The sequence below is a fragment of the Desulfovibrio sp. genome (assembly GCF_019422935.1).
Classification (GTDB): Bacteria; Desulfobacterota; Desulfovibrionia; order Desulfovibrionales; family Desulfovibrionaceae; genus Desulfovibrio.
The window spans coordinates 284926-512501 of sequence record NZ_JAHZCJ010000002.1; the positions used below are offsets into that span (position 1 = coordinate 284926).

The following is a 227576-nucleotide window of genomic DNA, read 5'->3' on the forward strand; positions in this document are numbered from 1 at the left end:
CATCCCGTAGAGCTAGCCTGCCAGAACTGCGCGGCGATTTCTGCCGCTGCATGTAATTGCTCAACTTTACGCCGCCCGTGGGGCGGCCCGAGCAGCAGGGGATCTATGCTTGTTTTTGCCGCCATGCTTTTGTTGGGGATATTGCTGGGCTTTGTGGGCGCTGGTGGCGCTGGGGTTATGATCACCATGCTCAGCGTGGGCTTTGACATCCCCATGCAGGTCGCCCTTGGCACCTCGCTCGCGGCCATGGCGTTTACGTCCCTCTCCGGCTCCGTCAGCCACTTTCGCGAGGGCAACGTAAACCGCAGGCTGGGCTTGCTGCTGGGCGCGTTTGGCGCCGCCGGTGCCTTCTGCGGCGCGCACATTTCGTCCGGGCTTGCCTCCGCCACGCTCAAGCCGCTGACAGGCGTGGTGCTTATGCTCTCCGCCTTCCTCATTTATCTGCGGGTCTTTCACCCGGCCAATCCGCTGTTCAGCTTTCGTTTCACCAGCACCCGCGGCGTGAAGTTCTGGCTGCTGACAGGCATGGTGGGCGTGTTCAACGGTCTGATTTCCGGGGCCTGCGGCGTGGGGGCAACGCCCTTTATCCAGATGACCCTGCTGATTATCTTCAATGTGCCGCTCTATCAGACCGTAGGCACAACCATGCTGGTCATTCTGCCCATCGCGGCATTTGGCAGCCTGGGTTTTCTCGCCGCCGGGCATCTGGATCTTGTGCTGTTCCTGCAGGTTCTGGCTGGTCAGGTCATCGGCGCGTATGTGGGCGCAAAATTTACCCGCATGGCTCCGCAATTGCTGCTCAAAGGCTGCATGGTGGCGCTGCCGGGGCTGGGCGGTCTGATTCTGTTGCTTGCCCGCTAAAAAGCCCCCGCCGAATCCGACGGAGGCTCAATGTCTGTGGCGGTCAGCGCCTCCCCATGCGCAGGGGCAGATGCCGGTCATTGACCGATTACTTCACTAAATAAGACAGCATCTTGGCAACAATGGGCGAGAGCAGCACAATGGCATAGATGCGCACCAGATGATAGACCATCACCATGGGGGCTTCTGCCCCTGTGCCGCCGGAAAGCGCCACCACAGCGTTGAACCCGCCGGGGCTGGTCGCGAGATACGCCCCTCCCACAGAAAGCCCGCCCCAGCGCACGGCAATCCAGGTGCACAAAAGCCCCGCCATCAAAATGATACCCGTTGAAAGCAGCATCATGGGCCAGGTGTCGCGCACGGCGTCAAGCATGCCGGGATTATACATGTTGCCCACAAGCACGCCCACGCACCCGTAGACAATAAAGCGCACCCAGTGCGCCATGTCGGGCGAGGTAATGGAGCCGCAGCTTTTAAAAATTACCACGGCGATCATGGCCCCGGTCATGGCCCCGCCGGGCAGATGAAAACGGTCAAAAACAAAACTTCCTGCAAGCCCCACGGCAAACAGCATTATTGTTGTACCCATATCGTGTCCTTCGCGCCGCGCAATGCGCGGCTGCCTGCTGATCTGTAGCCGCACCTGCGCGGCGTCAGACCTGCTTACGCCCTTTTTTGCCCCCCCTCAATGAGGCTTGTACGGCATACCCCGCCCGATTTTGAACAGAATCCAGCACCGGATTATCATATGCTGGCAGGGATGCAGCACTGGTTTGACGTGCCGCGCCCTCGCCGCTAGTCTGCTGCATGGCCTCGGATTATCCACTGCATGCCATTGGGTCTTCACAGATTTGCACCTGCTGGCGGCACCCACGCGACACCTAGCCCCCACACAGGAAGCATCATGAATTTTGCGTCCAGCCCCTATGCGGAAACGGAATCCCAGCGTTTTGACCCCATGACCACACAGGGTATGGTTACATCGCCGCACTACCTTGCCACCCAGGCAGGCGTGGATATTCTGCGCAAGGGCGGCACCGCTCTGGATGCCGCCGTGGCCGTGGCCGCAGTGCTGGCTGTTGTGTATCCGCAGATGTGCAGCATCGGGGGCGACAACTTCTGGCTGGCGCATGAGGCCGCAACCGGCGCACTGCACGGCATCAACGCCTGTGGGCGCTCTGGCGAAAATGTCACGCGGGATTTTTTTGCGCAAAAGGGCCTTGCGACCATTCCCCTGCGCGGGCCGCTGGCTGCCTGCACTGTGCCCGGCGTAATTTCTGGTTGGGATTCCGCCCACACGCTCAGCCGCTCATGGGGCAGCCCTCTTGCCTTGGGCGACCTGCTGCAAGAGGCAATCAGCCTCGCGGCAGAAGGTTTTGCCGTAACGCCCTCCCTGGCCCACTGGCTGCGTGAGGACTGCAAGCCTGACCCCACGGGCTATCGGCAACTGCAACGGTTTGACGGCTTTGCCCGCACGTTTTTGCCCGCAGGCACGCCACCGCAAACAGGGGCTGTGCTGCGTCTGCCCGACCTTGCCGTCACCCTTGACCTCATTGCCCGCGAAGGCGCGCGCGTATTTTATGAAGGCGAACTGGCCGAGCGCCTGACCCGCTGGCTTGCAAGCAACGGCGGCCTGCTCACAGCGCGGGATTTCGCCGAGCATCAGGCAGAAACCGTCACGCCCCTGCGCGTGCGCTACCGTGGCCTTGAATGCTGCAACCTGCCGCCAAACACCCAGGGGCTGGCTTCGCTCTCCATACTCAACATCCTTGAGCATCTGGACATCCAGAGCATGGGGGAAGGCAGCGCCGCACACCTGCATGCCATAGTCGAGGCCACCAAGCTGGCCTTTGCCGATCGCGATGCTTATGTGGCTGACCCGGATTTTGCCGACATTCCTGTAGATTATCTGCTGTCTCCGGAGCATGGGCGCAAGCTTGCCAACCGCATTAACCCCGCCCGCGCGCTCAGCTCCGTCGCCCCGCTGGAACCCAAGGGCGACACCTGCTGGTTCGGCGTGGTTGACGCTCAGGGCAACGCCGTTTCTGCCATCCAGAGCATTTTTCACGACTTTGGCGCTGGCCTTGTGGCTGGCGATACGGGCATCTTGCTGCAAAACCGGGGCAGCTTTTTTTCGCTTGATCCCGCCCATATTAACAGGCTTGAACCGCGCAAGCGCACCATGCATACGCTCAACCCGCCCATGCTGCGCAAGGACGGCAAGCCTTGGCTCGTTTACGGCACCATGGGCGGCGAGGGGCAACCTCAAACGCAGGCGGCCATAGTCACCCGAATGGTAGATTTTGGGCTGAGTCCGCACGATGCTGTGGCCGCACCGCGCTGGCTTTATGGCCGAAGCTGGGGCCTGCCGGTAAACAACCTCCGGCTTGAAGGCCGATTCAGCCCGCAATTGGCACAAGCTCTGACCCAACAGGGGCATTCGGTTGAGCGCATTGCAGACTTCAGCGACCTGATGGGCCATGCCGGAGCCATTCTTTGTAATCAGGAGACCGGCGTACTCTTTGGAGCAACCGACCCGCGCAGCGATGGGCAGGCTGCTGGTTATTGACCCAGGCAACGCCGTTAATCTTTTTCTGTGGCTTTTACAGCTGAATCGTGCTTATATACCGCAGGTTTTTCAGGCCTGCCGTGCTGCACAGTCTGGCCTGAATCCATGCGAAAATGGCGCGGGAAGAAAACTAGCGGCAGGGCTTAAAACAGGGGTTTCCCAGTTTCTGCCAACGGCGCGATCCCAAGGACTACCAGTCCGTAGAATAACATACTATGCTGAAATTATTTTATATTTTTTTAATTTTCGGGCATAATGCGAGCAATGGGGTCAAAATCCTTCCACAAAATCGACAGAAAAGTATTTTTTGCTTTTGAAACAATTTTTACAAAATAAACAGCCAGTTACATATTCAGGCAATATACTTTTCTCGACACAAAACTTGTGTTCACTGCCATAAACCTCGCAGGGCGGAAGTACAGCCAGACGGGCAATTCAAAAAAATGTTTTTTAATTCGACATATTACTGTAACATCTCACCGGGAAATCTAACAGATCGCTCCACAATGGTATCATATTTGACTTGCGATACCACATGTGCGACAAGGTTCATGCTCTGGTTATCGTTTTATTTGTTCACTCTTTTGTGGTGTTTACGCGCAAAAAGCTACCAAAACGTATTTTTTGTGCCGCTAAATTTTACAAACTATGTTCATTTCCAATAACTTAGCAAAACGGAATAATTTTTGCTTTGTTCAGCCTTACCGTATTTTTGGTACACCCCTGTAACTGCACATAAAACTCGGGAGGCCTTCATGAATTTGCTGAAAGTAGCGTCAGTTTGCGCCCTGTCTCTCTTTGTGGGGCAAGCGGCCATGGCCGCAGAAGCTCCGATCAAAATCGGGTTCCCCATCCCGCTTACCGGTGAAATCCCCAAGGTGGGCGAAGGTTCCAAGTATGCGGCTGAAATGCTGAAGGAAGAGATCAACGCCAAGGGCGGGCTGAAAGTGGGCGACAAGATGTACCCGCTTGAATTCATTTATGAAGACAATGAATCCAAACCCGAGTCTGCCGTCAACGTGACCCTGAAGCTCATTGAGCGCGACAAGGTCATGGCCATCGTGGGTCCCCAGTCTTCGCGTCAGGCCGTGCCTGCGGGCGCCGTTGCCAATGATGAACAGGTGCCCATGATCACCCCCTGGTCCACCAACCCCGACGCCACCAAGGACCGCCCCTGGGTCTTCCGCGGGGCCTTCCTTGACCCCTTCCAGGCTCCTGTGGCCGTGGACTTCACCACCAAGAAGTTCAACGCCAAAAAAGCCGCTGTTCTTTTTGAAGTTTCCAACGACTACTCCAAGGGGCTTGCCGACAACTTCAAGGAAGCCTTTGAAAAGACCCACGGCAAAGGTTCTGTGGTGGCCATGGAATCGCACGGCCCCAAGGATCAGGATTTCTCTGCCCAGCTGACCAAGATCATCGCCGCCAAGCCCGATTTCATCTTTGTGCCTGAAAACTACAGCTTTGCGGCCCTTATTGTGCCTCAGGCCCGCGATCTCGGTTACAAGGGCCCCTTCATGGGTTCCGATGCCTGGGGTTCAGCCGAACTCTTCAACCTCTGCGGCAAGGACTGTGTGGATCAGTTCTTCTCCACCCACTACACCGCCGAGGGCGCGACCGGCAAAACCAAGGAATTCATCGACAAGTACAAGGCCAAGTACGGCTATGTGCCTGACGATGTTGCCGCTCTGACCTGGGACTCCATCAATATCGTGCTTCAGGCCATCCAGAAGGCCGGCAAGATTGATCCCGACCTCAAGAAAGAACGCAAAATCATTCGTGACAACATGGCTGGCATGGCCAACTTTGACGGCATCACCGGCAGCATGAAGTTTGACGAAAACCGCGACCCCATCAAGTGCGCTGTTATCGTGCGCGTGACGGAAACCGGCGCGTTCGCCTTTGTGGAATCTGTCTGCCCCAAATAGCAGACATTAGCAGGTAATTGGCTCTGCCGCGCGGCCCAACCCACAGGGGGCCGCGCGGCGGCAAAACACTCCATCGCAAATGAGAAATTGCGCCTCCAACGGATCACTATTTTTTGCATCCGCAACGTCCCATTGCGAATCAGGAATGGTTTTTTGCGTTTTTTGGGCATACAAGCATGGAGCAGCAACGTTTGCCTTGCGCCGCTGGCGTAAGCCACCTGCAAATCCCCTTGGGACAACAGTTCTTTCGCCTGAAGGGGCGGTTCAGGGGCCGCATACGCGCACTGCCGCTCAAGATTCTGGTTTGGTATTATTTGGAAAAACTGCGCCACAGGATTCGCACACTGTAACCGTCAGCATTTTTGGGTAGCCTATGGACTTTCTGCTGCAACAGACCCTCAACGCCTTGCAATGGGGCAGCTTTTACGCCCTCATCGCCCTGGGCTACACCTTGGTTTACGGGGTGCTGCGCCTCATCAACTTCGCCCACGGCGATATTTTTATGGTTGGGGCCTACATTTCCTTTTTTGTGGCCACGTATCTGGTTTCTTCCGATGGGCTTGGCCTTTCAAAGCCACTGACGCTGTGGCTGACCATTGTTCTGACAATGGGCCTCACAGCCCTTGTGGGCGTCACACTTGAGCGCATTGCCTACCGGCCCCTGCGCCGCAAGGGCGCCCACAGACTTTATGTGGTCATTACCGCACTGATGTGCGGCCTTATTCTTGAAAACGGCAACCTTGCATTGCTTGGGGCAACCAAGCGCAAGCTGCCCGAGCTTATCGACAAAACAGTATATTCCATCGGGCCGCTGGTCATCACCAACCTCAAAGTATGGGTTATTGTGGCTGCGGTGCTGGTGTTTCTGTTCTTGCAGACCATCGTCACGCGCACCAAGGTGGGCATGGCCATGCGTGCGGTTTCCTGGGATCGCTTTGCCCTGCCGCTCATGGGCATACCGCTCGACAGCGTCATTGTGGTCACCTTTGTGCTTGGCTCGGGCATTGCCGGGCTTGGCGGCATGCTGTTTGCCATGTGCTACCCCAACCTTGAGCCATACATGGGCGCCATGATCGGCTGGAAGGCCTTTATCGCGGCGGTTGTGGGCGGCATTGGCGACATACGCGGCGCATTTGTGGGCGGCTTTATGCTGGCATTTGTAGAAATCATGGTGGTGGCCTTTTTGCCGTCCACCTACATGGATCTGTTTTCCTTCACCATCCTGCTGCTCATCCTGTGGGTGCGGCCCACGGGCATTTTCGGCATGCCGCAAACGACCAAAATCTAGCCGGAGCGTCTGAATGCTGCCTCTTATTGTACAAACGGTTCTTGCGATTCTGGGCGTGCTCTGCTTTGGCTATGCCGTCAAACGGGCTGTCAGGCAGAAGAAAATAGACTGTCTTCTGTTTCTGCTTGGCGGGCTGGTACTTGTTTTTGCCGAATACTTTTCGTGGATTGACGGCTACTGGCTCTCGGTTATCAAGTTCATGGGCCTCAACGTTATTTTTGCCACCAGTCTGAACCTTGTGAACGGCTACATGGGCGAGTTTTCCTGTGGTCACGCGGGCTTTATGTGCGTGGGGGCCTATGTGGGCGGGCTTATCTCCATCATTCTGTTCACCAAGAACAAAATGCTGGGCGCTCCTCTGCTGCCGCCCGAGCTTGCGCCCCTGCTCTTTCCCCTGGTGCTTGCCGCAGCGGGCGGCGTGGCGGCCCTTTTTGGCCTGCTGGTTGCCCTGCCTTCGTTCAAAACCCGTGACGACTATCTGGCAATCATCACCATTGCCGCCAACTACATCATCATTTCGCTCATCATCAATATCGACTTTGTGGGCGGCCCGCGCGGCCTTACAGGCATGCGCGGCGTAGTGCGCGCCATGGAAAACGTGGCCGACATCCCCTGGATGATGATCTGGATGCTGCTTGGCGTGATGATCACCACCATGATGCTCTACCGTCTGGTAAACAGCACTCTGGGGAAGGGCATACCTGCCGTATGCCAGAACGAAGTTGCCGCTGAGATCATGAGCGTCAACACCAAGAAGGTGAAACTTGTGGCCTTTATGGTATCTGCGGGCATTGCCGGTGTGGCGGGCGCGCTTTACGCGCACATGTTCAGCTCCATCTACGCCAACAGCTTTGGCATCATGAAGTCCACCGAAGCCATGGTCATGGTGTATCTGGGCGGCATGGGTTCACTTTCCGGCTCGGTGCTGGCCGCCGTGATGTTTACTCTGCTGATCGAGCTTTTGCGCTTTGCCCTGCCTGCCATGAGCGATTTGGCCCACATGCTGCCCTTTGTGCCCAATTCGTTCAACATCAGCCAGGAATGGAAGTGGGTCATCATCCCGCTGATCCTTATTCTGCTTATGCAGTTCAGGCCCGAGGGCCTCTTGGGCAACAGGGAACTGACCGATGTGTTCCCCAAACTGAAACGGCTGGTAAGCTTCGGCAAGCGCGACTAAAGCAATTGCTGGCCCCAGGGCGGCGCGTCCTGAAAGCGCCATTGATACAGATACAACCAGAACGAGTGGGGGCTGACCTTGGCACTGCTTGAAATGAAAGAAGTCACGCAACGCTTCGGCGGGCTGATTGCGTTAACGGATTTTTCCATCGCCGTGGAAGACCACTCCCTTGTGGGCCTCATCGGCCCCAACGGCGCGGGCAAGACAACGGTGTTCAATCTGGCCTCCGGCTTTTATCACGCCAGCGAAGGGCAGATTGTCTTTAACGGCCATACATACGATACCCGCCTTGAGCCGCATCAGGTTACGGCCATGGGCATGGCACGCACCTTTCAAAACATCCGCCTGTGGAACGACATGACGGTGCTCGACAACATCTGCGTGTCGCAATACCACAGGCTGGGATACGGGCTGCTTGACGCCTGGCTCTGCAACGAGCGCTACAGCCGCGAAGAAAAACGCGTGCGGCAAAAGGCCTCGAAGATTCTTGAAATCATGGAACTGGCCGATGTGGCCAATGAATTTCCCAAAAACCTGCCCTACGGCCTGCAACGCCGGGTGGAACTGGCCCGCGCCCTTTCCACCGACCCCAAGCTGCTGCTGCTTGACGAACCCGCCGCTGGCCTGAACTCCTCGGACGTTGACGGCCTCATCAAGCACATCCGCTGGATCTTTGACGAATTCAAAATCGCCATCTGGATGATCGAGCATCAGATGAAGGTTGTCATGTCGCTGTGCCAGCACATTACCGTTGTGGAATTCGGCAAGACCATTGCCAAGGGCACGCCGCAGGAAATTCAGTCCAACCCCGATGTCATCAAGGCCTACTTGGGCGACGAGAACGTGTGATGCTACTGGAAGTTGAAAATCTCTACGCCGGCTATGGCAAGATTGAAGCCCTTCACGGCATTTCATTTCACGTGAACAAGGGCGAAATAGTCACCCTCATCGGGGCCAACGGCGCTGGCAAGTCCACCACGCTCAAGGCCGTCATGCGTCTCACGCCGCCGGAATCGCCCACTGTCATCAGCGGCGACATCCGCTTTAACGGCGAATCCATATTGAAAACAGAGCCGCACCATGTGGTGGCCCGCCTCAAGATGGATCTTGTGCCCGAAGGCCGCCATATTTTCGGCAACCTCACGGTGAACGAAAATCTCAAGCTGGCTACCTGGACGCGCAAGGACAACAACATCCAGCGGGATGTGGACAAAGTTTTTGAGCTTTTTCCGCGCCTTAAAGAACGCATGCACCAGCGCAGCGACACGCTCTCTGGCGGCGAACAGCAAATGCTGGCGGTAGGCCGCGCGCTTATGACCAACTGCTCGGTGCTCCTGCTGGACGAACCCTCCATGGGGCTTTCGCCCCTGCTCATGTACGACATGTTCCGTACCTTCAAGCAACTCAACAGCGAAGGCCTGACCGTTGTGGTTGTGGAGCAGAACGCCCGCCTGGCGCTCCAGGTGGCGGATCGCGGCTACGTGCTCGACACTGGCAGCATCGTGGCGGAAGGTTCCGCCGCCCATCTGGCCGACACGCCGGAAATCAAGGCGGCCTATCTGGGCGCATAAGCCCGTCTCGCGCAACTATCACCAATGACAAAGCCCCCGTTGAAAAACGGGGGCTTTGTGTTTTGCCGTGGGCAGTACGGAAGCTATCTGGCGGCGGCAACCATTGCAGCGCCTATGCGGCGGGCATTTTCCAGATCTTGCGGAAAATGCGCGTCGCGGTAAGCGGCTTTTGCCGGCTCGGAGAACCGTTCGCACTTGTACTTACTGTAGTCGTCAAACTGATAGGTATTGTGGACATGCTGCACTTGCGGCTCGCCAAAGAGGCGGCCCACAAAGGTTTCCATGCCCTTGAGGTTCTGGAGGTAGCCGTACTGCTCCATTTCTTCGCTGCTCACGTTCATGGGGTAGATAAAGGCCGTGGGCATGCGCTTGGGAGCAAGCGAACTGTAATCTTTGTCATACACGAAAAAGGGAAATAGCAGGCGCTCCAGAAAGCTGCGCATCATACCAGTGACATTGCCAAAATAGATGGGGCTGCCAAAGATGAGCCCGTCCGCCTGCGAGAGCTTTTCCAGCACCGGGGCCAGATCGTCCTTGACTGCGCAGTGCCCGTAGCTCTTGCCGCCCACCCGCTTGCACGAAAAACAGCTCACGCAACCCTTATAGTTGAGATCGTAGAGGTGGATCATCTCAGTTTCGACTGTTTCGCTACAGGGTGCTGCTGCCGCGCCGTCCAGAGCCGCCTGAAGCAGCTTGGCGGTATTGAACTTTTTTCTCGGGCCACCGTTTATGGCGTAAATTTTCATTATATCCTCCTGTGGGATTAGGTTGACGGCAAGGGACTTCTTGACCACCATGTATACCTGGTTTAATATTATTATCGCAAGTACGCATTTTTTTCTTCCCTACTTTTTGCGAGCATACCATGACAAAATCTTCTTCACGCGCCGCCAGCTGCCTATACGATGACAAGGCAGAATGCCCCATCCTGCACGTTTTCAAGTGCATCGGCGGCAAGTGGAAACTGCCCGTTCTTTGGCATTTGGCCGAAAAAGAGACCCTTCGTTACAATGAACTGAAACGCACTGTGCGGGGCGTCACCAACATGATGTTGACCAAATGCCTGCGCGAGCTGGAAGATTTTGGCCTTGTGCATCGAATGCAATACAACGAAATTCCGCCCAGAGTTGAATACTCCCTTACAGAGCGCGGCAAAACACTACTCCCGGCGTTGGAGGCGCTGTACGCCTGGGGCCGGGAGTATCTGGATTTTGCAAAAGATGCGGAAAAACTAGAAGCAGAAGATTGCGGCTGTCAGCCCCGCGCCTGCCCAGATAGTTTGGCGGACGGTTCGGCGGATACTTCCAAGGGCGGCTCGGCAGCCTGAGCGCATCCGGCCCCGTTTCGGAAGTTTTCCACAACAATGCCCATGATTATAAGCGTGCCGCCCAGCAGGGTCGCCAAGGTCATCTGTTCACCCAGCAGCGCCGCGCCAAACAGCACCGCCGCCAGAGGATTGAGCGCGATGAACACGCCAGCGCGGGCCACGCCAATTTTCTGGATGCCGTCATAATACCAGATATATGCCACGGCGGAGCCAACTATGCCCAGATAGAGCAGACTGAGCATTTCGCCGCTGCTGAACCGCGCCACGGCGGCAAAATCCAACGCGCCCGTACAGGCGGTATAGGCCGCCAACATGAGGGTTCCGGCATAGATGGAATACGTAACCGTGTGCAACGGGCCAAGCTGCCGCACCACTGATTTGCAAAACACGCTGTAGGCGCTCCAGCTCAGCACGCAGCCGCCTATAAGCGCCTCGCCCAGCCAGCCGCTGCCGCCAGCCCCTGCCCGCTGGGGATCTCCGCCGCCGACCACTAGAGCCACGCCGCCGAAACACAGGGCAATGCCAAGCATTTTCAGCGCACTCACGCGTTCACGGTAAAAAAGGTAGGCGATAAGGGCCATGACCGCCGGGTTCAGCGCCACAATCAGCGCCGCGCGCGAAGCGCTGATGTGCTGCAAACCGCTGAAAAAGAAAAAGCTATACGAAAATATCCCGCAAAATCCCAGCAGGGTCACTACCAACGCCTGCCCCACCGTCACGCGGCGAAAGCCCTTGCCGGAAACCACAAGGAACAGACTCAACGCCGCCGAGGCCAGCAAAAACCGCAGGCTGGCTGAAAACATGGGCGCAACGCCAGCCAGGCTTCTGCCCGCAATGAAGGTTCCACCCCAGGCCACAGCCACAAGGGCCAGCCGCACGTATACGGCGGCGTCCCCCACGCGTTCTTTTGCATTACTCATTTCAATCCCTGACTTTGCTGGAATTCTGCGGCAAAAGGCCTTTTGCAAGCCACGCCATTGCACCCGTGAGCCAACACGCATACACTTACGAGCATGTTCATTCATAGAGAAATGAGCGATAACTCATGGTAAATCACAATGACGCTGACCCAGCTTGAAATTTTCTCCACCGTGGCCGCGCGCCGTGGCTTCACTGCCGCAGCCCTGCAACTGGGCATTTCGCAATCGGGAGTATCCCACGCCATTGAAGCGCTTGAGCAGGAATTTGGCGTAGCCCTGCTGCGGCGCGGCAAAAATCTGGAGCTTACAGATGTGGGCGCTCGCCTGCTGCGTCAGGCGCAGGCCATGCTTGGGCTGGCGGAATCCATGCGACAGGAGGCCTCGGACGCACGCGGCATGAAGCGCGGCACGTTGCGCATCGGTTCCTTTGGCCCCACGGCCTCGTTGCGCCTGCTGCCCCCGGTGCTTGAAAAATACAGCGCGGTATACCCCGGCATTGAAATCCACGTGGATGAAGGCCCGGACGGCGAGGTGGCCCAATGGCTCACAGACCACCGTGTGGACATTGGTTTTGTGACCCTGCCGGATGAGCGGTTTGACACATTTCCCCTCATGGAAGACCAGCTGGTGGCCCTGCTGCCTCTGACGCACCCGCTGACGAAGAAAAACGCCGTCACCCTGGAGGAACTCTGCGCCAGCCCCTTTGCCATGACCAGAGCCGGGTCTGAAGACATTATCGGTGGCCTGTTCCGTGCGTTGCGACTGCAACCCAATATACGCTGGCGCTCGTTGCAGCTTGTGAGCACCATTGCCGCCGTGGCTCGGGGCGAGGCCGTGAGCATTGTGGCGGAATCCGCCCTGCCGCCAGAAAGAGCACCGTGCTACGTCAAAAAGCCCCTCCGTCCTGCGGCCCGGCGGCAGGTAGCTCTGGCAGTGCCGGACGCGCGCCGCATGTCGCCCGCAGCCCGGGAGTTTATCCGCATGGCGCAGGAGGTTTTTCCGCATCCTGCGCGGTCAGCCGCAAGACCGACAACACGATAAAATTGCCTGTTCCCCGGCAAAAGGTATAGACTGCATCAGACGCACTGCTTCGCACAACAGAGGGGGTTCACCATGCATGTTCTCATTCTGGGCGGCACAGGCTTTGTGGGGCGATACATGGCAACGGCGCTCATGCGCCAGGGCCTCACCGTAAGTGTGGTCTCACGCAGGGCGGGCAAGGACGGCAACGGGCCGCGGCGCGTGGTCTGGAACGGCTGGGATGGAGCTGCCCTGGCTGGGTTGCTGGACGGCACCGACGCCATCATCAATCTCCAGGGCGAAAATATAGGCGGAGGCCGCTGGACGCCGGAGCGCAAGCAGGCCATTGTGAACAGCCGGGTAGAAACCGGGCAAGCCTTGTGCGTTGCCCTGCGTCTCCGCAAGGAACAGTCCCAGCAAGCGCCCGCAACGCTCCTGCAGGCTTCGGCCAGCGGCTATTATGGCCTGTGGCAAAGCAACGCACCAGCCTGCGATGAAGCTGCGCCCTCCGGTACGGGATTTCTGGCCGAAACCTGCCGCCAGTGGGAACAGAGCACCGTGCCCGTTGAAGCGATGGGCATCCGCCGTTGCGTGCTGCGCTTTGCCCCGGTGCTGGGCAAAAAGGCGGATGGAACCCCCGGCGGATTTCTGGAGCGCATGCTGCCCTCTTTCCGCATGTTTGTGGGCGGGCCGCTGGGTTCAGGCAAACAGCCATTTTGCTGGACACACCTTGAAGACGTGGCCGGGGCCGCCTCCTTGCTGTTGCAAAGGCCTGACCTTGCGGGCACGTTCAACATCTGCGCGCCGCGCACCCCCAGCATGAGCGAATTTACCCGCGCCCTTGGCAAGGCCTGCGGCAGGCCCTCATGGCTGCCCGTGCCCGCACCGATACTGCGCCTGATGCTGGGCCAGATGGCAGATGAACTGCTGCTCGCAGGGCAGAATCCTGTTCCTGCGCGCTTGCAGGCTGCTGGCTATACCTTTCGCCAGCCGGATCTTGAATCAGCCCTGCGGAGTGTGCTTCTCTAGCGCGACTAACGCATTATTCGTACACAGTCCTCGGGCTTTTCCACTGGCAATCTGCGACTAGAAAGCCACCTGTTTTTGCGCGTTCCAGAGCGTTCTGTAGCCGAAATAGAGCGAGCAGAAACAGCACAGACACACGCAGGCGCAAATGGCCACCATGATGGTTATCTGATACAGGATGGCAGTGGTGGGCGCGGTGCCGGAAAGAATCTGGCCTGTCATCATGCCGGGCAGCACCACTATGCCCATACCCAGCATGGAGTTGAGCGTGGGCACGAGCGCTGTTTCCAGCGCCTGGCACACAAAGGGAAAGAGCACTTTCTCCGGCGTGGCCCCTATGTTCAGCAGCGCCTCCACGCGCGCCCGCTGCCCCTCAAGGCCGTTCCAGAACGACTTGAGGCCCAGTGAAACGCCCGTAAGCGCGTTGCCCATGAGCATGCCGCTGATGGGGATGAGGTATTGCGGATCAAACACGCTCTGCCCCACAATACAGGTCACGAAAAATATGATGATGCCAAGCCCGCAACTGGCAATGGAAACAGATACGATTACCCGAAAGCGCTTGTTAAGCCTTTTGTTGCGCGAAAGCACCAGATAGATGGTAAAAAATACCAGTATGAGCAGATACCCCATGGTGAGCAGCGGGTGCGGATGCTCGAAAAGAAAGGTCAGCGCGTAGCCTGCGGCAATAAGCTGCAGGGTCATGCGCGCACTTGCCAGCACCAGCAGTTTGGTCTGGTTGATGCGGCATTTTTTCATAACCGCCAGCACCACCAGCAAGAGCACATAGACGAGCAAAAACGAGCCTAACTGAATCTGGGCAACGCCGTTCATGATTATTCCGCCTCTGCCCGCAGGCTGATGATGTTTTCCGCATGCCGCCCGGTCAGGGCTGGATCATGGCTCACGGCTACCACGGTCATGCCGCGCTCGCGGCAAAAAGCTAGCACCTGGGCCATAAAGCGCTCTGCCGTTTCCTGATCCAGAGCCGAGGTGGGTTCATCCAGCATCAGCACCTTGGGCAAAAATGAAAGGCATATGGCCAGAAACACGCGCTGGCGTTCACCGCCGGAAAGATGCACGCAGGGTGCATCCAGAGGAAAATTGGCGCAACACAGACGCAGAAATTTCAGTTTGTCTTCCGCCGCAAGGGTAGCGGATTCTCTGGCTTCGCAAAAGGCGTCAAAGTTTTCGCCCACGGAGCCGTCAAAAAGAAAAACGGATTGACCTGCCAGCAAAACCTCGCGCCGCAGGGCAATGCTGTCAATGTCGGCCATGTCCTGCCCATGGTACAGCACAGAGCCTGCCGTAGGGGGCAGAGTTTTGTTGAACAGCCGCAGCAGCGTACTTTTGCCGCAGCCGCTGGGGCCGCTGATAAAGGTGGCCTTGCCTTCTTCTATGTCCAGATCCTTGTAGGCTATCTGGCCGTAGGCAAGACCGCGTGTCTGTATACAGGGCATGGTTTCTCCTGATGGCTGACGTGGTGCAGGACTATCCCGGCGTAGGCCATCCTACAGAGGAGCGCGGCAAGGTCAACAACCTGTAAGCGTTTTGTGCCGCGCAGCAGAATTTTTTTACATCTGCGCCAGAATCTCCATCCCTTGCGCGGGGCGGCTTCTGGGCTGTTTTTTTCAGTCAGGCCGCCGTCTGCCGCAATCTGGGGCTGATGGGGCATTGTGCATTGGCGTGTATGAGGCTATGGTACGCTACCAAGTAATTTTTTATGTACAGGAACAGCATGTCCCCATCGTTCGAAGATTTTCATTTGTCCCCGGAATTGTTGCAGGCCGTCAAGGATATGGGTTTTGAAGAACCCTCTCCTATTCAGGTGCTTGCCGTACCCTTTCTGCTGACTGGCCGCGACGCGGTAGGTCAGGCCCAGACCGGCACCGGCAAAACAGCCGCCTTTGGCATGCCCATTCTGGAAAAGCTCACACCCACAAGGGCGGTGCAGTCGCTGGTGCTTTGCCCCACGCGCGAGCTTGCCATCCAGGTTGCCGAAGAACTCAGCAAACTGGCCGCCCGCATGCGCGGCGTTGCTATTTTGCCCATATACGGCGGTCAGGCCATTGAACGCCAGCTCCGCGCTCTTGAACGCGGCGTGCAGGTGGTGGTAGGCACCCCTGGCCGCGTTATGGATCACCTCCAGCGCGGCACCCTCCGCCTGGGCGGCGCAACCACCATTGTGCTTGATGAAGCCGACGAAATGCTCGATATGGGCTTTCGCGAAGATATAGAAGCCATTCTGGAGCGGGTGCCCGCTGAATGCCAGCGCGTACTTTTTTCGGCCACCATGCCCCCGGCTATTTTGCAGTTGAGCAAGCGCTTTCTGCGTGAGCCGGAAATGCTGGCCATTGCCCAGAAAACCCTGACCGTGCCCGCCATTGAGCAGGTCTATTACGAAGTGCGCCCCCATCAGAAGATGGACGCGCTGTGCCGTGTGCTGGATGCCCAGGGATTCCGCAAGGCTCTGGTGTTCTGTTCCACCAAGCGCAGCGTGGACGAAGTGACGGCCCACCTGCAACAGCGCGGCTATCAGAGCGACGGCCTGCACGGCGACCTTGCCCAGTCGCAGCGCGACAGGGTCATGCAGCGTTTTCGCGGTGAGGGGCTGGACATTCTGATCGCCACGGACGTTGCCGCGCGCGGCATTGACGTGGACGATGTGGATGCCGTGGTCAACTACGACATTCCCCATGACGCAGAGCGCTACGTGCACCGCATTGGTCGCACCGGGCGTGCTGGCCGCGTGGGCAAGGCCTTTACCTTTGTGACCCTGCGCGAGCAGCACAAGCTGCGCGACATTATCCGGCACACCAAGGCCCGCATCCAGCAGGAACGCCTGCCCTCGTTGCGCGACGTTGCCAACATCCGCACATCGCGGCTGCTGGACGAAGTGCGCGCCACACTGACCGCCGGTGCGCTGGAAAGCTGCATGCAGATGGTGGAAGACTTTTTGTCCGAACAGTTTGCAGACGATGTGATCACCAGCCGCGATGTGGCCGCAGCCCTGCTCAAGCTGCTGATGCAGCGCGATTTTGGCGATGCCACCAACGTGCCGGAAGAAGACCCCCTGGCCGAAGCGCCCCGCCGCTTTGGTCGTGACAGTCGCGATGGCCGTGACGGGTTCCGTCAGGGCGACCGCGATGGCGCGCGCCCGCGCCGCAACGATGCCCCCATGACCCGCCTGCACATCAGCGTGGGCCATGCTCACAAGGTTTCGCCCGGCGAAATGGTGGGCGCCATCACTGGCGAATGCGGCATTGCTGGCCGCAGCATCGGCGCAATCAGCATCCAGAAGCATTTCAGCCTTGTTGAAGTGCAGAGCGAATTTGCCGATGACGTGTTGGCAGTCCTGAACCGGGGCGTGTTTATTGCCGGTACGCGCGTAACCGCCAAGCTCGACACAGGCGGCGGCTCGTTCCAGCGCAAGAGCTTTGGCCCCGGCGCCCGTGCACCGCGTGGCCCCCGCCCCGGATACCCTGCCCGCAATCAGCGCGATGGCGGTGGCAACGGTGGTGGCGGCGGTAAGCGGTTTACGCACCCCGATAAATGGGGCAGAAAACCGCGCGGCGCAGAAGACGACAGGGATTGATCTTTGTTGCTAGCAAAACGGCCCGTTGGCTCATAGAGCCGGGCCGTTTTTATTTCGTCTACGTGCCACTCCGCCAGATAGTCTGATGCGTGAGAACTGTCCCCGCATCCGCCAGTAAAATCACGCAAGCAGCGTGTGTGTTTTATACTACTGAAATATCTGGAAAATTGATCAGGAATCTGTCGGGAAAACTGACCGCCGGAGGGGCGTTCGCCCGTCTTTGGTGTAGAGTCTTGTATATCCCTTTGTATGTCCCAACGAAGAAAGGGCTTATGGCGGTTAGCCATAAGCCCTTAAAATATATGGTGGGTCGTGCGGGGATCGAACCTGCGACTCTCTGCTTAAAAGGCAGATACTCTACCTACTGAGTTAACGACCCGTAGAGACGCGGAATATAGCGACAGCCTTAGCAACTGTCAAGCGCGTCGTGCGACAAAATGCCGATCAAACCCATATTTGCTCAAAAAAACGCTATGCGCCCTTCTTTTCCAGCTTGGCCCAGGTGTCGCGCAGCGTGGTTGTGCGGTTGAACACGGGCTTGGCATCGGTGCTGTCCTTGTCCTTGCAGTAGTAGCCAAGGCGTTCAAACTGCATCTTGTCGCCAGCCTTGAAAGTAGCCAGGGCAGGTTCCAGCAGGGCCTCCACCTTTGTGAGCGATTCGGGATTGAGGTTATCCAGAAACGTCTTGCCCTCGGGCGCGGCATTGGGGTTTTCCACCGCAAAAAGCTGATCGTACAGGCGCACTTCTGCGGGGATGGCGTGAGCCGCCGACACCCAATGGATGGTTCCCTTCACCTTGCGGCCATCGGGGCTTTGCCCGCCCTTGCTTTCAGGGTCGTACACGCAACGCAGTTCAACCACGTTGCCCGCATCGTCCAGCACGGCCTCGCGGCAGGTGATGAAATAGGCGTAGCGCAGGCGCACTTCCGCACCCGGAGCCAGCCGGTGGAACTTCTTGGGCGGCTCAAGGCGGAAGTCGTCCCGCTCAATATACAGCTCGCGCGAGAACGGCACCTTGCGGCTGCCATAGGAGGCATCTTCCGGGTGGTAGGGCATGTCAAACTCTTCCACCTGGCCTACGGGATAGTTCTCAATAACCACCTTCACCGGGTCGAGCACGGCCATAACGCGCGGGGTATGCTCGTTGAGATATTCGCGCACGCAGAACTCGAGCATGGAATATTCCACGGTGGAGTCGGCGCGGGCCAGGCCGATGCGGGAGCAAAATTCGCGCAGGGCCTCGGGCGGAATGCCCCGGCGGCGCATACCGCTCAGGGTGGGCATGCGGGGATCGTCCCAGCCTGTAACGTGGCCTTCCTTCACCAGCTGGATGAGCTTGCGCTTGGAGAGCACCGTATAGGTGACATTAAGCCGCGCAAATTCGATCTGCTGCGGACGGTACGCGCCAAGGGTTTCGAGCACCCAGTCGTACAGTTCGCGGTTATTGATGAATTCCAGCGTGCAGAGCGAGTGGGTGATGCCCTCGATGGAATCGGACAGGCAGTGGGTGTAGTCGTACATGGGGTAGATGCACCACTTGTTGCCCGTGCGATGGTGTTCCGCATGGCGGATGCGGTACAGCGTGGGATCGCGCATGACCACGTTGGGCGAGGTCATGTCAATCTTGGCGCGCAGCACCTTTTGACCATCGCCAAATTCGCCCGCGCGCATTCGGCGGAACAGATCAAGATTTTCGTCCACGCCCCGGTTGCGCCAGGGGCTTTCGCGTCCGGGTTCGGTCAGCGTGCCGCGATATTCGCGGATTTCTTCCGCCGAGAGGTCGTCCACATAGGCCTTGCCCATCTTGATGAGCTGCTCGGCATAGTCATAGAGCTTCTCGAAGTAGTCGGAAGCGTAGAATTCGCGGTCGTCCCACACGCCGCCAAGCCAGCGCACATCCTCACGGATGGAATCAACGTATTCCGTTTCTTCCTTGGTGGGGTTAGTGTCGTCAAAGCGCAGGTTGCACAGCCCGCCAAACTCCCTGGCAACGCCAAAGTTAAGGCAGATGGACTTGGCATGCCCCAGATGCAGATACCCGTTCGGCTCTGGAGGAAAACGCGTGTGCACGCGATTGCCGAATCGGCCCGAAGCGTTGTCTTCGGTTATACGGGTGCGGATGAAATCCAGGCCGACTTTTGCAGTATCGCCAGCGGCGGCGCCTTCGGCAACTGTGGCGGGTGTCGTATCATTTTCGGGGGCCATAATGCGCTCCAATAGTTCCATTTAATGAGAAGTCCATAAAATTACGCCAAGCTGCGCCCCCGGTCAATGCGTGGCTGCATCAGCCGCACGGCCTGCGCGTGATGCCCTTTTATTCATAGATGGCAGAACATTCTTGACAGGTGCCGCCGTCTAGGCTAGCTTGCTTTTCTGCATTCTGGTTCGCTTAATTGCTGGCCTGATGCATGCGGAGAGGTGTCCGAGCCGGCCGAAGGAGCTCGCCTGCTAAGCGAGTATACGGGCTTAAACCTGTATCGAGAGTTCAAATCTCTCCCTCTCCGCCACATACGCAAGTAAAACGGCGAGTTACTGAAAAAGTAACTCGCCGTTTTTGCGTCTGAATGGGGTGAAACTCGGGGCAGCGCGGGGTGGCGTACATACCGCCATACATACTTTTGGAAAATTGCGACGTTTTTTAAAGCGCTGGGGCGGGGTCCGGGTCAACACATTGTCATTACTAAGTTAACTTTCCAATTGTACACCTCTGGTCCCAAGCGTATATGGAAAAAGTATTCGTACAGTTATCCTGAAATTCGATCTGTTTTTTCTTGCCGTGTTGTTTGTGGAATCTGCAACAGGAACGGTATTTTCAAGGAGAACACTATGAATCGCCGTTTTTTCCTTCAGCTTTCCGCTTTCGCCGCTGCCAGTTCATTAATCCACTGGAATTTTGCAGAAGCTGCCCCACCCCAGACACCAGGAACATACGATGCAGTTGTTGTGGGCGCGGGCTTGGGAGGGCTTGTTTGCGCCGCCTATCTATCCAGGCACGGGTTCAGAACCGCACTGATCGAGCAGTATGACATCCCCGGCGGTTATGCCACATCGTTTACGCGCGATACGGACAAGGGGACATTCCAGTGCGAGGTTTCACTGCATTCCTCGGTGCTTGCCTCTGGGGCAATGCGGACCCTGCTTGAGGAGCTTGGAGTGTGGAGCAACCTTACGTTGGTGCCGCATCCACACGCCTGGAACTCCCACTTTCCCGATTTTTCCATTGCTGTTCCCGCCAAATGCGGGCTGGACGGCTTTGAACGCCAGCTAGCGGGTTTGTTTCCGGCAGAGACCGCCGGGCTTGCCGATCTCTTCAAGTTATGGCGCGGCATAATGACTGAAACTGCTACCCTGGAAAAAGGCTTGCCCAACAGCGAGCAGTCACAGTTCCCTCGCCTTTTCCCCTCTTTATGGGCTATCCACGACAAAACCGTGGGTCAGGTTGTGAATGCATATATCCGCGACCCCAAGCTCAAAGCTGTACTGGAACAAAGCTGTGGATATTACGGCCTGCCGCCGTCGCAGCTTTCAGCGTTTTATTATTTTCAGCCAACTGGCGAATATATTGAGCAGGGAGGTTCATACATCAAGGGGACTTCGCAGGCTTTGTCCGATGCTCTGGCTAAAGCCATCACCGATGCGGGCGGCAAAACATTTTTTGGAACAAAGGTTGCGGAAATACTTGTTGAAAACGGCAGGGCTGTTGGTGTTAAGACCGATGACGGGCAGACGTTCAAGGCAAAAGCGGTGGTCTGTAATGCGAGCGCTCCGCAGGTTTTTGAAAAACTTCTCCCCAAGGGCATCCTGCCCAGGCAGGAACACGACCGATTGGCAGCCTACACATGTAGCCCAAGCAGCGTCATTGTGTGGCTTGGGCTCAACAAGAATATTACCGGGCAGTTCCCCAATCCCGAATCCAGCTATTATACGGGCTATGACCTTGACGCCGCCTATGTGCAAAGCATGAACTGCAACTTTGACCAATCGGGCTTCTCCCTGATGGCATACGACAATCTTATTCCCGGTTTTTCACCCCAGGGATGTTCAAGTCTCTGCATTGTCAGTCTGTGCGGTTATGGCGCATGGCAGGGGTTGGAAGCGGAGTACCTGAATGGTGGCAGTGCGGCCTATGAAAAAAAGAAAAAAGAAGTGACCGATCTGCTTATTGCGCAGGTGGAAAAGCTGGCAATTCCGGGGCTGTCCAAAATGATCATAATGCGCGACAGTTCCACCCCTCTGACAAATGTACGTTTTACGCTGAACACCGCTGGCGCTATTTACGGCTATAACCAAAGTGTGGACAATTCCTTTATGACGCGCCAACCCAACACCACATCTGTACCCGGCCTGTTCCTGGCCAGCGCATGGGGGAACCCTGGTGGAGGCTTTGGAGGCGCGCTGGGCGGCGGAAAATCCGCTTTTAGGGATGTGGCAAAGGCCCTGACCTCAGCCACATAACAGGCATACGCTCGCAATGACCCGTCCAAACTGACAGCTGGGGCCGCTTTGACATGCCTGCAACAACCGCAACAAGCAGCACGGTAAAAGGCTGACCCAAGCGGCCCCAGCTGTCTTGATGGGCAGCAGGACCTCTTCAGGCAGGTACGAATATACGTTGAGGAGTCTTGTCAAAAAATGGTGCTGCGCCAAAAGCTGACTTTTTTCTCTCAAAATATACGCTCGTCAGTATTCCGCAAACTACAACAACCTTTACTTGCCCGGCAGGGCTTCAGAGCAGTATCAATTCTGTTTATTCGGTGTTCTGCGGGATGCCATTACGGAGGCATTCGTTAGTACCGCGCATTCGCTAGCAGAAATGGCGCGCTGCCTCAAAGCAACCCGCCCTTTCTACTGGCACAGCCAAGCCTACCCTTCTGCCTCAGCCCCGTCACCGTGGATAGCTACATCCCCAACCACCCCTTCAATGACCCCGGCCAAGCGGCCAAGGTTGGGGGCAACGCTCCGCAGGTGAATATCAGTCGTGGGGGGGCCGCTGGTGACCCAGAAGTTGCTGGATGTCGGTCAACCCGGCCTATTGCGATTTCATCAGGCAATGGCGAAGAAATGCCGAATGGCGTGGAACCCGAGGGGGTCCCCAGCCTTCTCACAAAGCCGCTTCAGCATTAGCTTCATCGAGGGCTGCCGCATGGAGTATGGGGCCTGAGTAACCGGGTTAATGAACAACAAACCCCATATTGCCCGTAATTGACCTCTGTTCAGCCACTAAGACATGCAGCCAGACGAAAAGGAACATCTAGCGCCATTGCATAGCTGCCTATTTTTCGGAGGAATAGGGAGGCGTACATTGCGTTGGAAGATCTGCACGAGATTTTTCTTAAACCTACGGCGGGCCTTACCGACAGATATTTGAGCTACCACGCAGCAACAGTTCTGGGGGCGCAACCGGCAAACGTACTCGGGCGGGAGCATGAAAACTCCATGGCATCCATTTCAACCGTTGAACATGTTTTAGTGCTGCTTCAAACATCGTTTCGCCCCCATCCAAATCAAGTCAGGGGGCATCCGGTCGAAATAACGGCAACTCCATACAGCTCCGTTGACATCCCAGTGCTTGGCATATAGTGACTTTCGCCAAGATACTAGGAGGCAACCTTGAACATTCGCGCAATCAAAGAATGGATTCCATTCTTTTTCCTGGTATCCCTCACAGCAGGAATAAGCACACTTTGCCAAATCTGGAGCATCCACCCATCCGCCCCGATCATAGGAATTAACCTTCTGGCAAGTCTTGCCGTCCTTTCTTTTGCAAATAAAAAAGCTTGCGTCATTATTTTTTTATTGCAGTGCATATTGAGCATCATACTAACTTCTGCATCTTCCGCCCTAAAAGAACCACTTACCTTAACGGCCATTTTGAATGGGATGGACTATGCCCTTGATTTTGGAACGTCTATTTATATCTATATTCAAGTGTATATGGCATTGTTTTTTGCAATATGCCTAATACTTCAATTGCTTCTTGTTTATAGGATTAACTGGAACGTTAAAAGAACGAAAGTTGGTGTCATTTCCTTAATTGCACTGTTTTCAGTTTTTGCCATCAGCCTTACTTCTCTGCCATTGTCTGCATTTTGGCCAAATGAAAAGACGCAGCCTGGCGAAATTGTAAACTGGAATCCACCGGAAAGACGATCTTTACACAAGCGTGGCTATCTAACCACATATCTTATAGAACTTTTCACAGGATACACCTTAAGGGTCAAGCACCTTCAGCCAATTATGGATACCCCAAACGGAACTGAAGACATCCCTGCTTTAAAAGCAACGGGGAAGATTATCTTTATCCAGGTTGAAAGTCTTGACTACGATCTGCTTAACGCTACCGTAGGGGACGAATATGTGATGCCTTTTTTGCACGACCTGCAGAAAGCAGCGATAGTCATTCCCATTGACGGGGCAAAAAAGCTTGGATCTGCAAATTCCGACTTTGAAATATTCACAGGAAATATTGCATCATCGAACTATATACACTATACATTCACAAAAACATTTCCCAACTCTCTTTTGTCTGAAATATCAAAGAAGATTTCACCCTCTTTTGCTTTTCATGGAATGCCCTACTTTTATATGAACCAGGGGCCAGCATATACAGCCCAGGGCGTTGAGCACGTCTTATGCCTTGAAGAGATGCAGCGCGAGGGGATTACGCCGCGCCATATGTGGGGAGACGGAGTCATCGCCGATCAGGATATGTTTCCGCTTGCTTTGAGCAAAATTCCTCAAAGTGGAAACTTCTTTCAATTTATAATCACAATGAACATGCACACTTTTGAAAATCCACGTGATGTGTGCCCACAGATGCATTTTACTGCTGGCGATGATCACGCTTTTTATTCGTGCAGCAGATCGACAGATGATGCCATACGAGATTATATCACACAGATCCCTGCTGGCACTTTAGTGGCTATATGGGGGGATCATCGTTCGTATTCCAGAGATGGCGATGGGAAAATTCCATTCATTGCCTTCATCAAAGGCGAGGAGCACCCCTTTGATGGCTCTCACCTTCAGGGCCTGACTCGCAGCAAAATGCATTTCTACCTTGAAAAAATTATTCAACCACTCCTATAATCAACTGCAAGACGTATCAAATACAGGCTTTAATCTTATGAAAAAATTTATTGAATTAGTACGTCGGCGGCTTGTCTCCGCTACAAAATATTCCATTGATGGATTTGTCGACACTTTTCGCCATGAGGAAGCCTTTCGGCTAGAACTTCTTGTTTTTGTTGTTTTGATAGTTGTTCTTTTTTTTGTTCCATGGCCATTATGGAAAAAAATATTACTGCCAACAGGCTTTACACTCGTGCTTTTGGCTGAATTACTAAATTCAGCCATCGAAAACGTTTGCGACATAATTCATCCGCAGGAATCAAAGCTGGTAAAAGCCGCAAAAGACAAAGGCTCCATGGCGGTATTGATTGCCTTGATCGCAAATTTTTTCCTTCTTCTTGCTTTGATAATTGCTTAGCTGCCATATTATTGATGAACATTATTGCAAGCCAAACGGCTAGACAATTAACATATCGATAACCTTTGGCAACAGACCGATCCTCACTCTCTGCCACATACGCTTGTAAAACGGCGAGTTACTGAAAATGTAACTCGCCGTTTTTTCGTTCTGGATGGGCTTGAAATCGGGGATGGGGGGGGACACTGATTTACCACAGAGGCGTTGCGCTGCACTTAAGCCTGTCTTTAAGATGTTTCCACACTCTCACGTGGCCTGACAGGTGTCTCAATTCCCTTTAAAAAAGCAAAGTATTTGCCGTCTTCCTTGACCATGTGCTTCAGCACGAGGTCGTGTATTATGCATTGCAGCATTTGCACTGGAGACACCGGAGTTTCCGCATCCTGTTTGAGCAGACCCGCGCACTTTTGCAGCAATTCTTTGTGCCGGGCCACATGTTCGTCAACATCCGGGTATCCACTGCTGCGCAGCACCTTTTCTTCGTCATTAAAATGCTTTTCTACAATATGATACACGTCGTTAAACCGGGAATTGAAATCAAGAGCACCTCCCTCAGCGAGCACATGCTCAAGCAAGTTGTTCACAATGGAAATCAGCTCCATGTGCTGCCCGTCAAGCTCCGAATTGCCGGAAGCATACTCGCTGTTCCATAGCACCTTCAGTCCCCAGCTGTTCCCGTTGTGCATCTGGGCATACATCACTTCATCATCTGAACGGAATTTAACGCAGTTACGCCCTTCATGCTTTGCCAGATAGAGCTGTTCATCCGCGCGTTGCACAATCAGCTCGGGAGTAATGGATTGCTTGCAAAGGCACGACACTACCCCAACACTAACTGTCACCACACCGGCTACCTGGGATGCCGCATGGGGAATCCCGCACTGCATCACTGCCTTGCGTATGCGTTCGGCCAGGCTCACTGCGCCAAGAATATCGGTATCGGGCAACAGGCAGACAAATTCCTCTCCACCATACCGCGCTGCAAGATCCGTGGGGCGGTTAAGGCATTGCGCCACGGCTTGTGCAACAGCCTGAAGGCATTCATCACCCTTCACATGGCCATACGTGTCATTGTAATTTTTGAAAAAATCTATGTCCAACATGATGAGCGAAAGCGTTGCCCCAGAGCGGATGTGGCGATTGCGCTCATAGGCGAGCATGGCGTCAAAATGCCGCCTGTTGGAAATTTTTGTCAGGCCATCCTCGTTGGTCATGAGCTCAAGCTTGTGGTTGGATTCCGCGAGGGCTATTTCCGCGAGCTTGCGCTCCGTGATGTCTTCGTGCGCTACCACAACCATGCGCGGGCCGTCTCCGCAGAAAGGATTGACCCTGCCCAAAAACCAGCGCTTTTGCTCTGGCGAATGGCAGCCATATTCCATGGAGAACGTCTCAAGCTTGCCGTCAAGAACATCCCGAATGCCCTGGGCGAATGAATTGGCTTCCAGGGCGTTATCAACACACACGCCTTCGCAGACACGCAGATAATTTACCCCTTCGGAAACAAAATCCTGCGACATGCCATTTGCAACAGCAAAATCGCGCCAGGCCTGATTGACCAGCACAATCTCGCCTTCGGCGTTGATGAGGGCGATATTGGCGGAGAGACCGTTGAGCGTGGACTCCAAAAACTGCTTGGAAGAACGCAACTGGTCGGACAACCTCTGGCTCACCAACATAATGAGTCCTATTGTCCAAAAAGTGCTTGTGGTCATAAGAAGAAAATACGTTGCCGCCAAGGGGAAAGGGCTTGCAAATACGGCAAGCCACGGCCCGCCCCACCACGGAAGGACGGAAAAAGTAAAAAGCCACAACGTATTAAAAATAAATACGTATTTTAAAAATCTGGCAGGCAGCGCATGCTTACAGTTGCCACCAGCAACTGTAATGGCTGAAAATAACGAGAGGATGGAGCATGAAAAAGAAAGAAGCGTTCGCCGTAAAAATATACTACCTTCAATAAACGACAAATAACTCAGGGCAATCAACGACACAACAACTACAATGAGCACAGGTCGTAACAGTTTTTTATTTTCCACAAATTCCGCAAGGCCAATGTATATACACAAAAAGCAAAGCAAAAACGAAGCGGTATAAACAAATATTGCAATACTGGCTACTAAATCGACATCTCTGAACGAGTTCATGAAAAATCCAAAAACCATCAGCACGCTGCCTGCTATCCACCACTGAATCCCTTGCCCGCCCTTATTGATCCGATACTGGAGTATAAAGGCGACAAGCTGGGTGCCGCAGCACAAACCATAGCAAACAACTAAAGTTTTTATATCAATAAAATCAGCCATCTTACTGACACTCGCGATTGAGGGCTCATCGGCTTCGGTTCGCTTACATCAACACAGGGCTGACTGATTGTAAACAGCATAGTGCGACACGCAGATGTAACGCACACAACATTGAGCCTCTCTAACCAAATGCGGCTGTTGCCCGTGCAGCGATATTTTACCCAGCAAACATATCCGCGTGCGTTATTGTGTAAGGGTTTGCCGTGGAGCAACCCTTAACGACTGCCAGCCCGTTGTGCGCCTCAGCGCACTTTCGCATAGTGACTTTCAGGCTGCTTCGTGTTTCTGTGAAGTGAGTACCGTTACAATCAAGAGCTGGCCACCCCCGTACCGCTTGTTTTTCAGACAGTATGGGCGGGTTTTGACGATACGCAAAGAACTGTTATGGCAAAATATGATAAAAGCTGTCGCGTTCTATCTGCCGCAGTATCATGTTATTCCAGAAAATGACATCTACGGCAAAAATTTTACAGAATGGTGCAACGTCCAGAGAGCCATTCCTTTGTACGATGGGCATGCCCAGCCACATATTCCCCACAGTATTCTGGGTTACTATGATCTTACTGACGAAAAAATTCTGACAAAGCAGCATCATATTGCCTTGGATAACAACGTTACAGCATTCTGCTATTATTACTACAACATGGCTGGCCGCACACTTTTGGATGCGCCTTTGCACATCATCAACAAAAGTCGCCTGATACGAAACGAATTTTGCCTCTGCTGGGCACACGAATGCTGGTACGACAATACCCAGCCCAAGAGAATAAAACCGTTCATCGCGCAAGAATATTCGCCGGAAAACGCCAGAAAGATTATTCGCGATCTCGCGCAGTATTTTGACAATCCCCGCCATATCAGAATTGACGGCAAGCCCTTGCTGCTGGTCTTTGCCCCGGAGCGCAATCCCCGGATGCCCGAGTACAGCCAGATATGGCGCGAAGAAGCGTGGACCATGGGGCACACAGAACTTTGCCTGGCTGGCGTGGAATGTCACGTGGGGCAGCATCCCGCCAATCTGGGGTTTGACCTGATGGTGGAATTTGCCCCAAACCTGAACCCCGTGAATATGCTCTCCATTGCAGGAGAAGAACCCCGTCGCTTTGATTATGTCGCCACGGTGCAAGACATGCTGCTGAAAGAAACCCCCGATTATACGCGGCTGCGTTGCGCCTTTCCCGGTTGGGACAACACACCCCGTCGCGGCAGACACGGACTATCTTTTGAGCGCACTTCCGTGGATGTATTCATCGCCGCCCTGCGCACCCTGGCGCAGCATACCCGCGCACATCTGCCAGAAAACTTGCAATATGTTTTTATCAACGCCTGGAACGAATGGGGCGAGGGCTGCCACCTGGAGCCAGATCAAAAAGACGGCTTTGCGTATCTGCACGCGGTGCGCAGCGTCATGAACGAATTTAACGCCTAGCTGGCATTCCCATTGGAGAGGCATTTTACGATAGCAAAGGGGATTGGACAGTCCAAAAGATGGCTTGCCGCGATGCAGCCAGCCCTTTTCATTGCAACGCTAGCCTCCCTTTCGCCCGAGGGATCATCCCTGCGCAATGAATACGCCAAATAGTGTATAGATCGCCTTGCTTTCTGATAAAGCGCCCACCTGCGAGCCGACACGGAACCATCTTTTTATGCGAATCCGCCTGAGGATGGCTCCCATCGATGTTGCGACTGGTCAGTGGGATGCTTTTTCACCCAAGCCGATTCAGGATACATCTGCCAGTGCGCGCTACACACGCGCAGCTTCAGACCAGCAACAAGTGGCTGTCCTTAAAGCCCGGGCATATGCGGAACTGGCTCAAGATATTGCAAAAAAATATGCTGAATAGCCTGAAAACAACGCAGAACGCGCAGTCGCAGTGTACTGGCAATGCCAGCTAACTGGCCGCCTCTGGTCTGTATTGTTTTTTGATGTTCTGCTGACACTGCAACACAATGGTGTTTATTTCGTCTTTGTGCCCTTCTATGACATCAAACATTTGATCAGAAATCTTTGCAGAGATGCTTTTTCTGATTATCTCAAAGGCCGTATCAATAGGCAGACTCTTGCGATATGGGCGGTCTTCCATCAAGGCCGCAATCACATCTGAAAACGCCAGTATTTTTGAGCCTACGTCCAGATCTTCTTCGTGCAGGCAATAAGGATACCCGGTGCCATCCTTCTTCTCGTGATGATTCTTGGCCCAGAGCACAATTTCATAAAACCACTCGGAGATGCTGAGGCTGCTCAGTATCTGCCCCGTATAATAGGTATGCAACTTGACCTGATCGAATTCATCATCAGTGAGTGGCCCTCCCTTTTCAATAAGGCCGGGGTCGATCCCAATTTTACCTATATCATGCAGATAGCCGCTGATCTTCAGCTTCAGACAGCGCTCCCTGGAAAAGTCAAATATTTTACCCAGTTCACAAGCGAGATTGGCTACCGTGTAGGAATGTGAGGCAGTAAAATGGCTTCGGAAGTCAATAATGCGTGAAATGGTCAAGGCAAAATCGAGAACATTCTCAAGTGTAAGGTCAAAATTCATCGACGAATCGACCAGCCTGAAAAGCTGATCAAGCTCGAGATTGTTGATTTCAATCCAGAAGATATCCGGAGCTGATGCCTGCGCAAAGGCAGCGAAGACATCAGGATGAAACGTGGTGGAAACGTTGGCCCTGATGTTTTCTATAACTGAAGCTTTTTGCTTGAGCACAAAGACGTCAGGGTTGATCAGCACGTCAACCCGGTCCGCAAGGTGAAGGATGTGGCTGTCCAGCAGAACCTCGCCTTCTTCCATATTCAGCGATGCATCATAGTGGATATGGTGGTGCCTGATAATCCTGGCAACGTCCTTGAACGGGCCGAATGACGACAGCATTCTGTATCCCATTTCACAGTGCGGCCTGGGATTATGCACATCAGCCTGAATGAGCGCATCGCGCTCCTGAACAGACAAGGCTCCAACATCATGAACCGCAGCTGCAATGATCAGCCTGAAGAGCTGATCACAGTCAAGATTCATTTTTTTGCCAATATGGTAGGCAATGATGGCTGTGCGCCTATGGTGTGACTTTAAAAGGTAATTGCAGTTATCGATGGATTTGATGATAGGGACAGCCAATTCTTTCAGAGAGATAGCTTCCATGTCAGGCACCCTTGCGCTAGAGTAAAGCAAAGATAGCTTTTTTTACTAAACCATGCAGGCTATAGCAAGAGTTTTGACATTAAATGCAAAAACAATTCAATCATTACAATGTATCAACAAATAATATTTATAGAATATTCATACTGCACAAACAGGAAACGCTCTTGGCAACACAAAAAACATACACTTCATAATATCAATGACACGGCATTTACAGATACTGACAATCAATAGCCATGTGCCAGACCGCAACAGCATGCCTTTTACATCTCCGGGTTTCTGAAGCCTCAAATCTGAAAAATCTGAAGTGTCAGCAGTATGGCATTGATAGTGCCGAACGCATGGCATACATACCAGATACCCCCCAAGAACCCACGGGCCGCTGCCTAGCGCCGCAGCTAGCGCCTACATGCAGTTTTGGCCTTTCCATTCCTCATATCCCGCACCAGGAGACGCCATGTTCCGCTATGTGCACACAAACATCATTGCAAAGGATGCCGCCAGACTCATTGCCTTTTACAAGCAGACGCTGCATTGCACGAGCATAGGGCAAACGCGTGATCTGCGAGGGCCGTGGCTTGACCGGCTCACCGGTTTGCCCAAGGCCCACATTACTGGCGAGCATCTGCTGCTGCCTGGCTACGACGACAGCCATCCAACGCTTGAAATTTTTTCTTACGACACACTGCGCGACGCTCTGCCACCGGAGGTCAATCGCCCCGGCTTTGCGCACCTTGCTTTTGAAGTGGACGACGTGGAAACAACCCTCGCGGAGATCATTGCCGCTGGCGGTGGGCAAATTGGCGAGATTGTCACAGCAGCCTACCCCAACGACATGGAAGCGGTTTTTGTGTACGCGCGCGACCCTGAAGGCAACATTATTGAACTGCAAAGCTGGCGCAAGATGCAGACAAATTCATAATCAGCTTTTCCACTGCTCGCCCAGACAGACAAAAGCCCCTGCTGCCCGGTTATTTCGGGCAGCAGGGGCTTTTGCAAAAACACGATAGCAGGTGCTAACTGGAGCGCAAGGCCGCTATAAGCTGTTCAAGCTTTTGGGTCTGAGCCACAAGGGCTTCGACCGCCTCGGTTGACTGAGCCATGGCATCATCCGTTTCAGTTGCGATAACGCTGATGGAACTGACGGCACGGTTTATCTCTTCAGATGTGGCGGACTGCTGCTCGGCGGCAGTGGCAATGGAACGCACCTGATCCCCCGCAGATTCAACCATTTTCACAATTTCAGCCAAAGCCTCGCCAGAGCGCTGGGCCAGCCCTGTGGCCTGGGTTACGCGCTCCACGGCGGCATCCATCTGTGCGGCAGCGGTGTTGGTGCCGCTTTGTATGCCGCCAATGGCCGTGCGCACCTCGGTGGTGGCGTGAGCGGTTTTTTCCGCCAGCTTGCGCACTTCGTCCGCCACCACGGCAAAACCGCGCCCGGCTTCGCCTGCGCGCGCGGCCTCAATGGCTGCATTGAGCGCCAGAAGGTTGGTCTGATCGGCGATATCTGAAATAACGCCCATGATGGCTCCGATGCCTTGCGCCTGCTCGCCCAGGCTGCGCATGCTGTCGGTCATCTGCCCTGCTTCATTGCGGATGCTCTGCACAGCGGCGCTGACTTCCTCCACCAGCCGGGCGCCATCCTGCGCCTTCAGCTTGGCCTTTTCGGCATTTTCCGATGTGGCAGAGGCGCTTCTGGCTACCTCAATAATTGTGGCGTTCATCTCCTCCACGGCATTGGCGGTGTCGCTCACGCGGCCACTCTGCTCGCGCGCGCCCTCGCTCGAATGCGCGATCTGCTGCGAAAGCTGTTGCGAGGCCGTGGCGATGGTTTCCGCCACTTGCGAAACCTCAACGGCAGTCTGGGCAATGGCCGCGTTCTGCGCTTCAATGCGCGTTTTCTGACCGTAAATTTCCGTCAGATCCGTCCAGAATGTAATGGAACCCAGCATGCGGCCATCCAGATCATAAAATGGCGTTGTCTGCACGGAAACACGCAACTGCTTTCCAGACTGCGCCGTATAGTCAAACTCACGGTTCAGCGCCTTGCGTTCCTTGATGGCCCGGTCAGACAGAGTCTCATGGTTGGCATCCCCCCTTGAGAAAAGTCCCGAGCGCTGCCCCAGATATGTATCCTTGGGATCAGACTTGCCCAGCAAACTGCACACCTGCTCATTCAGCCAGGTCACCTTGAAATCGCTGTCCACGATGTAGCATGGCGTGGGAATGCCGTTGAGCACGCCCTGTGCAAAACCAAGGCGTTTTTTCAGCTCGTCCACCATTGTGCAGAGGTGCCCGGCAAAGCGTTTCATCTCTGCACGGTATTTGCCTGCGAGCACGGCCTTGAAATCACCCTGCGCCACGGCTTCTGTAAAATCTGTAAGCTGTTGGAGGGGAGCGAACACAAGCTTGCGGTTCACAATGCGTATCACCAACGTCAGCAGAAGAACCGCGCCCACGCCCACCATGTACAGCACTGACCGTTGCTCCGCCGCTGGCGCCGTAAGCTCGGAATCATAGGCGCTCATGCACACAAGCCATCCTGTAGCCGAAACTTTGGCCACAGACATGAATTTGTCCTCGCCTTTCCATTCATAGCTGAAGGTTCCGCTGCCCTTTGCGAGAGCGTCCTGAATGAATTTTTCCTTGGAATAATCCTGAAGCAGGAGCTTTTTGTCCATGCTGTGGGAAATGAAACGACCGCTCTGGTCGATGGTAAAGCCGTACCCGCGCCGCCCCAACCGGATGGGGTCAATGGTTTTTTCCGTAAAGTCCGTCCAGCGGGGGCACACAGCCACAGCGCCGAGCAACGCGCCGTCCTTGCCGCGCACAGCTTTGGCCGCCACGTAGATCAGCACATCGCCCGAGGTGGCTTTCATGACGCTTTCGCTCAGGGCTACATCCTTGCCGCTGAATATCTGGCGGGCATAATCCCGATCAGCCCTGTTGCCCCCGGTCAAGTCGCCCATATCGGAATTGACCCCGGCAACGATACGCCCCTTGAGGTCAAAAAGCAGAAAAGACCAGTATCCTGGCAAGGATTTGACATAGTTTGTCAATAATTCCTGCGCTTCCTGGGGCTGACCGGCAAAGGCCTTCAGCACAGGTTCCTGTCGAGAAAGGATGGTGGCCACATCCACAGACTGCTGGATGTATATTTCAGCAGAACGCGCCACAGTTTTGCTGGCTTCGTTCAGGGCCTCGGTCTGCACTCCGGCAACCATGTGGTAGGACGAGGTGGACACGTAGATGACAAGCACGGTAATCACGGCAACAACCGCTGCCGTTACGGACAATGTGCAGATAGTATTGATGCTGATCTGGCGCATGGTAAACTCCGAAATACAGAGGTGGCCGGGGTTCGCTACAGGAGGGGGCAGGGCTGTACGCTGACAGACATTTTCACATTAATTTCTATCAGTATTGCTTCTTAACGACAATACCTGTTAAAACATTAGAACAACTACATACTCCCCGATATCCGCAAAACAGCCCCTTGAAGCTGCACACAAACACATTGACACCGAAAGATATTTACTAATAGATACCTGCTACAGAAACGCATCTCGGGCTTTCAGCCCTTTTCCCTGACAGCGTGGGCCAGGACTTTTACGCAATGCAACACACTGAATTAAATTCTGCGGCACAGACGGTTCAAAAATCCACTCAATTACGTCGCAATCGCCTTATTTTCACAGGCCTGCTCATTATAGCCATCATGTCATGGTTCTGCGCCATGACACCGTGGGTCAGCGATGATTATGCCTTTTCGAGCATTTATCCTGGCTGCACTGGCCTGTGGGACATGCAGGTGCTCGAATACCACGAATGGAGTGGAAAATTTATCGGGCATTTCATGTCCCGCGTGCTGTTGCGCGGGCCAGTATGGCTGCACCCCCTGCTCACTCCGGCCATGTTTCTTCTGCTTGTTGTCAGCGGCTCGCTGCTGGCTGTGGGCGCACAGTGGCGTGAACGCCTGAGCGCCTGGCACCTCGCTGTCATGGCCGGGTTGGTATGGATTGCTCTGCCCGCATTTGGGACTGTTTTTTTCTGGCGCACCGGCACGGGTGATTACGGCTACAGCCTCGTGTGGGGCGTTCTTTTTTTGGTGCCGTACCGCATCTGGGCTGACAAAGCGGACTTCCGCATGCCGGGTGGCCTGCTTTATGCGCTTGTGGGTGTTCTTGCAGGCTGGAGCAACGAAAATGTCGGCATGCTGGTTCTGCTGGCAGCTCTGGGCGTGACGTTGTTTCGCTGGCGCACATCCCGCAGCATGCCTGCGTGGGCATTATCGGGCATTGCGGGGGCAGCCTTTGGCTGGGGCATGATGATGGCCGCGCCGGGCAATGCCGTGCGCCTGGCCGCTGTCGGCGGCGCGGAAAAAATCCCGCTGCTGTCCGTGCCTGCCCTTTTGCGCTTTATGGAATTCTGGGGCACGCAACAAATCGAGATGCTGCCATATTTTCTTGCAGCTCTGGCCCTTGCATGGCTATTGCGCCGCCGGGGGCTTTTAAAGCCTGCCGCGTGGATACCCGCAGTGATTTTCTTTCTCATGGCCCAGGCCAGCCTTGCAGCCTTTATTGCCAGCCCCTCAACGCCCTACAGGGCCATGAGCGCGACTTTCTTTTTCGCCGCGCTCTGCCCCTTTTCCCTGCTTGCAGCCCTGAACCCCTCAAGCATCAAGGCCAAGGCTCTTTTTGTCATATTCTGCGCCCTGCTGCTCTCAAGCGTGCTGATAGAAGCCCGCGTTTTCCTTATGGCGCAGCCGGTCATTGCCACGCATAACAATAGTACCTTGCGCAGCCTGGACTACCCGGAAACAGACAAGTATTTCTTCCCCGGCTACGATATCCGCGAAATAAGCCTTTTCTCAACAGATTGGCGTGGTTTCGTGCCGTGGAACGAGGCGCACACGTTACGCGTCTTTGAAGCGCCGGATGCCCGAGCGCTCGTGGCATGCAACATTGCGTTTTTCGACAACCTGCCTCAAGGCAAAATTCACGTGTCGGCGAGGGTGCGCACCTCCACCACAGCAAGCCTGTTGCAACAGGCGGCAAGGGCCTTGTTTGAAAGCCCTGACGAGGGAATTGTTTCAGCCAGAACGGCAGCTTTGCGGTATTTCCCTGCCGCCGCCACGGTTACGGACGATGGCAAGGCCGCGGTGTTTATTCCCGGCATCAAATCTGTGGACGACATCGCCTATATCGCTGTAGAACAGCCTGGCGCGCCCCTTGTATGGCGCAGAGCAAGTGCGCCTCATTCGCAAAACTGATCGCACGCAACGACTCCCGCATGGAGGAATAAGCCTTGTCCCGCACCGCCCCATTGTTGGCACTGGTTGTACCCTGCTATAATGAAGAGGAAACCCTGCCCCGCACCCTTGATGCCCTGGCCGGTCTGTTGGCCGACCTCAAAAAACAGGGCCGTGTGCATGCTGAAAGTTTTGCCCTCTACGTGAACGATGGCAGCCGTGACCGTACATGGGAACTGCTTGAAGAACGCCACGCGATCGACCCCTTTTGCCGGGGTGCAAGCTTTGCCGCCAATGCAGGCCACCAGAACGCCGTATGGGCGGGCATGGTCACGGCGCGCGACATGGGCGTGGACTGCATCATCAGCCTCGATGCCGACTTGCAGGACGACATTGCCGCCATCCCCGAAATGATCGACCGCTACATGGAAGGCAACGATATCGTCTACGGCGTGCGCAATGACCGCAGCACGGATACGCCTTTCAAACGGCGCACTGCACACATGTTTTACAGATTCATGCGCTGGCTCAAGGTGCCGTTGATCCCCGACCATGCCGACTACCGCCTTGTGGCTCGCCCCGTGCTTGAAGCGCTGGACGAAATCCACGAGCATTCACTCTTTCTGCGCGGCATTTTTCCGGCTCTCGGCTTTAAAAGCGCTCAGGTCTTCTACGTGCGCCAGTGCCGCATGGCCGGAGAAAGTAAGTATCCTTTCTGGAAGATGGTGTCTTTTGCCTGGAAGGGCATTACGGCATGCAGCGTGGCGCCTCTGCGCATTGCGGGCCTAATGAGCATGCTCTGCATGCTGGCGGCGCTGGCCTTCAGCGGCGTTTCCCTGCTCAAATACGCCATGGGCGAGACTATTCAGGGCTGGACATCACTGATTATTGTGGTCTTGCTGCTGGGTTCTGTGCAGCTTTTCTGCCTGGCGCTGGTTGGTGAATACCTTGCAAAAATCTTTACCGAAGTGCGCCACAGACCCCGCTACATCATCGCCAAAAAGCTGTAGGCGAAGCGGTAAGGGAATACGTGGCCCCCTGCCAAGAGCTTTGAGAAAGCTACCTAGCCTTCACCGCGAAACTGCCTGTACGTCAGGTTGAATTTCTTCATGCGCAGGCCCATGCTGCGACGCGTCAGGCCGAGGTTTTCCGCGGCTTTGCTGGTGTTGCCGCGACAGCGGCGCAGGGTCTCCACCAGCATATCGTATTCAATGGAGGCCAGCCGGGCCTCCAGACCACTCGGCTGCGCTGTTTGCGGGGTTTCTGTCTGTTGCAGGGCCAGCGGCAGATCATAGACGTGCAGCAAACTGCCCTCGGCCAGAATCACCGCCCGGTGGATGACGTTTTCTAGCTCGCGCACGTTGCCCGGCCAGGTGTGCCGCATGAGCAGATTCAGGGCTGCGGGTGAAATGCCCGTCAGATTTTTTTCCGTTTCACTGGCATAGTGGGCCGCAAAGTGTTCTGCCAGCGCCACAACGTCATCGCCACGCTCGCGCAGTGGCGGAATCATGATGGGGAACACGTTGAGCCTGTAGAACAGGTCTTCCCTGAACGTGCCCGCCGCCACCATTTCGGCAAGGTCCCTGTTGGTGGCCGCAACTATACGGATATTTACGGCAATACTGCGGTTGCCGCCCACGCGCTCAAAGCAGCGCTCCTGCAACAGGCGCAACAGCTTGGCCTGCACGCCCAGGGGCAGCTCGCCCACCTCGTCCAGAAAGATAGTGCCGCCATCGGCCTCTTCAAAACGCCCCTTGCGAAAAACCGCGCCGGTGAACGACCCTTTTTCGTGACCAAACAGTTCGCTTTCCACAATGCTTTCTGGCAGGGCCGCGCAGTTGCACTTGACGAAGGGCCCGCCCGGCGCAAGCCCGCCGTAGTGCAGCGCATTGGCGACCATTTCCTTGCCCACGCCGCTTTCGCCGAGCAACAGCACCGTGGTGCGCGTTGCGGAAACCTTGCGGATAAGCTCGTACACATCCTGCATGGGGCGCGAAATGCCAATCATATTTGATGGATGAAACCGTTCTTTCAGATCGCTGAGCAGCAGGCGGGTGCGTTTTTCCCACTCGACCTTGTCGATATTTTCAACAAGATACAGCTCCACCGCATGGGCCAGCATCTGGGCCATGACGCTGAGCACATTCACATGCTGCTGAAGGGCTGATTCCGTGCGGTAGAGGCGGCTGGCGCTGATGGCGCCCAGCACCTTGCGCCCATGCCGGATGGGTACGCAGATGAAGGACATGTCCTTGTCGCGCTCAAGGGCAAGGCTGCCCGTGCGGTTCAAAAAAGCAGGTTCGCTGCCTATTTTGCGCACGATGATAGGCTCGGCGCTTTCCACCACCTTGCCGGTTATGCCCTCGCCCACGTGGTACACGCCCCTGTCCTGTTCCGAGGGGGTCATGCCCATGCTGCGATAAACGAACACGTGGCCGGATTCACGGTGCAGCAGGCTTATCATGCCCCGCGCCATGCCCATCTCGCGGCGCATGTAGTCCAGCAGGCTGTCCAACGCGGCCACGATATCGCTTTGTTCAGAAAGCAATCTGCCCATGTGGAGCAAGAGCGCAATAATCCTGCCACGGCAGGGTTCGGTCTCGCATTCGTGCAACAGGTCTACGGCTGGGGAATTCATGGTGAACCAGACCATTGTTCAAAGTCTGCACCGGCTGCGCCGGCAGGGACAGCCCGGCTACGCGCCGGGCAAAAATCCCTGATTCCAATCTACCCCACGCGCCGGATCACGCATAGTATTTCCCGGTGATTTCATGAATGGTGATTTCAACCACCGCCGTCACCTTGAGCATGTTTTCAGGATAGGCCGTGCCCACATGCTGGGGAGTGTGCTTGGCAACAACGGCATCGAGGGCGGCGATCTTTACATCGCGGTCTTCGACCACGGTGGCATTGCCCGTAATAATCACGCTCTGGTAGGCGGTGTTGGTGTCGCAGGGAGTGTCGGCCTGAATAAACGAATGCTGGCCTTCAACTTCAAAACAGACCCTGGAATCGGCACGCAGATTTTTCAGCTTCTGCCCTGCCGCCAGACCATGAAAGTAAATGCGCCCGTTCATGCGCACAAAGTGCACAGGAGTAACGTAAGGGAAACCATTTTCTCCCAGCGTGGCAAGGTGCCCGACCTGAACAGCATCAAGCAGGGAATCCATCTGTTCAGTGGTCAGCGGGTGTTCTTTCATACGTAGCTGCATGGTTCCTCCATGGTAAACGGATACAGAGAGCTCGGTGCGAACGCAAATTCCTGCATGCCCGCAGTCTTTATCGACAAAATATCTGACTGTAAAAACCGGGCATTCCGGAAAGCACTTTTTTGCGGATATGCTCCCAGAAAAATCCTTTTACGTCAGGTCATAGTTATTTCAAAGTAAAATTACCATGCAATCTTCTTATATCCCTTAGCGTATTTTTATCTTTCTGACACGCTTGCGGCATAACACAGGCATAATGCCTTGCGGCATACCCGGTGTGAGGGCGCGCCGGATAGAAACCGGACCACCCGGCCCTATCCGGCGCACTCTGCGCAGGTAGACTCACGCAGCACGCCCCTGAGTAGGGCATCCCGCCTGGGCACAGGATACCGCGCTGGGGCGCTCAGCAACTTTTCAAGATAATTCACATATGCGCCAGGCAGGCCGTTGGCCCGTGCGCCAGCAAGAATATGGGCCAGATACTCGCTGCTTGGTGCTACGGCCTGCCCCAGCACATCTTTTTTGTACAACACTGCCGTATGCTCACGGCCTGTCGCATCCACCACCAGCACAGGATAATGAAAGTACGCCCCGCCGCCGTCCAGCCGCACGCTGCACCACAAATCAAGGCTTGCGGCATCGCTGAACGACAGCTCGTACAGCACGCCCCACACTGCCTGCTCCTTGTCTGGCCCCGGCGTCTGCACCACGGTTTCCTGCCCTCCGTCCCACACACGGTTGCGCCCATAAAAAGCCAGCCTGTATCCCGGCAGACAGGCCGCGCACACCACGCGGGCGGCAGAGCAGCGCTCAGCCATTTGCTGCGGGTTCATGTTGGAGCCGTAGGCAAAATAGTACTGCCTGTCCTTACGCCCGTACTGCTCAAAGCCCGTGGTGATATCCATGACGCATGCCTTTTGTAAACAAGCGGAGGCTCGTTCCCTCCATTTACAGCACAGGCGGCCTGCTGCGGATTTTTGTTCCCGACAAGGAAGGCACATTTTCACGGGTGCTGAAAAGCCCGCCTGACGCCGCCAGCAACGACTTGCCAGATATTCTGGCGCGCAGCCCTCTACCAGACGTTAAGAATCCATTCCTTGTTCTTCTTGTATTCCATGTCGGTAAACAGGGTATTTGCCATGTTTTCGGCCAGCCACATGGCCCCAGCGTACCCCATGACCGGGTACCTATACAGACCCGCGCGGTCGTAGGTGGGAAAGCCCACGCGCAGCATGGGAATATTGTTGTCCATGGCTGCCCAACGGCCCTTGGAGTGGCCGAGGATCAGATCCAGCTCAAGTTCCTTGCGCTTCAGGCGGCCATCCAGATCCCACAAGTCGGCGTTGGTGACCACTTCCATCTTCCAGTTGACCTTTTCCACCATTTCCTTGAGGCGCGGATCGTCGGCGTAACGCGGATTGTCGTCGCCCAGCAGCAGGAGCTGAGGCTTCATTTCAAGGTCAATGCAGAACTGCGCCAGACCGATGACCAGATCGGGATTGCCGTAGATAGCCACCTTCTTATCCGCCAGAAACATGTGGGCCACATCGGTAATGGCGTCCAGGGCAATGCCGCGCTCGTGCACCAGCTCCTTGGTGAGGGGCTTGCCCGTGAGCTGCGAAACCTGCTTGAGGAAAATATCCGTATTGCGGATGCCGATAGGCGAAGGGCCGATGACCGTGGGGATATCAAATTCCTTGTGCAGATATTCCGCTGCCTTGCCGCCTTCGTACCTGTTGAGGGCAATGGTGCCCAGGGAATTGGCGGTGTCCTTGAGGTCGGCGATGGTGGTGCTGCCGTGCGACTTGCCCGAGCCATCCGGCAACAGCGGCGAATCAAAGCTCTCAATTTCAAACAGCACGTTGGCGTCCACGTCCATGAGTTTGAGCAGGTGCTTGAGTTCCTTGACGTCGCCGGGGTTTACCCATCCGGTGACAAGATTGAGCTTGCCGTTGGGTTCGCCCTTTTCCGCAAAGTGGGTGATGATGTCGCGCACGGCCACATCATAGCCGCTGATCATGCTGCCCACAAAGCTGGGCGTGTGGATGGCGATAAGGTGCACCTCGCGGCCCGCGTACTTTTCCTTGAGCAGGCCGTTGTTGAGCTTGGTCACAACGCCATCGATGTCGTCGCCGATGACCTCTGTGGAGCAGGTGGAAATGATGGGTACCACCTTCACTTCGGGGTAGCGCATCAGCAGCACGTCCACGGCTTCTTCCACGCGGTTGGTTGCGCCGAATACCGCGCCGTCTTCGTGCACCGAGGACGAAGCGATTTCAAAATTATCCTTGAAGTGCTGCGAAAACAGCAGGCGCACAAACATAACGCAGCCCTGGCCGCCATGAACAATGGCGATGCAGTCCTTGATGCCAATGCTCGCGTACTGCGCGCCGCAGGGCTGACAGGTGAATATGGGATTGATGACCCCTGCCCTTTCCTTTTCCATAATTTCGCAAGACATGGCAGTTCCTTATGTGAGGCCGGGCTGGCCCGGCGCTTGGCTGTTGTGAAAAGCAGTCTTCGGCTCCTGACAGGAACATGCCTTTCAGGCCAGGCCGCATGTATTCAAGGGATCACCCAATTTTGCCTGTGTCCGGCGGCAGAAAAGGCCCCCGGACACAGGCACGACAAACCTAATACTTGGGATCTGTCAGCTCCAGGTTCAACGAACCGTGGATGGTCAAAAAATCCAGCCGGGTTTTGGCTGCGGCCATAAGCTCGCGTATGTCGTCCTTGCCCATGCTGACGAGCCAGGGGTTTTCGCTCGTTAGGGCACGGGCCATCATGACGGCGTCCACCCAGTAGCAACGGTTTTCCGGCGATTCGATATCCGGTTCTTCGCCGCAGAGTATCTGCATGGTCTGGGTCATGATGCCCTCGTTCTGCCGTTCCCTGTCCCATGCGCGGGAGTGGAACTGCCAGAGGCACTTTTTCATGATGTAGTCGATGACGACTTCTACATTTTCGCTAGGGGTTCCGGCACTCATGCTGTTCCTCCGCAGTGGTGGGTCTGGTGTGGCTGGTCGCAGGGGGCTTACACTGCCTGTAAAAGCGGTTCGGGATAGGGCGGATATTCCTTGCCGCGCAGGTGGGTCACGCAGTCGTAGCCGCCGGAATATTCCCGCTCGCCAGCTTCGTCCTCAATATCGCGTCCGCAGACCATTTCCTGCGTCATGAAGCCGCGATCCAGCGGATACTCGTCCTTGGTAATGTCGATTTTCGCCAGCTGGTGGATGGGCGAGTACACGGCATTATAAATATCGCGGGCAAAACGCACCCAGCCCTCAAAGCCCTTCCAGGGGCCGTTGTGATAGGCGTGGGCGTTGAGGTAAGGCACCAGCACCTTTTTTGCCACTTCGCCGGGCCGCTTGCCGGTAAAGATGATGTCGGCCTTCCAGTCTTCCATGGCCTCCAGGCCTTCAAGCTCGTTGGGGTCGTCAATGGCAAGGGTGCCCACCTTGGCGCGGGCAATGCCCTTTTCAAAGTCGCCCTGATGGCCGAACTTTGAATAGATGGAAACAACGTCCAGGCCCATTTCCTTTTCAATAATGTGCGCCCAGTGCCACAGCTTGGAGCCGCCGGGCCACAGGCAGACCTTCACGCCCTTGAGACGTTTGGCGTACCAGTCAAGCTCGGGCCGCCAGCGGGCGGTTTCTTCGTCAATGATGGCTTGGGCTTCCTTTTCCAGCCCAAAAAACAGGCCGATCTTGAGCAGGGATTCGCTCACCATCTCGTGGCCGAAACCGTCAATGTCGAGGCGCGGCGTGCCGTAGCGCACACGCAGCTCGTTGCAGATGTATTCCGCCGAGCGGGCGCATTCCAGCACATTGAGCTGGGCCTTGTGCATGGCGCGCAGATCGTCGTACTTGCCGTTGCCGGTAAAGACCGAAAGAACCTGAATGCCCATGCGGCGAAAGTAGTCGCACATGATTTCCACATCGCCCTGAATGTTGTAGTCACCCACGTAGTTGATGACGTAGCGGCTCTTGATTTCAGGCTCGACCGTGCCCACCTTCTGGTTGATCCAGGCTATGTTGATCTTGTGGTGCCCGCCGGACTGGCTGGGACCGGCAAAACCGGGCGAATTGCACACAAAAATGTCAACATCGGGCATTTCTTCCATGATCTCCTGAGCCAGGGCGTTAATATCATCGCCGATGAGGGCCGAGGCGCAGGTCTGGTAAATGGTCATGCGCTTGATGTGCGGAAAAGCCTTGAAGGCCTCCTTGATGCTGTTGCGCAACTGGTCTTCCGCGCCAAAGACCACGTGCTTTTCCTTCATGTCCGAGGCGAAGGTGTACTTGAGCTGGAAGTTGCCGTCGTCGCTGATGTAGCGCTTGGTCTGCCATGTATCATAGGTACAGCCCACGGGGCCGTGGCTCAGGTGGATCACGTCCTTCATGGGCGTGCCGATCACATGCTTGGCCCCGCAAAAGGCGCAGCCACGCTCGGAAATACTGCCTGGGATCGTGTTCAGGTATCCAAGTGGCAGGCAGGTGGAGAGGTCATCGCTTTCGCCCTTGACCACTGCGTGCTTTTCCCGCTCGGGGATGCATTCGCTGCATTTGAAAAGATGGTATGGCATATCAGTATCCTATACGCGGCCTAGAGCCGTTTACGAATGAAATGAAGTAACTGCTCTGCACGGATTTTTCTGAAAATCCTTGCCGCGAAATGCGCGCAGGCTTTGCCTGCCGTAAGCGAGCATTTCATGTGTTACATGCTCTAGAGTATGGCCGCCGTGCCCATTTCGCCGGTACGCACCCGCAGGGCCTGTTCAACCGGGCATACAATGATCTTGCCATCGCCGATGCCGCCCGTCTGGTTGATCTTGATGATGGTATTCACGACCCTGTCCAGCATGTTGGCGGGAACCACAATGGAGAGCAGCCGTTTGGGGACGTACATCATGCCTTTGTAGCTCCCCATGCCGCGCACAATGGGGCTTATCTCCACGGAAACTTCTTCGGCGATGCCCTTCTGCTTGCCCCGCCCGAATACGGGAATGACGCTCATGCCCGGAAAACCCATGCGGTCCAGGGCTTTTTTTGTGGCCGTCACCTTGTTGGGACGGATGATGGCGATAATCTCCTTCATGGCGAGCTCCTGAACTGTATTGCCTCAATACTGTGTGAAAGCGCCCTTGGCGGGGCACAAAAGCAACTGCGGTTGCGCTAGATGCCTTCCTGCCCGGTGCGGATGGTCAGCACCCGCTCCACCGGTGACACAAAGACCTTGCCGTCGCCAAAATTACCCGTGTTGGCATAGCTCTGCACAAGTTGGAGCACCTGATCCACGTGCTCGTCCTCCACCACCATCATGAGCAGATTCTTGGGCAGCTCGTCGTAGTGGACGCTGCCGCTGTCCAGCCCTTTCTGTTTGCCGCGCCCAAAGGCCTGAATTTTTGTCAGGGCCACAAAACCCGATGCGGCAAGCCCTTCCACCACGTTTTCGGTGCTCTCTGGACGAACGATGGCTCGTACCATTTTCATTGGCGGCTCCTTTAAAGTTGTTGCAACTGTCACTCTAGATTCACTGGGATTCAGGCCGTTAGCCGCGCTGGCACTCACACATTGCCAAAAGCGTCTTTTTATCCGTTTCAGGCTTTAGGCCGTGGTGGGCATTCCAACCTGCCAAAAGCGTCTTTTGTTCACTGGCAAGGAAAATGTCCGTTTCTGCCTTAGGCCGCATTGAGCATTCGATGCATTTTTGCTTTCCTGCAAGGATGGCGAGGCTTTTATGCAGGGAGTGTCCTCTCGCTTTAGCCGTTGCGACAACGGAAGCTACGGATAAAGACAGCAACGCTACGGTACTCGACCGGAATAAAAGGCGAGCCAGACGCAGCAGGGAACGAAAAGGTGCGAATGCCCACGCGGCCTAGTCGGAAATGCCGTATTTTACGACCATCGCCTCCAACTGATCCATCGACAGCGGCTGGGGAATGACGAAATTCTGGTTATTGATGATCTTTTCTGCCAGCTCGCTGTATTCCTTGGCCTGATTCTGGCTGTCGTCGTATTCGGTCACGGTTTTTTTGTTGAATTCGGCCTTTTGCACGATGTTGTCGCGGGGTACAAAGTGAATCATCTGCGTGCCGATGGAGGCGGTGAATTCTTCAAGAAATTCCCTTTCGCGATCCACGTTGCGGCTATTGCAGATGATGCCGCCAAGGCGCACGCCGCTCTGCTTGGCGTACTTGAGCAGGCCCTTGCAGATGTTGTTTGCGGCGTAGATGGCCATCATTTCGCCAGAAGCCACGATATAGACCTCCTGCGCCTTGCCGTCGCGGATGGGCATGGCAAAACCGCCGCACACCACGTCGCCGAGCACGTCAAAGAACACGAAATCAAGATCGTCAGTGTACGCGCCCTGATTTTCCATCAGGTCGATGGCCGTGATAACGCCTCGGCCAGCACAGCCCACGCCCGGTTCGGGCCCGCCAGATTCCACGCAGAGGATCTCGTGAAAACCCTTCTTGACCACCTTGTCCAGGGTCACCTTTTCCGCACCCACAGCGCGCAGGGTGTCCATGAGTGATTCCTGCGGCTTGCCGCCCAGAATCAGGCGGGTGGAGTCGGCCTTGGGGTCGCAGCCATGGATGAAAATTTTCTTCCCGTGAAAATGGGCCATGGCCGCAGCCGTGTTCTGGGTTGTGGTGGACTTGCCGATGCCGCCCTTTCCGTAAATGGCTATCTTGCGAGGCATAACGCATTCTCCCGCCGTCTTCCGGCTGTTTTGACCAGGGACAAGGCGTCTCTGGCACCGTGTATGCCCCTCTTGTGCATCGGCTGTGCTATTGTGGAAGATTTTAAATTTAACATTTTAAAACAAATAGTTATGAAAACTATGCTTAATCACGCTTTGCAACATGCGTACGCAAGCGTACAAAGCACCGCTTTTTTGGACAGATTGGTACATTTAACAAATATATATGTAATTTCATTATGTTACTAAATCACACTTTCAAATATTTACGTGACCATGAACAATATATAAAATTTGTAATACACTAATTTATTTAACTTTATATACAATCAGCAATCACTCCCGCTTTGTTATCGAGTCATAACTCTGTACGCAGGTGGAACGTACCTGCCCAACAGTGAGGGCAGACATAGCGCGCACACGGGCACACACAATAATAGTGTTATTATTTAAACATATTACGAATAACTATTTTCAAGCGCATGGATATTGCACACGCCCCCACGAAAGGCCGGACTGCTTCGAGGCCCTGCCACAACAGACGGAGAGCGTATGCAAGGTTTACTCGATGGCTCGCGGATTGCGGTTTTTCATGATGATCTGGGCGCATTGGCTGCGCCCACGGCGGCCAGCGCAGTGGCGGTTTACGTGCGGAACGAACACGACTGGAGCGAAGACAAGAGGCACAGCTTCAGCCTGACCCAAGGCGCTGGTCTGAGCGAACTGCGCGAGCAGATGCAAACGCTTGCCGCCAACCTGGGGGACTGCCGCATTGTGGTGGGGGCTGAAGACCACGGCGCGCCATACGGCGTTCTGGACAAGATGGGATTTTACATCTGTATGATGGACAGATTTGAGGCAGAAGCTCTGGAAGGCGTGCGCAAGGGCGTGTTGGCGGCGGTGCAGCAGGCGACCCGCCCACAGTGCGGCATGCTGCCCACCAGCAGACCGCGAGAAATAGCACCGAGGCGCTTTTTTCTGGATATGTGCGAGGCCAAGCTCACCGATCCTCTGTTCACAGCCAGAGAATCCATTTTGGTATTTGTTGAAACCACGCCCTTTGAGCAGTTGCAGATCAAATGCGATCACGAACCGCGCTGGCTGCCCAGCTTTGCGCTGGTGACGGGGCTTGAAATGGAAAAGGAAGAGCTGGAATCAGGCCTCATGTTGGTGACGGTGCGCCAGCCAGCAGACCGCAATGCCGATGCCTTGCTGGGGCAAAAGTGGTTTGACGGCACGGGCTGTTCTTGCGGTTAAAGTCCGGCTGGAAGCAGCAATGCGCACGCATGCCCCAAGGATGGGGCGGGTGTACCTTATACGCCGTACTCCCGCAGCTTCCGCCACAGGGATGAGCGGCTGATGCCCAACATGTCCGCGGCCAGCGTGCGGTTGTCGCCAGCCAGCTCAAGGGCGTGCAAAATGTGCTGTTTTTCCATCTCTGCCAGCGGAACAAGCGGTGTCGATGCGTCCGGTGCTGGCGCGGCTGGCACCGATGCACATGGTGGTGTTGCCTGGGGGCAAACCGGGGTAACGGCGGCGGCATCCTCCTGTCGGACGGCGGCGGTAGAAGAACCGGGATTGCGGACGGACAGGCGGGCTGCAACCTCGGAAACTTCCGGGGGCAAATGCGCCAGCCCTATGCTGCCGCCCGGCGGGCAAAACACCGCCGCCCGCTCGAGAATATTGGCAAGTTCGCGCACGTTGCCGGGGAAGGGATACTGCCGCAGGGCATCAAGTGCGTCATCTTCAATATCCAGCGGCACGGCCCCGCCCTGTTCCGCCAGCCGCGCAAGAAAATATCGGGCCAGCAGGGGGATGTCCTCTGCCCTGCTGCGCAGGGGAGGCAATTCCTGCGTGACCACGGCCACGCGGTAGTACAGGTCGCGCCGGAAGCGCCCGGCCTCCACCTCTTCCTTGAGGTTGCGGTTGGTGGCGGCGATAATGCGTACGTCCACGGGTATGTCCACGGTGCCACCCACGCGGCGAAGGTTCTGCTCCTGCAAAACACGCAGCAGCTTGACCTGCATGCCCGGCGGCATTTCACCCATCTCATCCAGAAACAGCGTACCGCCGCTTGCGGCCTCAAACAGACCTTCCTTGCGCCGCACCGCGCCGGAAAATGCCCCCTGTTCATGCCCGAAAAGCTCGCTTTCGAGCAGTTCCGGCGAGAGCGCGCCGCAGTTGATCGCCAAAAAACGCCGCCTCGCCCGCTGGCTCTGGGCATGCATGGTGCGGGCAGCCAGCTCCTTGCCCGTACCTGTTTCACCTTGCAGCAGCACGGCCACATCTGTGGGGGCCAGACGCATGAGCGCCTGCCGCAGACCGCACATAGCTGGCGATATGCCCACCATTTCCGGCACGGAGCCGCTTGCCTCAAGCTGGGCGCGCATCTGGGCGACCTGCTGACGCAGGCGGCGCTTTTCCAGCGCCCGCGCCACCAGCATGCGCGCTTCTTCCAGCGAGTACGGCTTGGCCAGATAATGAAAAGCCCCCAGCCGCATGGCCTCCACGGCGCTTTCAATCATGGGGTAGCCCGTGACCATGATGACTTCCACATCCGGCTTGCTGGAGCGTACCGCCTTGAGCACTTCCATGCCGTTCATGCCCGCCATGGCGATATCGGTGATGACCACGTCAAAATCCTGCTCGGCCAGCAGTTTCAGGCCTTCTTCGCCGCTGCCTGCCTGAGCCGATTCATGCCCGCCGCGCTCCAGAGCGCGCGCAAGGTTGGCGCGGGCCATGCGCTCATCGTCAATGATCAGCAACCGGCCACCGCCGCCAGCACGCTGCGCGGCGTCAAGCCCGTGGCCGTGCCGGACTTCGCCGGGGTTTGCCTGTGCGGGGGGGTGTTCCGAAAGCCGGAATCGTTCCGTAGTCATGCCTCTGCTCCTGAACCGTCTGCGTCATGCCGCGCCGCAAGGGGCAGCCGCACCGTAAAACACGCCCCTTGCCCCGGTTGGCTCTGCACTTCGAGCGTTCCATTGTGCTTGCCCACAATGCCAAAGGCTACGGACAAACCAAGGCCCGTCCCCTCGCCCACGGGCTTGAGGCTGAAAAAAGGATCAAACACCCGGCCAAGGTTCTCGGGTTCAATGCCCTTGCCAGAGTCGCGCACGCGCAGCTCCGCCATACTCGCCGATTCGTCCACAGAGGCGGTGATATGCACTTCACCCTTGCCGTTCATGGCCTGAGCCGCATTGAGCAGGAGGTTGATCAGCACCTCCTGCATGCGTTGGGCGTCCACGGGCAGTTGCAGCCCTTCAGGCACGTCCACCGTTATCTGCACCGCAGCGCCCATATCGTGCCGCACCAGGCCAACGGCCCTGCGCACAAGGCCGGACAGATCATGCAGGGCAACGGTAAAGGGCCGGTCACGCGCAAAATCCAGCAGGCCGCGCACAATATCGCGGGCGCGAACAACCTCGGCCTGAATTTCATCCAGCTGCGCCGTCACGTCTTCCGCTGTGGGCATGGGGCGCAACCCCTGACGGGCATCGTTGACATCCTCGCCGAGCAGCTGACAGCCAACGGAAATATTGTTGAGGGGATTGTTCAACTGGTGGGCCACGCCGGAGGTCAGCACGCCGAGAGAAGCCAGCTTTTTTTCCTGCAACAGCAGGGCGTGACGCTTTTCCAGCTCCGCCGCCATGCCGTCAAGCGTCTGGAGCACATGGCGCGCTTCTTCCTCAAGCTGCGGCGGGGGCGGCGGCAGGGGCATGCCCGCGCCAACGCTGCGCGCGGCCCTTTCAATGGCCCCAAGGGCGCGCATGATGTGCCTGCCGATAAGCCATGCAAAAGCCACCCCGCAGGCCAGCAGGGCCGCAATGGCCCCCAGCAGCTGGGCGCGCAGATCCCCCACGGCGGTAAAAATTCCCTGACGCATGCGGCGCACCGCCGAATCAGCCAGTTCGCTCAGGCGCTGCCCCTGATCGGTGAGCGCAGCGCCGTCTGTGAGCTGATCTTCCAGCAGGGCCTCATAGGTGCCGATGCCTTCCAGCAGCAGGTCGAGGTTATGGTGCGCGCCGTCGCCCACCCGGCGGCCCATTGCGGCGTTATAATCCTGCCCCACTGATGTGGCCCGCTCCCGCGCCAGTTCCACAAAACTGCGCAGGGCAAGCAGATCGCCCTTTCTGCCGGGGAAAAGTTGCAGGTTCTTTTCATACCTGCGCATCTCGAGCACGTCGCTGCGCAGGTCGTCCACCATATCGATCAGGCGGGCCGCCCTGTCAATGCGCCCCAGATCATAGCAGGCAATACCGCCCAAAAGCAGCAGCATGGCCAGAAACAGGCCCGTGCCCACGGCAATCTTGCCGCGAATGGTATGCCAGATGGAAAAATGCGGAAGCATGCCTCACCCCCGCAGGCGCAAGAATTTACACCTGCGCCCGACGCCGTTTCAATTTGCAACAGCGTATAGAAATAAAACAAAGCTGACAAGCCCTGGCCTGCAACAACTTGCGGCCCTTGCCCCCTTGAACATGTCAGAATGAAACAGTTCGTGAGCAGCATGCCGCGCAGCACAATCTACATAAATTCATATAATTTCAGCATGTTACATATTGAACTTTTTGGCACAATAGTTGTAATCGCCAGCACAGGAGGCCGACATGAACACCCTGCAAAAAACGATGGAAAACTGGTTTACCGCTGTGGCATATGCCGATGCCGGGCAACCCGGCTGGACAGACGATTTGTGGACTCTGAACGGCAAGTGCGAAAGCCCGGCGCTGAAGCAGACCCTGCTTTACGGAGCTGGCAGCATTATCATTTACGTGCTGGCTTTTAGCAATGCCGATGCCTTTGCCGCCCTCTGCGCCAAGGGTGGCCTGTGGACAGCCCTGCCCATCGCCTCGGTGCTGCTGCTCTCATACGTGCACGGACACTTTGCCGGAGCCCTCTGGGAATTGTGCGGCATTACCGGTGTGCAAAAGAAGAGCGCGCAAACAACCGCAAAGGCTGCAACCCGTCAGAGCGCCGCGCCTGCCCCCCGGCTAGACACCACTGCCGTGGTTCACGGCTAACCGACCGTTTTTCTCAAGTCCGGGCCGCGCCGCCCGGCTCAATTTTTTGTTCAGCGGCGGCATGTCTGGCCTTGCGCCAGTGCACAACAGTACGCCCAGGCAGCCTGCCAGCCGGAGGTAACATGGATCTGCTCAGTCTTGACCCGTCCCAGTTCATCACTCTCACGCCTGTTTCCGTGGTCTTTCTGCTGGCCGTGGGATTTGTGGGCGGGCTTGTAAGCGGCTTTATCGGTTCCGGCGGGGCCTTTATTCTCACGCCGGGCATGATGGGCCTGGGTGTGCCCGGCGCCGTGGCTGTTGCCAGCAACATGTGCCACAAGTTCCCCAAGGCCATGGTGGGCGCCATCAAGCGCTACCGCTTCGGTCAGGTGGATGTAAAACTGGGCATGGTTATCGCCGCCACAGCGGGCATCGGCGTACAGATTGGCATCCGCATTCAGCGTTTTATTCTGGAAAACTGGGGCCAGGCCGGCTCTGATCTTTACGTCAGCGTTTCCTTTGTGGTGGTGCTGGTTGTGGTGGGCAGCTATATTCTCAAGGATGCCCTGCACTCCAGCCATTCTGGCAAGGAAGATGACGAAAGCACGCCGCCCCTTGCCCAAAAGTTGCAGGCCATCAACCTGCCGCCCATGATATCCTTTCCCAAATCCGGCTTGCGTATTTCGCTGTGGTTTACCCTGCCCGTGGGCATCGCCACCGGCATGCTGGCCGCCACCATTGCCGTGGGCGGATTCGTGGGCGTGCCGGGGCTTATCTATGTGATCGGCGTACCCGGGCTCATTGCATCGGGCACAGAACTGGTCACGGCTTTTGTCATGGGCCTGTGCGGCTCGGTCAACTGGGCCATGCACGGCATGATAGACATCCGCCTCGTCTTTATCATCCTGGCTGGCTCCCTGCTTGGCGTGCAGCTTGGCGCCATCGGCACCACCTACGTCAAGCCCATCATGATCAAGTACGTTATGGCCGCCATCATGCTTATTGTTGCCGCAAGCCGCATTGTTGCCCTGCCGGGCTACCTCAGCGCGCTGGGGCTTATCCAGATGGGGCCGGGAATTCTCTATCTGCTCAAGGTCGTGAGCTTCATAACCATGTGCGCCGGATTGCTCGTTGGCGCGGGCATGATCCTTGGCGGCATGTGGCGCGGGCAAAAACGCAACCGCAAAGAAGCGGCGCTGGGCAGCGTGGCCTGAAGCGTCTCCCGCAAACAAATTCCAATAACATCTTCTCCTCAAACCCTATAGCAAAAGGGGGGTGCATTGCGTCTGCACCCCCCTTTTATTTTTTTAGTCAAAGGCTGTAAGCGGACAGTTGGCCCCATTGCCTATTTCCTGATTTTCTGTATGCTTTCATAATCACCATAATATTTTGTCAGCTTTTCTGCCATCCCTTCGCAGGAGGAGCCATGCGCATATTCACGCGCAGCCTCAAGACGCAGTTTATTGAGGCATTCACGCTGCTTATCCTGCTGTCATCATGCTTTCTTGCGGCCATAACCGGGCGCGAAGCCAGCAGCGAGGCCCGCTACGAACGCGGCCTGTTGCTGACAAACCGCGTGCAATCCCTTGCCAAGGCCCTTGATCAGTCCATGTGGTTCTGGATCAAGGAGGTGGACACCCTGCGTCATACGGTGGGGCTGATCGGCGGCGATATGAAAAAAGCATCCATCGCCGTGAACCGCTTGCAGGACACTATGCCCGCCTTTGCCTGGATCGGACTCATGAATCCCCAAGGCAAGGTTCTGGTAGCCACCGATGGCGTGCTGGAAGGAACCGATCTTTCCATCTGCGCCATCTTCCGCCAGGGCAAAAACGGCCTCTTTGTGGGCGATGTGCGCAAGGCATCCCTGCTTGCCCAACTGCTGCCCCACCCGGAAAACGGCCCGCTGAAATTTGTGGACATCAGCATGCCCATTGGCGAGGGCGAGCTGAAAGACTGGGTTCTGGTAGCCCATCTGAGCTGGGCATGGGCCAGAGAGGTGGAGGAATTCATCCTTTCGGGCGAAGGGTCGGATACCAACACCAAAATCATGGTTCTCGGTGCAGACGGCAGCGTCATCCTGGGCGGCGACAACAATGAAAAACCGCTGGCCTTGCCCCTGCTGCAAGACCTTGAACACTCCACTTCAGCCTGGGCCGTTGAAACATGGCCCGATGGCATTGCCTATCTCACGGCTGCCGTGAGCTGCACGGGATTCAAAGACTACGATGGATTGCAGTGGAGCGTGGTGGCGCGGCAATCGCTCGATGCCGCCTACGAACCAGTGCGTCGCCTTGTGGCGCGCATTCTTGTGGCTGGCCTCTTGCTTGCGGTGCTTTTTGCGCTGGTTGCCGGATACATCGCCCAGCGCACCATTGCCCCCCTCAAGGCGCTTACCGCTGCCGCAGACCGGCTCAGCCGGGGCGAGAGCGTCACCATTCCGCGCAATCGGGGCATACGCGAAATTGAGGTACTTTCAGCCTCCTTGTCCACCCTGGTCGAAAACCTCACCCGCACAGAAAAAGACCGAAACCGCATCCAGCATACCGCAGAGCGTGATGCCCTCACAGGCCTGCTGAACAGACACGGACTGGCTGCACGCATTGAAGAGGCCATGCCCAGCCTGATGCAAAACCAGGGGCTGGTCGAACTGCTGTACATGGATCTGGACGGCTTTAAACCAATCAACGATGCGCATGGGCACCACGTGGGCGATGCCGTGCTGACCATTCTGGGGCAGCGCCTTACGCGCTGCCTGCGCAAGGATGATGTGCTGGTGCGACTTGGGGGCGATGAATTTCTGGCCCTGCTCGGCCATACCAGGGGCACGCCAGACATACTGCGCACCATCAACCGCATCCGTGAGGATGTGGGAGCGCCCATTTCCGTTGACGGCCTGATGCTGCGCATCGGCATCAGCATAGGGCACGCCACATGGCACTGCGCAAACGAATCTGTTGAAGATGCGCTCAAACGGGCCGACAGCGAACTTTACATGGCCAAACGGATGTCAAAAGCTTCGCAGGAAGTGCTGTAGCTCTTTGCTGTCAGCAGGTTCCAGCCTGCGGCAGAGCCTCCCGCTGAAATCCCGGCACCCCGCTTTTCCCTCAGTCCATATCCTTGCACAGACGCCACAGCGTACTGCGGCTGATGCCCAGCTGGGCCGCTGCCCGAACCTTTGAATTGTCGCACTCATGCAGCGCCTCGCGCACACGCTCGGGGGTGAGGGATTTGCGCTGCATGGCGACAGCTTTTGAGGCCTGCGGGAAACCGGGATGGCGCAGTTCTTCAAGCAGGCGTTCTCCAACAGCGGCATCATAGCCATGCGGTGAAACAACCGTCAGCCTTTCAGCCACTGTGCGCAGCTGGCGCACATTGCCCGGCCATGGCAGGGCCTGCAAGGCCCGAACAAAGGCTTCGGGCAGTTGCAGGCGCGGCCGTTGCTCCGCTTCATACTGCGTGCAAAACTCCTGCAAAAAAGCCTCTGCAAGCAGGGGAATATCTTCCTTCCGCTCCCGTAGCGGGGGAATGTGCAACGGCAGCACATGCAGCCGGTAGTACAGATCTTCCCGTAGCCTTCCTTCGGCAACATCCAGCCACAGATCGCTGTTGGCGGCGGCAATGATACGCACATCAGCCGGAACAACCACGTTGCTGCCAAGGCGCATGATTTCTTTTTCTTGCAGCACGCGCAGCAGGCGTGTCTGAAACGAAAGCGAAATGGTTCCCACCTCGTCCAGAAACAGGGTGCCACCCTGCGCCAGCTCAAAAATACCGATCTTTCCGCCTCTGCGCCCGCCGGTAAACGTACCTTCGGCATAGCCAAAAAGTTCGCTTTCCAGCAGGGATTCTGGCATGGCCGCGCAGTTCAGCGACACAAAGGGGCCGAGCCTGCGGGGGGATGCATTGTGTATACCCTGCGCCAGAATTTCCTTGCCCGTGCCGCTTTCGCCGGTAATGCACACGCCTGCTTCCGAGGAGGCATACAGCCGGGCCTGCTCCAGAAGCGACTCCACGACGCTGCTGGTGTGCAAAAAATCCTCAAGTGTATAGCGCGCCCTGAATCCCCGATTGTAGGCCTGTCGGACTCTCTCCTCCGCCTGAAGGATGCGCGAGGCAGGCTGCATGCTGAAGACCGCACCGGCAGGTTTTTTACCCACGCGGATGGGGATGGTGTTGACGATAAACTGCTCGCGATGCTTGCTGGCCGCCGTCACATTGTGCAGGGGTTCGTGCCGTTCATGGGCGCTGGCAAGGGGCAAAGCGGGGAATACGCTGCTGACGGGCGTGCCAATGACGTTGAGTTCATTGACCTGGAGCATGCTGCAGGCCTGGGGATTGATTTCCTCAATGGCGCCGCGCTCGTCCACGGCCAGAATGCCTTCAGAAATCCCGTCAAGAATGCTGCGGTAGCGTTCTTTTTCCTTAAGAGTCTTGCGCCTTGTCTGCACAACGTTAACGATGCTGTCAAAAAAGCTGGCGGGTATTTCGGGCTGCTCATGCAGATCAACAAAGGGCAGACCGCATTTTTGGGCCGCCCTGCGGGTAATATCGCCGCCAATAATAACTTCAAGCCCCCGTTGCTGGGCTTGCACCACGCCTTTTTCAAGACTGGGCTTGTCGCTGTACAGGATGATCTCCGGCTGAAACCCCAGCAATTCCTCGCACAGAGCCAGGTTGCACTCTCCGGTGCGTATCTGGGTAATGCCAATGCGCCGCCCCATGGTTGAAGCTTTTTTGAGCGCCCGCAGCTGATTGGCCGTGGTATCCGGCAAGGCCACCACGGGCACGGAAAGCTGACGCAGAATATAGGCCGTCCCCCTGCGGGACAGGATAACTTCAACCCCCTGCTCCTCAATGATCTGCCGCACTGGTTCAACGGCATCCTCAAGATCGAAGACCGCCTCCACAAGCCGACAGGGCTTGTCCTCCAGCACCTTGCGAACAGTGTTCACATTGCGTTGCGATGAAAAAACCAGACCGATCACTGGGGGAGTGTTCATGCGTGCTCCTTGCTGCTCCGAAGCATAGGCTGCAAGCTGAGCGGACGCAAGTTTCAGTACGTTTAAAAAAACACATGAAACGTTTCTGAAACGTTTTTACTACTCCGCAGGGGCTGGAGAAGCGACATAGCGCACACCGACGAAAAAATATTCATATCAATCTATTTTTATTGATAAAATATAAAAGCTCCAACTCATTGTTTGCACAGTCTGTATGAGCTTGCGCTTTTTGGCACAAAACTTGTTAAAGGTGGACACTTGTAAATTCCCGCTTTGTTTACTGCATCTGGAGGAAACAATGTCAGACAAGAAACTGTTCATGAACCGACGCACCTTCATCAAGGCCTCGGTGGTCACGGCAGGCGCCCTGACCTTCACCTTCGGCCTGGGTGGGCTTGGTTCCTCCCTTTGGGCCGCCAACAACAAACCTATGCTGGATTTTGACATCATTGTCGTTGGCTCCGGCGGTGCTGGCCTGCGCGCGGCGGTTTCCGCCATGGAGGCCAACCCCAAGGCCCGGGTTTGCGTGGTCGCCAAAACCATGCCCACCCGCTGCGCTACAGCCATGGCCGAGGGCGGCATCAACGGCGTCATTGATTTCAGCAAGGGCGATTCTTACGACCTGCACGCCTTTGATACTGTCAAAGGCGGCGACTACCTTGTGGATCAGGACGCGGTGCTGGATTTCTGCGAAGAGGCAGGCCGCACCATCCACGCTCTTGATTACCTTGGCATGCCTTTTTCGCGCGACGATGCCGGCGCGCCCAAGGCGCGCTATGCTGGCGGCGCGTCCAAGGTCCGGTGTATCTACTCTGCCGACAAAACCGGCCACATTGTCATCCAGACCCTGTTTGCCGAGGCCCTTACGCGCGGAGTCAAGTTCCTCATGGATTACCAGCTGCTTGACATTGGCAAGGGCAATGGCGCGTTGGAGGGCGTTGTGCTGCGCAACATCCGCACTGGCGAGATCATGCCCGTGCGGGCCAAGGCTGTTATTATGGCAAGCGGCGGCTATAGCCGGGTATACTGGAACCGTTCGTCAACGCCCTACGTGGCGACAGGCGACGGGCCTGCGGCAGCCCTGCGCGCGGGGGTTCCTATAAAAGACCCCGAAATGACGCAGTTTCACCCCACAGGCGTTGTGCACGGCGGCGTGCTCATTACAGAAGCAGCCCGCGGCGAAGGCGGTTATCTGGTCAACCGCCTGGGCGAACGTTTTATGTCCCGCTACGCCAAGGATCGCATGGAGCTGGCCCCCCGCGACATCGTATCCCGCTCCATCGAATCGGAAATTCTCGCTGGCCGGGCCTTTGGCGAGGGCATGGAGGCCTATGTCTACCTTGATCTGCGCCACCTGGGCGAAGCCAAGATCGACAAGGATCTGCCGCTGATCCGCCACATCGGCAAGCTTTTTGAGGGCATCGATCTCGCCAAGGAACCCATGATCATCAGGCCCACGGCCCACTACTGCATGGGCGGCATTGACGTGCTGAACTATCGCCAGATGAACACGCTCCTGCCGGGGCTTTACGCCGCCGGAGAGGCGTCCAATGTGTCCATTCACGGGGCCAACCGCCTTGGCGGCAATTCACTGGCCGAGGCTTCCGCCACCGGCAACTGGGCAGGGCAGGGGGCCGCCGCCTACGCCAAGGGGGCATCGCCCGCAGCCGAGGGCAAAAATCTGCTCGAACTCTGCAGCAAGTGGACGGACCATTACGCCAAGGTTACGGCCCGCACTGCCAAGACAGACATTTTTGCCATCCGCGAACGCCTTGGCGAGGTCATGTGGGACAACATGGGCATCTTCCGCACCGAAGACAATATGCGCCAGGCCGCCAACGAGCTGGATTCCCTGTCAAGGGCCTATGAAGACGCCAGCGTACCTTGCACCAATCCTGGCTACAACACGCTTTACACACAGTATGTGGAGCTGGGCAATCTGCTCACCTGCGCCAAGGCGGCCACCTTTGCCGCAAGGGCCAGACAGGAATCACGCGGGGCGCACTGCCGTACAGATTTTCCCAGGCGCGATGACGAGCGCTTTCTCAAGCACTCGCTCGTTACCCTGGCGGACGGCGGCATGAAGCTGGACTGGCGCGATGTGAGCATTATCAAATTCAAGCCTCAGGAGCGTAAGTACTGATGAGCGACGCAGTATTCATAGTTATTGAGCGTTTTGATGGAAAAAAACGGTACTCGCAGGAGTACACGCTGGCCCGCGCGGACGTTCACAATAAAACAGTGCTCAGCACCCTGATTTTTATCAAGGAGCATCTGGACCCGACGCTGAACTTTACCGCGGCCTGCCGCATGGCCATTTGCGGCGCTTGCGGCGTCAGACTTAACGGGCAACCCATCATCGCCTGCGACACCAGCATGGAAGATCAGTTGGCCCTGTATGCCACCAACAGGGTTACCATTGCGCCACTTGCCAATTTCAAGGTTATTTCAGACCTGGTGGTGGATTGGGAACCCGCGCTTGAAAATCTGCGCAAGGTTCACCCTTCGCTTATGGCCCGCAAAGAGTTTTCCAAGGAAAAAGGCTGCCGACAAAGCGCTGGCGACATGGAAAAAATTGCAGACATGTGGGACTGCATTCTTTGCGGATGCTGCGCATCGTCCTGCAACAAACTTTCCGTCAACCGGGCAGACTATCTGGAGCCCTTTGTCTTCAACATCGCCGCTCGCATGTCGGTGGATTCGCGCAGCAAAGACCCCATGATTCACGCCAAGCCAGCTTTTGACAACGGCCTGTGGAAATGCGTGCACTGTCAGGAATGCGCCAACGTATGCCCCAAACATATCAAGCCGGTGGAAGGCATAAGCATAATGCGCAATATCACCGTGAACCGGGGGCTCAATCAGGGCAAAGGGCCGGAGCATGCCGAAGCCTTCTTGACCGACATGCGCGACACGGGCCGCCTTAACGAAATGAAAATGGCCCTGCGCACAGAAGGCGTAACCGCCATGACCAGAGTTGGCCTTGCCGTCAACCTGCTGCGTCGCGGCAAGGTTCACCCCACAGAACTTTTGGGCAATGACCCCATCAAGGGGCAGGCCGATTTTGTCCGCATTCTTGATCTGGCAAAAGCTGATGCCAAGGGTAAGGAGTAAAACATGCTGAAGCGTTATGCTTTTTTTCCAGGCTGTGTGCTGAATGCCGCCGCCAGCGAAGCACGTACAGCCCTGGAGGCCAGTGCAAAACTGCTGGACGTGGAACTGGTGGAGATACCGGGCTGGAGCTGTTGCGGCGCATCGCATGTGCAGGACATAGCTCCTAATGAGGCTCTGGCCGCCAATGCCCGCAATCTGGCGTTGGGCGAACAGATCGGCGCTCCGGTTATCACCGCGTGCAGCACCTGCTCCCTCATGCTGCGCACCGCCAAGTCCGAGCTTGATCATGGCAAAAAAGATCAGGCAAACCGCTGGCTTTCGCCCGCCAATCTTGAATACAAAGGCACTGCGGAAGTAACCACCCTTCTGTGGGAACTCGCCAAAGACCTGCCCGCCCTCAAGGCAAAGGTCAAAAAGCCCCTCGCAGGGCTGAACGTGGCCTGCTTTTATGGCTGCCACAGCATACGGCCCGAACCCATCATGAACTTTGAAAGCTCTCGCGTGCCGCACAGCCTGGAAGATATCGTCGTTGCTCTGGGCGCTACGCCGGTGCCCTATGCCCGCCGACTCGACTGCTGCGGTTTCCATGCGGTGTACCCGGCAGAACATGATGCCATGGTGATGATCTCGTCACTGGTTACAGACGCCGCCAAAGCCAGGGCCCACTGCGTTGTATCGCCCTGCCCCCTGTGCCAGATGCAACTGGACATGTATCAGGGCAATGCTGCTGACGTGACAGGCAGCAATGCCTCGGTGCCCGCGCTGCACCTGCCGCAATTGCTGGCTATTGCACTGGGAGCCGCGCCTGATTCTCTGGGCCTGGACAGGCTCATTGTGGCCCCCGATGGGCTGAAAAAAGTTCTTTCGCTGTAGCAGACAGCGCCATCAATCATAATCGTACCAAGGGGAAGCATGATGAAAATGATACTCAGGTCTGTATGTCTGACTGTATGCGGCACGGTTTTACTGGCCCTTGCGAGCCTTGCCAGCGCTGCTGAAATCAGCGTTGTCAGCTCCGGCGGCTTTGCAGCCGCCTACAAGGCGCTTTGCCCGGAGTTTGAAAAAGCCACGGGGGATACCCTCAAATCCGCGTGGGGACCGTCCATGGGCGATACCCACAACGCCATACCCCAACGCCTGGAACGCGGAGAGGCCATTGACGTGGTCATCATGGTGGGCAATTCGCTCGACAAGCTGGTCAAGGAAGGCAAGGTCGATCCGTCAAGTACGGTACTGCTGGCACGCTCCAAAGTTGCTCTGGCTGTAAAGGCAGGAGCGCCCTCCCCTGATATCTCGACCGTAGAAGCCCTGAAGCAGACCATGCTCAAGGCCAAAAGCATTGCCTATTCCGACAGCGCCAGCGGCACCTATATCGCCAAGGTTCTGATTCCCAAGCTGGGCCTTGCGGACGCCCTCAAGGACAAGGCCCACATGATCCCTGCGGAGCCTGTGGGCAAGGTGGTAGCCCGTGGCGAAGCCGAGATCGGTTTTCAGCAGCTCAGCGAACTCAAGCCCATTGAAGGTATCCATATTGTGGGTCTGATCCCCGAAGCCGTGCAGGAAGTAACGCTGTTCTCCGCCGGCATGGTCAAGGGGGCCAAAAACCCTGAAGGTGCCAAGGCCCTGCTGAAGTACCTCGCTTCACCCCAATCTTCCAAGATTATTGACGACACAGGCCTGGAAGCGGCCAACCGCTAAACATTTGTCCATAACGCAAAAGGCCCCTGTCCGTCATGCGAGCAGGGGCTTTTTGCATATAAAGGGCATCGGGGTTGAACCTGAGCCTGCAAATCATCCGACAAACTTTTGCGCGCCGTTCACGCCCAGACCTGTTCTTGCAAATGCCGCAGGCACTTGCCCGCTGTGGCAAAATTCTTGCGCAGATCGGCATAGTCCGGCACCGTGCGCGCGCCGCCACGGTCATAGAGCACAAGGCCGCCAGCAAAGGTATCCACATCGTCAGGGTCGTGACTGATAATCACGGCGGGGATTGTCAGGTCATCCATCAGTTCAAGCAGTTCTTCGCGCAGGCGCTCACGCAGCAGGGGATCAAGCGCGGAAAAAGGCTCATCAAGCAGCAGGAGCAAGGGGTCTGCATTGAGCGCCCGCGCCAGAGCCGCGCGCTGCCGCTGCCCGCCGGATATCTGCGATGGCAGGTGGGCCGCCAGATGCCCGATGCCCAAGCGTTCCAGCATGGCCTGCGCCTTGTCGCGCTCCTCGCCGCACACCTTCCAGGGCCAGCAGCCCGTGCGCGGATAGGCCACGTTCTGCAACAGGCTCAGGTGCGGAAACAGGGCGTAATCCTGAAACATATAGCCGATGCGCCGCTTCTGCACAGAAACAAACACGCCTTGCGCAGCATCGTACAAGGTGCAGTCGCCAATGCGGATGTGGCCTGCGTCGGGCCTTGTCAGCCCCGCCAGACACTGCATGGTCAGCGACTTGCCGGAACCGGATGGGCCAAAAAGCACCGCGCACTTGTGCTCGTCGCCGATCTCGTAGCCCACGTCCAGATTGAAGGGCGTGACTCCATTTTTGAAACTTTTTACCAACCGCAACGAGATCATCAGCGCCGCCCCTTGAGTTTCACAAGCAGTTCCGCCGCCATCAGCAGAGTCACGCACACGGCGGAGGTAATGAACACAAGCCAGGAGGCCTGGAGGTCATTGCCCGCCTGAAAGGCATCGTAGATGGCGAGGGCCAGAGTCTGGGTTTTGCCGGGTATATTGCCCGCAATCATCAGGGTTGCGCCAAATTCGCCCATGCCGCGCGCAAAGGCCAGCATGATGCCCGCAAAAATCCCCTTCCAGGCCAAGGGCAGCGACACGCTGATAAATACCCGCCATTCCGAGGCTCCAAGCGTGCGGGCCGCGTCTTCCAGATGTTTGTCCACCTGCTCCAGGGCCGCGCGGGCTGACTTGTAGATGAGCGGAAACACCACAACAGTGGCTGCGACCACAGCCCCCTGCCAGGAAAAAATCAGATTGATGCCCAGTTCCGCCAGCCCATGTCCAAAAACGCCGCGCCGTCCCACCAGCAAGATAAGATAGTAGCCCAGCACTGTGGGGGGCAGCACCAGCGGCAGCGAACACAGGGCGTCCAGCAGCGCGGGCATGGGGCCTTTTTTGCGGGCCAGCCGCCAGGCCGCCAGCGTTGCCACAACAAAGGAAACAGCCGTAGCCGCCCCTGCCACGCGCAACGAAAGCTCCAGCGGACTCCAGATAAACGCCAGGTCAAAATCCATTTCCAACTCTGCCCCCTGCCACTGAACGGATCCGTTGATGCGTAAAAAACACTGAAGACGGTTGCCGCTTCTGCCAAAACGGCAACCGCCAATAAGCACAATCCATCATTGCAGGCCCGCGCGCAAGGGCACGGGCACGCCTTCATGCTCTAGGGCTTGGAGAAACCGTACTTGGCAAGCACGGCCTGCCCTTCGGGCGAAAGCACAAAGTTCAGAAACTCCTGGCCCATTTTGGCATCCTTGCCAGTGGTGGCAACGGCGATGGGATAGCTCACGGGGTCGTGACCTTCCACAATCATGACCACTTCAACCTTGTCCGCCAGCTGCTTGGCATCGGTGCGGTAAACAAAACCGGCATCAACCTCGCCACGGGCCACATAATCCAGCACCTGACGCACGCTGTTGCCCAGGATAAGCTGGGGCTGCACGGCTTCCCACAATTTGGCGGTGTTCAGCGCGTCCTTGGTGTAACGCCCGGCGGGCACGGAATCGGGATTGCCGATGGCAACGCGCTTGAAGGCCTTGATGTCTTCAAGTTTGGCGGGCTTTTTGGAGCCAGCGGGCACGATAAGCACTAGGTCGTTGAGCGCAAAATTCTTGCGCGTAGCGGGGTCAACAACCTTGGCGGCCACGGCCTTGTCCATGGTGCCCTGGTCGGCAGAAGCAAAAACGTCTACTGGCGCACCTTCCTGGATCTGCTTGAGCAGCGGATTGGAGGCAGCATAATTGGTGTGCACCTGCAAGCCGGTGTGCTTCTTTTCAAACACGCCCTTGATTTCGTTAAAGGCATTGGTAAGGCTGGCAGCGGCAGAAACGGTCATTTCCGCAGCCTGAACGGGAAGGCTGAGCAGGGCCACGCACCCCAGCGCCAAAGCTATGCGGCAAAAGGCCCCACGAACGTATGCAGTCTTTTTCATGAAATTCCTCCGTGCGCCAGAAGCGCGGTTTGTACGCCAACAGTACAGAACCCTTGAAGGCGAGCAATACAGTCACGTTTTTTGATGAAAGCGTGAACACTGTACAACAAAAGGGTTTTACTTGTATAAGGCAGGAAAACTGACGGGAATCAGCATGGAAAAAAACAAAAACCGTGAGGAAATGGCTGCGCTTTTGCGCTCCCTCTCTTCCGCAGACAGGGCATGGCTGCGCCAACGCCTTATGCGGCGGGACTCTGCCGCTCTGCTGCAGGATACAGGACGCATCAGCCCGCGCGAGCTTCTGGCCGTGGAAACATGGCTGTGGGAACGGGCCAGCGCTGCCCGTGGCCCGCGCGAAAAACGCCCCCGCCTGCGCATGTGGCTGATTTTCATGCTGCTGCGCTATGCGGCCCTGCGGCTTGTGGAAATTTTTGAGATCATGCCCGCACATCTTGATTTTCAGGACGGCGTTATCCATGTGCCGGGCAGCAACGATGCCCCCGGGCGCGAGGTTCCCCTGCCGCTTACCATCAGCCGCCGCCTCAGGCGCGTGCTGGAAGACCCGGCGCTGTTTCCTGAAACCCGCGAGCTCATGCGCTGCGATGCCAGTTATGTGCGCCGCTGCCTGCAACAGTGCGGTGCGGCATGCGGCCTGCCCAAGGGCCTTTTGAGCGCCCGCGCCCTGCGCCATACCCGCGCCCTTGAGCTGGGCAGACAAGGCCTGCCCCTGCCCGTTGTGGATATTTTTCTTGGCCGGCGATCCGCGCCCGGCCAGAGCGGCATTGTCCGCTGCGACCCGCAGGAGGCCAAACGCCTGCTGCGCGAACAACTGCAAAGGGAGCGACCCATGAAAACCAGTGCGCGCAACGTCTTTCAGGGGCGCATAACCTCATTGCGCCAAAGCGGGCTGCTGGTCGAAGTGGTGCTGCGCACCGCAGGCGGCCTGCGCGTGGCCTCGCTCATTACGGACGAAAGCGCCAAGACCCTGGCCCTCAATGAGGGCAAGCTGGTCAATGCCAGCATCAAGGCACCCTGGGTGCTGGTGCAGGGGGGTGAACTCTCGCCCAAAAGTTCCCCTCCGGCGGAGAACTGCTTTACCGGCGTGGTGGAAAGGGTGCGGGAAGATGAAATGGTGGCCGAAATTCTGGTGGCGCTTGGCGAAGGCAGTCAGGTCTGCGCCCTGCGCAACCGTGGGCCGGAAAACCCCATCAATCTTGTGGCCGGGCAGACTGTAACGGTATTTTTCAAGGCTTTTTCCGTCATTCTCACCGTAGATTAGCCAGAAACTCACAAATAAAGCCGCGCCAACAGTCGTTATGACCATCGGCGCGGCTTTATCATTTTTTTATTGCAGCGACAGTTTACTGGCAGGCATTACTTCCACAGGGCGCGGTTTTCTTCCATAAAGCGCTCAAAGGCCTCAATGGCGCGCGCCATATCCAGACGCCCCACGCCCCGGTAGGTTGTCAGACGCAGGTGATCCTTGCCCATGCCCTTTGCCAGCAGCCCCAGAGGCGCAAGCTGTTGCTCGAACCAGTCTGAAGACCTGCCGGAAGCGCTTATATCCAGCATCACAATGTTGCTTTGCACAGGCGTGAGCACAAACTCGCCATAGGCCGCCAGCGCCGCGCCGAGGTGGCGGGCGTTTTCGTGGTCTTCCGCAAGGCGGTCAATGCCCGTGCGCAAGGCAATCAGCCCGGCAGCGGCCATAATGCCCGCCTGCCGCATGCCGCCGCCAAGCAGCTTGCGCGTCTGACGCGCCTTGGCGATAAACTCGCGCGTTCCGCACAGCACAGAACCGAACGGCGCGCCAAGCCCCTTGGAAAGGCAGAACATCACGCTGTCCGCGCAGGCGGCCAGATGTGCGGCGTCCACTCCGAGGGCCACGGCTGCGTTAAACAGCCTTGCGCCGTCCATATGCACGGGAATCTCTGCCTTGCGAGCCGCAGCGGCCAGAGCCTGCTGCCGCGCAAGCGACACGCATATGCCGCCGCCGAAGTTGTGGCTGTTTTCCACACAGGCCAGCTTGATGCCCGACGTCGCGCAGGCGGATGCAAAGGACGCGACTTCGGGCATGCCCTCCGCATCCCGCGAATAAAACACCGGCTGAATGCCCAGGAACTTTTCCATGAAGGGCGACTTTTCGGTGCGGAACACATGCAGGTCCGGCTCCAGAGCCGCAGCGTCGCCACGGTCGCACCACGTAGCCAGCGCGACGAGATTGGCCATGGTTCCCGACGGGCAAAAAAGCGCGGCTTCCTTGCCCAGCAGTTCGGCAGCATGATCTTCCAGCCGATTGACTGTGGGGTCGCCGCCGCGCCCTTCCGCGTCAACACGGCCGTCATCGCCCACTTCGGCCTCGCGCATGGCGGCGCGCATGGCCTCGGTGGGAACGGTCAGGGTATCACTGCGCAGATCGACTACAGGCATGAATGTCACCTTTTAGACTTCGGCGGTTTCTTCCACCGGTTCGTAGGCAATGCCCGCCCAGCGCATGACAAGCTTCACCGCGACGGTGTTGCTGACCACGTTGACGGCTGTACGGCCCATGTCCAGAAAAGCGTCCACACCCGCGATGATGGCCAGAGCCTCCACAGGAATACCGATGGTTGTCAGCACCATGGCAATGGCCACAAGACCGCCGGAGGGCACGTTGGCGCTGCCCTTGCTGGCAAGCGTTGTCACCACGATGATGGAAAGCAGGGTGCTGGGGTCCAGCGGGATGTTATAGGCATCGGCCAGAAAACCCACGGCCAGCGCAAAATACATGATGGAGCCGTCGCGGTTGAAGGCATAGCCCAGAGGCAGCACCACAGAGGCTACGGCCTTGGGAACGCCCATTTCCACCAGTTTTTCCATGTGCAGGGGCAGTGTCGCCTCTGACGAGCGCGTGGCAAAGGCCAGAATCACAGGCTCGCTCACGGCCTTGGCGGTCTTGAGGGGGTGCTCGCCGATGCAGAGCATCAAAATGGCAAACAGCACCAGCAGCACGCCAAGCCCCAGATACATGACTAGGACCAGCTTGAGCAGGGCCAAAATGGTGTGCATGCCCTGCGTGGAAAACAGCCAGGCAATGATGGCGAAGATGGCAATGGGCGACAGGGCGATGATCCAGCCCGTGAGCTTGAAAACAGCGCCCATCAGAGCGTCCAGCACGTCAACGAGAGGCTTTGCCCTGCTGCCGGTGGAGGCCAGAGCAAGACCCAGCAGCACAGCAAACACCAGCACGGGCAGGAGGTTGGTGCCCGACATGGCCGCGAACACGTTGGAGGGGATCATGTCGAGAAAAAACTTTGTCCAGTTGACCGTGGTATTGATGTTCTTGGGCAGTTCTGCGGTGTGTGACAGATTGACGCCCACGCCGGGGTGGAACATGCCGTTGAGGGCAAGGCCAATGATGATCGCCACCACCGTGGCAATAAAAAAATAGAGCAGGCTGATAACGGAAACCTTGCCCAACTGCTTGGCGCTGTTGCCCATCTGGTAGATGCCAAGGGTGATGGCCGTGAACACCAGCGGCACCACGATCATCTTGATGGCCTGCACAAAGGCCGTACCCACCGGGGCCAGAGCCTGGGAAAAGTGCGGCGCAATAAAGCCGAACACAATGCCCAGAACAAGGCCGAGCACCATCTGAATTGGCAGCGGAATGGGCCGCTTTTTGCTGGTTTTTGTCATTTCCATCGCCTCTCTTCCCCCTCTGATCCTTGCACGTAAAACGTCTTGTGATGCCGACGGCCATGTTTAGCCGAGAACTGCAAGCAGTGAGCGCAGTTTCGTTTCCATGGCCTTTTGCAGATGATCCCAGACAAGCTGGTGAGCCAGTGTTTGATTGCGATCCAGAATGGCATTGCCAATGGCGATATGTTCCTTGATCACCACGCGTGTCCGTTCTGCATCGTAATTTTTGACGCGCTGCATGGCCAAGGAGTTTTGTACGCGCACGTCTGCATAAAGTTTTGCCAGCCGCGTGTTGCCAGCGGCCTGAAATATGGCTTTGTGGAAATCCCAGCCGATGCGCTGCGCTTCAAAGGTATCAAGCTCCGGCCCATCGGGCAGGGCCTGAAGTTCGGCAAGGCAGGCGCGCAGCTCAGGGCTGCCGCCTTTTTCCGCAGCCAGCTTGGCGGCCATGCCTTCGAGCGCCAGACGTACCTCGTGGATTTCTTTCAGGTCTTCCACAGACAGGCGCTGCACAAAGGTGCCACGCAGAGGAACGCTCATGAGGACGCCCTCCCTGCACAGTTCCTTGATGGCCTCGCGCACTGGCGTGCGGCCAAGTTGCAGGCTTTCAGCCAGGCTGCGTTCCGACAGTTCTTCGCCGGGGCTGAGCTGCCCCTGCGCGATCATGGAACGGATAGCCTCATACGCTGTGGAAGATGCCTTGGTGTTTATCTGCTTCATAACTGGTATACCAGCACAAAGCCAAATAAATGTCCATACTCAGCAGGGCGGCTTCAGCATGGTAACCTTATAATATTACAGCAGGGTGGAATTTTTTTGACCGGGGAAAAAAGAAGGGGGTTGTCGCCATCCGTAAACCCATTAAGCAACGGCTCCGCGCGACACAGGAAGTTACGCCTAACGACAGCAGCGCTACGGTACTCGACCTGAGCAAAATTCATCCCTGACGCAGCCAACACGAAAGAAATCTAAGAAACAGCGATAGTGTCCGGCGAGGATTTTTGAGCGCTGGCAAGGAAGTGTGGCTTTTTGTGAGGGGAGTGTACTCCAAAGGTACTCGACCCGATCAAAAATCCACACTGACGCCGCCAGCGCTCAAAAAGACCGCCGGACACATCTCGGGGGAGTCGCAGAATTTCCCTTGCCACAACCCCCTCGCCCTCAGCGCCCGCCGCAAATCCCCAAGCAGACCGCGCTTGTCTGTGGCCCAGGCGGGAGCCAGCAGTTCACCGGGGGCAGGGTCGCTCTGGAGGCGGTGGATGACGATGCGGGAGGGGATGCGCGGCAGGGCGGCGCAGAGGAGGTCGACATATTCATCGCGCCAGAGGGGGTGATACTGGCCTGCGGCGTGCTGGCGGGCCAGCTCCGTCCCCTTGGGCACGTAAACGTTGTGCAGTTTGAGGCCACTTATCGGCTGGGAAGTCGCCCATTCCAGACTTTGCAAAAAATGGCCTTCGTCTTCACCGGGTAACCCGGCCATGAGGTGAGCGCATACGGCAATACCACGCGCGGCGGCCATGCGCACGGCATTTTCAGCGCTGGCTGCGGTATGGCCCCGGTTAATGCGGGCAAGGGTGACATCCTGGGATGTTTGCAGGCCCAATTCCAGCCAGAGGTCGCAATCAAGGGCTGCGAGCAGGTCGAGCTTTTCGTCATCAAGGCAGTCGGGGCGTGTTCCCACGGCAATTCCAAAACAGCCGGGTAGTTGGCGAACCGTTTGGAGCAGTTGTTGCAGGCGTTCTGATGGCCCATACGTGTTAGAGAAGGATTGCAGGTATGCAATAAAGCGCGTATTGGGGTCGTCCCGCAGATATATGGAACGCCACAAATTCCACTGTTGCAGTAGGGAATAGCCCTGTTTTGCGCGGCCCGAGCCGGACCCATCGACATTGCAAAACGTGCAGCCGGAAAACGAAAGCGTACCGTCGCGGTTGGGGCAGGAGGCCCCGGCGTCAAGTGGAATTTTTTGCACCCGGCTACCACAGCGTCGATTATAATAAGCGGCCAGAGTATGCCAGCGCTGCATGTTTGCGTCCCTTGAAGGCTAATTTCCGCGCCTTCCGGCGGGACAAATATTTTAACCCTGTGTCCACCATCTTGACTTCATGCCAGTTTTAGCAGAACAGTTTTCAGCCTGACGTTACCAATTCCAACAGCGCCCTCACTCCAGGCCTCTTCGCCTCGCCGGGTGCGGGAGTTGTTTCAACATGACGGTAAGGTAGCACACCAGCACAGCGAGGCAAGTTAGAGTAATGTCCAAAATTCTGGATTTCGCACTAGGATTGTTTTCCAATGACCTGGCCATTGACCTTGGCACAGCCAACACCTGCGTTTATGTCAAGGGGCAGGGAATTGTGTTGCGCGAGCCCTCGGTGGTCGCGGTCAAGAAAGACCCGCGCGGCAACAATGTAGTTCTTGCCGTTGGGCACGATGCCAAGCGCATGCTGGGCAGAACCCCTGGCAACATCTGGGCTATCCGCCCCATGAAAGACGGCGTTATCGCCGACTTTGAAGTTACCGAGGCCATGCTGCGCCACTTTATCGCCAAGGTTCACAATTCGCGGCGTCTTGTGCGTCCGCGCATCATGATTTGCGTACCTACGGGCATCACCCAGGTGGAAAAGCGCGCCGTGAAAGAATCGGCCCAGTCCGCTGGCGCACGTGAAGTGTACCTCATCGAGGAACCCATGGCAGCGGCCATCGGCGCGGATCTGCCCATTCAGGAACCCACCTCCAACATGGTGGTGGATATCGGCGGCGGCACCACGGAAGTGGCAGTCATCTCCCTTTCGGGCATTGTGTACTCGCGCTCTGTGCGCGTGGGCGGCGACAAGATGGACGAAGCCATCATGACCCACGTCAAGCGCAAGTATAACATGCTCATTGGTGAATCTTCCGCTGAAGAAATCAAGATCAAGATCGCATCCGCCTACCCGCTCGATCCGGAACAACAGATCGAAGTCAAGGGTCGCGACCTTGTGACGGGTATTCCGCAGAATATCATCATCACCTCTGAAGAAGTGCGCAAAGCCATTTCGGAACAGGTGGACAGCATTGTACAGGCTGTGCGCATCGCCCTGGAACAGACCCCGCCGGAACTGGCGGCGGATATTGTGGACAGGGGCATTGTGCTCACGGGCGGCGGCGCGCTGCTCAAGGGCCTTGACCAGCTGCTGCGCGAAGAAACCTCGTTGCCCATTACGGTTGTGGACGATCCATTGTCCACCGTTGTGGTGGGTACCGGCAAAGCGCTGGACAACCTACACATTCTCAAAGAAGTGTGCATCGACTAGAACCGACCTTGTCCTCGCGCCCCTGTGCGGCTGACGCAATGCCGGAACACAAGCTTCCGGTTCTGCGTCTCCGGCACAGGGGCGCGGTTTATTCCGCACCGGCTTTCAGGAGCTTCCGCCTGTGACACTGCGGCGTCTTCTCCTCCTCGCGGGCATTTTGCTCATCCTGTTTCTGGGCATGTATTCCTGGAATCAGCGCACGCGCGTTCTGGATGACCTGGCCGCGAGACTGGGGCTTGAAATCACCGGCGCGGTGCTCACGCCTGTTCGTTCCGCGCAGGACGCCGCGGAAAACATGTGGGACCGTTATTTTGACCTTGTGGGCGTACGTGAAGAAAACGAAGCCCTCAAGCAAAAGGTGGACGAGCTTGAAGCGCGCCTGCTCGCCAATGGTGAAGACCTGGCCGAGCTCAAGCGCCTGCGCGCCCTGGTGCAACTGCCGGTAGACCAGACATGGCGCCCCCTTGGCGCCCGCGTTCTTTCCGGCCGCATGGGCCCCAACGCCGTTCTTGACAGCATCACCATCAGCCGGGGTTACAGCACGGGCGGACGCCCGGGCACGCCTCTGGTCACGCACCTCGGGCTGGTTGGCCGCGTTCTCAAGGCCAGCGCCCACAGTTCCATTGTGTTGCTGCTTACTGATCCCAGCAGCCGCATAGCCGTTTTTTCGCAAGAAAGCCGTGCTCCCGGCATCCTCATGGGCATGGGCACGGGCCAGAAGCTTGAAGTCAACTTTGTGCAGCGCGATGCCAAGGTCAAACCCGGCGAAATAATCATCACCTCCGGTCTGGACGGCAAGTACCCCAAGGGCATCCCTGTGGCGCGCGTACTGCGCGTGGCCCCTTCGGACTACACCCAGTTCATGGCCATCAAGGCAGAACCGCTGGTTGACCTGCAACATCTTGAAGAAGTGCTGCTGCTCGAATCCACCGGCGCGCCCCGCCCGCTGGAACCCAGCGAAGCTCCCAAAGAATTTGTGGGCCCGCCCGCGCCCAAAAGCGCCACGCCATGAGAACGCTCCGCAGCATTGCATGGTGGGCCTTTTTCATGGCCTGCGCCATTGTTTTGCAGGCGGCGGTACCGGGGCTTGATGTGCTCACGGTGGGCCTGATCATCCTGTTGCAGGAACGGGATTATAAAAATATGCTCTGGCTGCTGCCCGTGTTCATCCTGTTGCAGGAAGGCATGGGCACGCGCCCCTTCGGGGCCGTCATTGTCTGGTATGCCGCTGTCATTTTGCTGTTCAAGATGGGCCGCTGGCTGTTTGAAGTGGAAAATTTCATTTTTGTCTTTTTGCTGTCAGCCTGCCTGGGCGCCGCATACTACGCCATTGCGTGGCTCATGGCCCCTTTGCAGAACCTGCCTTTCGATGTGCAGGGAACCCTGGACACAAGCCTGATTCAGGCCATCTTTGTGCCCTTCGCCTGGCGGCTGTTGGTGGCCACCCGCCACTGGAACCCCAATGATCAGGAAAACTGACAATACCTCGCTGCTGGCGCACAAAGACAAAGCGCAGCATAAGGGCATCCGCTCCTGGCTCAAGATTCAGGTCGAGAGCGAGGGCTATCAGCCGCCGCGCGCTGGCGCAATCCTGCTTCAGGTTCTGGTGGGTCTGATGTTTTTTGTGCTCGTGGTGCGCTTCTGGTATTTACAGGTGCACAGAGGTGAAGAATTTGCGCGTCAGGCGCAGGACAACCGCCTGCGTATCGAGCGCATTTTTGCGCCGCGCGGCCGCATCATGGACGACAAGGGCAAGGTGCTTGCCGACAACCGCACTGCCTACGGCCTTTCCATCGTGCGCGAAGACTGCCACGACATCCCCGCCACCCTGGCCCAGATAAGCGAATGGTCGGGCATCCCCCTCCAGCAGATCTGGGACAAGTTCCGTCAGGATCGCTTCAAGGTCAAACCCTTTGAGCCTCTGCTGCTTATCACCGACATCGACTTTGACCTTGTGGCCCGCATTGAATCCGAGATCCACGAATGGCCGGGGCTTGAAATCGTGGTGCGCACCAAGCGCAGCTACCCGGAGAAGGAACTTTTCGCCCATATTCTTGGCTACGTTGCAGAAGCCAACGAGCAGGAAATGGCCGCAGACAGCGCCCTTGCCATGGGCGATCTGGTGGGCAAACAGGGGCTGGAACTGGAGCTGGAAAAGCAGTTGCGGGGCCGCAAGGGCTTGTACGATGTCGAGGTTGACGCCCACGCCCGGGTGCTTGGCAAAACCCTGCGCGATGAACCGCGCGGCGGGCACGAAATACATCTTTCGCTCGATGCGGGCCTGCAAAAGGCCGCGTGGGACGCCCTTGGCGGCGAGGCTGGCTGCATCGTGGTCATGGAGCCGGACAGCGGCAAGCTGCGCGCGCTGGTAACATCCCCGGCCTACGACAACAATCTTTTTGCTGCGGGCATTTCGCAACGCGACTGGGACGCCCTGCGCACCAACAACCGCTTTCCCTTGCAGAACCGCGTTATCCAGAGCGTGTACCCTCCAGGTTCCGTATGGAAGCTGGTTATGGCCACCATGCTGCTTGAAAAGGGCGTCAACCCGCGTGAAAGCGTGTTCTGCCCCGGCCAGGTCAAGCTGGGCAACCAGATATTTCGCTGCTGGAAGCGCGGCGGGCACGGCTCGGAAGACCTCGTGCACGCGCTCATCGACTCCTGCGACGTCTACTTCTACCTCATGGGCGACCGCCTGGGCATTGACAAGCTGGAAGAATTCGCCAAGGCTTGCGGATTCGGGCGGCCTACAGGCATTGACCTGCCGCACGAAAAATCGGGCCTTGTGCCTTCACGTGACTGGAAACGGCGGCGCTTTGGTCGCCCGTGGACACGCGGTGAAACCTACAACGTGTCCATCGGCCAGGGCTACACACTGGTGACTCCGGTGCAGGTAGCCGTATTTGTTTCGGCCCTGCTCAACGGCGGCGATCTGCTCAAGCCCCAGCTTGTGGATGATGCCACCCGCGAAGTGCGCGGGCGCGTGCCCGCCAAACCTGAAACGCTCAAGTTTGTGGTGGAGGCCATGCGCCGCACTGCCAACGGCGGCACAGCCAAGGTTGTGGGCCGCAAGGATGCCGACATAGGCGGCAAAACAGGTACGGCGCAGGTGGTCAAGCTCAAGATGGCCGCAGGCGATCGCCGCCTGAAAACATCAGAGATGGAATACGCCCAGCGCGACCACGCCTGGATTGCCACATGGGGCGTCAAGGACGGCAAAACCTATGTGGTCATCGTCATGGTAGAGCACGGCGGCGGTGGTTCAAGCGTGGCTGGCCCTGTGGCCCGCAAGGTTTACGACTACCTTTTCGGGCCTGACCCCAACGCGCCCATGGTTGTATTGCCCGCCCCAACCACAGCCGTAGAGCCCACGGACTAGGCAACATGCGCAAAGAGCCGGCACCGCGCACAGGCGCAAACAATGTTTGCCCCGGTGGCAACACCGCAGCCAGCAATCGCTGCGAGGCCCACCGTAGCCAAAGAGTGTTGCAGAGCACGGCGGCACATGGGCAAGCCTTTTCACACCACCCTGCAACCACGCATTCCTGACAAGCGGACAAGCGGCATGGATAATCGCCTTTTCAGCTATATCAACTGGGGCCTTCTGGCCTGTATGCTGCTGCTCTATCTTGTGGGCGTGGGCAACCTGTATTCCGCCAGCGGTACGCGCGTGGAATCTGGCCTGGCATTCAATTCCTTTTATCAGCGCCAGCTGATCTGGGGCCTGTGCGGCGTGGTGTGCATGCTGCTGGCAATGGTTTTTGACTACCGCCAGTTGCGCAACCTTGCCTGGCCTTTCTTTCTCATAACCGTCTTTCTTCTGCTGCTGGTGCCCATTGCGGGTAAAACAGTCTACGGTGCCAAGCGCTGGATTTCGCTGGGTTTCATGAGCTTGCAGCCTTCAGAAATGGCCAAGCTTTCCGTGCTGGTTCTGGTGGCGCGCCTGCTGGCGCGCGACAGCCGCCCCTTGGGCTGGAAAAATTTTTGCAGCGTGCTTTGCGTGGGCCTTATTCCTTGCGGGCTTATCATCGTTCAGCCAGATCTGGGCACTACCCTGCTCATATTGCTGATCATGGGCGGCATGATCCTGTTCCACGGGCTTAAGGGCTACGTGCTCAAAACATGCCTGCTGGTAGCGCCAGCCGCTGTGGCCTTCATGTGGTTTGTGGGCATGCACGATTACCAGCGCCAGCGCATCCTGACGTTTCTGGACCCCGGCAACGACCCGCGCGGCACCGGGTATCACATCATCCAGTCGCGCATTGCCATTGGCTCGGGCGAATTGTGGGGCAAGGGTTTTCGCGAGGGCACGCAGAGCCAGTTGCGCTTTCTGCCAGAACGCCACTCCGACTTTGCCGTGGCTGTTTTTGGCGAGGAATGGGGCTTTGTGGGCTGCGTGGCTCTGGTTACGCTGTTCTGCCTGTTTTTGCTTTCCATCTTCTCAACCGCGGTGCAGGCCAAGGATCGCTTTGGCAGTACCCTCGTGGTTGGGGTGTTTTTTTACTTTTTCTGGCAGATTTTTATCAACATGGGCATGGTCATAGGCCTCATGCCGGTGGTGGGCATTCCCTTGCCCTTCATCAGCTACGGCGGCAGCGCCACGGTGGTCAACTTCACACTGCTTGGCATTGTGCTCAACGTGTCCATGCGACGTTTCATGTTTAAAAGCTAACTGTTAAGCGAAAGGGGATAAACGTGGCAAAGGACGAAATAGCGTACCTCGGCTCCGATACCGTCTATGAAGGCAAGCTCAACTTCAAGGGCACTGTGCGCATTGAAGGCCGCTATACTGGTGAAATTGTCAGTGACGGTACGCTCAACGTGGGCAAGGATGCTCAGGTACAGGGCACCCTTGATGTGGGCGAACTGCTGCTTTCCGGCCACTTCACCGGCGATGTGACGGCCAAACGCCGCATCGTGGTTTACAGCTCCGGGGTGCTTGAAGGCCAGGTTGTCACGCCCAATCTGCTTACAGAAGAGGGCGGCATCATTGAAGGCCAGATCAGCATGAAGACCCCGGTCAAGCCCAAGGCTTAAGGGCGGAAACAAACGCGCACACGGATACGACCACCCGCGTTTTCACAATATTCGCCCTTCCCTGTGCAGATTTATCCATGAAACTCTGCGGTGGTTCTGTTGCGGTGCCGGAATACGTGCGTGCAGCATAACTCCCGCCAATGCAATGATCCGGGCCAGCAGCCCGCTGAAATCGCTTTACATTGGTGCATCCTTGCCTGTTTGCGACGCATTCGCCGGGCCATGCCAGACCGCATTTGCCTGATGCAGAAAAATAGCGCATAGTTGGAACTGGAAAACGTGTTACAAACCAGATCAACAATTCATGCGCGGCAGGCTTTCATGCCTGTCGAAACGCTTTCCTCAGGAGGCACCTATGGCACACGATTATTTCCGTGCGCTCAGGGATGTGGCGCTGGTTATCAACTCCAGCCTTGAGCCCCGCGAAGTTCTGCACAAAATTACCGAGCAAACCGCCGTTACAATGGGCTGCAAAGCAAGCACCATCCGTCTGCTGGACAGCACCGGACGCTTCTTGCTGCCCAGCGCCGCCCACGGCCTTTCCTCCACCTACATGCGCAAAGGCCCGGTGGAAGTAAAGCGTAGCGGCCTTGACGGCGAAGTGCTTTCCGGCAAGACCATCCACCTCAAAGACGCCACCGCCGACGGGCGCTTCCAGTACCCGGAATCGGCCAAGGCCGAAGGCCTTGTTTCCGTGCTGTCCTCTCCCCTTATGGCCGATGGCAAAGCCATTGGCCTCATCCGCGTGTACTCCGACGTGGAGCGCGAATTCAGCGCCGACGAGGAAACCTTCATGGAAGCCGTGGCTGCCATTTCGGCGCTGGCCATTGAAAATTCCCGTCTGCACGAAGCCCTGCGCAACAATTACGAGCTGATGGCCAAACACGCCTACTCTCTCTACGAAGACTAGGCCGCGCACAGGCGATTTTGTCCCGGCTGCAATGGCAGGATTTCGACTGTCCGTGCAGCAAAGGCACTACCGAAAAGTGGCAGGGTTTTCTTCCAGGGGCCAGAACCGCCGGGCGCAGTGCGTACGCTTTGCAAACTTGAGCCGTTGAATTCCAGCGGCAGCGCACGACAACGATTTTTCCCTCTACGCTATGAGGATCTTGCATATGAGCAGAATCAAAGTAGGCATCAACGGCTTTGGCCGTATTGGGCGGCAGGTTTTCCGCGCCCTGCACCAGAGCTACCGCGACAAGGTGGAAGTGGTTGCCATCAACGACCTGTTTGACGCGGAATCCAATTTCCACCTGCTGGAATACGATTCCGTCTATGGACGCGCCAACCTCGACGCCAAGGTCAACGGGCAGGACGCCACCGTGGGCGACTGGAACATCCACTGCTTTGCAGAACGCGATCCCAAGCAGCTTACCTGGGGCGCGCATGACGTTGACATCGTGGTGGAAAGCACGGGCATTTTCCGTTCTGCCACACAGGCGGCCGTGCACATTGAAAACGGAGCCAAAAAGGTCATCATCACGGCCCCCGCCAAGGACGAAGACATCACCATCGTCATGGGCGTGAACCACGAGCAGTACGACCCGGCCAAGCACCACGTTGTGTCCAATGCCTCGTGCACCACCAACTGCCTCGCCCCGGTGGCTCTTGTGTTGCAACGCAAATTCGGCATCCAGATGGGCAATATGACCACCATCCATGCCTACACCAACGACCAGCGCATTCTCGACATGGCCCACAAGGACCCGCGTCGCGCCCGCGCTGCCGCCTGCAACATCATCCCCACCTCCACCGGCGCGGCTCAGGCTGTGGCCAAGGTTATTCCCGAACTCAAGGGCAAGTTCACGGGCTATTCGCTTCGTGTTCCCACGCCCACGGTTTCGGTTGTGGACTTTTCGGGCATTCTGGAAAAATCCACCGATACCGAAAGCCTGCTCGGCGAACTCAAGGAAGCTTCGGAAACCTACCTCAAGGGCATTCTGGCTTACAACGAAAAGCCGCTGGTCTCCATGGACTTTAAGGGCGACCCGCATTCCTCCATTCTTGAAGCCCCCTACACCACCGTGCAGGAAGGCCGCCTGGTCAAGATTGTGGCCTGGTACGACAACGAATGGGGCTATTCCAACCGCGTGTGCGACCTCGCCTGCCTCATGGGGGCCAAGGGCTTCTAGCACAGCACCGTATAACGGCACAAACGGCCCCCGGTCAGCCGCTCCGCAAGGAGCGGGCCGGGGGCCGTTTTCGTACAAAAGGAGCGCACCGTGGGCAGCACAGCACAAAATGAACCCTCTGTTCTTGATCTTCCTGTGGGCATAAACGCCGCAGGAGAACGCGAAGAGTTTGACAGCATGGGGCAGGTCATGGTGCCTGCCAACCGCTACTGGGGCGCTCAAACCCAACGCTCGCTCGAACACTTTTCCATTGGCGACGACAAGATGCCGCTGGAAATCTGCCGCGCCCTCTGCCTGATCAAAAAAGCCAGCGCCCGTGTCAACACCCGCATGGGGCGGCTGCCCGGCTGGAAGGCTCAGGCCATTGACCACGCCGCGCAGGAAGGCATGGACGGCCTTCTGGACGAACATTTTCCGCTCTACGTGTGGCAGACTGGCTCCGGCACCCAGACCAACATGAATGTGAACGAGGTGCTGTCCAACCGCGCCATCCAGTTGCTTGGCGGCGCCATGGGAAGTCAGAAGCCCGTTGGCCCCAATGATGATGTGAACATGAGCCAGTCGTCCAACGATGCCTTTCCCACAGCCATGCATCTGGCCGCCGTACAGAGCTGCGATGCGCGTCTGCTGCCGGAGGTGGAAGCCCTGGCAGAAGCTGTGGAACGCAAGGCGGTGCAGTGGATGGACGTGGTCAAAATTGGCCGCACCCACTTGCAGGATGCCGTGCCCCTCAGCGTGGGGCAGGAATGGTCTGGCTATGCCGCCCAACTGCGGGCCTGCGTTGCGGACATCCAGACCGCCCGCGAGGGCCTCTATCCTCTGGCGCTGGGCGGCACCGCCGTGGGCACCGGGCTGAACGCGCCAAAGGGCTTCAGCATGGCTGTGGCAGAAGAACTGGCGAGCATCACAGGCAAGCCCTTTGTCACCGCGCCCAACAAGTTCATGGCTCTTGCCTCGCAGGATGCCATAGTGCGCTTCAGTGCCGCCCTGCGCGGCCTCGCCGTGGCCCTTGTCAAAATAGCCAACGACATGCGCTGGCTGGCGGCTGGCCCCCGCTGCGGCCTGGGCGAACTGCAACTGCCGGAAAACGAACCCGGCTCGTCCATCATGCCCGGCAAGATCAACCCCACTCAGTGTGAATCCCTGATCATGATCGCCATTCAGGTCATGGGCAACGACAGCGCCGTGGCCCTAGCGGGCAGCCAAGGCAATTTTGAACTCAATGTCATGCGCCCTGTAGCCATAAAAAACGTGCTGCAATCCATAAATATTCTGGGCGATGGTTGCCGCAAGTTCCGGGAGCATTCCGTTGAAGGCACCACTCTCAACAGGGCAAAAATAGATTCGTTCGTCAATAATTCCCTGATGCTGGTCACGGCGCTTTCGCCCGTCATCGGCTACCAGCAGGCGGCAAAAATTGCAGAAAAGGCCTCGGCGGAGGGCCTCACGCTCCGTCAGGCCGCTCTGGCGCTGGGAAGCGTGACAGAAGAACAGTTCGACAGCATTGTGCGGCCCGAAACCATGATTGGTAGTGGGCTGGCTGGGGCGTAGGCTCTGCGGCCTGCACGCGCCCTGAAAATCAAACATCCGGCAGGGAAACCCCTGCCGGATGTTGTTTTTATTCTGCAAAAGCGTCCCGCACGGGCGGGCCGCATGCTATGCGAAGTTGTAGCCCTGCTCCAGCGCCTTGGCGTTGGCGGAGATCAGTTTGGCATAGTGCGCGCTGACCACGCGATTCAGCGCTTCCTGCACCACATTGAGGGGCAGCGCGCCCGTGGCCTTGAGCCATGCGCCCAGAGCCACCATGTTGGCCATCTTTACATTGCCCAGTTCGTGGGCCATGTCATTCACGGGAATGTAGACCGTGCGTTTTGCGGCATCGAGCAGGTTCTCCGCCACCAGCGAGGCATTGACAATCTGTACGCCATCCGCACCCAGCCGGGGCTGGAACTTGGAAAGCGAAGGCTCGTTGAGAATGATGGTGGACATCGGCTCGCGCACCAGGGGCGAACCAATGGCGTGTTCATCAAGCACCACCGTGCAGTTGGCCGTGCCGCCGCGCATTTCAGCCCCGTAAACGGGGATAAAACTCACTTCAAGCCCGTGTTCCATGCCGGCCTGCGCCAGCAGGTTGCCGATGAGCATGACGCCCTGACCGCCAAAACCGGCAATAATCACATCCTGATATGCGTTAGACATGATCCGCCTCCACGCTGGCCGTCACATCCTTGTACACCCCAAGGGGGAATACGGGCATCATGGCCTCGGCAATCCGCTTGTTGGCGGCAATGGGATCCAGATGCCAGTTGGTGGGGCAGCCGGAAAGAAGCTCGATAAAGCCAAAGCCAAGGCCCTGCAACTGCACTTCAAAGGCTTTGCGCATGGCCTTTTTGGAGACGCGTACATTTTTGACCGAATCCAGCGAGCAGCGGGCGGAATAGGCCACGCCGTCCAGCTGGGCCATGATTTCGGCCATGCGGATGGGGCCGCCCTCGTTGCTGATGGAACGCCCCTGCCGAGAGGTGGTGGTCTTTTGTCCCACCAGGGTGGTGGGGGCCATCTGCCCGCCGGTCATGCCGTACACCGTGTTATTGATGAAGATGCCGGTGATCTTTTCGCCACGGTTGGCGGCGTGCATGGATTCGGCCATGCCGATGGCTGCCATGTCGCCGTCGCCCTGATAGGTGAACACAACGGCGTCTGGACGCGCGCGGCGCACACCGGTGGCCACGGCGCAGGCCCGGCCATGCGGGGCCTCAAGGCCGTCCACGTTAAAGTAATCGTAGGTAAAGGTGGCGCAGCCCACCGAGGCCACCAGAATGGTGCGCTCGGCCACGCCCAGTTCGTGCAGCACCTCGCTCACCAGCCTGTGGGCAATGCCGTGATGGCAGCCGGGGCAATAGTGGGTGGGGCGCTCGTTGAGCACGGGATTGGTATCAAAAACCAGGCTTTCGCCCTCGGCGGGACGCAATGCGTCCAGTTCCTGAGCTTGCATGATTAGTTCTCCTTGAGGGCCTGAAGCATGGGTTCGCGCAGGGCATCGGCACCGATGAACAGCCCCGGCATGACGCCGTGCCACAGCACGGATGCGGGCGCAACGCCCGGCTGGCCAAAGAGGGCCAGGCGGACATCTTCCACCATCTGCCCCGTGTTCTGCTCCATAACCAGAAAGCGCCGACCGGGCGCAAGGGCGCGCAGGGCTTCATCCGGGAAGGGGAACAGGGTAATGGGCCGGAACAGGCCGATTTTATGGCCCTGAGCGCGCAACTGGCGGATGGCGCTGCGGGCAATGCGGGCAATGGAGCCAAAGGCCACCACGATCAGTTCCGCATCATCAGTATCAACGCATTCAAAGGCGCAGTCGGCCTTCATGGATTCGTACTTGCGCATGAGCATGCGGTTGCGCTCGGCCAATGCCCCTTCGGCCAGATAGACCGACTTGAGCAGGCGCGGCTGCGCGCCGGGGCCACGGCGGCCATAACCTTCCATGCGCCAGGGCGCTGCAAGGGCGGCAAGGTCCTCGGCGGGCACTGCGTCCTTGGGCGGCACGCGACGCACGGGTTCCTTGATCTGGCCCACAATAGCGTCGCCCAGCACCATGACCGGGTTGGCGTATTTGAATGCTAGGGCAAAGGCCCTGAACATGAAGTCATAGCATTCCTGAGCGGTGGAGGGGGCCAGCACCAGATTACGGTGGTCGCCGTGCCCGCCGCCCTTGACAGCCTGAAAATAATCGCCCTGCGAGGGGCCGATATCGCCAAGGCCGGGGCCGCCACGCTGCATGTTGACGATCACGCCGGGGATCTGGCTGCCCGCCATGTAGGAAATACCTTCCTGCATGAGCGAAATACCGCAGCTGGAGGATGACGTCAGCGCGGGAATACCGCTGGCAGCAGCACCCAGCACCATGTTGATGGCACCGACTTCGCTTTCGGCCTGCACAAACTGGCCGCCGACTTCGGGCAAAAGGCTGGAGAGGGATTCCGGCACTTCATTCTGCGGGGTGATGGGGTAGCCAAAATAGCAGCGGCAGCCCGCATCTATAGCGCCAAAGGCCACGGCCTCGTTGCCCTTGATGAGCACACGTTCGGTTGCAGCGCTCATGCCTTGCCCCCCTTGGTTTTCGCGCTTTTGAACACGCGGATGGCCACATCGGGGCACATGACCGCGCACGAGGCACAGCCCGTGCATTGGCCTTCCATTTCCATCACTTCATAACCGTGACGGTTAAAACGGCCCGAGGGCCGGAGGATGTGCACCGGGCAGACTTCCACACACAGGCGGCAGCCCTTGCAGCGCTCTTCCATAAATACAACTCTTGACATTTCAGCTCCTTGGGATTCCACACCCGCTTCATGAAACAATCAGCGAATAAGCATGGCATCGCCATATGAGAAGAACCGATACCCCCTGCTCACAGCCTCGGCATAAGCGGCAAGCACGCGCTCGCGCCCGGCCAGGGCAGAAACCAGCATGATCAGGGAGGACTCAGGCAGATGAAAGTTTGTCAGCAGACCATCGACCACACGGAAGGGCCTGCCGGGGTACAAAAAGATATCCGTCCAACCGGTAAAGGGCTGCACCCTGCCGCACAATTCAGCCACGCCCTCCATGGAGCGCAGGCTGGTGGTGCCAACGGCAATCACAGGCCGCCCTTCACGCTTGGCCTCGGCAATGGCAAGCGCCGTTGCCTCGGGCATTTCCACATATTCCCTGTGCATGCGGTGGCCGCGAATGTCGGCGCTGCGCACAGGGCTGAAGGTGCCGTAACCCACATACAGGGTTACGTCCGCCCACTGAAAGCCACGGGCCTTCAGGGTTTCTCGCATCTCGGGGGTAAAGTGCAGCCCCGCCGTGGGCGCAGCCACAGAACCCGTCTTATCCTCGCGGGAATAGATGGTCTGGTAGCGGCTCAGATCTTCTTCCGCATCTGTCCGCTTGATGTAGGGCGGCAGGGGGATGTGCCCTGTGGCGGCAAAGGCCTTGGAAAGGTCCCCGTCCCAGGCCAGACGCACACGCCGATGCCCGAATTCGCCCGATTCCAGCACGGTCACGCTGATGCCCGCGCCAAATTCAAGCTTTTCACCATCACGGATGCTGCCGCCGGAGCGTATGAGCCCCTCAACCTCGGCACTTGAGCCGCCAAGCTTGTCGGGCCGCGCCCTTTCAAGCACCAGCGGCAGGGGCGTGAGCAGCAGAAACTCCACCTTGCCGCCGGTGGAGCGTGTTCCCAGCAGGCGTGCCTGCAGTACGCGGGAATTGTTGGCGACCAGCAACGCGCCCTCGGGCAGGCAGTCCGGCAGATCGCTGAACTGGTGGTGCTCAAGCTCAAGCGCGCCCTGGCGCGGCATGACCAGCAGACGCGAGTTTCCACGCTCTTCAGGCGGGAACTGGGCTATCTGCGCTTCAGGCAATGCAAAATTATAACTTTCGAGAAAAAAATCCGCTTCCGCAGTGGGCATGATACGTGGGCCTCGTTAATGAACCTCTCGCGCCGCGGGCTTGTCAGCATGGGGCTGAGGGGCTAGTGTACTTGGGTTGCTTCCGGAGCATTTCACGCCGGGAGGAGGAGATTATAGCCATGCGACGCCCGCTTGTCATCCTTGCAGTCACCCTGCTTGCCGCTCTGATGGCGGGCTGCTCGACGATGGAAATCAGCAATCCCTTTACCAATGACCCCCTTACGGGCGGTGTTGATACTGGCACAAGCCAACTTTTGGGAGTTCCTACTCCTGCCGGAATGCAGCGGTTCCCCACTCACGGATACCAAACAGCCGGGGCTGGCGGCGCACAAGGGCTTGAAATATTTCGCGGAGATGCCGACATGGGCTTTGCAGCCCAGATAATGTTCACTGGTTTGCAGGGTCAGGGCTGGCATTTACGCATGGCCCAACGCAAGGGCATCCGCAGCGTCTACGTGTACGAACGCGGCTCAACCGTGGCTACGCTGACAATTGAACGGGAAACCATGGGCACGGTGCTTGCCATCTGGGTTGCCGACCGCATGCCCGATGGCGCAACCCTGCCCATGCAGGAAAATACAGGCGCCAGCGGCTACGGCGGAGGCAACAGCGGCAGCGGCTCCTCGTCTGGTTACAGCGAAAGCTCTGGCGGTGGCGGCGGCATGAATTCCTCCCCCAAGCCCGGCTTTACCGAAAGCTGGGGCGGCAACAAGGGCGGTCTCCAGGAGCGAAACCTATGAGCGAAAGCAAAAGTGGTCTGAACACTCCCTTTGACCAGAGCACCCGGTACGAACGCAAGCGTCTGCACCTTGGCGTGTGCGGTTCTGTGGCCTGCTACAAGGCCGCTGATCTGCTGCGCGCATGGACAGGTATGGGCATGCATGTTTCCGCCACGCTCACTCCGGGCGCGCGCCGCTTTGTGGCTCCCCTGCTCTTTGAATCGCTGGGCGCTGCCCCGGTGTACGAAGACATGTTTTCGCCGGGTCAGGATGTTTTTTCTCATCTTGAACCGGGGCAACACGCACAGGCGCTGGTGGTGGCTCCGGCATCGGCTGACGCCCTGTTCCGTCTGGCTCACGGTGCGGCGGGCGACATGCTTGCCGCGCAGGCTCTGGCCTTTGACGGGCCAATGGTGATCGCCCCGGCCATGAACCCGCGCATGTGGGCCAACCCTGCCACGCAGGCCAATATTGACATTTTGCGGCAGCGCGGGGCGCACATTGTAATCCCGGCCTGCGGCGGCACGGCCTGCGGCGAACAGGGCGAGGGACGTCTTGCCCCCTTGCACGATATTTTTCTGGCGGCCCTGCGCGCGCTTTCGCCTCAGGACATGGCGGGCAAGCGCGTTATGGTCACTCTTGGCCCTACCCGCGAGGCATGGGACGGCGTGCGCTTCTGGTCCAACCCTTCCAGCGGCCTTATGGGCGCGGCGCTGGCAGTGGCTGCATGGCTGCGCGGCGCAGAGGTTACTGCCGTCTGCGGCCCCGGCGTACGCGCGCGTTTGCCGCGTGAAATCGTCCGGCACGATGTTGTGAGCGCACGCGACATGTTTCAGGCCGCCGCCGATATCTGGCCCGGCATGGACATGGGCATGTTCACTGCGGCTGTGGCGGATTTTTCGCCCCAACCCTTTGGCCCCCGCAAATTCAAAAAGGCGGACGCTCCGGACGGCCTCACTGTGGCCTTTACGCCCAACCCTGATATTTTGCGCACGCTTTCCGAGGGCCGCAAGCCAGGCCAAAAGGTGCTGGGCTTTGCCGCGGAAACCGCCGCCGACATGCAGGCCCTGCTGCCGCTGGCCCATACCAAGCTGCAAGGCAAAAAGGCCGATGTGCTGGCCGCCAACCGCATCAACGCCACAGACAGCGGCTTTGGCGCTGTCACCAATTCCATGGCTGTTGTAGACGCAACCGGGCATGAAGAAATCTGGCCCAACCAAAGCAAGGCTGATGTGGCCTGGGAACTGTGTTCATGGCTTTTGCGCTCGTAAACCCTGTCAGCGCGCTCTGGCAGCGCCGGGGGCTTACCACCCTGCTCATGCCCGAAGGCTACGATGCCTTTGCCGCCCCGCAACAGGAGGCGTCTCGTGATGCGTCCGCCAACGCTCGCAGCCAGACGCACGCTGGCCAGCCCGCGCGTGAGCGCCAGCCCTGGCAGCAACGTGGTCAGCAGCAAAGCCCGCGACCGGCAAACCCAGCGCCAAACCGTGAAACGCAAGCTCTGCGGCGGCCCCACATGCCCGCAGGGTCTGATACCGCCCAAGCTGCCGGCAGAACAGCCGCTCAGACCGAAGCCGCTCATGCCACAGAGCCGGGCAAAGCCGCCGCGTGGCTGCCCCTGCCTCCCCACGTGTGGCCCGCCCCCTGGCAGGCACGGTTGGAACAGACCCGCCCCGGCCCAATATTGTGGACATACTGGAATCTTGGCCCAGACCTCTGCGACCCGCAGACTCCGGGCCGTCTGGAACGCCGCCAGTTTTTACAGCGCCTGCTGAAAGATCTGGGGCATCCTGCGGGCACGCATACCTTCTGGCCCTCGTGCCTGCCGCCTGATCCCGCAGCATTGCCGCCTGATCCCGCAGCATTGCCGCCAGCCGGGCCGCCCATGTCGGACAATGGCTTTGCGGCCAATGCGGACGTGTTCTGGTCGGGCGCTGCCCAACTTCGCGCCAGAGGCGTGGTGGTCATGGGTTCGGCGGCAGCCAACGCCGTTGCGCTCCCCGGCGGACTGCGGCCGCCGCAGCAGATCCGCCACAGGGGCAAGCTGGTATGGGTTCTCTGGGATGTGGACAACCTGCTCCAGTTTGACCAGCGCTATGCATCCATGCTGGCCCTGCTGCGCGAAGCCCTGCGTCACATTTTGCGGTAAGCCCCGCGAACCGGGCGCGCGACATAAGAGCGCGCCGGAGCCTGCCCTTCATTGTCGCTCATGGGCGACCGAGAGGAGATTTTCTTTCCATGTTTATCGCGCTTGGACTCACCTTTCTTGGCATGGCCCTTGGCTTTCTGCTGCGCGGCCAGCCCTGGATCACCTCGCTGACACGTTGCGTCACACCCGCCATCATGCTGCTGCTTTTTGCTCTGGGCATATCCGTGGGCAGCAACGAATTGCTCATGCAGTCCCTGCCCCGGCTTGGCGGTGCTGCCCTGGCCCTCACGGTCGCGGGCATTCTGGGTTCCTTTGCCTGCGTGGCGCTGATCCGCCGATTCTTCACCAAAACGCCCACTCCCACAGGGATTTCCCCCCAACAAAAGGCGTCCGATGCTGAGGCACCCAACCATGAAGGGTAGCCTTATCATCCTGTTTTTCTTTTGCTCCGGTGCGTTGCTGGCTCGCGTGGGGCTGATACCCGCCTATCTGGTGGAGCACGACTTCACAGTCTATGCCCTGTGGCTGCTCATGCTGCTGGTGGGCATTTCCATCGGTTCAGACCGCAGACTGGGCGAGATTTTGCGCACGCTGCGTCCGCGCGTTTTGTTGCTGCCGCTGGCAACCACTGTGGGAACTTTTGCTGGCACGGCCCTCATGAGCCTGTTTCTGGCCTACAGCGTGAGCGAGTGCATGGCTGTGGGCGCGGGCTTTGCCTATTATTCGCTCTCGTCCATCTTCATTTCGCAATACAAGGGGCCGGAGCTGGGCACTATTGCGCTTATCAGCAATATTGCCCGTGAACTCATCACGTTGCTGCTCACGCCCTTGCTGGCGAAGTATTTTGGCCCGCTCATGCCTATCAGTTGCGGCGGGGCGTCTACCATGGATACGACGTTGCCTGTTATTACACGGTATTGCGGCAAGGACTGGATTTTTGTTTCCATCGTGCATGCCATGATACTTGATTTCAGCGTGCCGTTCTGGGTGATTTTCTTTTGCACCTTGTAACCAGAAAAATCCGCTCGGCGGCAAAGCCGCACTTGCTCCTCCGCCCGTGCTCGCCCTGCTGCGCGCGAGCGGGCAGCTCGGTCTACTCGCCGCCTGAACGTACCATGCCCGCCATTATTGCTGGGGGTGCGTGAGCCCGTCAGGCTGATTTACGCAAACCCGACTTTTACGGCCTGAATGCGTCAGCGCCGGGCAGGCGGCCAAACTGCGCCTGGAGGCAAAACTTCCGTGCCCGAAGGGCAACAAATACGCTCTAGCCACCGAAAACAACTGCGACCTATCATTTAAAATTGAAGTGGAACCCCGCCGCAAGGCGAAACAACTTACCAGATTCCTGCCTTGCCAGATCGTTCAAAAGCGCTCACTATAAATGCAAGCCTGAAAACAGACCGCGGAGGAACTGCTCATGGCCCGCATGCGATCTACAAAACAAAAGCTTAAAGAATGCCTTGTCAGCCCGCAGTGGCGCGAACACCTGGACGAAATCGCCCAGGGAGGCCTTGAAAATGTAGGCCCGCTCTTTTCCTTTCTTCTGCTCGGCCCCCAGACCATGCACCGCGCCGCAGTGGCGCTGGGGCAGGTAACGGCGCGCCTGATGCAGGAACAGCCGGAATCGGCCAAGAATATCATCCGCCGCCTCATGTGGCACCTCAACGAAGAATCCGGCAACATCGGCTGGGGCATCCCCGAGGCCTTTGCAGAAATCCTCGCTGCCAGCGAATCCCTGGCCAAGGATTTTCACCGCATTCTTATCAGCTACATCATTGATCTTGGCCGCGATGACAACTATTGCGACAACGACACCCTGCGCCGCTCCTGCTACTGGGCCATCGGACGTCTTGCCCAGGCACGCCCGCAATTGTGCCTGACCGCTCGCCCCTGGCTGCTGAAAGGATTGGAAGACGTTGACCCTGTGTGCCAGGGTATGGCCGCATGGGCGCTCAGCCAACTGCCGCCCGACCTCATGGACGCCCCGGCCTTACGCCGTCTGGCCGAAGCGGGCAACACAGCCCCCTGCGAACTTTTTGACGGCGAAGATGTTTACGAAAAAACCGCCAGCCAGATTGCAGCCGAGGCTCTTGAGGGCAAGCTGAAGTAACGTTCTCCTTGCGAGCAGCCTGCAAGACATAGCTGGCACTTGCCATAAACAGAAAGCTCCCCCGGAACCGCAAGATTCCGGGGGAGCTTTGTTATGCCAGCCGTCAGCGGCGGCTTTCAGTTATTCTTCGGTTATTCTTCGGCCAGAGCGCGCACGGGCTCGCCGTAAGCGTCGTTAACCGTACCCTTGATGTTCATAAGCTCAATCCAGCGGCGGATGGTGCCCACAAGCACAAAGACCATCAGCACCATGACCAGGCAGGCCAGGAAGGCAAGCAGATACTTGCCACCGGGGATGTAAGTCGTGGTGACCTGCAAATAGCCAGCCCAGAAGGTCACGGCGGTCAGGAAGATGCCGGGGATGGCCGTAACAAGGCTGAGCTTGCCACGGTTCATGCGCAGCAGCATGGAGGTGCACACGATCAGGGCGCAGCCAGCAAGCAACTGGTTGCTCAGACCGAACAGGGGCCAGATGTTGCTGATATTGCCGGTGTACATCAGGTAGCCCCACATGGACGTGAAGATGAAGCTGGTGATGTAGACGCCGGGGGTCCAGTTCTTGTCGCCAAAGGGCGCGTACACCTTGCCAAGCATTTCCTGCAGGAAGAAGCGGCCAACGCGTGTACCGGCGTCAATGGCGGTCAGGATGAAGACGGCTTCAAACATGACGGCAAAGTTGTACCAGTAGGCCATCAGGTGATCCATGTAAGGGATCTTGTGGAAAATGTGGGCCATGCCCACGGCCAGAGAAACTGCGCCGCCGGGGCGGGCATGCAGGTTCAGGCCGATCTTTTCTTCAAAGAAGCCCAGGTCGACAGTATTCAACGCGGGGTGCGCGGCGATCAGCGAGCTGAACTTGTCAGGGGTTGCGTTGATGGCAAAGTAGTCGCCGGGCATCAGGGTGCAGGCGGCGATCAAGGCCATGATGGCGACAAAGCCTTCGGTCAGCATGGCGCCGTAACCCACAAAGAGGATGTCGCGCTCGTTGCCGATCATTTTGGGCGTTGTGCCAGTGCCGATGATGGCGTGGAAGCCGGACATGGCGCCGCAAGCGATGGTGATAAAGATAAAGGGCAATGCAGGCCCGCCGATCACGGGGCCACCGCCGTTAATAAAGGGGGTAACGGTGGGCATGAGCAGGATGGGCTGCACAAAGATGATGCCCACGGCCAGCATAAGGATGGTGCCGATCTTGAGATAGGTGGAAAGATAGTCGCGCGGCACCAGCAGGAACCACACGGGCAGAACGGAAGCGAGGAAGCCGTAAGCGGCGATGGCCAGAGCCACGGTGTTGCGATCCCAGTCAAAGGCCCAGCCCAGAACATCCTTCTGCATGAGGTCATGACCGCTCAGGATACCCACAACCAGCAACACCAGACCCACAAGGCTGGCAAGCAGAACGCTGTTCTGCTTGAAGCGCATGATCAGGCCCATGAGCATGGCGATAGGCATGGTGATGACCACGATAAACAGCGACCAGGGCGCGTTGTGCATGGCGCTGATGCAGGCCAACGAAAGACCGGCCAGGGTCAGAATAAGAATACACAGCACGGCGATACCCGCCACGGTACCCGTAACGGGGCCGACCTCGCGCTGGGCGATGGCCGAAAGGCTCTGGCCCTTGTGCCGCACGGAGGCGAACAGCACCACCATGTCGTGCACTGCGCCGCCAAGCACGCAGCCAATCAGAATCCACAGCGCGCCGGGCAAGTAGCCGAACTGCGCGGCAAGCACAGGGCCAACCAGCGGCCCGGCAGCAGCGATGGCGGCAAAATGGTGGCCGTAGAGAACAAATTCGTTGGTTTTGACGTAGTCGTGACCATCAGCAAACCGAACCGCTGGCGTAATACGGCCCGCGTCCAGTTTCAGAACCTTGTTTGCCAAAAAAATGCCATACACCCGGTAGGCAATGGCAAATATGCACAATGCCGCAAACACTAGTGTGATGGCATTAATGTGCTCCAAGCTTTCCATCGTGTCTCTCCCTGTTTTGTTCTTCTGGTCGCAGCCTGCAAATCATTCCAAAGTCACTCAGCCGCTACCCCAGAAAAACGCTACTGAATCCCGCGGAACATTGCACAGTCTGCCTCCTCCTTGCCAATGCGTCGGGCATCACAACCACGACAAACCAGAACCCCCAGTTAACTGGTCAACATTGCTAATCATAAACTTTCCTGCTTTTCGACCTACCCCCAATACCAACTTCTGTCCATACAAATTGTCCGCTCAATGTACTTTAGGCGCATTCCGGCCAAAGTAAATCAGCATATATTCTGCATGGTTTTAAGGAACAAACACCATAAGCGCGCCACTTGTACAGTGCATTACTACTGCTTCAGAAGGTAGATTGCTTATAATCGCATATCCCAAGCAGTGATGTGAAAATTTTCACCCTTTTCGTGAATCCATGCAAGAACTTTATTCCAAGCATCGCCAGCACGTTTCAAAAAACTGCGTACAATAGTTTCTGCCGTTTGCCACCCGACAGCTCGACTGCTGCGCGTTTTGCTTGCATTCCTCCCTGCGTGGGCCTAAACTTGAAAAACCGGCTGGGGGAGCCTCAAAGGCTGAGAAAGGGTGATAGCGCCCTGACCCCTAGAATCGCGCAAAACAACGCGGTTCTGCACCTGACGCGGATAGTGCCGACGAAGGGAAGCTGGCCAACCTGCATGTATTTGCAGGATTGTGCTCGCCCGCAGCCGTAATGGTTCTTGCGGGCATTTCTGTTTTATGCCGTCCGGTATCAACAGCCCCGCAGACCATTACAACCTCAACCTCGGAAGCAGCCCCGCGGCTGTTTTCCTATGGAGGCGCGTATGGATGTCACAGTCAACGGGGCAACCGAAGCCATTGCCGAACCATGCAGCGTTGCCGAACTACTGGCAGCACGCGGGCATGATGCGGCACGGGTTGTCGTTGAACGCAACGGAGAAATCCTGCCCCGCGAGCGTTTTGCCCAAACCCTGCTCTGCGGGGGCGACAGTCTGGAGATCGTGCACTTTGTGGGCGGCGGATAACAGACCAAACCTGTTCCCGGCCCAGACCACCATCCTTATTACCAGCACATTCCAGACGGAGAGCACAATGAACGATCCTTTCATCATCGGCGGCGTCACACTTACAAGCCGTCTTTTCATTGGTACCGGCAAATACGGAGCCGATAGCCTCATTCCTTCAGTGGCCGAAGCCAGCGGCGCGCAAGTCATCACCGTGGCCATGCGGCGGGTGGACAAGCAGGCCGAAAATCCCGCCTCCAGTCAGGGCATTATGGGGCATATCCCCGCCCACATGCGCCTGTTGCCCAACACTTCGGGCGCGCGAACCTCAGAGGAAGCCGTGCGTTTGGCCCGGCTGGCCCGTGCTGCGGGTTGCGGCGACTGGATAAAAATCGAGGTCATTTCCGACACCCGCCATCTGCTGCCTGACGGATACGAAACTGCCAAGGCTACGGAAATACTTGTCAAAGAAGGCTTTACCGTGCTGCCCTACATCAATCCAGACCTGTACGTGGCGCGGGCCTGCGTCAATGCTGGCGCGGCCGCCGTCATGCCCTTGGGTGCGCCCATAGGCACCAACCGGGGCCTGCGCACCAAGGAAATGGTGGGCATCCTGATTGAAGAAATCGACCTACCCATTGTGGTGGACGCGGGTATTGGTCGCCCCTCGCAGGCCTGCGAGGCCATGGAAATGGGCGCGGCCGCCTGTTTGGTCAACACCGCCATTGCCTCGTCCAGCGACCCTGTCAGCATGGCCCGCGCATTCGGCGCGGCGGTTCAGGCCGGGCGCGATGCATGGCTGGCAGGCCCCGGCGCGGTTAAGGCACAGGGCCAGGGCGCGGAAGCGTCTTCACCGCTGACGGGCTTTCTCCGCTAGGGTCTGTTCCTAACTGATTCTTGTGGCCGATCCCTGCGTCATCCAGCATTTTTTTACTCCAGTCATGGACAGAGAGAGTCCACTCCTGTTGTAAAAAACACTGTTTTCCTTGTCCTCGGCGCAAAATCTTTTAGTTAGAAACAGCCCCTAGAGCAGATTAACATTGAACATGTTCTAGCTATTGCAATACAGAGCCATGTTGACCGCCAGCCTAGCCGCTGGCAGCCGACCGCTTATAAGGATCATACATGGAAACTTTTCAGGAATATTTGCAGGCGTGGCCCTCAGCCCGCCGGGCAGAGGGAGCCGCTCGCGCCACAGAAGCGGATGTTCTGGCCGTGCTGCAAAAAGAAATCTTGCAGCCAGCCGATTTCCTTACCCTGCTTTCGCCTGCGGCCGCCCCGCACCTTGAGACCATGGCCCGCCGAGCGCGCGACCTGACACTGCGTTTTTTTGGCAAGGCCGTGAACATCTTCACGCCGCTCTACATCTCCGATGTCTGCACCAACCAATGCCGCTACTGCGGATTCAATGCCAAAAACAAGCAGTCACGCCGCCATCTGAGCATTGATGAGGCCGCTGCAGAGGCAGACGTTATCGCCGACAAGGGCTTTCAGCACATTTTGCTGCTGACGGGCGATGCGCGGCATTTGTCCTCGCCGCAGTACATTGCGGACGCGGCCCGGCGCATCAAACCCCGCTTTGCCTCTGTGGGCGTGGAAGTCTATTCGCTCACCACCGAGGAATATGAACTGCTGGTGAACGCAGGCGTGGACAGCATGACCATGTTTCAGGAGACGTATAATCCGGAACTTTACGCATGGCTGCACCCCGTTGGCCCCAAGCATGATTACGGCTTCAGGCTCAATGCGCCGCAGCGCGCGGCAGAGGGCGGCATCCGCTCCATCGGCGTGGGCGCCTTGCTGGGGCTGGAATCTTTTGAGCAGGATGCCTTTGCCACAGGCCTGCACGCATGGTGGCTGCAAAGGCGCTATCCCGGCGTGGATGTGAGCGTTTCCATCCCGCGCATCTGCCCGCACGAAGGCAACTTTGACGTGCAGCACGGCGTGGACGACCCCCATCTTGTACAATATGTTACGGCCATGCGCTGCTTCTTGCCGCGTGCGGGCATCACCTGCTCCAGCCGCGAAAGCGCCTTTATGCGCGATCACCTGGTGCCCATCGGCGTGACCAGAGTTTCCGCCGGTGTTTCCACCGCCGTGGGCGGGCGCGCAACCGAGGATTTGCACAATCCCGGCCAGTTTGAGATCACCGACCACCGCAGCCTTGAAGAAATGGCGGCCTCCCTTGCTGGCTTAGGCTATCAGGCTGTGCTCAAAGATTGGGAAGACCCGGTAGCCGTATAAAGTACGACTCGCAATCATCGCGCGGCGGTCTGGTGCACACCGGGCCGCCGTGTAAAACAGGCTGAAACTCCACGCCCAACAACCAACTTACGGATCCACACCATGCACAATGCACTTCACACCGGCCTTGCCCGCTACCTCAGCCCAGACCAACTGGAGGCCCTGCGTGCCGCCCGCGTGGGCATTGCCGGGGCGGGAGGGCTTGGCTCCAACGCAGCCCTGATGCTGGCCCGCAGCGGCGTGGGCAATCTGGTGCTGGTGGATGATGACGTGGTGGACGCCTCCAATCTCAACCGCCAGCAATACTGGCCCCGGCATGTGGGCCGCCCCAAGGTCGAAGCCCTTGCAGAATTGCTGCTGGAACTGAATCCCGAAATTGGCGTGGAGGCACGGCGAATGCGCCTTGACCAGAGCAACATGGCTGAGGTGCTGCCCGCCTGCCCCATCTGGGTGGAGGCCTTTGACGGGCCGGACGACAAAACACTGCTGGTGGAGACGGCTCTGCTCGGCGGCTACCGCATAGCCAGCGCATCGGGCATGGGCGGCTGGGGCGGCAAAGCCATGGGCAAACGCTATCTCGGCAATCTGGTGCTCGTGGGCGACTTCAGCACGGATATCCTGCTAGCCCCGCCCCTTGCCCCCCGTGTGACCGAAGCCGCCGCCCTGCTGGCTGACGCCGTGCTTGAGATGGTGCTGGGCGTGAACGAGCAAGCATAAGAACTACCAGATATTTTTGAACACAAAAAAGACCCGTTCCAGACAGATATTGCGCGCTTATCGCTCTATCCGGCTGCAACGGGTCTTGTACTGCCTTGAGGCAAAAACTGCGCTACACTTTCAGTTGCGCTGTCAGGTCTTCCAGTTTGTCGGTCAATTCCTGAAGTTTGTCGGTTTCCATGCTGGCCTGGCCCATGGATTGGGACGTGTCGGCTACCATGTGGTTCACCTGATCAATGGTGTGGTTGATCTGCTCGCTGGCGGCCGACTGCTCTTCGCTGGCTGCGGCGATGGCCTTGACCTGCCCCACGGTGTTTTCCACCGTACCCACGATGTCGTCCAACGCCTCGCCAGACTGCTTGGCGTAGTCTGTGGCCTGCTCCACCTGCTGCACGGCATTGTCCATGGATGACATGCTTTTGGCGGCGCTTTGCTGAATGGCCTCAATGGCGCGGCCCACATCCGTCGTGGAAGCCATGGTTTTTTCTGCCAGTTTGCGCACTTCATCGGCCACCACGGCAAAACCGCGCCCGGCTTCGCCAGCACGGGCCGCTTCAATGGCCGCGTTGAGGGCCAGCAGGTTGGTCTGGTCGGCAATATCCGAAATAACGTTCATAATTTCGGTAATGGCTCTGGCATGTGATTCCAGCGTGGCCATATCCGTGCGCAGTTCGAGCGTGACCCGGTGCACGTTTTCAATGCCGTGCAGGGCGTTCTGCACAACTTCCGCCCCTGTGGTGGCCTTGGACATGGTGTGGCCTGAAGCTTCGGCGGCCTTATCCGCATTGCCGGCAACTTCCTGCACTCTGGCGTTCATATGGCCCATGGAGGAGGCGGCCTCTTTAAGCTGGCCCGCGGCAATGGCGGCATTTTTGTCCGACTGCCGGATGCTGCCGGTAAGGGCCACCACGATCTCGGCCAGTTCGTCCATGGTTTCTTCCAGCGCCTGAGCCACTCCGGCCATTTGCTGGTTTTTCTCCGTGATCTGCCGCTGCGCCTCATTGAGCGCGGTCATGTCCACATACACGCACATGCCGCCAATGCAGGCGCCCTCGGCATTGTAGATGGGGAAGACGTTGGCGAGCACGTTGACCTTGCCGCCCTTGTGCCCGCCGATGGTCACTTCAAGATTCTTGAAGCACTCGCCCGTGGCCATGCTCTTGCCCACGGCGGTCTTGCGCGTGGGATCGTTATAAAACAGATGGGCCAGGGTTTTGCCAAGGCAGGATTCAATGCTGTCGTCGATTTCCAGCATGTTCAGACATGCCTTGTTGGTGCTGAGCGCGCGCTCGTTGGTGTCCACCAAGAGGTACGGCATGGGCAGGCCACGCAGGATGCCGTCTTTATGTTCCCTGTCATTTTTGAAAGCCTGTCGCAGATCATCAAGACTTGTAAAAAACGGAGCAAGTGAGGGGTCGGTATTGTTCAGGCTTCGGCCTGGGTTGGCCGCCACGGCGCAGACAGCTTCACCAGCCTGACGCAAAGCCCCGCTTGCAAGCGCACGACCGGCAGCAAACGCGCCAAAGGCCGCCACAAGAGCGCTCACTATGACAGCCAAAACGGGCAAACCCGCAAGCTGCGTTACACCAAAACCAAGACCAGCTGCCAGCAGCGCTGATGCGCAACTGTACAAAAGGAATTTACCGTTCACTGAGCCACCTCGCTTTAAAACGCAAAACTTTTTATACGTGGCAAAAACTTGCCGTCTGCATGCCATCGTTTACAAAAAGGTACAGCAGCCCCCTAATGCCGCTGTCCCGGACAATTCTCTTTCTATTCTGCATTTCGGCATTTTTTTTAAAAAAATTAGTTTTCAGAAAAAAAAGGGCATTTTTACCATTTGATGGTATCCATACTTCATCAATCAAGGTAGGACAACTCACCATAGTATATGTTGCCCGCATCGCACAAACATCTTGACAATTTTTTTTCACCAAGATAATGAAACTCATTCAAAGCGGCTGGCGTTCGCGCCGCTGCTACATCCTGATGCGGAACGCAGTTCCTGCGGGGTGGCCTGAATGGGCCCCCTTTTTTTTGTCCTTGTGACAGGGCAAACCCGCCAGGCAAGCGCATTTGCAGCGCAAAGGAATGCTCTAAGAAACGAATGACCGACGACGTACTCAAAGAAACCATCACCAGTTTGGCCGAGCCCCTCGCAACATCGCTGGGCCTGGTTATCTGGGGAGTGGAAATCGTCCGCGCCGGGCGCACAGTGGTTCGGCTCTTTGTAGACGTGCCGTTTTCTGAGGAATCCGGCACCCAGCCCGCCCCCGCCGACACCGACGACATTGATGCGCCAGCCCTGGTCGCGCTTTCTGCCACCCTTGAGCAGTGCGAGCATATCTCGCGCCACATCGGCCTCGCCCTTGAGGTGGAAGATACCATCCCCGAGGCGTACGTGCTGGAGGTTTCCACCCCCGGCCTGACGCGACTTTTCTTCAGTCTTGACCAGATGAGCCATTATATTGGCGATGTGGTGGAAGCCCGCCTGCTCAGGGCCGTTGCCATCAACGAGGACGCGCCCGAAGGGCCCAACCCCTCGCACGGCGGCCCCCGCCGCCTATGGCGCGGCACCCTGCTTTCCGTTGAAGAAAATGCGTTCACCCTGGCGCCAGCCACCATCTCGCCCGAGGGCGAGGTGACACCCGAAAACCTGCCGCCGGTCAGCATCCCCTGGGATGCCGTGCGCAGGGCAAGCCGCATGTATATTTTCAGGCAGCCGCAAAAGCCTGGCAAGGGCCGCGCCAAAGCGCCCGCCGCCAAGGCCGCGACCAAGCCCAGCAAGGAAAAGAAAACAAAATCGAATGGTTCTAAAGAGAACCAGTAAAACCTGACGCCACTGCACACTCGTTTGGCATGGCCAGAATCACTGGCCGCCGTGAACAATGCAGGAACCAGAGATATTTTCGCCGCAGCGCCAGCAGCCGGAGGCACCCATGAATCTTGAACTTAAAAAGGCCATTGACCAGATCAGCAAGGACAAAGGCCTTGACCGCAACATGCTCATCGACACGCTTGAAGACGCGGTGCGCACTTCGGTGCTGCGCCGCTTCAGCGAAGATATGGACGTGGAAGTGACCTACAATGACGAAACAGGCGACATTGAGGTCTACCAGTTCAAAATCGTCATGGAAGACGACGACTTTGCCAATCCTGACACGCAGATCGAATACTCCGAAGCGATCAAGCATGATCCCTCGGTGCAGGTGGATGATGAAATGGGCTTCCGCGTCAAGGTCGAAGACCTTGGGCGCATTGCCGCCCAGTCTGCCAAGCAGGTTATCATCCAGCGCATGCGCGATGCGGAGCAGGAAATCATCTACACCGAATACAAGGATCGCGTGGGCGAAATTGTATCCGGCATCGTGCAGCGCCGCGACAAGGGCGGCTGGGTTGTGAACCTTGGCCGCACCGAGGCCATACTGCCCCGTGAGGAACAGATCCCCCGCGAACATTACAAGCGCGGCGACCGCGTGCAGGCCCTCATCATTGAGGTGCGCCAGGAAGGGCGCGGCCCGCAGGTTGTTGTTTCGCGTTCGCACCGCGACTACATGGCCGCTCTGTTCCGCCGCGAAGTTCCCGAAGTTGACGATGGCGTGGTGCAGATCATGGGCGTTGCCCGCGATCCCGGCTCCCGCGCCAAGGTTGCCGTGCTTTCGCGCGAGCGAGATGTGGACCCCGTGGGCGCATGCGTTGGCGTGCGCGGTTCGCGCATCCAGAACATAGTGCAGGAACTGCACGGCGAACGCATCGACATTGTTGTCTGGAGCGCAGATATCGCCACCTATGCCCGCAATGCTCTGGCCCCGGCCCTGGTTTCGCGCATCGTGGTGGATGAGGAAGAAAATCTTCTGGAAGTCATCGTGCCTGACGATCAGCTCACCAACGCCATCGGGCGCAAGGGGCAGAACGTCAAGCTTGCAGCGCGCCTGCTGGGCTGGAAGGTCGATATCTTTACCGAAACCCGCTACAACGAGGCCAATGCCATCGGGCACGGCCTTGAGCAGGTTGCCAGCGTGGCGGAAGTTTCCATTGAAGCGCTTTTGGCCGCGGGCTACAGCTCGCTGGACAACCTGCGCGAGGCTACGGATCAGGAACTGGCTGACAAGCTTACTATCAGCGCGGCGCGCATTGCCGACCTGCGCTCGGCCATCAACTTCCTGGCCCCGATTGTGGAGAGCACCCCCGAATCCTCGGCAGTGGAGCTGAAAATGCCCGCCGCCACGGAAAGCGGAGATGCAAAAGAATAACGCTGCGCCCGTTGAAGTCGGGGAGCAGGCCTGTGACGGGCCGGAGCGCATGTGCGTCATCTGCCGCCGCCGCTTTCCCAAGGCCGATCTCGACCGCCACGTACTGGCGGAGCAGGGAATTTTGACTTTAGACGCAGAAAAAACCAGACCGGGCAGAGGCTGGTATGTATGTTCCGATCCTGTCTGCGCGGCCAAGTTCGCGAAATTCAGACCCGGAACACGGCGCAAGGGGGGAAAACATGTCCGATGATAAGATAAAAATTAAGGATCTCGGCGGGGATATCTCGCAGGATCCCAAGGATATACTGCGTGTCGCGCGTGAGCTCGGCCTGCCGGTAAAATCCGCTACTGGTTCCGTCACCTCAGAGGAGGCCACTCGCTTGCGCGACTACTTTGCCGAACAGAAACAGGTTGATGCGGAGCGCGCCGGATCGCAACGCGACGTCATCGTGCGCCGCCGCCGCAAGGACTCCCCGCAGGAAGCCGAAACCGCAGCGCAGGAAGCCCCCGTTGCCGCACCGGTTGAAACCGAAGCGCCCAAGGAAACTGCCCCTGTGGTAGAAGCAGTGGCCGATGCGGCCCCTGCCGCTCCCGCTGCCGCTGACGAGCCTGTTGCGCCCAAGGCTTCCAAGCCCGCGCAGGAAACGGCACCCGCTGCCGAACACAAGGCCCGCGTCGTCAAGCCTGCCAAGGTTGTCTCGCCCGCCCGCGTCATCAGCCGCCCCAGCGACCAGAAAGAACCCGAGGTTGTGGAAGCTCCGGCTCCCGCCGCTGCGGAGTCTGCACCTGCACCTGAAGCAGCGCCCGCCGCCCCTGTGGTGGAAGCCGTTGCTGCAAAGGTTCCGGCTGAAAAGCCCCACGCAGACAAGGCTGAAGCCCAGGACAAGGCCGCCAAGGCTCGTGTGGCGCGCCCCGATGCCTCGGCCATGCCCGAAGGCTCGTCTGCGCCAACCCTGCCCCAGCGTTCTGCCGAAGCCCGCGCCAGTGAAGACGGCGAAGAAGGCGCCGCGCCCCGTCGCGCGCCCCGTGCGGAAGCTCCGGCAACACCGCAGGTTCGCATTATTTCCCGTCCTGTTCCCGGCGCTACGCCCTCGCAGGATGCCCGCCCCGCCCGCAGTGGCGACAGCCGCCCCGGCGGCTATCCGCCCAGGGACGGCGCTGGCAGGCCTCCCCGTCCCGGCGGTCCCCGTCCTGGCGGCCCCGGTGGCCCCGGCGGTGCGCCGCGTTCTGCTGGCGGCCCCCGTCCCGGCGGTCCCGCAGGCGGCTTTGGGCAGCAGGCAGCGCCTGCTTCCCCTTCCGACACCCGCGATGGACAGAGCAAGAAAAAGCGCCTCAAGGGTCGCCGCACTGTTGATTTTCAGCAGGGTGATTTTGGCCGCCGTAGCGATGACGACGACAGTGGTCGCCTGAACAGAGGCAAGGGCCGCCGCAAGTCGGGCCGTTCTTCTGTGGTGCCGCAGTCCACCCAGCCGCTCAAGGCCGCCAAGCGCAAGATCCGTATTACCGAAGCCATTCGCGTTGCCGACATGGCCCACCAGATGGGTCTTAAGGCCAACGAGATCATCAAGGTGCTCTTTGGTCTTGGCATCATGGCGACCATCAACCAGACGCTGGATATCGACACTGCCACCCTTGTGGCCGCCGAATTCGGCTACGAAGTTGAAAAAGTCGGCTTTTCTGAAGACGATTATCTGGTTCCCAAGGAAGTGGACGCGCCTGAAACTCTCAAGCCGCGCCCGCCTGTTGTTACCATTATGGGTCACGTTGACCACGGTAAAACTTCGCTGCTCGACGCCATACGCAAGTCCAACGTCACCAGCGGCGAAGCCGGCGGCATCACCCAGCACATCGGCGCATACCATGTGAAGACCAAGCGCGGCGAAATCGTGTTCCTCGACACGCCCGGCCACGAAGCCTTCACAGCCATGCGCGCCCGTGGCGCTCAGGTCACCGACCTTGTTATTCTTGTGGTCGCCGCCGACGACGGCGTCATGGAGCAGACCCGAGAAGCCATCAACCACTCCCGCGCCGCCAATGTTCCCATTATGGTGGCCGTGAACAAGATGGACAAGCCCGGCGCCGAGCCTGACCGCGTGTTGCGCGAACTGGCCGAACTTGGTTTGCAGGCCGAAGAATGGGGCGGCGACACCATCGTTGCCAAGGTTTCGGCCAAGAGCCGCATGGGTCTGGACGAACTGCTCGAAATGGTGGCCCTCCAGTCTGAAATCATGGAGCTCAAGGCCAACCCCGATAAGCCCGCCCGCGGTCATATCGTGGAAGCCAAGCTCGACAAGGGCCGTGGTCCCATCGCCACCGTGCTCATTCAGGAAGGCACCCTGCGCCAGGGCGACAGCTTTGTGTGCGGCACCTTCTCGGGCCGCGTGCGCGCCCTCGTGAGTGATCAGGGCAAGAAGGTCAAGGACGCTGGCCCTTCGCTGCCTGTGGAAGTGCAGGGTTTTGAAGGCGTGCCGGAAGCTGGTGAGGAATTCTTTGTGGTGTCCGACGAAAAGGTCGCCCGCCGCATCGCCGATTCCCGCGCGATCAAGCAACGTGAACGCGACCTGGCCTCCGAATCGCGCGTCACCCTTGAAACCTTCCTGTCGCAGCGCAAGTCCGATCAGGAAACCCTGACCCTCAACCTTGTTGTCAAGGCGGACGTGCAGGGCAGCCTGGAAGCCATTACCGAAGCTCTGAACAAGCAGAGCACGGAAAAAGTGCGCATCAACGTGGTACACGGCGGCACCGGCGCAATCACGGAATCCGACATTCTGCTGGCTTCTGCCTCGCAGGCCATCATTATCGGCTTCAACGTGCGTCCCACCTCCAAGATCAAGGATGTGGCCGACCACGAAAACGTGGATATCCGCTTCTACGAGATCATTTACAAGCTCGTGGACGATATCAAGAGCGCCATGGCTGGCATGCTCGCCCCTGTGCAGCGTGAAGTGTACCTCGGCCAGGCCGAAGTACGCGACACCTTCAGCGTGCCCAAGGTCGGCCTTATCGCCGGTTCCTACGTGGCTGACGGCAAGATCGCCCGTAATGCCGGGGTACGCCTGCTGCGCGACGGCGTGGTGGTCTACACAGGCAAGATCTCTTCCCTCAAGCGCTTCAAGGATGACTCCAAGGAAGTGGTTAAAGGCAACGAGTGCGGCGTGGGCCTTGAAAACTTCAACGACGTGAAGATCGGCGACATCATCGAAGCCTTCGAAACCGTCGAAGAAGCCGCCACTCTTTAAAATCGATCAACAGGAAGGGAGGCCGCTGACAAGGCCTCCCTTCTTTTTTGCATGCATGCCTTTGACAGCCAGCCTTTCAGGCCATATCTGTAGTACTCGGCTGTGCCGGAAGGTGCCCGTGGGGTCGAAGGCACGCCGTCTACCCCTTGCCGCCACAATGCGGCAAGTCTGCAAAATGCCTTTCGCCCGGCAGGAATCCAGCCTATGGCCATGTTTATGGCGGTTCTTACCGTAGAATTCAGCCTGGAAGGCAACGACAATCTCAAGGCCAAGCGCCGCGTTGCCAACAGCCTGAAACAGAAGACCAGAAACAAATTTAATGTAGCCATAGCCGAAGCGGGAACAGAAGACAGCCTCTCCCGTCTGAGGCTTGCGGTGGTATCCATTTCCAACAGCGAGAGCCATCTGCGCAGCCGCATGGACAAGTGCGCGCTCATGATGGAAGCGGTCTGCCCCGAGGAAATGACGGATAGCCAGGTGGAGATATATGCAGCGGACTGAACTCATTCCCCCGCAATTCCGCGAAGGTGCGGTGCGCATGGCCGAAGCCTTTCGCCATGTGGATCAGGTCATTGTGGCCGCCCATGTGAACCCTGACGGTGATGCAGCAGGCGCGGTGGCGGCTGCGGGACATATTCTGCAGTCCATGGGCAAGGAATTCATGCTTTACGCGCAGCCAGGCCTGCCGGGATATCTGGACTTTTTTTCCACGCCGGGCTTTGTGCACACTACGCTGGAGCATTCGCCCTTCAAGCCTCGCTGCGCGGTACTGCTTGACTGCGGCGAACCAGAACGCCTTGGCCGCGAGCTGGCGGGCCGCCTGCCGGATCTGCAAACACTGAATATTGACCACCACCTCGGCGGCAACGGCATGGGCAACGTGGCAAACTGGGTTGAACCCCAGGCTGCGGCCACAGCCCAGCTCATGGCCTATGTGGCCCTGGCCGCAGGCCTGCCCCTCACTGGCGAGCTGGCAAACGGCCTGGCCCTTGGCATCATTACCGACACCGGCGGTTTCTGCCACGGCAACACCAGCGCCGAGGTGCTCTACCTCACGGCCCACCTTGTTGAGCATGGCTGTAATATTGCCCAGTTGCGCGAACACCTCGAAAACAGCTGGAGCCGTGGCCGTCTGACCCTCTGGGGCCAGCTTTTGCAGCGGGCGCAGCTTGAGCGCAACGGCAGCGTCTGTTTTTGCCCCGTGTATCTTGAAGATCTGCGCAAATGCGGGGCGCTGAAGGAAGACCTTGAAGGTTTTGTGGAACAGCTGCGCCGTTTGCGCGGCGTCCAGGTGGCCGCAGTGCTGCGGGAGGATTCCCCGGCCTGCTGCAAGTTCAGCTTGCGCTCCTACGGCGCGGTAGACGTGCGCGCCGCAGCGGCCAGACTTGGCGGCGGCGGGCACCGCAATGCCGCAGGCGGCACCGTACGGGCAGATATGGATACGGCAAGCGCCCAGTTGCTGGCTGCCATAGCTGAAGAACTGGATGCCGAAGACCTGGGTTCGTCCGGCGAGTAACGGTTTTCTGCTTTTTTCTCGGTTTTAGGGCCCGCCAGGGGCCTTTGCCGCCGATATTTTTTTGACTTATGCCCGCTCTGCGGCTATGGTTGCAACTTGCGTATGAGTATGACCAAAGCGGCTACTGCCGCACCCAGCACCCCAGACCGGCAGCCGGAAAAAAGCTCCGGGGCGGCCCAGTTGCCCCAGCAGCACGGCATTCTGGTGCTGCGCAAGCCCTCCGGCCCCACCTCGGCCCGTTGTCTCACGGCTATCAAACGCCTTGGGCAAAAAAAGATCGGGCATGCGGGCACTCTTGATCCTTTGGCATCAGGGGTTCTACTTGTTTTGCTGGGGCAGGCCACCAAACTTTCAGGGCATCTGCTGGCTGGCGGCGGCAAGGTTTACAGCGGCACGCTGCGGCTGGGCCAGACCACCGACACCTGGGATATTGAAGGCAAGGTAGTGGCCGAAGCGCCGTGGGAGCATGTGAGCGAAGCTGACGTGCGCCGCGAAGTAGCCGCCTGGCTTGAGCTTGCCGAGCAGGCCGTGCCGCCCTATTCAGCGGCCAAGCACGAAGGCCAGCCGCTCTACAAACTGGCGCGCAAGGGCGTAGAAGCCCCTGCCAAGGTCAAACGCATGAAAATTTCACAGGCGGAAACACTCACGGTGAGTCTTCCGTTTGTGAGCTTTCGGGTCGCTTGCAGTTCTGGCACCTATATACGCTCCCTGGCCCACAGCTTGGGGACGCGCTTAGGGTGTGGAGCCGTGCTCACAGAACTGACCCGGGAGTATAGTCACCCCTTCGGCCTTGATGTGGCCCGCGATCCTGCGGATTTCACGGCTGATCCCGCCCTGCTGCCCGGTTGCGTGCGTCCCATTGCGGAAGCACTGCCCCACTGGCGCAAGGTGGAACTCACGCCGGATGAAGCCGCACGTGTGCGCAACGGCATAGCCGTGCCTTGCCGCCCGGAAGCACCCGCGCAAGCGGATGCCCCCGAGCAGGGCGCGACAGGTGCCGAGCCTGCGGAAGGCTTTGCGCTGCTGCTTGAACAGGGCACTGCCCTGGCTCTGGCCCAGCTCGAAACCACGCCCGCTGGCCCATGTTGGACCGTGTTGCGGGGACTTTGGAACTAACCCCGACTATCAAGGAGTACTGCTGTGGTAATGGATGCCAGCGACAAGAAAACGGTTATTGATGCCCACGCCAAACACGAAGGCGACACCGGTTCCCCGGAAGTTCAGGTGGCTCTGCTCACCGCCCGTATTGAAGACCTCACCGGTCACTTCAAAGAACACAAGAAGGACTTCCACTCCCGCACCGGTCTGCTCAAGCTGGTTGGCCGCCGTCGCAACATTCTGAACTATCTGAAGAAGAAAGACGTTCAGCGTTACCGCGCTCTTATCGAAAAGCTCGGTCTGCGCAAGTAAGACTTCTGTCGCGCAAGGGGGAGCCAGCGCTCCCCCTTGTTGCTTGAATCAACCCCATCGAGGGTACAAAACGCGAAGAAGGGGGGTCCGGGAAAATCAGGCAGAGGCCAAAGGCCGAGGATCTGCCCGCTTTTGCCGGAATCCCCTTCGCACTACGCAAAGGATTTTTTATGTATCAAGATATTTTTGAACCCATCAGGGTTTCAGCCATGGTCGGCGGCAAGGAAGTTATCCTTGAAACAGGCCGTATGGCCAATCAGGCCCACGGTTCTGTGTGGATTCAGTGCGGCGGCACCGTGGTGCTCGTCACCGTGTGCTCGCAGACGCTTGAATTCGACAAGGGCTTCTTCCCGCTCACCGTTGAATACTCCGAAAAAATGTACGCCGCTGGCCGCATTCCCGGCAGCTTCTTCCGCCGCGAAATCGGCCGTCCCTCCGAGCGCGAAACCCTGGTTTCCCGCCTGATCGACCGCCCGCTGCGTCCGCTCTTTCCCAAGAAGGGCCTGAACGAAGACGTGCAGGTTCTTGCCAGCGTCATTTCTGCCGACCAGGTGAACGACTCCGACGTGCTGGCGCTTACGGGCGCTTCCGCTGCGGTCATGCTTTCGCCCCTGCCCTTCGACGGCCCGGTGGCTGGTGGTCGCATTGGCCGCATCAACGGCCAGTTTGTGCTGAACCCCACCTTTGAGCAGCAGGAACAGAGCGACCTCAACATCGTGTTTGCCGCCTCCGCCGATGCGCTCACCATGGTGGAAGGCGAAGCCCGCTTTGTGCCCGAAGAAGTCATCATTGACGCTCTTGAATGGGGCCGCCAGCAGATTCAGCCTCTGGTTGAAGCCCAGCTCAAGCTGCGTGAACTGGCTGGCAAGCCCAAGATGGCCTTTACCCCCCACGCCGACGACCCGGTTCTGGTTGCCCGCGTGAAGGAGCTGGCCCTTGCCGCTGGCCTGGAGGAAGCCCTGCGCGTGCCTGAAAAGATGGCCCGCAAGGACGCCCGCAAGGCCGTGAAAGAAAAGGTCATGGAAAACCTCAAGAACGATCCGGCCTGGGCCGAGAACGATGCCGCGCTCAAGAGCGTGGGCGACATGCTCTCCGACCTGGAAAAGAAGCTGGTGCGCGCCCGCATTGTCAACGAAGGCACCCGCATTGACGGCCGCGACACCAAGACCGTGCGCCCCATCCAGATCCAGACTGGCCTGCTGCCCCGCGCCCACGGCTCCGCCCTGTTCCGCCGCGGCGAGACCAAGTCCATGGTTGTGACCACCCTTGGTTCTTCCACTGACGAACAGCGCATGGATTCGCTCACCGGCGATGTGACCAAGCGCTTTATGCTGCACTACAACTTCCCGCCCTTCTCTGTGGGCGAGGTCAAGCCCGTGCGCGTTTCGCGCCGCGAAATCGGCCACGGCGCGCTGGCGGAAAAGTCCCTGCGCCCCGTGCTGCCCGCTGACGCTGATTTTCCCTTTACCCTGCGCGTTGTGTCCGAGACTCTCGAATCCAACGGCTCTTCGTCCATGGCTGCCGTGTGCGGCGGCTCGCTTTCCCTCATGGATGCGGGCGTGCCCATCAGCGCCCCTGTGGCCGGTGTGGCCATGGGCCTCATCAAGGAAGGCGACAAGTTCATCGTGCTCACCGATATTCTTGGTGACGAAGACGCCCTCGGCGACATGGACTTCAAGATCGCTGGTACCGCAGAAGGCGTGACCGGCGTGCAGATGGACATCAAGATCACCGGCCTCACCACCGAGATCATGCGCGCCGCCATGAAGCAGGCCCACGAAGGCCGCCATCACATTCTGGAAGAAATGGCCAAGGCCATTGCCGCGCCGCGCAAGGAACTTTCGCGCTTTGCGCCCCAGCATGCCGAAGTGTTCGTGAACCCGGACATCATCCGCCTCATCATTGGCCCCGGCGGCAAGAACATCAAGGCCATCACTGCGGCTACCGGCGCGTCTGTGGACATTGAAGACACGGGCCGCGTGTCCATCTTCGCCCCCACGGCCGAAGCCCTGGAAAAAGCCCGCGAAATGGTTTCGTACTATGACCAGCGCCCCGACCTCGGCAAGAACTATCTTGCCAAGGTGCGCAAAATCATGGAAATCGGCGCTATCGTGGAAGTGCTGCCCAATGTGGAAGCCCTTGTGCACGTGTCGCAGCTTGACGTTAACCGCGTGGAACAGCCCGGCGATGTGGCGCGCCTTGGCGAAGACATGATGGTCAAGGTCATTGAAATCAACGGCGACCGCATCCGCGCCAGCCGCAAGGCCGTGCTGCTTGAAGAGCAGGGCCACCCCTGGAATCCCGAAGAAACCGCCCGTCCTCCCCGTTCCGACAGGGGTGACCGTGGCGACAGAAATGGCCGTGGTGACCGTGGCGGGCGTGACCGCCGCGACCGTGGCGACAGACGTTAAAATGTATTGCGCGCTGGCCGGACACCCTCCGGTCAGCGCCCTGACCGCGCGATGAAAGGAATATTTCATGGCCAAAAAAGCTGAAAACAAGATTCAGGCTGCCGAAACCGAAGCCGAAGAATGGGTTCGCGTTGACAGTGAAGGCAATCCTCTTGCCGATCAGGCTCCTACCGCTGAAGAGCTGGAAGCCAAACTGGCTGCAGCCAACCGTGGGCATACAGAAACCCTGGGCGATGCCTGGGCAGTGCTGACGGGGCAAAACCCCGCCGCCATCATGGGCCAGATTGCCACCACCGTCATGCACGACGGCGGCACCCGCCCCTCCTGGCAGTGGAAGCGCGACGGCAAGGATCACATCCTGCTGGCATGGCCGCAGGATCAGCCCGTCAGGGCAGCCGTGCTTGTGGCTGGCGAGGAAGGGGAAAAGCTTGCCCCTGTCACCGCCACCCCCCTGCTTGAAGGGCTGCCCAACGACCTCACGGTTGACAATGTGCACCCCTGGCAGACCGGCGTTGAGGCCAACGTGGCCGTGACCATGCTTGAGGGCAAAAACCCCATGTGGTTTTACGACCCGCTGTACGGACGCGACAAGGATGACCTCACCCCCGGCGTCATGCACACATTTTTGCTGGCTGGCCTCGCCCTTGGCCTGCGCAAGGCCCTGCTTGACGAAATCACCATCACCCAGGGCGTGCGCTACGAGGCCTATGCCGAGGCATGGCTTGCCGAAAATCCCGGCAAAACCCGCCTTGACGTGCCGCCCCTCAAGGTGAGCGTCAGCAATCGTCACCTCATCATGCCTGGCCGCAACTTCTGCGAATACCAGATGCGCGCCACCATTGAAGAAGTGAAAGACTGCCAGCTTGAAAAAATGCCCGTAAAGCTGCTCTACGTCAGCTTTCCCTTTGAGGACAGACAGCCCATGCGACTGGCTGTTTACGCCTCCAAGATGGTTCTGGGCGACTATGAACCTGAAGCGGGACACGAGGTCGATGCCTACGTTTGGCTGCAAGGCCGTATCATTGACATTGACCAGGGACCGCAGCAATAATCTTCTGAAGGGCCGCGCCACGACGCGGCCCTTCACCCCTCTGTGGCGGAGCCGCCCTGCCGCCAGCTATGAAGCGGCCCGTTTCAGAACAAACAGCCCCACAGGGGCTACAACGACCTGGGATTGCATCATCCGCAAACCGCCAACAGGTCAGACCAGAACCACACATTCCCCCCTCAGTCTGCATCAGCGAGCACATGTGCCGCGATGCCTGATGTGCCGTTCCGTATTGCAGCAACTTACATGAGATTGCTCAGGTTACTGCGTGAGCAGATGCCCGCCACCAAGGCGTAACGCAGCTATGGATAATGTTCGGCAACTTCGGAAAACAGCGCCGTACTCACGCCGCATTGAGCAGGGAACATATGCAAGAAGCCCATTTCGCCGCGCCCTTCATGGGCACAGGGCAGTGCCTCGATACCCTTAACCGGGTGTTGGCCGCCCTATCGCCGGGCCATTCCTTCCACGATTCTCTACAGGAGCTGCTGGCGGCTCTTGCAGAAGACATGCACTTCGACAGACCTCACATTGTGGTTCAGGATCCCGAAAGTGGCGAGCTGAAGCTCTCGCTTTCCTATGGCCCTGCGGACGCGCCCGAGGCTGCCTATGAACCGGGATCGGGCATCACTGGTCAGGTTTTTGCCGAGGGCAGGCCCATAATTGTTTCATGCATGCAGGGCCGTCCAGACTTTCAGAACCGCCTTTTTGGCCGCAGCCAGGAAGAAATGGCCCGGCTGGCATTCATAAGCGTGCCTGTGCGCGTTGAAAATGCCGACCAGACCGAAGTTATAGGCACACTGAGCGCCGATACCCCCACCGCGCCAGAATCAGAACTGGATTTGCGCTGCCGCTTTCTCGAAACAGTAGCCACGCTTGTGGGTCGGCAGGTGGCCCGTTTGCAGGAAGAAATGGCGCGCCAGCATTTCTGCATGCTGCCCGATGAGCCTCTTGTCAGCGGTACGCCAGCCTCGGTCATCGCCACCTCAAAGAGCTTGCGGCACGTGCTGCGCCGCCTCACGCAGGCTGGGGCCAGCCGCGCAACCGTGCTGTTGCGCGGGGAGTCGGGCGTGGGCAAGGAACTGATGGCCCAGGCCCTGCACACAGCAAGCCCTCGGCGCGCGCAGCCGCTGGTCATGCTCAACTGCGCCGCCCTGCCCTCGGAACTCATTGAAGGCGAACTTTTTGGCTGGCGCAAGGGCGCGTTCACAGGCGCGGTGCAAAACCGTGCCGGCCTTTTCCGTCAGGCGGACAAGGGTACGCTGTTTCTGGACGAAATCGGCGACCTGTCCACCACCGCTCAGGCAAAGGTGTTGCGCGCGCTTCAGGAAGGCGAAATCCAGCCTCTGGGCGATGAACGCCGCTACAAGGTGGACGTGCGCCTTGTCTGCGCCACCAACCGCCCATTGGAAGAGCTGGTGGAGCAGGGGCTGTTCCGCGAGGATCTGTACTACCGCATCAATGTCTTTCCCGTGTTTATTCCTCCGCTGCGCGAAAGACCGGAAGACATTTTGCCCCTCACAGAGCATTTTCTGCGCATGTTCAGCAAGGAATACGAGCGCCCGGTGCGGCGCATCTCCACGCCTGCCATTGACCTTTTGCTGCAATATCACTGGCCCGGCAACGTGCGCGAGCTGAAAAACGTCATGGAACGCGCCGTGCTTATTTGCGAGGATGCCGTGCTGCGCGCCCACCACCTGCCCAGCACCCTGCAAAGCGCGGAGAGCAGCAGCACCGGCCCCACGGGCGGCGGCCTTGGCTTTAACGAAACCATCGCCAGGGTGGAGCAGGAATTTATTGTGGACGCCCTCAAAAACGCCCGTGGCAATATCCATCAGGCCGCGCGCGACCTAGGCATCACCTACCGCATCATCTATTATAAAATGAAAAAATACGGCATAGATCACCGCAGGTTCGCGCCATCAACACAAAGCTGACCCAATGCCCCCTTGCGGGGTACCCCTAAAAAGACTGGCGGTGCACAGGTTATCCTGTGCACCGCCTTTGTAGTTTCATTCAGCGGATATTTCCGCCAGAGCGTGAACGCTTATAGGTTTCTTGCCTAGTCGCGGTGCGACCAATCAGACCCTTCCCTGAAAAATGGTTTTCAGGGGCCTGCTCAACTGGGCCAGCCACTGCTGACGGGTCAGGGAATTGGGTCCGCAAGCGATGGCATGGTCGTGGTACAACGCAGGCTCATCCATCACAAGGAACACAACACTGACATAATCCCCATCCACCAGCTGCGCCTTGGGAAATTCCTTTTTTACTTGCGCAAGTCGGGCTTCAGCCTTTTTCAGGATATCATCGCGCTCGCCAAAATGCATGGCCCCCATTGCGCAGCTTTTGACGCACATGGGCAGCATCCCGGCCCGCACGCGATCAATGCACATGTCGCACTTTACAATACGCCCGGTTTTTTCGTCCTTTCTGGGAATATCATATGGGCAAGACTCACGAATTGCCTCAAAGTCTTCATTCTTGGTCTTTTCTGTAAAGATTACAGCACCTGTTGCTTCATCCTGAATGATGGCGGCAGCATCTGACGCCGTAGCCTGACAGGGGGGTGTAAGGCAATGGCGGCATTGATCGGGAAAGAAGTACCAGCGCACCACATTGTCAATCAGGTGTTCGCTGAAGCGCACCAGCTTGAAATTATACGCATTGAGATCCGGCGGGTTCTGATGACTGCCCCACTGCTTGGTGTTGTTGGGCGGAAGTTCTTTCCATTCCTTGCATGCCACCTGGCAACCACGGCATGCGGTACAACGGGAAGTATCAACAAAAAAAGCTTTTGGCATGACCTGTTACCTCCACCCTTACAGTTCAGTTGCTTTTTCAGCCTTATACAGATTAACCAGGCAGGCCTTGTATTCTGGAATCGTGGTATTGGGGTCGCCGATTGACAGCGTCACCCTGTTTGTTGAATCGCCGCACTTGGGCTTTGACCAGCCAAAGCAGAAGGGCATGCCCACAAGGTGCAGGGTCTTGCCCATCACCTTGAAGGGCCGAACGCGCACGGTGACCATTGCCACCGCCTCCGTTTTGCCTCGCAGACTTTCAACAATCACCACATCGCCATTCTTCACGCCTTTTTCCTTGGCGAGTTCATGGCTCATTTCCACGTATTGCTGGGGCTCTGCTTCCAGCAGGGGCGGGGCATTGCGTGTTTCCGACCCAGAGCACCAGTGTTCTGTCAGGCTGTAGGTTGTGAGCACAATGGGGAAGCGCGGGTCGCCGTGTTTGGCGAGCTTGTCCATATCGCTTTCAATGACTTTCATGCAGGGGTTGTGCATCTGGGCCGAAAACGGATTCTGCACCAAGGGAGTTTCAGCTGGCTCGTAGTGCTCGGGCAAGGGGCCGTCTTCACGCCCCGGCCCATAAAACTGGGAATGACCATCCGTAGTCATTATGAAGGGATACGTACCACCTTTTTGCGCCATGGGTGGATTGCCGCCGTCGGGCACGTCACCAACCCACTTGCCGTCTTCCCATGCGATAACGACACGATCGGGATTGTAGGGCACTCCGTTTTTATCAACGCTGGCGCGGTTGTAGAGGATGCGGCGGTTCATGGGCCAGGCCCATGAGAAACCGGGGAAAAGGCCAATTTTGGCCTGACGCGCCGTTTGGGTGAGGTCGCGTCGCTTGGAGAGGTTGCCTTCTTTTTCTGAAAAACAACCGCAATAGACCCAGCATAAGGAGCTAGTGGATCCATCGTCCATAAGGCTGGCAAAACCAGGAACAAGCTGGCCTTTTTTGTATTCCTTGCCGTTGACCACGGTGTCGCGCGTAAAATATCCGTTTACGCGGCGGGTGACTTCTTCTGCCTCAAACTTTTCCGGGTAGTCGGCATGGATGATCGGCTCGGGGAACGCGCCGCCATTCTTGGAATACAGGCCCTTGACCCGGTTCATAAGCTCCACAAAAATGCTGCCCATGTCGCGGCTTTGCCCGCGCGGCTCCACAGCCTTGTAGTGCCACATCATCCATCGGCCAGAATTGGAGATGGTACCTTCTTTTTCCGCGCGGTAGGCAGAAGGCAGCAGAAACACTTCCGTTTTGATTTTCTTGGGGTCAACGCCGGGGCGGTGCCAGTTGTCGGTGGTTTCGTTGTGGAACACGTCACCGATGGTGAGCCAGTCCAATTTATCCCATGCTTTCCGCACCTTGTGGGTATTGGGGATGCTCTGGCAGGGATTGTGCCCGAAGCACAACCCGCCCGTAATGCCGCCCTTGTACATGCGGTCAAAGATATACAGATGGGAATAATCCACCCCGGCATCAAGCTTTGGCACATAGGCATAACAAAAATCATTTTCCTTGGTGGCGTGCTCGCCGTACCAGGATTTAAGCAGACTAATGAAATACTTTGGGCGGTTGCCCCACCAGTTGACGCTCATGGGGTCTGCGGTCTTGGGCGTGTTCGCCGCCAGATAGCTTTCAAGCGTGGGCCACTTTGTGGACGGTGTGGAATGATAGCCCGGCAAATACCCATACAGGAGGGCGTGGTCCGTGGTGCCCTGCACGTTGGGTTCGCCGCGCAAGGCATTGATGCCGCCGCCAGCAATGCCCACATTGCCCAACAGCTGCTGGATCAGCCCCGAAGCGCGGATATTCTGCACGCCCACGCTGTGCTGCGTCCAGCCCAGAGCATAGATTACCGTGCCAGCCTTGTCAGGCCTGCCGGTGGCGGCATAGGCCTCATACACCCGCAACAGGTCTTCCTTTGACACGCCCGTGACTTTTGACACGGTTTCAGGCGTGTAGCGGTCGTAATGCGCCTTCATTACATTAAAAACGCATCTGGGATCTTTCAGCGTTTTGTCGCGTTTGACCATTCCCTGAGCGTCTTTCTCAAAAGCCCAGGTGGATTTGTCGTAGGTTTTTGTCTTGGGGTCAAAGCCGGAAAAAACACCGTCCTTGAAGCTGTATTTGCTGCCAACAATAAAGGAGGCATTGGTGTACTCCAGCACAAATTCTTCAAAATATTTTTTATGATCAATGATGTATTTGATCATGCCGCCAAGAAAGGCGATATCCGTGCCGGACCGGATGGGCACATGGAAAGTGCTGCGAGCCGAGGTGCGTGAGAACTTGGGGTCAACGTGCATGACAACGGCATTGTTGTTTTCTTTGGCCCGCAATACCCATTTGAAGGTCATGGGATGGTGTTCTGCGCAGTTGCTGCCCATAATCAGGACGGCGTCAGCGTTCATAATGTCGTTGTAATGGTTGGTCATGGCACCACGGCCAAAGCACTCTGCAAGGGCGGGTACCGAGGGGCTGTGACAAATGCGCGCCTGATGGTCAAAATGCACGATGCCCAGTGCCCGGACCATCTGGTGCAATACCGCGGCTTCTTCGTTGGAAACCTGCGAAGACCCCAGGTGGAACAGGCTTTCAACGCGGTTGACCGTCTGCCCCTGAGCGTTTTTGACCTTGAAATCTTTGTCGCGCTGCTCCTTGATGCGTTGCGCTATGCGCTCCATCATCCAGCCCCAGTCTTTTTCCTCCCACTTGTCGCTGTAGGGCGCACGGTACAAAGGTTTGGTCAGACGCTCTGGACTCATATGCAGAGATTTAAGCGAGGCCCCTTTGGCGCACAACCCGCCATCACTGATGGGGAAATCGGGGTCGCCCTCAACATTGATGATCTTGCCGTCTTTGGAATGAACAAGGACGTTACAGCCACAGGAGCAAAAAGGACAAATGGATATGGCTTCCTTTGATCCTTCAAGCTTTGTGGCAGCGGCGTAAGCTTTGATCGGCGTGAGATCTATACCCAGCTGCACCGCAGCCAAGCCGGAAATTCCGACTGCGGATATTTTGAGAAAACCACGACGAGATACCTGCATGATTGCCTCCGCATATGTTGAGAATGATAAACGCTGCCTCGCCAGGGCATACTATTGCGTCTAAGCACTCACGCATAATAGCGTTCAGACAATCAAATTTGTCAATATTCTATATTTAGAACACCTGAATTTGTATGTACTATAAAAAGAATAAAGCATTTTAAAAAAGTATTATCAAAAAATTGCAATCAATTTTTTATTTATAATTGCTTATTTGTTGTAAAACATCGCAAATGCCAGGGGAATATCTGCTCCGCCTGTGCCAGTGCGCAACTTTCCACAGCACTATACCAGTGTTTGAAAGAATTGCGCATCATCAAACCCTCAGGGGTAAGCGACATGCCATCGCTCTTGCACTGGGGGCGGCGCACAAGCTCAACACCAAGCGCGTTTTCTGTTGCACGTATTTTTTTCCAGGCCGCCTGATACGACATCCCAAGGCTGGTCGCGGCCTTGCGCAACGACCCGCATTCTTCAACCTTGTCCAGCAGCATCACGCGGCCATAGCCAAAAACCATGGCGTCTTCTTCCTCAAGCCACAAATGTATACGAACGGTAGGGCGCATGGATTTCTCCCTGTTCAGGGCGCAAAAAACTTTCTGCTGCAAGCTCTTGTCGCAACGGCAGTGCACTTACTGACCAATAAGCCTGAAGATGGCCCCTGCACCGGGCGACAATGGCTCGTAACCCCTGGCCTGCGCCATGGCGTCAAGGTGCACCAGTGTCAGCGGCGCGCAATCCAGATTTGAAAAGACATCAGAATCTGTGGCCTCGGCAATGTCCATGCACGGCAGGTAATGGTTGCAGGCGTCGCAGGCATAGATGAATTCCTGCGGCTTTTCAGAAAGGGCATAACGCGTGAGCTTGTCATTTTCCTGCGTGCCACAGGAGGGGCAAACCGCCCGCGAAAAGCGCCAACGCAAACCGCACTGGGGGCAATGCAGCCACGCCTGACCGCTCTTGCTCACCACAAAATCCGCCTCGTTTGCATGCAGCTCAAGAGTTTCCAGATCAGGATCAGAACCACATACCGGGCAATAGCGTTTGCGCCACAACACCACAGAGGGATGCTGCGCGAGCCGTGGACGCATTGCCACCACGCAGGGGCTATAGACTGCGCGCACGTAGAACAGCAAAAAATTCTGCTCCACACCCGCAGCAAGCGCCGCAACGGCAAGCGCCTCCGCATCGCCATGAATCACCACGGCAAGGCACTTGTCGCATCCCTCATCATCCTTCAAATACGGCTCCAATCGGGCAATACTGCTCCGCAGCGAAGGAAATATCTCTGCCAGACCAATGGACATTATGGCTGCCGACTGACGGAGTGGCTCCCTGAAAAACACAGGATTAATCTTTGTTACAAGCGGAACTCCACTGAGGAAGTCATCTTCTGTCCAGACAAATTCCTGCCCGCCCGAAAATGACAATTGTTCTCCTGTTTTTTTCTGCAATGCGAGCAAATCCCGGCAACGCTGCACGACATCCGCAAACTCCGAGTGCTCTTCCATAAAGGCATCCATACGCTGAGAACACCAACCTTCATACTGCTCAGACATACACGCTCCATTTTGTTATACCAACGCAGCAACGCAAAAGCCCTGTTCCGTGCGGAACAGGGCTTTCTATTGATCAGACGAATTATATATCGCCATCATCAACACATCATGCATCATCCGGACAAGGTATTCCCTGCCAGCGCATGAGTCTGTAGAAAGCTTCAGCAACCGCACACCGTGAGGTTTTTGAAGATATTCAAAGATTCATGTAAAACATACTTTTATTTCCGCTGGTTACAGGATGTTTATCCTTGCCTTGTCCGCACGAAATACCACTCTGATTATTACTCAATTAAAGCATACCATATAGCCCCCGAAAGTAAAATAACTTTTCTGCTAAATTTGGATCTGGCGTGTGGAAAACCCGGACTGCGCACGGGCGTGCACTTGCTCACCAGCTAAAAATGAAACAATAATGTCCTACATTTCCTCAAAAATACAAAATTGTATCAACAAATGGACATGACTATAAATAAAATATAAATATTTCAAATAGTTATATAAAATATCGCCTTGGAACACCTCTTGCTTACCTATGTGCTGTAGCAAGCAGCGCGGCAACCATGGGGGTGCGCCGCGTCACGTACAGACATACAGACAGTTCCAAGGAGGCTCCACATGTTCAAGAAAACGTTGGCGGCGTTGGCTCTCATGCTCGTCACCCTGTGCGGTTCACTGAACGCAAAGGCCGCAGAAGACACCATCAAGGTGGGTATTCTGCATTCGCTCTCCGGCACCATGGCCATCAGCGAAACAACGCTGAAAGACGTCATGCTCATGCTCATTGAAGAGCAGAACAAAAAAGGCGGCCTGCTGGGCAAAAAACTGGAACCAGTGGTGGTAGACCCTGCCTCCAACTGGCCCCTCTTTGCAGAAAAAGCCCGCGAGCTGCTGAGCAAGGACAAGGTCGCCGCTGTTTTCGGATGTTGGACTTCGGTTTCGCGCAAGTCCGTCTTGCCCGTGTTTGAAGAACTCAACGGCCTCCTCTTCTACCCCGTGCAGTACGAAGGCGAAGAATCATCGCGCAACGTCATCTACACCGGCGCGGCCCCGAACCAGCAGGCCATCCCCGCTGTGGATTACCTGATGAACGACCTCGGCGTTAAGCGCTGGGTGCTGGCCGGTACGGACTACGTGTTCCCCCGCACCGCCAACAAGATCATCGAAGCCTACCTGATCTCCAAGGGCGTGAAGAAGGAAGATATCCTTATCAACTACACGCCCTTCGGTCATTCCGACTGGCAGTCCATCGTTGCTGAAATCAAAAAGTTCGGCAATGCGGGCAAAAAGACCGCCGTGGTTTCCACCCTCAACGGCGATGCCAACGTGCCTTTCTACAAGGAACTTGCCAACCAGGGCATCACTGCCGCCGACATTCCCGTCATGGCTTTCTCCGTGGGTGAAGAAGAACTCTCCGGCATAGACACCAAGCCGCTGGTGGGCCATCTGGCCGCCTGGAACTACTTCATGAGCGTGGACAATCCCGCCAACAAGGCCTTCATCAAAAAATGGCACGACTTCACCAAGAACCCCAAGCGCGTGACCAACGACCCCATGGAAGCTCACTACATCGGCTTCAACCTGTGGGTGAAGGCTGTTGAAAAGGCCCAGAGCACCGATGTGAACAAGGTTCTGAAGGCCATTGTGGGCCTTGAAACCCCCAACCTCACCGGCGGCATAGCCAAGGTTCTGCCCAACCACCACATCACCAAGCCCGTGCTCATCGGCGAGATCCAGGCCGACGGCCAGTTCCAGGTGGTCTGGGAAACTCCCTCCGTGGTTCCCGGCGAAGCGTGGTCGCACTACCTGCCCGAATCCAAGGATCTGATCGGCGACTGGACCGACCCCATCAACTGCGGCAACTACAACACCAAGACCAAGAAATGCGGCGGCGCTTCCAAATAGCCCGCGCAACCGTATGAATCTGCTGCGGGGGCCCCAGCGGCCCCCGCAATCCCCCCACGGCATGTCGGCCCGGGTCAGCCCAGCGCAGACCCGGCAGACCAGACTAAAGGATATTCCCATGCGCACGGCGCTCTTGCTCTGCTGCCTCATAATTTTCAGCCTGCCTCCCGCAGTGCTGGCGTCCGGACCGGAACCGGACGGGAATGCCGGGGGCGCGGTTTCGACTCCTTCCGCGTCCCCGGTGCAAACTTCGCCATCCATTATTCCAGCCGATCTGCTCAAGGCTCTGGTGAGCCCCAAGGTAGCAGACAGGGATGCGGCCATTGCCGCGCTGGAAAAGGATGACAGCAGCCTTGCCGCGCCACTGCGCGAAAAGCTGCTGGAAGCCCTGCTGCGCAATACCCTGCTGGCCGATGCCGCCGCAGGAACGCTCTTTGTGAGCGACGATGCAGGTCAGGCGCGGCCCCTTGACGCCAGGGGCGAACTTGGCGCGGCTCAGAGTGCCGATGCCCTGCGCAAGGTGGGCACAAGCAACCGCCAGCGCCAGCGCATTACGGATATCCTCAACGCTCAGGCCCTTACCTCCACAGACGCGGCCAAGCGCCGTCAGGCCTCGGCGGCCCTCATGGACAGCGCCACCCCGCCCCTCAAGGCAGAGGCTTTGAACAAACTGCTGGCAGGAGAAAAGGACGATACCGTGCGCGCCAATCTGGGCGCGGCCCTTGCCCTGTACGTGGCGGCAGACCCTGCCGCCGTGCGCTCAGACCAGCTTGCCGCCGTCAAAGCCCTGAACAGCAACGGCAGCCCGGCAGCGCTCAACGCCCTGCGCACCCTTGCCGCCTCACCTGATACGGCTGTGGCCAAGGCGGCGGACGATGCCCTGTATTCCCAGCGCGTTTCCGCCCAGTGGGCGCAGTTTTTTGAAATGCTCTTTTTTGGCACGAGCCTTGGATCCATTCTTGTACTGGCCGCCATTGGTCTTGCCATCACCTTTGGCGTCATGGGCGTCATCAATATGGCTCACGGCGAGCTGATCATGCTTGGGGCCTATACGGCCTGGGGCATGCAGCAGCTCTTGCCGGGCCAGCCCGGCCTTGCTCTCATTCTGGCTGTGCCCGCCGCCTTTCTGGTGAGCGGCGGCACAGGCGTGCTGCTTGAAAAAACTGTAATCCGCTTTCTCTATGGCCGCCCGCTGGAAACATTGCTGGCAACATTCGGCATCAGCCTTGTACTGCAACAGGCCGTGCGTACCGTGTTTTCGCCCCTCAACCGCGCCGTGCAGAACCCGGAATTCATGAGCGGCGTGTGGCAGATAACCCAGCATTTCAGCCTGACCTGCAACCGCGTGTATATCATCCTGTTCTGCCTCGGCGTGTTTGCCCTCATCCATGTTGCCATGCACCGCACCCGGCTGGGGCTTGAAGTGCGCGCCGTATCGCAAAACAGGGCCATTGCCCGCTGCATGGGCGTACGCGCCTCGCGCGTGGACGCGCTGACATTCGGCCTTGGCTCCGGCGTGGCTGGCATGGCTGGCGTGGCCCTGAGCCAGGTTTCCAACGTTGGCCCCAATCTGGGCCAGACCTACATTGTGGATTCCTTCATGGTGGTGGTGTTTGGCGGCGTGGGCAACCTCTGGGGCACGCTCACGGGCGGACTGGCCCTGGGCATTGCCAACAAGTTTCTGGAGCCTGCCAGTGGGGCCATGCTCTCCAAGATCATCATTCTGGTCTGCCTTATCCTGTTCATCCAGAAGCGCCCGCGCGGCTTGTTCCCGCAAAAGGGCCGTGCGGTGGAGGCGTAAATGGCGACCGACATCTTTGAACGCGAAAGACTGCTCAACGCGCCTACCCGCAACTTTCTGGCTATCACCGCCCTGCTGTCGCTGGCTGTGGTTGCAGGCAGCCTGCTGCCAGCGGGCAGCGCCCTGCACGTGCCGGGCTACATGGTCACCCTGTTGGGCAAATACCTGACATACTCCCTGCTGGCTCTTTCCGTTGATCTGGTCTGGGGTTTTATGGGCGTGCTCAGCCTTGGGCACGGCGCGTTCTTCGCCCTGGGGGGCTACGGCTTCGGCATGTACCTCATGCGGCAGATAGGTGCGCGCGGCGTGTATGGCAATGCTAACCTTCCGGACTTCATGGTTTTTCTGAACTGGAAGGAACTACCATGGTTCTGGCAGGGCAGCGAATATTTTGTGGTGGCACTGCTGCTGGTAGTGCTGCTGCCCGGCCTGCTGGCCTACGTGTTTGGCAGACTGGCCTTTGGCTCGCGGGTTTCGGGCGTGTACTTCTCCATCATGAGTCAAGCCATGACCTATGCCCTCCTGCTGGCCTTTTTCCGCAATGAGATGGGCTTTGGCGGCAACAACGGCCTTACAGATTTCAAGACCCTGCTGGGCTTTGAATTGCAAACAGACGGCATGCGCACAACCCTGTTTGCCTGCTCCGCCGTGGCGCTCATGGCAGGCTACCTCCTGTGCAGGGCCGTCACGGCGTCGCGCCTTGGGCGCGTATGCGTGGCCGTGCGCGATGCGGAAAGCCGCGTGCGCTTTATCGGCTACAGGGTGGAGCGGTATCAGGTGGCGGTGTTCACGCTGTCCGCCATTTTGGCGGGCATCGGCGGCGCTCTGTATGTGCCGCAGGTGGGCATCATCAACCCCGGCGAATTCTCGCCCCTCAACTCCATTGAAATCGTGGTCTGCGTGGCGCTTGGAGGCCGTGGGCGACTCTATGGCGCAGTGCTTGGCGCGTTTGCCGTCAACGCCTTCAAAACGTGGTTTACGGCGGTCATGCCCGAGGCATGGCTGTTTGCCCTTGGCGGCATGTTTGTGCTGGTGACCATCTTCCTGCCGCAGGGTCTGGCGGGCTTGCCCGATCAGTGGCGCAACCGCGCAACACGCGGCGCTATGCCAGATTCCCCTGCCGATTCCACCAATGAAGGAGGCGCAGCATGAAGACCCAGCAGGATATTTTGCACGGGCGCAGCCTCGAGGATGTGGCAGAAGCCGCCCGCGCCTACGAAGAAACCCACGCCCCCTTTGACAAGCGCCCCATGAAGATGCGCGCCCGGCCCCCGCGCCACATGATGTCCAAGCCAGACATTGCGCTGTACATGGAAAAAATCAGCGTGAGTTTTGACGGCTTCAAGGCGCTCAACGATCTGACCTTCTATGTGGACAAGGGCGAGCTGCGCTGCGTCATCGGCCCCAACGGCGCGGGCAAGACCACCATGATGGACGTGATCACCGGCAAAACCCGGCCCGACACTGGCTCCGCATGGTTTGGCCGCACCTGCAATCTGCTGCAAATGGACGAAGTCGCCATCGCTCAGGCGGGTATTGGCCGCAAATTCCAGAAGCCCTCGGTGTTCGAGGCCCTGAGCGTGCTGCAGAATCTGGAGCTGGCGTTGGCTGGCGACAAGCGGGTATGGCCTACATTCCGCGCGCGGCTCTCTGCCGACAACAAGGTCTTTATCGAAGAAGTGCTGCACCGCATCCGTCTGACGGAACTGGCCCGTTTGCAGGCTGGCAAGCTCTCGCACGGGCAGAAGCAGTGGCTTGAAATCGGCATGCTGCTCATGCAGAAGCCACAGCTCTTGCTGCTGGACGAACCCGTGGCAGGCATGACGTCTGAAGAAATGGACCGCACCATTGAGCTGCTGCACGACCTTGAGGGCGAACAGAGCATCATGGTGGTGGAGCACGACATGGAATTTGTGCGGGCCATTGCCCACAAGGTCACGGTGCTGCATCAGGGCAGCGTGCTGGCCGAGGGCACCATGGACGAAATGCAGAACCATCCCGCCGTAGTGGAGGCCTATCTGGGCGAACCGCTGGACGCGGCCTAGCGCCTGCGCGACCAAAATCAGCCAGCGGTTGGTCTCGGACTAACCTTGGGCTGGATGACCGCTGCAAACTGCCAATTTTCGAGCCTCATGCTCCGGAGGAGCGTAATGCTGCATATTACAGGTCTCAATCAGTATTATGGCGAAAGCCACATCCTGCGTGACGTCAACCTTGAGGTAAAGGCCGGTTCCTGCGCCTGCCTCATGGGGCGCAACGGCGTGGGCAAAACCACATTGCTTCAATGTATCATGGGCGTGCTGCCCGCACGCTCCGGCCATATTCTCCTTGAAGGAACGGACTTGCTTCCTCTGCCTGTGGAGCGACGGGCGGCCCTGGGCATCGGTTATGTGCCACAGGGCCGCCAAATCTTCCCCCTGCTGAGTGTGCGTGAAAACATGGAGCTTTCCCTGCCCATGCGCAAGGACAAGGCCGGGGCCATTCCTCCCTTCATCTTTGACTTTTTCCCCGTGCTGGGCGAAATGATGCATCGGAGGGGCGGCGATCTTTCCGGCGGGCAGCAGCAACAGCTTGCCATTGCCCGGGCGCTCACGCTGGAGCCGCGCCTGCTCATTCTGGATGAGCCAACCGAGGGCATTCAGCCCAACATTGTGCGCGACATCGCCACAACCATTCGCAGACTCAACGAAGAAATGGGCCTCACAGTGCTGCTGGTGGAACAGAAAGTGCCTTTTGCCCGCCGCATGGCAGATACGTATATGATTATGGATCGCGGGCACATCGTTTCGCAGGGCGGCATGCACGGCCTGGACGATGCCACCGTCAAAGCCTTTTTGAGCGTCTGATTCCCGCCACGGAATCCAAGAGGAACCGCATGCCTGCCAACACCGCAAACCCTGCCGAGAATCTCCACGGTCACTGCTTTACGCCTGACCGCCGCTGGAACGCGCGCATGGAGCTGGATTTTGCGGTACGGCAGGGGCGCACCACACTGGCAAAAATGCAGTTCAGCGGGCCGTTGCGCGTGCAGCGGCCCTTCTATCCCGAAGCTGCGCCCGCCAATGCGCCCGGCCCGTCGCATTGGCGGGCGCAGGCGTCCCAGCCCTGCCATTGCTGCCTGCTGCACCCGCCTGGCGGCCTTGTGAGCGGCGACGATCTGAGCCTTGCCGTGCGGCTTGCGCAAGGCGCGCACGCCCTGCTCACCGCGCCTTCTGCCTCCAAATTCTACGCTGCGGACGCGCATAACGTCGCCCAGCGCCAGACCACAGACCTGAACGTTACGGGCGGCATGCTGGAATGGCTGCCGCGTGAAACCATCATCTATGACGGCGCGCGGGCCGAAATGCGCACATCGGTGGAGCTGGACAATGCCAGCGCCTGTATCGGCTGGGAAATGATCTGCCTTGGTCGCCCTGCCGCCAACGAATGCTTTACCCACGGCAGCGTGCGCCAAAGCCTCATCCTTACCCGAGAGGGCCTGCCCCTGCTGCATGAAGTGCTGCGCTTTGAAGGCGGCGATGCCCTGCAAAAATGCGCCTGCGGTCTGGGTGATCAGGCGGTATCCGCCACCCTTTTTGCCGTGGGACGCGGAGCGGATGGCGGGCAAGACCTTGCCGCGCTGGAAGCCTGCTGCACAACGCTGCAAAACATGCTTTCGCCCAACCGCGATTTTGATGATGCGCCAGATGCCACTCCTGAGGATGCATCTGGCGGGTCAAGCCCCGCTGCAGGCGATAGTTCCGTCCAGGCCAGGCCCGTTCCTTTGTCTGCCCACATGGGGGAACGGGCCGGAGCCACCGTGCGCGGCGGGGTGCTTGTGGTGCGCTATCTGGGGCCGGACATGGAAGAAGCGCGCAGCCTGTTGCTGACAGCCTGGAACCTGCTGCGACCCGCACTGACCGGCTGCCCGCCGCACATGCCACGCATCTGGTACGGAGCTTTTTAAGGGTGTTTTTCATAGCTGGGCTGCGGCCAGAGCTGCAAGTCGGGCTGCTAGCCGGACTACGATAATGTAAATTTCAAAGAACTCTTGCGGCATGCCGCATACATGGAGGCATCATGGAACTTCTGCCCAGAGAAAAAGACAAGCTGCTGCTTTTCACCGCCGGGCTGCTGGCAGAAAGGCGCAAGGCCCGCGGCCTCAAGCTCAATTACCCCGAGGCTGTGGCCTACATCAGTCTGGCCGTGCTTGAAGGCGCGCGCGACGGGCAAAGCGTGGCCGAACTTATGGGATCGTGCCGCAACCTGCTCACGCGCGAGGACGTCATGGACGGCGTCCCCGAGATGGTCCACGAAGTGCAGGTGGAGGCCACCTTTCCTGACGGCACCAAGCTTGTGACCGTGCACGACCCCATTCTGTAATCAGGGCCGCCACGGCAAGCCGGACACGACAACGAACACGGCAACAGACACGAACGCACAAGGGGGACGCATGATTCCCGGTGAATTTCATATCGCAGAGGGCGAAATAACCCTCAACGCCCTCTCGGAAGGGCGGGAAGTGGTGCTGGAAGTTTCCAATACCGGCGACAGGCCCATTCAGGTGGGCTCGCACTATCATTTTTTTGAAGTAAACCCGGCCCTGACCTTTGCCCGCGAATCCGCGCGCGGCATGCGGCTCGACATACCCGCCGGAACCGCCGTCCGCTTTGAGCCGGGGCAGAAACGCGAGGTGCGCCTTGTGCCCTACGCCGGGGCACGGCGCGTGTTTGGTTTTCGCGCCCAGATCATGGGGGCGCTTGATGCCGAAGCCCCCAGGGAGGAAAAAGCATGATCCGCATTCCCAGAAGCCAGTATGCCGAACTCTACGGCCCCACCACGGGCGACCGCATCCGCCTTGCGGACACGGAACTGTGGATCGAAATTGAGCGCGACCACACCGTCTATGGCGATGAAGTCTGCTTTGGCGGCGGCAAGGTTATTCGCGACGGCATGGGCCAGAGTCAGATCAGCAATGCTGACGGCGCTATGGACACCGTCATCACCAATGCTGTCATCATGGATGCGGCCCTTGGCATCATCAAGGCTGATCTTGGCATACGCGACGGGCGCATTGCCGCCATCGGCAAGGCTGGCAACCCCGATGTACAGCCAGATGTAGACGTGATCATCGGTCCCGGCACGGAGATTATTGCGGGCGAAGGCTGCTTGCTCACCGCTGGCGGCATGGACTCGCACATCCATTTCATCTGCCCGCAACAGGTGGAAGAAGCCCTTGCCAGCGGCATCACCACCATGCTTGGCGGCGGCACCGGCCCTGCCACGGGCACCAACGCCACCACCTGCACCCCCGGCCCCTGGCATCTGGAGCGCATGCTGGCCGCCACAGACGCCTTGCCCATGAACTTTGGCTTCTTGGGCAAGGGCAATGCCGCCATGCCCGAAGCCCTGCGCGAGCAGCTCGAGGCAGGCGCTTGCGGCCTGAAATTGCATGAAGACTGGGGCACCACCCCGGCCGCCATCGACACCTGCCTCACCGTGGCTGACGAATACGATGTGCAGGTGGCCATCCATACCGACACGCTCAATGAGGCGGGCTTTGTGGAAGACACGCTGGCTGCGTTCCGTGGCCGCACCATCCACACCTACCACACGGAAGGCGCAGGCGGCGGACACGCGCCCGACATTCTGCGCGCCTGTTCCCTGCCCAACGTGCTGCCCTCGTCCACCAATCCCACTCGCCCCTATACGGTGAACACCGTGGACGAACATCTGGACATGCTCATGGTCTGCCACCACCTCAACCCCTCCCTGCCAGAGGACGCTGCCTTTGCCGATTCGCGCATCCGGCGCGAAACCATTGCCGCAGAGGACATTTTGCAGGACATGGGCGTGATCTCCATGATTTCCTCAGACTCGCAGGCCATGGGCCGCGTGGGGGAGGTCATTACCCGCGCGTGGCAGACCGCCCACAAGATGAAGGTGCAGCGCGGCCCCCTGCCCGAGGACCGTGGGCGCGGCAACGACAACTTCCGCGTGCGCCGGTATCTGGCCAAGTACACCTGCAATCCCGCCGTGACCCACGGCCTTTCTCACGCCATTGGCGCTGTGGCCCCCGGCCTTCTGGCCGACCTCGTATTGTGGAAGCCCGCCTTCTTTGGGGTCAAACCCTCGCTGGTCATCAAGGGCGGGCAGATAGCCGCCGCGCCCATGGGCGATGCCAACGCCTCCATCCCCACGCCGCAACCCATGCACTATCGGCCCATGTTTGGTGCGCTGGGGCAGGCTGCGGCTGCCGCCAGCCTGAGCTTTGTTTCGCGCGCCTTCATGGAAAACGGCGGCGAGGGGCGGTTGCGGGAGCTGGGCCTGCTGCGCGGGCTTTCCTCCTGCCGGGGTACGCGCACCCTGTGCAAGAGCGACCTCCTGCTCAACAGTGCGACCCCTGCCATTTCCGTGAACCCGCAAACCTATGAAGTTCGCGCTGACGGCGAGATCCTCACCTGCGCCCCGGCGGAAGTGCTGCCGCTGGCGCAACGGTATTTCTTGTTCTAGGCAACCAACCAAGGAGCGACCATGCTGGAATTTACCGAAAACATGGGGCAGCGCACCAATCTGGAGCCTACGGCCACCCTCACCCTGACCTGGGAGCAGCGCGGCAAGTGCCGCCAGCGGCTGCGGCTGGACAGCGGCGAAGAAGCGGGCCTGTTTCTCACGCGGGGGCAGGTTCTGCGCGAAGGCGATATTCTGCGTGCCGGGGACGTTCTGGCGATTGTGCGCAACGGTGCGGAACCCGTGGTGACAGGCATTGCCCCCAACTGGGAAGTCCTAGCCCGGGCCTGCTATCACCTTGGCAACCGCCATGCCGCCTTGCAGCTCGGGCACAAATGGCTGCGCTTCATGCCAGACCACGTGCTTGAAGAACTGGCGGAAAATCTGGGCCTGCGCCTGCGCCGCGAAAACCTTCCCTTTGTACCCGAGGGCGGAGCCTACGGCGGACACGGCCACAGTCATGGCTGAACAGGCAGCCGGACTGGCTACCGAGCGGGCATCCGAACTGCCGCCGCCTGCAAGGACGCTGGCTGGCGGAGCCTGCCTTGCTCAACATGTTCAACAGTGCGCGGCGCATGGGCAGGCGAGGGATGCCGCAGGGCAAACCGGGCCGCATGCAGGCCGTGGCTGTAGCCGCACGGCATGGAATGGGCCGCAGTTTGGCCTGACAGCCCTGCTCTATCTGGCGGGGCAATCCCTTCCTGTTGGCGGTTTTGCGTGGTCGCAGGGGCTTGCAGCCGCCGTGGAACGGGGACATGCAGACACTGCGGAAGGCGTGCGCCGCTGGCTTTGGGGCGTACTGCGCCTCGGCCTTGTCCGCAACGACCTGCCGCTGCTGCTGCGCATGCACACGGCGGCAAGCAACGCGGATGCCGATGCTCTGGCCCGCTGGAACGCCCTTATGCTTGCCGGGCGCGAAAGCCGCGAACTGTGGCAGGAAGAAATCCAGATGGGGCGCGCCCTGCGCCGCATTTTGCACGATCAGGACATGCTGCCGCACTGGCCTCTGCCAGACAACGCGGGGTACACAGCCTGTTTTGCGGTCGCAGCCGTCATGCTCGACCAGCACGCCCGCAGCATGGAGCCTTTTAGCGATCCTGCCGCGCAGCAACGCGCCGGAGTGGACGCAGCCTGCGCCTTTGTGTGGAGCTGGTTGCAAAATCAGGTAGCCGTGGCCTGCAAAACCGTGCCTCTGGGGCAGACCGCCGCGCAAAAACTGTTGCTGGAGTTCATGCCTGCCGTGCCGCAACTGGTGGCGCAGGCAGCGGCCCTGCCCGATGAAGACATCGGCTCCAGCCTCCCCGGTCTTGCCCTGTGCAGCGCCGGACACGAACGACAATACACCCGACTTTTCAGGAGTTGAACGTCATGACCAATAGACCCTGCCTGCGAGTGGGCGTTGGCGGCCCTGTGGGTTCCGGCAAAACGGCCCTCTTGCGTCACCTGTGCATGCGCCTTCGCAAGCACTACAACATGGCTGTCGTCACCAACGACATATACACCCGTGAAGATGCGGAATTTCTGCTGCGTCACAACGCCCTTGAAGCCGACCGCATCATCGGCGTTGAAACGGGCGGCTGCCCGCACACTGCCATCCGCGAAGACGCATCCATGAACATTCAGGCCATTGAAGAGCTTCAGGCCCGCCATTCCGGCCTTGAGCTGGTACTGGTGGAAAGCGGCGGTGACAACCTCTCTGCCACGTTCAGCCCCGAACTGGCAGACCTGACCATCTATGTCATCGATGTGAGCGGCGGAGACAAAATTCCGCGCAAGGGCGGCCCCGGCATCACCAAGTCCGATCTGCTCATCATCAACAAGGTTGACCTCGCGCCCATGGTGCATGCCTCGCTGGACGTGATGGAGCGCGACACCCGGCGCATGCGCGGCGAACGCCCCTATGTGCTCACAGAGATGCTTTCCGGTGCCGGCATTGAAGCCGTGATCGCCTTTATCATCCGCGAGGGCATGCTGCGGCTGCCTGACCAGTCAGTATAAGTGCCTTGCCTGCCGCGTGGATGCCCGCCACGCAGACGCAAAAAACGCCCGCAAATTGCGGGCGTTTTTAGTAGCTCTACTAAGGAGAGACGATTAATCAGTAGCCTGCGCCTTGAGCGCATCGGCCTGGGCCACTGTGCTCAGTGCTTCAATCAGAGGATCAATTTCGCCTTCCATGATGCGGTCCAGAGAATACAGGGTCAGGTTGATGCGGTGATCCGTGCAACGCCCCTGCGGGAAATTATAGGTGCGGATGCGTTCGGAACGGTCTCCGGAACCCACCTGCGACTTGCGGTCGGCGGAAATTTCCGAATTATAGCGTTCACGCTCGGCGGCCAGGATGCGGGAGGCAAGCACCTTCATGGCGCGGGCCTTGTTTTTGTGCTGCGAACGTTCGTCCTGACAGGTCACAACGGTATTGGTGGGCAAGTGCGTGATGCGCACAGCCGATTCCGTCTTGTTGACGTGCTGGCCGCCAGCGCCGGAAGCCCGGTAAATGTCGATGCGCAGGTCTTCGGGGCGGATTTCCACGTCCACTTCTTCCGCCTCGGGCATAACGGCCACGGTGGCGGCTGAGGTGTGGATGCGGCCCTGAGCTTCTGTGGCGGGCACGCGCTGCACGCGATGGGTGCCAGCCTCAAACTTGAGGCGGCTGTACACCTTGTTGCCGCTGATAAGGCAGATAACTTCCTTGAGGCCGCCCGATTCAGAGGGCGATTCGCTCATGAGTTCCACCTTCCAGCCCTTAACTTCGGCATAGCGTGAATACATGCGGAACAGGTCAGCGGCAAACAGGGCCGCTTCTTCGCCGCCGGTACCGGCGCGGATTTCAAGAATGGTGTTCTTTTCGTCCAGCGGATCCTTGGGCAGCAGCATAAGCTTGAGCTCCTGCTCCACCGCGGGTAGTTCCGTTTCAATGCGGCGCAGGTCTTCCTGGGCAAGCTCGCGCATTTCCGGGTCTTCATCGCGCAGCAGCTGCTTGTTTTCGGCCTGTTCCTGCAACAGCGCCTTGTGGCGGCGGTAGCTTTCAACAATGTCGCGCAGATCGGCATGGGCCTTGGTGAGCTTGCGGTAGTGTTCCTGATCGTTGAACACGTCCGGCTCAGCCAGGGAATGCTCCAGCTCCATGAATTTCTTTTCCAGACCTTCCAATTTGGCGAACATAGGTGTCTCCAACACGCTGTGGGCGGAAAAAACGAAAAACGGGCGCGCAGCCATGCCGCAAGCAGCATGCCAGGCAACAGGCCCATGTACAGCATCTGCCGCAAAGGCGGCAGAAAAAGACGACAAATACGCGCTATTCCGTGGTGTAGGCTACGGTGCGCACCCTCGCGCCGTCATCCGGGCCAAGGGCTTCACGCAGGGCCACCACAGCCACCTCAAGCTGGCTTTCGTCAGGCTCGTAGGTAGTGAGCCGCTGGAGGGCCAGCCCCGGAGCGCGCAGCACCGTTGCCAACAGCCCTTCGGGCAACTTGGCGGCGTAGCGTATAAGCTCATAGGCCAGCGCGCTAATGGGCACCATCAGCAGCAGCTTGACGCCAATGGTGAGGACATGTTTGGCAACCTCGCCCTGCGGCGTGTAAATGCTCAGCATCAGGGGAACCAGCACCGCATGCAGCAATATGGAAATGCTGATGACAAACAGCAAAAATGTGGTTCCGCAACGCGGATGCAGGCGGCTTTTGCCCATGGCGGAGGCAGCGTCCACATCCCCCCCCGCCTCATAGGCGTGGATGGTTTTGTGCTCTGCCCCGTGATACTGAAAAACACGGCGGATATCAGGCACATACGAAATTGCCTTGATATACCCCATGAAGATGCAGCACTTGAAAAAGCCGTCCCAGAGGTGGAACGAGAGCCCTTCCACATCGCCGCCAAGACGCGCCCAGAGCATCACCAGCGAGAGCAGGTGCGGCACAACCACAAAAAGGCCCACTGCCATCAGCAGGGCCAGAATCAGCGTAAGCACCAGATGCCAGCCGGAGATTTCCTCCTGCTCGCTCTGGGCCACAGCTTCAACCGAGCGGTTGAGCGCCTTGATGCCGTTGACCAGAGTCTCCAGCAGCACGGGAAAGCCCCGCACAAAGGGCTTTTTGAGCCAAGGGCTGCGGGTAAGCGAAAACCACGGGCAGCGCATGGCACGAATGACCCCGTCGGTCTGGCGAACAGCCAGTCCGTAGACATCACCGTGACGCATCATCACGCCTTCCATGACGGCCTGCCCACCCACCGGGGCGCATTCCGCATTCAAAAGAGCGAGGGCAAGCTGCAACACACCGCTCGCGCGCTTTGCGCGCGGGGCGATTTGCTGCGAGCCTGCCCGCCGCGAACTTTCGGGCATCATGCCAGTGCTGGAGTCCCGGTAAAGGCCCGACCCAAGCTTACTGCTGATCAAACTTGGCGTACTTCTTGCGGAAGCGGTCAATACGACCAGCGGTATCAAGAAAACGCTGCTTGCCGGTGAAGAAAGGATGGCAAGCGGAGCAAACTTCCACGTTAACCTGTTCGCCCTTGGTGGAGAGCACGTGCTCTTCATTGCCGCAGGCGCAGGTGATGGTGGCGTTGAACACTTTGGGATGGATATCATTTTTCATGGCAGCTACCTCGTGAACGCGGCATAATCCAGCTTTTACAGCAATTCGGACGCCCGCGCGTTTTACCCTTGGCGCGGCGCAGTACCGCACAAGGGCAAGCTATATAGCCCTCTTTTGCGGCTTTGGCAAGTGCGCCGGGCAGGGTTAAGCATAAAATGGCGTTACGGCCTCTTGCGATGGGTCAGCGACAATCCATTTCGCGGCCCCTTGCGGGCAATTTGGGGGCAGCCCGGGGCAGCCTTGTGGTTGACGCGGCAAGCAGCTATAAGACCCCCATGCCTAAATCACCCAGACAACGCGCCGACCAGCTTGTATTTGAACAGGGCCTTGCGGAAAGCCGCGAGCAGGCCCGCCGCCTCATTATGGCGGGCAAGATCATTCTTGAGCAGACGGTTCCCGGTGCGCCGCCGCAGGTTGTGCCCAAACCGGGGCATCCTTTTGCCGCAGACACGGTTTTTGCCCTGCTGGAACCGGAACGCTACGTGAGCCGTGGCGCTTACAAGCTTTTGACCATCCTTGAGCATTTCAAGCTAGACGTGACCGACTTTGTGTGCCTGGACGCGGGCGCTTCCACCGGTGGCTTTACGGACTGCCTGCTGCAACGGGGGGCCAAACACGTTTATGCAGTGGATGTGGGCAAAAACCAGTTGCACGAACGCCTGCGCGCCGATGAACGGGTAGTAAACCTTGAAGGCGTCAACCTGCGCCATGCGGAGCAGAGCCTTATCCCCGAAATGGTTGATCTGGTGGTCGCGGACGTTTCCTTTATTTCGCTCACCCTCGTGCTGCCCTCGTGCATGCCCTGGCTCAAACCCGGCGGCATGCTCGCCACGCTCATCAAACCCCAGTTTGAGCTTGGCCCCGGCGAAACCGTCAAGGGCGTGGTGCGCGATGAGGCGGCCCGCCAACGCGCGGTGGACAAAATCCTGCTCTTCACCCAGGCCAATCTGGGTCTTGAATGTCAGGGGGTGCTGCCCGCAGCCATCAAGGGCCCCAAGGGCAATCAGGAATACATGGCCCTGTTTGCGCGGCAGGGTCAGGCAAGCGCGTAAGGCCGCCTATTTCTTCGGATCAGATTCCTCTGCATCCGCCGCGTCGGCATCCCCGACATTGTTCTGGACGGACGCGACAGCGGCCTTTTTTCCCGCAGGCGCAAACAGCCGCCCGCGCTGCACGGCCTTGTTGCCAAAGCGGTTGCGCAGATCGTCCAGCGCGGCATCCAGTTTTTGCCTTCTGGCCTCAACCTGCGGATCCAGCCCCTGCGTTGCGGGCTTGACCGCGCCCGGCAGGATCAGTTGCGCCACAGGCGCGTCAAAGCCTGAAACCCCAAGACCGATAAGCCGTACAGGTTGCGGCAGGGGCAGCTCGCGCAGCAGTGCGCAACCCACCTCAAAAATGGTTTCCGTGGCGTTTATGCCCTCCGGCAAGGTGCGCGAACGGGTAACCTGCCTGAAATCCGTATACTTGACCTTGAGCGTCACCGTGCGGCCCCTGTAGCCGTGCCGCCGCAGCGAGGCACCCACGCGCTCTGCATGGGCCAGCAGCATGCGCTGCAAAAAATCCCGGTCGCGCGTGTCCTCGGTAAAGGTGCATTCCGCACTTTCGCTCTTGGCGGCGCGCTCGGTTTCTATGCCGCGCGGGTCGCGCCCGTGCACGCGCTCATACAGCACACCGCCCCACTTACCGTATTTGCGCAGCATGAAGTCCAGACTGTAGCGGCGCAACTGCCCCACTGTCCGCACACCCAGACCTTGCAGGCTCTCAACCATGCGCTTGCCAACGCCGGGAATCTTGCCCACGGGCAGGGTTGCCAGAAAGTCGTCCACGTCTTCGGGCCGCAGAATGAACATGCCATCGGGCTTGTTGATGTCTGAACAAATCTTGGCAAGAAACTTCACCGGTGCGGCCCCGGCGGAACAGGTAAGCCCGCCCGTGGCCTCGCACACACGCTCCTTGATGCGCAGAAGCAGCTCTTCCAGCGAACCGAACAGCCGCTCAAGACCTGTGGCGTCCACATAGGCCTCATCCACGCTGGCCTGCTCTACAAGGGGCGAAAACTCGCCAAGGGCCGCCATGACCGCCCGCGAAAGCTCGGCATAGCGCGAGTGTCGGCCACGCACCACAATGCCCTGCGGGCAGAGCCTGCGCGCCGTTGCCATGGGCATGGCGGAATGCACCCCAAAAACGCGTGCCTCATAAGAACAGGTGGAAACCACACCCCGCTGCTCGCCGCCCACAATGACGGGCTTGCCGCGCAGGGACGGGTCGTCCATCTGCTCTACCGATGCAAAAAAGGCATCCATGTCTATGTGGATGATCATGACAACATTCCGGGCGCTGGTTTCACTATTGCGTATGGGGTTAATTTGATTCGGTGCTTATGATTTTTCTTTGCTGTTCACGTTAACGGGCAACAAGTTTCGCGTAATTCATACTTCTCAATAAGCTACGCTTAAAAAGATGGATTTTGTCCTCTGGCAAGGAAAAGGCCTGTTTCAGGACAGCAACCTACAAAGACGGTAGTCGTAGCTCGCACAGGTGTGGTTTTGTTCTCCGGCAAGGAAGAATGGCTTTTTGCGCAAGGAGTGTACAAAAAAGGTACTCGACTGAAGCAAAAAACCGTTCTGACGCCGCCGGTGGGCAAAAAAGCCCTGTGCGAGCTACGACTAGTCGAGCTTCTCGCGCACGCGTTCCAGTTCCGTCTGCACATACGCCTCCGGCGCGCCCGCCGAGCGCAGCAGATATTCCGCCATGGCCAGCGCAACTTCGCGTTCGCCGCTGAAAACGGCGTCCACTCCTTTGTCGCGCAGGGAGCGGGCCTCGCTCACAAAAGCCGTGTGCGCCAAAATACGCGCATGCGGATTCACCGCGCGCGCTATGGGCGTTACTTCGCCTGCAGATATACTGGGGGATGTCAGCAGCAGGGCCTCGGCCTTTTCCAGACCAGCCTCGCGCAAAACCTCTGCCTGCATGGCATCGCCGTGTACCACGGGCACACCTTCGGAGCGCAAAAGCCGCACGGTGTCGATATTCATTTCCACAACTACGGGCAACATACTGCTGTCCTGCAAGATACGGCAGCAACTGCGCCCAACGGGGCCGTAACCCACCACAACCACCCGCGCGCGGTTGCCTTCGTCCGGTACGATCAGACAGGCCGATGGTTCGACAGCGTTGCCGCGCTTGCGCTTCTCCCACCACAGGGCCACGTCCTTGGCCTTGCGGTACAGCATGGGGTTGAACGTGATGGAGATGATGGCCGCAGGAATGAGCGCATTGTTGACCCTCTGGTCAAAAACCCCAAGGGTGATGCCAAGCCCTGCAAGAATAAACGTAAATTCACCCACCTGCGACAGGGAGGCGGCCACTGGCAGACCCAGTTTGAGAGGCTTGCGGAACAGGCTTGTCATCAGCAGCGCCCCAAGAGGCTTCACAATCATGATGACAAAGAGGGTCGCCAGCATGAGGGGCCAGTCCTGCGCCAGCGAGGCGGGGTCAAAGAGCATGCCCACAGACACAAAGAACAGCACGGCAAAGGCATCGCGCAGGGGCAGGGCTTCGGCGGCGGCGCGGGCGCTGAACTCGGACTGCCCCACAACCATGCCAGCCAAAAATGCGCCAAGCGCCATGGACGCTCCAAAAAACTCCGCCGCCGCCACGGCAATGCCAAGGGCCAGAGCCAGCACCGCAAGAGTAAACAGATCGCGGGTGCCCGTGCGGGCCACGTAGCCCAGAAACAGCGGAATAAGCTTTTGGCCCGCCACCAGCGTAAACACCGAGAGCGCCGCCAGCTTGAGCAGGGTCATGCCCAGGGCGCTCCAGAATTCGCCGCCCGGCGACAGCACCGACGGAAGCAGCACGAGCAGCAGGATGGTAAAGATATCTTCCACCACCAGCCAGCCCAAGGCCACATGCCCGGTGGGATTGTGCAGGTCATGGTTATCTGCAAGCACTCGGGTAAGCACGACGGTACTGGCAACGGAAATAGCCATGCCGTAGACCGCGCCAGAAAGCAGATCAAAGCCGAAAAGATGCAGCAGCCCCATGCTTGCCAGCGTTGCCAGCGAAATTTGCGCAGCCGCGCCGCCAGTGGCAATGGCCCCTACGGCCAGCAGATCCTTGAGATGAAAATGCAGGCCCACGCCAAACATCAGCAGGATAACGCCGATCTCGGCGCACTGGGCCGCCGTGGACGCATCGGCCACAAAGCCGGGGGAGTGCGGGCCTACGATGATGCCTGCCAGCAGATAGCCCACAAGCGGGGAAAGGCGCAGTTTCTGCGTGATAAAACCAAGAACCAGAGCGGCGGAAAGCCCCCCGGCGAGCGTAAGAATAAGATTTACGTCATGGGGCATGGATGGTGCTCCTTTGAGGCCATAAAAAGGCAGGCCGCAAGCAGCTGAATACCCGCTCTAGAGCTGTTAACGCATGCAATGGGTCAACTGCTCCGCAAGGATTTTTCTGAAAAATCCTTGCCACGAAATGCTCTAGTCGTCGGACTTCAGCCATTGCAGCCACAGGTTGCGTCGGCGGGGGCCATCGCCCTCGCACAGATAAACGGATTGCCACGTGCCAAGGCGCAGTTCGCCCTTCTCCACAATCAACAGGAGGGATGGCCCGTGCAGGGTGGTTTTTATGTGGGCATCGCTGTTGCCCTCCGCGTGGCGGTAATCGCCATGTTCCGGGGCAAGACTGCTGAAAAAGGCCAGCATGTCGCGCCGCACGTCAGGGTCTGCGCCTTCGTTGACCGTGAGGCCGCAGGTGGTGTGCGGGCAAAACAGGGCCAGAGCGCCACTCTGCCAGCGGCCATCAGCGGCCTTGCGACGCACCAACGCGCGCAGCTCCGCCGTAATATCGACCATTTCGCACCGGCTGCGCGTGCTTATTTCAAGAGTTTCCACGACTGCCTCAGCTTGTGAATTCCAGCAGGTCGGAGCGCGCTATGCGGTCCAGTTCTTCACGCTGGTCTTCAGGCGTTTCGGTAAAGAGAAAACCAAACAGCCCGTAGCGCGTAAAATCGCTTTTGCGCACATGCAGCACACGGGCAAAGCCACGGCTCAAGGCCTCGTAATCGAAGTTGCGCACGGGCGGGCAGTTTTCCGGCTTGTTCAGCACAATGAGGGTGTAGAGTTTGCCTTCGCGCCCTGCCAGAGCCTTGTCCCAATCGGGCCGCCGCCCTTCCAAAAAGCACCCGTAGGTGTGGAAGCCCCAGGAAAACAGGGTGACGTCCGTGCAGCACCAGCCCGCAAAACGCAACGCATTGAATTCTATGGGCCGTATGCGCCCCAGGGCATCACGCCGCAGCTCCACATGGGTGGGGAAATTTCGCAGACCCAGCAAGGAGTTAACCTTGTTGAACCATGCCTCGAACTCTGCAAGGTGGGAACGTACCACAGAAGCGCCCGTGTAGTACAGGCGGTCGCTCACGTCCGAAGCGGAAGCAAATTCGTGCCGCAGGATGTTGCAGATCACTGCCTGCCCCTGCGCGTCAAAGTATACGTCCACGGCGTATTCATCGCCGTCAATGTATTCCTCAATGAGCCAGTCTTCGCTGTCCACCACACTGTCGGGGTATTGCTCGCGCCAGAGCGTTGCTTCCTGCTCAATGGCGGCAAGGGCGGCCTGCCAGTCCTCGCGGGTGCGCACAATGCGCACGCCCAGGCTGAAAAAACCTACGGAAGGCTTGACCACACAGGGCAGGCGCAGTTCTTCAAAAGGCAGGCGGCGCAGGGCATCAAGGCTGAGTCTGCGATAAAAATAATCATCGTAGAGGGGGCGCAGCAACTCGCGGGTTCTGGCCTTGTTCTTGAGCTTTTCAATGCCGCTGACAAGCTCGGCATTGTCCACATGGTCGCAAACCCATGCCAGAGAATTTTCCGAGCAGGTATAGATGCGCGGGGGCGCGCAGTCCGGGCAGGACTTGCGGCACTGGGCCGCAAATTCCGCTTCCGGAACGAGGTTCAGGGGCGCTGCGCCAGAAAGCGCACGGGCGCGGGACAAGTCCCGCGCCACAGCGTTGTCGAGCACCGGTTCCCGCCGTGCTGCCGCGTAGTCGAGCAGCTCTGGCGAGACGTATGGTTCATCAAAAATTATCATGCTCCTCCCAACACGCGGAAGTACACCGCGGGTTCCTTGAGCAGGCCTGCATCCATGGTGCGCTGGAGAGCGTCGCTCATGGCGCGGGCCGTGGTTTCGTGGGTCATGAAGACCAGCGGCACGCCGTTGCCTTCATCGCTCTTCTGGATGACCTGGGCCATGCTGATGCCCTCGGCGGCCATGCAGCCCGAAAGATCGCGCAGCACGCCGGGGGTGTCCTGCACCATAACACGCACGTAGTAGCACGAGCGCCATTCTTCCGGCGGCACAATGGAGGCCTTGGGCAGTTCCTTGCCCACAAAGCCGGTGTTGTTGGGGCGCTCATCGCGGGCAACGGCCAGCAGATCGCCCAGCACGGCTCCGGCTGTGGGCAGATCGCCCGCGCCGCGCCCGTGGAAAAACAGCGGGCCCGAGGCGTTGGCGTCCACCCGCACGGCGTTGTACACGCCGCCCACGCGGGCCAGCAAAAACTTGTGGTACACAAGGGCGGGGAATACCCCGGCTTCAAGCCGGATATTGCCTTCACCCTCAGCGCCCTCCGCGCCCGGTACCTCGCGCACCTGACCAATGAGCTTGATGCGGTAGCCAAATTCGCGCGCAAGGCGGATATCCATGCCGGAAAGCCCGCGAATGCCGCGCACTGAAAGGGCCGTGTAAGGATAGTGCACCCCGTAGGCCAGACGGATGAGCAGGATAAGCTTGTGGGCGGCGTCATGGCCGTCAATGTCCAGCGTGGGGTCGGCCTCGGCATAGCCCAGCTGCTGGGCCTGCTTGAGCGCAACATCAAAATCCATGCCGTTGCTGGTCATTTCAGACAAAATATAGTTGCTGGTGCCGTTGAGAATGCCCATGAGCGATTCAATACGGTTGCCAGTGAGGCTTTCCTTCAGCGTCTCCACAATGGGGATGGCCCCGGCCACGCTGGCTTCGTAGCGCAGGATGCGCTTTTTGCGGTCAGCCTTCTGGAACAGGGCCAGACCTTCCTCGGCCAGCAGGGCCTTGTTGGCAGTGACGATGTGTTTGCCCTGATCAAGGGCGCGGTCGATGATGGTGCGGGCATTGTCGATGCCGCCGATAAGCTCCACCAGCACGTCAATTTCAGGATCATCGGTAAGGGCGCGGTAATCGGTGGTAAGCTCGGTTCCGGCGGGCAACTGGGCGCTGCGGGCCTTGGTGGCGTTGCGCACCAGAACCTTTTTGAGCACGATGTCGCGCCCGCAACGGCGGCGGATAAGGTCGGCGTTTTCGTCAAGCAGGCGCACAAGGCCGCCGCCCACGGTGCCGAATCCGGCAAGGCCCACTACCAGGGGTTTATCGCTGTTCTTTGTCATGTCGCCTCCGAATCTGCTGCCTAACCCCGGTCTGTCCGCCGCGGGCCTGCGCGGTTGTTGGCCGTATACGGCCTTATGGTTGCTGCGGCGGGGCCGGAAAACCTCCCGACCCCGCCGATTTCAGTTGTTCTGACCTCGTTTCATCCAGTCCGAAAAACGGTTTTTTGAAAACGAGATTTTGCTCCCTGGCGAGAAAACGGCCCGTTTCAGGCCAGGGATAGTACATGCTGGTACAGACCTGGACTGAAACGGGCCGTTGACGCTGTCCAGGGGATAAATAATTCATTCAAAACCTGTTTTGCCATCTTGCGAATTTTTGCCTTCCGGCAAGGAAGGCGGGCTTTTTATGCAGGGAATGTACCCTGATGGTACTCGACCGGAATAAAAAGACCGCCTGACGCCGCCGGAAGCAAAAAGACGCAGAGGGCGAAACAGGTTTAGTCGGAGACGCCCGACAACAACCGACGCATACTGCTAATAGCCTGCCGCGTGCGGTGTTCGTTTTCAATAAGGGCAAAGCGCACGTATTCGTCGCCGTAGGAGCCGAAGCCCAGACCCGGCGAAACAGCCACGTGGGCCTCCTGCAACAGCAGCTTGGAAAATTCCACGGAGCCCATCTTGCGGAAGGGTTCGGGAATGTGCGCCCACACAAACATGGTCGCCTTGGGCGAGGGAGTTTCCCAGCCGATGCGGTTCAGGCCCTCGATGAGGCGGTCGCGCCGTTCCTGATACACGTCGCGGATCTGGTGCACGCAGTCTTCCGGGCCGTTGAGGGCCACGGTGGAGGCAATCTGGATGGGCTGGAACATGCCGTAATCCAGGTAGCTCTTGATGCGTGCCAGGGCATGGATAAGATCCTTGTTGCCCACGGCAAAACCCACGCGCCAGCCGGGCATGGAATAGCTCTTGGACAGGGAGTAGAATTCCACGCCCACATCCTTGGCGCCCTTGGCCTGCAAAAAGCTGGGGGCCTTGTAGCCGTCAAAAACCAGATCGGCGTAAGCCAGATCATGCACAACCCAGATGTGGTTTTCCTTGGCGAAATCCACGATCTTCTGGAAGAATTCCAGATCCGTCACTTCGGTGGTGGGGTTGTGCGGATAGCAGATAAAAAGCACCTTGGGCTTGGGCCAGGCCTGACGCATGGCGGCCTCAAGATCTTCAAAAAAGTTACGGCCAGGGCCGATAGGCACGCTGCGCACGTCGGCGCCTGCAATGATGGGCGCGTACTTGTGGATGGGATACGTCGGGTCGGGTGCGAGCACCACATCGCCAGGCTCGAGAATGGCCAGCGAAAGGTGGGCCAGACCTTCCTTGGAACCCAGGGTCACGATGGCTTCGCTGTCAGGGTCGAGCTGCACGCCGTAGTGGCGCGCATAGCGATCACAGATGGCTTTGCGCAGGTTCGGAATACCGCGCGAAAGCGAGTAGCGGTGGTTCACCGGCTTCTGTGCTGCCTCAACAAGCTTTTCGACGATGGGTGCGGGCGTTGCGATGTCCGGATTGCCCATGCTGAAGTCCACGATGTCGATATTCTGCCGACGCAGCCGCATTTTGAGGTCTCCCACCACCGCAAAAACATAGGGGGGGAGGCGGCGAATCCGCGAAAACTCTTCCATGTCTGATAGCTCCTAAGTTGATCGACATGCAGTCTGTCCCATGCGCTCGCAACAGGTCACGCCCGCACCATGCAGGCATGGACTCCACCCTGCCGCGCAGCCCCACAGGAAGCCAGTGCGTTTACCGGCGCTCACAAGTCGCCGGAAACGATTTTGTCATGCCGCAGCATAGCCAGCCGCGCGCCTGTTTGTAAAGCATTGCGGGCCGCCGAACCCCTTGATGGGGCATGTTTTTTATATGGTTTCCGGCGGAATGCCGCCAAGTGCGCTTTGCCTTCCGCGCATAGTTGTGTATCCTTGATAAATATCTTGATTCCTGCGGAGGCAAACCATGGAAGATCATATTCGCTTTGACAGGCAAAATCTTGCGCTGCACCTGCTTGACCAGCGCTTGCTGCCAGAGCAGGAAACCGAAGTGATCTGCCGCAATACAGACGACATTGTATCGGCTTTACAAACCATGGTTGTACGCGGGGCTCCGGCCATCGGCGTCACTGCGGCCTGGGGCTGCGCCCTTGCGCTGAACGAAACCAGCGGCCCCGGCTGGGCCACCCAGCTTGAGGAACTGCTTGACCGCATCGCCAATGCCCGGCCCACAGCCGTAAACCTGCGATGGGCCGTTGAACGCATGCGTAAATGCTGGTGGAAGGCCATCAACAGCGGGCCCGGCGACCGCGAACCCCTGCTCACGGCCTTTCTTGACGAGGCCGCCAGAATGCAGACCGAAGATGTGGAAGCATGCAAAACTCTGGGCCGTTTTGGCGCGGATTGCCTGAAAGACGGAGACACCGTGCTCACCCACTGCAATGCCGGAGCACTGGCCACTGCTGGCTATGGCACCGCGCTTGGGGTTATTCGTGGCGCTGTGGAGCAGGGCAAACGCATCAAAGTCATTGCCGATGAAACGCGGCCCTTCCTCCAGGGCGCGCGCCTCACGGCCTGGGAGCTGCACAAGGACAATATCCCCGTTACCGTTGCCTGCGACAATGCCTGCGCGCTCCTCATGAGCAAGGGGCTTGTGCAGTCTGTGGTGGTGGGGGCCGACCGCATTGCCGCCAACGGCGACGCGGCCAACAAGATCGGCACCTATGGCGTTGCCCTGCTGGCAAAGCATTTCAATATTCCCTTCTACGTGGCTGCCCCGCTCTCCACCATTGACCCCACAACGCCCGACGGCAGCGGCATTCCCATTGAGCAGCGCCCGGAACGCGAGGTCACCCATGTGGGCGATACACGTCTTACACCCGCAGATGTGCCCGTGTACAATTTTGCCTTTGACGTAACCCCCGCAGAGCTTATCACTGGCATCATCACCGAGAAAGGCGTGTTGCAGCCGCCCTACGGGCTTGCCATCTGGGCGGCCCTCAACGAGGCCAGCGCCGCGCCCGAAGCCGATGACGCCGGGATTATTGAGCGTTAGGGGTTCTGCATGAAAGAGCTTGTTCTTGTCATTGGCCCTGCACTGCCGGATGCGGCACGTGCGCTGTGCACGACCCAGGGCTACAGCCCCAGCGGCAAGGCCGAAACGGAATCAGGTCAGGCCCTGCCCCAACGGATTGTTGCGCACTGGGACGGATGGGAAGCGCCCAATGGCGAAATTTCGCTGTCTGCGCGCCTGCGCGATGAACTGACGACCATCCGCGCCGAGCATATGGCCTGGGCGTACGATATGGGCCGCATGCGCGTTGGCGGGCGCGAGGTGCAGCAGCATCTGCGCTGCGGCGAAAAGCTCTCCATGTGGTGGTGTTCGCTGCTGTACGAGCGCCATCCCAAGATGACGCCCGGTCTCTACACTGTGTACAAGCTACGCGCCCTTGAGCGCCTCATGGACGAGGGCGGATTTGCCTCCCTGCGCGTTTTTGGCGGGGATGAAGACCTGCGCGGCGCGCTTGCGCGCATGTGCAAGGCAGGGCACAGGCTGTTTGCGGAATGCAGCGAAGCTCCGGTTCCGCTTGAGCCAGCCTGCAGTCTGCTGCGTAAGGTTTATGACGCAACACCTCCTCCCTTGCGCGCGCTGGCCCGTTACGCCCACTGGTGGTGGACTGTACGCCGCCACCTGCCGCCGGTTTCGGCCAAAAACCCGCTACCGCCCGTTCAGGGGCAGGCTGCCACCATTGCCACCTACTTTCCCAATGTGGACATGAAAGCTGCGGAAAATGGCCGCTACCGTTCCCGCTACTGGGAGAGCCTGCACGATGCGCTGAACGCCACCGCCGAGGTGGAAACGCAGAAACAGGGGAAGGCCGGAAAGAATGCCCCGACCGCCGGGCACTTTGTGCGCTGGCTTTTCATCCGCTTTCCCGCGCCCCAGCTCAGTCTGGCCCAGTGCATTGCCCTGCGCGACCGCTTTCGCCGTGAAGGCAGGGACGGCGCGAGCTTTCATTATCTTGAAGAATTTCTGACCACAGGCGACCTCATAGCCGCCCTGTTCCGCTACGCGCGCCTGTGCCTTGCCAGCCTGCGGCTGGAAAAAGAAGCCCGCGCGGCCTTTCGTTTTGCAGGCTCGCAGATTGATTTCTGGACCTACCTCGGCCCCTACTGGGCGGAATCATTCCGGGGCTGGCGCTGCCTTGAACGCTGCCTGCAACACCGGGCATTCAAGCGATACGCCGCCATGGCCGGCCCGCAGCGCTGGACGCTCTTTCCGCTGGAAAACTGCCCATGGGAACGTATGCTTACCCAGACCATGCACGAGGCGGACAACGGCCCTGTCATCGGCGCGCAGCATTCCACCATCCGGCCCACAGACTTTCGCTATTTTGACGACCCGCGCACCTTTACGGGAGAGTTGGCAAAATTTCAGCCCGATATGCTGCGGGGCAACGGGCAGTCCGCCTGCTCGCAGTGGCGCGAGGCAGGAGTGCCCGCCGAGCGTTTGGGCGAAGTGGAAGCCCTGCGTTACCTCTATCTGGCCCACAATGAAGCGCAAAATGCCACTTCTGCGAGCCATGACTCCACACCTGCTTTCCGGCGATTGCTGGCCGTAACCAGCTTTTTTGCGGACGAAACCGAGGCCCATCTGGCCCTGCTTGCCCGTTCGCTGCATGCAGGCCTGCTTGACGGCTGGGAAATCCGCGTAAAGCCGCACCCCTACCTGCCGGTTCAGGAAAGGCTGAAGGCCTTGCTGGGCCGCCGTGCGCAGGATGTGCAAGTGGTGGACGGCCCCATTGCCGACCAGCTTGCTCCCGGCGTGGTGGTCTGGGCCTCCAATTCCACCACCGTGGCGCTTGAAGCCGCCATCAAGGGACTGCCCGTGGTGGCCATGCTGCCCACAGATGACTTTGACCTCTGCCCCCTGCAAGATGTAGCCAGCCTGCCGCGCACCGGCAGCGTGGACGATGTGGCCTGCGCGCTGCGAACTGCAGCGCCTCTGCATCTTCCACCTGAATATCTTGACCTGAACGTCGATCTTCCCAGATGGGAAACACTGCTGCACCTGAGAGGAAAACCATGAGTACGCATGACAGAGTGGCCGCCCTGGTACGCCACTACTATTGGGACAGAGATCTCAACTGCGCCCGCACAACCCTGCGTTGTCTGGAAACTGTTCTCAAAGAACCGCTGCACCCGCAGGTTTACACTGCCACAGTGGGTTGCCACGGCGCTGGCGGCACAGGCGGACAGTGCGGCCTTGTGGAGGGCGGTTTACTGCTTATCGGCCTGCGCGGTGCAGAACTGGGCAAGGAAGAATCAGAAATTGTTGATCTGTGCGCCAGGTTTGCAACCCAGTTCACTGAACGCTTCGGCAGCCTCTCCTGCAAGGATTTGCGGCCTGGTGGCATCCACCCCAATGATCCCCCGCATCTGTGTGAATCCGTTTCGGTTGACGCCATATGTTTTTTGCATGACTTTCTTGACGAAATGACACAATCTGCCGAGCCAAACCGCAGAAAATCTGGATTTGAAGCCGATACGGCAGAATAGGGCTTAAATTTCACCCTTTGACAACAATGCCCGGAGCGAATAGGTTCCGCGCAGATGGCCTTTTGCGGCCATGCACTTTTTATGCGCCTGCCTTCTGGCAGGCGGTCACCCTCAACCCTATGGAAGGAGCATCCTACATGTCGTCCGACAGTTGCCACAGTTCCCCTTCGGAACCTGACAGTTTACGTCGCACCACTCTTTCCACGCCATTCCGTTCCCGTAGCTGAAAATCTTCCTGCGGGTAACGCGTTGTGCGTGTTCCCAGGAGGATTTTATGGTTCTGCGCTCTTTTCTGCCGCACGGCCTTGTTGTGCCGTTTACCCGCTTTTTTGGCCGCAAAGGCCCCGCTGCTGCACATACCGTCAGCACTGAACTGGTTCGCCAGGCGGCAACCCGCCTGCTGGATGCCGCCCGCGTTGAGCCGGACGAAGCCCTGCAGACGTTCAACTCCTCGCCCGATGGCCTCACCCGCCATCTGGTGCATGAGATGCGCCACAAGTACGGGGCTAATATCCTTGCCGCCAAGGGCAGGGACAGCCTGCCCAAACGCCTGTTCACCTCGTTTATCAATCCCTTCAGCGTTGTGCTCTTGCTGCTGGCCTGCATCTCGTTCTTTACCGACTATTTGCTGGCAGCTGCTGGAGAAAAAGACCTCACCGCCGTTATCATCGTGACGGTCATGGTCTGCATCAGCGGTGTGCTGCATTTCGTGCAGGAGGCCCGCTCCGGCAATGCCGTGGCCCGCCTTGAATCGCTGGTCAAAACCACCATTGAAGTGGTGCGCGAGGGCGAGGGTAAGGAACTGCCCATCAATTCGCTGGTGGTGGGCGATGTGGTGCGCCTGGCCGCAGGCGACATGATCCCCGCCGACATGCGGATTCTGCGGGCCAAGGATCTTTTTGTCAGCCAGTCTTCCCTCACGGGCGAGAGCGAACCGGTGGAAAAGTTCCCCCATGCCCTGCCCGCCGACACTGCCGCCGCCTCGCCCCTTGATTGCGACAATCTGGCCTTTATGGGCAGCAACGTTGTCAGCGGCGCGGCCTACGGCCTTGTGCTGGCTGTGGGCGGAGCATCACTTTTTGGCTCCCTTGCGCGCCAGATCGCGGCTACAACCACGCCCACCAGCTTTGACAAAGGCGTGAATTCCGTTTCCTGGCTGCTGTTACGCTTCATGATCTGCATGGCCCCGGTGGTGCTTTTTATCAACGGCTTCACCAAAGGCGATTGGGTGGAAGCCGCCTTGTTTGCCCTTTCCGTTGCCGTGGGCCTCACGCCCGAGATGCTGCCCACCGTGGTATCCGCCAATCTGGTACGCGGAGCCGTGTTTATGGCCCGCAAAAAGGTGATTGCCCGCCGCCTCAACGCCATCCAGAACCTTGGGGCCATGGACGTGCTGTGCACCGACAAGACGGGCACCCTCACGCAGGACAGGATTGTGCTCGAGTATTCGCTCGATATCCACGGCACGGAAGACGCACGAGTACTGCGTCACGCCTTTTTGAACAGCTGGTTCCAGACCGGCCTCAAAAACCTGCTGGACGCTGCCATCGTCAACCACGCCGATGAACTGAGCATGCAGCCCCTGCGCAAGGAATACAGCCTTGTGGACGAAATGCCCTTTGATTTCAGCCGCCGCCGCATGAGCGTGGTGGTGGCAGACAAAACGGGCAAAACCCAGATCATCACCAAGGGCGCGCTGGAAGAAATGCTCACCGTGTGCGCCTATGCCGAATACCATGGACAGGTCGAACCGCTCACACCAGAACTCCAGGCCGAAATACTGGAGCGCGTACGCCGTTACAACAACGACGGCATGCGTGTGGTGGGCGTGGCGCACAAAACCATGTCCGCGCCGGGCGGCGTTTTCTCTGTGGCGGACGAAAAAGACATGGTGCTGCTGGGCTATCTGGCCTTTCTTGATCCGCCCAAGGATTCCGCATCAAAGGCGCTGGCCGCGCTCAACGAGCACGGCGTGCGCGTAAAGGTGCTGACAGGCGACAACGATGCCGTCACCCGCAGTGTGTGCCGTCAGGTGGGTCTGCCGGGCAAAAATATCCTGCTGGGCGGGGAAATTGAGGAGATGGACGACGAGGCCCTGAAAGCCGCTGTTGAGCAAGCCGACATTTTCGCCAAGCTCAGCCCGCGCCAGAAGGCCCGCATTGTGACCTGCCTGCGCGGCAACGGGCATGTGGTGGGCTTTATGGGCGACGGCATCAACGACGCCCCGGCCATGAAGAACGCCGACGTAGGTATTTCCGTTGATTCCGCCGTGGACGTGGCGCGGGAATCTGCGGGCGTCATCCTGCTGGAAAAAGACCTCACCGTGCTTGAGGCCGGGGTGATGGAAGGCCGCCGCACTTATGCGAACATAATCAAATACATCAAGATTACGGTCAGTTCCAACTTCGGCAACATGTTTTCCGTGCTGGCGGCCAGTGTATTTCTGCCGTTCTTGCCCATGACTCCCCTACAGATTCTGGTGCTCAACCTGCTCTACGACGTTTCGTGCACGGCCATGCCCTGGGACAATGTGGATGAGGACTTTCTGCGCAAGCCCCGCAACTGGAATACGGACAGCATCCGGCGTTTCATGTTCTGGCTCGGGCCTACCAGCTCGGTCTTTGACCTCACGACATATGCCCTGCTGTTCTGGGTGATCTGCCCTGCCGTGGTGCCCATGCCTGCAGGCGGCTGGCAAGTCATGAGCAGCACCGATCAGGCGAGCTTTGCCTCCTTGTTTCAGGCTGGCTGGTTTGTGGAATCGCTGTGGACGCAGACCATGGTCATCCACATGCTGCGCACCCCGGGCATTCCCTTGCTGCACAGCCGCGCCGCATGGCAGGTAACCCTGCTCACAGGTCTTGGCGTTGCCGTGGGCACGGCCATTCCCTTTACAGCGCTGGGTCAGGGGCTGGATATGGGCGCGCTGCCCGCCAGCTACTTCCCCTGGCTGGCGGCAGTGCTTGTGGGGTATCTGACCCTGGCCACGCTGGTAAAGCGGGCCTTTATGCGCCGCTATAACACATGGTTATAACAAGAACTGCGGTCAGGGGGCTGGTTTCAACCCCCTGACCGCAGCACGAAAAAAAGCAGTCATTTGTTCCCGGCAAGGCTGCCTTAAACAGCCAGCGGGTAAAAGAACTGTTAGCGTTTGCTGTCAAAAAATTCCTTCTGATCTCCCACTCCATACAAAAACGCACCCCGATGGTCGGCGGTGTCGCCAGCATACACGGCCTCAGCCCTGGCTCCCCCGGCGGTGATGGTGTAGCCCACGGCAAGGGTGGACACGTAGGGCGGCATGACCTCATCTACCTTGCCGTAATAGTAGCGGCAGGGCGTTGCCGAGCGCCACATGAAGGCCTGATTGTCACGCAACTTGCGGAAAAATGAGTCCATACCCGCCGAGGATTGCGCCGCAACTTCCGTCTGCACCAGATCGGCAATCTTGGCGGGTAGCTGCGGTTGCAACTCTTCCCAGCCAATCTTGTTCTCGTAAAAATCGCGGCAGGCAGCCTGATACTCGGGCCTGATGATGGTCTGCGGCAGGCCGGGCATGTCATAATAGTAGGCATAGGAATAGGTAAACAGAATAACGCTCCCCGCGAGCCACGTGGCGTCAAGCGATGAGGGGTTGTTTATCCAGCGGGTCAGCAGCAGGTACAGATCTGCTGGCGTAGCAGCCGTTGCCGCAGCCTTGACGGGCATGTTCCGGGATTCGAGCCGGTGGCGGAATTGCTGGGTGCTCCAGCTGCCCTGCGACCAGCCGCTGAGATAGAGGCCATCCTCTTCAATGCCCAGATCCGCCAGCACCGCGCGGGCGGCAAAAAGCATATCCATGCAGGCCTGCACTGTTGCCTCGCGCACCATGTAGCTGTCCGGTTCTGTGGAGTCACCCTTGCCTATATAATCCGCCGCGATCACCACATAACCGTTCCCCGCCAAGCGCGCGGTGACAATGCGCGTTTCGTCCGATTCTTCGGGGCGGGAGGGCACTGCCGTGCGGGTAAATACCGTGCCGTGCTGATACGAAACCACGGGCAGCTTCTTTTGGGCTATTTGCGGCACAGCCACAAGGCCGGAAGCCAGAGTGGGCCGATTGCCCTGTTCCGGAATCACAGTCATGTACTGCACCTTGTACAGGCTTACGCCATTGGCGGCTTCCGGGTACTGCATCTTGAAATTGCTGAATGCCGCCACTTCTGACGTAAGAATTTTATTCAGCCGTTCAACGTTGTAGTCGCCGATGTGCGTATAGCGCACGCCGGAGGCTACGTCCTTGTAATCTGCCGCACTGGCAGTTGCTGCCAGCAGCATGAACAAAAGAGCAATGATTGTGGTCTGCCGCATGGAGCCTCCGGGTTTGCTGGTGTTTTTTCCACACTACTGATGCAGCGTTCTTTTGCAAGCCTCTGTGCCGCACCCCAAAAGCTGGCCGGAAAACCTGATGAAAAGGGGGCCCTGCCATGCGGCAAGTCCCCCCCTTGGTATGTACAGACCGGCGGGCTAATGCCCGGATTTCAAACTGCTGATAAGTCCGCGCAGCACCTGAGCCTGCCGGGCCATGTCGGAAACCGCCCCGGCAGAATGCTGCATGGCGGAGCTGGTTTCGAGCGAAATACGGTTCACGTCTTCAATAGAGCGGTTGATCTCCTCGCTGGTGGAGGATTGTTCTTCCGCAGCTGTGGCGATGGATTGCACCTGCTGGGCCGTGGCGTCCACCAGATTCACAATTTCATGCAGGGCCTCACCCGAAGTGCCCGCGAGCGTGGTGGCCGTATCAATCATGTTCACAACCTGCTCCACGTTGCCCACATTTTTGCGGGTGCCGTTCTGGATATCGCGGATGGCGTCGCCCACTTCCTTGGTGGCGGTCATGGTCTTTTCCGCCAGTTTACGCACCTCGTCGGCAACCACGGCAAACCCACGCCCGGCCTCGCCAGCGCGCGCCGCTTCAATGGCCGCATTGAGGGCCAGCAGATTGGTCTGGTCTGCAATGTCCGAAATAACACCCAAAATCTGCCCCGTACTCTCGGCCTGCTTGCCGAGCGTGGTCATCTCCGATTTCAGTTCCACGGCGCGGGTCTGGATACGGCTGATATCCTTTACCACACTGGCAACCACATCGGCGCCGCTTTCAGCCTTGCTCTTGGCAGCTTTGGCGGATTCCGCTGCCTGCCCGGCGTTGCGCGCTACTTCAAGCACGGTGGCGTTCATTTCTTCCATGGCTGTGGCTGTTTCGCCCACTCGAGCGGTCTGGCTCTCAGAGCCGCGGCTGGCCTGTTCCACCTGGGCCGAAAGTTCTTCAGAAGCCATAGTTACGGCCTCCACAACACCTTCAAGCTCGGTGGCGGCATGCTGCATGCCGTCGGCCTTGGCCTGTTCCGCAGCAATACGAGCGGCTTCGGCCTCTTTTGTTGCGCTGGCTGCGCGCTCTGATTCTTCCTGGGCCAGGCGACTTTTTCCGTCAGCCTCGGCTATCTTGTCTTTAAGGCTGCCCACCATGCTGCGCAGACTGTCTGCCAGATGGCCAATTTCATTGCGCCGCACCAGCGTCAGGCTGCGGTCAAGCTCGCCCTCCGCCACTGACCGTGCATAGGATTCCAGCTCTTGCAAGGGTTTGACGATGATCTTTTCAAGGGCCAGCAGGGTAATGCCCACAAGCAGCAGGATTGCGGCAAAGCCCGCGCCAACCATGAGGTTGCGCTGATTGTTGGCCGAGGCTTCGATCTCCGCGCGATCCATGGTGATGACGACCTTCCAGTTCCAGCCCGGGACCGGCGCCCATGCCAGCATTTTTTCCACACCGCCACGGGTGAAGGGTTCCACGCCCGACGGCGTGGCAAGGATATGGGCAATGCCTTCTTCCTTGGAAACATCCTTGAGTACGCGCTCGCTGTCAGGGTGCCCGACCATGACGCCCGTGGGCGCGACAATAAACGGATAGCCCGTTTTGCCCAGATGGATGTCGTTAATGTAGTTTTCCATCAGGCCGTCAATGGCATAGGCCATGCCCACACCGCCAATGACCTTGCCGCTGTCGTCCACTATGGCATCGGCAACGCCTACAATGGGCTTGCCCGTGATCGCACTCTTTGACGGCGTGTCGCTCAGGCCGGGTTTACCTTTGAACGTCTGGCGAATGTACTCGCGGTGGGCAAAGTTTTTGAGGCTGCCTTCCTTGCCATGCACACGGTTGATCAGCTGGGTGCCTTCCGTGTCAAACAGAAAGAAGGAGTTTACTTCATCAGCCGAGCGTGACATGGCCGAGAGGAAGCCTGCGGCCTCGCCATTATCGTGCCGGTTACGCAAATATTCCTTGAGGGCAGGTTGCAGCACCGCTCCGTGCAGGACCATCTGCTGCTGTTCGCCAAAGTCGCCCAGCGACTTGGCAATGGTGCCAGCCAGGAGGCGCATCTGATCAACGCTTGACGTCAGGCTGGCCTCATAGCTGTAACGGGCGACCACGACAATCAGGGCCGACTGCACCGCAAATACCACCCCGCCCACAAGAAGCATCATCGCCATTCTGATGCTGCGTACCGACATAAACTAGCCTCCTCACTGCAAAACAGATCATTTCAATTCAGGCTGCCCTCTGCGATCTTGCTAAAAACATCAAACCGAAAGCGGATGCAATATACATTCCAATATATCAATATATTTAATTTTATGCTTACCTCCTGAAATAACTATGAGTTCATTGTTATCTGAATCTTGATTACTTCACGCCACGCTCTCATATGCCCTCATTTGTTAACACTGATATTTAAATAATTAACAGTGAAGTCTGCTTGTGCGCCGCTTGGGCGGGGCAACACAAGGCCGAAAAAAAAAGCGGCCCCCACGTGAGCAGGAGCCGCTTGCAGTCAGCCATCAAGGCCTGATTTTAAAACACTTCAGCAACAAGACCAGCATGGTAGGCATACTTGCCGCTGCTTTCCATCACCGCTGGTTAGTTCCCGGACTTCATGCTGCTGATAAGCCCGCGCAGCACCTGGGCCTGCTGGGCCATGTCGGAAACCGCCCCGGCAGAATGCTGCATGGCGGAGCTGGTTTCGAGCGAAATACGGTTCACGTCTTCAATAGAGCGGTTGATCTCCTCGCTGGTGGAGGATTGTTCTTCCGCAGCTGTGGCGATGGATTGCACCTGCTGGGCCGTGGCGTCCACCAGATTCACAATTTCATGCAGGGCCTCACCCGAAGTGCCCGCGAGCGTGGTGGCCGTATCAATCATGTTCACAACCTGCTCCACGTTGCCCACATTTTTGCGGGTGCCGTTCTGGATATCGCGGATGGCGTCGCCCACTTCCTTGGTAGCGGTCATGGTTTTTTCCGCCAGTTTGCGCACTTCGTCTGCAACCACGGCAAACCCGCGCCCGGCTTCGCCTGCGCGGGCAGCTTCAATGGCCGCATTAAGGGCCAGCAGATTGGTCTGGTCGGCAATGTCCGAAATAACGCCCAGGATCTGCCCCGTACTCTCGGCCTGCTTGCCAAGCGAGGTCATTTCAGTTTTCAGCTCCACGGCGCTGGTCTGGATACGGCTGATGTCTTTGACCACACGGGCCACCACGTCGGCGCCGCTTTCAGCCTTGTTTTTGGCTGTCTTGGCGGATTCCGCCGCCTGCCCGGCGTTGCGCGCCACTTCAAGCACTGTGGCGTTCATTTCTTCCATGGCGGTAGCGGTTTCACCCACTCGAGCGGTCTGGCTCTCAGCGCCTCGGCTGGCCTGCTCCACCTGGGCCGAGAGTTCTTCCGAAGCCGTGGTTACGGCTTCGACCACACCCTCAAGCTGGGTGGCGGCATGCAGCATACCATCGGCCTTGGCCTGTTCAGCGGCCATGCGGGCGGCTTCGGCTTCTTTTGTTGCGCTGGCTGCACGTTCTGATTCTTCCTGGGCCAGACGGCTTTTTTCATCGGCCTCTGCTATCTTGGCCTTGAGGCTGCCTACCATGCTGCGCAGACTGTCTGCCAAGTTGCCGATTTCATTGCGCAGGCTGATTGTCAAAGAGGATTCAAGATTGCCGTCCGCGACGTCTGAAGCAAAAGCCTGCAACTGCCGCAAGGGGCGCACAACCACTTTATCCAGCGCAAACAGGCAGATCCCCACCAGAGCCAGAATAGTAATAAAGCCCAGCACCAGCATGACGTTGCGCTGCTCCCTGGCCGGGGCTTCAATTTCATCGCGGCTTACTGTCACGCCCACGCGCCAGTTCCAGTTGGGGGCCACATCCCAGGCAAGCATGCGCTTTTCGCCTTCTCGCACAAATTCCACGCCATTGCCGGAATCAGCCTTGACCATATCGCTAATACCCGGTTCATTGGCCATATTCTTGAGGATGTAGTCGCTGTTTACATGGCTGATTACGACGCCCTCGGGCGAAACCACAACGACGCGTCCTGTTTTGCCGATGGTAATGCCCTTGAGATTCTTGGTCAGGCTGTCAATGTCGTATGACATGCCCACGCCGCCCACAACCTTGCCTTTGTCGTCAAGGATGGGTGCGGTCACACTGACAATAAGCTTGCCGGTGGCGATACTTTTTGTAGGTGCGGAACTGAAGCCCGGCTTGTTGGCCAGGGCTGCCTTGATATATTCGCGGTCGGCAAGGTCGCTGAGCTTACCGGCCTTGCCCTGGGCGCAGGTGATGACCTGTTTCCCTGAGGCGTCAAACAAATACAAGGTATTTACTTCGGGTGCGGCTTGCGACATGGCGGCAAGAAAAACTTCCGCGCCCTTTTTGTCTTCGCCCGTAAGCAGGAATTCACGCAGTCTCGGCGGTTTGGAAACACCATTGACGAACATGCTGAGTTGGGTTCCAAAATCGCCCAGGGATTTGCTTACCGTGTCCGAGGTGAGATCCATCTCGTGAGTGCTTGCCTTAAGGTTCGCCTCATCCCCCATACGCGTTACAACAACAACCAGAGCCGACTGTACCGCCAGTACCACGATGCTGATAACCAGCAACATGGCTGTCCTGATACTGCGTGAAAACATAAAATCTTCCTTTACGTAATAAAACTAGTCACCTGAGCACCTTGATTCATAGCATTTCATATGCGGCATCCCTTCATTTCTGAAGATCGATAATCCTCCACCTGGACACGCCAAAGCTGACCGCAGCACGCTGTTATCCGCAGAATGCCTTCAATGCTGCCATGGCAGGGGCGATATTGCCGCACCGCAAAAAAGAAGCGGCAGCGCAACAGACCTGCGCTGCCGCTTCTTTGATTATCGGCTTCTGCAATATAAACTTTACTTTTTTTGTAAAGAAAGTCGTCCAGCCACAGCATCCGCACCCATGCGGGCGAATTCCGCCACCTCGCGCCCCTGACGCGCGCTTTCGGGCAGGAGCAGCTCCGGTTTGTTGGCCAGGCTCTTATCTGGCGTGACGCCGTATTCTGCCGGGAAGGAATCGTTGAAATACATGTCCTGAAAACCTGCGAACTTGAGGGCATGGGCCGTTGCGTCAAGCACGGCATGCTCCTTGTTGCTGATCAGGCCAAGGGCCTTGGCGTTCATGAGGCCCGCAAGGCATTCTCCGCCCTGGGTACAGGCAATGTGGCCGTGACGGTTGGCAACAATCATGGCGTCCATGATCTGCTGCTCGGTCACGCGCACAACCTGAAAGGCCCCTTCGCCGCCCTTTTCGATAAACATCTCCGCCAGCTTGCGCACACGCGGGAAGGAGACGGGATTACCGATCATGGCGGCCTGCGCCACGCTGGGCGTGACGGTTACGGGCTGCCAGTGGCGGGCATTCTTGGGTGCATCATAATAGCGCCACACCGGGTCGGCATGCTCGGACTGCACGCCAAACACGCGGGGCAGCGAAGTGATGATGCCAAGCTCAAGCATTTTCAAAAAGCCGCACATGATGGCCGTGATGTTGCCTGCGTTGCCGATGGGCACAAAGAGGCACAGATCGGTCATGTCCCAGCCGTACCACTGGGCTGTTTCATACGCGTAGGATTCCTGCCCGAGAATGCGCCAGCTGTTCTTGGAATTGAGCAGGGCCACGCGGTAATTTTCTGCCAGCAGCTCGACCACCTTCATGCAGTCGTCAAACACGCCGGGCAGTTCAAGCACGGTGGCGCCGCTGCCCAAGGGCTGCGAAAGCTGCTGGGGCGTTACCTTGCCGTGGGGCAGAAGCACCACGCTCTTGAGGGGCGCGCCCACATATGATGCATAGAGGGCCGCCGCCGCCGAGGTGTCGCCAGTGGAGGCGCACACGGTCAGCACTTCGTCCCATTTGTTGCGGCGGCACAGCCACTTGAGATAGCTGAACGCGCAGGCCATGCCGCGATCCTTAAAGGACGCGCTGGGGTTCTGACCATCATTCTTGTAGGCAAAGGGCACGCCCACGCGGTCGCGCAGGGCCGGGGCCGCTTCAATAATCGGCGTGATGCCTTCGCCCAGATACACGATATCGTCTTCGTCCAGCAGGGGAGCAAGCAGCTCGTAAAAACGGAATATTCCCCGAAGCGCGGTGCTGCGGCTGGCGGAGCGGGCGTCAAAAAGCTCGCGCCACTCTGCGCCGCTGCGTTCTTTCAGTTTGTCGAAATCCAGGTTTTCCAGCAAAAACACGCCGCCACACTGCGGGCAGGTGTACAGCAGGCTGTCGCCGGGATGACGCGCGCCGCAGTCAAGACAAACATACTCCATGCGGCCGCGATAGGCCGGAAAATCCGCATGCGCCATGAGAGAAACTCCTTGATAAGTGCATCGGGCAAACAGCCTTGCCGCAGGCTGTCTGCGCAGCCTTCGCCACAAAAACATTTTGCGGCAAAAGACCCATACTGACATGTACAACAGCATGGTGCGCTGTCGTAAATTTGCAGGCAGCCTGAACTAGCCTTTATTTTCCTGTTTTTCAGCGTGCTTGCCCTTGAGCCAGCTGTTTTCTGTTCCTGCACGCAGTCGGGCGATGTTTTCCTTGTGCTTCCACACCACCACGGCGCACACGCACAGGGCCAAAGGCAGCCAGGCCCACTGGCCGGTAACAGCCAGGGCCACGGCCAGCGCCACGACCAACGTGAGCGAACCCAGCGAAACAAAGCCGCTGCGCCAGATAACAAGGCAGCACAGGGCCGAGGCCGCCAGCAGATGCCAGAAAGCCAGGGGAAGAAACACGCCAATGCTGGTGGCAACAGCTTTGCCGCCCTTGAACTTCATGAAGCACGAAAAAACGTGCCCAAGCACGCAGGCCAGGCCCACCACACTCACAAAAACGGGCGAGGGATTGATGTGAAAGGCCAGCCACACAGGCACAGCCCCCTTGCAGACGTCGCACGCAAGGGTTGCCACACCCCAACCAAAGCCGCACAGGCGCGCCACATTGGTGGCCCCGGTGCTGCGGCTGCCGCTTTCACGCGGGTCTATGCGGCAAAAGGTCTTGGCGATAACAAGGCCCCACGGCACAGAACCAAGCACATAGGCCAGAGCAATCCACAATACTTCCAGCATATAATTCTCCGCTGCAAGCCTCTGAAAATACGGGCAGATTGCCCGCAAGCCCAAACAGTCCTCTAAAAACAAACCCTGCATGGCAGCTCAAATGGCTGCTGCCGTGCATGACGGGCCGGGATGCCGCCCAACAAGCGAAAGGCGGTCTAGCCCGCCGTAACCGCTTCCAGAATCATGATTTCATTATACAAAGGCTGCACCTTGCCGATGCGCACATCCACGGCAAGGCCGGGGTGCGAGCGCTCGTCAAAGAGCCGCCTTTTACCGCGCACAAACATGCCCTGATCGGGCAGGCTCACGGTGATAAAAGCATCGTTTTCTTCAGTGATGACGCCGTTCCACCAGACCTTGTCGCCCTTCTGGCGGAAGAAAAGCAGCTTCCAGTAGCGCGGGCGGAAGCGCTGCACCTGCCCCGCCGCATCCAGCGCTGGCGAAAGCACGTTGAGCAGGTCTGTCAGCTCGGTTTCTGTCCAGCGCGGCGCGCCTGTGCGAAAAAAATGCACCAACTGTTCTTCGTTGACAAGATCGGGATAACGCCTGAGCGGCGAGGTCACAGGAGTGTAACGCGCAAGCCCCAGGGCCGCGTGGGGCCGTGCCTGCACCTCAAGGCCGGAGGGCGTGAGCGCGCGCATGATGCGTGTCATATCCTGGGGCGTTGTCCAGATGCCCGCGTATTCCCTGGGCAGGGCCACATCCTGCACGCGGTGCAGCATGGCGACGCCCTTGTCCGCAGCCCACTGGGCCACAGCGGCGCTGGCAAGGATCATCATTTCCGCCACAAGCATCTGCGCGTCCGAGGCCTGATAATCCAGCCCAACTTCCACGCGCACTTCTGCCCCTTCGCCCTCAAGACGGATCACAGGGTCGGGCCTGTCCATGATTACCGCGCCGTCCGCGATGCGGGCGGTCTGCCGCTGACGGGCAAGCTCAAGGCCCAGACGCAGCTGTTCGGCATAGGGCGTGGCCGCGTTCTGCGGCAGGGGTTCGCCTGCGGCCTGCGCGTCAAGCACGGCCTGACTGTCCACATAGGTCAGGTTGGCGGCAAGGCTGGTCTGCACAACCGAAACATCGCACTCGCCAAGGGTGCCGTCCGCCGCCACATGCACAAGCACGCTCAAGGCGGGGCGCGTCTGGCCCGCCAGCAGCGAATAGGCGTCAGTGCCCAGTACTTCGGGCAGCATGTGGCAGTCGCCTTCCGGCAGGTAGATGCTGGTGCCCCGGTGCAGCACCATTTTGTCCAGCGGCCCGCCAAAATTCCAGAACAGCGAGGGGCAGGCCAGCATGAGGGTCAGGGCCCAGCCGTCGCCCTCCGCCTCCACATGAAAGGCATCGTCCACGTCGCGCGTGGTTGCGCTGTCGATGCTGATGCAGGGCAGATCGCAAACTTCAAGGCTACCTTCCTGCCCATTTTGGGCAAGGGCAGTCAGGGGCGCGCGCCCGGCGGCGGCAAGGGATTCAACTTCATCGGCGCAGGCCTGCCACCATGTGTCGCCCGAGGCGTAGCCTGCGCGGTCAAGCCAGAAATTATAGTGCGGCGGCACCTTGCCCCAGGCCACCAGCAGTTGCAGGGGCAAATGCGGCACATCCGGCATGCCCTTGCTCAGGGTGCGCCAGATGTTTTCCCATTCCTGACTTTCAGGATCAATCATGCGGGAAAAAAGGACTTCTTCAAGGCGTTCGGCCACCTCCTGCGGGGGCCATTCGCCAAGGGCAGCGCCCTCGCGCGGGGGCTGGGGCAGCTCGCGCTTGCGGCAGGCAACATCCCACAAAAGGCGCAAAAAGGCGGCTCCGCCTGCAATGAGCGATTCTCGCTCAAGGCGGATTTTCTCCTCGGCCATGCGTTTTTCTACCATGTCGGCAGAAAAAACCTGAAAATCCGGAGGCTGAAAACGGAAGTGACTTTTGCAGGCCAGCAGGGCGCGGCCATAGGCAGCCATATGATCGGTGGTGGGGTCGCTTTCAAAAAGCTCGGCAAACCAGCTTGCCGGGGCCGCTTCCACCTCGCCCTGGGCGAGTTCCCACACGTCCATGACGGGGATCTGGGCGGCCATGTCTTCGCGGGTTTTCCTGTGCGTTTCAAGCACGCGCACTGCGTCTTCCCGCCCCATGTCCGCCCCGTGCATGGGCCCTATCCAGGGCAGCAGGCGCGAAGAATTAAGCCGGGTTTCCCTTCTGTTGGGCAACAGCAGCCGCAGCCTGCCCCCGACCTCTTCAGTGACCAGGGCAATCTGCACGGCATTGCCTTCCATATATTCCACCACGCAACCCGGCGCCGGGTAGCGCACACAATCAGACATGCCCGCTCCTTCAGAAAAAGCGCGTCCGCTCTCCCATAGACCGTCGCGCTTGCAGCCAAAGACATTCCTTTATTTTTGGCCTTCTGGCAAGTGCCGCCGGGGGCGCAGCGCCTGACATACTGGACGCAAGGGCTGTAAACCGCTATATTAGCGGCTTACGGCAACAATTTTTACCACGCGCGTAGCGCGAGCAGGGCGGACACCCAATGAGCAACATTATTCACCAAACTGGAGGCAGCCGTACCCTGGTCATGCAGGAGCCGGAAAAACCGCAGCTCTACCGTGAGCTTTTCCCTTACACCAGCGTTTGCCGCACCTCGTTTGACGAGGTTCTGCTGTCCCCCCGGCCAGCAGATCAGATGCGCATTACCGACACGACCTTTCGCGACGGCCAGCAGGCCCGCCCCCCCTATACGGTCAAGCAAGTGGCAAAGATGTTCGATTTTCTGCACCGACTCGGCGGAAAAACCGGACTCATCACGGCTTCGGAATTTTTTCTGTACTCGGCCAAAGACCGCAAGTGCATTGATGTATGCCGCGCCAGAGGCTACCGCTTTCCCCGCGTGACCGCCTGGATACGCGCCACCAAGGACGACCTCAAGCTCGCGCGCGACATGGAATTTGACGAGACCGGCATGCTCACCAGCGTGTCGGACTACCATATTTTTCTCAAACTGGGCAAAACCCGCCAGCAGGCCATGGACATGTATGTGGGCATGGCCGAGCAGGCGCTGGAATGGGGCATCATCCCCCGCTGCCACTTTGAAGACGTGACCAGAGCCGATATTTACGGCTTCTGCCTGCCCCTGGCCCAGCGGCTCATGGAGCTTTCGCGCGAGAGTGGCATGCCGGTCAAAATCCGCCTGTGCGATACAATGGGCTACGGCGTGCCCTACCCCGGCGCGGCGCTGCCCCGCTCGGTGCAGCGCATCGTGCGCTGCTTTACGGACGAGGCTGGCGTACCCGGTCAGTGGCTTGAATGGCACGGGCACAACGACTTCCACAAAGTGTTGGTCAACGGCGTTACCGCATGGCTCTATGGCTGCGGCGCGGTCAACGGCACTCTGTTCGGCTTTGGCGAACGCACGGGCAACACCCCGCTGGAAGCCCTGCTGGTGGAATACATTTCGCTTACGGGCGACGATGCCGCCGCAGACACCACAATTCTGAGCGAAGTTGCCGAGTTCTTTGAAAAAGAACTGCACTACCGCATCCCCCACAACTATCCCTTTGTGGGCCGCGATTTCAACGCCACCAGCGCGGGCGTGCACGCCGACGGCCTGGCCAAGAACGAAGAGATCTACAATATCTTCGACACCAAGCATCTGCTTGGCCGCCCGGTGCCCATCATCATTACCGACAAGACGGGCCGCGCTGGCGTTGCCTACTGGATCAACGCCAACCTCAATCTGCCCAACGACCAGCAGGTCTCCAAAAAGCATCCTGCCGTGGGCCAGATATACGACGCCATCATGGCCGTGTACGAAGAAACGGGCCGCACCACCAGCTTCTCGCACGAAGAAATGGAAGCCCTGGTGCAGCGCTTCATGCCTGAGCTCTTCGCCTCTGAATACGACCACATGAAGCAACTTGCTGGCGAACTTTCGGCCAACATCATCATTCGCCTTGCCCGCAGCAAGGATCTGCTGGACCTCAACAAGCATGCCTGCGCGCGGCTTGATGAATTTGTACGCGAATTCCCCTTTATCCAGTACTGCTACCTCACAGACGATCAGGGCAAGCTGCGCTGCTCTGCCATTACCGACCCGGTCTACAAGGAAACCTACGAGGCTCTGCCCATCGGCTACGATTTTTCGGAGCGCGAATGGTTCAAGATGCCCATGAAAACCGGCGACCTGCACATCATGGATGTGTACCAGTCGCACTTCACAAGCAAGCTCATCATCACCGTTTCATGCGCGGTGACGGATGACAAGGACAACATCGTGGGCGTCATTGGTGTGGATATCCAGCTTGAACTGCTCCTCAAACGCGCGCGCGCCCTCCAGCAGGAAGTGGCGGCAGCAGACGACAGCGACAACGACTAAGGGAAGGAAATTCCATGAACAAGAGAATCTACTGGATCGAAGGCGACGGCATTGGCCCCGAAATCTGGAAGGCCGCGCGCCCTGTCATTGAAGCTGCCCTTGCTGCCGAAAATACCGGCATCAATCTGGAGTGGACAGAACTGCTGGCGGGCGACAAAGCCGTGAAAGAAACCGGCTCTCCCCTGCCGGAAGAAACCATGCAGACCCTGCGCAGCGCTGAGCTTGCCATGAAGGGCCCCCTCGGCACCCCCGTGGGAACGGGTATCCGCAGCCTCAACGTGGCCCTGCGCCAGGGGCTTGACCTCTACGCCTGCATCCGCCCGGTGCGTCACTTTGAAGGGCTTGAAACTCCCGTCAAACACCCCGAGCGCGTCAACATGGTTATTTTCCGCGAAAATACCGAAGACGTTTACGCCGGTGTGGAATTTGCCGCCGAGACCCCCGAGGCCCGCAAGCTTATCACCTTTTTGCGTGAAGAACTGGGCGTGAACAAGGTGGGCGATGCCGCCGCCGTGGGCATCAAGCCCATGACCGAGGCTGGCTCCAAGCGTCTGGTGCGCCGCGCCCTGCGCTTTGCTCTTGACCAGAAACAGCAGAGCCTCACCCTTGTGCACAAGGGCAATATCATGAAGTTCACCGAAGGCGCCTTCCGCCAGTGGGGCTACGATGTGGCCGCGCAGGAATTTGGCGACCTCACCTGCACGGAAAAGGAACCCGTGGCTGGCCGTCTGGTGGTCAAAGACCGCATTGCCGACGCCATGTTTCAGGAGGCCCTACTGCGCCCCGAGCAGTACCAGATTCTCGCCACGCCCAACCTCAACGGCGACTACATCTCTGACGCGCTGGCGGCGCAGGTGGGCGGCCTTGGGCTGGCCCCCGGCGTCAACATGTCGGACACCCTGGCCTTTTACGAAGCCACCCACGGCACTGCCCCCACCATTGCGGGCAAGGACAAGGCCAACCCCGGCAGCGTCATCTTGTGCGGCGCGCTGATGCTTGAACACATCGGCGTGCCCAAGGCCGCCGAGCGCATCCGCAATGCCGTGAGCAAGGCCATTGCCGCCAAGGCCGTGACTGAAGACCTGGCCGCTCAGGTGCCCGGTTCGCGCACTGTGGGCTGCGTGGAATTCGGCGACATCATCGGCGCGAATCTGTAGCATGCGCCGCGCTGACCCCGACACCCTGCCCGCAACGGCATTGGGTGTGGCGTGGCTGCCGCTGATATGTCTTTAGAAGCAATAGGAGAAAAGGAGTGTTTTTACGGCTCTGCCCGGAGGTCAACCGACTGAGGGCGCAACCGCAAGGCACTCCTTTTCTCCCTCCTGCTCTGGCTTGAATGAAGGACTGCACCATGATCTCGCTGGATACTCTGCTGCTCTTTGTGCCCATGGCCGCCATTCTGGTGATGTTGCCGGGGCCGGATTTTGCGCTCATCGCCAAAATTTCGCTTATGAATGGCCGCCCGCAGGGGCAGGCCGCCGCAGTGGGCGTGGCCCTTGGCATCTGCGTGCACACCACTGCGGCCATGCTTGGCATTTCGGCCATCATCGCGCAGTCCGTTCTATGGTTCAGCATCCTCAAATATGTGGGTGCGGCCTATCTGGTCTGGCTGGGCATTCAGGCCATACGCGCCGGCCAACGTGCTGGCCAGCCTGTAAGTGCAGCTGTGGTCAAAACCGTGCAGGAGCCGAATCCAGGCCGATCTACGCAGCGCCTGACCTTGCAGCAATGGCTGCACTTCTTCGGCCAGGGCTTTCTGACCAATGCGCTGAATCCCAAGGCTGTACTGATTTTTTTGACTTTCCTCCCCCAGTTCATGGATCCCCACGCACCGCTTGCCCCGCAGTTTCTCACTCTGGGCAGCATCATGTCTGGTCTGTGTCTGTTCTGGTATGTGCCCTTGGCCTACATGTTGGGCCGAATCCGGCACATCTTTGAGAATAGCCGCTTCCAGAAATGGATGCAGCGCTGCACTGGCCTTGTGTTCATAGCCTTTGGCCTCAAACTGGCCACGGCGCAAGCTCGCTAACCCCGCGTCGCGCCAGCGACCCGCAAACCCCTGAAGGTCTGCCATGATCGAAATAGTGAACAGTTCTGTGGTGATTGACGCCAACGGCATAAGCATGGCTGAAGAAGCCCGCGCCAAGGGCGTGGACATTGAAGCCGCCCGCAAAAACAGCCTTTCCGCCCGCATCCTGGCGGCGCATAATACCGGCACGGACGATGACGTGCTTCGCATCCGTTTTGACGCCATGGCCTCGCACGACATTACCTATGTGGGTATTGTGCAGACGGCCCGCGCCAGCGGCCTCAAGGAATTTCCCGTCCCCTACGCGCTGACCAACTGTCACAACAGCCTGTGCGCCGTGGGCGGCACCATCAATGAAGACGACCACCTCTTTGGTCTTTCTGCCGCGCGCAAGTACGGCGGCATCTTTGTGCCCCCGCATCTGGCGGTCATCCACCAGTATGTGCGCGAAATGATGACCAAGTGCGGCGGCATGATTCTCGGTTCCGACAGCCACACCCGCTACGGCGCGCTGGGCGTCATGGCCATTGGCGAAGGCGGGCCGGAACTGGTCAAGCAGTTGCTTGGCAAGACCTACGATGTGACCAACCCGCAAAAGGTTGTGGTGTGGCTTGAAGGCGCGCCCCGCCCCGGCGTTGGCCCGCAGGACGTGGCCCTTGCCATCATTGGCGCGGTGTTCAAAAACGGCTTTGTGAAGAACAAGGTCATGGAATTCATGGGCCCCGGCGTGGCGGGTCTTTCTGTGGAATACCGCTGCGGCATTGACGTCATGACCACGGAAACCACCTGCCTGTCGTCCATCTGGACCACGGACGAAAAGGTGCGCGACTACATGGCCATGCATGGCCGCGCTGGCGACTACGCCGAGCTGCGTCTTGAAGGCCCGGCCAGTTACGATGGCCTTATCAGGGTTGACCTGAGCCGTATTGTGCCCATGATCGCCCTGCCCTTCCACCCCAGCAACGTGTACCCCGTGGCCGAAGTTGCCAAACACGGGGCCGAATTGCTGGCCGAAGTGGAAGCCGAAGCCCAGCGCCAGTTTGGCGATGCGGCCAAGGGCCTGAACATGCGCGCCAAGGTGCGTGACGGCGGCGTGTGGGTGGATCAGGGCATTATTGCTGGCTGCGCGGGCGGCAATTTTGAAAATATCGCTCTGGCTGCCGCCATTCTGGACGGCAAATCCACGGGCAATCAGGCCTTCAATCTGGCAGTGTACCCCGCCAGCGAACCGCAGGGTCTTGCGCTCGTCAAAAACGGCGCAACCGCCAAGCTCATGCTCGCAGGCGCCGTGATGAAAACGGCCTTCTGCGGCCCCTGTTTCGGCGCTGGCGACACCCCGGCCCACGGCGCGCTCTCCATCCGCCACACCACCCGCAACTTCCCCAACCGCGAAGGCTCCAAGCCTTCCAACGGGCAGGTCTCCACGGTGGCCCTCATGGACGCCCGCTCCATCGCCGCCACTGCGGCCAATGGCGGTCGCCTTACCCCGGCGACCGAGCTTGACTGGTCTGCGCCCGCGCTGGCCAATGTTGATCTTTCCTACACTTTTGAGCCGCTCATCTACCACAGCCGCGTGTACAACGGCTTTGGCAAGGCGGAACCTGACGCCCAGCTCGTGCGCGGCCCCAACATTGCCGACTGGCCGAGCATGAGTCCCCTGCCCGAGCATCTGCTCCTGCAGGTGGTGAGCGTAATCACCGACCCGGTCACCACCACGGACGAGCTGATCCCCTCCGGCGAAACCTCGTCCCTGCGCTCCAACCCGCTCAAACTGGCGGAATACACGCTTTCGCGCAAAGACCCCGGCTATGTGGGCCGCGCCAAGGCTGTGAATGCCATGGAAGCCGCCCGCCTCGCCAATCCCGCCGATGCGGAGCTGGTTGCCAAGGCGCGGGGGCTCTTTGCCGTGTGCGGTCTTGATGTATTGCAGGGCGCAGCCGACCTCAAGCAGGTGGGGCTTGGCTCCACCATCTTTGCCGTAAAGCCCGGCGACGGCTCTGCCCGCGAGCAGGCCGCCTCCTGCCAGAAAGTGCTGGGCGGCTGGGCCAATATGGCTGTAGAATACGCCACCAAGCGTTACCGCTCCAACCTCATCAACTGGGGCATGCTGCCCTTTATTGTTGATCCCTCGCTGGCCGACAGTCTGAAAATCGGCGACTGGCTGGTGGTGCCCAACGTGCGCAGCGCCGTGCAGAACGCCGACCCCACCTTCACCGGCTACGTTGCCAGCGAAGGCGGACAGGCCCAGCAGATCAGCCTGGCCCTCAAGGAACTGACCAGCGACGAGCGCAAGATCATCCTCGACGGTTGCCTGATCAATTTTTACAACAGCTAAGGAAAGGTTGGGGGTGTTTTGCGGGGGAGGAGACCCTCCCCCTAAATTTTTTATTCTCCTATCTTGTGTGGCTACAAGGCCATTCAAAACACCAAAAGGCCTCTGTGGGAATCCACAGAGGCCTTTTTACGTAATATGCTGAAAGAGAGCTGCTTACTTGGCGGCTTTTTTGTCTGTCTTTTTGTCAGCTTTTTTGTCTGCCTTGGCGTCTGCTTTGGCGTCTGCTTTGGCATCGGGCTTGGCTGCGGCAGGCTGGGCTTCTTCTACAGCGGGAACTTTTTCCAGCTCCTGCTTGATGGCTGCCTTGAGTTCTTCGCTGGCAGTGGCATCGGTCAGGCCTGCGCGCAGGTGTTCCGCACCGCGCTTGGGGTCTTCGAGAAAATAGATGTACAGCACGCCGAGGCTGTAGCGCACGGAGGCCTCATCCTTGATCTTCACGACCTGCTCAAGGGCTTCAGCAGCTTCCTTGTGGCGGCCCTGATTGTGCTGGATAACGCCAAGCAGATACAGGGGCTTGGGATTGCTCACGTCCATGGTCACGGCGCGCTGGGCAAAGGTTTCTGCCGCATCCCAGTTCTGCGCGGTCACAAGATGCTCGATCAGGTGAATAAGCGCGCCAAGATCCTGCGGGTTTTCCGCCACCTGACGCATGAGCTTGCCCACGGTCTGGGCGTCTTCGCCAGCTTCGCCCCCGCCCATGCCCTGCTGTTGGCGGGCCGCCACAGTCAGATGCGGATTCTGAAACCGCGCCTTGAGCGAGGCCCCAAGCATCACAGCCAGCGCAACAGCCAGCGCGATAATGAGTATGCGGGCGGAAAGGTTGCCTTTTTTTGTATCAGTCATGGTTGAGCATCTCCATCTGGGCAAGGCGCGCGGCCAGTGAACGCTGGCGAGCCGCCAGAAAAGCCATATACGAGCCAATGCCAATCCACACGGCGGCATTGGCCATGATTACCCATGTCAGTGTATCCATAGTTCCTCCGGGTGGAGTGAATGATTTCAGTTAGGGGGCGAAATTTCAGGCATCCAGCCGATTCTGAGCCAGCGCGTCAAGACGGTCGCGCAGATCAAGCTGACGCTTGCGCAACCACACAAGGGCTGCCCACAACAGCCCAAAACAGGCCACGCAGGCCATGACGGTAATACGCATTTCAGGCTCCAGCCCGCCGCCCTTGCTGCCAAAAACAGCCGGATGGATTGACCGCCAGATGCGCGCCGACATAAAGACCAGCGGCACATCCAGAAAGGCCACCACGCCCACCACGGCGCACACCGTATTGCGACGCTGCGGCGGCAGATCAAGGCCGCGCAAAACCAGATAACCCGCGTACACGAACCACATGATCAGGGTTGTGGTCAGGCGCGGATCCCACGTCCACCACACGCCCCACGAGCGGCGCGCCCAAAGCATGCCCGTAACCAGCGCAAGGCCGCCCAGCAGCACGCCCACTTCTGCGGCGGCAGCGGCCAGCCGGTCCGCAGCGGGATTACGCCGCCACAGGTAGGCCACAGAAGCGCCAAACACCACAAAAAAACTCACCAGCGCCCACCATGACATGGGCAGGTGGATGTAAAATATCTTTTGCGCCAGCCCCAGAGTGACTTCCTCGGGGGCATAGGCAAACACAAGCCACTGACAGGCGGCAAAGGCAACGCCCCCCAGCAGGGCCAGAATCTGCGGCAACGCCGAACACTTGGGCATTACTCGTCCCCCGCGTAGATGTATCCAAACAGCAAAAGCCCGGCACCCAGAAAAACGGCGTCAAAGGCGGCGGCAACGCCGAGCCACGCCCCCGGGCCATCCGGGTTGGGCGCGCCGAGCGCCTGCGCCCCCACGCTGATACCCGCCAGCAAAAGCGGCGTCAGCAGCGGAAACAGCACAATACTCAGCAAAGACTCACGGGCGGCCTGCCCCTGCGCCAGCGCCCCCAGCAGGGAGCCAAGAGCGCACATGCCGATATCCGTCAGCACAAGGGCCAGCAGAGCCTCGGGCAATGGCCCGCCAAGCTCCTGCCCCAAGAAGACCACAGCCGCAGGCAGAAAAATAACCTGCGCAAGCACCAGCAAAGCAAGCCCTGCGCAGCCCTTGCCAAGCCATACGGCCTGCACCGGGGCGGGGCAGAGCAAAAGCCCGAGACGGGAATTGTTCACTTCTTCCAGCGCATAGAGCTGGTTGAAAATAAGCACCTGACAAAAGGCGGAGCTGATCCAGAACACAGCCGCAGCGCCCTGCGGAGCCATGCGCTCGCCAATACCCTGAGACAGGCTGAACACAAAGAGCAGCAAAAGCCCGAGCAGCAAGGCCTGCACCAGACCGCTGCCACGTGCCAGCGTCAGGGCCAGATCCTTGCGGGCCATGGCAAACATCAGGCGCAGCATGCGGGGCCTCCCTGAGTGCGTTCAGAGGCCTCTGCGGCAGCGCCAGCCAGTGTTTCCACGGGAGCAAAGCCGCCAAACCCTGCGGGAGAGCCGTCATAAGCCAGCTTGCGGTGTTCCAGCGCCAGCAGCCTGTCGGCCAGTGGAGCGTCACCCGCCAGATCGTGGCTGATAAGCACCACACAGGCTCCGCGCTGCCGCGCTGCAAGAATCTCTCGCCGCAGCAGGGCCAGCGAAGCGACATCAAGGCCGGTGCCGGGTTCGTCCAGCAGGAGCACGTCCGGGGCCTGCATGAGCACCCGCGCCAGATTGAGGCGCTGGGCCATGCCGCGCGAGAACACGCCCGCCCGTTCATGGGCGTGGGCTTCCAGCCCCACGCGGGCAAGCCCTGCCATGATATCATCACGCGTCAGCTTGAGGCCGTAGGCATCGCGCCAGAAGGCCAGATTTTCCATCGCCGTGAGGCCGGGATACAGAAAAGTGGCGTGCCCCAGATAGCCCACGCGGGCCTGATCTGCCACGTTGGCAGCGCCTGCGCTTGGGCGGGAAAGCCCTGCCATAATACGCATGAGGGTACTCTTGCCCGCGCCGTTGCCGCCCACGAGCAGCGAGACACTGCCCGCAGCAAGAGCGCAGCTTACGTCTTTAAAGACGACCTTGACGCCATAGACCTTGGCAACGCGCACAAGTTCCAGCAAGAGGGCCTCCTGCGGCTAGGCCGCGCTGTTCTCGCTGTCCGACTCCGGCGCGGAATTCTTGCGGCGGCGCAGCCCGGCGAGCGGCACAAGGCACATGATGGTGCCGCCGATCCACAGCCAGTTGACCAGCGGTTCCACGCTGACCTTGACCACAACCCTGGAACTTTCATCCAGCCCCAGCAGGGAGGCGTAGATTTCGTTGCCAAGGCCGGGGATCACGTCCACTTCGGAGAACTGCATGGTGCCGAACTTGTCGTACAGGCGGCGCTCCGGCGCGACTATGCCGATGGATTTGCCGTCCTTGAAGATTTCCAGCCGCGCGGCGATGAATTCATGGTCAACGCGGCGGCCCTCGCCCAGTTCGAGCAAGGTGGCGGTATAGCTGCCCACGGTGCTGCTTTCGCCCTTGGCGAGGATCATTTCGCGGTCAGTGGTGTACGGGCCGGAAAAGGAGATGCCGATGGCGACCAGCGCCATGCCGATGTGCGCGCCCAACGCCCCGATGGTGACAGGCTGCGAGCGGTTGGCTTTGTCTGCCAGCAGCATGACGGCCCCAAGCACGACAGCCACAGCGGCGGAAGCGCCCAGCAGGGCCGTGGGCTGATGGTAGCCCAGCGCCCAGATAACCCCGGCGCTGGCCACAAATGCCCCGATCACGGCAAAAAAGCCCTTCTTGTTGCGCAGGCCCCCGCCCCAGCCGAGCCAGGGACAGGCTGCCATCATCACCACCAGCAACGCGCCGAGGGGCAGGCACACGCGGTTGTAGAAGCGGGCGTCAAGGCCGCGCGGCGCGGCAGACCACAACTTGCTGATAACAGGCCACATGGTGGCAACCAGAATAATCACGGCCAGCGCCAGCAGCACCCAGGCCACAAGGGTCAGGAAGCCTTCGCGGCTTTCAAGCCCGGCAAGGGGTTTGCCGGTTTTGGGCGAGGCAAAGGGAATCCACAGGGCAATGACAAGGCCGCCCAGCACAAAGATGGTTAAGGGCGTACCCACGCTGCCGTCGCCAAAGGCGTGGACGGAATCAATCACGCCGCTGCGCACAAGGTAGGTGGCAAAAAAGGCCGAAACCGTGGTGAGCACCATCATGGCAACGTTGACGCGCCCAAGCTTGCCCCGGCGGTCTTCAACAATCAGGGTATGCAGCGAAGCCGTGGCGATAAGCCAGGGCACCAGAGATGCGTTTTCCACAGGGTCCCATGCCCAGTAGCCGCCCCAGCCAAGTTCCATATAGGCCCACCATGCGCCGAGCACGATGCCCGCCGTAAGGAACAGCCACGCCAGAATGATAAAGGGCCGCGAAAGGCGGAACCACGAACCTTCGCTGCTGCTCTGCCCCGAAAGACACTGGGCCAGCGCCAGACAGGCAGGCACGGCAAAGCCGCCGTAACCAAGGAACAGCAGCGGCGGATGAAAGATCATGCCGGGATTCTGGAGCAGGGGGTTCAGGCCGTTGCCGTCTGCCGGAACAGGCGATTGCAGCACAAAGGGATTGCTCCAGCTGGTGAGGATAAGGGCAAAAAAGCCCATGATGACGTAAAAAAAGCTCCAGTACCACAGACGCGTTGGGCGGCTGAGGTTTCTGTAGGCCCGCGTGAGAGCAAAGGCGCTGCCGCTCAGGCCCACTGCCAGCGCCCAGAAGAGCATGGAGCCGGGCTGCCCTGCCCAGAAGGCGGTGAGGCGGTAAAATACGGGCAGCACGCGGTCAGTATAGCTGGCAACGTAGGCCACGCTGAAGTCGTTCCAGAACAGGGCGTGCAGCAGCAGTGCCGAGGCCAGCAAGAGTGCGCCGCTGATAACGAGGTGGGCTTTTTCCACCACGGCGAGGGAGTCTTCCCGGTTTTGCCACAGTTGCAGAAGGGCCAGACCACAGCCGCCAAGTGCGGCCAGCAGGGCCACCAGTTGAAGGGCAAAGGCAAAAACGTACATAAGACTCCTTTATCCCGCTGAGGGGGCGGCCCGCCGCAGGGCGGGGCGTTGCTATCGTTTGGGCATCGGGTGCCCGATTACGGCTCTGCGCACTGAACAGAAACCCGGCCATCTTGCAGGGAAAGCCCGCGACCGTGGCCCGCATATGGCCCGCAACTATTGACAGAGCGAAGGGCCAGTCAGGCCAATCGCACTCGCCAAACGGCAATGCCGCTGAGCAGGCTCAGCTATTGCGGTTCTCTTTCTGGTATTTGGAGGGGCATTTGGTCATGAGCGTCTTGGCCTGAAAGCGGCCTTCCGGCCCCATGCCGCCTTCAACAATAACTTCCGCGCCAGCCTTGAAGGTATCCGGCACCGCGCCGGAGTAGCTTATCTGGATGGTCTGGCTGGCGTTGTCCTTGTCTTCAAGGCGAAAATCCACACCGGGCGCGCCCCGGTGCTTCTCAATGCCGTCTTCGGCCACAGTACCAAAAAGCCGCGCAGCCACGAGTTTTTCGGGCGTTGCGGCCTTGGCTTCCGACACGTTCAGAAAATACACGCTGTTTTCAGAAAAGCCGGAATATGCAAGATAGCCCACCCCGCCCAAAAAGAGCAGCAGCGCGGCTATGTAGATGCCAGTGTTTTTTTTGCGGGCCATGCGTTTCTCCTGAAACATTGGGTCATGTTTGGTGCTGCCCGAAAGGGGCCATGACCTTCGGCCTGTTGCGCCGCAGGGGCGCGCAGACCGAACCTGCCGGGCTGGGGCTTTTGCCCTGGGCCGCCCGGCCCTGATTGCTCAAAACCTTACGCTATTTTACACCTGCTGACAAGATAGGAATTATTTTTAATAGAAGTATAACGCAGTATGGGGCGCGGGTTCTGTGATTGCGGTCACACTTGCTGCAAGCTTTGTGTGCGGGCGCACACGACTGCATCAACAGGCAAGCACGAGCGACATCCGCACAAGCGCACGCATAAGCACACAGGCAAGGCAGAATGCGGCCTGCGTCTTATCATACTACTGCAATAAGATTTCTGCCGCAAGGGATAATACAATTATTCCACGCCGCCCAAGCCGCACCAGATGGCGCGAAAGCTGCTGTGCTCCGGGCTTGCAAACCGGGCAGACGGGCAAGGGCACGGAGGCGGGCGCAGCAAAGGGGCAGCAGATCAGCCCTGCCGGCTCACGCTCAGTTCGCGCCGCCGCTGACGCGCCAGCGCGCGCAGATCATCCACATTATCGCTTTCGTCCACAATCTCGCTGCCGAGGATTTCTTCCAGCACGTCTTCCAGCGACACCACGCCCGCAAGCCCGCCGTATTCATCCAGCACGATAAAGAGATGCACGCGGGCCTTGAGCAGATCGTGCAGCAGCACGTCAAGCGTCTGGTTCTCAAGGATAAAGTGCGCCGGGCGCATGATCTTGCCGAGGGTCACATCCTTGCGGCCCTCGTTTATGCAGCGGCCCAGGGTGCGGCGCTCCACCACGCCCACGATGTCTTCGTTATTGTCGCCGTACACGGGTATGCGGCTGAAATGCCAGGTGCGCTGGTCTGTGTAGGCCTGCTCCACGGTGAGGTCGTCCGGCAGCTCAAAAACCACCGTGCGGGGGGTCATGATCTCGCGCACGCGCTTTTGGTCCAGCGTCAGCACGTTGCGGATAAAGGCTTCTTCATAAGGTTTGATGCGCCCCGCCTGACGCGAAAGGCTCGTTACGGCGCGGATGTCGTCCTCGGAAATGACCGGGCCAGCGGAAGGCGGGGAAACAAGGCGGGTTATCATGCTCGTAACCCACAGCAGGGGCGACATGAGCTTGACCATGATGGCAAGCGGGCGGGCGAGCATTACGCCGAGCGGCTCCGCCTTGGTCACGCCCAGATTCTTGGGCAGGATTTCGCCCATTGTCAGAATCAGCACCGTAAAGCCCACGGCAAAAATCGACATGTATTCCGGCCCATACACGGCCAGAAAGGCCGCGCCCGCCACCGTGGCCCCGGCGGTGTTGGCAATGGTGTTGAGCGTGAGGATGGCGGCAATGGGTTTGTCCACCTGGGTGCGCAGGGCGTACAGCAGCTCGCCGGACTTGCTGCCGGACTTGCGCAGCCGCTCGATGGTTGACCACGAAAGGGAATACAGCACCGTCTCAAGCAACGAACAGGTAAAGGAAACGGCAACAGCAATGACAACGGCCAGAACAAGGGTGAGCATGGCGAAACATCCGAAAGATTTGATGCGGCGGGTCGCCCTGCAAAACGCAAGGCGGCGCTGACAGCCGAAGTTTAGCCCCGCGCGGCCCTGTTTGCAATCGCCGGGGCGCTGAGCGAGGGGGGATGTGGATGCTGACCAGCAAGCCCCGGCGTAATCTCAGCAAATGGAATGGAAAAAAGGAACGACAGTTACTGCGGCAACTGGCAAATGAGATTATGCTGACTGAAAAATGCGACTCAAAACAAAAATATTTTTGAGAAGTAAAAGGCAATATCACTGCGCAAACAAAGGGTTTCAGGCCCTGACAATCATTTTTAAATTACGCTCTTTCAAAAAAATTTATAAATTTCCTTGACAGTCAGAGGCCAAGCGCTTAGATATCTGTTCTCGCAGCGAGAAACGCTGCACGTGTCGCGGGGTGGAGCAGCTCGGTAGCTCGTCGGGCTCATAACCCGAAGGTCGTAGGTTCAAATCCTGCCCCCGCAACCAGATAATACAAGCCCTTACGGAGACGAGCCGTAAGGGCTTTTTTATTTGTCATCACACGAATCTCCATCCAGGAACGACTCAGTCTGGAATGTTAATCAGCCTTACCTCATGGCCGTTCCAGTTATGTGTTGCAAATTTTACCTCATAATTTTTTCCGCGCTGGTTGCAAACATATTCAGCTTTGTGTTTGGAATCAAAAAATTCAGTACATTCCGTAGTATATTTACTAATTATTGCCCAGCCTAATTTCCACCCTGGCCTCTCTGGATCATCTTTAAATGTCTCCCCACTATCAACCTTCAATACCTTTCTATCCCACCATTTTCTTGTAAGTCGCGGGCGACTCACCCCTGGATCAACTGCCTCGATATCAAACGGATAGCTACTTAGCTTTTCTTGGAGGTTCAAAAATGAACTATAGCCAGTCATATGACGCTTTGAGAAATCCATTTGATAGTTAATCTCAAGTCCAAGTAGACGCATACGCATCAAAGAATGAAAAAATCCATTCAAATTATTCGATAAATATAATTCATAGTCATTAAAGTTATAGCCAATGTAATTCCAGCCAAACATCCAATATTGAAATTCTTTATTCTGGTTTTCACAAGTCTTTACAAGTATATATTTCACTACATCTATTACCTCATTAGTATCAATAACTTCAATATAGTCATTTATCAATTGATCCTTGCGCGTTGGATGTGTAACTTCATTCCTTATTTCTTTATAATATATAAATTTTTTATAAATATCATCTCTATATATGCTCCCAATTGGAGAACTTTCCAACCATTTTTTTCTTCTCTTACCACCACAAACAGTTTCTAGTATCTCATTATCTGACGCTCCATTCTCTTTCATACTATCACGAATTTCTTGATTCAAAAACGATTCTACAGCTGTAATTCCGAAATAAAGACACGATTTTGATAATTTATTTTTCTCAAATTGTGTATCTGAAATATAATACATTGTTCCATCTTGAATCATGGCAGAAAAGCTTGTCCATGTTGGATTCACATTCCATCGCCAAGTTTCAATTGAATGATTGTTAAGTTCCGTTTGGTTTTGCATGGCTACTCCTAGACCGCACCGAGGTTATTTCCTATACAATTTGTCAGGATACTCCACTATTATCCAAACCAGTAATACCCTACAGACCAATTGCAAAATGAAGACAAGCGACGCGCTTGCCATACAGAAAACCGCTCATCTCGCAAATTTGATTAACCTTTTTGTATTTAACTCGGGTCAGCCCCAATATCTTCCCCTACCCATCACCTCAGCCCCACAAGCAGGGTCTTGCCGTCTGGCGCGAGCTTAAACACACCAAACTTAGCGCCTGTATACTGATGGGCTGTCCCTTCCTGAAAAAAGAAGGCCGTGGCGGCGGTGAGAACTTCGTAGCCGCGCAGCCTGTAGGCCAGCAGAAATTCATCGGCTTGCAGGGGGCTTCCATCATCCAGCCGCACAAATGATGCCGTGTGCGGCACTGGATCTTTGGTAATGCGCAGCACGGCAAAGCCTTCCGCGTTCCTGCTTTCATCATGTGTATTGCGGCTGTTTGCGCTCGCCGTGGGGGAACTGGCACTGCCATCCGTGCCTCCGCCGTTTATCGCCCTGTCCGAAGCTCCGGCCTCTGATGCCCCGTTTTCCGCATTCATTTGAGCAGCCTTTTGGCCCGCGCTCTGTGCGGCCCGCCGCGCAAGGGCCTTGCGAATATCGTTGTTCACCACATAACGCAGGGCCATGTAGTCGCCCATGAGCGGCGCGCGCGGGTCAACCGGGGCAAGGGCCAGCAGGATTGTTTTGCCCTCCGCCAGCACGGTTTCCATGCGGTATACGGAAAGGCCATAGCCGCCCAAAAACAAAACCAGCACCGCAAGAATATAGAGCTTACGCATGGTCTGCCTCCCGCGCCGCTGTTTTTGCCTGCCACAGCCGCAAAATCAGGGCCAGCGTCAGCAAGCCAAGGCCTGTTGCCATCAGATAGATGGACTTTTGCGAAAACGGCACAGCCAGACTGTAGTAATAAAAAACCATGTAGGCGAAGAGATACGCCAGCACAAAGCCCTGCATCACCGCGCTGCCCATCCGCCTTGCCAGCGTAAGCCCCAAAAGGGCAAGCCCCGCCCCCGGCAGATACCACGACACCGCAAACACAAGGGGCATGCCCGCCATTGTGAGCAGCCGGGCGGGCCTGCCCGCGCCTTTGCCTAGCCAGAATGCCAGCGCGGCCACAGCCAGAGCCGGGGCAAGCCCCCAATATCCCGTAGCCAGACTGGGCAAACCCATATCGCTGGCGAGGCTGTACGCCGGGGCAAGGGTGAACATCTCAAAAATCAGCACAGAAGCATAAAAGCCGTAAAACCACCCTTCCGCCACTTTGCAGCGCGCCGTGCCGCGCCACCTGTGTTCACGCAGGCAATAGCAGGCCAGCCCCGCGCAAACCAACGCCCACCACAGCGAAAGCAGCTCCACCGCGCCGCCTATTTCGGAGGCGGCAAAACCATTGCGCGCATACCCGTAAGAGAATGCAATTCCCAGCGCCACTGAGTTGCCGATCACGACCGCCGCAAGCATTGCATAGCCACTATTGCCCATGAGGATACCGAGTGCCAAAAGCACCCCCGCCAGCGCAAAACAGGCCAAACCTTCGGGCCTGATGCTGGCGCACAGGGCAATGGCAAGCCCGACAGTTCCGGCAATCACCAAGACAAAGCCAAAGTATCGGGCAAACAACTGCTGCCTTGCCAGCAGCACCCGCCCCATAAGCAGCACCGGCACAGATGCCGCAAAAACGGTCAGTTCCTCATTGGAGCTGATCCCCAGACTCTCAAAAAGCAAAAATCCAAAAAAGGCGATGAAGAAAACCGCCGCCACCCATCCGCCAAAGGCCAGCATGCCCCTGACATACCAAGGGGAGGGTTGCGCCCCCAGCCTGCCCAATGCGTCAGGCAAGGGCTGATTGAGCGGCACAAAATCGCCCGCCTGCAAGTGCGCCCACAGCGTTTGCCAGTGGTTCCCGGCAGCGGTACGGCCAAAGAGCGAAGGAAAAAAGGCCACGGTTTCGGCCTCCTGCCGGGGGGACGTCATCATGCTGCGTTGCAGGTGCAGGAGTATCTTTGCCAGCCCCGCAGTCACGCCCGTGACAAGCAAACCCCACAGCAAAAAGGTTGCCATGCTTCCGGCGCTGAAAAACAGCTCCGCTTCCGCCAGAGCGGAAAGCAGCACTGCCGCGCCCGCTGCCAGAAGGGTCGCAAGCATGAAAAGGTCGGGTTGCCGGGTGCGATACCACCACCACGAAAGAGCCGCCGTGACCAAGGCAAAACCTACAACAAAATTGGGCGAAAGCCAGAGCATCTGCCCATCCCTGAAATACAGGTCAAAAATGGTGGCGATCAGAAAAAACGTGGTGCGGGAAACCATGTCAAAAAAGAGCAGTCTGGGCATCCAGCGCGAGCAGAGCCACGCCTGCGCATGGGCCTTGTTTTTACTTTGGCTTTCATTCTGGCCTCTGCTCTGGCCTGGGGCATTATCTGGGCCATCATCCAGATTCTCTTGCAGTCTGGTTGCCGCCCTGCGGGCCATCCACTCCCAGCACGCAATGGCGCAGGCAATGGCAACAAGCCACTCCGGCACCATAAAAAACTGCCCCAAGGCATCAAGAGGCGATGAAAGGCTGCGCCCAAGCCAGAGCGCCGCAAAAATATTGGCCGAAATCCACGCGGCAAACCACAGCCCGGCCTGCCTGCCCGCCAGCGCAAGCAGCACCAGCAACGCCGTCCATACCCTGAACAGCTCCCACAGCTCGGCCCCTGTCTGGTAGGTCTGCCCAAACACCGCCAGCACCGGCCCCATGGCAATGCCGCAGGCCAGCAGCAAAACCTGCCCCAGCCGCGTATCCGGCCCCAGCAACACAGCCCCAAGGCCGCTCCCGGCCACTAGCGCACCCGTGAGCGCCATGCGCGCAAAGGGCGTCATGGCTCCCCAGTTCCAGGCAATGAAGCAGATCACGCCCGCCAGAAAAAACAGCGCCCCGCCCAGCAAAAACATCTGCCGCCAGTAGGCGAGCCAAGCCTTGCCGTCCGGCCTGAAGCCGCAAAACTCCACGGCCCGCTGCCATGCTACAGTGCTGATTACCCCGGCATCGCACAGGGTGTTGAGCGCAGTCTTGGTCAGCGGCGGCAACACTCCGCCACCGGGGGCGAGGTCTGGCGCAATATTTGGCGCATGACTGGGCGTTGCAGAAGGTTCAGAATTTTCAATTTCGGTCATGGGCAGCTTCCTAACAGTGCGCAGGGGCATAAAAATCAATGGCGGTTATCAGCGTAACGCCAGCATAACAAAACACCTTCTGGCGGAGAACATGAATATATCTCTGTAATTATATATAGATACACAGCTATACCGCCGCCTGCGCCCCCAAACGGCCGTCCTGGGGAGTTTTTTTGCACACTCTGCCCCATGCAGGGTAACTGGACGCGTATCAGGCATAACGGTATAGCTTGCCCATGATACCCCGCGCTCGCTTTATCATGCTGAATCTGTACCACATCCTGATTGACGGCCTTTTCGATTCCGTTCCGGTTGTGCTGGCATTCATGGCACTGGCCCTTGGCAGTGGAGAAACGGATGTGGGCCTTGTGGTATCTCTGGGCGCGGCCCTGAGCACTGCTGTAGGCCTTGGCACGGGCCTGTTTTCGCGCCGGTTCGGCTTTTACGGCTCTGTGGCCTTGCTTATAGATCTGGCCGGGCTTGGCTATCTGGGCGCGGCTTTTGCGGGCAGCATGATCACCGCCGGGGCGTGCTTTGTGCTGGCAATGGCGGGCTTTGCCGCATTTCATAACATTTCTTTTTCCTACATCACGGCCAATACTGAAAGGCAGAGCCTTGGCCGGGTCATGAGCGACTTTACCGCCATTGGCGATGTGGGGCGTATCCCGCTGGTGTCTTTTGCCGCCTTTGCTGCGGCCTACTCTGTGGGAACCATGCCGGGCTGGCGGGCAGTCTGCCTGGTCTATGGCGTGCTGGCCCTGTGCGCCGCCCTGTGGCTCTTTTACACTGCCGTAAAAAAATCCCCAGCGGCAGACGCCGGTACGCAACCGGGCAAATCCGCTTCCGATCCAGTGCCCGGCGCTGAGGCCAACCCTCCCGCGCGCCCGAGGCGCAATCCTTTTGCCGGGTTCAGCATACTGAAAAACCGGGATGTCTTTCTGGCCATGCTTGCCAGCATGCTCAATGCCTTCAGCAACGACAGAATTTTTACTTTTCTGCCCCTGCTGCTGGTGGCAAAAGGCATAGACACCAAAACCATCGGATCGTTCGCTCTTGGCTTCTCCCTCGGTTCCTTTGTGGGCAAGATGGCCTGCGGACGCCTGATAGATATTTTCGGCACCCGAAAAATATTTGTTATCGCAGGCATTATCCTTGCCCTGCTGCTTTGCGCTCTGCTCCAGTCAAGCAATCTCATACTGACGGTGATTATATCCCTGGCCATCGGCATTGTGACCAAGGGGACCGTGCCCGTCATACAGACCATCATTACGGAGCCGGTACGCGGCGCAACCGTCTACGACGCCATTTTTTCGCTCAATTCCTTCGGGCGCGGCATAATCAACATGCTGACGCCAGTGCTGTTTGGCGGCATTGCCTCCATGTGGAGCATGGAGGCCGTCTATCTGCTCATGGCAGCGGTCGCCGCGCTGGGCATAGTACCTGTTCTGCTTATGAGCCGAGGCCGCGCCGCCGCCGAGTGAGCAGCACCACCGTCTGCACGCCCCGATAAAAGCGAAAGCGCCCATGAAATCATGGGCGCTTTATTTTTGCGGTGCGTCAGGTGCTGACCGCAATCGGCCTAGAACTGATACACAAAGGTTACTGCTGTATTCCAGGCATCGGCGCTGCGGTCGCTCTTGCCGTTCATCTTGCTGTTGCCCCACACAGAGGCGCTCTTGTCGAGGAAGAGCGCGTCATAGTTGGTTTCCACATAGATGGTGAAGTTGTCGTACATCTTGTACTTGGTGCTCAGGCCAAATTCCACAAGGCTGTCGTTGCGGGTCAGGTACAGACCCTCGCGCCCGGGAACAGTGCCGTCGTTGGGGGCCATCCAGCTTCCATTGGCGTTTTTGATCTTTTTCAGGATCGCCGGATCGTTGGTGCCGCCCATGTAGTTGATGCGGAAGGTATGGCTGAGGTTGTCGATAAAGCTCATATCCTTGAGCCGCGCGCCAATGCCCCAGGTGCCTGTCATGGATTTGCCCACGATGCTGTCGCGGCCCACAATGGGGTCGCCATGGAAGGCGAATTCCGAAAAATCATTGGGGTTGTTGGGGTGGATGTTGGGCATGCGCTCGGAGCCGTTGCCCAGGTTGTCGTCATCGCCCGAAGTATACCAGCCGTAGAGACCAGGGGTGCTCCAGTCCAGCTTGTATTCGAGCAGCAGGAAGGCCAGCCAGCCAGCGCGGTTCATGGCGGCATCGTCATACTGCACGGAGCCGTAAACAACATCCCACGACACGCGGAAAGGATCAAACAACGTCACCTGACCGGGCAGGCCCATCCACATGGCATTGCCGTATTCACTGAGCTTGCTCTTGTGGAAGCCGCCGTACAGGGGCAGCAGACCGGCCTTGGGGCCACCGGCAGAGGCTACGCTGGTGTAGCTGGTGATCTGGGAATTTTTGACGTTGTTGTAGTTGATGGCCGGGCCAATGCCCATATACATGCCCCAAGGCGTGAGGTTTACGCCGTCAAACGTCAGGGGCAGGGTCAGGCCCACGGCATCCATGTTGTCCATGTAGCCGGGGCTGCGGTTGGTTGCATCAGTGGTATTGTCGTTGAAGAGGCGCGCCCAGAAGGCGGTCACGCCCACGTTTTCATTAAAGGCGTAGGAGGCGGTGATGCCCGCCGCGTCATCGGCCAGCACCTGGCTGTTGTTGATGTAGTCGGGCAGCTGCATGGGCTGAATACCCATGCGCACCTTGAGGGCAGTCTGCGGCACTGTCCAGTCGAGAAAAGCGTTCTTGACCTTGACCCAGTTGCCGTCCGCGCCCAGCGAGCCGCCGCTGTTGCTGGCGCCCCAGTATTGCATCATGCCGCGATTGTAGCCGCCAAGCTCAAAATGCACCGTGCCGGAAAGATTTTCAGAAGCCTTGGCGTCCAGTTGCAGGCGAACCTGCTGGGCGGCTTCAAATTCGTCTTCACCTGTGCTGTAGCCCGTTTTGTTCCCGCCCTCGGTAAAATTGCCGTGCTGGCCGTAGCTGAAATTATAAGCCCAGCGGCCCTTGGCCGAAAAATCAATGGCGCTTGCTCCCCCGGGCACTGCGCACAACATCCCGGCCACTAAAAGTAACACTGCAATTTTTTTCATCCCCGGCTCCCTCTTCGTTTCCTGGTTCAGTAACTCAATGACCAAATCAACAGCATTCCAAAATCCGCACACATAGGGGGGTCGCCATTCCTAACTCCGCAGGTGATATTTTTCCACACTATTTTTTACTTGGCCGTGGAACGTATAGGCCTGGCGTGCTAGAGCCGTGCGGTTTCTGTGGATATTTTGCAAAATGTTGTCATCTGCGGCAGCACCGCCAAATCTGGTGGAAACACCCACTTTCTGCGCGCTTACCGCCATTTGCGGCACCACAACTCACCTGATATGATAGTATGGCGGGCAAGCCTACGCCTGCCGCAACTGTGCCGCACACTCACAGGCGGAGCCCTCCACGGGCCGCCGCCACAATCCGGTCTGCCCGCCAGCATGACCGCCCTCATCGGTTTGCCATGCTGCACGCCATCAGAAATTCCAGCCTGTTCGTCAAGCTTGTGGTCATGGTCAGCCTTGCGCTCTGCCCGCCCATGCTGCTCGGGCACCTGGCTGGCTCCTACTTTATCAGCAAGTACGGCTACGAAGATGCGGAAAACACCGTTTCGAGCGTGGCGCAGCTTGCGGCGGAATCGCCACTGGTGGTGGAGGCCATGCGCACCCGCCAGCCCGAGGCGTACAGGCAGATGACCGCCTTTCTTGAAACGCTCACCCGGGCTTCGGACGTAAAATTTATCGTGCTGATTGATATGCAGGGTATTCGCCTTTTTCACCCCGACTCTGCAAAAATCGGTCAGCACTTCATGGGCGGTGACGAAGGCAAGGCCCTTGAAGGGCAGTCCTACCTTTCATCGGCGCGCGGCACATTCGGATTTTCGCTGCGGGCGTTCCGGCCCATTTTTGACGCGCAGGGCAATCAGCTGGGCGCGGCTTCCGCAGGGATTTTGTCCAGCGATATCGAGGCTGGCGTGGCGCGCCTGACCGGGCCTCTGGGCTGGCTGCTGGCACTCTCGCTGGTTATCGGCATCGTGCTGGCGGTGCTGCTTTCGCGCACCATCAAAAAAATTCTTTTCGGGCTGGAACCGCACCAGATCGCCCGGCTGCTTGAAGAACGCAACGCCATACTGCGCACCACCCGCGAGGGCATTATAGCCGTGAACAGAGACGGCACTCTGGTGCTCGTCAACGAAATGGCCGAAAAAATCCTGCGCTCGGCGGGCGTTTTCGGCCCGCTGGAGGGCCAGCCAGTGCAGAGCGCCATCCCCGGCACCCGTCTAGATGCCGTGGTCAGGGAGGGCAAGCCGGAATACGACCAGGAGCAAAATATCAACAACAGCGTGGTGCTGACCAACCGCGTGCCCATTCTGGTGCAGGGAGAAATAATCGGCGCAGTGGCTACCTTCCGCGACATGACGGACGTGCGCGCCCAGGCCGAGCGCCTTACCGGCCTCAGCAATTATGTTGAAGCGCTGCGCTCGCGCTCGCACGAATACCTCAACAAGCTGCACGTCATTTCCGGCCTGCTGCGCAATGGCCGCCACGCGGAGCTTGATGCCTACCTCGAGCAGATCATAGGCAGCAAAAAACTGGAAACCTCCGCCATTGCCGCCTTGGTCAAGGATCCCATTGTTGCGGGCTTTCTGGAGAGCAAATACAGCCGCGCCCATGAAATGGGCGTGACGCTGGTGATTGAGGGGCGCGGCGTGATCCCCCCGCTTTCGCCCAAGGGATCGCACGCCTTGGTCACAGTGGTGGGCAACCTCATTGACAATGCCTTTGAAGCCACCATCTACGCTGTAGAAAAAAGGATCACCCTGACTATCAAAAATATCCCGGCTCAAACGGGCGGGGCTGACGAGCTTGTTATCAGCGTGTCCGACACCGGACGCGGCATTTCCGATGAACATCTGGAAAAAATCTTCACCAAGGGCTTTTCCACCAAGGGGTCAAACAGGGGCATCGGGCTTTACATGCTGCTGCTTACGCTGGAAGAAATGGACGGCTCTGTGGAAATCGACGCAAAACCGGGGCACGGCACGGTCTTTACCGTGCGTGTTCCTGTGGCTGCGCTGGCGCAAGGAGAACAGGAATGATCCGCGTGCTCATCGTTGAAGACGACCCCATGGTGGCAGATTTGGCGGCAATGTATCTTGAGGGAATAGAGGGCTTTTGCCTTGAAGGCAGGGCCAGCTCTGGCGAGGCCGCGCTGGAACTGCTGCGCGCTGGAGAGATTGATCTGGTGCTGCTCGACATGTTCATGCCCGGCATGACCGGTATGGAACTGTTGCGCATCATCAAGACCAGTTTTTTCAATACAGACGTCATCATGATAACCGCCGCGCAGAACAGCGACGACATTCTCAATGCCCTGCGCATGGGCGTTGCAGATTACATCGTCAAGCCCTTCACGGTTGAGAGGTTCCGCACCGCCCTTGAGCAACTGCGCGAAAAACGCCAGCTACTCACATCGCCCGAGGTGCCCATCACACAAGAGATGCTGGACAAGCGCATCTTTATTAAAAAATCTGGCCAGCCTCCGGCAGATACTCCAAAGGGCATAGACGCCACCACCCTGCAAAACATCATACAGGTGCTGCAAGGCTGTTCCGGCCCGTTCAGCCTCAAGGATATTGAGCCGCTGACGGGCATTTCGCGCATATCGTTGAAAAAATATTTCGACTACCTTGCGGCGGCAGACCGCCTGGGCAGTGAAAAAGACTACGGCGGTCACGGCAGGCCCGTGACCAGATATCACTGGAAAGGCTGAAGTGCAGACGTACCGGCGGTTGGCCTAACCAAGCGCCCGCCATGCGATGAACAGACCTATGGCCATGCAAAGCCCGCTGACCATGCGCTTGAGCAGGCTCACTGGCACACGGTGGGCAATGTGCGCGCCCACGGCTATGCCCACAAGCTCGCAGGCCGTGACCCACCAGACCGTGGAATAGGAAATGAAGCCGTTGCTCATGTTGCTTGCAGAGCCGGAAACAGAAATTACCATCTGCAAAACCTGGCTTGTGGCAATGCACTGCAAGGGCGCGTAGCTGAACAGCAGCATGACCGGCACGGAAATGATGCCCCCGCCAGCCCCCGTCATGCCGCACAAAAAACCCGTAAAAATGCCAATGCCAAAGAGCAGCGCCGTATTGCCCCTGGGGCTGAGCCGCTGTGCCATACCCGTGCCCTTGCGCACAGGAAGCATGGAATACAGGCTGGAAAAGATTATCAGGCAGGCCAACAAAATATTAAGCCCGCGCGCCGGAACATACGCCCCCACATACGCCCCCGCATAACCCGACAAAAAGCTGCCCGCCACTACGGGCAGGGTAACCCGCCAGTCAATGGTGCCGTAGCGCTGATAGCTCGCCGTTGCCACAATGCCCGCAAACAGAAAGCTGAACAGTGCCGTTGCCATGGCCTCATGCGTGCCAAGCCCGCCGAAAAACATGATGGCCGGGATCAGCAGCACGCCGCCCACCCCTGTTGCGCCAATAAGCGCGCCCACCAGCAATGACGAAACCGCAAGCGCCGCAAGCATAAAGGCTCCCATAACAGACGCCGGACAATAACGCGAAGCCTGTCCGACCAGTATCAGTCTGGCCCAATAACAGCCCGGCCCGGCGTGACGCAGCACACGCCCAAGCCGGGCTGAGAACGGGGGCGGGCTGGCATTAGCCCGGCCCCCGGCAGGAGGAGAGGGTTTCTCCAAATGGGGTCTGGCAGCACGCCAGGCGGTCAGCCCTCCACGTGCCAACCAACCTGCACAGCAAAACTGCCGCAGCAGCGGCCAGACTCCAAAGTTATCAAAGGATCAGGTTGTTACGCCCGATCCAGCCCCAGCACACGGCGGGCATTTTCATACATGACTTTGCGCCGGGTTTCTTCAGTGAGGTCAAAGTGGGTATAGGCATCAAGGGCGTCAGCAAGCTCCACAAAGGGATGGGCGCTGGCAAAAAGCACCTTGTCGGGAATGAGGTCGTTCATGGCGCGCACGTACACGTCAACCATGGGGGCGCGCTCGTATTCCGAAATATCCATGTACACGTTGGCATTGCGAAGGCAGGTGTACACGGCCTCGTTCACGTAGGGATATGCGCCGTGGCTCATGATGAGCGTAAGCTCGGGGAAGTCGCGGGCAACCTTGTCCACATCGCGGGGGTCGGCGTATTCCAGAATGGCCCCGGGCACCTGCGGCGGCGGGGCCATGGTGATGAACACGGGGATGTTCAGCTCGCAGCACTTTGAGTACAGGGGGTAGAACCTGGCTTCAGAGGCAGGGATATGGGCAAGATAAGGGTCGATGGCAATACCCTTCATGCCGTATTCAGCCACAACCTGTTCAATCTCGCGCACCGCCGCCATTTTCTTGTGCGGGTCAATGCCCCAGAAGCCCACAAACTTGTTGGGATAGGCCCGGCAGAATTCAAGCACACTGCCGTTATTGGCCGGGAAACCGTAGGTCGTTTCGCAGTCGCGGCCTGTGATGACGCCAAGGTCTACGCCAAGCCGATCAAGGTCGGCCACAATTTCTTCAAGAGGCTGCGACTTGCGGGCATCAAAACCAATGGCCTTGCAGGCAGCCTTGAACATGGAGCTGTTCTTGATGCCGTTGATGATCTCCGGCGTATTGGGACGAAAACGAAAATCAATGGTATTCATTGTGCAGTTCTCCTGAACTGGCTACAGAGTTCAACAACCCTGGTGCGTTATTTGCCGCCTACAAGGCAAAGGGGCACTTCGGGAATATAGGTGCAGATGAGCAGCACGATCACCATGAGGCCAATCATGGGCAGGGCCATCCCTGCTATCTTTTCCAGTTTGGCCTTGGCAACGCCGCTGGCAACAAACAGATTGACGCCCACTGGCGGTGTGATGAAGCCAATGGCAAGGTTTACGACGATGATGACGCCGAAATGCAGGGGCGACACGCCAACACCAGTGACAACAGGCAACAGTATGGGCGTGAGGATGACAATGGCGGCCAGAGCCTCCATGAAGGTGCCCACAATAAGCAGAAGGACATTGATAAGCAGCAGGATGACGATCTTGCTGTTTGTGAAGCCCAGGATGGCGCGGGCAATGGTGCCGGGCACATCCTCAATGGTCATGATGTTGCCAAAAAGCGTGGCCATCGCCATAAGTACAATGATAATGGCCGAAGTTTCGCACGATTCAACGCATGAGGCGAAAAACGTCTTGATATCCATTTCACGGTAGAGAAAAAGCCCCACGATCATTCCGTAAAAAGCGGCGATGGCTGCGGCCTCGGTGGGCGTCATGACGCCGCCGTAAATGCCGCCAAGCACGATTACAGGCACCATGAGCGCCCATTTTGCTTCCCAGGAGGCCTTGCCCAGGGTGTGCAGGTTGCGCACCTTGTTTTCGCCGCGCCAGCCCTGCTTGCGTGAATAGAAGTAGCAATAGCCCATGAGCACAAAGCCCGTCATGATACCCGGCACGATGCCGCTCATGAACAGATCGCCGATGGAAACCTGGGCGGATACGCCGTAGACCACAAAGGGGTTGCTTGGCGGAATCATCACGCCCACGCAGCCAGCAGCAGCCACCAGGGCGGCAGAAAAATACTTGTCGTACCCACGTTCAATCATGGCAGGGATGGTCAACGCGCCAATGGCCGCCACCGTGGCCGGGCCGGAACCGCTGATGGCCCCAAAGAACATGCAGGTCACAATGGCCGTAAGGCCCATGCCGCCATACAGACCGCCCACTATCTCGTCCGCAAGGCTGAGCAGACGCCGCGAAAGGCCGCCAGCGCCCATGAATACGCCTGCAGCGATAAAGAATGGGATGGCCATGATGGGGAAGCTGTCGATGGACGTAAACGACACCTGGGCCATGTACTCAATAGGCAGGGTGTCTGCGCTTATGATGGTGGCGAGGGTGGAAAGCCCCAGCGAAATGGCAATGGGCACGCCAATGGCGCACAAAACCACAAAGTATCCAAAAAGTGCCGTCAGAGGCTCAATATAATCAAAGATAAAACAGGGAGAAGCAACGAGCGCTGTCAGGGCCAGACCAATGAGTGTATCAAGCGCGCCGCACTCCTTCACCTGGCCGTAGAGCGACTGCAAAAGCCGCAGACACATGAGGCCGAAGCCCAGCGGCAGAATGAGGTACGGCACAAGATAGGGCATGCCCAGAGCTGTTGTGTACTGGGGAAATGTCAGCAACCGTTCTATCTGCCCCCAGCCGAACCATGCAATGGTGGCTGTAAGGCATAAAAACAGCGTTTCAACCGTTATCCAACTAATGCGCTGCCAGCGGGGAGGCAGGTGGTCATACAGCATGTCCACGCGAATGGACGAGCGCTTTCTGATAGCCACAGAAACGGCCAGATAGGAAATCCAGATAAAAATATACCGCGAAAGCTCTTCAGTCCATACAGCCGCACCGGCACGTTCAATGAACTGGGTAATGATGTAGCGGTAAATAACCTGCCAGGTAATGAATAAAATAATGCTGATCAGGCCAGCGACCATGAAAATGCTTTCAAAATTCTGGTTCAGCCAGCGCAGAGGACTGTTTTTTGCTTCTGTGGCGTTCATGCTTTTCCCCGTCGGTGAGTGCTCATTCTTGTTGGGGGGCCTGCCAACGAAGCTGGCGACCCCCCGACAATAACTACTTTTGCGTTGCGGCGATCAGTTCCAGCAACTCAGCAGGAATTTCCTTGGCAAACTTTTCGCGCACAGGAGCGGTCTTCTTTTTCAGTTCGCCACGTTGCTCGGGAGTGAGCATGTGGATGGTGATGCCCCGGTCGCGGAAGGCCTGCCAGGCCAGCTTTTCAAGCTTCACGGTCTCTGCGCGCTGCCATACCAGAGCTTCGTGAGCCGCTTCGGCGATGATCTTCTGCTGTTCGGAGGTGAGGCTGTCCCACTTCTTTTTGTTCATCAACAGCACATGCATGGAGTAGTTGTGCTGAGAATCCATGGCGTACTTGAGCACTTCAGTGTGCTTGGCATCGTTGAGAAGGGAGAAAGTGTTGCCCTCGGCGTCAACAGTGCCCTGCTGGAGCGCAGTGTAGGTTTCACCCCAGGCCACAGGGGCGGGGTTCATGCCCAGTTCGGTGGCCACGGCCACTTCCACGGGGGAATCCGTGGTGCGCACCTTGAGGTTCATGAGATCCTGCACGCTGTTCAGGGGCTTTTTGGCGGAAACAAAGTTGCGGTAGCCGTATTCGCTGAACATGATGGTCTTGAGGCCGATACCGCCTGCAACCTTGTCCAGAGCCTTGCCAAGATCGCCTTCGTCCAGGGCCTTGTAGAGCTTGTCCTGATTTTGGGGGTCAGTCACATAGGGCAGATCAATGGCCATAAAGGCCTTGGAAAAACTGGCAAGGTTGGGCGAAGAGCTTGAAGACATATCAAGCGTGCCAGCCTGAGCGGCTTCTGTGGTCACGCGGTCGCTGCCAAGCTGGCAGTTGCCGAAAATCTGGATGCGGATTTTTTTGTTGCTTTTCTGCTCAACAAGTTCCTTAAACTTTTCGTACCCTACGGTCACATTATTGCCCGGAGCCATGGGGTGCCCAAGCCTCAGGGTCAGCGGCTTTTCAGCAAAGGCATCTTGCGAAAAAAGGCTCATGCCGAGGCAGGCTGTAGCCGCAAGAGCGGTTGCAAAAAATAGTTTACGCATGTTTCTCCTCACTCTCTGTAGGGGGTTGTAAAACATAAACCAGGACGGCCTCATCAAAGGCCTCCGCTTTGTGATTTTTTTGTTTTGCACAATGCGTGCCACTAAAAATCAGGATTCAGAAGCGTATTTATCAAATTTTAACTTATTTTACAGATGGTTAATAATAAATAATTTGCTCAGCTAACCAGCGCACGATTATTGTTGTCGCAAATACGCATCTATTGATACCCGCTACCGACAACAGTTTTGAACACATTGTGAAATATCTTTCATATAAGATTTTCGCAATTTTGAGACCCTCTGGCAAACCGCAATTCGTCAGCTTGTCGCAAAATTGCGTCGCAGTCCTGTGCCAGTTTATCAAAAAACAATCCTGACTGATGCAATCATGCATCATCCCTTCCCTTGCAGGTGCCATCTGAGCTCCAGTAAATTCATATTTTTAAAAAAATAAAATTATTTCAAATGATTATAAAATTTGGCACACCCCATGCACATAGGGGGCAAACGAGGATTGCCACAACCTTTCGGCGTTCTCCGCGCGGCGGCTGCCATTGTCCCGCGCGCCACATATTCATATTTCAGGAGTATCGTGATGAGCACCACCACTTGCGAATGCCGGTCCCCCCAGGAACAGCGTTTGTACGACAAGATCGAGGGCAGGGAAGACAAGTTCCGCAAAACCCACACCCGCGTTTTCAAGCTGCTGGAGCGCTTTGAGGGCCAGAAGCCGCGCATCGACATTGAACGCGCACTGTACTTCACCCAGTCCATGCAGGAAACAGACGGTCAGCCTTTGGTGCTGCGCTGGGCAAAGGCCCTCATGCACATTGCGAAAAACATGACCGTCTACGTGCAGGACGATCAGCTGCTGCTTGGCCGCGCCGGTTGCGATGGCCGTTACGGCATCCTGTATCCCGAACTGGACGGCGACTTTCTGGACATCGCCGTGCGTGATCTGCCTACCCGCAAGACCTCGCCCGCCACGATCACGCCTGAAGACGCCAAGCGCGTTATTGAAGAAATTGCGCCGTACTGGAAGGGCAAGACCTACCATGAGGCCCTTAACGCAGCCCTGCCAGCCGAGATCCACAAACTGACCTATGACGACCCCATGGGGCTTATCTCGCGCTTTATCGTCAACGAGACTTCGTCCTTCCGTTCGTCCATCCAGTGGGTGCACGACTATGAAAAGATTCTGAAGCGCGGCTTTAACAGCATCAAGAAGGAAGCCCAGGACAAGCTGGACGCCCTTGATCCCCTGAGCTGCAAGGACGCCTGCGAAAAACGCCCCTTCCTTGAAGCCATCGTCATCGTGTGCGACGCCATCGTGCTGTGGGCCAAGCGCCACGCCGTGCTTGCCCGCGAAATGGCCGCCAAGGAATCCGACCCCACCCGCAAGGCCGAACTGCTGCGCATGGCCGACAATGCCGACCACGTGCCCGGCGAACCCGCCCGCGACTTCTGGGAAGCCTGCCAGAGCCAGTGGTTCACCCAGATGTTCTCGCGCATTGAACAGAAGACCGGCACCACGATCTCCAATGGTCGCATGGACCAGTACTTCTTCCCCTTCTACGCAAAAGACCGCGCCGAAGGCAAAATCACTGATGCCCAGGCCACGGAACTGCTGGAATGCATGTGGGTGGGCATGGCCGAGTTCATCGACATGTACATTTCGCCCACCGGCGGCGCTTTCAACGAAGGTTACGCCCACTGGGAAGCCGTGACTGTTGGCGGCCAGACCACCGACGGCCGCGATGCCAGCAACGCGCTGACCTACCTGATCCTCAAGTCCAAGCGCGAGTTCCCGCTGCACTACCCCGACCTCGCGGCCCGCATCCACTCCCGCGCGCCCGAACGTTACCTGTGGGACGTGGCCGAAACCATCAAGTACGGCTCCGGTTTCCCCAAGCTCATCAATGACGAGGAAATCGTGCCCCTCTACGTTTCCAAGGGCGCGACCTTCGAGGAAGCCCTGGACTACGCGGTTTCCGGCTGCACCGAAGCCCGCATGCCCAACCGCGACACATATACATCGGGCGGCGCGTACATCAACTTTGCCGCTGCCGTGGAAATGGTGCTGCGCAATGGCCGCATGAAGAAATACGGCGACCAGCTTCTGGGCGTTGAAACTGGCGACCCGCGCAACTTCAAGACCTGGGATGAATTCTGGAATGCCTACGTACAGCAGCACCTGCTGTTCCTCAAGGCAGCCTTTACCCAGCAGTACATCATCAACAAACTGCGCGCCCAGCACTTTGCCCAGCCCATGGGTTCAGCCATGCACGACCTGTGCATGAAGCACTGCATCGACCTGCATCAGGAACAGATCCCTGAAGGCATCAACCTGGGCTACTTTGAGTACATGGGCCTTGGCACGGTTGTGGACTCTCTCGCCGCCGTGAAAAAGCTGGTGTTTGAAGAAAAGAAACTGAGCATGGACAAGCTGCTGGCCGCCATTGACGCCAATTTTGAGGGCTACGATGATGTGCGTGCCATGCTGCGTTCCGCCCCCTGCTACGGCAACAACGACGAATACGCCGACGCCATTGGCCGCGAAATCGACAAAATTTCCGTGGAATACGGCGGCAAGTACTCCATGAAGGAACTGGGCATACACAACGATGTGCGCTACGTGCCCTTCACCTCGCACGTGCCCTTCGGCAAGGTGGTTTCCGCCACGCCCAATGGCCGTACGGACGGCTTCCCGCTTTCCGACGGCTCTTCGGCCTCGCACGGCGCGGACGTCAACGGCCCCACCGCCGTACTGCTCTCCAACTACCAGACCAAGAACATGGGCATGCGCGACCGCGCCGCCCGCATGCTGAACATCAAGTTCACGCCCAAGTGCGTGGAAGGCGAACAGGGTACCGAAAAGCTGGTGTCCTTTATCCGCACCTTCTGCGACCTCAAGCTCTGGCATGTGCAGTTCAACGTGGTGAACAAGCAGACTCTGGTGGCCGCGCAGAAAGACCCGCAGAAGTACCGCAACCTCATTGTGCGCATTGCAGGCTACAGCGCCTACTTTGTGGACCTGTCGCCCGACCTGCAGAACGACCTGATTGCCCGTACTGAACACGACGTGATGTAATATTCAACCGCGCGGCAGCCTCAGCATCCGGGCTGCCGCGCTTTTTTCATAAAGGAAGGGTTTATGTGCCTGGAAGACAGCCAACAGCGGGGCATGGTTTTTAACATACAGAAATATTCGGTTCATGACGGCCCCGGCATAAGAACCATTGTCTTTCTCAAGGGCTGCGCCCTTTCCTGCCGCTGGTGCAGCAACCCCGAATCGCAAAAACGCGAACCGGAGCTGGCATTCAATGCCGGGCGCTGCCTGGGCGTTTCCAAGTGCGGACACTGTATTGTGGCCTGTCCGCACGGCTCCATCACCTTGGGTGATGACGACAAGCTGAACATAGACCGCAGCCGTTGCGCCGCGTGTGATTTGCCCTGCGCCGCTGCCTGCCCGGCTCAGGGTTTGCTGGTTTATGGCAAAGAGCGTACAGTGGATGATGTGCTGAATGTAGTAGAACAGGATATGGCTTTCTATGCCCGCTCTGGCGGTGGCCTGACCCTTTCGGGCGGCGAACCCCTGTTGCAGGGTGAATTTGCCGTGGCTTTGCTCCGCGAGGCCCGCACCCGGCGCATCAAGACCGCGGTTGAAACCTGCGGTATGGTCTCGCCCGATACCATCCGCGAGGCCGCGCCATATCTCAATTACGTGCTGTTCGATATCAAGCATATGGACAGCGCCGTGCACGAGGAGCAGACAGGCCTGCCCAACAAGCGTATCCTCGAAAATTTTCGCATTCTGGCAGAAGAATTTCCCGATCTGCCCATACTGGCACGCACACCGATCATTCCCGGCTTTAACGACAGCGAAGAAGCCATTGCCACCATTGCCGGATTCCTCAAGCCTTTTGAGCGGGTGGAATACGAAATGCTGCCCTACCACCGCCTTGGTACGCAGAAATACCAGTTTCTCGACAGACCCGCGCCCATGGGTGACGTAAAGCTGGAAACAGAGCACATGAACAGGCTTCAGGCTGTGGCGCAGGCCATCTTGGGCAATCGACTCCGCGTACCGCACTGATAACCACTTACCCCCCGATTGACCTATGGCATGCAGATCTTCCGAGCTTCTTTCAAAACATGTGGAGCGCATACTCGACGCCCTGCCTGAAGGCGTCTTTATAAGTGATGCCGCTGGCACCAGCCTGCAGGTTAACCGCATGTACGAGCAGCTGACCGGGCTGACCCAGGAACAGATACGCGGCAAAAATGTGCGCGATCTGGTACAGGAAGGCACGTTTGACTGCATCCTGAACCCGGAAATAGTGCGCACGGGCAGGCCCACCACCCATGTGCAGCAGCTCAAAAACGGTAAAAAGCTTGTGCTTACGGGCTTTCCCGTTTTTGATGCCAAGGGGGATCTGTGTCTGGTGGTCACGTTTGCGCGCGATGTCACCCTGCTCGCCCAGTTGCAGACCCAGGTGGCCGGGCAGTGCAAGCTTATTGACCAGATCAACGACCAGTTGGCCTACATTGCGCAGGGCGCGTCAAAATCGCGCGAACCTGTGTATGCCAGCCGGGCCATGGGCGACGTGGTTTCCCTGCTGCGCCGCTTTGCGGACACGGACGCGACCGTGCTTATTCTTGGAGAAACCGGCGCGGGCAAGGACGTGTTTGCCCGCTACACCCACTCCCAGTCGGCCCGCAACGATAAAATCCTGCTCAAGGTAGACTGCGGCGGCATTTCAGAATCTCTCACGGAATCCGAGCTGTTCGGCTACATGCCGGGGGCGTTCACGGGCGCTTCCAACAAGGGCAAGGCCGGGTATTTTGAAATTGCCGATGGCAGCACGATTTTTCTGGACGAAGTGGGCGAGTTGCCGCTTTCCATGCAGACGCGGCTCTTGCGCGTGCTCCAGGACGGAGAAATCATGCGGGTGGGCGCTTCCAGCCCGCGCAAGGTGGACGTGCGCATCATTGCCGCCACCAACCGCGATCTGGCCGAAAGCGTGGAGGCCGGGACATTCCGCCGCGACCTGTACTACCGCCTCAATGTGGCCACGGTGCGCATTCCGCCCCTGCGCGAAAGGCAGGAAGACGTGCGCCCCCTGGCAGAACATTACCTCGCCCAGTACACTGCCAAATACCACAAGGCCATGGCCTTTATGGACGTGACCCTGGACATCATGACGGCCTATTCCTGGCCTGGCAACGTGCGCGAGCTGCAAAACCTTGTGCACAGTCTGGTCATCACGCTCAGCGGACCGCTGATTTCCCCGCGCGACCTGCCGCCGCAGATATCCGGCGCACCCCGCGAAGCCTCGTGCTATAGCGAAGACATCCTCGCCGCCCGCCGCCCCCTGCGCGACATCATGGCTGAAATGGAGCGGGATTTTCTGCTCAAGGCCATTGAAGTGCACGGCTCTGTGCAGCGCGTGGCGGAACTGTTCCAGATCAACCGCAGTACGGTGTTCCGCAAGTTGCAGGGCGCACGGCGGATTGACTGATGCGTGTGGGCGTCAGGGCTGACAACGCGACAGTCAAGACGCATGCTTCCCCCTTGGTGGTGGGTGCCTTGACGACCTTGGTCATGATTCTCTTTGCCGCCAATTCCCTGCTCTGCCGCTTTGCGCTTGCCGAAGGGCAAAACGCTCATCCCCTGAATCCCTCTGTATATACAGCCTTGAGGGCCATTTCTGCCGCCGCCATGCTCTGGCTGCTCCAGATGCGGCGCGGCGGCAATCCGCTGCGTGCTGGCAGCTGGGGCGCGGCGCTGGCGCTGTTTGGCTATATGGCCTGCTTTTCCTGGGCCTACGTGCGACTGTCTGCCGGAGCGGGCGCTCTGGTTATTGCCGTGGCCGTGCAGGCCGGCATGCTTGTGGCCGGGCTGCGGCTGGGGCAGCGCCCCGGCAAGGCGCAAAGTCTGGGCATAGGGTTTGCCATGGCAGGGCTTGTCTATCTGCTGCTTCCGGGTCTTGATGCGCCGCCAGCTGGCGCGGCTACGGTGATTTTCTGCTCTGGCCTGTGCTGGGCGGCCTATACAATTTACGGCAGGGGCGGCGACAATGCCGTTGCGGCCACGGCTAGCAATTTTATCCGCTGCGTGCCGCTGGCTGTCGTGCTGCTGGCTTGGGCTACGGCCTTTGACCAGGCTGGCCTGCCCACCGCATGGCCATGGGCAGGCGTTGCCTGCGCCCTTGCTGCCGGAGCTCTGGCTTCAGCTCTTGGCTATGTGCTCTGGTATGCTGTTTTGCGCTGGCTCAGCGTGCCCTCTGCCGCTGTGGTGCAGTTGAGCGTACCGCTCATCACCGCCCTTGGCGGCGCCATGCTCATGAAGGAAGCTCTGGGCCTGCGGCTGCTGGTGAGCGCCCTTGCCATTCTGGGCGGCATTTTCTGCGCAACGGTCCTTCCCCATCTGCTACGAAGGCCCTAGGCAAGCCAGCATTGCGCCTGCTCCATCTCCAAGTATGGCTGGATAAAAAACCGCTGCCGCAAAGCTTTGCTAAACGCTACTTCGCGGATGCGGACAGCAGATTGGCCAGGATGACTTCCATCACACGGTAAAAAGCTTCAAGGTCTGCATCGGGTATGCCCGTCAGGGCTTCAGTGCGCAGTTGGTTGCCAATATTCAGGATATCTGTGATGACGTTGTCAGCCTTGGGGGTCAGGCAAATGCGTCTGGCGCGTCTGTCGCCCTCCACACCCACACGTTCCACAAGGCCCATGCGTTCAAGGCCGTCCAGTACCCGCACCAGGGTGGGGCCTTCCACGCCCACAGAAACGGCCAGATCCTTTTGCAGGGCCTTGCCGTTCATCCGCGACAGGTGCATGAGCACCAGCCAGCGCGCCTGGGTCAGCCCCAGGTGGGAAAGACGCTCGTCAAGCTTGGTACGCCATGTGCGGGAGGTGCGGTTGATGATTATACCAACAAGGTCTCTGGTAGAAGCGCTCATTGTAATGCCCCCATTGTGTGCGTTGCCAGCTTGCAGTTGATACGTGCTTGCCGTCTGCATGGTGCCAAATTCAAACTATTTTTGGCGCCAGATATTATGCACTGCCACATCCAAACGTCTCGTGCAAGTCAGAAAAATTTTCAGAAGCACACTTCAGCCCGCAGAATCAGACCCCGCGCAGAGGATCACCCTGCCAAGCAGATATGCAACACGCTGCGGGAGAACATGTGGGCAAATAGAAAGTATGGGGAAAAGCCCGAAAAATAAAGTAAATAAAATATACAAAAATCAATATAAAAACAAAGTTACCTGACGATGATTAAAACCATCCCCCTGTGCCGCGTCAACTAAAATAGACAGTCCAGAAATATGCGATCGCCAATGCCCTGAATGAATGCGTCAATGTGCACCAGAGCCAGCCGACGTTCCAGAGCCCCGCGTTCGTGTCTGCACCCGCAGAGCATGTCTTCAAGTTCCGTCACATCCCGAACGCCAAAATAATCGCCGAACAGACGAATATCGGCGATTATGCCGTCACGCACATCCATATGTACGTCAAGCACACCGCCAGGGGTCTTTGTGCTGCGCTCAAAGACGTAGTTGGGTGAATAGCCAAAATTCCAGTACCAGGAGCGGTAGCGTTCTTCTGCCAGAGCCTCGATGGCGGTTATTTCCTCCGCACTCAAGACAGTCTGCCCTGTGGAGTCATCCCCGGCCACAAAGCGCATGAGGTAATTTATGAATTCCTCAATGGGCATGGGCTGGGGCAAAAAATCCACAATATTGCCCACGCGGCCACGCACGCTTTTGACCGATTTATCAATGTACTTTGCGGGGCTGGGCTTAAGCGCGGCACAGACAGAATCCAGGTTGGCAGAATAGAGCAGAGTGCCGTGGTGCAGCAGGCGGTCGCGGTGCATGTGCTGCGCGTTGCCGGAAATTTTGCTTTCGCCCACGACCATGTCGTTGCGGCCATTAAACTCGCAGGGGACGCCAAGGGCATTGAGCGCTTCGGTAATGGGCGTGGCAAAGCGCTTGAAGTCCAGCAGCCCCGAATGGTTGTTCAGGCTGATGAAGGTAAAGTTGATATTCCCCAGATCATGAAAAACCGCGCCCCCGCCGGTAAGCCTGCGCACAACGAGGATACCGTGCTGCTGCACGTAATCGGCGTTGATTTCGGAGTGGGAGTTCTGGTTTCGCCCCACAATAACAGAAGCCGCATTACGCCAGAGCATAAAGATGTCGGTTTCACTATTGCGTAGCAGCCATTCTTCCGCCGCCAGATTAAACGAGGCGTCTGTGCAAGGATTATAGATAAAACGCATACTCCCCCCCATGAAACACATTGTTGGGACATATCGCATTTTCTACATTTGTCCAAGCAATTCGCTGATGCCCGCGCTTGCAGGCATGAGGGGGCGGTGAGGGCTGCGTTGCTTTCACAAAAGCACCGGGCGTGGAGACAATCCTGTCGTCTTCACGCCCGGTGCTTTGTAATCAGTCTGTCAATTCATGCAAGGTGTTAAGGCAGGCTTTGTCTGCCGTAAGTGAACCTTTCAACTGTTAAATGCTTTACTCGTTGACCGTCTGAAGCTTGGGCAGGGTATTGGCCCCGTGGGGCAGCAGGGTTGCCCGCAGGTCTTTGCCGCCGTTCAGCTTTTTTGCCAGCGCAAGGGCTTCGTCCAGAGTCGTGGTAATGTGGATCTTTGTTTTGGCAAAGTCCTCGGCATTCATGGAGCTGACCATGATGAGATTGTGCTTTTCCGCAGATTCCGCAAACAGAAAGCCCACATAGCTGCCTATGGAAAAATTTTCGCGCAGGTCTTTTTCGCGAGCGTCCATATCGTCGAAATCGCAGATCTGGTGCTGGGTATCCGGGCTGCCAAAGCCCTCGGTACAGGCCGACAGAATGATGATGGTGCCCCCCTCGCTCACCACCGCGAGGGCGTTGGCCAGGGTTTTGATGGTCTGGTAAAAATTGATGTCCTTGGGCGCGCCGCCCGCGCTGGCGATGACCATGGGTGTGCGTTCGGCCACGTTGACGCCGTCGATGGCGTCAACCAGCGCGCAGGCCTCGCGGTGCGCCTGCACCATGTCGCCCGCCACGGCCTTGATGATGTTGTAATTGTCGTCCACCACCACGTTGAGCAGGAAACTGGGCTTTGCCAGCAGGGCGGCTTCTTCAAGATCGGCATGAAAAATATTGCTGGTTTCCATATTGGCGCTGCGCACCGCCGCATTGGTGCCGCTGCCAAAGCCCTTGTTCAGCGCCAGGTTGTGATGTCGCTGGATGGTCTCGTAGCTGGCGATGCCGGGCAGCAGATACTTGGGGCCGCCGCCGTACCCGGCCAGAAAGTGGTACACCACGCCGCCGGTCAGGATGATATGGTCGCACTCCATGGCAAAGCGGTTAAACCACACCTCGGTGCCGTTGCTGGTCACGCCCGCCTTGACCATATCCGCCGAATCCCGGCACTTGTGGTCAATAACCTGAATACGGTTGTAAATATCCTCGGAAACAATGGCGATATGCTCCTCGCGCGTCATGGGGCGGTGCGTGCCTGTGGCCGTGAGGATACGAATGTCCGCATCGCGGATGCCGCATTTGTTCAGACGGGCCACCACAGCAGGAACATAAACATTGGGCGACTGCCACAGGCGCGTGGAATCTGGCACGACAATGCACACCGTCTGGCCGGGTTTGAGCATTTCCTCAAGCCGGGGCGAACCGATGGGATTATCCAGAGCTTCGTTAATGTGCTCCAGCGCGCTTTTTGCGGGCAGCGCAACCGCGTTGGAATGCAGCTCCGCCGCTATGAGGCCGTTGCCAAGCTCCACAGAAAATTCCCTGTCGCCGTATTTCATGTAATGCTGTGCCATGAGTCGTGTCCCTGTTTGTTGCTGTGCCGCAAATGCAGCGCCGGGCCTTGTTCCGCGCAATTCTGCCGCAGCGCCAGTTCGTTCAGGGTTTGTTATGCCTCATGCAGGCTTTTGTGAAGAGGAGAAAATTCTGCTTCCGCGCCGCATATGCTCTACCCAAACAGCGCGCTGCCCGTCATCACAAGGCCCGCGCAGGCAAGCATGGCGTCAATAAGCAGGCGGAAGGTCGCTTCAGACATGCCAAGCACAAAACGCTTGCCCAGAAACGTGCCAAGAGCCAGCGCCGCCCCAACCACAAGGCCATTGCACAGCACGGGCAGGGGCAACCCGCCCACAGCCCCAAAGGCCAGAGCCTTGGCAACATACACGGCTATGGACGCAGCCGCCTCGGTGGCGAGCAGTGCCCCCTTGGCGAGGCCAAAACCGGCAAAGATGGGAATGGTCAGCGGCCCGGTGGAATACACAACCCCAGTCAGATACCCCACAAGGCCGCCAGCCAGGGCCATCTGCCGGGAGCCAAGGCGCATGCCGCGCGTTCGGCTGGCCCGGCGCAAACCGATGAGCACAAAAAAGAACAGGCCGATGCACAGATTGGAAATTTCCGCGGGCATTATCCAGAGCGTCCGCACACCCAAAATCGCCGCAGGCACGGCAGTTACCGAATAGCAGGCAAAGGCCCTGAGGCTTATCTGCCGCCGCCAGGCCATCACCCGCGAGGCATTGCCCGCAATGGAGGCAACAGCCATGATGGGAATGGCTGCCTTAGGGCCAAAAGCCAGACTCAGCACCGGCAGCAGGATTATGGAAGATCCGGTGCCCACCACCCCGCTGATGGCCCCTGCCACAATGCCGCATAGACCAATGAGCACGTATACCACGGCCTCTCCATGCTGGGCGCAGAATCACGTTTACAGGGGCGTAATCTGATCTACCTCGTGGTGGAACACATAAGGATCTGCCACCAGCTCAAACCGTTCGTCATCGGGGTAATGCACGGCGAGCTGGTAGTTTTCGCCCGCAAAGGCCTTTATGGCCTCCAGCGAATCCCACCATGTGGCAAAGAAAAAGTGCTCCCAGCCGCGAAAGGTCATGCGTTTGACCGCAACACCCAGATTGCCCTGAATGCTTTTGGCGTGATCTTCGCCCGTTTTGCGCAAATGTTTGGCAAAGGCATCGCCCATAGCCACAGGCACGCAGCCGTGCCATGTTCTCACAATCATGCTGTCTCCTGTCTGCTCCTGCGCCCGCCTCTGACGGGGGCGCATTGTCAACGAAAATGCCTTGTGGTACCCAAACTGCACACCAAGTCATCCTGCCTTCGGGATAATCCCGGCGTACTGGCGGCCCCGCGCCTGCGCCCTTGCTGTTATCGGGGCAACAAACCCTGGCATCACCACATCGATTCACACCGGCCTACAGATCACTTTTCCTGTCCGCCTTTCAGAACGATTTCTATGCCATTACGCGGGGCACGCATATGATCGGACCTATTGTGAATAGTGGCGGACTTTTCATCGGCGGCATCATCGGCGTTATTTTTGCCGATATTTTTCCTGAACGGCTCAAAAAAGCGCTGCCTTCCATCTTTGGCGTCATAACCCTGTGTCTGGGCGCAACCCTTGTGGGTAAGGCCGCTGCACTGCCCGCCGTGACGGTTTCGCTCATTCTCGGCACCATGGTGGGCGAAATCATCTATGCTGAGGCCCTGCTGCAAAAGTTCCTGCGGGCCATTTTTAGCCTGCTTAAGAGCAAGCGCATGGGCGACGAAAACTTCTCCCTGATGGTCATAACCTTAGTGGCGGCATTCTGCTTTGGCAGCATGGGCTTTTTGGGGGCCTTTCATGAAGGGCTCACCGGCAAGCCCGACATTCTGCTGACCAAGGCCGCGCTGGACATGTTTACCGGCGTGGTTTTCGGCTCCTTCATGGGCTTTTCCGTAAGCCTTATCGCCGTGCCGCAGTTTATTATTCTGGCGCTCATCTACATGGGGGCCACCACCATTGCCCCGTTCATGACCCCGACCATGCTCAACGACTTTACCGCCTGCGGCGGCGTCATCTTTGTGGCCACGGGCCTGCGCATGTGCGATATCAAGATATTCCCGGTCATCAACATGCTGCCCGCGATGGCCATCATTTTGCCGCTTTCGCACCTGTGGGAGCTGTACTTTCCCTTCAAGTAACCGGCCTGGACCATGACTGAAATACTGTTTTGCCCTCCGTCCTTGCACACCAGAGGGCAAAACAGTTTAAACACTGCGGCTAGAGCAGCGATTGCAGTTGGGCCAGCAGATCCTCCGGCAAATCAATGCTATTTCGCTCACTGGCGGCGCGGCTGAGGCCGATGCGGCGGTCGCCCGGCAGACGTGCGCCCGGCTGGTCGCTGATGAAGCCCAGCAAGTGCTCCACGCGGTCCAGAAAGTTTGCCCCTGCCGTAGCCGCAGGATCCATGACCAGAAAGCTCTGCCCAAGGCGCGGCGGCGGGCCGTCCGGCGTGAACAGGGAAGAGGCCTCAATGGCCAGGGAAGCACCCGTGAGCGCTGCCGACATTATTTCCACAATGAGTGCCAGGGCGTAGCCCTTGGGGCCGCCAAAGGGCAACAGTGCGCCGTTGAAGGCCTTGACCGGATCGCAGGTTGGATTGCCCTCCGCATCCACAGCCGCGCCCTCGGGGATAGCCTCGCCCCTTTTTGCGGCCTGCAAAATTTTGCCGCGCGCCAACAGCCCCATGGAAAGATCAATAACAAGGGGCGGGGCGTCCTTGCGCGGACAGGCCATGGCCAGCGGGTTCGTGCCAAAGGTCACCTTTGTGCCGCCATAGGGAGCCAGAGCCGCGGGGCTGTTGGCAAAGCCAAGGGCCAGCAGGCCCTGCGCCGCCAGATCCGCCACGGGGAATCCCAACACGCCCGCATGGTGCGAATTGCGCACGGCCATGAGAGCCACGCCAGACTCCCTGGCAGCCTGAGCCACCACGGGCAGGCCATCGGCAAAAGCGCTGAAGGCGAACCCGCAGCAGGCGTCAACCAGCACTACGCCGGGCTTTGCGCGTTCCACCACAGGAACGGCGTAGCCATCAACCTTGCTGGCCTCCGCCTGGGATGCATAGTAGGGAATGCGCGAAAATCCGTGCGAGGGCAGGCCTTCCATTTCTGCCCGCAGGAGCGAGGCGATGGTCAATTGGGCATTTCGCTGCCCGACCTTGTGGGCCTGCAAAATATCTTCGCCCATTTTTTGTGCTTCGGTAAGGCTGATATGAGGCATGGGGGCTCCAGAATCTAGCTGATTTTACTTATAGTTGCTTGCATTGCGCGAGCACTTTTTGCATATCAGTATTGTTGATGGCGGAAAAGGATGTTTTGCGCACCCGCCTTGGGGCTTTTCTACGCACAAACTAAATGCTAACCTTTTAAAGGCGCGCTGGCTCCCGCTTGGCCCGTGCTGCCGTTGAAGCTCCACGCGCGCGGTCATAATGGCAGTTCTGGCCTGCGCGATGATCGGGAACAAAAGCCCTGTAGGGGGCAGCGGGCATCTTTTTTCCGTTTTACAGAAAATTGCTGCTTGACTGCGCGCCTCAGTCGCCATAAGCAAGCTCGCGACAGGCATTGCCGCCGAAAAAATTCCACCCCTTGGAATTCGGCATTCAGGGTTAGTGCCCCTTTTGGGAATTGCTGCCTCACGCGATGCCAACATAAGGAAGGATAATGACGAGCTTCCACGACTTTCTTCGCAGTCTTTTTCCCATATGCCGCAGTATTACGGGCAACGGGGTGCGGCAGACATTGCGCATGTTGCAGGAAGAATTACCCGGATTACGTACCTTTGAGGTAGCGTCTGGATCCAAGGTTTTTGACTGGACAGTGCCGGACGAATGGAACATCAGGGGCGCGCGGCTGACCGGCCCATCGGGCGAAGTGATTGCCGACTTTGCCGACACCAATCTGCACGTCATGGGGTATTCCGAACCCGTTGACTGCGACATTTCGCTGGAAGAGCTGCAAAATCATTTGCATTCCCTGCCCGAAATGCCCAATGCCATTCCTTACATCACATCATACTATGCCCGACGGTGGGGCTTCTGCATCAAGCACGAGCAGCGGCAAAAACTGTCCCCCGGCATGTACCACGCTTCCATAGATTCCACCCTGGCTCCGGGGCATCTGACATACGGCGACCTTGTGATCCCCGGCCAGTGCGAAAAAGAAATTTTTCTTTCCACCTACATCTGCCATCCGTCCATGGCCAACAACGAGCTTTCCGGCCCGGTGGTGGCCACGGCCCTTGCGCAGTGGGTGGCGCAGCGCCCGCGCCGCTACACCTACCGTTTTGCCTTTGTGCCGGAAACCATCGGCTCCATCACTTATCTGAGCCGCAACCACGAGGCCTTGCGTCGCAATGTGGTGGCGGGCTTCAACCTCACCTGCATGGGCGATGAACGGGCCTATTCCTATCTGCCCAGCCGCAAGGGCAACACCCTGGCCGACAAGGCCGCCCTGCACGTGCTGCACCACTTTGCACCCGATTTTATCCGCTACACCTTTCTTGACCGCGAGAGCGACGAGCGCCAGTACTGCGCGCCCGGCATCGACCTGCCCCTGTGCAGCGTCATGCGCAGCAAATATCACGCCTACCCCGAGTACCACACCTCGCTGGACGACTGCTCGCTTGTTACGCAAAAGGGGCTTGAAGGCAGCGTGAACATCATGACGCGCATCCTTGAAGCGCTGGAAGAAAACGTCACCTACGAGCCACGTGTGCTGTGCGAACCGCAGTTGGGCAAACGCGGCCTCTACCCCACGCTGAGCACAAAAACTTCCTGTACGGAACAGGTCAATCTGATGATGGATCTGCTGGCCTATGCCGATGGCGAAACCACCCTGCTTGAAGAAGCAGACATTGTGGGCAGGGATATTTTTCGCTGTGCGGAAACCATGCGCAAGCTGGTTGAAAAAGACGTGCTGGCGGTCAAAACCTGCTGACGACTGTGCGCGGCATGGCTGCAAGGCCGCCGCGCAACAGCCGCGTCACACCATGTCCCATCCCTGGGTTGTTTCCCGCCCCTGCTTGTAGCGGAAGTCGCATACCTTGCCGCCCTCAGCCAGCGTTGAGGTGCGCGCAAGGCCCGTGCCTTCCGCCCTTGCGGTGGGAAAGTCCACCCGGCAGGGATAAGGAGCGAGCTCGGGCATGCCCAGCGAGGCAAAATACTTCATCAGCCCGCATTCCGTGTAATTCACACCGATATCAAAATCGCGCCCATCTCCCCGAAATACCGTCTGCACCCAATCCAGCGGGTAGCGCCGCTGCTGACTGCGCATGGCCCAGGCCTGCAACAGGGCAAAATACTCCGGCGTAAAAAAGCGCTGCCCGTTGGCGCGGTACGCTTCCTTCTGCTCCTCAAAGCTGTAGACCGCCAGATCGTACACAAGCTTGCCCACATCCCTGGCGCTGAATCCGTGCGGGCGCATGGCAGTGTACAGCGCCGCATACTGCGGCCCGACAAGGAAGCTGGGATAGGTCAGGTTTTCCGGCCCGCCAATATCCGGCAGAGGCAGCAGCCGGGTGTGGGCCTGCCTTGCCTGGGCAAACATGGCGCGCAAATCCTCCACTGGGCGCTGCCCGGCAAGCATCTGCTCCGCACCGGCGCACATGCCTGCAAATTCGGCTTTGAGGGCCTCATCGCTCACCGGCTTGCCGATGCCCTGAGCAATGGAGGCCATGCACGAACAGGGCAGCAGCAGAGCGGCGCAGGTTCCCAGTGCCAGAGAGCAAAATGCGCGCCGGGTATAGCGTGGAAGCATAGTGGCATGGTGCATGACGGCTCCTGCTTGCGGCGCGCTTGCGCGCCAGACTGGGGGGTTACGGCATGGCTTACACTAGCGGGAGCCGGGGGCCCTGTCCACGCGCGCCATAGCAGCGGCAAGAGCCTGTGGTATGACAGTGCATGGATGCGCGGCATGCCCCCTTTTGCAAGCAAATCACTATTAATTACAAATTATTATTCACCAATTTTAAATATAATTCAGTATAATATGCGCCATGGCGATTTCATCACATTGGTATACCGGTTGACATGTGAACATAACTGGTACATGCAAAACGGCTGCCCGGCACATGTGGAAGACTGACGTCATTTCACCCCTGAGGCCGGAAACTGTTGCTCTGTGATCAGACCTGCCGAGGAGCGTTCATGCCAATGCCTTTTGCCGTTGTGGTGTTGCAGCACCACAGTGTCCGCCTTTTCGGTGTGCGCATCCACACAACCCTGCACAACGCCCCGCAGGAATGCCCCCGGCTGTGGAATGAGGTCTTTACCCCCCGCATGCCAGAGCTGAGCGGCAAGCCCAGCAATACCTATCAGGGGCCGTCGTACGGGCTTTCTTTGTTTACAGACCATGCTGGGCTGGCTTTTGATTACTGGGCTGCAATGGAAGCCCCGGAGCTTGCCGCGCCGCCCGCTGGCATGGACGCGGTAACCCTGCCGGGCGGTCTTTATGCCTGTTGCCGCATCCCCGCCGCTGGCATGCTTCAGGAAGCATACGACTACATGTATGACGAATGGCCGCAGACGCCGGGGGGCTATACCGTTCTGGACGACAAGCCCTGCTTTGAGCGCTACGACAGCCGCTTTTTTCAGTCCGGCACCCACGATGTCTATGTGCCCGTGCTGCCCCGCGAAGAATAGCCTGCCCCCTGCTGCGGGCTATTGGGCCTGACCCCCAGGCTTCTTGGGTCTGATTTCGAGCCTGACGGCACCTCCCCTTCATTCGGCTCAAGCTTTTACCTTGCTCTGCCTATTTGCCTGCCCCTTCAAGTCACACCAAAAAAGTATGCTATAAATTGCACTCTTTTTCGGAATATGCCATATTGCGAATGAATCGTAATAATCGGCAATTCGGCTGCACCCTTGCGCCCGCGCATGCCGATAAGGAGCATACATGGCACTGACCCGACGTAATTTTCTGGTGGGCGCGGCCTCTGCGGCAGGCATTGCCGCTGCGGGGCTGGATGCCCAGGCAGAAACCAATGGCGCGAGCGCCTCTGCCCAGCATGCGGAATACGCAACCCTGCTCGACATTGAAAAATGCATCGGCTGTGGCCAGTGCGTTGAGGGTTGCCGCGAACGCAACGGGAGCCGCTATCCGGAAGTCAAAAAGCCCCTGCCGGTCATGTTTCCGCCCGGAACCAAGGACGAGGACTGGTCTGGCAAGCGGGATGTGGACGGCAGGCTCACGCCCTATAACTGGCTGTATATTGAGAGCGTTACCGTGCAGAAGGACGGCGCACCTCTTGAACTGCACATTCCCCGCCGCTGCCTGCACTGCACAAATCCGCCCTGCGCCAACCTCTGCCCATGGGGCGCGGCCAGCCGCCAGCCAGAGACCGGCACGGTGAGCATAGACAGCCAGACCTGCCTCGGCGGGGCCAAATGCCGCACGGTCTGCCCCTGGCACATCCCGCAGCGGCAATCGGGCGTGGGGCTGTATCTTGACCTCATGCCGCGCTTTGCCGGCAACGGCGTCATGTACAAGTGCGACCGCTGCGCAGACAGCTTTGCTCACGGCCAATTGCCCGCCTGTGTGGAGGTTTGCCCCCAGCAGGTGCAGACCATCGGCCCCCGTGATGAAATTCTGGCTCAGGCCCGCAAGCTGGCGCAAGAGCGCGGCGCGTACCTTTATGGCGTGACAGAAAACGGCGGCACCAATACCTTCTATCTGTCGCCCGTGCCGTTTTCCGAACTGGCGGCGCAGGCCAAACCCGGCCCCGGCAAGCCCACCTTTGCCCCGGTAGCGGACTCCATGGCGCAAGCTGGCAACCTCACCCGCATGTTAATGACAGCGCCGCTGGTGGGCGTGGCAGGGGCGCTGGTAAACGCCGCACGCCAGGGGCAAGGCCTGAACCACACGCAGGCCCGCCCTCAGGGAGCGCTGCATGACCCCAAGGCGGAAGCTGCCCTCTCCGGCGGCATGCTCAAGAAGCTATGGGTGGGCGTGGCCCTGCTGCTCGGCTTTACGGGCATGATGCAACTGCCCGTGGCAAGCCGATACGGCATTGCCAAAATTCCCGGCCTCACCTGGACAGGTGATTTTTACACCACTCTGAACGTCCACTATATTCTGGCTGCCCTGCTGCTGGCGCTGGGCCTTTACTGGCTGACCCTGCAAGTGCGGGGCAAGCTGCGGGGCCGCCTTGCCTACTGGGGCAAGGTGCGGCTGGCAGTGCTGGGCGTTGTGGTGCTGAGCGGCATGGCCCGCGTTGCCAAAAACCTGCCTTCCATCACGTTTTCGCCGGGCATGACAACCTTTATTGACCTTGTGCATCTGGGCTTTGCCGTGCTGCTCGGTGTGCTCTGCCTCTGGCTGTGGGCAACTGGGCGCGGCGCGTGGCGCGAGGACGGATAACGGCGTTGCCCGCAAACATGACTGCATGCACAGGCGGGTATTCTGCGGAATGCCCGCCTTCATTATGGGCTTGGCTTCCAGCCTCAAAAATTTGTCTGCACTGGTCACTACGGCTCTTGGCCCCGGCAGGATTTGGCGCTACGCTGATCTCTGCACTTTCCCTCCACAAGCTAGTTTCGCAGCATCCACACCCACCAGCGAGGCGCATCATGACCATGCCCGCATTTTACATCCCCCACGGCGGCGGCCCCTGCTTTTTTATGGACTGGATGCCGCCGGACACATGGAATGCCCTTGGCGGCTGGATGCGCTCCATCCCGGCGACTTTGCCGCAACAGCCCAAGGCGCAGATCGTATTCTCCGCCCATTGGGAGCAGCCGGAATTTACCCTGCTGACCACGCGGACACCGGGCCTGTATTATGATTATTATGACTTTCCGCCGCATACCTATGAGTTGCAGTGGCCTGCGCCGCCTGCGCCGGAACTGTTTGACCGGGTACGCCAGTGCATGCGCACGGCAGGCCTGCCGCTGGCGGAGGACACTACGCGCGACTTTGACCACGGCGTGTTTGTGCCGGGCCTGTTGATGTATCCGGAGGCGCAGATGCCCACGCTGCAAATATCGCTGCGGCGGGGGCTTGATCCGCTGGAGCATCTGGCTCTGGGGCGGGCGCTGGCCCCGCTGCGCGATGAGGGCGTGCTGTTTGTGGGCAGCGGCATGAGCTTTCACAACATGCGGGCATTCCGCTACGGGGATAACACGCCCATTGAAGGGGCGGATATTTTTGCCAACTGGCTGACGGATGCCGTGCGCAACCCCAATGCCGCCATGCGCAACGCGGCCCTTGCAGAATGGGAAAAGGCCCCCGGTGCGCGCTTTGCCCACCCACGTGAAGAGCATCTGATCCCCCTGATGGTGATCGCCGGGGCTGCCGGAGCCGCACAGGGCAAACTTGCCTGGCACGGCAGGGCTATGGGCGCGCCGCTCTCGGCATTTTCTTTTGACTAGATGAAATAAACACTTGCGCCCCACAGCGAAAAGGTATAATTCCAGTTTCCTCATGGGGCTGTAGCTCAGTTGGGAGAGCGCTTGAATGGCATTCAAGAGGTCAAGAGTTCAATTCTCTTCAGCTCCACCAGATATTTAAAGGGCTTACGATGAAAATCGTAAGCCCTTTTTCTATTGTCGCACACTTTTGTGCCATCTCTGTGCCATATTTTTCAGTGAAGCAACGTGACCCTCTCTGATTAATTGGGAACATTGCTTTTTCTGCCCCCGTCTCAATACCCCTGCAGAAATCTGCGCCTCAAGGATTCAAAAATCCCCCTCCGCATCACGCCATCCCACGGCGATTCCTCCAGACATGCCCGCAGGCTTTCTCCCACATAAAAAAATCACAAGGGCAAATTCAACAAAAAAAACTAGTTAGCGTGAAAGTTGACCCATTCTGTCCGTGCAAAAGGTTTCATTCTCGTTTGTAAGTGATTGCAGAGATCGAATTTGAGGAGAGATGTGTATGGACGCTCACCCTGATGACCATAACCTGGACGACATCCTTATCGAAGCAGTAATCACGGGCCTCGAAGCTTCAATGCCCGCTGTATTCGCTCGCCGGGAAATCCCCAAGTATGTCGGCGGCTCGCTGACCGTCGGCACCCTTGCCAACCTCGGTAAGGATGGTCCGCCCTACTTCCTGGTCAACAAGCACGCGACCTACGAAAAAAACTCTTTCCTGAAATGCTATCGTTCGCAGATCAAGAAGGCAAGGTGATTCCTGATCGGCCCTTTGTCGACGAGCTAATTTTTAACCACGTCTTGAAAAAGCGTGCTACCACTCGAGGTTGATATGTCTTGTGAAACCCCAAAAACAATGCAGGGAGCCAATCAAATGAAAACAGAAAATCAGAACGGAACAATCATGTCCAAGGATACTTTTGCAGCAGTCACGGCCATCCAGCAGGAAATCCACGCCATGTTGCAGCTTCCCGCAGAAGAGCTGAGCAAGCTTTCTCATCTTGAGGTGCAGCTGGAGTGGAAGCCTATCCTGTCTGTAAAACTTCATCCCAAGAACTCCTAATTATAAGCGGATGGGCAGGTATTCCTGCCCATCCGCTTATGGAGGATATATGTTCGATTACAAAAAATTATTGCACAAGGCTGTGAGCTCGGGCAAGCCAGTCTCAGAATCTAGCCCGTTGTTTGTGGATGCTGATGTGACAGACGCCGTTTCCAGCATGACCATTGACACTGTTGCCCAATATGCACCTTCTGCCAGTTACAAGGAGCAGAAGTTGCCGCCTAGCGACTATCGCACCCCACCTTCTCACAAAGTTCACACGTCTGCCACATTGCAGCGCATTGCCACAACATGGTCCTATGTGCAGAAGCCATCGGTGCCCAAGGGCTGCCTGAAACTGGCTGGAAAAATAGATTTTTCTCCTGCCTTTCTGGCCGCACTTGGCACAGCGAATGCTACCGATATCCACGGGCTTGAAAACATGCTGCCCCTTGAGGATGTTTTTGAAGCTCTTATCGAACGTGAAGCATCCGATCAGTTTTGCGCTGGCAGAAATAGCCATCTTCAGACGCTCATGGGCATAAAAGAACATGGCTTATTGGTTTCTGGTTCCGTTGGAAATGATGGTGCGCTGCACTGGCATCTGAACCATGGCAAAATCAAGGGGTCGTCATGGACTGCTTTGGTGGGCAGCGTTTTGAACCTGTCCAGAATGGATTCTCTGGCCACCCTTGCGAGTATCCTCAATATAAACTTTGACAATCTCCATCAGCTTTCCAGCGCAAAACATGCCGCAGAGCTGCATACGGGTTTACGCCCAGTTGACGAGGTACCTGCACTACTCCATCTGCGGAGTCTTCCGGCTGGAGGTGCCTGTGCCGAACTGGTGGAAAAGGTGTATAGCTATGGGCATGCTGGGCAGGTAATCGGTGCGATTCTGCGTTACCGTTTGAACGGCAAGGACTTCTGCCTGCCCGCCACCGTTGGGCGGAATGTTCTCTGCGTTGGCAAATTCAAGGCCACAGCCCATTGGCTTGATCAGCACCTATTGGACACGCAGCCTTACGCCACACTCGTACTCTGCCAGGACATGCGCACCGCCTTGGCTTTCAGGCGCATGATGCTGGAAACACGCGGGGATAACCCCATGGAAATCATCGTCACGGCCCACCTGGGCAGTGAGCTTTCCGTTTTGCCCTCAAATTACCTGCATGGGCGTCATGTGGTATTCGTACCTGCCCCGACCAAGTCCGATTTGGCTATGATCAAGCTGTACGAGGATATGGCCGCTCAGGTCAACGCACTGAGTTTCAAGGTATATAAAGGTTTTTTGCTGCACTTAGCCACTCAATGCACGTCACCCGAAGAAGTGGCGGGCATCAGTGAGCTGGAATCACAACTGTTGGACGCTTCTATTGTTCTTGAGGACTGGGAGCGCCCTTCGTAGCTGGTCAAATACATCATGGAGCGTTCTGTTCCGTATGCCGAGTTCAAGGCATGGGGCCACCGATTGGGCCTCTTCAAAACTACAGAGCAGGATTCCAGCGGAATAACTACTTCTGCTAATAGTCTTGTATTATTTCAGCCCCAATCCGGCTCTGCTGCACAGCAATCTGCCCACATCACGGACGTTGGCACTTCGCAGGTTTTTTCACCGGGTTGTATTGTTCTACTGCACGGTTTGAAAGATGCAGGAAAAAGCATGTTTTGCTTTGCTGCAGCCAAGGCGCTTATCACAGGGGAAAAACTGTTTGGCCTTTTCCGTTCTGATAAGACAGGCAAAATTGTGTATGTGGACAGCGAAACGCCACAAGCCCTTCTTGCGGAACGCCTGAATCAGTTTGGTCTTGCTGGGGAAGTGGGGCAGCGTTTGTTCCTGCTCTCGAAGTTTGATCATGCAGTCCCGGACTACGCCTTTTCTCTCACTGACCATGTATTCCGTGACAAGCTGGAAAACACCTTGCTTGAGCGTGGCTGCCGTTACCTTTTGCTGGACAACCTCACTTCGCTGATGGATGAAGGCAGGGTCTACCAAAGCAGTGTGGTCAGCGGATTTTTTCAATGGATTGAAAAACTTCAACAGCAGCACGGCATTTGCACTATTTTGGTACATCATACCCAGGATGATGCCAATGCAGGCACGGGATCAGCCAAGGCGCGCGGCAGTCAGGAGTTTTCCATCCGCGCTCATACGGAAGTTGTTCTGATCCGGGCTACGGAAATCCTTGAGAAAAGACTCGGCACTGAGGCCGTGCAGCAGGCAGCAGCGTGTGATGGCCTGACGCTCGGGGTCTGCTTTAAAGTCTGCAAGGCGGCCTGCGTGTTGCAGAAAAAGACATTCTGGCTGCATTTGCCGTTGGGAGCTTCCCAATGTCGTTTTCTGGGGGTAACCGGGGCAGACGGGCATGAGGTTGCATGCGCTCCTGGCGCTGTGAAGAATGCCGACCTCTCGCCTGATACATCCGCGGGGCCTGACAGCGAAGAGGCTGGCCTGGCTGGTCTTGATCTGTCTCAGGATGAACAAAGGGTGTACACATATATTACGGAGCGTAAAACGGCTCAGACCGGTGCCATCGGCATTCTTTTGCAGTGCCAGGAGACAAAGGCCAGGTCCATTTTGAAAAGGCTTGAAGCTATTGGCCTTATTGAAGCCTTCGGTAAAGGGCCAACAGCAGGCTACAAGCTTTCCACCTGTTATGCGGAACGCACAGCGCACTAATCCCATTGTGACAGTGCTTCATGAAGTGGCATGGGGAGACCAACCCCATGCCACTTCTGGCCTGTAGCATCTACCTTGTATGCCTCGCGGCCCCTCGCATAACCCCTCGTTGGGGCTGCCATAACCCTCGAAAACCCCTCGCATAACCCTCGTTTTATCACATGTTTATCTCCCGCTAGGGTTATTAAAATTGTTGATAATCAACAATTTCAGTATGTTAAACTAGGCTTTATTTCCTGTGGCCGGATAAAAAATCGTTATCCTTCAAGCATAGCCTCGGCAGTCGTTGATGCCAAATGATCCTGTCCCTTTAGTGGGGGGGGAGGCCCCTTTCAACATTCGTTTGAACCAAAGACCCATGTGCCAGAGGGGCAGTACCTCGGGGGCAGCTTCGCTGGTCTTCGGCATGCCTGCAAAACAACTACACCGATGAAACAGCATCTACCCGACATCGAATTCATGGGGCTATCCAATCTCATTACTCCGCCCCTAATGGATATGCAGAAGCTAATTCCCTCAACCTCACATGTCAGATTTAGCTTGGTTGGCTTGAGGCATTTAACTTAAACGACTTGATTCTCTGCAATAACAACGAAGGTATGATTGTAGTGCTTATATAAGAATATAGAAACATAAGAGCTATAAACATTACAACTATGCCACAACAAGTGGCATGGATAGAAATATGAACACAATAACGATATAGATATGCAAACACAAACAGCGAACTAAATGAAATACATATAGGAGATCAAAATGAACAACATAAACTTTAAATCTATCATGCATGATAATGGCAACTGTCTGTATAGGCCAACTATAGGTAATAATATGGCAACACTCCTTACGGAGTACACAACGTCACACAGCAAAACAATGGTTATTCGGTTTGATGTGACCTACCCCAAAGGGTTTAAGGCTGTCGAAGACAATAGCGACATATCAGCTCTCATGAAGTTGTTGATTCAACGGTGTTCACGTAATGGGGTATCTTCAGCGTATTTCTGGGTAAGAGAGCAATCTCTTAGAAGCAACAACCAACACTATCACTGCATGCTCTTGCTCAATGGTAACAAGACTCGCAGATACTATCCCTACATTGAAGCAGCAGAAGAAATGTGAGGCAGGATACTTGATGTGGACTCTCACGGATTGCTTCACTATTGCAATAGATCCCCTGAGGGCAACAGGCAAGCCAATGGCATCATTCTCCGCAGCGATGACCTCTACTACGAAGACAAGATTGATACCGTTGTACGGCAAGCTATGTACATGACGAAAGACCACACCAAGGGGATCTACAACGATGGAGTTCGTGATTTCGGCATGACACAATGCAAACACCTCACGTCCTGAGTCTCATCATGCAAGCTGTGAACAGAATCGTACAGATAGCTTCAGTTAAGCATAAACGGGGACAGTAACGACACTGAAGGCTCTAATACTATACATTCCTTCCGCTGCCATTATCGGCCCACAGCACATCGCAAAGGTACCCATGCAACAAAAATTTCCACACATTGATTCAGTGCTTACCCAGGGCTTCGTTATCCATTCAACTGGCTGCAATGTTTTGACATCCCCAAACCGTTTTTCAACGCATTCCAGCATGACGCTTTGCGACATGTCAGCGCGGTACCCGTCAGTGGAGGCGGAATGGCATCACCTCCCGGTCGCAAGTATCCAGAGCAAAAATGACGCGCACCTGCTCGCCGTTGTCGCAGGCAACCTCAAGCCCTTCAGAGCACCAACGCTGATTGCTTTGTAGTGTAGAAACCTTGACCGTGTGCGCTTTGTTTGGTCGGCGGCAGCAAAACGTGCCAGCAACAGGCTGTTCTGCTTCATTATCCTGAAGACACATTTATAGTTGACCGATGTGCGCCCACCGTCAATCAGTTGCCGTTAAGCAGCCGCTGGATCCGCCGATAGCCATAGGTCCGGGGGTACCCTTGATGTCTTTATCTTTGTGTCGTAATATAGATAATAAACAATGAATCTGAGATATAGGGAGATGCGAACCCACTTCTGAAAGCACAATTTCCATAATAATTTAGTAGGAAAAGGAGGAAAGATGCAAGTTTCAATAGAGCGCACATCCATAGATGATGTGATCATTGTGAAACCTGAATTGTATAAGGACGATCGTGGTTTTTTTATGGAAGCCTTTAGAGCCGACCAATACAGAGACCTGGGTTTACCTTCGGCCTTTGTGCAGTTTAATCACTCAGGATCGGTAAAAGGCACCGTGCGCGGACTGCATTTTCAATGGGAACCGCCTATGGGAAAATTGATGCGGGTCACACGCGGTGCAGCTTTTTTGGTAGCTGTAGACATCCGTAAGGGCTCACCAACTCTGGGTAAGCATGTGGCGGTAACCCTCAATGCAGAAAAACCCCACTTTGTGTGGGCTCCAGCTGGTTTTGCCCGCGGGTTTGCAGTGATCAGCGACTATGCGGAAATACAGTACCTGACCACGGGTATTTACAATCCTCAAGCGGAATCTGGAATCTTGTGGAATGACCCAGCGTTGCAAATTCAGTGGCCCGTGTCCGACCCAATTCTGTCAGGCAAGGACACTAAGGCGCAAACATTGCTGCAATGGCTTGAGACTCAAGAATCTGACAATTTCAAATATTGAGGAGGAAGTATCCATGAAAATACTTATTGCTGGCGGCGCAGGGTATATTGGGTCTGTGCTCGTACCGCTGTTACAGGAACGTGGTTATCATGTTACAGTACTTGATTTTGAGTGGTTTGGCAATCATCTTCCCTCCAACATTCCTGTACTCAAACAAGATGTACTTAGCATCACACATGAAACACTTGTCGGATTTGATGCGGCAATATTCCTTGCAGGATTGTCCAATGACCCTATGGCGGAATACTCACCTGCACAAAACTTTGTATACAATGCTGCACACCCTGCATATTTGGCCTTTATGGCAAAGCGTGCTGGTGTAAAGCGCTTTATTCACGGTGGTTCTTGCTCTGTATATGGCTACACAGTTAATGAGTTGTACGATGAAGAATCCCCAGCAATTTCAAATTATCCTTATGGAATATCAAAACTTCAAGGGGAATATGGTTGCCTTAAACTAACTTCTACTGATTTTTCTGTCATTGCATTTCGCCAGGGCACAGTCTGCGGTTACAGCCCAAGAATGCGGCTTGATCTTGTAATCAACGCCATGTTTCGTTCAGCGGTACAGGATAAAAAAATTATTGTGAATAATCCTGCCATCTGGCGCCCTATCCTGTCTGTGCGTGATGCTGCCACCGCATACATACGTGCGTTGGAAAGCCCGCAGGAAATTTCTGGCATTTTCAACATAGCTTCGGGCAACTACACAGTGGGTGAGATTGCCGACTATGTTTATGCGGGCATGCAAGAACATATGGGAATTAAGGCCTCTATCGAGGTGCGCAATGTGCAAGACTTTAGAAACTATAAGGTGAGTTGCGCCAAGGCCACAAACTTGCTGAGTTTTAAAGCGCGGTTTAACGCTGCCGACATAGTGCAAGATCTGGCCAAAAATTATGAACATTTTAAGGATTTTGACAATCCATGTTATTATAATATCCGTACTTTTGAATCACTCACAAAAGAAGGTAAGTGCTGATGAAGTTCCTAGTCACTGGCGGCAATGGGCAGCTTGGGATGGATATAGATTCTGTTTTTTGTCAAAGTAACACCGTATTTGCATTAACAAAAGAACAGTTTGACATAACGAATTCTTCACAAATTAATGATGTTATGGCGCAAATAAAGCCTGATTGCGTCATTAACACAGCAGCAATGCACCACGTAGAAAAATGTGAAGCCGATCCACCCCTCGCCCATGCCGTCAATGGCATAGGTACCAGAAGCCTTGCGCAGGAATGTGCGCGGCATAATGCGCACCTTATCCACATTAGTACGGACTATGTATTTAATGGCGAAAAAAAAGTTCCCTATGTGGAAAGTGATGTTCCTTGCCCCCTCAATGTTTATGGAAACTCCAAGCTAAGCGGCGAGTACTACGCATTGAGTTCTTGGGAAAAAGTATCTGTAGTCAGGGTGGGGGGAATCTATGGAGTGCATCCATGCCGCGCCAAGGGGGGGCTCAACTTCGTGCAGCTTATGCTCAAGCTGGCAAACGAGCGCCCTTATCTGCGCGTTGTAGATGATGAAATAGTTACTCCGACCCCCACCGCCGCCATTGCAGCACAACTACAGCGCATTGCAAATGAAGGCGTTTATGGAATTTTTCATGCAACCTGTCAGGGTCAATGTTCATGGTATGCCTTTGCAGAGCGTATTTTTGCTTTGCGTGGAATCACAACAGATTTGCAAAAAGCGCAGCCTGGCGAGTTCCCCGCCAAAGTGGCAAGACCCTCTTACTCTGTACTTGAAAACAGCAGGCTAAAACAGTTGGGTATAGACTGCATGCCCAACTGGGAAGACGGATTGAAATCATATCTAAATACCGTTGGATAGGAACAAATGTAATATATATGCCCCACTGCCTTGGGCACACTTTTAAGGTGTAACCCACGCATGACATTTTGTACGCACATGAGGGGAGAAGTGCAATATTACATGACTCGTCAGCGCAATAACATTGCATCAATGCAGGAAAAACTTCATGACGTTTTTCCCATATTGGTACCGTTAATAAAATTGTGAATGTTTTAGATTTGAATTGAAAACGAGCGACAGCAGAGAAATTTTGAGACAATGCGGCACACACTCAACGTACAATCACATTGATCTTGCAATAGACATGCCGGATAGCATCTCTCACAGAGCTATTTTGCATTTCACTTGCCCTGTCGGCGAGACCAGAGGCTCAACTCGTAAGTATTAGCGTAATTTATTGCGCTGTTACGTGCCGAAACTATCGCACCTTAACCTTGAAACTGCATGTTTTCAACGTTAATACGCTCTAAAGAGAGATATCAATGAAAAAGACCATAGCTCTCACCCTTCCAAGGCTTTGCGATGAAAGCGCCGTTGACTACACCCTTCCCTATGGGATTGCCTGTATTGCTGCTGAAATTCGCCATTCTTCACCTGATACGCATGTAATCTTTTCAGAGAAGCTTGAAGAGCTTATTCAAGCCGATGAAGTTTGGTGTACTGGACTGACCGAGGCATGGAATCTAGTCAACGAGTTGGGAGCTAATGTTGTAAATGCAGGTAAATTTTTTCACGTTGGCGGGCATCATGTTACAGCTCTGCCGGAAACACTCAAATATGGCAAAGCGTTTGCTGGACCATTTGGAGATGTGGCGAACTGCGACTTCGCACCGCTGCCAGCGTGGGATATCTTTCCAGATTTTGAGCAAAAAAGAAGCTTGATAATAACAAGCTTTGGTTGTCCCTTCTCTTGCAATTTCTGCTCGTCCAAGGCCTTTTGGAAAACATACATTGCCAAAAGCGCTACCCGAACATTACTCGAAATTAAAGACTTGGCTGCGCGTGGTGCCAAGGACATTATAATTTTTGATGATCTTTTCACTGCAAATCTAACACGATTGCGCGAACTTTCACAGATGATCAAAGCAGAAGGTTTAGACTATATTTCCTATAACTGCCTGATCCGTAGCGATACTGCGACTCCAGAAATTATCTCTCTTTTACGGCAAATGAATGTCGCCACGTTGGCGTTTGGGGCTGAAAGTGGCAGTGACGCCATCCTCAGTGCAATGAATAAAAAAACTACCTCAACCCAAAATCAACGCGCGATAGATATTTTGAATGACTATGGGTACAAACCCACAATGTCTTTTATTGTTGGTTTTCCTGGCGAGAGTAAAAAAACGTTAGATGAAACGCGTAAATTTATAGATAGGAATCGCAAAAATAGTTCGATAATCGATATTCTCCCGTCCACTCCTTTGCCCGGCACATGGCTCTGGAAGCAATTTGTTGCAAAGCATCATCCTGACATTCTTAATTTCCCTTGGGAGTCATTGAAGCTTCGAGCAAACACTGCGGACTGGGAACGCTACCCTCTTATGGCCGATGGCTGCGATGTGGCAGATTTGCAAGAAATTTGTGAGTGGAATAGCGCGCAGAACGCTCCACTGACGATGGGACCTGATGCCCAAATCGCATTAAGCTCGTCAGAGAGTTCTAATAAACTGCTCTACCCCTTTTCGTGGCAAAATGGACACTCAGATGTCCCATTACATTGCAAAGTTTGTGGTTTCGTAGGTGATATGGAGAAGGTAATCCATGTTGCCGAAACATGTTTTGGCTTACCTACTACTTTTCATCGGTGTCCATCTTGCCAATGTCTTATACCGCATCCCTATTTATTCACAGAAGATATTAACGAGCAAGGTTTCGGAGAAATCTTGGATGGCTATGACGCCTTTTATGCGGAGATTTCCGCCGGTATTGATTTTATGGTGGCACCCTTGCAATGCTTGCCGTCGTTTCGCCGTCGCCCCAAAATGTTGGACGTTGGTTGCGGGTTTGGCTTCGCGATGCTCTATGCTCAAAACATGTTAGATGCAGACGCTTTGGGCTTTGAGCCAGGGGTGTATGGACGAATAGGTGCTCAGATGCTTGGACTGGACATCAGAGATTCATATTTTTCAGGAATGCAAGAAAAATTTGATATTATTTACGCTTCAGAAGTCATAGAGCATGTTGAAGATCCGTTTGAATTTTTGCAACTTCTTGCCTCCTCGCTCCAAGAAAGCGGTTTTTTGCTGCTTACAACGCCTAATGCTGAATATGTCAATGATGTGCCGGGCATTTCAAGCTCGCATCTAGAAGAATCAGTTCAGACTGGTGCCCACCACTATTTGCTTTCAGAGAAAGCACTTCAGCTGATGCTCGGGAGGCTAGGCTTTAACAGTGTTGAATTTTTAAAAATAAGCAACAGGATCATTTGTATCGCAAGCATGTCTGTAGATTCAAACACAAGTAATTATAGCAACAGGGGTAACTACATAAGTTTTTTGCAAAATTTTAGTCTTAAATTGACTACAGAAACGGCATTAAAGTCTGGTATATTGTTCAGACTTATTAAAGAGCAGGTTAATAGCGGCAATTTTGAATTAGCTATAGCAACACTACTTTCTTATGAAATAAATGTAAGAGAACGATTTTGTGATATTGACGTTGTAATAGGATCATTGCTGAAAGCATTGAGTGTTGAGAAAATGGGTACACAGCATTTGTTAAAAACTGTTAAACATATTGCCCCATTCAATCTGCCCGTGTTTTTGTTTTACCGTGCTATTTTTAAGATGAATGCGATTCAAGATAATCATGGAGCTTTGGGAGATTTGCAGTCTGCATTTAAAATATTAGCTCTCATGACGCAGCATTTTGATACTTGTAATTCGTGTCTTGAATACAATGAAATGGTTTGGACAGCCAAATTCCATGAAGGGCTTGCCTATTCCCATCTTGGCGAAAAGGAAAAAGCTGCGCGGTGCTTTGAGCATGTACTCGCATACGATACTCCCGAAAGACGCATCCCAAAGTGCATTCCAAGCCAAGAGATATTGCGGCGAGCCGAAAGGGAGCTTCTCTCCATCAGAGGCTATGGACTAAATGAGGGCAGACCTCTTTCGATTGTGGCAGAGAAAGCAATTGGGCATCTCATTGATAAAAATTTTTACTTGGCAGAAATAGCAGAAATTCGCCATACCAAACGCATCTCACAAAATATGGCACCCAAAATTGAAATTGCGTTGCACCATGTGGTGCAAGAAGTCTCTTCTCTCAATGCCAGACTTCGCTATTCGGCAAAACGAGCTGATAACGTTTTTGATTTTGTGCAAAATTCAGTTGCATCGCATGAAAAGCAATTGCGCACGCTGCGTGAAGATATTCTAGAAACTCGAAGCATGTTCCGGCCCTATATTGAGCTTGCGCGCCGGGCTCAAAAAGAAATTATTGCTTTCTCCAGAGGCGCAAGACGCAGTTTGAGCGTTTTCTCTAATGCTGTAAATGCACCATACAAATTGTTGCGCTTTATATGGCGCTTACTGCGACACCCTGTTGATGTGTGGAGCCTAAAAGACTTTGATGATCTACCCGGCTATTGGGAGAATAGAGATGGAAATGGATTTTCATTTCTATTACAAAGCAAAGTCTTGCAGCACATTACGTTGCCAGCGCGGCACATAGACTCTATAGGTGTTCAACTTGGGAAATCTCAAGAAAGCAACACGTGTGGTTTTACCATTGATGTGCTAAGTGCTAAAGGCGAGCTACTGTCGCATGCAGAAGTACTACCTCACCAGGTCAAACCTGAGCAGTGGTGCATTGTGCCCTTGGATTTGAATGCAGAAAAAATTCAAACTAGTGTTACGTTACGCCTGAGCGCATCTGGCGCTGGCATTCCGCCTGCAATTGCAGCTTCCATACTCGAAGGGGCGCGTAGTTTGCAAGTTGGCACGAGCCATATTTGGAATGCCACTTGCAACATCTTCTTCCCTTGTCCTGTAGGATCTGTTCAATCTCTGCGTGACATCCTGATTATTACACCTGACAATCTTGGCAAAACGCGCCTCGGCCTTGCCATGCGCCATTGGGAAATTGCACGGGCACTCTCCATGCTCGGCTTTACCGTGACGCTTACATCATGCGCAATACAAGATGATGATCTTGAGCCTGAGGGCTTTAGGCTCGCCACTTTTGCCCAGGACACCCTCCCCAGCCTGATAGCCCAGCATAGGGCTGTACTCGTACAGGGGCCGGCAATATATCATGTACCTGAGCAAGCCTTTTCATCGCAAAAACTCATAGTTGACATGGTCACCCCCATGCACATGGAGAATGTGGGGAAATCCGAGGGACTCTATAAAGAAGGTTACCTCTGTGCTATTGAGGGCCTCCGCCGAGGCGACTTTTTACTATGCGGCAATGAAAGGCAGCGTTTGTACTGGCTAGGGGTATTGACAAGTCTTGGACGAACAGGAAGCGCAGAGTATGCAAGACATCATGAGTACAGAAACTTAATGGATGTAGTGCCTTTTGGTGTGCGTGAAACACTTCCCTGCCGGAGAGAGCATGGTATTCGCAATACGCAGACTGGCTTTACCCAGGATGACTTTATAATCTTATGGTTTGGCGGTATTTGGGATTGGCTTGATCCTCAGCCCCTGATTCGAGCAGTTCACAGTGCAAACAAACAGAATAGCAAAATAAAGATTTTCTTTTCCATGTTTGCTCCTAAGGGTGGGCAGCCTTCAACCACAGCTGTTGCCGCACGTAATGAAGCGCTAAGGCTAAACGCTCTTGGCACATGCGTGTATTTCCGACCGGAACCAGTACCTTTTGACGACCGTGAAAATTTCTTGCTTGATGCCGATATTGGGGTGTTTTTTCAATTGCCCAACCTGGAGACATCGCTTTCAGCCCGCACTCGGGTGTATGATTATGTTTGGGGTGGATTACCAATACTAATGACAGCTGGAGATGAAACCGCCGAAATGTTGCGCCCGCACCAGCAAGATTTAATACTTGAAAGCTACACTGAAGAATCATTGGCAGATACGTTGCTTAGATATGCCTCAGACAAACGCAAGCAGCGTGAATACAGAGAAAAAATCACGCAATTACGAAAAGAGTTATTATGGAAAAAACAAGTACAACCTCTGGATACATATATACGGTCATTGCGAGATGCTGATGTTAGGTAGCACATCTGTTTACAATGTGCTTTTCAAAGACACTGTTCGTGTATATGAAATTTTGTCGCCTGCATTACAATGGCGATTTTGGAAACTATTTGCCTTAATGCTTTCAGGGGCTTTGCTTGAGGTGACTGCCATCAGCACACTCTCATTGCTGGGGATATCTATTGCAGCGATGGATAATTTTAAAAAGCATCCATTCTATGCCTTGTTGCAAGAAATATTTCCTTCTCTTGATGTGCCAGCCAGTAATAATGCTTATGTAGTTTTATCTATCAGCTGCATTGTATTGCTGGTGTTCATAATAAAAAATATTTTTTCGGCATTGGTTGCTATAAAAACGGCAGGACTTGGAGAAGACATTTCTGTATATATTAGCGAAAAGCTTATGTACCGATACCTGCATTGTACTTATGACGTACATATTTCAGGTTATCGAACTCACTTGGATACTGCTATGCAATCAAGAGAAAGCGTAGCCCCACTACTCACTCAGATGTTGAATGTATATACATATGCGATTACTGCCCTAATTTTACTATTTTTTTTACTTTCAGCAACTCCACTAGCGATAACCAGCAGCATAGTTGTAATTGGATTCATTGCGTGGGCAAGCTACAAATTACAAAAAAAGAACATAGACAATGCTGGAAAAAACATAGCAGGCTCACTCGCTACGCAGTTTAAAATCCAGCAAGACGTTGTTCAAGGCATTCGTGAAGTCCTGGCCTACAGACAACAGAAAACTTTTTATAAGGCATTTTCTCACACTATACGCCATTGCATGCCAAGCCGCATCACTATTGCCATTGCCCCTCCTGTCCCTGGATGGATATTGGAGTGCATGGGCATTTCTATCATTCCCACCACAGTAGCGGTTCTTATTTGGAAAAATGCTGCTGACATGGTGACTATTGCCAGTGTGGTATCACTCGTGCTGCTCTGTGCTTGGCGAATCTTGCCGATGATAAGCCGTTCCTTGTCATCATTCATCGCGATCTCTGGCTTCAGACCAATGGCTTTAATGTTTTTAGATGCGTTGGATTTATTAGAGAAACAACCCAGCGCACCGTTGGCCGAACCAGATCCTACCTTTTGTTTCAACCAAAATATTACATTTGCAGATGTTGGATATGAATATCCCGGCAGCCCCAGCAAAGTATTACACCATGTAAATTTTACGTTAAAGAAGGGAATGCAATACGGTTTTGTTGGAATATCAGGCGCGGGAAAAAGCACGCTTGCCGCTTTGTGTAGTGGATTGCTTACTCCATCTGAAGGACAAATCCTTGTTGACGGAATTCCTCTAGAAGGGGCAAGGCTTGCAGCATATATGAATACCGTTGGCTATGTACCTCAAAATCCATATATATTGCAGGGTTCTGTAGCTGAAAACGTGGCTTTTAGCCAGTGGGGGCTCCCCTACAACCCTAACGATGTATTGGCGGCCTGCCGTCATGCTGCAATCGATTTTGTTCAAAAAATCGAAGAAGTAGAGCGTCCCGTAGGGGCGGGAGGGGCGGGACTCTCTGGAGGCCAACAGCAAAGGCTATCTATAGCAAGGGCCTTGTACGCCAAGCCTGACATTCTCATTTTTGATGAAGCAACGAGCTCGCTCGATCAAGCAAATGAAAAAGCCATTCTGAATACAATATCAACTCTTAAGGGGAAAATGACTGTGATTATGATTGCACACAGACTCGCAACCCTTGAGATGTGTGACTACATATACTGGATTGAAGATGGCTCCATCAAAGAGCATGGAAAAGTTGACATTATGCTTCATAAGTATAAGAAGCAACTTGATGAAAAGTCTTCCATCTAATACATAGCATTAATTGAATATACATAATATTTTACAACATTCATCACGAATAAATAAAAAATAGCACGGAGCGTCAAAACATAACGGCGTTACACCTAAGACAAAATAATTTTAGAAAAAATACAACCACAACAGCAAAGCATCGACAATAAATAAACAAAAAACAGTATATAGTTTAAAAAAATACCATAAGATTCATTACTCGTTATAACACATTACCAGAAAGGCGTACTGCTATATGGACTCAGAAAAATCTTTACGCCAACACATCCTACCCCAATTACGAACTTTGTCGCAAAAGATTCGTGCATTGATAAGCTGCGCAATTGCATTACGCCCATCTTTTATAGTGAATTCCAATAAAATCATACCTGGTTATTTACTATATCAGAGCGATAATCCATGTCAAGCAAGTAAAGTTTGCCTATTTTCACACTTTAACGCCAAAAATCGTGTAGATGAGAGCACAATTGATTATCTTCGCGAGCTAAAATCAATTGGGTTTCTTGTAGTATGCATTTCAACATCCCACTTAAGAATATCAGATATAAACAAGTTAAGTTATTACTGCCAGATAATAATCGAGCGCGACAATATCGGACTTGATTTTGCATCTTGGAAGTGCGCTACAGAAATGTTTCCCACAGTATGGGAAGCGAAAGAGTTACTACTTGCCAATGACAGCGTCCTCTGCATTGGCAAACTTGCTCCTGTATTTTCTGTTATGGATAAAGTTGTCTGTGACTTCTGGGGGATGACGGCATCGCAAGAGCGCTGCCTACATTTGCAAAGTTATTTTATCTGTCTGCGACGAGCCGTGACGCAAAGCAAAGCGTTCCGATCCTTCTGGGCAAAAATGCGAGCCTTGAATTCCAGAGATGTCATAATCAGGCGCTATGAGAGCACACTAACATTAAAACTACTTTTATCTGGATTTGTCGGAGCAAGCTTTGTTCCTTTAAGTTGTACAGCAGATGCTAAAAAATGTAATCCAACAATGACATTTGGCTTTAACCTATGGCACTATTTTGGAATGCCATTGTTAAAAAAACGCCTCATAAATGAAAACCCAGAGCACTCCTCCCTTGATAATTGGCAGATGAGGTCTTCTTTGATGGATAGTGCAACATCAATTGATGTTCTTTTGCCAACATGCAATGGTGAACGCTGGCTACCTTCTATGCTATCAAGCCTGTTATGGCAAAAAGGAATTAATTGTAAAATAACCATTAGAGATGATGCGTCTGATGATAACACGCGGAGCATATTAGAGTCTGCAAGCAATACATCGACAAATGTGAATTGCGTGTTTGGCAATAAACGCATTGGTGTCGTTGCGAACATTTCAGAGTTGTTATCAATCTCAGAAATGAATCAATCATCCCAATATTTTGCATTAGCAGATCAAGACGACATTTGGTATTTGCACAAATTACACATGCAATATGTGGAAATGAAGCGCTTAGAATCACATTATGGAGACAACATTCCATTATTAGTTTGCTCAGATGCTAGAGGCATAGATGAATTTGACAATGAATTATTTTCTTCCTTTCTAAAATATATGAAAATACCACATCAATGGGGAGATACCTTGCAGCAAAACCTTGAGCTTTCACATGTTCTAGGATGCTCTGTAATGGGCAATGCTCCACTTCGGCGTTTAGCCCTGCCAATACCCCAACAACAAGATATTTTTATGCACGATTGGTGGCTGTTATTGGTTGCAACCTGTTTTGGAAAAGTTTTCTGCATGCAGAAGCCTACATTGGATTATCGGCAGCATTCCACTAATTTTCTTGGTGCTCCCAAAAGAAAAACATTTAAAGAAAGCATCTGCAGATCGCTCGATAATGCTCGGCGCACTCAGCGACAAGCAGCAACTTTTTTACAGCATTATCAAGACAAGCTCACGACTGAGCAATATAAAATTATTGAAGCATGGGCACAGATGCCGGAAAAACGCTATTTGCCCCGCCTAGCAAGTCGTGTGCGCTGGCGTTTTTGGAAACCAGGATTGCGCTGGATAGTTTCTTAGCCATAGTAGCTGACATCAAAATAGGTCGTGTACATGAAAGTTGGCGTTGTTATTTTAAACTATAATGGCTGGGAAGATACCCTATTTTGTGTTGAATCTGTGCTTGCGAGCGCAGACGCGCCAACATGGATAGTAATTGTAGATAACGCATCGGTAAACGATTCCGTTAGTAAAATTAGACAGTGGGCTGCGGGGGATTTTGATTCATTAGTAAGTAAACACCCAATGATAACGCCTTGCACAAAGCCCATTACGTTAATTGACGACACCAGCTATTATGCTGAGCCTGATTCGTCTTCATACCGCAAGACCGTTGTCTTGTTACAAACCCCTATTAACAAGGGGTATGCCGCTGGCAACAATTTAGGACTCAAGTTTCTTATGGAACAGGGTGTAGATGCGGTATGGTTGTTAAACAATGATACTATTGTTGATAAATTTGCATTAGGTGCAATGTATCAGAGGCTTTTTTCAAAGAATAAGCCTGGCTTATGTGGATCACTTGTGTGTTATATGAATACAAATTTAGTGCAATGTAGAGGTGGCGGCAGAACTAACCCTTGGACAAGCCTGTCTCATCTTAGTGGCTACAAAATAAGTGTTCATAAGATTCATGGCGAAAAGCCTGAAGAAGTTGAAAATAACTTAGACTTTATTTACGGCGCGAGTGTGATGGTGAGCCGCAAATTTATTGAAACCGTAGGGCTTATGGATGAACGTTATTTCCTTTATTGTGAAGAACAAGATTGGGCCTATAGTGCAAAAGGAAAATTTGACCTTGCCTACGCTCATGACGCTGTTGTATATCACAAAGAAGGTGCTTCAACAGGATTTTCAAACAATACAATTAAGGCCAGCGCGTTGTTGTTGTTAGTGAGAAGCCGTTTGCTGTTGACATTAAAGCACTATCCCTTGAGGTTACCTATTGTCATCTGTAGCATGCTTTTTGCGGCTATCCGTATGTTCTACAGAAGACTTCATCTTTAAATATAAATTGTGGTCTTGCGGCTAGTAATTTTTTTCTTGAGCCTTTTGGGGGTGAGCTTAATGTCGGATGACCTTCCCCACTAAAAGTATGCCATTGAAAAGTTAGTACTCCTTCATAGGCACACAAAATGAATGAAGGATATGCTCTACAATAATCGCACTAAATGCATACGAATGTTATTCATCAATTTTTAAGGATATATTACTCTTTCAAGAACACCAGAGTAACATTTCAAACCGAGCTGAAAGCCCTGTCCAGCACGATGATGGGCGGGGTTTTGTCGTTTTGTTATCGCAGAAGGATTTTCATATGAATCAATACCAGTCAGAAAGCATCACAGATCTGGCCAAGGCTCTGCTTAACGTGCAACGTACCGTACAACCTGTTACAAAAGACGCTGAAAATCCCTTCACCAAGAGTTGGTACGCCAGCCTCAACAGCGTCATGGACGGCTGCCGCGATGCTCTCATCGAAAACGGCATCTGGCTATGCCAGTACCCTTGCCTGTGGAGCAGCCCAACTCCATAGTGCTGGTTGCCAAGCTGACCCACGCGGAATCAGGACAGTGGGAAAGCTCTCTTGCAGTGGTTCAGCTGCCTAAGGCTGACCCGCAGGGTATGGGATCAGCCATGACCTATGCGAGGAGGTACGCTTTAACCGCCATGTTGGGCATGGTAACTGAAGATGACGATGGTGAAGGTGCTAAAAATGGTAAAAAGTCGCCTACACGGCCCAAATTGCCCGTAATTCACCCTGAATCGCAAAAAGGGCAACAACGCAACCTATCGTTCAACCCCCTCAAATCGCCCGTCAGCCAGCCTTGAAAGCCTTCCACCGCTTGAGGGTGTCACCTACCAGCAGGTTACTGCCCAGGACGCGAGGCCTTGCATCATTGCCACTGGCAACACGCAGGCTAAAAAAGAATTACTGACCGGTTCGGGCTTCCGCTGGAACCCGCAGAGAAAATTGTGGTGGAAGTATGTCGATGCCGCATAGCAAAAATCAAAATACCGAGTGAAAGGGCTGCCTGATGGCGGCCCTTTCGCTTTTATGGAGATAACTCACGGAACAGAAAGACCGCACGGAAGGATTACGGGCGTTGATCAGACAGGGCCTGCAAGCCGTCGCCCACAAAGACACACTTGCCCATCTGGGCGACCGTTCCAACTATGTGGGAATGAGCGATATTGGCCAGCACTGGGAATGCCCCCAGGCGGCACTGGCAAGAAAGGTGCTCCCCACCACAAACAGCCTGGAACGCCTGCTTACGCTGCAGCGAGGGCACTGGTTCGAATCTGGGGTTGGGCAGGCACTGGCATCGTTGGGCCTGCATGTTTTGCCCCAGCTTGAGATTAACTGGCAGCATCAGGGCGTGCCCATCAAAGCTCATCTTGATTTTGTGCTTGTCTGGGGTGCGCCCGTTAACGCCATTCGCATTCTGGAAGTGAAAAGCACCGACAAGCTGCCCAGCATCCCGCACGACTCCCATCTGCTGCAACTGCACGGACAGATCGGCCTGCTAACAAAAGCATGGAGCAAGCCCGTTTTCAGCCTTCGTGCTGAGGACGGTACGCTTCTGCATGAGAAGATGACCTTCCCTCAACTTTGCCGTGCCCAGCTTGGTCTTGAGATGCCTTCAACTGCTGCCAAGACAAGCATAGAAGCATGGTTGCTGTGCCTTTCCATGAAAGAGGTTAAAGCGTTCGGCCCCTATGGCTTCAATCAGGCCATGCTGGATACTGCCCTTGACCATGCGGCGCAGCTTTGGGGAGAACTTACAGATTTCCGCGCCGGACACATAACCCTGGCACAGGTTGATTGCGCTCAGGGCTTTTACCCGTTGTGCTCGTACTGCGAACACAACGGTGACTGCACCAAATTCCCGCAAGGCGTACAAATGCCCCAGTGGGAACCAGCTCTGGAAAAGCTGGCTGCCCTCAAGGAACAGCGCACGACCTTAGATAATGAAATCAAAGAAATGGAGACGGTGCTCAAGCTTGTTCACCGCCAGGCTGGCACACAAGATTGGGTAGACACGGGGACCTACCGATTCCGCATGTCTGTGGCAGCAGGTCGCACTACTTTAGACAGGGATTCACTGCGGGAGGAGTTGGCCGAGATTTTTCATGAGGAGCATCTGGGCGGCATCGACGTGGACACCTTGCTGGCCCGTTGCGAGCGCACAGGCTCACCTTTCGAAAAATTGAGCAATTCGCCCATAAACTGAAAAATAGGGTGCTCATGACCATCCCCTCACTTTTAGCACGTTCGCCACAACCGCCCCGTCCTGGGGCATTTTTCGTTTTAAGGAGCTAGGCATGAATACTATCGACGACCTTAGTACCCTGCAGCCTACGGATCTTGATACCGGTGAGGTCTTCAGCGGCAATCCCTCCGGCACCACGGTCAGGGGCTACGCCGTACCTTCGGCCTACACCCCGTCCATTGACCACGACTATATCTTCCATGAGTCCAGCCGCGATGTTGTGGTCTGGTTTCTTAATGCACAGGAACCGCTGTACGTTTTCGGCCCCACAGGCTGCGGTAAAACGACATGCATCAAGCAGCTGGCAGCCAGACTTAACCATCCGGTATTTGAGGTCACCGGACATGGGCGACTGGAGTTTGCCGACCTGGTTGGTCACCTGACAGTCAAAAACAGCAACATGACCTTTGAATACGGCCCGCTTGCGCTTGCCATGCGCTACGGCGCACTTCTGCTGCTGAATGAGATCGACCTGACCTCACCTGAAATAGCCGCAGGCCTGAACAGCGTGCTGGACGGCTCCCCCCTGTGCATAGCGGAAAACGGCGGCGAACTGATTGTGCCGCACCCCATGTTCCGATTTGTGGCTACAGCCAATACCAATGGAGGTGGCGATGACACCGGCCTCTACCAGGGCACCCAGCGGCAGAATCTTGCATGGCTGGACCGCTTTACTATCTGCGAAGTGGGCTACCCTTCTGCCGATGTAGAAAAGAGTCTGCTTACCCGGCGTTTCCCATCGCTGCCCGAATCGTTGTGCGCCACCATGGTGGACTACGCCAATGAAGTTCGCAAGCTGTTCATGGGCGAGGCTTCCACCAACAATATGACCAATACCATTGAGGTCACCTTCTCCACACGCAGCCTGCTGCGCTGGGGGGATCTGACCGTTCGTTTTCAGCCGCTGGCCCATCAAGGCATACAGCCCGTCACCTACGCCCTTGACCGGGCGCTGGCATACCGTGCAAGCCGTGAAACCCGCGCCATGTTGCACGAGCTGGCTCAACGCATGTTCCCACAGCAGGTCGAGGCTGAAGGTCCCAACGCTACATATACCAACAGCGTAAAATAGGAGGCTATAATGACACAGCTTGTTTCTGACATCCGCATTTTGGACAATTTGCTGGCCCTTAACCTTAACGTCAGCTTGTGGTCTGCCCGCCGCAAAATGAGCCAGGAAGATCTGGGCGGCGCAGAGCTGCCCCCCGAAGATCTGGCTTCTCTGGGCTCAAAGCGCATTGCTGACCCGGAGAACCTCAAGGTGTTCGGCACGCTCAAGGCCCGTGCCTTCAACTACCTTGACCGGCACGGGGTACGGTTCATGTCTGGCTGGGCCATCCCCGAAGAAAAAGCCGGCGAAATCGTACAGGAGCTGCTCAACATCCGCACCGAATTCCAGAAAGAAAAGGAAGCTTTTCTGGCTGGCTATGACCAAAAGGTGCAGGCGTGGATTGAGAAACACCATCAGTGGGGCGAAATTATCCGCAACTCCCTCGTGGGGCCTGACTATGTACGCGCCCGCATGGATTTCCGCTGGCAGCTGTATAAGGTCGCCCCGCTTGAGCAGCACACAGACAACACCGCTGTGCTGGAAGCCGGTCTGGCAGAAGAGGTACAGGGCCTCGGCGGCACCCTGTTTGATGAGGTGGCCAAGTCGGCTGACGATATATGGCGCAGGGTTTATCACGGCAAGACGGAGGTAACCCACAAAGCGCTCTCTCCGCTGCGTACCCTGCATGCCAAGCTCACGGGCTTATCTTTCGTAGAGCCGCATGTGGCCCCGGTGGCTGACATCGTGCAGGCTGCACTGCTGCGTATGCCCAAGAAAGGGAATATCACCGGCACAGACCTGCTGCTGTTGCAGGGGCTGGTCTACCTGCTCAAGGACAGTACGGCTCTTGTGCCCCACGCCCAAAAAGTTATTGAGGGGTATGGCCCCGCATTTGTGCTGGATGCCCTGTTGGCTGGTCCGGGAGTTATTGCTGAGCAAGACGGCAGCTCAATGCTGGTAGACGGTGCAGCTGATGGAGATGACGACGAACCCATTCTGCCTGATATTCCTGCAGTAGACAGCGCATTGCCTCATCCTGCTATCCAAAGCCTGGGCCTGTGGTGATTGCCATGATTCGAACAAAAGACGTTCTTAACTGCCTGCCACTTTTGGCATCCATTCTGGGTGACCGCTATGGCGTGCAGGTGCGTATTGGCGGCAAGGAAGCCTGTACCAACGGTAAGGTAATTCACTTGCCCTCATTGCCCATGGATTGTGAGCCTGAATTGCTGGCATTGGCGAGGTCGTTTGTGGATCATGAATCCGGCCATATTCGACACACTGATTTTAGCGTGCTGCAGGCCGCCAACCTTGCCCCTGTGACCTTCAACCTGATCAATTGCCTTGAGGATTGGCGTGTTGAAAAGAAGCTGTCGGGCATTTTCCCCGGCTGCCGGAGGAACCTGAACTGGCTGATACGACGATTCTTTGTAGAGCAAGCACAGCCAAGGGCCGGGGGCGATTCCCCGGACCTTGCTGTTTTGGACTATGTGCTGCTGACAGTGCGGGCCTGGGATGTGGATGAGGTGACCCCGGCACGCCAACACGCGGCAAGCATCGTGGAGCAGCACTTCCCCAGCTTGATCGGGGCTCTGGATGCCATTTTGGTCAAGGCCTACTGACCTTACCCCACTGCGTATATCACTTTTAAGTTAGTGGTTTTCAATGAGTTACAGGTTATATTCTTTGCGCGAAATTCTTCC

General features: G+C 57.1%; 188 protein-coding genes and 4 tRNA genes. 113 read left to right on the forward strand and 79 right to left on the reverse strand.

Translation table 11 applies throughout. From position 1 onward, the window contains the following. The first annotated feature begins 105 nt into the window (after window positions 1-105). Complete coding sequence (locus QZ383_RS04380; protein ID WP_291443365.1) at window positions 106-861, forward strand: sulfite exporter TauE/SafE family protein; 756 nt, start codon at window positions 106-108, stop codon at window positions 859-861. An 88-nt stretch (window positions 862-949) separates the two neighbouring features. Here the strand turns inward: QZ383_RS04380 and QZ383_RS04385 are convergent, their stop codons facing one another. After that, entirely contained in the window at window positions 950-1450 is a 501-nt protein-coding gene (locus QZ383_RS04385; protein WP_192112144.1) for an AbrB family transcriptional regulator, read from the reverse strand. 315 nt (window positions 1451-1765) lie between these two features. On the opposite strand from QZ383_RS04385, the gene ggt reads away from it, so the two are divergent. The 6 genes from ggt to QZ383_RS04415 all read left to right on the forward strand — a co-directional run bounded on the left by ggt (window position 1766) and on the right by QZ383_RS04415 (window position 9391). Then, window positions 1766-3430 carry a gamma-glutamyltransferase gene (gene ggt, locus QZ383_RS04390; RefSeq protein WP_291443369.1) on the forward strand — a complete coding sequence of 555 codons (1665 nt, stop codon included), beginning with the start codon at window positions 1766-1768 and terminating at the stop codon, window positions 3428-3430. Between the two features lie 755 nt (window positions 3431-4185). Continuing rightward, window positions 4186-5355, forward strand: coding sequence for an ABC transporter substrate-binding protein (locus QZ383_RS04395; RefSeq protein WP_192112143.1), 1170 nt, complete (start codon window positions 4186-4188; stop codon window positions 5353-5355). A gap of 373 nt (window positions 5356-5728) precedes the next feature. Continuing rightward, a complete protein-coding gene (locus QZ383_RS04400; RefSeq protein WP_209818567.1) occupies window positions 5729-6643 on the forward strand; it encodes a branched-chain amino acid ABC transporter permease in 915 nt (304 codons plus the stop codon). Between the two features lie 13 nt (window positions 6644-6656). Further along, window positions 6657-7820, forward strand: a complete 1164-nt coding sequence (locus QZ383_RS04405; protein ID WP_291443371.1) for a branched-chain amino acid ABC transporter permease — start codon at window positions 6657-6659, stop codon at window positions 7818-7820. Between the two features lie 78 nt (window positions 7821-7898). Further along, window positions 7899-8669: an ABC transporter ATP-binding protein gene (locus QZ383_RS04410; protein ID WP_291443372.1), complete on the forward strand. Its 771-nt coding sequence runs from the start codon at window positions 7899-7901 to the stop codon at window positions 8667-8669. Next, entirely contained in the window at window positions 8669-9391 is a 723-nt protein-coding gene (locus QZ383_RS04415) for an ABC transporter ATP-binding protein (protein WP_209819340.1), read from the forward strand. The genes QZ383_RS04410 and QZ383_RS04415 overlap by 1 nt, the downstream gene beginning before the upstream one ends. Before the next feature lie 83 nt (window positions 9392-9474). On the opposite strand, the gene QZ383_RS04420 is transcribed toward QZ383_RS04415, so the two are convergent. Then, window positions 9475-10137 carry a flavodoxin family protein gene (locus tag QZ383_RS04420; protein WP_291443375.1) on the reverse strand — a complete coding sequence of 221 codons (663 nt, stop codon included), beginning with the start codon at window positions 10135-10137 and terminating at the stop codon, window positions 9475-9477. A gap of 119 nt (window positions 10138-10256) precedes the next feature. Between QZ383_RS04420 and QZ383_RS04425 the strand changes: the two genes are divergently transcribed. Continuing rightward, window positions 10257-10718 (forward strand): helix-turn-helix domain-containing protein, encoded by a 462-nt coding sequence (locus QZ383_RS04425; RefSeq protein WP_291443377.1) that lies wholly within the window; start codon window positions 10257-10259, stop codon window positions 10716-10718. Here the strand turns inward: QZ383_RS04425 and QZ383_RS04430 are convergent. Continuing rightward, entirely contained in the window at window positions 10646-11638 is a 993-nt protein-coding gene (locus QZ383_RS04430) for a DMT family transporter (RefSeq protein WP_291443379.1), read from the reverse strand. The genes QZ383_RS04425 and QZ383_RS04430 overlap by 73 nt on opposite strands. Before the next feature lie 138 nt (window positions 11639-11776). On the opposite strand from QZ383_RS04430, the gene QZ383_RS04435 reads away from it, so the two are divergent. After that, window positions 11777-12679 (forward strand): LysR family transcriptional regulator, encoded by a 903-nt coding sequence (locus QZ383_RS04435; RefSeq protein WP_291443381.1) that lies wholly within the window; start codon window positions 11777-11779, stop codon window positions 12677-12679. A 72-nt stretch (window positions 12680-12751) separates the two neighbouring features. After that, complete coding sequence (locus tag QZ383_RS04440; RefSeq protein WP_291443383.1) at window positions 12752-13687, forward strand: TIGR01777 family oxidoreductase; 936 nt, start codon at window positions 12752-12754, stop codon at window positions 13685-13687. Between the two features lie 57 nt (window positions 13688-13744). On the opposite strand, the gene QZ383_RS04445 is transcribed toward QZ383_RS04440, so the two are convergent. Together QZ383_RS04445 and QZ383_RS04450 are read right to left on the reverse strand one after the other, a co-directional pair. Continuing rightward, window positions 13745-14518, reverse strand: a complete 774-nt coding sequence (locus tag QZ383_RS04445) for an ABC transporter permease (protein WP_291443385.1) — start codon at window positions 14516-14518, stop codon at window positions 13745-13747. A 2-nt stretch (window positions 14519-14520) separates the two neighbouring features. Next, on the reverse strand, window positions 14521-15144 hold the full coding sequence (locus QZ383_RS04450; RefSeq protein ID WP_291443387.1) for an ABC transporter ATP-binding protein: 624 nt from the start codon (window positions 15142-15144) through the stop codon (window positions 14521-14523). Window positions 15145-15422: 278 nt separating this feature from the next. Here QZ383_RS04450 and QZ383_RS04455 point away from each other — a divergent pair, with 278 nt between their 5' ends. After that, window positions 15423-17279: a DEAD/DEAH box helicase gene (locus QZ383_RS04455; RefSeq protein ID WP_291443389.1), complete on the forward strand. Its 1857-nt coding sequence runs from the start codon at window positions 15423-15425 to the stop codon at window positions 17277-17279. A gap of 303 nt (window positions 17280-17582) precedes the next feature. Here QZ383_RS04455 and QZ383_RS04460 read toward each other — a convergent pair. Together QZ383_RS04460 and QZ383_RS04465 are read right to left on the reverse strand one after the other, a co-directional pair. Next, a tRNA-Lys gene (locus QZ383_RS04460) sits at window positions 17583-17658 on the reverse strand. Between the two features lie 92 nt (window positions 17659-17750). Continuing rightward, window positions 17751-19505: a glutamine--tRNA ligase/YqeY domain fusion protein gene (locus QZ383_RS04465; protein ID WP_365861067.1), complete on the reverse strand. Its 1755-nt coding sequence runs from the start codon at window positions 19503-19505 to the stop codon at window positions 17751-17753. A gap of 186 nt (window positions 19506-19691) precedes the next feature. Between QZ383_RS04465 and QZ383_RS04470 the strand changes: the two genes are divergently transcribed. The 4 genes from QZ383_RS04470 to QZ383_RS04485 all read left to right on the forward strand — a co-directional run bounded on the left by QZ383_RS04470 (window position 19692) and on the right by QZ383_RS04485 (window position 24768). After that, window positions 19692-19786 (forward strand) — tRNA-Ser (locus QZ383_RS04470). Between the two features lie 319 nt (window positions 19787-20105). Further along, the gene (locus QZ383_RS04475) at window positions 20106-21734 is read left to right on the forward strand and encodes an NAD(P)/FAD-dependent oxidoreductase (protein WP_291443392.1); all 1629 of its coding nucleotides are present in this window, start codon (window positions 20106-20108) and stop codon (window positions 21732-21734) included. Window positions 21735-22889: 1155 nt separating this feature from the next. Continuing rightward, complete coding sequence (locus QZ383_RS04480; RefSeq protein WP_291443394.1) at window positions 22890-24368, forward strand: sulfatase-like hydrolase/transferase; 1479 nt, start codon at window positions 22890-22892, stop codon at window positions 24366-24368. A 37-nt stretch (window positions 24369-24405) separates the two neighbouring features. Beyond that, window positions 24406-24768 carry a diacylglycerol kinase gene (locus tag QZ383_RS04485; protein ID WP_291443396.1) on the forward strand — a complete coding sequence of 121 codons (363 nt, stop codon included), beginning with the start codon at window positions 24406-24408 and terminating at the stop codon, window positions 24766-24768. 227 nt (window positions 24769-24995) lie between these two features. Here the strand turns inward: QZ383_RS04485 and QZ383_RS04490 are convergent, their stop codons facing one another. After that, the gene (locus QZ383_RS04490; protein ID WP_291443397.1) at window positions 24996-27071 is read right to left on the reverse strand and encodes a diguanylate cyclase; all 2076 of its coding nucleotides are present in this window, start codon (window positions 27069-27071) and stop codon (window positions 24996-24998) included. 394 nt (window positions 27072-27465) lie between these two features. On the opposite strand from QZ383_RS04490, the gene QZ383_RS04495 reads away from it, so the two are divergent. Together QZ383_RS04495 and QZ383_RS04500 are read left to right on the forward strand one after the other, a co-directional pair. Next, window positions 27466-28500 carry a glycoside hydrolase family 99-like domain-containing protein gene (locus tag QZ383_RS04495; RefSeq protein ID WP_291443399.1) on the forward strand — a complete coding sequence of 345 codons (1035 nt, stop codon included), beginning with the start codon at window positions 27466-27468 and terminating at the stop codon, window positions 28498-28500. Between the two features lie 235 nt (window positions 28501-28735). After that, on the forward strand, window positions 28736-28915 hold the full coding sequence (locus QZ383_RS04500; protein WP_291443400.1) for a hypothetical protein: 180 nt from the start codon (window positions 28736-28738) through the stop codon (window positions 28913-28915). Window positions 28916-28963: 48 nt separating this feature from the next. On the opposite strand, the gene QZ383_RS04505 is transcribed toward QZ383_RS04500, so the two are convergent. Further along, a complete protein-coding gene (locus QZ383_RS04505) occupies window positions 28964-30214 on the reverse strand; it encodes an HD domain-containing phosphohydrolase (protein ID WP_291443402.1) in 1251 nt (416 codons plus the stop codon). Between the two features lie 457 nt (window positions 30215-30671). On the opposite strand from QZ383_RS04505, the gene QZ383_RS04510 reads away from it, so the two are divergent. After that, entirely contained in the window at window positions 30672-31136 is a 465-nt protein-coding gene (locus QZ383_RS04510) for a VOC family protein (RefSeq protein ID WP_291443403.1), read from the forward strand. A gap of 94 nt (window positions 31137-31230) precedes the next feature. Here the strand turns inward: QZ383_RS04510 and QZ383_RS04515 are convergent, their stop codons facing one another. After that, the gene (locus QZ383_RS04515) at window positions 31231-33543 is read right to left on the reverse strand and encodes a methyl-accepting chemotaxis protein (protein WP_291443405.1); all 2313 of its coding nucleotides are present in this window, start codon (window positions 33541-33543) and stop codon (window positions 31231-31233) included. A 287-nt stretch (window positions 33544-33830) separates the two neighbouring features. Here QZ383_RS04515 and QZ383_RS04520 point away from each other — a divergent pair, with 287 nt between their 5' ends. Both QZ383_RS04520 and QZ383_RS04525 read left to right on the forward strand, forming a co-directional pair. Continuing rightward, window positions 33831-35486 (forward strand): DUF6056 family protein, encoded by a 1656-nt coding sequence (locus QZ383_RS04520; protein ID WP_291443407.1) that lies wholly within the window; start codon window positions 33831-33833, stop codon window positions 35484-35486. Window positions 35487-35521: 35 nt separating this feature from the next. Continuing rightward, the gene (locus QZ383_RS04525; RefSeq protein ID WP_291443409.1) at window positions 35522-36475 is read left to right on the forward strand and encodes a glycosyltransferase family 2 protein; all 954 of its coding nucleotides are present in this window, start codon (window positions 35522-35524) and stop codon (window positions 36473-36475) included. Between the two features lie 53 nt (window positions 36476-36528). Here QZ383_RS04525 and QZ383_RS04530 read toward each other — a convergent pair whose 3' ends face one another. The 9 genes from QZ383_RS04530 to nifH form a co-directional block, all read right to left on the reverse strand. Continuing rightward, window positions 36529-38103 carry a sigma 54-interacting transcriptional regulator gene (locus QZ383_RS04530; RefSeq protein WP_291443411.1) on the reverse strand — a complete coding sequence of 525 codons (1575 nt, stop codon included), beginning with the start codon at window positions 38101-38103 and terminating at the stop codon, window positions 36529-36531. A gap of 106 nt (window positions 38104-38209) precedes the next feature. Then, entirely contained in the window at window positions 38210-38677 is a 468-nt protein-coding gene (locus QZ383_RS04535; protein WP_291443413.1) for a pyridoxamine 5'-phosphate oxidase family protein, read from the reverse strand. 311 nt (window positions 38678-38988) lie between these two features. Next, complete coding sequence (locus QZ383_RS04540) at window positions 38989-39579, reverse strand: gamma-glutamylcyclotransferase family protein (protein WP_291443415.1); 591 nt, start codon at window positions 39577-39579, stop codon at window positions 38989-38991. Window positions 39580-39746: 167 nt separating this feature from the next. Then, window positions 39747-41135 carry a Fe-only nitrogenase subunit beta gene (gene anfK, locus QZ383_RS04545; RefSeq protein ID WP_291443417.1) on the reverse strand — a complete coding sequence of 463 codons (1389 nt, stop codon included), beginning with the start codon at window positions 41133-41135 and terminating at the stop codon, window positions 39747-39749. Between the two features lie 172 nt (window positions 41136-41307). Continuing rightward, a complete protein-coding gene (anfG, locus tag QZ383_RS04550; RefSeq protein WP_291443419.1) occupies window positions 41308-41661 on the reverse strand; it encodes a Fe-only nitrogenase subunit delta in 354 nt (117 codons plus the stop codon). Between the two features lie 47 nt (window positions 41662-41708). After that, window positions 41709-43259, reverse strand: coding sequence for a nitrogenase iron-iron protein, alpha chain (anfD, locus tag QZ383_RS04555; RefSeq protein WP_291443421.1), 1551 nt, complete (start codon window positions 43257-43259; stop codon window positions 41709-41711). A 140-nt stretch (window positions 43260-43399) separates the two neighbouring features. Next, window positions 43400-43771 carry a P-II family nitrogen regulator gene (locus QZ383_RS04560; protein WP_240823512.1) on the reverse strand — a complete coding sequence of 124 codons (372 nt, stop codon included), beginning with the start codon at window positions 43769-43771 and terminating at the stop codon, window positions 43400-43402. Window positions 43772-43848: 77 nt separating this feature from the next. Beyond that, window positions 43849-44166 (reverse strand): P-II family nitrogen regulator, encoded by a 318-nt coding sequence (locus QZ383_RS04565; RefSeq protein ID WP_192113562.1) that lies wholly within the window; start codon window positions 44164-44166, stop codon window positions 43849-43851. Between the two features lie 385 nt (window positions 44167-44551). After that, window positions 44552-45379 carry a nitrogenase iron protein gene (gene nifH, locus QZ383_RS04570; RefSeq protein WP_291443425.1) on the reverse strand — a complete coding sequence of 276 codons (828 nt, stop codon included), beginning with the start codon at window positions 45377-45379 and terminating at the stop codon, window positions 44552-44554. A 552-nt stretch (window positions 45380-45931) separates the two neighbouring features. Here nifH and QZ383_RS04575 point away from each other — a divergent pair. Further along, window positions 45932-46636, forward strand: a complete 705-nt coding sequence (locus tag QZ383_RS04575; protein WP_291443427.1) for a Fe-only nitrogenase accessory AnfO family protein — start codon at window positions 45932-45934, stop codon at window positions 46634-46636. Window positions 46637-46692: 56 nt separating this feature from the next. Here the strand turns inward: QZ383_RS04575 and QZ383_RS04580 are convergent, their stop codons facing one another. Both QZ383_RS04580 and QZ383_RS04585 read right to left on the reverse strand, forming a co-directional pair. Next, window positions 46693-48258: a sigma-54 dependent transcriptional regulator gene (locus QZ383_RS04580; protein ID WP_291443429.1), complete on the reverse strand. Its 1566-nt coding sequence runs from the start codon at window positions 48256-48258 to the stop codon at window positions 46693-46695. Then, window positions 48255-49727, reverse strand: a complete 1473-nt coding sequence (locus QZ383_RS04585) for an ATP-binding protein (protein ID WP_291443430.1) — start codon at window positions 49725-49727, stop codon at window positions 48255-48257. The genes QZ383_RS04580 and QZ383_RS04585 overlap by 4 nt, the downstream gene beginning before the upstream one ends. 259 nt (window positions 49728-49986) lie before the next feature. On the opposite strand from QZ383_RS04585, the gene QZ383_RS04590 reads away from it, so the two are divergent. The 3 genes from QZ383_RS04590 (at window position 49987) to QZ383_RS04600 (ending at window position 53416) form a co-directional block, all read left to right on the forward strand. Next, window positions 49987-50400, forward strand: coding sequence for a hypothetical protein (locus QZ383_RS04590; protein WP_291443432.1), 414 nt, complete (start codon window positions 49987-49989; stop codon window positions 50398-50400). 122 nt (window positions 50401-50522) lie between these two features. After that, entirely contained in the window at window positions 50523-51593 is a 1071-nt protein-coding gene (locus tag QZ383_RS04595) for a sulfite exporter TauE/SafE family protein (RefSeq protein ID WP_291443434.1), read from the forward strand. Between the two features lie 212 nt (window positions 51594-51805). Beyond that, window positions 51806-53416, forward strand: a complete 1611-nt coding sequence (locus tag QZ383_RS04600; RefSeq protein ID WP_291443436.1) for a GGDEF domain-containing protein — start codon at window positions 51806-51808, stop codon at window positions 53414-53416. Window positions 53417-53486: 70 nt separating this feature from the next. On the opposite strand, the gene QZ383_RS04605 is transcribed toward QZ383_RS04600, so the two are convergent. Next, complete coding sequence (locus QZ383_RS04605; RefSeq protein WP_291443438.1) at window positions 53487-55382, reverse strand: sigma 54-interacting transcriptional regulator; 1896 nt, start codon at window positions 55380-55382, stop codon at window positions 53487-53489. Between the two features lie 298 nt (window positions 55383-55680). Between QZ383_RS04605 and QZ383_RS04610 the strand changes: the two genes are divergently transcribed. The 4 genes from QZ383_RS04610 to modA (QZ383_RS04625) are packed head-to-tail and all read left to right on the forward strand — an operon-like array spanning window position 55681 to window position 60194. Beyond that, entirely contained in the window at window positions 55681-57525 is a 1845-nt protein-coding gene (locus QZ383_RS04610; RefSeq protein WP_291443440.1) for an FAD-binding protein, read from the forward strand. Next, complete coding sequence (locus tag QZ383_RS04615; protein WP_192113552.1) at window positions 57525-58496, forward strand: succinate dehydrogenase/fumarate reductase iron-sulfur subunit; 972 nt, start codon at window positions 57525-57527, stop codon at window positions 58494-58496. The genes QZ383_RS04610 and QZ383_RS04615 overlap by 1 nt, the downstream gene beginning before the upstream one ends. Window positions 58497-58499: 3 nt before the next feature. Beyond that, window positions 58500-59369, forward strand: a complete 870-nt coding sequence (locus QZ383_RS04620; protein ID WP_291443443.1) for a CoB--CoM heterodisulfide reductase iron-sulfur subunit B family protein — start codon at window positions 58500-58502, stop codon at window positions 59367-59369. Window positions 59370-59408: 39 nt separating this feature from the next. After that, window positions 59409-60194 carry a molybdate ABC transporter substrate-binding protein gene (gene modA, locus QZ383_RS04625; RefSeq protein ID WP_291443445.1) on the forward strand — a complete coding sequence of 262 codons (786 nt, stop codon included), beginning with the start codon at window positions 59409-59411 and terminating at the stop codon, window positions 60192-60194. Window positions 60195-60313: 119 nt separating this feature from the next. On the opposite strand, the gene QZ383_RS04630 is transcribed toward modA (QZ383_RS04625), so the two are convergent. The 3 genes from QZ383_RS04630 to modA (QZ383_RS04640) form a co-directional block, all read right to left on the reverse strand. Then, the gene (locus tag QZ383_RS04630; RefSeq protein WP_291443446.1) at window positions 60314-61063 is read right to left on the reverse strand and encodes an ATP-binding cassette domain-containing protein; all 750 of its coding nucleotides are present in this window, start codon (window positions 61061-61063) and stop codon (window positions 60314-60316) included. Next, on the reverse strand, window positions 61063-61740 hold the full coding sequence (modB, locus tag QZ383_RS04635) for a molybdate ABC transporter permease subunit (protein ID WP_291443448.1): 678 nt from the start codon (window positions 61738-61740) through the stop codon (window positions 61063-61065). The genes QZ383_RS04630 and modB overlap by 1 nt, the downstream gene beginning before the upstream one ends. 149 nt (window positions 61741-61889) lie before the next feature. Continuing rightward, window positions 61890-62657, reverse strand: coding sequence for a molybdate ABC transporter substrate-binding protein (modA, locus tag QZ383_RS04640; RefSeq protein ID WP_291443450.1), 768 nt, complete (start codon window positions 62655-62657; stop codon window positions 61890-61892). 154 nt (window positions 62658-62811) lie between these two features. Between modA (QZ383_RS04640) and QZ383_RS04645 the strand changes: the two genes are divergently transcribed. Continuing rightward, complete coding sequence (locus QZ383_RS04645) at window positions 62812-63936, forward strand: TOBE domain-containing protein (protein WP_291443451.1); 1125 nt, start codon at window positions 62812-62814, stop codon at window positions 63934-63936. 95 nt (window positions 63937-64031) lie between these two features. Here the strand turns inward: QZ383_RS04645 and QZ383_RS04650 are convergent, their stop codons facing one another. The 4 genes from QZ383_RS04650 to QZ383_RS04665 all read right to left on the reverse strand — a co-directional run bounded on the left by QZ383_RS04650 (window position 64032) and on the right by QZ383_RS04665 (window position 68364). Next, entirely contained in the window at window positions 64032-65087 is a 1056-nt protein-coding gene (locus QZ383_RS04650; RefSeq protein ID WP_291443452.1) for a GntG family PLP-dependent aldolase, read from the reverse strand. Window positions 65088-65099: 12 nt separating this feature from the next. After that, entirely contained in the window at window positions 65100-66335 is a 1236-nt protein-coding gene (locus QZ383_RS04655; RefSeq protein WP_291443454.1) for a dicarboxylate/amino acid:cation symporter, read from the reverse strand. 66 nt (window positions 66336-66401) lie between these two features. Beyond that, window positions 66402-67058 (reverse strand): GntR family transcriptional regulator, encoded by a 657-nt coding sequence (locus QZ383_RS04660; RefSeq protein WP_291443455.1) that lies wholly within the window; start codon window positions 67056-67058, stop codon window positions 66402-66404. A 346-nt stretch (window positions 67059-67404) separates the two neighbouring features. Continuing rightward, on the reverse strand, window positions 67405-68364 hold the full coding sequence (locus tag QZ383_RS04665) for a TIGR01212 family radical SAM protein (RefSeq protein ID WP_291443456.1): 960 nt from the start codon (window positions 68362-68364) through the stop codon (window positions 67405-67407). Window positions 68365-68590: 226 nt separating this feature from the next. Between QZ383_RS04665 and QZ383_RS04670 the strand changes: the two genes are divergently transcribed. The 9 genes from QZ383_RS04670 (at window position 68591) to fumC (ending at window position 78351) form a co-directional block, all read left to right on the forward strand. After that, on the forward strand, window positions 68591-69631 hold the full coding sequence (locus QZ383_RS04670; RefSeq protein WP_022659878.1) for a rod shape-determining protein: 1041 nt from the start codon (window positions 68591-68593) through the stop codon (window positions 69629-69631). Between the two features lie 121 nt (window positions 69632-69752). Next, window positions 69753-70643 carry a rod shape-determining protein MreC gene (mreC, locus tag QZ383_RS04675; RefSeq protein ID WP_291443460.1) on the forward strand — a complete coding sequence of 297 codons (891 nt, stop codon included), beginning with the start codon at window positions 69753-69755 and terminating at the stop codon, window positions 70641-70643. Next, on the forward strand, window positions 70640-71110 hold the full coding sequence (locus QZ383_RS04680) for a hypothetical protein (RefSeq protein WP_022659880.1): 471 nt from the start codon (window positions 70640-70642) through the stop codon (window positions 71108-71110). Before mreC ends, QZ383_RS04680 begins: the two co-directional genes overlap by 4 nt. After that, the gene (gene mrdA, locus QZ383_RS04685; protein ID WP_291443463.1) at window positions 71094-73010 is read left to right on the forward strand and encodes a penicillin-binding protein 2; all 1917 of its coding nucleotides are present in this window, start codon (window positions 71094-71096) and stop codon (window positions 73008-73010) included. Before QZ383_RS04680 ends, mrdA begins: the two co-directional genes overlap by 17 nt. A gap of 186 nt (window positions 73011-73196) precedes the next feature. Next, entirely contained in the window at window positions 73197-74303 is a 1107-nt protein-coding gene (rodA, locus tag QZ383_RS04690) for a rod shape-determining protein RodA (RefSeq protein WP_192113590.1), read from the forward strand. A gap of 23 nt (window positions 74304-74326) precedes the next feature. After that, window positions 74327-74668 (forward strand): polymer-forming cytoskeletal protein, encoded by a 342-nt coding sequence (locus QZ383_RS04695; RefSeq protein ID WP_291443464.1) that lies wholly within the window; start codon window positions 74327-74329, stop codon window positions 74666-74668. Window positions 74669-75023: 355 nt separating this feature from the next. Beyond that, complete coding sequence (locus QZ383_RS04700; protein WP_022659885.1) at window positions 75024-75578, forward strand: GAF domain-containing protein; 555 nt, start codon at window positions 75024-75026, stop codon at window positions 75576-75578. Window positions 75579-75783: 205 nt separating this feature from the next. Next, window positions 75784-76800, forward strand: a complete 1017-nt coding sequence (gene gap, locus QZ383_RS04705; RefSeq protein ID WP_022659886.1) for a type I glyceraldehyde-3-phosphate dehydrogenase — start codon at window positions 75784-75786, stop codon at window positions 76798-76800. Window positions 76801-76935: 135 nt separating this feature from the next. After that, window positions 76936-78351, forward strand: a complete 1416-nt coding sequence (gene fumC, locus QZ383_RS04710; RefSeq protein ID WP_291443683.1) for a class II fumarate hydratase — start codon at window positions 76936-76938, stop codon at window positions 78349-78351. A 105-nt stretch (window positions 78352-78456) separates the two neighbouring features. Here the strand turns inward: fumC and QZ383_RS04715 are convergent, their stop codons facing one another. The 5 genes from QZ383_RS04715 to queA are packed head-to-tail and all read right to left on the reverse strand — an operon-like array spanning window position 78457 to window position 82262. Beyond that, window positions 78457-78999, reverse strand: a complete 543-nt coding sequence (locus QZ383_RS04715) for a 2-oxoacid:acceptor oxidoreductase family protein (RefSeq protein ID WP_291443467.1) — start codon at window positions 78997-78999, stop codon at window positions 78457-78459. Further along, complete coding sequence (locus QZ383_RS04720) at window positions 78992-79795, reverse strand: thiamine pyrophosphate-dependent enzyme (RefSeq protein WP_291443469.1); 804 nt, start codon at window positions 79793-79795, stop codon at window positions 78992-78994. The genes QZ383_RS04715 and QZ383_RS04720 overlap by 8 nt, the downstream gene beginning before the upstream one ends. Window positions 79796-79797: 2 nt before the next feature. Beyond that, a complete protein-coding gene (gene vorB / locus QZ383_RS04725; protein ID WP_291443472.1) occupies window positions 79798-80904 on the reverse strand; it encodes a 3-methyl-2-oxobutanoate dehydrogenase subunit VorB in 1107 nt (368 codons plus the stop codon). After that, complete coding sequence (locus QZ383_RS04730) at window positions 80901-81125, reverse strand: ferredoxin family protein (RefSeq protein ID WP_192113534.1); 225 nt, start codon at window positions 81123-81125, stop codon at window positions 80901-80903. Before QZ383_RS04730 ends, vorB begins: the two co-directional genes overlap by 4 nt. 39 nt (window positions 81126-81164) lie before the next feature. Beyond that, entirely contained in the window at window positions 81165-82262 is a 1098-nt protein-coding gene (gene queA, locus QZ383_RS04735; RefSeq protein ID WP_291443474.1) for a tRNA preQ1(34) S-adenosylmethionine ribosyltransferase-isomerase QueA, read from the reverse strand. A gap of 119 nt (window positions 82263-82381) precedes the next feature. On the opposite strand from queA, the gene QZ383_RS04740 reads away from it, so the two are divergent. From QZ383_RS04740 to QZ383_RS04765, 6 genes are all read left to right on the forward strand, one after another. After that, window positions 82382-83002, forward strand: a complete 621-nt coding sequence (locus QZ383_RS04740) for a hypothetical protein (RefSeq protein ID WP_291443476.1) — start codon at window positions 82382-82384, stop codon at window positions 83000-83002. Continuing rightward, window positions 82999-84252, forward strand: coding sequence for a bifunctional phosphopantothenoylcysteine decarboxylase/phosphopantothenate--cysteine ligase CoaBC (coaBC, locus tag QZ383_RS04745; RefSeq protein ID WP_291443477.1), 1254 nt, complete (start codon window positions 82999-83001; stop codon window positions 84250-84252). The genes QZ383_RS04740 and coaBC overlap by 4 nt, the downstream gene beginning before the upstream one ends. Further along, window positions 84234-85130 carry a hypothetical protein gene (locus tag QZ383_RS04750; protein WP_291443479.1) on the forward strand — a complete coding sequence of 299 codons (897 nt, stop codon included), beginning with the start codon at window positions 84234-84236 and terminating at the stop codon, window positions 85128-85130. The genes coaBC and QZ383_RS04750 overlap by 19 nt, the downstream gene beginning before the upstream one ends. Before the next feature lie 89 nt (window positions 85131-85219). After that, window positions 85220-85552 carry a LysO family transporter gene (locus QZ383_RS04755; protein ID WP_291443481.1) on the forward strand — a complete coding sequence of 111 codons (333 nt, stop codon included), beginning with the start codon at window positions 85220-85222 and terminating at the stop codon, window positions 85550-85552. After that, the gene (locus QZ383_RS04760; protein ID WP_291443483.1) at window positions 85542-86141 is read left to right on the forward strand and encodes a lysine exporter LysO family protein; all 600 of its coding nucleotides are present in this window, start codon (window positions 85542-85544) and stop codon (window positions 86139-86141) included. The genes QZ383_RS04755 and QZ383_RS04760 overlap by 11 nt, the downstream gene beginning before the upstream one ends. A gap of 406 nt (window positions 86142-86547) precedes the next feature. Next, window positions 86548-87240: a DVU0298 family protein gene (locus QZ383_RS04765; RefSeq protein WP_291443485.1), complete on the forward strand. Its 693-nt coding sequence runs from the start codon at window positions 86548-86550 to the stop codon at window positions 87238-87240. A gap of 131 nt (window positions 87241-87371) precedes the next feature. On the opposite strand, the gene QZ383_RS04770 is transcribed toward QZ383_RS04765, so the two are convergent. Then, window positions 87372-89213, reverse strand: a complete 1842-nt coding sequence (locus QZ383_RS04770) for a carbon starvation protein A (RefSeq protein WP_291443487.1) — start codon at window positions 89211-89213, stop codon at window positions 87372-87374. An 842-nt stretch (window positions 89214-90055) separates the two neighbouring features. Here QZ383_RS04770 and thiS point away from each other — a divergent pair. The 4 genes from thiS (at window position 90056) to thiF (ending at window position 93196) form a co-directional block, all read left to right on the forward strand. Further along, window positions 90056-90256, forward strand: a complete 201-nt coding sequence (gene thiS, locus QZ383_RS04775; protein ID WP_291443488.1) for a sulfur carrier protein ThiS — start codon at window positions 90056-90058, stop codon at window positions 90254-90256. Between the two features lie 67 nt (window positions 90257-90323). Then, window positions 90324-91112 carry a thiazole synthase gene (locus QZ383_RS04780; protein WP_291443489.1) on the forward strand — a complete coding sequence of 263 codons (789 nt, stop codon included), beginning with the start codon at window positions 90324-90326 and terminating at the stop codon, window positions 91110-91112. Window positions 91113-91360: 248 nt separating this feature from the next. Further along, window positions 91361-92479 carry a 2-iminoacetate synthase ThiH gene (gene thiH / locus QZ383_RS04785; protein WP_291443490.1) on the forward strand — a complete coding sequence of 373 codons (1119 nt, stop codon included), beginning with the start codon at window positions 91361-91363 and terminating at the stop codon, window positions 92477-92479. Between the two features lie 102 nt (window positions 92480-92581). Continuing rightward, entirely contained in the window at window positions 92582-93196 is a 615-nt protein-coding gene (thiF, locus tag QZ383_RS04790) for a sulfur carrier protein ThiS adenylyltransferase ThiF (protein WP_291443491.1), read from the forward strand. Between the two features lie 112 nt (window positions 93197-93308). On the opposite strand, the gene QZ383_RS04795 is transcribed toward thiF, so the two are convergent. Next, window positions 93309-94742, reverse strand: a complete 1434-nt coding sequence (locus tag QZ383_RS04795) for a methyl-accepting chemotaxis protein (protein ID WP_291443493.1) — start codon at window positions 94740-94742, stop codon at window positions 93309-93311. A gap of 1 nt (window position 94743) precedes the next feature. On the opposite strand from QZ383_RS04795, the gene QZ383_RS04800 reads away from it, so the two are divergent. From QZ383_RS04800 to QZ383_RS04855, 12 genes are all read left to right on the forward strand, one after another. Beyond that, window positions 94744-95040: a hypothetical protein gene (locus QZ383_RS04800; RefSeq protein ID WP_291443494.1), complete on the forward strand. Its 297-nt coding sequence runs from the start codon at window positions 94744-94746 to the stop codon at window positions 95038-95040. A 263-nt stretch (window positions 95041-95303) separates the two neighbouring features. Beyond that, window positions 95304-96026, forward strand: a complete 723-nt coding sequence (locus QZ383_RS04805; RefSeq protein WP_291443496.1) for a ribosome maturation factor RimP — start codon at window positions 95304-95306, stop codon at window positions 96024-96026. Window positions 96027-96135: 109 nt separating this feature from the next. Further along, the gene (gene nusA, locus QZ383_RS04810) at window positions 96136-97449 is read left to right on the forward strand and encodes a transcription termination factor NusA (RefSeq protein WP_291443499.1); all 1314 of its coding nucleotides are present in this window, start codon (window positions 96136-96138) and stop codon (window positions 97447-97449) included. A gap of 49 nt (window positions 97450-97498) precedes the next feature. Beyond that, on the forward strand, window positions 97499-97699 hold the full coding sequence (locus tag QZ383_RS04815) for a YlxR family protein (protein WP_306666365.1): 201 nt from the start codon (window positions 97499-97501) through the stop codon (window positions 97697-97699). Further along, window positions 97689-100688 (forward strand): translation initiation factor IF-2, encoded by a 3000-nt coding sequence (gene infB / locus QZ383_RS04820; RefSeq protein ID WP_291443500.1) that lies wholly within the window; start codon window positions 97689-97691, stop codon window positions 100686-100688. The genes QZ383_RS04815 and infB overlap by 11 nt, the downstream gene beginning before the upstream one ends. A gap of 210 nt (window positions 100689-100898) precedes the next feature. After that, complete coding sequence (locus QZ383_RS04825) at window positions 100899-101189, forward strand: DUF503 domain-containing protein (protein ID WP_027181023.1); 291 nt, start codon at window positions 100899-100901, stop codon at window positions 101187-101189. Further along, window positions 101176-102204: a DHH family phosphoesterase gene (locus QZ383_RS04830; RefSeq protein ID WP_291443502.1), complete on the forward strand. Its 1029-nt coding sequence runs from the start codon at window positions 101176-101178 to the stop codon at window positions 102202-102204. Before QZ383_RS04825 ends, QZ383_RS04830 begins: the two co-directional genes overlap by 14 nt. A gap of 180 nt (window positions 102205-102384) precedes the next feature. Then, a complete protein-coding gene (gene truB / locus QZ383_RS04835; protein ID WP_291443687.1) occupies window positions 102385-103320 on the forward strand; it encodes a tRNA pseudouridine(55) synthase TruB in 936 nt (311 codons plus the stop codon). Window positions 103321-103344: 24 nt separating this feature from the next. Beyond that, window positions 103345-103614 carry a 30S ribosomal protein S15 gene (gene rpsO / locus QZ383_RS04840; protein ID WP_022659913.1) on the forward strand — a complete coding sequence of 90 codons (270 nt, stop codon included), beginning with the start codon at window positions 103345-103347 and terminating at the stop codon, window positions 103612-103614. A gap of 170 nt (window positions 103615-103784) precedes the next feature. Further along, on the forward strand, window positions 103785-106025 hold the full coding sequence (pnp, locus tag QZ383_RS04845) for a polyribonucleotide nucleotidyltransferase (protein WP_291443505.1): 2241 nt from the start codon (window positions 103785-103787) through the stop codon (window positions 106023-106025). Between the two features lie 67 nt (window positions 106026-106092). After that, entirely contained in the window at window positions 106093-107076 is a 984-nt protein-coding gene (locus QZ383_RS04850) for a hypothetical protein (protein ID WP_291443507.1), read from the forward strand. Window positions 107077-107441: 365 nt separating this feature from the next. Further along, window positions 107442-109010 carry a sigma 54-interacting transcriptional regulator gene (locus QZ383_RS04855; protein ID WP_291443509.1) on the forward strand — a complete coding sequence of 523 codons (1569 nt, stop codon included), beginning with the start codon at window positions 107442-107444 and terminating at the stop codon, window positions 109008-109010. Between the two features lie 144 nt (window positions 109011-109154). On the opposite strand, the gene QZ383_RS04860 is transcribed toward QZ383_RS04855, so the two are convergent. The 4 genes from QZ383_RS04860 to QZ383_RS04875 form a co-directional block, all read right to left on the reverse strand. After that, window positions 109155-109874: a 4Fe-4S dicluster domain-containing protein gene (locus QZ383_RS04860; protein ID WP_291443511.1), complete on the reverse strand. Its 720-nt coding sequence runs from the start codon at window positions 109872-109874 to the stop codon at window positions 109155-109157. Between the two features lie 18 nt (window positions 109875-109892). Continuing rightward, entirely contained in the window at window positions 109893-112931 is a 3039-nt protein-coding gene (fdnG, locus tag QZ383_RS04865) for a formate dehydrogenase-N subunit alpha (RefSeq protein WP_291443512.1), read from the reverse strand. Window positions 112932-113131: 200 nt separating this feature from the next. Beyond that, on the reverse strand, window positions 113132-113497 hold the full coding sequence (locus QZ383_RS04870) for a LysR family transcriptional regulator (RefSeq protein ID WP_291443514.1): 366 nt from the start codon (window positions 113495-113497) through the stop codon (window positions 113132-113134). A gap of 66 nt (window positions 113498-113563) precedes the next feature. Further along, the gene (locus tag QZ383_RS04875; protein ID WP_291443515.1) at window positions 113564-114490 is read right to left on the reverse strand and encodes a formate dehydrogenase accessory protein FdhE; all 927 of its coding nucleotides are present in this window, start codon (window positions 114488-114490) and stop codon (window positions 113564-113566) included. A gap of 651 nt (window positions 114491-115141) precedes the next feature. Between QZ383_RS04875 and urtA the strand changes: the two genes are divergently transcribed. From urtA to ureG, 12 genes are all read left to right on the forward strand, one after another. Beyond that, window positions 115142-116395 (forward strand): urea ABC transporter substrate-binding protein, encoded by a 1254-nt coding sequence (gene urtA, locus QZ383_RS04880; protein WP_365861168.1) that lies wholly within the window; start codon window positions 115142-115144, stop codon window positions 116393-116395. A gap of 118 nt (window positions 116396-116513) precedes the next feature. After that, window positions 116514-118196, forward strand: a complete 1683-nt coding sequence (gene urtB / locus QZ383_RS04885) for an urea ABC transporter permease subunit UrtB (protein WP_291443517.1) — start codon at window positions 116514-116516, stop codon at window positions 118194-118196. After that, the gene (urtC, locus tag QZ383_RS04890; protein WP_291443519.1) at window positions 118197-119348 is read left to right on the forward strand and encodes an urea ABC transporter permease subunit UrtC; all 1152 of its coding nucleotides are present in this window, start codon (window positions 118197-118199) and stop codon (window positions 119346-119348) included. Further along, a complete protein-coding gene (gene urtD, locus QZ383_RS04895) occupies window positions 119345-120241 on the forward strand; it encodes an urea ABC transporter ATP-binding protein UrtD (RefSeq protein ID WP_291443521.1) in 897 nt (298 codons plus the stop codon). Before urtC ends, urtD begins: the two co-directional genes overlap by 4 nt. Window positions 120242-120346: 105 nt before the next feature. After that, entirely contained in the window at window positions 120347-121042 is a 696-nt protein-coding gene (gene urtE, locus QZ383_RS04900) for an urea ABC transporter ATP-binding subunit UrtE (protein ID WP_291443523.1), read from the forward strand. A 29-nt stretch (window positions 121043-121071) separates the two neighbouring features. Then, entirely contained in the window at window positions 121072-122142 is a 1071-nt protein-coding gene (locus tag QZ383_RS04905) for an urease accessory protein UreD (RefSeq protein WP_291443524.1), read from the forward strand. 113 nt (window positions 122143-122255) lie between these two features. Continuing rightward, window positions 122256-122558, forward strand: a complete 303-nt coding sequence (gene ureA, locus QZ383_RS04910; RefSeq protein ID WP_192113509.1) for an urease subunit gamma — start codon at window positions 122256-122258, stop codon at window positions 122556-122558. A gap of 70 nt (window positions 122559-122628) precedes the next feature. Beyond that, window positions 122629-122970: an urease subunit beta gene (locus QZ383_RS04915; RefSeq protein ID WP_365861116.1), complete on the forward strand. Its 342-nt coding sequence runs from the start codon at window positions 122629-122631 to the stop codon at window positions 122968-122970. After that, window positions 122967-124688, forward strand: coding sequence for an urease subunit alpha (gene ureC / locus QZ383_RS04920; RefSeq protein ID WP_291443525.1), 1722 nt, complete (start codon window positions 122967-122969; stop codon window positions 124686-124688). Before QZ383_RS04915 ends, ureC begins: the two co-directional genes overlap by 4 nt. Window positions 124689-124709: 21 nt before the next feature. After that, on the forward strand, window positions 124710-125153 hold the full coding sequence (gene ureE, locus QZ383_RS04925) for an urease accessory protein UreE (protein WP_291443526.1): 444 nt from the start codon (window positions 124710-124712) through the stop codon (window positions 125151-125153). After that, entirely contained in the window at window positions 125146-126048 is a 903-nt protein-coding gene (locus tag QZ383_RS04930; RefSeq protein WP_291443527.1) for an urease accessory UreF family protein, read from the forward strand. The genes ureE and QZ383_RS04930 overlap by 8 nt, the downstream gene beginning before the upstream one ends. Before the next feature lie 5 nt (window positions 126049-126053). Beyond that, window positions 126054-126683, forward strand: coding sequence for an urease accessory protein UreG (gene ureG, locus QZ383_RS04935; RefSeq protein ID WP_291443529.1), 630 nt, complete (start codon window positions 126054-126056; stop codon window positions 126681-126683). Between the two features lie 93 nt (window positions 126684-126776). Here ureG and prfA read toward each other — a convergent pair whose 3' ends face one another. The 3 genes from prfA to rpmE form a co-directional block, all read right to left on the reverse strand. Further along, window positions 126777-127847, reverse strand: a complete 1071-nt coding sequence (gene prfA / locus QZ383_RS04940) for a peptide chain release factor 1 (RefSeq protein WP_291443531.1) — start codon at window positions 127845-127847, stop codon at window positions 126777-126779. Between the two features lie 133 nt (window positions 127848-127980). Then, on the reverse strand, window positions 127981-128895 hold the full coding sequence (locus tag QZ383_RS04945; protein WP_291443689.1) for a DUF1385 domain-containing protein: 915 nt from the start codon (window positions 128893-128895) through the stop codon (window positions 127981-127983). 169 nt (window positions 128896-129064) lie between these two features. Then, a complete protein-coding gene (rpmE, locus tag QZ383_RS04950) occupies window positions 129065-129277 on the reverse strand; it encodes a 50S ribosomal protein L31 (protein ID WP_192113503.1) in 213 nt (70 codons plus the stop codon). A 275-nt stretch (window positions 129278-129552) separates the two neighbouring features. On the opposite strand from rpmE, the gene QZ383_RS04955 reads away from it, so the two are divergent. Then, window positions 129553-130329: a TlyA family RNA methyltransferase gene (locus QZ383_RS04955; RefSeq protein ID WP_291443534.1), complete on the forward strand. Its 777-nt coding sequence runs from the start codon at window positions 129553-129555 to the stop codon at window positions 130327-130329. Window positions 130330-130335: 6 nt separating this feature from the next. Here QZ383_RS04955 and QZ383_RS04960 read toward each other — a convergent pair whose 3' ends face one another. The 6 genes from QZ383_RS04960 to QZ383_RS04985 form a co-directional block, all read right to left on the reverse strand. Next, window positions 130336-131634: a DNA polymerase IV gene (locus QZ383_RS04960; protein ID WP_291443691.1), complete on the reverse strand. Its 1299-nt coding sequence runs from the start codon at window positions 131632-131634 to the stop codon at window positions 130336-130338. Between the two features lie 309 nt (window positions 131635-131943). After that, complete coding sequence (locus QZ383_RS04965; protein WP_291443536.1) at window positions 131944-133632, reverse strand: cation:proton antiporter; 1689 nt, start codon at window positions 133630-133632, stop codon at window positions 131944-131946. 132 nt (window positions 133633-133764) lie between these two features. Beyond that, window positions 133765-134178: a secondary thiamine-phosphate synthase enzyme YjbQ gene (locus tag QZ383_RS04970; protein WP_291443538.1), complete on the reverse strand. Its 414-nt coding sequence runs from the start codon at window positions 134176-134178 to the stop codon at window positions 133765-133767. Window positions 134179-134185: 7 nt separating this feature from the next. After that, complete coding sequence (locus tag QZ383_RS04975; RefSeq protein WP_291443540.1) at window positions 134186-135373, reverse strand: ATP-grasp domain-containing protein; 1188 nt, start codon at window positions 135371-135373, stop codon at window positions 134186-134188. Continuing rightward, window positions 135370-136704: a homoserine dehydrogenase gene (locus tag QZ383_RS04980; RefSeq protein ID WP_291443542.1), complete on the reverse strand. Its 1335-nt coding sequence runs from the start codon at window positions 136702-136704 to the stop codon at window positions 135370-135372. The genes QZ383_RS04975 and QZ383_RS04980 overlap by 4 nt, the downstream gene beginning before the upstream one ends. A gap of 437 nt (window positions 136705-137141) precedes the next feature. Further along, entirely contained in the window at window positions 137142-138323 is a 1182-nt protein-coding gene (locus tag QZ383_RS04985; protein WP_291443544.1) for an aminotransferase class I/II-fold pyridoxal phosphate-dependent enzyme, read from the reverse strand. 331 nt (window positions 138324-138654) lie between these two features. Between QZ383_RS04985 and mtnA the strand changes: the two genes are divergently transcribed. The 4 genes from mtnA to mgtA all read left to right on the forward strand — a co-directional run bounded on the left by mtnA (window position 138655) and on the right by mgtA (window position 145281). Then, window positions 138655-139743, forward strand: a complete 1089-nt coding sequence (mtnA, locus tag QZ383_RS04990; RefSeq protein WP_291443545.1) for an S-methyl-5-thioribose-1-phosphate isomerase — start codon at window positions 138655-138657, stop codon at window positions 139741-139743. Window positions 139744-139752: 9 nt separating this feature from the next. After that, window positions 139753-141777, forward strand: a complete 2025-nt coding sequence (locus QZ383_RS04995) for a TIGR04326 family surface carbohydrate biosynthesis protein (RefSeq protein WP_291443546.1) — start codon at window positions 139753-139755, stop codon at window positions 141775-141777. After that, complete coding sequence (locus QZ383_RS05000; RefSeq protein ID WP_291443548.1) at window positions 141774-142247, forward strand: C-GCAxxG-C-C family (seleno)protein; 474 nt, start codon at window positions 141774-141776, stop codon at window positions 142245-142247. The genes QZ383_RS04995 and QZ383_RS05000 overlap by 4 nt, the downstream gene beginning before the upstream one ends. A 274-nt stretch (window positions 142248-142521) precedes the next feature. Then, window positions 142522-145281, forward strand: coding sequence for a magnesium-translocating P-type ATPase (mgtA, locus tag QZ383_RS05005; protein WP_291443550.1), 2760 nt, complete (start codon window positions 142522-142524; stop codon window positions 145279-145281). A 110-nt stretch (window positions 145282-145391) separates the two neighbouring features. Here mgtA and QZ383_RS05010 read toward each other — a convergent pair whose 3' ends face one another. The 7 genes from QZ383_RS05010 to QZ383_RS05040 form a co-directional block, all read right to left on the reverse strand. Next, window positions 145392-146594: a hypothetical protein gene (locus QZ383_RS05010; RefSeq protein WP_291443551.1), complete on the reverse strand. Its 1203-nt coding sequence runs from the start codon at window positions 146592-146594 to the stop codon at window positions 145392-145394. A gap of 156 nt (window positions 146595-146750) precedes the next feature. Beyond that, window positions 146751-148793 (reverse strand): methyl-accepting chemotaxis protein, encoded by a 2043-nt coding sequence (locus QZ383_RS05015; protein ID WP_291443553.1) that lies wholly within the window; start codon window positions 148791-148793, stop codon window positions 146751-146753. A 406-nt stretch (window positions 148794-149199) separates the two neighbouring features. Then, on the reverse strand, window positions 149200-151242 hold the full coding sequence (locus QZ383_RS05020) for a methyl-accepting chemotaxis protein (RefSeq protein WP_291443555.1): 2043 nt from the start codon (window positions 151240-151242) through the stop codon (window positions 149200-149202). A 56-nt stretch (window positions 151243-151298) separates the two neighbouring features. Continuing rightward, on the reverse strand, window positions 151299-151538 hold the full coding sequence (locus QZ383_RS05025) for a hypothetical protein (RefSeq protein ID WP_291443692.1): 240 nt from the start codon (window positions 151536-151538) through the stop codon (window positions 151299-151301). After that, the gene (thrC, locus tag QZ383_RS05030) at window positions 151501-152946 is read right to left on the reverse strand and encodes a threonine synthase (RefSeq protein ID WP_291443557.1); all 1446 of its coding nucleotides are present in this window, start codon (window positions 152944-152946) and stop codon (window positions 151501-151503) included. Before thrC ends, QZ383_RS05025 begins: the two co-directional genes overlap by 38 nt. Window positions 152947-153096: 150 nt before the next feature. Continuing rightward, complete coding sequence (gene plsY / locus QZ383_RS05035) at window positions 153097-153711, reverse strand: glycerol-3-phosphate 1-O-acyltransferase PlsY (protein ID WP_291443559.1); 615 nt, start codon at window positions 153709-153711, stop codon at window positions 153097-153099. Between the two features lie 146 nt (window positions 153712-153857). Further along, window positions 153858-156008, reverse strand: a complete 2151-nt coding sequence (locus QZ383_RS05040; protein WP_291443561.1) for a ribonuclease catalytic domain-containing protein — start codon at window positions 156006-156008, stop codon at window positions 153858-153860. Window positions 156009-156214: 206 nt separating this feature from the next. Here QZ383_RS05040 and QZ383_RS05045 point away from each other — a divergent pair, with 206 nt between their 5' ends. The 4 genes from QZ383_RS05045 (at window position 156215) to QZ383_RS05060 (ending at window position 162420) form a co-directional block, all read left to right on the forward strand. Next, complete coding sequence (locus tag QZ383_RS05045) at window positions 156215-158056, forward strand: histone-lysine N-methyltransferase (RefSeq protein WP_291443563.1); 1842 nt, start codon at window positions 156215-156217, stop codon at window positions 158054-158056. 14 nt (window positions 158057-158070) lie between these two features. Beyond that, entirely contained in the window at window positions 158071-159213 is a 1143-nt protein-coding gene (gene icd / locus QZ383_RS05050) for an NADP-dependent isocitrate dehydrogenase (protein WP_291443565.1), read from the forward strand. A gap of 194 nt (window positions 159214-159407) precedes the next feature. Beyond that, on the forward strand, window positions 159408-160085 hold the full coding sequence (locus tag QZ383_RS05055) for a LysE family translocator (protein WP_291443567.1): 678 nt from the start codon (window positions 159408-159410) through the stop codon (window positions 160083-160085). A 43-nt stretch (window positions 160086-160128) separates the two neighbouring features. Further along, complete coding sequence (locus QZ383_RS05060) at window positions 160129-162420, forward strand: hydratase (RefSeq protein ID WP_291443568.1); 2292 nt, start codon at window positions 160129-160131, stop codon at window positions 162418-162420. Between the two features lie 153 nt (window positions 162421-162573). On the opposite strand, the gene QZ383_RS05065 is transcribed toward QZ383_RS05060, so the two are convergent. From QZ383_RS05065 to QZ383_RS05100, 8 genes are all read right to left on the reverse strand, one after another. Beyond that, window positions 162574-163263 (reverse strand): hypothetical protein, encoded by a 690-nt coding sequence (locus tag QZ383_RS05065; protein ID WP_291443570.1) that lies wholly within the window; start codon window positions 163261-163263, stop codon window positions 162574-162576. Further along, window positions 163256-163393, reverse strand: coding sequence for a CcmD family protein (locus QZ383_RS05070; RefSeq protein ID WP_022659954.1), 138 nt, complete (start codon window positions 163391-163393; stop codon window positions 163256-163258). Before QZ383_RS05070 ends, QZ383_RS05065 begins: the two co-directional genes overlap by 8 nt. 45 nt (window positions 163394-163438) lie before the next feature. Beyond that, window positions 163439-164122 (reverse strand): cytochrome c biogenesis protein CcsA, encoded by a 684-nt coding sequence (gene ccsA / locus QZ383_RS05075; RefSeq protein WP_291443572.1) that lies wholly within the window; start codon window positions 164120-164122, stop codon window positions 163439-163441. After that, entirely contained in the window at window positions 164122-164799 is a 678-nt protein-coding gene (locus QZ383_RS05080; RefSeq protein WP_291443573.1) for a heme exporter protein CcmB, read from the reverse strand. Before QZ383_RS05080 ends, ccsA (QZ383_RS05075) begins: the two co-directional genes overlap by 1 nt. Beyond that, window positions 164787-165494: an ABC transporter ATP-binding protein gene (locus QZ383_RS05085; RefSeq protein WP_291443575.1), complete on the reverse strand. Its 708-nt coding sequence runs from the start codon at window positions 165492-165494 to the stop codon at window positions 164787-164789. Before QZ383_RS05085 ends, QZ383_RS05080 begins: the two co-directional genes overlap by 13 nt. 15 nt (window positions 165495-165509) lie before the next feature. After that, complete coding sequence (gene ccsA, locus QZ383_RS05090; RefSeq protein WP_291443577.1) at window positions 165510-167426, reverse strand: cytochrome c biogenesis protein CcsA; 1917 nt, start codon at window positions 167424-167426, stop codon at window positions 165510-165512. Window positions 167427-167649: 223 nt separating this feature from the next. Continuing rightward, entirely contained in the window at window positions 167650-168063 is a 414-nt protein-coding gene (locus QZ383_RS05095) for a cytochrome c maturation protein CcmE (RefSeq protein WP_192113476.1), read from the reverse strand. 512 nt (window positions 168064-168575) lie between these two features. Further along, window positions 168576-169613: a hemolysin family protein gene (locus QZ383_RS05100; protein WP_291443579.1), complete on the reverse strand. Its 1038-nt coding sequence runs from the start codon at window positions 169611-169613 to the stop codon at window positions 168576-168578. 412 nt (window positions 169614-170025) lie between these two features. Here QZ383_RS05100 and QZ383_RS05105 point away from each other — a divergent pair. Then, window positions 170026-170102, forward strand: a tRNA-Met gene (locus QZ383_RS05105). Between the two features lie 78 nt (window positions 170103-170180). Here the strand turns inward: QZ383_RS05105 and QZ383_RS05110 are convergent. From QZ383_RS05110 to QZ383_RS05120, 3 genes are all read right to left on the reverse strand, one after another. Next, window positions 170181-171179, reverse strand: a complete 999-nt coding sequence (locus tag QZ383_RS05110; RefSeq protein ID WP_291443581.1) for a hypothetical protein — start codon at window positions 171177-171179, stop codon at window positions 170181-170183. 203 nt (window positions 171180-171382) lie between these two features. After that, window positions 171383-172009 (reverse strand): GDYXXLXY domain-containing protein, encoded by a 627-nt coding sequence (locus tag QZ383_RS05115; RefSeq protein ID WP_291443583.1) that lies wholly within the window; start codon window positions 172007-172009, stop codon window positions 171383-171385. Beyond that, a complete protein-coding gene (locus QZ383_RS05120; protein ID WP_291443584.1) occupies window positions 172002-174383 on the reverse strand; it encodes a DUF2157 domain-containing protein in 2382 nt (793 codons plus the stop codon). The genes QZ383_RS05115 and QZ383_RS05120 overlap by 8 nt, the downstream gene beginning before the upstream one ends. Window positions 174384-174619: 236 nt before the next feature. Between QZ383_RS05120 and QZ383_RS05125 the strand changes: the two genes are divergently transcribed. Then, a complete protein-coding gene (locus QZ383_RS05125; protein ID WP_291443586.1) occupies window positions 174620-175864 on the forward strand; it encodes an MFS transporter in 1245 nt (414 codons plus the stop codon). 98 nt (window positions 175865-175962) lie between these two features. Here QZ383_RS05125 and QZ383_RS05130 read toward each other — a convergent pair whose 3' ends face one another. Then, window positions 175963-177477 (reverse strand): outer membrane homotrimeric porin, encoded by a 1515-nt coding sequence (locus tag QZ383_RS05130; protein ID WP_291443588.1) that lies wholly within the window; start codon window positions 177475-177477, stop codon window positions 175963-175965. Between the two features lie 410 nt (window positions 177478-177887). On the opposite strand from QZ383_RS05130, the gene dcuS reads away from it, so the two are divergent. Both dcuS and QZ383_RS05140 read left to right on the forward strand, forming a co-directional pair. Further along, window positions 177888-179522, forward strand: a complete 1635-nt coding sequence (gene dcuS, locus QZ383_RS05135) for a DcuS/MalK family sensor histidine kinase (RefSeq protein WP_291443589.1) — start codon at window positions 177888-177890, stop codon at window positions 179520-179522. After that, entirely contained in the window at window positions 179519-180196 is a 678-nt protein-coding gene (locus QZ383_RS05140) for a response regulator (RefSeq protein WP_291443591.1), read from the forward strand. The genes dcuS and QZ383_RS05140 overlap by 4 nt, the downstream gene beginning before the upstream one ends. 24 nt (window positions 180197-180220) lie before the next feature. Here QZ383_RS05140 and QZ383_RS05145 read toward each other — a convergent pair whose 3' ends face one another. The 4 genes from QZ383_RS05145 to QZ383_RS05160 form a co-directional block, all read right to left on the reverse strand. Beyond that, on the reverse strand, window positions 180221-180967 hold the full coding sequence (locus tag QZ383_RS05145; protein ID WP_291443592.1) for a sulfite exporter TauE/SafE family protein: 747 nt from the start codon (window positions 180965-180967) through the stop codon (window positions 180221-180223). Between the two features lie 281 nt (window positions 180968-181248). Further along, window positions 181249-182088, reverse strand: coding sequence for an amidohydrolase family protein (locus QZ383_RS05150; RefSeq protein ID WP_291443593.1), 840 nt, complete (start codon window positions 182086-182088; stop codon window positions 181249-181251). A gap of 47 nt (window positions 182089-182135) precedes the next feature. Next, a complete protein-coding gene (locus tag QZ383_RS05155) occupies window positions 182136-183995 on the reverse strand; it encodes a TRAP transporter large permease subunit (protein ID WP_291443595.1) in 1860 nt (619 codons plus the stop codon). 73 nt (window positions 183996-184068) lie between these two features. Further along, window positions 184069-185079 (reverse strand): TRAP transporter substrate-binding protein, encoded by a 1011-nt coding sequence (locus tag QZ383_RS05160; RefSeq protein WP_291443597.1) that lies wholly within the window; start codon window positions 185077-185079, stop codon window positions 184069-184071. A 595-nt stretch (window positions 185080-185674) separates the two neighbouring features. Between QZ383_RS05160 and QZ383_RS05165 the strand changes: the two genes are divergently transcribed. The 4 genes from QZ383_RS05165 (at window position 185675) to QZ383_RS05180 (ending at window position 191527) form a co-directional block, all read left to right on the forward strand. Beyond that, window positions 185675-188170: a glycyl radical protein gene (locus tag QZ383_RS05165; RefSeq protein ID WP_291443599.1), complete on the forward strand. Its 2496-nt coding sequence runs from the start codon at window positions 185675-185677 to the stop codon at window positions 188168-188170. Window positions 188171-188233: 63 nt separating this feature from the next. Next, window positions 188234-189175, forward strand: a complete 942-nt coding sequence (locus tag QZ383_RS05170) for a glycyl-radical enzyme activating protein (RefSeq protein ID WP_291443601.1) — start codon at window positions 188234-188236, stop codon at window positions 189173-189175. 25 nt (window positions 189176-189200) lie between these two features. Then, window positions 189201-190601: a sigma 54-interacting transcriptional regulator gene (locus QZ383_RS05175; RefSeq protein WP_291443603.1), complete on the forward strand. Its 1401-nt coding sequence runs from the start codon at window positions 189201-189203 to the stop codon at window positions 190599-190601. Continuing rightward, window positions 190601-191527: a DMT family transporter gene (locus tag QZ383_RS05180; protein ID WP_291443605.1), complete on the forward strand. Its 927-nt coding sequence runs from the start codon at window positions 190601-190603 to the stop codon at window positions 191525-191527. Before QZ383_RS05175 ends, QZ383_RS05180 begins: the two co-directional genes overlap by 1 nt. A 76-nt stretch (window positions 191528-191603) precedes the next feature. Here QZ383_RS05180 and QZ383_RS05185 read toward each other — a convergent pair whose 3' ends face one another. From QZ383_RS05185 to QZ383_RS05205, 5 genes are all read right to left on the reverse strand, one after another. Then, a complete protein-coding gene (locus QZ383_RS05185) occupies window positions 191604-192047 on the reverse strand; it encodes a MarR family transcriptional regulator (protein WP_291443607.1) in 444 nt (147 codons plus the stop codon). Window positions 192048-192394: 347 nt separating this feature from the next. After that, window positions 192395-193372 (reverse strand): lipoate--protein ligase, encoded by a 978-nt coding sequence (locus QZ383_RS05190; RefSeq protein WP_291443609.1) that lies wholly within the window; start codon window positions 193370-193372, stop codon window positions 192395-192397. 247 nt (window positions 193373-193619) lie between these two features. Continuing rightward, window positions 193620-194927, reverse strand: coding sequence for a nickel-dependent lactate racemase (gene larA, locus QZ383_RS05195; protein WP_291443611.1), 1308 nt, complete (start codon window positions 194925-194927; stop codon window positions 193620-193622). Window positions 194928-195079: 152 nt separating this feature from the next. Continuing rightward, entirely contained in the window at window positions 195080-195805 is a 726-nt protein-coding gene (locus QZ383_RS05200) for a sulfite exporter TauE/SafE family protein (protein WP_291443613.1), read from the reverse strand. Window positions 195806-195835: 30 nt separating this feature from the next. Further along, window positions 195836-196147, reverse strand: coding sequence for a hypothetical protein (locus QZ383_RS05205; protein ID WP_291443615.1), 312 nt, complete (start codon window positions 196145-196147; stop codon window positions 195836-195838). A gap of 257 nt (window positions 196148-196404) precedes the next feature. Between QZ383_RS05205 and QZ383_RS05210 the strand changes: the two genes are divergently transcribed. Next, window positions 196405-197109 (forward strand): DUF554 domain-containing protein, encoded by a 705-nt coding sequence (locus QZ383_RS05210; RefSeq protein ID WP_291443617.1) that lies wholly within the window; start codon window positions 196405-196407, stop codon window positions 197107-197109. A gap of 79 nt (window positions 197110-197188) precedes the next feature. Here the strand turns inward: QZ383_RS05210 and QZ383_RS05215 are convergent, their stop codons facing one another. Then, window positions 197189-198187, reverse strand: coding sequence for an Ldh family oxidoreductase (locus tag QZ383_RS05215; protein WP_291443619.1), 999 nt, complete (start codon window positions 198185-198187; stop codon window positions 197189-197191). Window positions 198188-198627: 440 nt separating this feature from the next. On the opposite strand from QZ383_RS05215, the gene QZ383_RS05220 reads away from it, so the two are divergent. Then, entirely contained in the window at window positions 198628-199902 is a 1275-nt protein-coding gene (locus QZ383_RS05220; RefSeq protein WP_291443621.1) for a DUF4910 domain-containing protein, read from the forward strand. A 45-nt stretch (window positions 199903-199947) separates the two neighbouring features. Here the strand turns inward: QZ383_RS05220 and QZ383_RS05225 are convergent, their stop codons facing one another. Continuing rightward, the gene (locus tag QZ383_RS05225) at window positions 199948-200736 is read right to left on the reverse strand and encodes an L-2-amino-thiazoline-4-carboxylic acid hydrolase (RefSeq protein ID WP_291443623.1); all 789 of its coding nucleotides are present in this window, start codon (window positions 200734-200736) and stop codon (window positions 199948-199950) included. Window positions 200737-201110: 374 nt separating this feature from the next. Here QZ383_RS05225 and QZ383_RS05230 point away from each other — a divergent pair, with 374 nt between their 5' ends. The 22 genes from QZ383_RS05230 to QZ383_RS05335 all read left to right on the forward strand — a co-directional run bounded on the left by QZ383_RS05230 (window position 201111) and on the right by QZ383_RS05335 (window position 227495). Then, window positions 201111-201605 carry a GyrI-like domain-containing protein gene (locus QZ383_RS05230; RefSeq protein ID WP_291443625.1) on the forward strand — a complete coding sequence of 165 codons (495 nt, stop codon included), beginning with the start codon at window positions 201111-201113 and terminating at the stop codon, window positions 201603-201605. A 253-nt stretch (window positions 201606-201858) separates the two neighbouring features. Beyond that, window positions 201859-203322, forward strand: a complete 1464-nt coding sequence (locus QZ383_RS05235; RefSeq protein WP_291443627.1) for a 4Fe-4S dicluster domain-containing protein — start codon at window positions 201859-201861, stop codon at window positions 203320-203322. Window positions 203323-203531: 209 nt separating this feature from the next. After that, a complete protein-coding gene (locus QZ383_RS05240; RefSeq protein ID WP_291443628.1) occupies window positions 203532-204332 on the forward strand; it encodes a class III extradiol ring-cleavage dioxygenase in 801 nt (266 codons plus the stop codon). A gap of 54 nt (window positions 204333-204386) precedes the next feature. After that, window positions 204387-204462: transfer RNA gene (locus QZ383_RS05245), tRNA-Ala, on the forward strand. A 378-nt stretch (window positions 204463-204840) separates the two neighbouring features. Next, a complete protein-coding gene (locus tag QZ383_RS05250) occupies window positions 204841-205095 on the forward strand; it encodes a hypothetical protein (protein WP_291443630.1) in 255 nt (84 codons plus the stop codon). A 117-nt stretch (window positions 205096-205212) separates the two neighbouring features. Further along, window positions 205213-205401, forward strand: coding sequence for a hypothetical protein (locus QZ383_RS05255; RefSeq protein ID WP_291443632.1), 189 nt, complete (start codon window positions 205213-205215; stop codon window positions 205399-205401). A 49-nt stretch (window positions 205402-205450) separates the two neighbouring features. Then, window positions 205451-206788 carry a hypothetical protein gene (locus QZ383_RS05260; RefSeq protein WP_291443634.1) on the forward strand — a complete coding sequence of 446 codons (1338 nt, stop codon included), beginning with the start codon at window positions 205451-205453 and terminating at the stop codon, window positions 206786-206788. A 15-nt stretch (window positions 206789-206803) separates the two neighbouring features. Beyond that, window positions 206804-208060 carry an AAA family ATPase gene (locus QZ383_RS05265; protein ID WP_291443636.1) on the forward strand — a complete coding sequence of 419 codons (1257 nt, stop codon included), beginning with the start codon at window positions 206804-206806 and terminating at the stop codon, window positions 208058-208060. A 756-nt stretch (window positions 208061-208816) separates the two neighbouring features. Further along, entirely contained in the window at window positions 208817-209182 is a 366-nt protein-coding gene (locus QZ383_RS05270; RefSeq protein ID WP_291443638.1) for an inovirus-type Gp2 protein, read from the forward strand. Between the two features lie 949 nt (window positions 209183-210131). Continuing rightward, complete coding sequence (rfbC, locus tag QZ383_RS05275; RefSeq protein ID WP_291443640.1) at window positions 210132-210698, forward strand: dTDP-4-dehydrorhamnose 3,5-epimerase; 567 nt, start codon at window positions 210132-210134, stop codon at window positions 210696-210698. A gap of 13 nt (window positions 210699-210711) precedes the next feature. Further along, entirely contained in the window at window positions 210712-211680 is a 969-nt protein-coding gene (locus tag QZ383_RS05280) for an NAD(P)-dependent oxidoreductase (protein ID WP_291443642.1), read from the forward strand. After that, window positions 211680-212537 (forward strand): dTDP-4-dehydrorhamnose reductase, encoded by an 858-nt coding sequence (rfbD, locus tag QZ383_RS05285; protein WP_291443661.1) that lies wholly within the window; start codon window positions 211680-211682, stop codon window positions 212535-212537. The genes QZ383_RS05280 and rfbD overlap by 1 nt, the downstream gene beginning before the upstream one ends. A 464-nt stretch (window positions 212538-213001) precedes the next feature. After that, the gene (locus QZ383_RS05290) at window positions 213002-217711 is read left to right on the forward strand and encodes a radical SAM protein (protein ID WP_291443662.1); all 4710 of its coding nucleotides are present in this window, start codon (window positions 213002-213004) and stop codon (window positions 217709-217711) included. Further along, window positions 217701-219530, forward strand: a complete 1830-nt coding sequence (locus tag QZ383_RS05295) for an ABC transporter ATP-binding protein (protein WP_291443663.1) — start codon at window positions 217701-217703, stop codon at window positions 219528-219530. The genes QZ383_RS05290 and QZ383_RS05295 overlap by 11 nt, the downstream gene beginning before the upstream one ends. Window positions 219531-219768: 238 nt before the next feature. After that, window positions 219769-221568, forward strand: coding sequence for a rhamnan synthesis F family protein (locus tag QZ383_RS05300; RefSeq protein WP_291443664.1), 1800 nt, complete (start codon window positions 219769-219771; stop codon window positions 221566-221568). A 33-nt stretch (window positions 221569-221601) separates the two neighbouring features. Beyond that, complete coding sequence (locus QZ383_RS05305) at window positions 221602-222555, forward strand: glycosyltransferase family 2 protein (RefSeq protein WP_291443665.1); 954 nt, start codon at window positions 221602-221604, stop codon at window positions 222553-222555. 310 nt (window positions 222556-222865) lie between these two features. Further along, window positions 222866-223084, forward strand: coding sequence for an ERF family protein (locus tag QZ383_RS05310; RefSeq protein ID WP_291443666.1), 219 nt, complete (start codon window positions 222866-222868; stop codon window positions 223082-223084). After that, complete coding sequence (locus QZ383_RS05315; protein ID WP_291443667.1) at window positions 223045-223380, forward strand: ERF family protein; 336 nt, start codon at window positions 223045-223047, stop codon at window positions 223378-223380. Before QZ383_RS05310 ends, QZ383_RS05315 begins: the two co-directional genes overlap by 40 nt. Window positions 223381-223655: 275 nt before the next feature. Beyond that, entirely contained in the window at window positions 223656-224783 is a 1128-nt protein-coding gene (locus QZ383_RS05320; protein WP_291443668.1) for a hypothetical protein, read from the forward strand. Window positions 224784-224874: 91 nt separating this feature from the next. Next, entirely contained in the window at window positions 224875-225894 is a 1020-nt protein-coding gene (locus QZ383_RS05325) for an AAA family ATPase (RefSeq protein ID WP_291443669.1), read from the forward strand. Window positions 225895-225903: 9 nt separating this feature from the next. Next, the gene (locus QZ383_RS05330) at window positions 225904-226938 is read left to right on the forward strand and encodes a DUF3150 domain-containing protein (RefSeq protein ID WP_291443671.1); all 1035 of its coding nucleotides are present in this window, start codon (window positions 225904-225906) and stop codon (window positions 226936-226938) included. A 5-nt stretch (window positions 226939-226943) separates the two neighbouring features. Continuing rightward, window positions 226944-227495 (forward strand): hypothetical protein, encoded by a 552-nt coding sequence (locus QZ383_RS05335; protein WP_291443673.1) that lies wholly within the window; start codon window positions 226944-226946, stop codon window positions 227493-227495. Window positions 227496-227576 lie beyond the last annotated feature (81 nt).

Bases quoted from the DNA above. Each gene is read 5' to 3' on its own strand.
- QZ383_RS04380 (WP_291443365.1), top strand. From the start codon at position 106: ATGCTTGTTTTTGCCGCCATGCTTTTGTTGGGGATATTGCTGGGCTTT.
- QZ383_RS04385 (WP_192112144.1), bottom strand. From the start codon at position 1,450: ATGGGTACAACAATAATGCTGTTTGCCGTGGGGCTTGCAGGAAGTTTT.
- ggt (WP_291443369.1), top strand. From the start codon at position 1,766: ATGAATTTTGCGTCCAGCCCCTATGCGGAAACGGAATCCCAGCGTTTT.
- QZ383_RS04395 (WP_192112143.1), top strand. From the start codon at position 4,186: ATGAATTTGCTGAAAGTAGCGTCAGTTTGCGCCCTGTCTCTCTTTGTG.
- QZ383_RS04400 (WP_209818567.1), top strand. From the start codon at position 5,729: ATGGACTTTCTGCTGCAACAGACCCTCAACGCCTTGCAATGGGGCAGC.
- QZ383_RS04405 (WP_291443371.1), top strand. From the start codon at position 6,657: ATGCTGCCTCTTATTGTACAAACGGTTCTTGCGATTCTGGGCGTGCTC.
- QZ383_RS04415 (WP_209819340.1), top strand. From the start codon at position 8,669: ATGCTACTGGAAGTTGAAAATCTCTACGCCGGCTATGGCAAGATTGAA.
- QZ383_RS04420 (WP_291443375.1), bottom strand. From the start codon at position 10,137: ATGAAAATTTACGCCATAAACGGTGGCCCGAGAAAAAAGTTCAATACC.
- QZ383_RS04425 (WP_291443377.1), top strand. From the start codon at position 10,257: ATGACAAAATCTTCTTCACGCGCCGCCAGCTGCCTATACGATGACAAG.
- QZ383_RS04430 (WP_291443379.1), bottom strand. From the start codon at position 11,638: ATGAGTAATGCAAAAGAACGCGTGGGGGACGCCGCCGTATACGTGCGG.
- QZ383_RS04435 (WP_291443381.1), top strand. From the start codon at position 11,777: ATGACGCTGACCCAGCTTGAAATTTTCTCCACCGTGGCCGCGCGCCGT.
- QZ383_RS04440 (WP_291443383.1), top strand. From the start codon at position 12,752: ATGCATGTTCTCATTCTGGGCGGCACAGGCTTTGTGGGGCGATACATG.
- QZ383_RS04445 (WP_291443385.1), bottom strand. From the start codon at position 14,518: ATGAACGGCGTTGCCCAGATTCAGTTAGGCTCGTTTTTGCTCGTCTAT.
- QZ383_RS04450 (WP_291443387.1), bottom strand. From the start codon at position 15,144: ATGCCCTGTATACAGACACGCGGTCTTGCCTACGGCCAGATAGCCTAC.
- QZ383_RS04455 (WP_291443389.1), top strand. From the start codon at position 15,423: ATGTCCCCATCGTTCGAAGATTTTCATTTGTCCCCGGAATTGTTGCAG.
- QZ383_RS04465 (WP_365861067.1), bottom strand. From the start codon at position 19,505: ATGGAACTATTGGAGCGCATTATGGCCCCCGAAAATGATACGACACCC.
- QZ383_RS04475 (WP_291443392.1), top strand. From the start codon at position 20,106: ATGAATCGCCGTTTTTTCCTTCAGCTTTCCGCTTTCGCCGCTGCCAGT.
- QZ383_RS04485 (WP_291443396.1), top strand. From the start codon at position 24,406: ATGAAAAAATTTATTGAATTAGTACGTCGGCGGCTTGTCTCCGCTACA.
- QZ383_RS04490 (WP_291443397.1), bottom strand. From the start codon at position 27,071: ATGGCTGATTTTATTGATATAAAAACTTTAGTTGTTTGCTATGGTTTG.
- QZ383_RS04495 (WP_291443399.1), top strand. From the start codon at position 27,466: ATGATAAAAGCTGTCGCGTTCTATCTGCCGCAGTATCATGTTATTCCA.
- QZ383_RS04500 (WP_291443400.1), top strand. From the start codon at position 28,736: ATGGCTCCCATCGATGTTGCGACTGGTCAGTGGGATGCTTTTTCACCC.
- QZ383_RS04505 (WP_291443402.1), bottom strand. From the start codon at position 30,214: ATGGAAGCTATCTCTCTGAAAGAATTGGCTGTCCCTATCATCAAATCC.
- QZ383_RS04510 (WP_291443403.1), top strand. From the start codon at position 30,672: ATGTTCCGCTATGTGCACACAAACATCATTGCAAAGGATGCCGCCAGA.
- QZ383_RS04515 (WP_291443405.1), bottom strand. From the start codon at position 33,543: ATGCGCCAGATCAGCATCAATACTATCTGCACATTGTCCGTAACGGCA.
- QZ383_RS04520 (WP_291443407.1), top strand. From the start codon at position 33,831: ATGCAACACACTGAATTAAATTCTGCGGCACAGACGGTTCAAAAATCC.
- QZ383_RS04530 (WP_291443411.1), bottom strand. From the start codon at position 38,103: ATGAATTCCCCAGCCGTAGACCTGTTGCACGAATGCGAGACCGAACCC.
- QZ383_RS04535 (WP_291443413.1), bottom strand. From the start codon at position 38,677: ATGCAGCTACGTATGAAAGAACACCCGCTGACCACTGAACAGATGGAT.
- QZ383_RS04540 (WP_291443415.1), bottom strand. From the start codon at position 39,579: ATGGATATCACCACGGGCTTTGAGCAGTACGGGCGTAAGGACAGGCAG.
- anfK (WP_291443417.1), bottom strand. From the start codon at position 41,135: ATGTCTTGCGAAATTATGGAAAAGGAAAGGGCAGGGGTCATCAATCCC.
- anfG (WP_291443419.1), bottom strand. From the start codon at position 41,661: ATGAGTGCCGGAACCCCTAGCGAAAATGTAGAAGTCGTCATCGACTAC.
- anfD (WP_291443421.1), bottom strand. From the start codon at position 43,259: ATGCCATACCATCTTTTCAAATGCAGCGAATGCATCCCCGAGCGGGAA.
- QZ383_RS04560 (WP_240823512.1), bottom strand. From the start codon at position 43,771: ATGAAGGAGATTATCGCCATCATCCGTCCCAACAAGGTGACGGCCACA.
- QZ383_RS04565 (WP_192113562.1), bottom strand. From the start codon at position 44,166: ATGAAAATGGTACGAGCCATCGTTCGTCCAGAGAGCACCGAAAACGTG.
- nifH (WP_291443425.1), bottom strand. From the start codon at position 45,379: ATGCCTCGCAAGATAGCCATTTACGGAAAGGGCGGCATCGGCAAGTCC.
- QZ383_RS04575 (WP_291443427.1), top strand. From the start codon at position 45,932: ATGCAAGGTTTACTCGATGGCTCGCGGATTGCGGTTTTTCATGATGAT.
- QZ383_RS04580 (WP_291443429.1), bottom strand. From the start codon at position 48,258: ATGACTACGGAACGATTCCGGCTTTCGGAACACCCCCCCGCACAGGCA.
- QZ383_RS04585 (WP_291443430.1), bottom strand. From the start codon at position 49,727: ATGCTTCCGCATTTTTCCATCTGGCATACCATTCGCGGCAAGATTGCC.
- QZ383_RS04590 (WP_291443432.1), top strand. From the start codon at position 49,987: ATGAACACCCTGCAAAAAACGATGGAAAACTGGTTTACCGCTGTGGCA.
- QZ383_RS04595 (WP_291443434.1), top strand. From the start codon at position 50,523: ATGGATCTGCTCAGTCTTGACCCGTCCCAGTTCATCACTCTCACGCCT.
- QZ383_RS04600 (WP_291443436.1), top strand. From the start codon at position 51,806: ATGCGCATATTCACGCGCAGCCTCAAGACGCAGTTTATTGAGGCATTC.
- QZ383_RS04605 (WP_291443438.1), bottom strand. From the start codon at position 55,382: ATGAACACTCCCCCAGTGATCGGTCTGGTTTTTTCATCGCAACGCAAT.
- QZ383_RS04610 (WP_291443440.1), top strand. From the start codon at position 55,681: ATGTCAGACAAGAAACTGTTCATGAACCGACGCACCTTCATCAAGGCC.
- QZ383_RS04615 (WP_192113552.1), top strand. From the start codon at position 57,525: ATGAGCGACGCAGTATTCATAGTTATTGAGCGTTTTGATGGAAAAAAA.
- QZ383_RS04620 (WP_291443443.1), top strand. From the start codon at position 58,500: ATGCTGAAGCGTTATGCTTTTTTTCCAGGCTGTGTGCTGAATGCCGCC.
- modA (WP_291443445.1), top strand. From the start codon at position 59,409: ATGATGAAAATGATACTCAGGTCTGTATGTCTGACTGTATGCGGCACG.
- QZ383_RS04630 (WP_291443446.1), bottom strand. From the start codon at position 61,063: ATGATCTCGTTGCGGTTGGTAAAAAGTTTCAAAAATGGAGTCACGCCC.
- modB (WP_291443448.1), bottom strand. From the start codon at position 61,740: ATGGATTTTGACCTGGCGTTTATCTGGAGTCCGCTGGAGCTTTCGTTG.
- modA (WP_291443450.1), bottom strand. From the start codon at position 62,657: ATGAAAAAGACTGCATACGTTCGTGGGGCCTTTTGCCGCATAGCTTTG.
- QZ383_RS04645 (WP_291443451.1), top strand. From the start codon at position 62,812: ATGGAAAAAAACAAAAACCGTGAGGAAATGGCTGCGCTTTTGCGCTCC.
- QZ383_RS04650 (WP_291443452.1), bottom strand. From the start codon at position 65,087: ATGCCTGTAGTCGATCTGCGCAGTGATACCCTGACCGTTCCCACCGAG.
- QZ383_RS04655 (WP_291443454.1), bottom strand. From the start codon at position 66,335: ATGACAAAAACCAGCAAAAAGCGGCCCATTCCGCTGCCAATTCAGATG.
- QZ383_RS04660 (WP_291443455.1), bottom strand. From the start codon at position 67,058: ATGAAGCAGATAAACACCAAGGCATCTTCCACAGCGTATGAGGCTATC.
- QZ383_RS04665 (WP_291443456.1), bottom strand. From the start codon at position 68,364: ATGCAGCGCTGGCATACTCTGGCCGCTTATTATAATCGACGCTGTGGT.
- QZ383_RS04670 (WP_022659878.1), top strand. From the start codon at position 68,591: ATGTCCAAAATTCTGGATTTCGCACTAGGATTGTTTTCCAATGACCTG.
- QZ383_RS04680 (WP_022659880.1), top strand. From the start codon at position 70,640: ATGAGAACGCTCCGCAGCATTGCATGGTGGGCCTTTTTCATGGCCTGC.
- mrdA (WP_291443463.1), top strand. From the start codon at position 71,094: ATGATCAGGAAAACTGACAATACCTCGCTGCTGGCGCACAAAGACAAA.
- rodA (WP_192113590.1), top strand. From the start codon at position 73,197: ATGGATAATCGCCTTTTCAGCTATATCAACTGGGGCCTTCTGGCCTGT.
- QZ383_RS04700 (WP_022659885.1), top strand. From the start codon at position 75,024: ATGGCACACGATTATTTCCGTGCGCTCAGGGATGTGGCGCTGGTTATC.
- gap (WP_022659886.1), top strand. From the start codon at position 75,784: ATGAGCAGAATCAAAGTAGGCATCAACGGCTTTGGCCGTATTGGGCGG.
- QZ383_RS04715 (WP_291443467.1), bottom strand. From the start codon at position 78,999: ATGTCTAACGCATATCAGGATGTGATTATTGCCGGTTTTGGCGGTCAG.
- QZ383_RS04720 (WP_291443469.1), bottom strand. From the start codon at position 79,795: ATGCAAGCTCAGGAACTGGACGCATTGCGTCCCGCCGAGGGCGAAAGC.
- vorB (WP_291443472.1), bottom strand. From the start codon at position 80,904: ATGAGCGCTGCAACCGAACGTGTGCTCATCAAGGGCAACGAGGCCGTG.
- QZ383_RS04730 (WP_192113534.1), bottom strand. From the start codon at position 81,125: ATGTCAAGAGTTGTATTTATGGAAGAGCGCTGCAAGGGCTGCCGCCTG.
- queA (WP_291443474.1), bottom strand. From the start codon at position 82,262: ATGCCCACTGCGGAAGCGGATTTTTTTCTCGAAAGTTATAATTTTGCA.
- QZ383_RS04740 (WP_291443476.1), top strand. From the start codon at position 82,382: ATGCGACGCCCGCTTGTCATCCTTGCAGTCACCCTGCTTGCCGCTCTG.
- coaBC (WP_291443477.1), top strand. From the start codon at position 82,999: ATGAGCGAAAGCAAAAGTGGTCTGAACACTCCCTTTGACCAGAGCACC.
- QZ383_RS04750 (WP_291443479.1), top strand. From the start codon at position 84,234: ATGGCTTTTGCGCTCGTAAACCCTGTCAGCGCGCTCTGGCAGCGCCGG.
- QZ383_RS04755 (WP_291443481.1), top strand. From the start codon at position 85,220: ATGTTTATCGCGCTTGGACTCACCTTTCTTGGCATGGCCCTTGGCTTT.
- QZ383_RS04760 (WP_291443483.1), top strand. From the start codon at position 85,542: ATGAAGGGTAGCCTTATCATCCTGTTTTTCTTTTGCTCCGGTGCGTTG.
- QZ383_RS04765 (WP_291443485.1), top strand. From the start codon at position 86,548: ATGGCCCGCATGCGATCTACAAAACAAAAGCTTAAAGAATGCCTTGTC.
- QZ383_RS04770 (WP_291443487.1), bottom strand. From the start codon at position 89,213: ATGGAAAGCTTGGAGCACATTAATGCCATCACACTAGTGTTTGCGGCA.
- thiS (WP_291443488.1), top strand. From the start codon at position 90,056: ATGGATGTCACAGTCAACGGGGCAACCGAAGCCATTGCCGAACCATGC.
- QZ383_RS04780 (WP_291443489.1), top strand. From the start codon at position 90,324: ATGAACGATCCTTTCATCATCGGCGGCGTCACACTTACAAGCCGTCTT.
- thiH (WP_291443490.1), top strand. From the start codon at position 91,361: ATGGAAACTTTTCAGGAATATTTGCAGGCGTGGCCCTCAGCCCGCCGG.
- thiF (WP_291443491.1), top strand. From the start codon at position 92,582: ATGCACAATGCACTTCACACCGGCCTTGCCCGCTACCTCAGCCCAGAC.
- QZ383_RS04800 (WP_291443494.1), top strand. From the start codon at position 94,744: ATGACAGCCAAAACGGGCAAACCCGCAAGCTGCGTTACACCAAAACCA.
- QZ383_RS04805 (WP_291443496.1), top strand. From the start codon at position 95,304: ATGACCGACGACGTACTCAAAGAAACCATCACCAGTTTGGCCGAGCCC.
- nusA (WP_291443499.1), top strand. From the start codon at position 96,136: ATGAATCTTGAACTTAAAAAGGCCATTGACCAGATCAGCAAGGACAAA.
- QZ383_RS04815 (WP_306666365.1), top strand. From the start codon at position 97,499: ATGTGCGTCATCTGCCGCCGCCGCTTTCCCAAGGCCGATCTCGACCGC.
- infB (WP_291443500.1), top strand. From the start codon at position 97,689: ATGTCCGATGATAAGATAAAAATTAAGGATCTCGGCGGGGATATCTCG.
- QZ383_RS04825 (WP_027181023.1), top strand. From the start codon at position 100,899: ATGTTTATGGCGGTTCTTACCGTAGAATTCAGCCTGGAAGGCAACGAC.
- QZ383_RS04830 (WP_291443502.1), top strand. From the start codon at position 101,176: ATGCAGCGGACTGAACTCATTCCCCCGCAATTCCGCGAAGGTGCGGTG.
- pnp (WP_291443505.1), top strand. From the start codon at position 103,785: ATGTATCAAGATATTTTTGAACCCATCAGGGTTTCAGCCATGGTCGGC.
- QZ383_RS04850 (WP_291443507.1), top strand. From the start codon at position 106,093: ATGGCCAAAAAAGCTGAAAACAAGATTCAGGCTGCCGAAACCGAAGCC.
- QZ383_RS04855 (WP_291443509.1), top strand. From the start codon at position 107,442: ATGCAAGAAGCCCATTTCGCCGCGCCCTTCATGGGCACAGGGCAGTGC.
- QZ383_RS04860 (WP_291443511.1), bottom strand. From the start codon at position 109,874: ATGCCAAAAGCTTTTTTTGTTGATACTTCCCGTTGTACCGCATGCCGT.
- fdnG (WP_291443512.1), bottom strand. From the start codon at position 112,931: ATGCAGGTATCTCGTCGTGGTTTTCTCAAAATATCCGCAGTCGGAATT.
- QZ383_RS04870 (WP_291443514.1), bottom strand. From the start codon at position 113,497: ATGCGCCCTACCGTTCGTATACATTTGTGGCTTGAGGAAGAAGACGCC.
- QZ383_RS04875 (WP_291443515.1), bottom strand. From the start codon at position 114,490: ATGTCTGAGCAGTATGAAGGTTGGTGTTCTCAGCGTATGGATGCCTTT.
- urtA (WP_365861168.1), top strand. From the start codon at position 115,142: ATGCTCGTCACCCTGTGCGGTTCACTGAACGCAAAGGCCGCAGAAGAC.
- urtB (WP_291443517.1), top strand. From the start codon at position 116,514: ATGCGCACGGCGCTCTTGCTCTGCTGCCTCATAATTTTCAGCCTGCCT.
- urtC (WP_291443519.1), top strand. From the start codon at position 118,197: ATGGCGACCGACATCTTTGAACGCGAAAGACTGCTCAACGCGCCTACC.
- urtD (WP_291443521.1), top strand. From the start codon at position 119,345: ATGAAGACCCAGCAGGATATTTTGCACGGGCGCAGCCTCGAGGATGTG.
- urtE (WP_291443523.1), top strand. From the start codon at position 120,347: ATGCTGCATATTACAGGTCTCAATCAGTATTATGGCGAAAGCCACATC.
- QZ383_RS04905 (WP_291443524.1), top strand. From the start codon at position 121,072: ATGCCTGCCAACACCGCAAACCCTGCCGAGAATCTCCACGGTCACTGC.
- ureA (WP_192113509.1), top strand. From the start codon at position 122,256: ATGGAACTTCTGCCCAGAGAAAAAGACAAGCTGCTGCTTTTCACCGCC.
- QZ383_RS04915 (WP_365861116.1), top strand. From the start codon at position 122,629: ATGATTCCCGGTGAATTTCATATCGCAGAGGGCGAAATAACCCTCAAC.
- ureC (WP_291443525.1), top strand. From the start codon at position 122,967: ATGATCCGCATTCCCAGAAGCCAGTATGCCGAACTCTACGGCCCCACC.
- ureE (WP_291443526.1), top strand. From the start codon at position 124,710: ATGCTGGAATTTACCGAAAACATGGGGCAGCGCACCAATCTGGAGCCT.
- QZ383_RS04930 (WP_291443527.1), top strand. From the start codon at position 125,146: ATGGCTGAACAGGCAGCCGGACTGGCTACCGAGCGGGCATCCGAACTG.
- ureG (WP_291443529.1), top strand. From the start codon at position 126,054: ATGACCAATAGACCCTGCCTGCGAGTGGGCGTTGGCGGCCCTGTGGGT.
- prfA (WP_291443531.1), bottom strand. From the start codon at position 127,847: ATGTTCGCCAAATTGGAAGGTCTGGAAAAGAAATTCATGGAGCTGGAG.
- QZ383_RS04945 (WP_291443689.1), bottom strand. From the start codon at position 128,895: ATGGAAGGCGTGATGATGCGTCACGGTGATGTCTACGGACTGGCTGTT.
- rpmE (WP_192113503.1), bottom strand. From the start codon at position 129,277: ATGAAAAATGATATCCATCCCAAAGTGTTCAACGCCACCATCACCTGC.
- QZ383_RS04955 (WP_291443534.1), top strand. From the start codon at position 129,553: ATGCCTAAATCACCCAGACAACGCGCCGACCAGCTTGTATTTGAACAG.
- QZ383_RS04965 (WP_291443536.1), bottom strand. From the start codon at position 133,632: ATGCCCCATGACGTAAATCTTATTCTTACGCTCGCCGGGGGGCTTTCC.
- QZ383_RS04975 (WP_291443540.1), bottom strand. From the start codon at position 135,373: ATGATAATTTTTGATGAACCATACGTCTCGCCAGAGCTGCTCGACTAC.
- QZ383_RS04980 (WP_291443542.1), bottom strand. From the start codon at position 136,704: ATGACAAAGAACAGCGATAAACCCCTGGTAGTGGGCCTTGCCGGATTC.
- QZ383_RS04985 (WP_291443544.1), bottom strand. From the start codon at position 138,323: ATGGAAGAGTTTTCGCGGATTCGCCGCCTCCCCCCCTATGTTTTTGCG.
- mtnA (WP_291443545.1), top strand. From the start codon at position 138,655: ATGGAAGATCATATTCGCTTTGACAGGCAAAATCTTGCGCTGCACCTG.
- QZ383_RS04995 (WP_291443546.1), top strand. From the start codon at position 139,753: ATGAAAGAGCTTGTTCTTGTCATTGGCCCTGCACTGCCGGATGCGGCA.
- QZ383_RS05000 (WP_291443548.1), top strand. From the start codon at position 141,774: ATGAGTACGCATGACAGAGTGGCCGCCCTGGTACGCCACTACTATTGG.
- mgtA (WP_291443550.1), top strand. From the start codon at position 142,522: ATGGTTCTGCGCTCTTTTCTGCCGCACGGCCTTGTTGTGCCGTTTACC.
- QZ383_RS05010 (WP_291443551.1), bottom strand. From the start codon at position 146,594: ATGCGGCAGACCACAATCATTGCTCTTTTGTTCATGCTGCTGGCAGCA.
- QZ383_RS05015 (WP_291443553.1), bottom strand. From the start codon at position 148,793: ATGTCGGTACGCAGCATCAGAATGGCGATGATGCTTCTTGTGGGCGGG.
- QZ383_RS05020 (WP_291443555.1), bottom strand. From the start codon at position 151,242: ATGTTTTCACGCAGTATCAGGACAGCCATGTTGCTGGTTATCAGCATC.
- QZ383_RS05025 (WP_291443692.1), bottom strand. From the start codon at position 151,538: ATGCTGTGGCTGGACGACTTTCTTTACAAAAAAAGTAAAGTTTATATT.
- thrC (WP_291443557.1), bottom strand. From the start codon at position 152,946: ATGGCGCATGCGGATTTTCCGGCCTATCGCGGCCGCATGGAGTATGTT.
- plsY (WP_291443559.1), bottom strand. From the start codon at position 153,711: ATGCTGGAAGTATTGTGGATTGCTCTGGCCTATGTGCTTGGTTCTGTG.
- QZ383_RS05040 (WP_291443561.1), bottom strand. From the start codon at position 156,008: ATGTCTGATTGTGTGCGCTACCCGGCGCCGGGTTGCGTGGTGGAATAT.
- QZ383_RS05045 (WP_291443563.1), top strand. From the start codon at position 156,215: ATGAGCAACATTATTCACCAAACTGGAGGCAGCCGTACCCTGGTCATG.
- icd (WP_291443565.1), top strand. From the start codon at position 158,071: ATGAACAAGAGAATCTACTGGATCGAAGGCGACGGCATTGGCCCCGAA.
- QZ383_RS05055 (WP_291443567.1), top strand. From the start codon at position 159,408: ATGATCTCGCTGGATACTCTGCTGCTCTTTGTGCCCATGGCCGCCATT.
- QZ383_RS05060 (WP_291443568.1), top strand. From the start codon at position 160,129: ATGATCGAAATAGTGAACAGTTCTGTGGTGATTGACGCCAACGGCATA.
- QZ383_RS05065 (WP_291443570.1), bottom strand. From the start codon at position 163,263: ATGACTGATACAAAAAAAGGCAACCTTTCCGCCCGCATACTCATTATC.
- QZ383_RS05070 (WP_022659954.1), bottom strand. From the start codon at position 163,393: ATGGATACACTGACATGGGTAATCATGGCCAATGCCGCCGTGTGGATT.
- ccsA (WP_291443572.1), bottom strand. From the start codon at position 164,122: ATGCCCAAGTGTTCGGCGTTGCCGCAGATTCTGGCCCTGCTGGGGGGC.
- QZ383_RS05080 (WP_291443573.1), bottom strand. From the start codon at position 164,799: ATGCTGCGCCTGATGTTTGCCATGGCCCGCAAGGATCTGGCCCTGACG.
- ccsA (WP_291443577.1), bottom strand. From the start codon at position 167,426: ATGTACGTTTTTGCCTTTGCCCTTCAACTGGTGGCCCTGCTGGCCGCA.
- QZ383_RS05095 (WP_192113476.1), bottom strand. From the start codon at position 168,063: ATGGCCCGCAAAAAAAACACTGGCATCTACATAGCCGCGCTGCTGCTC.
- QZ383_RS05100 (WP_291443579.1), bottom strand. From the start codon at position 169,613: ATGCTCACCCTTGTTCTGGCCGTTGTCATTGCTGTTGCCGTTTCCTTT.
- QZ383_RS05110 (WP_291443581.1), bottom strand. From the start codon at position 171,179: ATGCAAAACCAAACGGAACTTAACAATCATTCAATTGAAACTTGGCGA.
- QZ383_RS05115 (WP_291443583.1), bottom strand. From the start codon at position 172,009: ATGCGTAAGCTCTATATTCTTGCGGTGCTGGTTTTGTTTTTGGGCGGC.
- QZ383_RS05120 (WP_291443584.1), bottom strand. From the start codon at position 174,383: ATGACCGAAATTGAAAATTCTGAACCTTCTGCAACGCCCAGTCATGCG.
- QZ383_RS05125 (WP_291443586.1), top strand. From the start codon at position 174,620: ATGATACCCCGCGCTCGCTTTATCATGCTGAATCTGTACCACATCCTG.
- QZ383_RS05130 (WP_291443588.1), bottom strand. From the start codon at position 177,477: ATGAAAAAAATTGCAGTGTTACTTTTAGTGGCCGGGATGTTGTGCGCA.
- dcuS (WP_291443589.1), top strand. From the start codon at position 177,888: ATGCTGCACGCCATCAGAAATTCCAGCCTGTTCGTCAAGCTTGTGGTC.
- QZ383_RS05140 (WP_291443591.1), top strand. From the start codon at position 179,519: ATGATCCGCGTGCTCATCGTTGAAGACGACCCCATGGTGGCAGATTTG.
- QZ383_RS05145 (WP_291443592.1), bottom strand. From the start codon at position 180,967: ATGCTTGCGGCGCTTGCGGTTTCGTCATTGCTGGTGGGCGCGCTTATT.
- QZ383_RS05150 (WP_291443593.1), bottom strand. From the start codon at position 182,088: ATGAATACCATTGATTTTCGTTTTCGTCCCAATACGCCGGAGATCATC.
- QZ383_RS05155 (WP_291443595.1), bottom strand. From the start codon at position 183,995: ATGAACGCCACAGAAGCAAAAAACAGTCCTCTGCGCTGGCTGAACCAG.
- QZ383_RS05160 (WP_291443597.1), bottom strand. From the start codon at position 185,079: ATGCGTAAACTATTTTTTGCAACCGCTCTTGCGGCTACAGCCTGCCTC.
- QZ383_RS05165 (WP_291443599.1), top strand. From the start codon at position 185,675: ATGAGCACCACCACTTGCGAATGCCGGTCCCCCCAGGAACAGCGTTTG.
- QZ383_RS05170 (WP_291443601.1), top strand. From the start codon at position 188,234: ATGTGCCTGGAAGACAGCCAACAGCGGGGCATGGTTTTTAACATACAG.
- QZ383_RS05175 (WP_291443603.1), top strand. From the start codon at position 189,201: ATGGCATGCAGATCTTCCGAGCTTCTTTCAAAACATGTGGAGCGCATA.
- QZ383_RS05180 (WP_291443605.1), top strand. From the start codon at position 190,601: ATGCGTGTGGGCGTCAGGGCTGACAACGCGACAGTCAAGACGCATGCT.
- QZ383_RS05185 (WP_291443607.1), bottom strand. From the start codon at position 192,047: ATGAGCGCTTCTACCAGAGACCTTGTTGGTATAATCATCAACCGCACC.
- QZ383_RS05190 (WP_291443609.1), bottom strand. From the start codon at position 193,372: ATGCGTTTTATCTATAATCCTTGCACAGACGCCTCGTTTAATCTGGCG.
- larA (WP_291443611.1), bottom strand. From the start codon at position 194,927: ATGGCACAGCATTACATGAAATACGGCGACAGGGAATTTTCTGTGGAG.
- QZ383_RS05205 (WP_291443615.1), bottom strand. From the start codon at position 196,147: ATGATTGTGAGAACATGGCACGGCTGCGTGCCTGTGGCTATGGGCGAT.
- QZ383_RS05210 (WP_291443617.1), top strand. From the start codon at position 196,405: ATGATCGGACCTATTGTGAATAGTGGCGGACTTTTCATCGGCGGCATC.
- QZ383_RS05215 (WP_291443619.1), bottom strand. From the start codon at position 198,187: ATGCCTCATATCAGCCTTACCGAAGCACAAAAAATGGGCGAAGATATT.
- QZ383_RS05220 (WP_291443621.1), top strand. From the start codon at position 198,628: ATGACGAGCTTCCACGACTTTCTTCGCAGTCTTTTTCCCATATGCCGC.
- QZ383_RS05225 (WP_291443623.1), bottom strand. From the start codon at position 200,736: ATGCACCATGCCACTATGCTTCCACGCTATACCCGGCGCGCATTTTGC.
- QZ383_RS05230 (WP_291443625.1), top strand. From the start codon at position 201,111: ATGCCAATGCCTTTTGCCGTTGTGGTGTTGCAGCACCACAGTGTCCGC.
- QZ383_RS05235 (WP_291443627.1), top strand. From the start codon at position 201,859: ATGGCACTGACCCGACGTAATTTTCTGGTGGGCGCGGCCTCTGCGGCA.
- QZ383_RS05240 (WP_291443628.1), top strand. From the start codon at position 203,532: ATGACCATGCCCGCATTTTACATCCCCCACGGCGGCGGCCCCTGCTTT.
- QZ383_RS05250 (WP_291443630.1), top strand. From the start codon at position 204,841: ATGGACGCTCACCCTGATGACCATAACCTGGACGACATCCTTATCGAA.
- QZ383_RS05255 (WP_291443632.1), top strand. From the start codon at position 205,213: ATGAAAACAGAAAATCAGAACGGAACAATCATGTCCAAGGATACTTTT.
- QZ383_RS05260 (WP_291443634.1), top strand. From the start codon at position 205,451: ATGTTCGATTACAAAAAATTATTGCACAAGGCTGTGAGCTCGGGCAAG.
- QZ383_RS05265 (WP_291443636.1), top strand. From the start codon at position 206,804: ATGGAGCGTTCTGTTCCGTATGCCGAGTTCAAGGCATGGGGCCACCGA.
- QZ383_RS05270 (WP_291443638.1), top strand. From the start codon at position 208,817: ATGAACAACATAAACTTTAAATCTATCATGCATGATAATGGCAACTGT.
- rfbC (WP_291443640.1), top strand. From the start codon at position 210,132: ATGCAAGTTTCAATAGAGCGCACATCCATAGATGATGTGATCATTGTG.
- QZ383_RS05280 (WP_291443642.1), top strand. From the start codon at position 210,712: ATGAAAATACTTATTGCTGGCGGCGCAGGGTATATTGGGTCTGTGCTC.
- rfbD (WP_291443661.1), top strand. From the start codon at position 211,680: ATGAAGTTCCTAGTCACTGGCGGCAATGGGCAGCTTGGGATGGATATA.
- QZ383_RS05290 (WP_291443662.1), top strand. From the start codon at position 213,002: ATGAAAAAGACCATAGCTCTCACCCTTCCAAGGCTTTGCGATGAAAGC.
- QZ383_RS05295 (WP_291443663.1), top strand. From the start codon at position 217,701: ATGTTAGGTAGCACATCTGTTTACAATGTGCTTTTCAAAGACACTGTT.
- QZ383_RS05300 (WP_291443664.1), top strand. From the start codon at position 219,769: ATGGACTCAGAAAAATCTTTACGCCAACACATCCTACCCCAATTACGA.
- QZ383_RS05305 (WP_291443665.1), top strand. From the start codon at position 221,602: ATGAAAGTTGGCGTTGTTATTTTAAACTATAATGGCTGGGAAGATACC.
- QZ383_RS05310 (WP_291443666.1), top strand. From the start codon at position 222,866: ATGAATCAATACCAGTCAGAAAGCATCACAGATCTGGCCAAGGCTCTG.
- QZ383_RS05315 (WP_291443667.1), top strand. From the start codon at position 223,045: ATGCCAGTACCCTTGCCTGTGGAGCAGCCCAACTCCATAGTGCTGGTT.
- QZ383_RS05325 (WP_291443669.1), top strand. From the start codon at position 224,875: ATGAATACTATCGACGACCTTAGTACCCTGCAGCCTACGGATCTTGAT.
- QZ383_RS05330 (WP_291443671.1), top strand. From the start codon at position 225,904: ATGACACAGCTTGTTTCTGACATCCGCATTTTGGACAATTTGCTGGCC.
- QZ383_RS05335 (WP_291443673.1), top strand. From the start codon at position 226,944: ATGATTCGAACAAAAGACGTTCTTAACTGCCTGCCACTTTTGGCATCC.